The organism is Arthrobacter sp. NEB 688, from assembly GCF_013201035.1.
GTDB lineage: Bacteria > Actinomycetota > Actinomycetes > Actinomycetales > Dermatophilaceae > Phycicoccus.
This window is the reverse complement of sequence record NZ_CP053707.1, coordinates 2719856-2949051: the sequence shown is the minus strand read 5'-3', so window position 1 is coordinate 2949051 and position 229196 is coordinate 2719856. Positions and strand designations below refer to the sequence as shown.

The window sequence follows — 229196 nt, the reverse complement described above, 5'->3', positions numbered from 1 at the left end:
ATCCGCGCCGGCGAGGTCTTCCAGGTCGTCCTCTCGCAGCGGTTCTCGCTCGACTGCCCGGCCGACCCGCTCGAGGTCTACCGGGCGCTGCGCGCGTCCAACCCCAGCCCCTACATGTACCTCTTCCGCTTCCCGGCGCCCCACGGGTCGGACTACGCCGTCGTCGGCAGCAGCCCCGAGGCGCTCGTGCGGGTCACGGGGGAGCGGGCCATCACCCACCCGATCGCCGGGTCGCGCCCCCGCGGCAAGACCCCCGAGGACGACGTCCGGCTCGCCGAGGAGCTGCTCGCCGACCCCAAGGAGCGCTCCGAGCACGTCATGCTCGTCGACCTCGGCCGCAACGACCTCCAGCGGGTCTGCCGGCCCGGCACCGTCGACGTCGTCGAGTTCATGGACGTGCGCCGCTACAGCCACGTCATGCACCTGGAGTCGACGGTCGTCGGCGACACCCGGCCCGGTGTCGACGCCTACGACGTCCTCGTCTCGACCTTCCCGGCGGGCACGCTCTCGGGCGCGCCCAAGCCCCGCGCCCTCGCGCTCATCGAGCACTACGAGCCCTCCCGGCGCGGCGTCTACGGCGGCGTCGTCGGCTACCTCGACTTCCACGGCGACCTCGACATGGCCATCGCCATCCGCACCGCCCTCGTCCGCGACGGCGTCGCCCACGTGCAGGCCGGCGCCGGGATCGTCGCCGACTCCGTGCCGGCCCGCGAGCACGAGGAGTGCGTCGCCAAGGCGACCGCGGCCCTGCGGGCGGTCGCGACCGCCGCGGCGATGCGGACCGTCACGTGAGGCGGCTGACGGGCAAGGGCCCTGTCGCCCTCCTCGCCCTGCTCGGCGCCGGGGTCGTCCTCGTCGCCGGGTTCCGGCCGTGGGTGTCGGGCACCGTGGCCGACGCCGTCCTCGGCGGGAGCCGCGTCGAGGCCACCGGCTCCGAGGTGGCGCCCGGGCTGTCCGCGATCGCCCTCGCGGTGGCCGCCGCCGCGGTCGCCGTCGTCGCCGCCGGACGGGTGGGCCGCACCGTCGCCGTCGTCCTGTGGGCCGGGTGCGTCGTCGTCGCCGGGGTGCTCACCGTGCGCGTGCTCGCCGACCCCTCGGGCGCCCTCGGCCCGGTCGCCGCCACCCGGGTCGGGCGCACCGGCACCGTGGAGGCGGTCGCGTCGGCCACGGCGATGCCGTGGGTGGCGCTGCTCGGGCTGCTCCTGGCGGCCCTCGCGCTCGGCTGCGCCCTCGTCGGCGCCCGCCGCTGGGCCGGGCCGTCGCGCCGCTACGAGGCCCCCGGCGCCGCCGAGGGGCACGTCGCCGGGCGCCGCGGCGAGCGGGTCGCGAGCGACTGGGACGACCTCTCCGCCGGACGCGACCCCACCGACGTCGGCGACGACGCCACGACCTGACAGAATCGGACGCGACGTCACGACCCGGGCCGACCGGCCCCCGACCCTCCGAGGTGGAGCCCCCATGAGCGAGATCGAAGACCACGGCCACAGCCTGGCCGCGTGGACCGCGGTGGGCATCATCATCGTCGCGTCGGCCATCATGTGCCTCGCCGTGATGTTCCCCAACGTCCCCCTGTTCATCGGTGGTGCGGTGCTCGCCGTCGTCGGCGGCATCGCCGGCAAGGTCCTCTCCATGGCCGGGTACGGCGCGGCCGGGCGCGACCGCGGCGAGGCCCCCTCGATCCGATGACCGGCGGTCCTCCCGTGACCTCCGTCCTCGACTCCATCGTCGCCGGGGTCCGCGAGGACCTCGCCGAGCGCGAGACGCACCTGCCGCTCGAGCGGCTGCGCGAGCTCGCGGCCGACGCCCCGCCGGCCCTCGACGCCGAGGCGGCCTTCCGCCGACCGGGCGTCTCGCTCATCGCCGAGGTCAAGCGCTCCAGCCCGAGCAAGGGCGCGCTCTCGGACATCCCCGACCCCGCGGCGCTCGCCGCCGCCTACGCGGCCGGCGGCGCGACGGCGATCTCGGTGCTCACCGAGCAGCGGCGCTTCGGCGGCAGCCTCGCCGACCTCGACGCCGTCCGGGCCGCCGTGCCGGTCCCGGTGCTGCGCAAGGACTTCGTCGTCACCGACTACCAGGTCTGGGAGGCGCGGGCGCACGGCGCCGACATCGTCCTGCTCATCGTGGCCGCCCTCGACGACGACCTCCTGCGCTCGCTCCTCGCGCGGGTCCGCGAGCTCGGGATGACTGCGCTCGTCGAGGTCCACGACGAGGCCGAGACCCAGCGCGCGGTCGACGCCGGCGCCACCGTCGTCGGCGTCAACGCGCGCAACCTCAAGACCCTCGAGGTGCACCCCGACACCTTCTCGCGGCTGCGGCCGCTCGTCCCGGAGGGCGTCGTCATCGTCGCCGAGTCCGGCATCACCGGCCCCGCCGACGCCGCGGCCTACGCCGCGCAGGGCGCCGACGTCGTCCTCGTCGGCGAGGCCCTCGTCCGCGACGGCGACCCGGCGGCCGGGGCCGCCGCGATCGTCGCCGCCGGAGCCGTGGAGGCGACCCGATGACCGAGCACACCCCGACCACCGACACCGGTCTGACCGTCGACGAGCTGCCCCGCCCGGGCCGTTTCGGCGACTTCGGCGGCCGCTACGTCCCCGAGGCGCTCGTGCCCGCGCTCGAGCAGCTCGACGAGGCGCGCCAGAAGGCCGCCGTCGACCCCGAGTTCCAGGACGAGCTCGCCCGCCTGCACGCCACGTACACGGGCCGGCCGAGCATCATCACGGAGGTCCCGCGGTTCGCCGCGCACTGCGGCGGCGCCCGGGTCGTGCTCAAGCGCGAGGACCTCAACCACACCGGCTCGCACAAGATCAACAACGTCCTCGCGCAGGCGCTGCTCACGAAGCGGATGGGCAAGACCCGCATCATCGCCGAGACCGGCGCCGGCCAGCACGGGGTCGCGACGGCCACGGCCGCCGCGCTCATGGGCCTGGAGTGCACGGTCTACATGGGCAGGGTCGACACGGAGCGGCAGGCCCTCAACGTCGCGCGGATGAAGATCCTCGGGGCCGAGGTCGTCGCCGTGGAGCACGGCTCGGCGACCCTCAAGGACGCCATCAACGAGGCGCTGCGCGACTGGGTCACCAACGTCCAGAGCACCCACTACGCCATCGGCACGGTGACCGGGCCGCACCCGTTCCCCGAGATGGTCCGCGACTTCCACGCGATCATCGGCGAGGAGGCCCGGGCGCAGGTCCTCGAGCTGGCCGGGCGCCTGCCCGACGCCGTCATCGCGTGCGTCGGCGGGGGCTCGAACGCGATGGGCATCTTCCACCGCTTCGTCCCCGACGCCGGTGTGCGCCTCATCGGCGTCGAGGCCGGCGGCGAGGGCGTGGACTCCGGCCGCCACGCGGCGCGCTTCGCGGCGGACGCGACGCCCGGGGTCCTCCACGGCGCGATGAGCTACCTCATGCAGGACACCGACGGCCAGACCGTCGAGTCGCACTCCATCTCGGCCGGGCTCGACTACCCGAGCGTCGGCCCCGAGCACGCGCACCTGCGCGACAGCGGGCGGGCCGAGTACCGGTACGCCACCGACGACGCGGTGATGGAGGCCTTCCGGCTGCTCTGCCGCACCGAGGGCATCATCCCGGCCCTGGAGTCGGCGCACGCGCTCGTCGGCGCGATGGAGGTCGGCCGCGAGCTCGGCCCCGACGCGCTGCTGCTCGTCAACCTCTCCGGGCGCGGCGACAAGGACATGCACACGGCCGCCGCCTACTTCGGCCTCGTCGAGGAGGGCACCCAGTGACCGCCGGGACCACGTCGGGCGTCGCCGACGTCCTCGCCCGCTGCCGCGCCGAGGGCCGGGCCGCGCTCGTCGGCTACCTCCCCGTCGGCTTCCCGACCGTCGAGGGCTCCCTCGAGGCGATGCGCGTCCTCGTCGAGGCCGGCTGCGACGTCGTCGAGGTCGGGGTGCCCTACAGCGACCCGCTCATGGACGGCCCGGTCATCCAGCACGCGGTCGCGACCGCGCTCGAGCAGGGCAGCCGGGTCGACGACGTCTTCACCGCCGTCGCCGCCGTCCGCGACGCCGGGGCGACGCCGCTCGTCATGACCTACTGGAACCTCGTGATGCGCCGCGGCGTCGAGCGGTTCGCCGCCGATCTCGCGGCCGCCGGGGGAGCCGGGCTCATCACGCCCGACCTCATCCCGGACGAGGCCGACGAGTGGGTCGCGGCCAGCGACCGGCACGGGCTGGACCGCGTCTTCCTCGTCGCGCCGAGCTCGACCCCCGACCGCCTCGTGCGCGTCACCCGCGACGCGCGCGGGTTCGTCTACGCCGCCTCGACGATGGGTGTCACCGGCGCCCGCACGAGCGTCGACACCGACGCCCGCGCGCTCGTCGAGCGGGTCCGGGCCGTCACCGACCTCCCGGTCTGCATCGGCCTCGGGGTCTCCACGCGCGAGCAGGCGGCCGAGATCGCCGGGTACGCCGACGGCGTCATCGTCGGCTCGGCCCTGGTCAAGGTCCTCGCCGGCCCCGGGGAACTCCCCGAGCGCCTCGAGGCGTTGCGCACACTGACCGCCGAGCTGGCCCAGGGCGTCCGGGAGGGGAAGCGATGAGCACGAGCACCCGCGAGGTGGGCACCGCGCCCGCCTGGTACCGCAGCGACCGCGTGCTCGACGTCGTCGGCCTCGCCGCGCGCCTCTTCCTCGGGATCGTGCTCCTGTGGGCCGGGTTCGCCAAGGTGGGCCGGCCGCTCACGTCGCAGCGCGCGGTGCAGGCCTACGACCTGCCCTTCCTCTCGCTCGACGTCGCGGGCTGGATCGGCCTGGCCCTGCCCTTCCTCGAGATCGTCCTCGGGATCCTCCTCGTCCTCGGGCTCTTCACGCGGCCGGCCGCCGTCGTGGGGACCGTCCTCATGGTCGTCTTCGTCATCGGCATCTCCCAGGCGTGGGCCCGCGGGCTGACCATCGACTGCGGCTGCTTCGGCGGCGGCGGCCAGGTGGGTGCCGCCGACACGAAGTACCCTCAGGAGATCGCGCGGGACGCCTCGTTCGCCCTCGCCGGCGCCTGGCTCTGGTGGCGTCCGCGCACCCTCGCATCCCTCGACCGCGTCCTCTTCGGACACTGACCGACCGCACCGAAAGGCACCACCTCCGACATGGCGAAGAACTCGACCAGACCGAGCCCGGGCAACGCCCGCCAGGCCAAGATCCAGGCGGCGCAGAAGTCCTCCGGCGGAGGAGGGGCCAACAAGATCGTCGTCGCGACGGTCGTCCTCGTCGTCGCGATCGTCGCGGTCGTCGGTGGGGTCATCTGGATGCAGACCTCGCAGAAGAACGAGGTGACCGGCGGCGGCAACGCCGTCCCCGCGGGTGCCGCGGGCCTCGGCGCCGGCTACCCGGCGTTCACCGACGTCAAGGCCGCCGCGGGCGCGCCGACGCTCGACGTCTTCGAGGACTTCCAGTGCCCGGCCTGCAAGTCCTTCGAGGACGCGCTCGGCCCGACGGTCGAGAGCCTCGCCCAGGAGGGCAAGGTCAAGGTCGTCTACCACGTGAAGAACTTCCTCGACGACAACCTGCGCAACGACAGCTCCACGAAGGCCGGCAACGCCGCCTTCTGCGCGGCCGACGCGGGCAAGTTCCAGCAGTTCCACGACCAGGCGTACGCCAACCAGCCCACCGAGGGCGCCGGCTTCACCGACGACCAGCTCAAGGGCTTCGCCTCCGCGGCCGGGATCACCGGTGACGCCCTGACGACCTGGCAGCGCTGCTACGACGCCGGCAAGTACGTCGACTACGTCAACTCGGTCGAGACCAAGAGCTTCGAGGACGGCGTGCGCGGCACCCCGACCCTCCGCCTCAACGGCAAGGACCTCGACCTCGGCCAGGTCGGCACGCCCGAGCTGTTCACCCAGGCGATCCAGGGCGCCACGACGTGACCCCGGCGCACCGGCAGGCAGGTCGTCGCGCGTGACGACCTACCTGCCGAGCCCGACGGTCGCGGCGTTCGACCTCGGGCCCCTCACCATCCGGGCCTACGCCCTGTGCATCCTCGCCGGCATCGTCCTCGCCGTCTGGCTGACCGGCCGGCGCCTGGCCGCCCGCGGGGTCGACTCCGCCGTCGCGCTCGACGTCTCCGCGTACGCGGTCATCCTCGGCATCATCGGTGGCCGGCTCTACCACGTCGTGACCACGCCCGGCCCGTACTTCGGGGAGGGCGGGCACCTCGTCGACGCGCTGAAGATCTGGAACGGCGGCCTCGGCATCTGGGGCGCCATCGCCCTCGGCGCGGTCGGCGTCTGGATCGGCTGCCGCCGGGCCGGGGTCCCGTTCCTCACGTTCGCCGACGCGGCCGTGCCCGGGGTGGCGTTCGCCCAGGCCATCGGCCGGTGGGGCAACTGGTTCAACAACGAGCTCCACGGCGGCCCGACGACCCTCCCGTGGGGCCTGACGGTCCACCAGTGGGACCAGTCGGCCGGTCGGGCGGTCACCGACGCGTCGGGCGACGCGGTCGTCGCGGGGGTCTACCACCCGACGTTCCTCTACGAGTCGATCTTCCTCGTCGTCCTCGGCTTCGGCCTGCTCGCGCTCGAGCGGCGCCGCCGCCTCGCGCCGGGGCAGCTGCTCGGCCTCTACGTCGCCGGCTACCCGATCGGGCGCATCGTCGTCGAGAAGATGCGCACCGACGAGGCCGAGCTGATCCTCGGCCAGCGCCTCAACGTCTGGACGAGCATCGTCGTCTTCCTCCTCGGGGTCTGGATCGTGTGGCACACCGGTCGCCGGGCCCGTCGGGAGCCGGCCGCACAGGACGAGCCGGTCGTCGCCGGCCCGTCCACGACCGAGCGCTCCGAGTCCCAGGATGTGGGATAGCACCGCTCGAATGGCAAGACACGGGGGGCCGGGGATAGCATTCCGGCACGTGGCCAGAGACGTCCGCGCCTGACCTTGCCGTGCCCGGTCCCCGCCAGGGGCCCTCGACCCCCGAGGACGGTGATGCGACGTGACCGTCGCCCGCTTCTCCGCCCACCCCGACGACGTCGGGCTGTACCGCCGTGAGCACGAGCACGATGCGTGCGGTGTGGCGATGGTCGCGACGATGCGGGGGAGCGCGGGCCACGACGTCGTCGCCCACGCCCTCGACGCGCTGCGCAACCTCGACCACCGCGGCGCCACCGGCGCCGACCCGCTCGTGGGCGACGGCGCCGGCATCCTCACGCAGGTGCCCGACGCCTTCTTCCGGGCGGTGCTCGACGTCGAGCTGCCGCCGGCCGGTGCCTACGCGGCCGGGATGGCCTACCTGCCGACCGACGCCGACGAGCGCGCCACCGCGCAGGAGCGCATCGAGGCCATCGCCGCCGAGGAGGGCCTGCGCGTCCTCGCCTGGCGCGACGTGCCCGTCGTCCCCGACCTCGTCGGCGAGGCGGCCCGCGCGACGATGCCGTGCTTCCGCCAGCTGTTCGTCTCCTCGGACGAGGGCCTGTCGGGCATCGAGCTCGACCGGGTCGCGTTCGTCCTGCGCAAGCGCGCCGAGCGCCAGGCCGAGGTCTACTTCCCGTCGCTGTCGGCCCGCACGGTCGTCTACAAGGGGATGCTCACGACCGGCCAGCTCGAGCCGTTCTTCCCCGACCTGTCCGACGAGCGCTTCGCCACCGAGCTCGCCCTGGTCCACTCGCGCTTCTCGACCAACACCTTCCCGAGCTGGCCGCTGGCCCACCCCTACCGGCTCATCGCGCACAACGGCGAGATCAACACCGTCAAGGGCAACCGCAACTGGATGCACGCCCGCGAGAGCATGCTCGCCTCCGACGTCCTGCGCGGGGACCTCTCCCGCATCTCCCCGATCTGCAGCCCCGAGGCCTCGGACTCCGCGTCCTTCGACGAGGTCCTCGAGCTGATCCACCTCGGCGGGCGCAGCCTGCCCCACGCGGTGCTCATGATGATCCCCGAGGCCTGGGAGAACCACGCCTCGATGGACCCCGCCCGCCGCGCCTTCTACGAGTTCCACTCGACCTTCATGGAGCCGTGGGACGGCCCCGCCGCGGTCTGCTTCTCCGACGGCACCCTCGTCGGTGCGGTCCTCGACCGCAACGGCCTGCGACCCGGGCGCTACTGGGTCACCGACGACGGCCTCGTCGTCCTCGCCTCGGAGGCCGGCGTCCTCGACCTCGAGCCCGAGAACGTCGTGCGCCGCGGTCGCCTCCAGCCGGGCCGGATGTTCCTCGTCGACACCGCCGCCGGGCGGATCGTCAGCGACGAGGAGGTCAAGTCCGGCCTCGCCGGCGAGCACCCGTACGAGGAGTGGCTGCACGCCGGGCTCATCGGCCTCAAGGACCTGCCCGAGCGCGAGCACATCGTCCACACCGCGGCCTCGGTCGCGCGGCGCCAGCGCACCTTCGGGTACACCGAGGAGGAGCTCAAGGTCATCCTCGCGCCGATGGCGCGCACCGGCGCCGAGGCCCTCGGCTCGATGGGCACCGACACGCCCATCGCCGTGCTCTCGGAGCGGCCGCGGCTCGTCTTCGACTACTTCACCCAGCTCTTCGCGCAGGTGACCAACCCGCCGCTCGACGCCATCCGCGAGGAGCTCGTCACCTCCCTCGCCGGCTCGATCGGACCCGAGGGCAACCTCCTCGACGCCAACCCGGCGCACGCCCGCCAGGTCGTCCTGCCCTTCCCGGTCATCGACAACGACGAGCTCGCGAAGATCGTCCACATCAACGCCGACGGCGACCTGCCCGGCTTCGAGACCGTCGTCGTGCGCGGCACCTACGACGTGAGCGGCGGCGAGGCGGCCCTGCGCGGGCGCCTGCACGAGATCTTCGCCGAGGTGTCCGAGGCCATCGACGCGGGAGCGCGCTTCGTCGTGCTCTCCGACCGCGACTCCGACCGCGACCTCGCGCCGATCCCGTCGCTGCTGCTCACCTCGGCCGTGCACCACCACCTCATCCGCGAGAAGACCCGCACCCAGGTCGGGCTCGTCGTCGAGGCCGGCGACGTCCGCGAGGTCCACCACGTCGCGCTGCTCGTCGGCTACGGCGCGGCCGCGATCAACCCCTACCTCGCGATGGAGTCCGTCGAGGACATGGTCCGCCGCGGTGACATCACCGACGTCACCGAGGAGAAGGCGGTCGCCAACCTCATCAAGGCGCTCGGCAAGGGCGTCCTCAAGGTGATGTCGAAGATGGGCATCTCGACCGTCGCGTCCTACCGCGGCGCCCAGGTGTTCGAGGCGATCGGCCTCTCGCAGGAGCTCGTCGACGAGTTCTTCACCGGCACCGTCAGCCAGCTCGGCGGCATCGGCCTCGGGGTCGTCGCCGCGGAGGCCGCGGCCCGGCACGGGATGGCCTACCCGCCGGACGGCATCCGCCAGGCGCACCGCAAGCTCGTCGTCGGCGGCGAGTACCAGTGGCGCCGCGAGGGCGAGCCGCACCTGTTCGACCCCGAGACGGTCTTCCGGCTCCAGCACGCGACCCGCCAGCGGCGCTACGACGTCTTCAAGCAGTACACGCAGCGCGTCGACGAGCAGTCCGGCCGGCTGATGACCCTCCGTGGGCTCTTCGAGCTCGGCGGCGCCACCCGGCGCGAGCCGGTGCCGCTCGAGGAGGTCGAGCCGGTCGAGTCGATCGTCAAGCGGTTCTCCACCGGCGCGATGAGCTACGGCTCGATCTCCAAGGAGGCGCACGAGACGCTCGCCGTCGCGATGAACCGCCTCGGCGCGCGCTCCAACACCGGCGAGGGCGGCGAGGACGTCGACCGGCTGCTCGACCCGACCCGCCGCTCGGCGATCAAGCAGGTCGCCTCGGGGCGCTTCGGCGTGACGTCGATGTACCTGACCCACAGCGACGACATCCAGATCAAGATGGCCCAGGGCGCCAAGCCCGGCGAGGGCGGGCAGCTCCCCGGCCCGAAGGTCTACCCGTGGGTCGCGCGGACCCGGCACTCGACGCCGGGCGTCGGGCTGATCAGCCCGCCGCCGCACCACGACATCTACTCGATCGAGGACCTCGCCCAGCTCATCCACGACCTCAAGAACGCGAACCCGCAGGCGCGGGTCCACGTCAAGCTCGTCTCCGAGGTCGGGGTCGGCACGGTCGCTGCCGGCGTGAGCAAGGCCCACGCCGACGTCGTCCTCATCAGCGGTCACGACGGCGGCACCGGCGCGGCGCCGCTCACCTCGCTCAAGCACGCGGGCGGCCCCTGGGAGCTCGGCCTCGCCGAGACCCAGCAGACGCTCGTCCTCAACGGGCTGCGCGACCGGATCGTCGTCCAGGTCGACGGGCAGATCAAGACCGGCCGTGACGTCGTCGTCGCGGCGCTCCTCGGCGCCGAGGAGTTCGGCTTCGCCACCGCCCCGCTCGTCGTCTCCGGCTGCGTGCTCATGCGCGTCTGCCACCTCGACACCTGCCCGGTCGGCATCGCGACGCAGAACCCCGAGCTGCGCAAGCGCTTCTCCGGGCAGCCCGAGTTCGTCGAGACCTTCTTCGAGTACATCGCCGAGGAGGTCCGCGAGCACCTCGCCGCGCTCGGTTTCCGGAGCATCGAGGAGGCCATCGGCCAGATCCAGCACCTCGACACGAGCAAGGCCGTCCAGCACTGGAAGGCCTCCGGGCTCGACCTCGCGCCGATCCTCACCGCCGTGCAGAGCCCCGACGGCTCGGGCATCCGGCACCGGGTCGGTCAGGACCACGGCCTCGAGAAGGCGCTGGACCACCAGCTCATCGCCGCCGCGCGCGACGCGATCGACCACGGCGAGCAGGTGCGGGCGCGCTTCGCGATCCGCAACGTCAACCGCACGGTCGGCACGATGCTCGGCCACGAGGTGACCAAGGCCCACCCCGAGGGGCTGGCCGACGGCACGATCGAGCTGACGCTCACCGGGTCCGCCGGGCAGAGCCTCGGCGCCTTCCTCCCCGCCGGGGTCACGCTGCGGCTCGAGGGCGACGCCAACGACTACGTCGGCAAGGGCCTCTCGGGCGGCCGCGTCGTCGTGCGCCCCGCCCCCGGCTCGGCGCTCGTCGCCGAGGAGAACGTCATCGCCGGCAACGTCATCGGCTACGGCGCGACCTCCGGCGAGCTGTTCCTGCGCGGCCGGGTCGGCGAGCGGTTCTGCGTCCGCAACTCCGGGGCGACCGCCGTCGTCGAGGGCGTGGGCGACCACGGCCTCGAGTACATGACCGGCGGCACCGTGCTCGTCCTCGGCCCGACCGGGCGCAACGTCGCGGCGGGGATGTCCGGCGGCGTCGCCTACGTCCTCGACCTCGACCACGACCGGGTCAACCGCGAGCTGGTCGACCTCCTCCCGCTGCGCCCGGACGACGAGCTCGTCGTCCACGACCTCCTCGAGCGCCACGTCCGCTGGACGGACTCGGGTGTCGCGGCGCGGCTCCTCGCCGACTGGGGCAGCGCCCGGTCGGCCTTCACCCTCGTCCTCCCGCGGCAGTACCAGCGCGTCCTCGACGTGCGGGCGCAGGCCGAGACGGAAGGGCTCGACCCCGACGGCCCCCAGGTGTGGGAGCGGATCATGGAGGCCTCCCGTGGCTGACCCCCAGGGTTTTCTCAAGACGCGCGAGCGCGAGCTGCCCCGCCGCCGTCCGGTCCCGGTGCGCATCCGGGACTGGAAGGAGGTCTACGAGGCGCAGGCGGCCCCGGAGCTGCAGCGCCAGGCCGGTCGCTGCATGGACTGCGGGATCCCGTTCTGCCACAGCGGCTGTCCGCTGGGCAACCTCATCCCCGAGTGGAACGACCTCGCGTGGAAGGGGGAGTGGCGCGAGGCCATCGAGCGCCTGCACGCCACGAACAACTTCCCCGAGTTCACCGGGCGCCTGTGCCCGGCGCCGTGCGAGTCCGCGTGCGTCCTCGGCATCAACCAGCCGGCCGTCACCATCAAGCAGGTCGAGGTGACGATCGTCGACCGTGCCTTCGAGAACGGCACGATCCTGCCGGTCTCGCCGGAGCGCCTGTCCGGCAAGACCGTCGCCGTCGTCGGCTCCGGCCCCGCCGGCCTCGCCACGGCGCAGCAGCTGACCCGCGCCGGGCACACGGTCGCCGTCTACGAGCGGGCCGACCAGCCCGGTGGCCTCCTGCGGTACGGCATCCCCGAGTTCAAGATGGAGAAGGCCGTCCTCGACCGCCGCATCGCCCAGATGAAGTCCGAGGGCACCCGCTTCCGCACCGGCGTCGACGTCGGCGGCGACCTGACCGGCGCCGACCTGCGCAAGCGGTTCGACGCGGTCGTCGTCGCGATCGGCTCGACCGTGCCGCGCGACCTGCCGGTGCCGGGGCGCGAGCTCGACGGGGTCGTCCAGGCGATGGACTTCCTGCCGCCGGCCAACCGGGTCGCCCTCGGGCAGAGCGTCGAGGGCCAGGTGACGGCCACCGGCAAGGACGTCGTCGTCATCGGTGGCGGCGACACCGGCGCCGACTGCATCGGTACCGCCCACCGCCAGGGCGCCCGCTCGGTGACGAGCCTCGAGATCATGCCGCAGCCCGGCATCGAGCGCGCCGGCGCGCACCCGTGGCCGACCTACCCGATGCTCTTCCGCGTCGCCTCGGCGCACGAGGAGGGCGGCGAGCGGGTGTACGCCACGACGACGAGCGAGGTCGTCGGCGACGACGAGGGCCGGGTGCGCGCGCTGCGCCTGCACGAGGTCCGGATGGGCGAGCAGGGCTTCGAGAAGGTCGAGGGCTCCGAGCGCGAGATCCCGGCGCAGCTCGTCCTGCTCGCGATGGGCTTCGTCGGCCCGCAGCCGGGCGGCCTGCTCGAGCAGCTCGGGGTCGACAAGGACGAGCGCAGCAACGTCGCGCGCGACCCCCACTTCATGTCCTCGGTGCCGGGCGTCTTCGTCGCCGGCGACGCCGGGCGCGGTCAGTCGCTCATCGTCTGGGCCATCGCCGAGGGGCGCTCGGTCGCCCACGAGGTCGACGCCTGGCTCATGGGCAAGCCCTCGCGCCTGCCGCGGCCGGTCGCCCCGACCGACCGCCCGCTCATGGCCTGAGCGACCCGTCCGGCGCCCGGCACGGGGCGTCGTCCACGAGACCCCGGCCCCGAGCCGGGGTCTCGTGGACGTCTCGGGGTCACCCCGAGAGGTGGAGGCCCGTGGGGCGGGTGGGGTTCGGCGGGGGGGCGCCCGCGATGTGGCCCGCGTCACGATGGAAGCGGTTGCACCGATAGGCTCGGTCCCATGCGTCGCGCGAAGATCGTCTGCACCCTCGGCCCCGCCACCTCGAGCGCCGAGAACCTGCGAGAGCTCGTCCGGGCCGGGATGGACGTCGCCCGCCTCAACCTCAGCCACGGCGTGCACGCCGACCACGAGCAGGTCTACCTCGACGTGCGTCGCGCGAGCGACGCCGTCGGCCGCGCGGTCGGGGTCCTCGTCGACCTCCAGGGCCCCAAGATCCGCACGGCGCGCTTCGCCGACGGGCCGGTGGTCCTGCAGAACGGCGCGACCTTCACGATCACGACGCGCGACGTCCCGGGCGACGTCACCGAGGTCGGCACCACCTACTCGGGTCTGCCCGGCGACGTCCACGCCGGCGACCGCATCCTCATCGACGACGGCAAGATCGCGCTCATCGCGACGGACGTCACCGAGACCGACGTCGTCTGCCAGGTCCTCGAGGGCGGGCCGCTGAGCAACAACAAGGGCATCAACCTGCCCGGCGTCGCCGTCTCGGTGCCGGCCCTGTCCGAGAAGGACGAGGACGACCTGCGCTGGGGCCTGCGGGTCGGTGCCGACATGATCGCGCTGTCCTTCGTGCGCAGCGCCGACGACATCCGCCGCGTCCACGAGATCATGGACGAGGAGGGCCACCGGCTGCCGGTCATCGCCAAGATCGAGAAGCCGCAGGCCGTCGAGAACCTCGACGAGATCATCCGCGCCTTCGACGGCGTCATGGTCGCCCGCGGCGACCTCGGCGTCGAGATGCCGCTCGAGCAGGTCCCGCTGGTCCAGAAGCGCGCCTGCGAGATCGCGCGCCGCCGGGCCAAGCCGGTCATCGTCGCGACCCAGGTGCTGGAGTCGATGATCGAGAACAGCCGCCCGACCCGCGCGGAGGCCTCGGACGCCGCCAACGCGGTCCTCGACGGCGCCGACGCGCTCATGCTCTCCGGCGAGACGAGCGTCGGCAAGAACCCGTTCGCGGCCGTGCGCACGATGGCCCGCATCATCGAGAACACCGAGACCCACGGCCTGCACCGCATCCGCCCGCTCGGTACCCGCCCGAACTCCAAGGGCGGCGCGGTGACGGCCGCGGCGGCCGAGATCGGCGAGCTGCTCGGGGTCAAGTACCTCATCACCTTCACCGAGGGCGGCGACTCCTCGCGGCGCCTGTCGCGCGTGCGCCCGCGCATCCCGATGCTCGCCTTCACGCCCAACCAGTCGACGCGCAGCCAGCTGGCGCTCACCTGGGGCGTCGAGACCTTCCTCGTCGGCGGCGTCCGCCACACCGACGAGATGGCGATGCAGGTCGACGAGGTGCTCCTCGGGCTCGGGCGGGTCCAGGAGGGCGACCAGGTGGTCATCGTCGCCGGCTCGCCCCCCGGCATCCCCGGCTCGACGAACGCCCTGCGCGTCCACAAGGTCGGCGACGCGAAGAACCGGGTCGCCCCGGCCTACGTCGAGGCCGCGAAGCACGGACACGCCTGAGGCCGGCACGGTGGCCCTCGATATGCTGTCCACGCCCCGGCCGGGGTGGTGGAACGGCAGACACGGCGGACTCAAAATCCGCTGCCCGCGAGGGCGTGCGGGTTCGAGTCCCGCTCCCGGCACATGACCCAGAGTGCAGCCACCGCCAAGCGCGTCCTCGTCGCCGAGGACGAGGCCATCATCCGTCTGGACCTCGCGGAGATGCTCCGTGAGGCCGGCTACGACGTCGTCGGCCAGGCCGGCGACGGCGAGCAGGCCGTCGAGATGGCCCGCTCCCTGACCCCGGACATCGTCATCATGGACGTCAAGATGCCCGTGATGGACGGCCTGACCGCCGCCGAGACGATCGGGGCCGAGCGCATCTGCCCGGTCGTCATGCTCACGGCGTTCAGCCAGCGCGAGCTCGTCGAGCGGGCCCGCGACGCCGGGGTGATGGCCTACGTCGTCAAGCCGTTCACGGCGAGCGACGTGACCCCGGCCCTCGACATCGCCCTCTCGCGCTGGAGCGAGCTCAAGGAGCTCGAGGCCGAGGTGGCCGACCTCGGGGAGCGGCTCGAGACCCGCAAGGCCGTCGACCGCGCCAAGGGCGTCCTCATGGCCAAGCTGAAGATCACCGAGGCCGACGCCTTCCGGTGGATCCAGAAGACCGCCATGGACCGGCGCATGGGCATGCGCGAGGTCGCCGACGCCGTCGTCGCCGGCATGGAGAAGAGCTGACCGGATCCGTGGGGTGGGAGCGGTCCCACCCCGGATCCGTCGGCCCGACGGGTCCGTTCGGACCGGTTGCGGCCAACCGGACTTCCCTCCGGCGGCCACGGGGGCATAGTGTCCGGTGTCGGTGCGGTTCCCTCCCCGGGACCACCGTCGGACAGGAGGCGAACGTGGCGCGACGACCCGTCGAGGTGGCTCTCGTCGAGGGTGACCTCGAGGCCCTCACCGCCCTCTGGCGCGAGGCGAAGGTCGACGCCGGCACGAGCCCCGAGGTCTGCGCCCGGGCCATCTCCGACGGCCGCCTCTCGGGCGCCCTCCAGCGGCCCGGGGTGCAGGCCTTCCTGGCCCACCTCGAGGGCGAGCCGGCCGGCTACGTCATCACGACCGACAACCCCTTCGGCCTCGCGCCGAGCCCCGAGGTCGCCATCGAGCAGCTCTGGGTCACCCCGGACGCCCGCCGGCACGGCGTGGCCAAGCAGCTGCTGGGAGCGGTCCTCGCGGCCGCCGAGCGCGCCGGCTGCGAGCAGGTCGTCTCGAACGTCCCGACGACCAGCCGCGAGGCCAACCGGTTCTTCGCGCGGCTCGGCTTCGGCTCGACCGTCACCCGGCGCGTCGTCGCGACGGGCACCCTGCGCCGGCGGATCGCGCCCGAGACGGCCGACACCGGCCTCGAGCTGACCCGCCGCCGCCGCAGCCTGCGCCAGCGCGCGTTCTCGACCCGCTCCGCCTGACGCGCGGCCGACGGGCGGGGCCTGTCGCTCAGGCCTTCTGCTTGAGCAGGCCGAGCCGCGTCGTCGGCGCGCCGGGGAGCACCGTCGAGGCCGTGAGGCGGCACCGCTTCTCGAGGACCTCGGCGAGGACGCTGCGGTAGTCGGTCGTGGCCTTGAGGTCACCGGCCTGGGTCTGGTCGGGCGCGAGGCCGGGCCAGGTGCCGTAGACGCTGCCGCCGTTGACGCCGCCGCCGAGGACGAAGCTGAAGTTGCCGTAGCCGTGGTCGACGCCGCCGGAGCCGTTCTCGGTGACGCGTCGGCCGAACTCGGACATCGTCACGAGGGTGACGCGGTCGGCCGCGGCGCCGAGGTCGGTCATGAACGCGGCGAGGGCCTTGCCGACCTCGCTCAGCTGGGAGAACATCCACCCGCCGGTGCTGGAGCCGAGGTCGGTGTGCATGTCCCAGTTGCCGGAGTCGATGCTCACGGCGCGCAGGCCCACGCCGGCCTTGACCAGGCGGGCGGTGTCCTTGAGCGCGTCGGCCAGCCCGCCGTTGGGGTAGACCGCGCCGTTGGCCGGGGTGTAGCCGGCAGTCTGCAGGGTCGCCGCGGTCGAGAGGGCGTCCAGGGCCGTGCGGGCCGGGGTCGTCACCTGGTCGGCGGGTCCCTCGTGCAGCGCGCGCAGCGCGGTCGTCCAGCGCGTGGTCTCCGCCGCGTCCCACGCACCGCTCAGGGTGAAGGAGTCGACCGAGCGCATCGCGAGGTCGGCCGTGAGGTCGCCGAGGAAGGAGCGCGGCGCGGTGGTCGAGCCCATCGTCGTCCCGGCGAAGGGGCCGGGGGTGGCGGTGGCGCCGACCATGCGGTCGAGCCAGCCGGTGCGCAGGGAGGAGCCGGGGGCGGCGCGCTCCATCTCGTCCATGTCGGTGAAGTGGGAGCGGGTGGGGTTGGGCTGGCCGACGGCGTGGACGACGGCGAGCTTGCCGGAGGTGTAGAGGGGCAGCAGGGGCGCCAGGGCGGGGTGCAGCGCGAAGCGGGCGTCGAGCTTGAGGCCGCGCGACTGGGGGATCGCGATGGAGGGGCGGGCGGTGTAGTAGGAGGGGTCCCCGACGGGGGCGACGACGGACAGGCCGTCGATACCGCCGCGGAACGAGAGCACGACGAGGGTGTCGCCGGTGTAGCCGGCGTCGGCGAAGGTGAGCCGGGTCATCGCCTCGGCGGGGCCGGCGAGCGCGAGGGTGGCGCCGGCGGCGCCGAGGGCGGAGGCGCCGGCCAGGAGCGCGCGGCGGCTGGGGGCCATGGCGGCGACGCCCTCGGGGCAGCCGCAGGTGGTGGTGGCGGTCATCGGGGGCTCCTCAGCGGGTCGCGAACTCGGGGGTGTCGAGCACGAGGGCCACGACGTAGGGCAGGCGCCAGCCGACGAGGGAGTCGGTGGACTTCAGCGGCGTGGCCGCGGTCTTGCCCACGAAGGCGCAGACGGCGTCCCGCTTGGCCGCGGACAGCGGGGCCGAGAGCAGGCGCGTCGCGAGGGCGTCGACCGCGGCGCCGTGCGTGGACGGCAGCGTGGTGGGCAGGAGGCCGCGCAGCGCCGGGTAGGTGACCCGCTTCTCGGTCGTGTCGGTCGCGGACCACCCCTGGTGCATCGCGAAGTTCCAGCCGGCGAGCGTGGCACCGGCCCCCGCCCAGGCGGCGGCGACGTCGGGGTAGCCGTTCGGCGCGGGCCAGGCGAGGGGGGCCTGACCGGCGACCCGGCTGTACCAGGACAGGTCGCCCAGCCAGTCCCGCGTGTCGGCCCCGGGGCGCACCCCGAGGGCCCGCGCGACGGAGACGATGCGCTCGAGGGGGCGCTTGGTCTTGCGGCCGGCCGACTCGGCGAACTCGGTCGAGGCGAACAGCGCCCGCAGGACGGGGGCGATGGCCGTGTCGTTGGCCAGGTAGACCTGCGCGAGGGTGTCGACGAGCGTGCTCGGCGGGGTGTCGGACACGAACCGGACGGCGAGCTTGGTCGCGAGCCGACGGGCGGTGCTCGGGTGACGCGCGAGGTGCTGGAGGTAGGAGACGCCGACGGCCTCGCCGCGGGCCGAGGTGTTCGCGCTCGACCAGCCGAGGAGACCGACCTGGCCGGTGTGGTGGCGGATGTGGCGGTAGAAGTACTCGCCCGACTCGGACTCGGTCGACATCCCGGTGAGGACGAGCGCCGAGGTGCGGATGTCGGACTCGACGTAGCCCCCGGTCACGCCGACGGTGTGCAGCTCGAGGAGCTCACGGCCGAAGTTCTCGTTGGGGGCGCGCTTGGAGGAGGACTCGTTGTCGAGCTGCGCGAGCATCGCCGGGTGCATCGCCGCCGCGACGAGCATGTCGGCGTAGCGGCCGAGCGCGTTCTTGCGGACGACGTCCTCGTGGAAGCGGTGGACGCAGTCCCAGGTCTCGCCCCACGGGGCGGTGACGACCAGGTGGTTGCTCCAGAAGTCGACCATCACCTCGAGCAGCTGGCGCTTGGACCAGATCGCCCGGGCGAGGTAGGCCTCGACGGTGTCGTAGCCGAGGTCGCCGGTCTGGTCGGGCCAGTACCGGTCGTGGACCTCCCAGGTCTGCCACGCGAGGCGGGGGAACTGCGTCTTGACGAGGTCGTCGACGACCGGGTCGGGGATGGTCTTGGGCGCCAGCTGGGCCTCGACCCAGGCGCTCGCCCCCATCGAGGTGATCGCGTCCACGACCTCCGGGGTGGCTCCCCAGGTCGCGCGGCGGGCCAGGAGCAGCGCCGCGGCGGTGCTCGTCGTGCCACCGCTCACCGCGCGGGGCGCCACGGGCCGGACGGCCTTGTAGCGCGGGGGACGGGCGACCGGAACGGGCGGCGTGGTGCCACCCAGGGCGGCCCGCGGCGCGTAGGCGGCGTCGACGGACCGGGCCGCCGGCGCCTTCGGCACGACGATGCCGGCCGGCGCGGTCGAGCGGGGCGGCACGGGAGCCGGGGCCGTCGTGCGCGCGGTCGCCCGGGCGGCCGCCTTCTTCGCGGGCGCGGAGGGGTCGGCAACGGCGGTGGCGGCACCGAGGACGGCCTGCAGGGCAGCGGAGCGGCGGGGGAGCGCGGAGGTCACTCCTCCATGGTTTCTCGGTGTCCCACAACGGATCCTCGGCCGTTCGGATGCCCCGCGATCGGGCCAACGGCCCTGTTTCGCCGGACTTGACCAACGCTTGACCCGGGCTTGGCCGGGGGCAGAAGAACCGCTGGTGATCGCGTGACCCCGCCGGCCGCGTCAGGCGCCGGGGGCGGCGTCCCGGACGAGGCAGGTGATGCGGCTCGTGCAGACCCGCCGGCCGTCCTCGTCGGTGACGACGACCTCGTAGCAGGCGAGCGTGCGGCCGAGACTGAGCGGGGTCGCGGTGCCGGTCACGAGGCCCGAGCGGGCGGCCCGGTGGTGGGTGGCGTTGATGTCGAGGCCGACGACCGCCTTGCCCTCGCCGGCGTGGAGGGCCGCGCCGATCGAGCCGAGGGTCTCGGCGAGGACGACGGACGCGCCGCCGTGGAGGAGCCCGTAGGGCTGCGTGTTGCCGGCCACCGGCATCGTCGCGACGAGGCGCTCGGGGGTGGCCTCGAGCACCTCGATGCCCATCCGGTCCATGAGCGAGTCGGGGTTCATGGCCCGCATCCGGGCGACGGCTGGCATGAGGTCGGGGCTGTCGGTCATGGTCGTTAGGCTGCCACGCGTGAAGCTCCTCCTCCTCGACGGACACTCCCTGGCCTACCGGGCGTTCTTCGCCCTCCCCGTCGAGAACTTCTCGACGAGCACGGGGCAGCACACGAACGCCGTCTACGGCTTCACCTCGATGCTCATCAACGTCCTGCGCGACGAGGCCCCGACGCACGTCGCGGTCGCCTTCGACGTCTCGCGCCAGACCTTCCGGCTCGAGCAGTACGGCGAGTACAAGGCCGGCCGCGCCAAGACGCCCTCCGAGTTCACCGGCCAGCTGCCCCTGCTGCGTGAGGTGCTCGACGCGCTGCGGATCCGGCACATCGGCGTCGAGGGCTTCGAGGCCGACGACGTCATCGCGACGCTGACCCACCGCGCCACCGAGGCCGGCGCCGAGGTCGTCGTCTGCACCGGCGACCGCGACGCCTTCCAGCTCGTCACCGACCGGGTCAGCCTCATCTACCCGGTCCGCGGCGTCTCCGAGGTCTGGCGGATGGACCCCGCCGCCGTCGAGGAGAAGTACCTCGTCCCGCCGAACCGCTACAGCGACCTCGCGGCGCTCGTCGGCGAGGCCAGCGACAACCTGCCCGGCGTCCCCGGCGTCGGCCCGAAGACCGCCGCCAAGTGGATCACCCAGTACGGCGACCTCCAGGGCATCGTCGCGCACGTCGACGAGATCAAGGGCAAGGCCGGCGAGAACCTCCGCGCCCACCTCGACGACGTCCTGCGCAACCGCCGGCTCAACCGGCTCGTCGACGACCTCGACCTCCCGCTGACCGTCGCCGACCTCGAGCGCGCCTCGTGGGACCGCGAGGAGGTCCACCGCGTCTTCGACGGCCTCGAGTTCCGGGTGCTGCGCGACCGGCTCTTCCAGACCTTCGACGTCGAGTCCGACGAGGTCGAGGGCGGCTTCGAGCTCGGCGGCGACGTGCTGACCGCCGACGACCTCGTGGCGCGCTTCGCCGAGGACGGCCCGGGCCGCGCCCAGCCGCACGGCGTCGTCGTCTCCGGGCACTACCGCGCGGGGGAGGGCGACGCCAGCGCCCTCGCGTTCGCGGGGGAGGACGGCGCGACGGCGCACCTCGACCTCACGGCCCTGACCCCCGAGCAGGAGCAGGCCCTCGCCGGGTGGCTCGCCGACCCGGACGCCCCCAAGGTCCTCCACGACCTCAAGCCGCAGCTGCAGGCCCTGAGCGCCCGCGGGCTCGCGCTGAACGGCGTCGTCAGCGACACCGCCCTGGCCGCCTACCTCGTGCGCCCCGACCAGCGCTCCTACGACCTCGAGGACCTCGTCGTGCGCCACCTCGGCCGCGAGCTGACCGCCGAGGGCGACGCGACGAGCGACCAGGGCGCCCAGGGCACCCTCGACTTCGACACCGACGACGACGCCGCGGCGCGCGACGCGATGGTCCGCGCCCGCGCGGTCCTCGAGCTGTCGTCCGTCCTCGCCGAGAAGGTCGAGGAGACCGGCGGCACCGAGCTGCTCGCCGACCTCGAGCTGCCCCTGGTCGGCATCCTCGCCGAGATGGAGCGCACCGGCATCGCCGTCGACGAGGACGCCCTCACGGCGCTCGAGGCCGACTTCGCGGCCAAGATGCGCCAGGCGCAGCAGGACGCCTACGACGCCATCGGCCGCGAGGACGTCAACCTCGGCAGCCCGAAGCAGCTCCAGGAGGTCCTCTTCGACCAGCTCGGCATGCCGAAGACCAAGCGGACCAAGACCGGCTACACGACCGACGCCGACGCCTTGGCCGACCTCTTCGTCAAGACCGAGCACCCCTTCCTCGAGGCGCTCCTGCGCCACCGCGACACCAGCCGCCTGCGCGTGACCGTCGAGGGGCTCATCAAGTCGGTCGCCCCCGACCGCCGCATCCACACGACGTACCTGCAGACCATCGCGGCCACCGGGCGCCTGTCCTCGACCGACCCGAACCTCCAGAACGTCCCGATCCGCACCGAGGAGGGGCGGCGCATCCGCGACGTCTTCGTCGTCGGCGAGGGCTTCGAGTCGCTCATGTCGGCCGACTACAGCCAGATCGAGATGCGGATCATGGCCCACCTCTCCGGCGACGAGGGGCTCATCGAGGCCTTCCGGACCGGTGAGGACCTGCACCGCTTCGTCGGTGCCCGCGTGTTCGGCGTCGAGCCGGCCGACGTCACCCTCGAGATGCGCAGCAAGGTCAAGGCGATGAGCTACGGCCTCGCCTACGGCCTCTCGGCGTTCGGCCTCTCCAAGCAGCTGACGATCTCCACCGGCGAGGCGCAGGGCCTCATGGACGAGTACTTCGCCCGCTTCGGTGGGGTGCGCGACTACCTGCGCGAGGTCGTCGTCGAGGCGCGCGCCACCGGGTACACCGCGACGATGCTGGGCCGCCGCCGCTACCTGCCGGACCTGCTGAGCGACAACCGCCAGCGCCGTGAGGGCGCCGAGCGGATGGCCCTCAACGCCCCCATCCAGGGCACGGCCGCCGACATCATCAAGCTCGCGATGAAGGGCGTCCACGCCGCGCTGCAGGCCGAGGGCGCGAGCAGCCGGATGCTCCTCCAGGTGCACGACGAGCTCGTGCTCGAGGTCGCGCCCGGCGAGCGCGCCGACGTCGAGGCCCTCGTGCGGCGCGAGATGGGCGCGGCGATCGACCTCGGGGACGTGCCGCTCGACGTCAGCGTCGGGGTCGGCCGCTCCTGGCACGACGCCGCGCACTGAGCCGGCCCGCGCCGGCGGGCCTCAGCGGACGGCGGGCTGCTCGGGGGAGGACGCGTCCTCGGCCAGCGGCGGGTCGACCGCGACGACGGCCGGGTCCTCGCCCGGCCCGGTGCGGGCGAGGAGGTAGCCCCCGAGCACGACGAGCAGCAGCGCGTCGAGGGCGAGCTTGACCAGGAGCAGCTCGTGGGCGGTCGCGACGGTCAGCGAGAGCGCGGCGGTGGCCGCGAGCGCCGCCCAGAGCAGGAGCACCGCGCGCGGGTGCCGCCGGGCCAGCGCCCCGTAGACGAGCAGCTGCACCATCGCGAGCACCGTGCCGAGGCTGGCGAAGAGCCACAGGTCGGGGGCGACCGGGGCGTAGGCCGACCCGCCGACGAACGCGAGCGCGAGCCCCCGGAGCAGCAGGACGCCGGCGACCGCGACGAGCCCCAGACCGAGGATGGCCCCGAGGCCCCACGCGTGCGTGCGCCGCAGGTCGTGGCCGCGGGCCATCCGCGGGAAGAGCACGACGACGACGAACTGCGGCAGGAAGAGCATCGCCTTGGTGAGGACGAGGCCCGCCGCGTAGTGCCCGGCCTCGTCGCCCGGCAGGACGACCCGGGCGAGGAGCACGTCGACGTTGGAGACGGCGAAGAACGCCAGGAGGGCGTAGGCGCTGTGCACGACCTCGCGGGCGACGCCCTCCCGCTCCCACGTCCGCCGGACGGCCTCGGGGACGGCGCCGACGGGGACGGCGGTGCGCCACCGGCCCGAGCGCCGCAGCGCGACGGCGCCGACGACGACCGGGGCCAGCGCGGCGACGGCGACCCCGACGAGCGCGGCGGCGGCCGACCGCTCGACGAGGAGCGCGAGCCCCCCGGCCACGAGCCGGGCGGTGCCCATGACGACGTAGAGCAGGGCGAGGGCGCCCCAGCGCTGCTCGCCCTGGAGGATGCCCGCCTGCCCGCCCATCACCGTGAGCAGGCCGGCCGCCACGGCGAGGCAGACCGCGCCGACGACGCTGTCGAGGCGCAGCCCGCCGACGACGAGCGGGACGGCGAGCACCCCGACGAGCGTCACGCCGGCGGCGGCGCGCAGCGTGGCGGTGAGGACGTCGTGGGCGATGCGCGACGGGTCGCCGGTACTCGTCGAGACGCGGCGGGCTCCCGTGGCCTGGAGGGCGAGCGAGACGACGTTGAGGACGATGAGCGCGCCGAGGACGCTGGAGAACTGGCCGAACTCGTCGGGCCCGAGCAGGCGCGCGCAGGCGAGGGTCAGCCCGTAGGTCGTGAGGTTCATGACCCCGATGGCGGCCGCCATCGTCGCGCCCCCGAGGACGCCCGTGCGACGTCGCCGGCTGCTCACCGGCGCAAGTTACCACCGGGTAGAGCCGGATCAGTAGGGGTCGTCGCGCCCGGTGTGTCCGAGGAGGCGCGCGAGCGGGCGCAGCCGCAGGCGCAGGAGGACCTTGACGACGACGTTGCGCGCCCACCACGGCAGCTCGGCGAGCATCCGGGCCCGGTCGGCGGCCGACGGCGCGGCGACGACGAAGCGGGCCATCGAGCCGGTGCGGCCCCGGTAGGCGAGCGAGCGCCCGGGCAGCACGTGGCGCAGGAGGGCGAGCGTGACCCCGACCGACGAGAAGGCGTCGTGGACGAGCAGGGTGCCGCCCGGCACGAGGTGCGCGGCCCAGCGCAGGTCGTCGGTCACCGTCCAGTAGTCGTGCTTGCCGTCGACGTGGAGGACGTCGACGGCGCCGACCCAGCCCCGACGCGCGTCGGCCGAGGTCGTCGCGAGCACCGTGACCCGGTGCTCGAGGCCGAGCCGCGTGAGGTTCGCCCCGAGGAGCCCTCGCACGGCCGGCCCGGCGTAGCGGCGGGTCCGGACGAAGGGGTCCACCGTCGTCACGGCGACGTCGGGCCGGGCCGCGGCGAGGACGCAGGTCGAGCGGCCCTGGTGCGCGCCGATCTCGAGGACGCGGGCGGGGCCGGGGTGGACCGCCCGGACGGCGGTGTGCAGCAGGCGGGCCTGCGCCGGCGTCAGCCAGCCGGGGATGCGGTCCACCTGCTGCCAGAGCGCGTCGAAGCCCTCCGGGGTGGCGTCGGGCACGGGGGCCTCCGGGCGTCGGTGATCTAGGGTGTGGCTCCGGACCGGGCCAGCATAGGGAGGCCGTGATGGTGGCCCCGACGTGGCCGGGCGGGCGCAGGGCGCGCGAGGCGCTGCTCGACCTCTGGGTCCTCGTCCCCGTCGTCGTCCTCGGGTGGCCGCTGCTGACGCGGGGCGGGTACCCGTTCGCGCGCGACCTCGTCCTCACGCCACGGCTGCCGCTGCGCCCCGAGTCCGTCGGCCTCGGGACGTCCTCGCCGCGGGCGGCGCCCCTCGACGCCGTCGTCGGCGTCCTCTCGCTCGGGGTGGACGGCGCCGTGCTCGGCCGCCTGGCGGTCCTCGGGGGACTCGCCCTCGCGGGGTGGGGGGCGCACCGGCTGGCCGGGCCGCTCGGGGTCCCGGCGCGGCTGCTCGTCGGCGCCCTCGCCGTCTGGAACCCCTTCGTCGTCGAGCGGCTCGGGCTCGGGCAGTGGGCGCTCCTGCTCGCCTACGCCGCGCTGTGGTGGGTCGCGCACGCGGCGGTCCGGGCCCGCGCGGACGGACGGCTGCTGCCGCGGCTCGCGCCGTGGCTGGCGCTCGGGGCGCTGACGCCGACCGGTGCGGTGCTCACCGGCGCCGTGGCGCTCGCGGCCGGCCTGCGGCGACGGGGAGCCGGAGGGCGGGCGGACCTCGGCCTGCTCGGCCTCGTCGGCGCCGCCCAGCTGCCCTGGCTCCTGCCCTCGCTCCTGTCCTCGGCGACCGCCACCTCGGACCCCGCCGGCGTCGCGGCGTTCGCCGCCCGTGCCGAGCTCCCGGGTCCGGCCCTCCTCTCCCTGCTCGGCCTCGGCGGGGTGTGGGACCGCCTGAGCGTGCCCGGCAGCCGGTCCGGCGTCCTCGGGGCGCTCACGGTGCTCGTCGTCCTCGCGGGGCTCGTCGCCGGGTGGCGGCGCGGGCTGCCCGGGCGCCGCCTGCGTGCGTGCGGGCTCGTCGGGCTGCTGCTCGCCGCCCTGACCAGCGTGCCGCTCGGCGAGCAGCTCGTCGCCGCGGGCACCGACGTCGTGCCGGGCCTGGGCCTGCTGCGCGACGCCCAGAAGTGGCTCGCCCCGTTCGTCGTCGTGGCCGTGCTCGGGGTCGGGGCGCTCCTCGACGTCCTGGCCGGGGCGGTCGCCCGGCGCGCGGCCGCGCTGTCGTCGACCGTGCTCGTCGTCGCGCTCGCGCTGCCGTTCGTGCTCCTGCCCGACGGCGCGGTCGTCGTCCACCGGGTCCTGGCCCCGAGCCGCTGCCCGGCGGAGGTGGGGCAGGTGGCGGCGGCGGTCGACGGCCGCGACGGGCTCCTCGTCTCCGCGCCGTGGCGGCTCTACCGGGCCTACCCGTGGGCGACGGCCTACCCGACCTACGACCCCGCCTCCCGGCTCTACGACGTCCGCGTCGTCACGAGCGACGCGCTGGCCCTCGGCGACCGGACGCTGCGGGGCGAGGACCCGCTCGCGGCCGCCGTCGGCCGGGCGCTGGACCCGGTCACGCCGGCGTCCACGCCCGCGCTGCGCGCGCTCGGCGTGCGGTGGGTCCTCGTGACGCGGACCGACCCCGACGGCCCGGCGCTGCTCGAGGACCTGCGCCGCGACCCCGGCGCCCGGCTGGTGGTCGACGGCCCCGACCTCGCTCTTCTCGAGCTGACGGGCCCTCGCGCCGCGGAGCCCGGGGTCGCCCCGGCGGCGCTCGTGGCGGTCGTCGGGACCGACCTCGCGGTGCTCCTGCTCCTCGTCGGGGTCGGGCTCTCCCGACCTCCCCGGGGGCGCCCCTGAGGTCTGTTACTGTGGCGTAGTTTCTCGACAGGAAGGCCGCGGATGTTCGGCAACGTGATCGCCCCCGCCGTCGCGGGCATCGCCCTCGCGCTCGCAGGGATCTTCGGGCTCGTCTCCTCGCAGACGGCGGCCCCTGCCGAGAACCCCGCCAGCCAGCCGGTCATCGTCTACGGCGCTCGCTGAGCCCGGCGGCGGCCCCGCCGCCGCGTCGCCTCCTCCTGCAGGACGGCCTCCAGCTCCTCGACGGAGCGCCCCCAGCTGAGCCCGGCGGCCCGCTCCCGCGCGGCCTGCCCGGCGGCCTCGGCGTCGACCCTCCCGCCGAGCACGGCGTCCAGGGCGGCGGTCAGCCCGTCCCGGTCCTCGACGAGCCACCCCGTGACGCCGTCCTCGACGGACTCCTGCAGGCCCCCGCTCGAGCGGTACCCGACGGTCGGCGTGCCCTGGGCGGCGGCCTCGGTCACGGCGATGCCCCAGCCCTCGCGCACCGACGGCAGGGCGAGCACGTGGGCGGCGGCGAGCAGCCGGTCGCGCTCGTCGTCGTCGACCCACCCGTGGAAGCCGACGACGTCGTCGACGCCCAGCCGGGCCGCCTCCTCGCGCAGCCGGTCGGCCCACCACCCGGTGCCGACGACGTCGACCCGGAGCGCCGGATGGCCTGTGCGCAGGGCGGCGGTGGCCTCGAGGACGTGCTCGACCTGCTTGTGGGGGACCAGCCGCGAGAGCACGACGACCCGGGGCGCTTCCGCGCGCGGTCCGGCCGACGGCCGCGGCACGAGCCCGTTGCGCACGACCGTCACCGCGCGGGCGGGCACCCCGAGACCGACGAGGTCGTCCGCGGTCGAGCGCGAGACGGTGACGTGCGGCGCGCGGCGGTAGAGCGCCGGCGTGACGCGGGACTCGACGAACCAGCCGAGCCGGCCGCGCCAGTCGGGGTAGATCATCCGCCACTGTTCGCGGTGCACGTGGTGGACGAGCGCGACGACCCCGGTCCGCCGCACGAGGGGGGTCGCGAAGGGCAGGCCGTTGATGACGTCGACGACGACGTCGAGCGAGCGCCGGTGGCGGGCCACCCAGAGCAGGCCGTGGAGGTACACGGTGAGCCGTCCGCCGCCCCGGACGTGGACGACGCCGTCGACCCGCTCGCCGGCGGGCGTGCCCGGCGGCCGCGCCGTGACGACGACGACCCGGTGGCCGCGGGCCGCGAGCCCGGCGGCCATCTGCTCGACGTACACCTCGCTGCCGCCGGCCTCGGGGTGGGCGGCGTCCCGCCAGGAGAGGAACGCGACCCGGAGGGGGCGGCTCATCCGGAGGTCCCGACGACGCGGGGGCACAGCGTCGTGGGGCGGCCGACGCCCTCGGCCACGGTGACGCCGAGCTCCTCCGCCCGGGCGGGGTCGGAGGCGACGACGAGCCGGCCGGGGTGGATGACCCAGTCGGCGTCGATGCGCTGGCTCGGCAGGACGGCGACGCGGCCGCCGGGCGTCGAGGTCACCTCGACCACGGACAGGTGCGGGTCGGTGCCGATGCCGACCGTCGTCGAGCTCTCGGGGTAGACGCCGTACCAGGGGCCGCTGCGCAGGGTCTCGCCGTCCTGGACGACGACGCGCACGGTGCTGTCGGCGCGGGTCTGGAGGTAGACCTGCCGCTCGACCGACCCGGCGTAGGTGGCCAGGAGGATGCGCCCGGGACGGACGTCGCGGTGGACCGTGACCCGCACGACGGTCGGCGCGGCCTCGACGAGCACCCACGGCTCGTAGCGGTCGCCGGTCGCGAGGTAGAGGGCCCGGCACCCGGGGGTCGCGGCGAGCGTGTCGGGCGCGGCGTCGGTCGGCAGGTCCCCGACGTCGCGCAGCACCGGCGGGCCGCGCAGCCCGAGCGCGTGGTCGACCCGCTCCTGGAGCGAGAGCAGCCGCACGAGCGGCTCGCCGCGCCCGACGGTGGCGCTCGACCACAGGCCGGAGACCACCTGCACCGCCATCGACCACGCCGTGAGTACGGCGAGCACGCCGAGGACGACCCCGGCCCGGCGCCGGGAGCCGCGCAGCAACCGGGGCAGGACCGTCCACAGCGCGACGACCGTGCCCACGACGAGCACGGGCACGAACTCGCTCGTGTAGCGGTTGGCGACGTACCCGTAGGCGAGGATCCCGCCGGGGACGACGGCCGCCCCGAGCAGCGGGACCCCGAGCACCCGCAGCGCGCGGTGGTCGCGCAGGAGGAGCAGGCCCGGGACCGCGGCGAGCGCGAGGGCGAGGAGCAGCGGCGCCGTCGTCGTGACGCTCGCGGTCCGGTAGGTCTGGTCGAGGACGACGCCGTCGCGCACGACCGGCGGCGCGTCGGGCAGCGAGACCCACGGGAACCACGGCGTCAGCCGCAGCCCGCCGGGGGAGAGGTAGGCCTGGAGCGTCGTCGGGAGGAACTGCAGCCCGGTGATGTGCCCGCCGTTGGCGGCGAGGGCCTCGCGGCGGTGGGCGTTGACGCCGGTCCACACCTGGTCGGCGAGCGGGAAGAGGTACGGGTGGCCGAACTTGACCTGGTTGAGGGCGACCGACAGCAGCAGCGGGACGAGGGCCGCGGCGAGGAAGCCCCCGGCCAGGCGTCGCCCGTCGGGGCGGGTGCGCCCGTCGACGAGCCACCACGCCGCCCCCGCGAGCAGGGTCGCGCCGATGACCGCGAAGCCACCGGTCGTGCGGGTCATGACCGCCGCGAGGACGAAGGCGGCGAGCCAGCCGAGCGAGCGCCGGTCGGGGGACCACGCCGCCCGCGCCAGCCAGTACAGCGCGCCGACGACCGTCGCCACCGACCACGCGTAGACCTCGTGGTAGACCCACGGCAGGCCGGCGTCGAAGGTGAGCACGGTGCCGCCGGTCAGCGCGGCGAGCAGGACCGCGGCGGCCGCGGCCTCCCGCCGGCCCGGCACGCCGTCGCCGCGCACGACCCGGCGGGCGAACCAGAGCAGCTTGGTCGCCATGACCGCCGTGACCAGCCACGCGAGGGCCATCGAGAGGACCGTGAGCCGTCCGTCGAACTCGTGCGTGACGAGCATGACCGGGACGCGCAGGAGGGCCGGGAACGGCGGGAAGTACATGTACGTCCGGCCGCCGATCTCGAACCCCTCGATGCCGAGGCTGCCGGCCGGCAGGTCGAGCCGGCCGTCGAGGAGGGCCTGCGCCTGCAGGTCGAAGAAGTTCGAGGCGTACCCCAGCCCGACCGCCGTCCGCCCCGGGTTCCACCCGAGGTCGAGCAGCACGAGGAGCTGGACCAGGGCGCCGGTCAGGCACCCCGCGAGGGTGGCCGCGACGACCCGGGGGTGGAGCGGGGCCGGAGCCGTCACGCGGGCCCGAGGCGGTAGAGCAGCTGGTAGCCGAAGAGGGTCGGCCAGCCCCGCACGGCGGCGCGGTCGGCCGCCCCCACGGCGCGCAGCACGTCGACCCGACGGCCCCCGGTGCGTCCCCGGTCGAGGACGTCGACGGGGACGCCGACGACGTCGCGCTCGAGGACGGTCAGGCCGCTGCGCGCGACGAGCCGCTCGAAGCTGCGCCGGGTGAAGAAGCGCAGGTGCCCCTCGTCGAGCGGACCGCGGCTGTCGTAGTCGAAGCGCCCGACGGCGGTGCGACCGCGGGGGTACCAGTGGCCGAAGTTCGGCACCGACACGAGGATCTCGCCGCCGTCGGCCAGGCGCGCCGTGATGTCGCGCAGCAGCGACTCGGGGTCGGCGACGTGCTCGAGCACGTCGGCGGCGACGACCCGGTCGTAGCCGGCCCCGACCGCGTCCGGCAGGCCGCGCCCGAGGTCGGCCTCGACGAAGCCGTCGAGCCGCTCGCCGACCCCGTCGTGCTTGACGAGGTCGACCCCGACGACCTCGTGCCCGGCGCGGCGGGCCAGCGCGCCGAACGCGCCGTCGGAGCAGCCGACGTCGAGGACCCGGCCGGCGGGCGCGGCGTCGAGCCACGCGAGCAGGCGGCCGTGGCTGGAGTGCGGGGAGGGCTTGAGCTCGTAGGCGTCGGGGGCCCCGGGCGTGCGGTGGGCGCCGAAGCCCATCCGGCCGGCGCGGTGCCGCAGCACGTCGCGGGCGACGTCGCGCGCGTAGGCCATCCCATTGACGTAGCAGATCTCGTCGCCGTAGTAGGTGGGGATCGGGACCTCCTCGACCCGCTTCCCGGCGTCGAGGAGCCCGAGGATGATCTCGGTGTCGAAGTCGAAGTCGTCGCTGTAGGTGTCGAGGGCGAGGTCGGCCAGGGCGTCGACCCGGTAGGCCCGGTAGCCGCTGTGCCACTCGCTGAGGCGGGCGCCGGTCATCGCGTTCTGGAAGGTCGTGAGGATCCGGTTGCCGACGTACTTGTAGACCGGCATCCCGCCCTTGAGCGCCTGGCCGCGCACCATCATCCGGGAGCCGAAGACCGCGTCGGCGCGCCCCTGCGTCAGCGGGCGGACGAGCTCCTCGATGACCTCGGGGGCGTACTGCCCGTCGCCGTGGAGGAGGACGACGACGTCGAGGCCGTGCCCGATGGCCCAGCGGTACCCGGCCTTCTGGTTGCCCCCGTAGCCGAGGTTCTTCTCGTGGCGCACGACGGTGAGCGGCAGGTCGGTCGTCTCGCGGTAGGCGAGACCGATGGCGTAGGTGTCGTCCTGGCTCGAGTCGTCGGCGAGCAGCACGTGGTCGACCTCGGCCCGGAAGGACGCGGGCAGCCGGTCGAGCGTCTCGACGAGGGTCGTGGCGGCGTTGTACGCGACGACGAGCACGCCCACGCGGGGGCTGCCGGCGGCGGCGGTCTGGGTCATCGGTGTCCGTCCTGGGTGGGCGCGGGTCCGCCCGGTCGAGGCGGCGTCGCGACGTCGCTGGATTGTATGTGACCCACCAGTAACGCCGCGCCACCTCGTGCCATAGTGGCGCCATGCCGAGCCAGTACCTCGACCTCGAGCGGCTCGAGGCCGCCCTGCCGCAGGCCAGCGCCGCCTACCGCGCGGCCGACCCGTTCCCCCACGTCGTGCTCGACGACGTGCTGCGCCCGGAGGCCTTCGCCGCGGCCGTCGAGGAGTTCCCCGGCACCGACGACCCGTTCTGGCGGGGCTACCTCCACGTCAACGAGACGAAGTACTCCAACACCGTCCCGGACTCGTGGGGGCAGACCCTGCGGGCGATCGCCGCCGAGCTGTGCGCCCCCGCGTTCGTCGCCTACCTCGAGCAGCTGACCGGCATCGAGGACCTCATGTCCGACTGGTCGATGGACGGCGGCGGGCTGCACCAGACGCTGCGCGGCGGGCACCTCAACATCCACGCCGACTTCACGACCCACCACGAGCACGAGAACTGGGCGCGACGGGTCAACATCCTGCTCTACCTCAACGAGGAGTGGCCGGCGGAGTGGGGCGGCCGGCTCGAGCTGTGGGACCCCGCGATGACCGCCTGCCGCGCGCGGGTCGCGCCGAAGGGCAACCGGATGCTCGTCTTCACGACCTCGGCGGACAGCTTCCACGGCCACCCGGACGCCCTGACCTGCCCGCCGGGGGAGGCGCGGCGCTCGCTGGCCCTCTACTACTTCACCGAGGAGGACCACGCGGTCCGCCGCGCGACGAACTACCGGGCCCGCCCGGGGGACGGCGCCAAGCGCGTCGCGATCTGGGCCGACCGCCAGGCGCTCGACGTCTACGACCGCGCGAAGCGGCGCCTCGGGCTCAGGGACGAGACGGTGCAGAAGGCGCTGTCGCGGGTCCAGCGCCTGCGCCGGCGCGGCTGAGCGCGGGCTCGTCGAGCAGGGGCAGGGCCGCCAGCTCCTCGCGGTCCGCGGGCCGCGCCCCGAGGCGTCGCTGCACCCACGCCTCGACCGGCCGCTCGACGTGGCGGACGGTGACGGCCACCGCCAGGGCCAGCAGCACGAGGGCGAGGGCCGCCTTGGCGGGGGCCGGCCAGGTCGGCACCCGCTGGCCGACCCCGAAGAAGATCGGGTAGTGCCACACGTAGACCGCGAGGCTGGAGCGACCGAGCGCGACGAGGGGGCGCCAGCCCAGGACCCGGGAGAGCCGCCCCTGCGCCGGGAGGCCGGGGGAGGCGACGATGACGGCGACGACGGCGAGGTTGGCGGCGACCCCGCCCCAGCCGAGGTAGGCGTCCGAGTTGCCGAGGACGAGCACGAGGACCGCGAAGAGGGTCAGCGCGTAGCTGACGACCGTCCCGGCGACCGCGCGCACCGGGCGCAGCCACGGCCAGCAGACGGCGGCCAGGGCGCCCCAGAGCATCCCGTCCATCCGGGTCGTCGTGCGCAGCAGCGCGGTGGTCAGCGGCTCGACGTCGGCGACGTGCGCCCGCCAGAGCGTGCAGGCGAGGAGCAGCCCGCCGAGGGTCAGCGCGAGGACGACGCGGCGGTGGCGCAGGCCGCGGACGAGCGCGACGAGCAGGAGGGTCACCTGCACGTAGACGGCGGTGTACCAGAGGTGGCCGAGGTCGGCCCGCGCGAGCAGGGCCTGGCTCTGGAGGTAGACGTTCCAGCCGAAGGTGCCGACCCACAGGACCGAGCGCTCGGTCTGGGTCTCGACGACCTCGCCCCCGCCCTCGGCCAGCGCGACGAACCAGACGAGCAGCAGGAGTGGCCAGGTCTGCGACGAGATGCGCACGACCCGGGTGAGGACCGCGAGGCCCGGCCGCTCGGCCGCGATGGCCCCGACCCGGCCGGCGTCGTCGTCGCGGGTGCCGGCCCGGCCGATGAGCGAGCGGGTCAGCAGGAAGCCGGCGACGACCAGGAAGACGGTGACGGCGATGTTGCCGCTCTGGAGGAGGTGCAGGAGAGGGGGCACCCCGGCGAGGGTCTCGATCGACCACAGCGCCCACATGTGGGAGAGGACGACGAGGACGATGGCGACGCCACGGACCCAGTCGAGGGCGGTCGAGCGGCTGCTCGCCGTGCTCGGCGCGGCGGCGGCGGTCATGGCGCGCGGGCCTCCCGGGTCGGTGCGGACGGGGCCGCCGGGCGTCCTCGCGCCACGCGGCCTCCGCGAGTCATGTTACCGGCGGGTTGCCTCCTGCTACATTTCGTCCGACATCGAGCCCAACGGAGGGTCCAGCAGTGCGCGGAATCGTGACGAAGCTCCTCGTCTTCCTCGGAGCGTTCCTGGTGACGACCGCGATCCTGTCGCTGGCGTACGCCTCGGGACAGGTGCAGAAGACCCCCCTCGACGTCGACACCGTGACCCGGTTGTCGGGCGAGGCCCAGGTGGCCGGCCCGGACGGGCTCGAGAACACCCCGGTCAAGGCCGTGAGCATCACCCACGCCGACTCCGAGCTGAGCACCGGCGACGTCGTCCTCTTCCAGAACTCCAGCTGCCTCGTGCGCGACCCCGACGGCAACGCCCCCGACTGCGTCGCCGCGGACGACCCGTCCAAGGCGCTGCTCTCGGCGAGCACCGACACCTTCGCGACCGACCGCCGCACGGCGATGCCGGTCAACGACTTCGCGAACCTCCCGGCCGACGCCGCGCCGAAGGAGGGGCTGGTCAACAAGTTCCCGTTCGGTGTCGAGCAGAAGACCTACCCGTTCTGGGACGGCCTCGTCGGCGGCGCCGTCGACGCGACCTACCAGGGCGAGGAGGACGTCGACGGCCTGGCCACGTACAAGTTCCTCGTGTCGGTCAAGGACGCCCCGATCCAGATCACCGACGGCGTCGCGGGCACGTACTCGACGGACAAGACGATGTGGGTCGAGCCGACGACCGGCTCGATCATCGACCAGAAGGAGCACCAGGTCCGGCTCCTCGACGACGGGTCGCCCTTCCTCGACCTCACCTTCGGGTTCACCCCCGAGACGGTGAAGACCAACGTCGACTCCGGCTCCACCAACGCCTCGCAGCTCGGCCTGCTCACCCGCACGGTGCCGCTCGTCGGTGGCATCCTCGGCGTCGTCGCGCTGCTCGGGGGGCTGGCCCTCTGGCTGGCCGGCCGCCGCGGCGGGCGCCACGGTGCGGCGGACGAGGGCGGGACCCTCGAGCGCAGCCGGGTCCCCGCCGGCCGCTGACCCCCGCGCGGGGGCGGGCTCAGCCCGGGCGCTCGGTGACGAGGATCGCCGTGCCCGGCAGGACCCGCCCGCGCAGGGGCGACCAGCCGCCCCACTCCGCCTCGTTGCGCTCGGGCCACTCGGGCTCGACGAGGTCGCGCAGCACGAGCCCCGCCGCGACGACCTGGCGCACGAGGTCGCCGAGGGTGCGGTGGTGCTCGGTGTACGTGACGACGCCCGCCTCGCTCTCGACGTAGGGCGTGCGGTCGAAGTACGACTGCGAGACCGTGAGGCCGGCCGGCCCGGGCACGTCGGGGAAGGCCCAGCGCACCGGGTGCGAGGTCGAGAAGACGAAGCGCCCGCCGGGCCGCAGCACCCGGGCGGCCTCCCGCAGCACGGCGCCGCTGTCGGCGACGAAGGGGATGACCCCGTAGGCGGTGAAGACCCGGTCGACGGAGGCGTCGGCGAGGGGGATGACCGTGCCGTCGCACTGGAGGAGGGGGAGCGGCGTCGTGCCGCCCCGCGCGTCGAGCCGGCGGCCGGTGCGCAGCATCCCCGCCGAGAGGTCGCTCGCGACGACCCGGACGTCGTGGGTGCGGGCCAGCCAGCGCGAGCACTGGGCGGCGCCGGCGCCGATCTCGAGGACCGTCATGCCGTCGCGCACGCCGAGCAGGTCCAGCTCGGCCTCGGTCCAGCCCTCCGGGCCCCAGACGAAGGCGTCGTCGCCGAGGAAGGCGCCGTGCTCGGCGTAGTAGTCCTCGGCCTCGCCGTCCCACCAGGAGCGGTTCGCGGCGAGGGTCTCGGCGGCGTCGACGGGTCGGCGCCCGGCCTCGGAGGTCATCGGTCGGCGCTCCCGACCGGTCCCGGTCCCGACGTTTTGCCCGCCACGGCCGCGGCCGAGTAGTCTGGCCCGGCACACGTGTGCCCTGCGTGGGTCGCGCGTGCGCGCGAAGCATCCCATCGATTCCATCTGTCCACATCGGAGTTCCTACTACATGACTGCCAGCACGGTCGCCAAGACCGCCCCCCAGATCGCGATCAACGACATCGGATCTGAGGAAGACCTCCTCGCCGCCATCGACGCGACGATCAAGCACTTCAACGACGGCGACATCGTCGAGGGTCGCATCGTCAAGGTGGACCGCGACGAGGTCCTCCTCGACATCGGCTACAAGACCGAGGGCGTCATCCCCTCGCGCGAGCTGTCGATCAAGCACGACGTCGACCCCAACGAGGTCGTCAAGGTCGGCGACGAGGTCGAGGCCCTGGTCCTCCAGAAGGAGGACAAGGAGGGTCGCCTGATCCTGTCCAAGAAGCGCGCCCAGTACGAGCGCGCGTGGGGCACGATCGAGAAGATCAAGGAGGAGGACGGCGTCGTCACCGGCACCGTCATCGAGGTCGTCAAGGGCGGCCTCATCCTCGACATCGGTCTGCGCGGCTTCCTCCCGGCGTCCCTCGTCGAGATGCGTCGCGTCCGCGACCTCCAGCCGTACGTCGGCAAGGAGATCGAGGCCAAGATCATCGAGCTCGACAAGAACCGCAACAACGTGGTCCTGTCGCGCCGTGCGTGGCTCGAGCAGACGCAGTCCGAGGTCCGCACGACCTTCCTCAAGGAGCTCGGCAAGGGCCAGGTCCGCACGGGTGTCGTGTCCTCGATCGTCAACTTCGGTGCGTTCGTCGACCTCGGCGGGGTCGACGGCCTCGTCCACGTCTCCGAGCTGTCCTGGAAGCACATCGACCACCCGTCCGAGGTCGTCGAGGTCGGCGACGAGGTCAAGGTCGAGGTCCTGGACGTCGACATGGACCGCGAGCGCGTCTCCCTGTCGCTCAAGGCGACGCAGGAGGACCCGTGGCAGCACTTCGCCCGGACCCACGCGATCGGCCAGGTCGTCCCGGGCAAGGTCACCAAGCTCGTCCCGTTCGGTGCGTTCGTGCGCGTCGACGACGGCATCGAGGGCCTGGTCCACATCTCCGAGCTCGCCGAGCGCCACGTCGAGCTGCCCGAGCAGGTCGTCACCGTCGGCCAGGAGATCTTCGTCAAGGTCATCGACATCGACCTCGAGCGTCGCCGCATCTCGCTCTCGCTCAAGCAGGCGAACGAGGACGGCGCCGGCCAGGTCGAGTTCGACCCGACGCTCTACGGCATGGCCGCGGAGTACGACGAGCAGGGCAACTACAAGTACCCCGAGGGCTTCGACCCGGAGACCAACGAGTGGCTCGAGGGCTTCGAGACCCAGCGCGAGGCCTGGGAGAAGCAGTACGCCGAGGCGCACTCCCGCTGGGAGGCGCACCGCGCCCAGGTCGAGGCGTTCGCCAAGGCCGACGCGGAGGCCGCCGGCGGCAGCGCCGAGACCTCGTACTCCTCGGAGTCGGGCTCGTCGTCCTCCTCGAGCGAGAGCTCGCCCCGCCCGCAGGTCACCCAGTCCGAGGGCACGCTCGCCTCGGACGAGGCCCTCGCCGCGCTGCGCGAGAAGCTCACCGGCAACTGAGCCACCGCGCCGTCACGGCGCACCGGCTCTGCCACGAGGGGCCCGGACCATCTGGTCCGGGCCCCTCGCCCGTGTCCGGACGTGACGCGTTCACAGTTGTCACCTTCCGGACGGAACTCGTTCACGCCGAAGCCCCCGTGGGTCCGACGACGCGGTTAGGGTCGGCCGCGTGCCGCCGACGTCGACGACCCAGCCCGATGTCGCGCGAGGGGGAACCGCCGGCCCGCCAGCGCCGGTCGGCCCCCCTCCGCGACGCTCGTCCGGACGCGCCTGGGAGTGGTCGCTCGCCGCGCTGCTCCTGGCCCCGAACCTCGTCCTGCTCGTGGTCTTCACCTACCGGCCGCTGCTCGACAACATCCGCCTGTCCTTCACGGACTGGAACATCTCGGCGCCGGTCGCGAACCCCGTCGGGGTCGCCAACTACGTCGAGTGGTTCGGCCGCGAGGACACCCGCACCGTCCTCGGGAACACGCTCGTCTTCACCGTGGCGACGGTGGGCATCTCGATGGCTCTCGGCCTCGGGCTGGCCGTCCTCCTCGACCAGCGGCTGCGCGGGCGCAACCTCGTCCGCTCGGCGGTCTTCGCGCCCTTCGTCATCTCCGGAGCCGCGGTCGGCGTGGCCTTCCAGTTCGTCTTCGACCCCAGCTTCGGGCTCGTGCGCGACCTCCTGGCCCGCATCGGCGTCGAGGCGCCGGACTTCTACCAGCGCTCCGGCTGGGCGCTGTTCATGGTGACCTTCACCTACATCTGGAAGAACCTCGGCTACACCTTCGTCATCTACCTCGCGGCCCTCCAGGGCCGGCGCGCGGACCTCGACGAGGCCGCCGAGATCGACGGCGCCTCCCCGTGGACGCACTTCCGCAAGGTGCTCCTGCCGCAGCTGCGCCCGACGACCTTCTTCCTCTCGATCACCGTGCTGCTCAGCTCGGTCCAGGTCTTCGACATCATCAACGTCATGACCCGCGGCGGACCCGTGGGCGACGGCACGATGACGCTCGTCTACCAGGTCTACCGCGAGACGTTCGTCAACCAGCGGGCCGGCTACGGCGCGACGGTCGCGACCGTCATGTTCCTCATCCTCCTGCTCGTCACCGTCGTCCAGGTGCGGATCATGGACCGGGGGCAGCGGTCGTGACGGCGCGCGCGCACGGGGCCGAGGCCGCCTCGCACCGCTCCCGCGGGATGACCGTCGCCGGCTACGCCGGGATGGTCGTCGTCCTGCTCGTCGTCGGCGTCCCGCTCTTCTGGATCGTCATCACCTCGCTCAAGGAGCGCGGCGACATCTACGTGCAGCCGGCGCAGTGGCTCCCCGACCCGGGGACGACCGCGAACTACCGCGACGTGACGACGCGCATCCCGTTCCTCGACTACTTCCGCAACTCGGTCATCATCACGCTCGTGCTCTCGGCGTCGAAGATCGTCCTCGGGGTCATCAGCGCGTACGCGCTCTCGCTGCTGAGGTTCCCCGGCCGCAACGTCGTCTTCCTCGTCGTCATCGCCGCGCTCATGGTGCCGAACCAGATCACGGTCATCAGCAACTACGCGCTCGTCGCGCAGCTGGGCTGGCGGAACACCTTCCAGGGCATCATCATCCCGCTCGCCGGGGTGGCCTTCGGGACCTTCCTCATGCGCAACCAGTTCCTCAGCCTCCCGGGCGAGATCATCGAGGCCGCCCGCCTCGACGGCGCCGGCCCGATCAAGCTGCTCTGGCGGGTCGTGCTGCCGATGTCGTGGCCGACGCTCGTCGCCTTCTCGCTCATCACCGTCGTCAACGAGTGGAACGAGTACCTCTGGCCGTTCCTCATGTCCGACGACCAGCGCACCGCGCCGCTGCCGGTCGGCCTGACGCTCCTGCAGAACAACGACGGCGTCACCAACTGGGGTCCGGTGATGGCCGGCACGGTGCTCGCGATGCTGCCCGTGCTCGTCCTCTTCCTCGTCCTGCAGCGCCAGATGATCAAGGGCCTCACCGCGGGGGCCGTCAAGAGCTGACCCGCGCCGACGACGCAGCACCGACCGACGACGCACGACCGACCACGCACATCCACCCCGGGCGAGCAGGCCCGGACCACAGGGAGGGCACCACCATGAACAACGTCACCCGCCGAGGGTTCCTCGGCCTCGCCGGCGTCGCGGGCGCCGCCGGCCTCAGCGCCTGCGCCGGCACCGGCACGAGCGCCACCTCCGACCAGGGGGGCGACGGCACGACGCTCGAGCTCTGGAGCAACCACCCGGGCAACAGCAAGCCGGTCGAGCAGGAGCTCATCGCCGCCTTCCAGAAGGCGAACCCCGGCATCACCGTCAAGCTCGTCGACGCCGGCAAGAACTACGAGGAGGTCGCCCAGAAGTTCAACGGCGCCCTCGTCGGGGGGACCCTGCCGGACCTCGTCGTCGTCTCCGACGTCACGTGGTTCAACTTCGCGCTCAACAAGCAGCTGACCCCCCTCGACGAGCTGCTGACGACCGCGAAGATCGACACCGCGGACTACGTCGACGCCCTCTACGGCGACTACCTCTTCGACGGCGGCCACTTCGCGCTGCCGTACTCCCGCTCGACGCCGCTCTTCTACTACAACAAGGAGATCTGGTCCAAGGCCGGGCTCGAGGACCGCGGCCCGAAGGACTGGGACGAGTTCAAGGAGTGGTCCGAGGCGCTCAAGGCGGCCGCCGGCAACGGCAAGTTCGCGATGGAGCTGCCGGACGGCTCGAACTACCTCGACTGGCACTTCCAGAACATGGCGTGGGGCTACGGCGGCGGCTACTCGCAGGAGTGGACGCCCACCTTCTCGGCCGAGGGCACCGTCAAGGCCGGCCAGTACCTCCAGGACCTCGCGAAGGGCGGCGTCGTCAAGTTCAACGCGACCCCGGAGGCCGACTTCTCGGCGGGGCTCGCCGGCTGCATCCTCCAGTCCACCGGCTCGCTCGGCGGCATCACGAAGGACGCGAAGTTCGAGGTCGGCACCGCGTTCCTCCCGGGTGAGGGCAACTGCCCGACCGGAGGCGCGGGCCTCGGCATCCCGGCGAACATCTCGGATGCGCGCAAGGCCAACGCGGTCAAGCTCGCCGAGTTCCTCACCAACGCCGAGAGCACCGTGACCTTCACCCAGGCGACGGGCTACATGCCGGTGCGCAAGTCGGCCGTCGAGCTGCAGTCCGAGAAGGACTACCTCGCGAAGAACCCGAACGCCAAGACCGCGATCGACCAGCTGCCGCAGACCCGCTCGCAGGACAACGTCCGCGTGCTCCTGCCCGGCGGCGGCGCCCGCATCGGCAAGGGCCTGGACCAGGTGGCGCAGGGCCAGGACGTCGCGACCGTCTTCGCCGGCCTCGACCAGGAGAGCCAGCAGGTCTTCGACAACCAGATCAAGTCCAAGCTCTGAGGAGAGCCACCCCATGGCAACGGTCTACTTCGACGCGGCGACCCGCCGCTACGCCAAGGACACCGCCCCGGCGGTCGACGCGGTGACCCTCGACATCGAGGACGGCGAGTTCCTCGTCCTCGTCGGTCCCTCGGGCTGTGGCAAGTCCACGACCCTGCGGATGCTCGCCGGTCTCGAGCCGGTCGACGACGGGCGCATCCTCGTCGACGGGCACGACCAGAAGGGCGTGCGTCCGCGAGACCGGGACATCGCCATGGTCTTCCAGAGCTACGCCCTGTACCCGAACATGACGGCCGCGCAGAACATGGCCTTCGCGCTCGACAACTCCGGTGTGCCGAAGGCGGAGACGCGCACCCGGGTCGAGGAGGCGGCACGCATCCTCGAGATGGAGGACCTGCTGCACCGCAAGCCGGGGCAGCTGTCGGGCGGCCAGCGCCAGCGCGTCGCGATGGGCCGGGCGATCGTGCGCCAGCCCAAGGTCTTCTGCATGGACGAGCCCCTGTCCAACCTCGACGCCAAGCTGCGCGTCTCGACCCGCAGCCAGATCGCGGGCCTGCAGCGCCGGCTCGGGGTGACGACGGTCTACGTGACGCACGACCAGGTCGAGGCGATGACGATGGGCCACCGCGTGGCCGTGCTGAAGGACGGCCGCCTGCAGCAGGTCGACGCCCCGGAGGTGCTCTACGACAAGCCGGTCAACACCTTCGTCGCCTCGTTCATCGGCTCCCCGGCGATCACCCTCGTCGAGGCGCCGCTGCGCGAGGGGCGGGCCGACGTCCACGGCGTGCCGGTCGCGCTCGACCGGTCGGTCACGGCGTCCGCGGGCGACCGGGTCGTCGTCGGGCTGCGGCCGGAGGCGTGGCGCATCGCCGGCGCCGACGACCCCGACGCGCTCGAGCTGACCGTCGAGCTCGTCGAGGCGCTGGGCTCGGAGTCCTTCGTCTACGGGCGCCGCCCGGCGGTCGACGGCGCCGAGGGCGAGCGGGTGACCATCAAGACGCCGAAGCGCGCCGGGGTCGAGGTCGGCGACGTCGTGCGCGTCCGTCCGCTCGAGGCCGAGGCGCACGTGTTCGACGCCGAGAGCGGCGAGCGGCTCGGCGCCTGACGGGGTGGTCGTGCGTGGCAGGGTGGAGCCATGCCACGCACGATCGCCACGAACACCTCCGTCGAGCTCGCCGACCTCCTCGAGTTCGTCCGTCCCCGCCACCACATGGTCCTCATGACCACGCGCGGGTCCGACGGGCGCCCCCAGGCCTCGCCGGTCACGGGCGGGGTCGACGACGCCGGCCGCATCGTCGTCACGAGCTACCCCGAGCGGGCCAAGGTCCGCAACGCCCGGCGCGACGGGCGCTGCAGCGTCCTCGTGCTCTCGGACGACTTCGGTGGCGCGTGGGTGCAGGTCGACGGTGACGCCGAGGTCGTCGACGCGGTCGACGACGTCGAGCCCTTCGTCGAGTACTTCCGCAACATCTCCGGCGAGCACCCCGACTGGGACGAGTACCGGCGGGCGATGGTCGAGCAGGGCAAGTCGCTGCTGCGGATCACCCCGACGCGCTGGTCACCCGTCGCGACGGGCGGCTTCCCCGCGCGCCTCGCCGACGCCTGAGCCGGCGCGGCCCGCGAGCCGCGAGAGCCGGCGCGAGCCGAAGACGCGCCGGACGACGCCCTCGGCGGCCGGGACGACGAACCGGTGGACGCCGACGACGACGGCACCGAGGGCGACGGCGGTGACGAGCAGCCGGGGGAGGGTGTCCCACGTGCCCGCGTGCCGCTGGACCACCTGGAAGACCGGCATGTGCCAGAGGAACACCGTGAGCGAGGCCTGCCCCAGGACGACGAGCGGTCGCGCCGACAGCAGCCGGCTGCCGAGGCCGTCGGCCGCGGCGCCGTTGGCCAGACCGACGACGAGCGCCGTGGCGGCGAGGGTGGCCAGCACCCCCTGGAGGCCGAAGTACCCGTCGATCCCGACGAACACGCAGCTGAGCAGGAGGCCGACGAGGAGCAGCAGCCCGCTCCCCGCGAGGGCCGTCGCGTGCCGGCGCAGCCACGCCGGGGGCGGTCGACCCTGGAGCAGGGCCGCGGCGGCGGCGCCCGCGAGGAGGCCGTCCATCCGGGCGGTCGTCGTGAGCGCCGCCCGGAACCAGCCCTCGTCGAGGTAGAGCTGCCAGCGCCACCAGAAGGTGGCGACGAGCGCGACGACGGCGACCCCGACGAGCAGCCGCCGGCGACGGGCGAGCAGGATGACGACGACGGCCGCGACGACGAAGAACTGCACGTCGATGCTGAGGAAGTACAGCGGGCCGAGGTCCGAGCGGGCGGCCAGCGCGTGGTCGCGCACGTAGGTGTTGAAGGTGAACGTGGCGGTCGCGAGGACCGAGCGGATGGTCGTGTCGCTCGAGGTGGTGTCGGTGGGGTCCAGGCGCCAGGCCACGAGGACCGCCGCGAGCAGCACGTAGAGCTGGAGCGCGATGCGGACCGTGCGCTGCTCGAGGTAGAGCAGCGGACCCCAGACCCGACGCTGGGCCGTCGCGGCGAGCATCCGCTCGGTCACGAGGTACCCGCTGATGACGTAGAACGCGCTGACCGCGATGTTGCCGCCCTGGAAGAGCGCCCCGAGCGAGCCGAGCGGGGGCCGCTCGCTCGTCGGCCAGACGACGTGGGCGTGGAAGAGCACGACGAGGGCGATCGCCGCGCCGCGCAGCCCGTCGACGGGGAGCGAGCGGTGCACCACCCCGTGGAGGGTGGAGGGCGGCGAGACGGGCGGGGCGGTGCTCACGCGACGCCCACCCCGGGCGCGGGCGGCAGCGGCCGGTCGGTGGGCGCCGGGCGCAGGTGCGTCGCGAGCCAGCGGCGCACCGGCTCCTCGACCCAGCGGTGGCTGACCACCGTGATGACCCCGACGACGGAGAGGACGACCGCCGTCGTGACCACGGGGGAGGCGTCGGGCCCGACGTGGCGGCCGACGAAGAAGATCACCGGGTAGTGCCAGACGTAGACGACGAGGGAGGCGCGGCCGAGCCAGGTGAGCCAGCGGGCCGACAACGCCCGGGTCAGGCCGCTCTCGCGCTCGTGGAGGACGACGGCGGCCACGAGGCCGGCCGCGACGAGGACGAAGGCGACGCTCCAGTCCTCGAGGTAGGCGTAGGGACCGAGCTCGCCGCCGACGGACAGCAGGACCGGCACCGCGACGAGCAGGAGGGTGCCGACGACGGAGGCCCGGGGGGCGAGGCGCCGCAGCGCTGGCAGGGCCACGGCGAGGGCGGCCCCGAGGAGCAGGCCGTCGGCCCGCGCGAAGGTGCCGACCGAGAGCCCGAACCAGGTCGCGTCGGACACCTCGACGAGCCGGTAGGTCGCCGACGCGACGGCGAGCAGGACGAGGACCCACGTGAGGACACGGCGTCGGGCCGCGAGGGCGGCCACCGCCAGCGGCAGGACGAGGTACCACTGCTGCTGGACCGAGAGGAACCACAGGTGCCCGAGGTCGGGGCGGGCCTGCAGCGGGTCGAGCGCGTACAGCCAGTTGTTCGTGTAGGTCAGCGTGTGGGTCACGGTCGTGACGGTCGACCCCGCCGGCGCGGTGTCGGTCGGGTCGAGGGCGGCGACGAGGACGACGGCGGCGCACAGCGGGACGACCTGCGCGCCGAGCCGGACCAGCCGCCGGGCGTAGAAGCGGACGGGGTCGAGGGTGCCGCGCTCGTCCTCGCGCAGCAGGCCCGCGGTGACGATGTACCCGCTGACCACGAAGAAGATCGGCACGGCCCCGCCGGCCACGAGCCCGCGCAGCCACGGGGTCGAGCGGATGCCCTCCACCGGCCAGAGGAAGGCGCTGAGGTGGCCGAGGACGACGAGGACGATGGTGACGCCGCGCAGCCCGTCGAGCGCGAGCAGGCGGCTCCCGGGCGCGCCGGCACGGGTCCCGGCGGTCGGGGCCCCCCGCGTCTCGGTCGTCACCCGAGGAGGTTACCCGCCGGTCGGGTCCGGGCACGGGGCATCGTGGGGGCGCGCCGGTAGGGTCGGCCGCATGCTGCGCGTGGGCCTGACCGGAGGCATCGGGTCCGGGAAGTCGACCGCCGCCCGCGAGCTGGCGCGGCTCGGGGCGCACGTCGTCGACGCCGACGCCGTCGCGCGCGAGGTCGTGGAGCCGGGCCGCCCGGCCCTGGCCGAGGTGGCCCGGCGGTTCGGGTCGCACCTGCTGCGCGAGGACGGCTCGCTCGACCGGGCCGCGCTCGGGCGCGTCGTCTTCGGCGACCCCGCCGCGCTGCGCGATCTCGAGGCGATCACGCACCCGGCGATCTGGGCCCGCACCGCCGAGCTCGTCGCCGCCGTCCCCGCGGGCGGGGTGCTCGTCCACGACATGCCGCTCGTCGTCGAGCAGGGGATGACGGGGGAGTACCACCTCGTCGTCGTCGTCGGGGCCGACGAGGAGGTGCGCGTGGGCCGGCTCGTCCGGGACCGGGGGATGGACGAGGTCGACGCCCGCGCCCGGGTCGCGGCGCAGGCCGACGACGCGGCCCGTCGGGCCGCCGCCGACGTCTGGCTTCCGAACGAGGGCAGCCCGCAGGCGCTGGCCACCGCCGTCCGCCGGCTCTGGCACGAGCGCCTCGAGCCCTTCGCCGAGAACCTGCGCACCGGCACGCGCAGCCGGCTGCCCGCCCCGGTCCTGTGCCCCCCGGACGACGGGTGGGCCCCGGCCGCAGCCCGCCTGCTCGCGCGGGTCCGCCACGGCGTGGGGGAGGCCGCCGCGACGCTCGACCACGTCGGCTCGACGGCCGTGCCGCACCTCCCGGCCAAGGACGTCGTCGACCTCCAGGTGGGTGTCGCGTCCCTCGCCGACGCCGACGCGCCGGCGTTCGTCGCGGGGATGGCCCGGATGGGCTTCGTGCGCGTCGACGGGGTCGACGAGGACCACGGCAAGGACGGCCGGCCCTGGCCCAAGCGGTTCCACGGCTCGACCGACCCGGGGCGCGTCGCCCACGTCCACGTGCGCGAGGTCGGTTCTCCCGGATGGCAGTTCGCCCTCCTGTTCCGTGACTGGCTGCGCGCCGAGCCCGGTGAGCGGGACGCCTACGCGGCCGTCAAGGCCGACCTCGCGGCGCGGCTGGTGACGACGCAGGAGTACGCCGACGCCAAGGAGCCCTGGTTCGACGCGGCCCACCCGCGGGCTCTCGCCTGGGCGGAGCGCACCGGGTGGACCCCGGGGGCCTGACCCGCGACCCCGGTCCCCACGTGTGACAGGGTGGTCGGATCGCGCTGCGGCGAGGGGGCCGCAGCACCGTCCGACGAACTGGGGACCTCGTGACCACGACCGACACCACCACCGTCGACGAGCCGTCGAGCGGGCTCAAGAGATCCATCACCGGGACGCAGCTGTTCTTCTACACGCTCGGCGACGTCCTCGGCTCGGGCATCTACGTGCTCGTCGGGCTCGTCGCGGCCGCTGTCGGGGGAGCCTTCTGGATCGCCTTCGGCCTCGGCATCGTCGTCGCCGCCATCACCGGCTCGGCCTACGCCGAGCTCGTCACCAAGTACCCCCGGGCCGCCGGGGCCTCGCTGTACGTCAAGAAGGCGTTCGGCAGCCCGGTGCTCACCTTCCTCGTGACGGTGTCGTTCCTCTCGGCGAGCTTCGCCGCGACGGGGTCGCTGGCCACCGGGTTCGCGTCCTACTTCGCCACCCTCTTCGACGGTGCCGGCCCCCCGGCGCTGCTCGTCTCGCTCGTGTTCGTCGCCGTGCTCCTCGTCGTCAACTTCATCGGCATCACCGAGTCGGTCGTCATGAACATGCTCATGACCTTCGTCGAGGTGGCGGGGCTGCTCATCATCATGGCCATCGGCATCTACCACGTGGTCCAGGGCGACGCCGACTTCGGCGTCCTCGCCGACGTCAACGTCGACGGCAACCCGGCCCTCGCGGTCCTCGCGGGCATCGCGTTCTCGTTCTTCGCGATGACCGGCTTCGAGAACACGGCGAACGTGGCCGAGGAGACGGTCGACCCCCACCGGCACTTCCCGCGCTCGCTCGTCGGCGGCATGGTCGTCGCGGGTGTCGTCTACGTGCTCGTGTCGATGGCCGCCGCGCTCACCGTGCCCGTCGACCGGCTCGCCGACTCCGACGCCGCGCTGCTCGAGGTCGTCAAGCAGGGCATCCTGCCGTTCTCGACGGACGTCATGGCGACGGTCTTCTCGGTCATCGCCCTCGTGGCCATCACCAACACGACGCTCGTCACCCTCGTCACCCAGCCGCGCATCCTCTACGGGATGGCGCGCGAGGACGTCGTGCCCGGCGTGTTCGCGACGATCCACCCCCGCCGGCGCAGCCCGTGGGTCGGTCTCCTCTTCAGCGGGCTGGTCGTGGCGGCCCTGCTCGTCACCGGGACGGTGGTCCTCCAGGCGGGCGGGGGCATCGACCTCGTCAACCGGCTCGCGCTGGTGACGGTCGTCTTCCTCCTGTTCATCTACGCCCTGGTCATCGTGGCGTGCCTGCGCCTGCGCGGGCGGGACGAGCACGAGAAGACCTTCCGCGCGAACACCCCGCTGCTGGTCCTCGGCCTCGTCGGCAACCTCGCGATCCTCGCGTTCTCCATCTACGACGACCCGACGTCCCTGCTCTGGTGCGCCGGGCTGCTCGCGCTCGGCGTGGTGCTCTACCTCGTCGAGCGGGTCGTCGGGTCGAAGGGCACCGCCGCGCGCGACGCGGCCCCTGCCGGACGGACCCCGGGGGACTGAGCCTCCCCGGGGCCCGCCCGCGTCAGCGGGCGCGCCGCAGCCGCAGCGTCGCGATCTGGAAGGGGCGCAGCGACAGCGAGCCGTCGCTGCCGGTCAGCGCGCGCGGCTGCTCGAGCGGGCGCTCGAGCAGGTCGGTCTCGACGACCTCGCTCGCCTCGAAGCCGGCGACGAGGCGGGCGTGCGCCCGGCCGCCGTGGGCCTCGTAGAGCCGCACGACGACGTCGCCGCTGCGGTCCTCGGCCAGCTTGACGGCCTCGACGACGACGCCCGGGTCGCCCTCGACCCGCACGACCGGTGCCGGTGCCGCTGCGCCGCGGACCGAGCGCACCGGGAGGTTGGCCCGGTAGCCCTCGACGACGGCCTCGGCGACCTCGGCCCCGACGACGAGCCCGGCGCGCAGCCGGTGGCGGCCCTGGTCGGCCTCCGGGTCCGGGTACACCGGCGCCCGCAGGAGCGAGAGCCGCACCGTGGTCGTCGTCCCGGGGGTGGCCTCGGCGTCGCCGCGCGAGGTGCGGCCGACGTCGTGGCCGTACGTCGAGTCGTTGACGACCGCGACGCCGTAGCCCGGCTCGCCGACGTGCACCCAGCGGTGGGCGCAGGTCTCGAAGCGGGCCGCGTCCCACGAGGTGTTCGTGTGGGTCGGGCGCAGGACGTGGCCGAACTGGATCTCGGAGGCCGCGCGGTCGGCGTGGACGTCGAGCGGGAAGGCGAGCTTGAGCAGCTTCTGCCGCTCGTGCCAGTCGACGTCGAGCTCGACGTCGACGACCCGGCTGCCCGCCCGCAGCGCGAGCACCTGCTCGACCCGCGAGGAGCCGAAGGTCCGCACCACCCGGACGGCGACCCGCTCCGGCCCCTTCTCGACGAGCTCGACGAGCTCGGCGTCGACGAGGTCGGTCGTGTGCCGGCGGTAGTGCTCGTCGACGTCCCACGCGTCCCACTGGGTCGGGGTGTCGCGGTGCAGCTGGAGCAGGGCCCCGCGGCTGCCCGGCGCGAGGACCTCGCGCCCGCCGGCGGCGAGGTCGCGCACCGAGGCGAGCAGCCCGTCGCGGTCGACGACGAGGCGGACGAGGCCGTTGTCGACGACCCAGCCACCGGTGTCGGGGTCGGGGGAGTCCTCGACCCGGACCGGGGTCTCCGGTCCCGAGCCGTCGAGGACCGCCGCGCCGAGGGCGGTGACCCCGTCGCGGTCGTGCGGCGCCGCGTTGAACACGACCTCGCGGTCGCCCTCGCCCGCGAGAGAGGCCAGGGCGTCCTCGACCACCGTCTCGAGCTCGCCGGCGACGCGCTCGTAGTGCGCCTCGGCCTCACGGTGCACCCAGGCGATCGACGAGCCCGGGAGGATGTCGTGGAACTGCTGGAGCAGGACGGTGTGCCACGCCTGCTCGAGCGCGTCGTAGGGGTACTCCGCGCCGGTGGTGACCGCGGCCGTCGTCGCCCACAGCTCGGCCTCGCGCAGGAGGTGCTCGCTGCGCCGGTTGCCGCGCTTGGTGCGGGCCTGCGAGGTGTAGGTCCCGCGGTGGAACTCGAGGTACATCTCGCCGCTCCAGACCGGCGCGTCGGGGTAGGCCGCCTCGGCCCGGCGGAAGAAGTCGTGCGGGTCGCCGAGCTCGACGCGCGGCGACCCCTCGAGGTCGTGGGTCCGCGCGGCGGCCGCGAGCATCTCGCGGGTGGGGCCGCCGCCGCCGTCGCCGTAGCCGAAGGGCAGCAGGGAGAGGTCGGTGCGGCCCTTCTCCGAGAAGTTGCGCTCGGCGCGGGCGAGGTCGGCCGCCGAGACGTCCGAGTTGTAGGTGTCGGCCGGCGGGAAGTGGGTGAAGACCCGCGACCCGTCGATGCCCTCCCACCAGAAGGTGTGGTGCGGCATCCGGTTGGTCTCGTTCCACGACGGCTTCTGCGTGAGGAACCAGCGGGCGCCGGCCGCGAGGGCGATCTGCGGCATCGCCGCGGTGTACCCGAAGGAGTCCGGGAGCCAGACGTCCTCCGGCTCGACCCCGAGCTCCTCGAGGAAGAACCGCTTGCCCGCGACGAACTGGCGGGCCAGGGCCTCGCCGCCGGGCATGTTGGTGTCGGACTCGACCCACATGCCGCCCACCGGCACGAACCGGCCCTCGCGCACGCGCTCCTTGATCCGCTCGAAGAGCTCGGGCTGGCTGTCGCGCACCCAGGCGTACTGCTGGGCCGAGGAGCACGCGAAGACGAGGTCCGGGTCCTCGTCCATGAGCGCGAGCACGTTGGAGAAGGTGCGTGCGCACTTGCGCGCGGTCTCGCGCGTCGGCCAGAGCCACGCCGAGTCGATGTGCGCGTGGCCGACGGCGACGACGCGGTGCGCGCTGGCGTCCGCCCCGGCGTCGAGCGCCGGTCGCAGCGCGGCCCGGCCGGCCGCGGCGGTCCCCACGACGTCGTCGGGGTCGACGGCGTCGACGGCGTCCTCGAGCGCCTTGAGCGCCCCGGCCCGACGGCTGCCGGCGGGGAGCTCGGCGACGAGGCCGCGCAGGGCGGTGACGTCCTGGAGCAGCTCCCAGACCTCGACGTCGACCTCGGCGAGGTCGACCCCGTCGTAGCGGTAGCGCGGCTCCCGCCCGGCGGTGGCGAGGTCGCCCAGCGGCGTCGGCTCGAAGGTGAACGCACCGGCGCCCGCGACGTCCGGGTTGGAGGAGGCCTCGAGGACCACCTCGACGGAGCGGCCGTCCGCGGACGCCGCGGCGAGCGGCACGTACCGGTTGCGCGGGTGCAGGCCCTTGATGACGGTGCCGTCGGGCCGGTAGGCGGTGGCCTCGGCCTGGAAGCCGGGGTGGTCCTCGGAGTAGCCGAGGTCGGCGACGACCTCGACGCGGGTGCCGTCACCGCCCCAGCCCTCGGGGACCGTCCCGGTGGCGCGGAACCACGTCGTGCCCCACGGGCGGCCCCAGCGGGTGCCGGGGGAGACGGGCTCGAACGCGGAGGCGGTGGCCTCGGCGAAGGGGACGGGCTCGCCGGGGGCCTCCCACCACTCGACGGTGAGGGGGGTGCGGCGGCGATGGAGACCGGGGACGAGGCGCTCCCGCACGAAGCGGTCGACGCGCAGCTCGACGAGGTGGCTGTTGGCGTGCACGGGTGGTGTTTCCTCTCAACCCTTGACGGAGCCGGCGAGGGCGAACGAGCCGCCTCCGAGGCGTTGGACGACGAGGTACAGGACGAGCACGGGCAGGGAGTACAGGACGGAGAACGCGGCGAGCTGCCCGTAGGCCACCGCTCCGTTGGTGCCGAAGAACGTGTAGATCGACACCGCCGCAGGCTGTTTCGCGGGGTCGAGCAGCAGCACGAACGGGACGAAGAAGTTCCCCCACGCCTGCGTGAAGACGAAGATGAAGACGACGGCCATGCCCGGCCGCATGAGGGGGACGACGACCCGCCACAGCGCCTGCATCGAGCTGGCGCCGTCGACCCAGGCCGCCTCCTCGAGCGACACCGGCACGGAGTCCATGAAGTTCTTCGTCATCCAGACGGCCATGGGCAGCGCCGTCGCGGAGAGGAAGAGGACCGTGCCGGGCACCGAGTCGAGCAGCCCGAGCGTGACGAAGAGCGCGTAGACCGGGACCATGACCGCCGTGATCGGCAGGCAGCTGCCGAAGAGGATCGTGTGGAGGAAGGCCCGGTTGAACCGCATCCTGTAGCGGGAGAGCGGGTAGGCCGAGAGCGTCGCGACGACGACGACGATGACCGCCGTGGCGCCCGAGACGACGAGCGAGTTGAGGAGCGGGCGGAAGGTCAGCTCGGGGGTGAGGACCTCCCGGTAGTTCTCCAGCGTCGGCTCGCCCGGCCACGACGTCGACACGGTCGCCGCGGGGTTGACCGAGGAGAGCAGGATCCAGGCCAGCGGCACGAGGAACGCGAGGCCGACGAGCACGAGGGCGAGGCCGGCGGCCAGGCGCGGGCCCTTGGTGCGGGCCGGTGCGGCGGGGCTGAGGCGGGGGCGCCGCGGGGGACGCGTCGCCGTGGGCGGGACCGGGAGCGCCGCGCTGGGCGTCGGGGTCGTCGTGGGTGTCGTCATGAGTCGACCTCCGGCTTGAGGACCTTCACGTAGACGACGGCGAAGAGCGCGCCGACGAGGAGCGTGACGGTCGCGATGGCCGTGCCGTAGCCGACCTGCGCGAACTTGAACGCCTGCTGGAAGGCGAGGATGGGCAGCGTCGAGCTCTGGGTCCCGGGGCCGCCGCCGGTCATCACCCAGATGAGGGTGAAGACGCCGAGGGTCTGCAGCGTCGTGAGCATCATGTTCGTCGCGATGGCCCGGCGGACCATCGGCAGCGTGATGCGGATGAAGCGCTGCCACCAGCCGGCGCCGTCGATCTCGGCGGCCTCGGTGAGGTCCGGGGGGACCTCGGCGAGCGCGGCCGAGTAGACCATCATCGAGAAGGCCGTGCCGCGCCAGACGTTGGCGAGGACGACGGTGAGCAGCGGGACGGTGATGAGCCAGGTGGGGCCGTCGAGGCCGACCCAGCCGAGCATCTCGTTGAGCGTGCCGTCGGTCGCGAAGAAGGCGTAGAGGGTGAAGGCCGCGACGATCTCGGGGAGCACCCACGCCGTGACGACGAGCGAGCTGACGACCGGGCCCAGGCGCTTCGGGCCGTTGCGCACGAGGAGCGCGAGGGCCATCCCGAGGACGTTCTGGCCGATGAGCGCGGACCCGACGACGAAGACGAGGGTGAGCCAGACCGACTCCCAGAACTGGCTGCTCGTGAAGAGCTGGGTGTAGTTGTCGAACCCGACGAACTCGGGGGCGACGGCGCGGTAGCCCGAGAGGGCCGCGTTGGTCAGGGAGCCGTACAGGGCGTAGCCGATCGGGCCCACGAGGAAGATCCCCATGAGGACGACGCCCGGGGTGAGGGGCAGCAGGCGCAGGAGGGTGCGCCGCCCACCGGTGGAGGCACCCCGCCCCGGGCCGCCGCGGGGGCGGCGGCTCGGGGCGGGAGCGAGGGCGGTGCTCACCTCAGCCGCCCTGGACCTTGTCCTGGCCGACGATGCCGACCAGCCCCTCGTCGTAGGCCTTCGCCGCCTCGTCCGGCGTCGAGGACCCGGTCGCCACGGACTCCGCCGCGACCTGGATGTTGCCGGAGATCTGCGAGTAGTCGGGCGTCGCCGGCCGGAAGTGCGTCGTCGGGACGAGCGAGGAGAAGAACTCGAACGACGGGTTGTACGAGAGGTACTTCTCGTCGGAGGCGACGTCCTTGCGGACCGCGATCTGGCTGTTCTCGGTGTCGTACTTCAGCGAGTTATCGCGGTTGAGCGCGACCTTGATGAAGTCGAACGCGGCGTTCTTGTCCTTGGCGTTGGCGCCGACCGACAGCAGCCACCCACCCGACATCGAGACCGACCCGGGGGCCTGGCCGTTCTGGGTCGGCATCGGGGCGAACCCGATGGTGTCCTCCCAGCCCTTCCAGGCGTTGTCGCCCTCGATCCACTGACCGGGCAGCCACGAGCCGTCGAGCGCGATGGCGAGCTCGCCCCTGGGCAGCATCTCGGTCGCGACGCGGGAGCCGACGGTGGCGTCGAGCGCGACGTCGAGCGCCGGGGCGAGCTTCTCGCCGAAGATGGTCTGGTAGAAGGACAGGCTGTCCTTGAAGCCGGGGGAGCCGGTGACCCACTTCTGCGTGGAGTCGTCGTAGAGGGTGCTGTCGGTGCCGTAGAGCAGCATCTCGAAGCCCTGCATCGACGTGGCCTCGCCCGCGGCCTTGCCGGCGTAGACGTTGATCGGGGTGACGCCCGGGGCCTTCTGCTTGATGGTGCGGGCTGCGCTGAGGACGTCGTCCCAGGTCTTCGGCTTCCAGTCCGTCGGGAGGCCGGCCTTGGCGAAGATGTCCTTGTTGTAGAACAGCGCGCGGGTGTCGGTGCCCATCGAGACGCCGTAGGTCTTCTTGTCGTCGCCGAGGCCGGCCTGCTTGGCCACGTCGTCGAACTGGCTCCAGTCCGACCACCCGGCGAGCTGCTCGTCGATCGGGGCGAGGTAGCCGGCGGCGGCGTCGGAGCGGACCTGGAAGCTGTCCTCGTAGATGACGTCGGGGGCCGTGGAGGGGGAGCGGTTCATCAGGGCGAGCTTGGTGAAGTACTGGTCCTGCTCGGCCTCGATCGCGGTCAGCTTGACCTTCTTGCCGGGGTTGGCGGCCTCGTACTCGGAGGCGGCCTTCTTGAGCACGGAGTCCAGCTGGGTGAACTGCGCCGTGCGCTGGTAGGCGACCGTGATGGTGTTCGTGTCGCCCGACCCGGAGGAGGAGCCCGAGCCGCAACCGGCGAGGACGATCCCGAGGGAGAGGGCGACGGCACCGAGGGCCGCAGGACGGGTGCGCTGCATCGGGGGGTCCCTTCGCGTTCGCGGGTCACCGTTGACCCGCCTTGCGAGGTTTATACATCAAATGGACTAACTGCCGTCAAGGGGGAGGCGGGGTCCGTGGACACGTCGTCTCGACAGGTGGACGGCGGCCGACGGCCGGGTCAGTCGACGAGGAGGGCCGAGGACCGGGCGCTGAACGCGTGGTCGAGCACCGTGCTGGCGGCGCCGACCGCAGCGACGTCGGGGCCGAGCACGGTGCCCCGCACCGCGACCGGGTGGATGGCCGCGCCGACGGCCCGGCCGCGCACCAGCGCCGGGACGTGGGTGAGGAAGGTCGGGGCGAGCCGGGCCCACAGCGGGCCGCCGAAGACGACCTGGTCGGCGTCGAGAACGTCGACGAGGTCGGTGACCGCCTTCGCGACGTGGCGTGCCCAGTCCTCGAGGAGCGCGACCGCCCGCGGGTCGCCGGCGTCGGCGAGGTCGCAGAAGGCGTCGAAGGCGACGAGGACCGAGGTGCCGGGGTGGAGCGGGTCGCCGGCCGGCGGGGCGAGCGCCGGGTCGGTCGCGGGGTCGAGCGCGGCGGGGTCGAGGTCCCAGTCACCGATGCCCTCGCGCACCGCGCGGCGGACGACCTGGGCCGGGGCGCAGACCTCGCCGAGGCAGCCGCCGAGGCCGCACCAGCACGACGGGCCCGAGGCCCCGGTGCCGAGGTGGCCGACCTCCCCGGCGTTGCCGGAGGCGCCGCGCAGCACCTCGCCGCCGACGACGAGGCCGGCGCCGACACCGGTGCCGAGGTAGAGGAAGACGGCCGTCGCGCCGGGGCCCAGGCCGCCGGCCCAGACCTCGCCGACGGCGGCGGCGACGACGTCCTTGTCGAGGAGCACGGGCAGCCCGGTCGCGTCGGCGAGGCTGTCGCGCACCGCGACCCGTTCCCAGCCGGGCAGGTTCGGGGGGCGCACGAGGGTGCCCGCGGCCCGGTCGATCGGGCCCGGCGCGGCGACCCCTACGCCGACGAGCCGGCCCGGGTCGATGCCGGACCCGGCGACGAGGCGGTCGACGTCCTCGACGACGTCGCGGAGCACCTCGTCGGGGTCGGCGCCGGGGCGCAGCGCCCGGGCCGTGCGGGCGACCGCGCGGCCGGTGAGGTCGAGCAGGACGTGGCTGACGACCGCGGGGTCGAGGTGCACGCCGACGGCGTAGCGACCCGAGGGCTTGAGGCGCAGCAGCGTGCGCGGCTTGCCCGGCCCCTGGGCGCGGCGGCCGGCCTCGACGACGAGGTCGTCGTCGAGCAGGCGGCGGCAGATGTTCGAGACGGCCTGGGGGGAGAGGCCCGTGGCCTCGGCCAGCTCGACCCGGCTCAGGCCGTCGGGGTGGTGGCGGATCGCCTCGAGCACGACGACCTGGTTGTAGCCCCCGACGCGGGGCAGGTTGGAGCCCCGGCGGACGGTCGGTGGCGCGGGCACGCCGGTCATCGTCGCACGTGGGCGCCGCGGAGGGGCGCGGATCCCGTCCGGACGGACGCGGCCGCACCCCCTGTCGGTGGCGGGGCCTACCGTGGATGCATGCGCCCCACCACCGAGCTCCAGCGCCGTGTCGCGCCGTTCGAGGTCGTCTCCGAGTTCTCGCCGGCGGGCGACCAGCCGAAGGCCATCGAGGAGCTCGCCCGCCGCATCAACGCCGGGGAGCAGGACGTCGTCCTCCTCGGCGCCACCGGCACCGGCAAGTCGGCCACCACCGCGTGGCTCGTCGAGCAGGTCCAGCGCCCGACCCTCGTCATGGCGCCGAACAAGACGCTAGCCGCGCAGCTGGCCAACGAGTTCCGGGAGCTGTTGCCGCACAACGCCGTCGAGTACTTCGTCAGCTACTACGACTACTACCAGCCCGAGGCGTACGTCCCCCAGAGCGACACCTACATCGAGAAGGACTCCTCGATCAACGAGGAGGTCGAGCGGCTGCGGCACAGCGCCACCAACAGCCTGCTCACCCGGCGCGACGTCATCGTCGTCGCGTCCGTGTCCTGCATCTACGGCCTCGGCACGCCGCAGGAGTACGTCGACCGGATGGTCCCGCTGCGGGTCGGCGACGAGGTCAACCGCGACGACCTCCTGCGCAAGTTCGTCCACATGCAGTACACCCGCAACGACCTCGCCTTCACCCGCGGCACCTTCCGGGTCCGTGGCGACACCGTCGAGATCATCCCGGTCTACGAGGAGCACGCGGTCCGCATCGAGTTCTTCGGCGACGAGGTCGAGGCGCTCTACACGCTCAACCCGCTGACCGGCGAGGTCGTGCGCGAGGAGCAGGAGATGTACGTCTTCCCCGCCTCGCACTACGTCGCCGGCCCGGACCGGATGGAGCGGGCGATCGGCAGCATCGAGCGCGAGCTCGAGGACCAGCTCGCCACCTTCGAGCGCCAGGGCAAGCTGCTCGAGGCGCAGCGCCTGCGGATGCGCACGACCTACGACATCGAGATGATGCGCCAGATCGGGTCGTGCTCCGGCATCGAGAACTACTCGATGCACATCGACGGCCGCGAGCCGGGGTCGGCGCCGAACTGCCTCCTCGACTACTTCCCCGACGACTTCCTCCTCGTCATCGACGAGTCGCACCAGACGGTGCCGCAGATCGGCGCGATGTACGAGGGCGACGCGTCCCGCAAGCGCACCCTCGTCGAGCACGGCTTCCGGCTGCCCTCGGCGATGGACAACCGGCCCCTCAAGTGGGAGGAGTTCCTCGAGCGGATCGGGCAGACGGTCTACCTGTCGGCGACCCCGGGCGACTACGAGATGGCCAAGAGCGACGGCTACGTCGAGCAGGTCATCCGCCCCACCGGCCTCGTCGACCCCGAGGTGATCATGAAGCCGACGAAGGGGCAGATCGACGACCTGCTCCACGAGATCCGGCTGCGCAGCGAGAAGAACGAGCGCGTCCTCGTGACCACCCTGACGAAGAAGATGGCCGAGGACCTCACCGACTACCTCCTCGACAACGGTGTGCGAGTTCGGTACCTGCACAGCGACATCGACACGCTGCGTCGCGTCGAGCTGCTGCGCGAGCTGCGGATGGGGGAGTACGACGTCCTCGTCGGCATCAACCTCCTGCGTGAGGGCCTCGACCTGCCCGAGGTGTCGCTCGTGGCGATCCTCGACGCCGACAAGGAGGGCTTCCTCCGCTCGACCCGCAGCCTGATCCAGACCATCGGGCGCGCGGCGCGCAACGTGTCGGGCCAGGTGCACATGTACGCCGACAAGCTGACCCCGTCGATGCGCGACGCGGTCGAGGAGACGACCCGCCGCCGCGAGAAGCAGGTCGCGTACAACCTCGCGCACGGCGTCGACCCGCAGCCGCTGCGCAAGAAGATCGCCGACATCACCGACATGCTCCAGCGGGAGGACGCCGACACCCAGGAGCTCCTGGGCTCCGGTCGCGCCCGCTCGCGCGGCAAGGCCGACGGCGGCCGCGGCCGTGGTGCGGTGGCCGCCGACGCCGATGCCGCGATGGGCACGCAGCGCGGCAAGAACCTGCCGGCGAGCGAGCTGGCGGGCCTCATCCAGGAGCTGTCCACCCAGATGCACCAGGCGGCGGCGGACCTGCACTTCGAGCTCGCCGCGCGCCTGCGCGACGAGATCGGCGACCTCAAGAAGGAGCTGCGGCAGATGAGCGAGGCCACCCGCTAGGCGGGTGGCCTCGAGGCCGGCGGTCTCGCGACCGCCGGTGGTGGCGCGGCGTCAGCCGGCGAGGTCGCGGCTGCGCTGCTGGACGCCCATCTCGCCGTAGGGGTAGTCGGTCGCGCCGAGGTCGCTCGCGGTGTCGAGGGCGCTGACCTCCTCGGGCGTCAGCTCGACGTCGACCGAGCGGAGGTTGGCCCGCAGCTGCTCGGTGGTCCGGGCGCCGAGGATCGTCGAGGTGACGGCCGGGCGGTTGGTGACCCACGAGAGCGCCACCTCGGCCATCGAGACCCCGCGGGCCTCGGCGACCTGCTCGACGGCCTCGATGATCCGCCAGGTCCGCTCGGTGCCCCGGCGGTCGTAGGCCTCCATCCCGCGGTTCGGGTCGTCGCCGAGCCGGGTGTCGCCGGTGGGGCGCTGGTCGCGGGTGTACTTGCCCGAGAGCCAGCCGCCGCCGAGGGGGCTCCAGGGGAGCAGGCCCATTCCGGCGTCGAGGGCGGCGGGGACGATCTCCCACTCGATCTCGCGGACGATGAGGCTGTACTGCGGCTGCAGGGTGACCGGCGGGCGCAGGCCGAGGGCGCGGGCGGTGTGGACGAGCTTGGTCAGCTGCCAGCCGGTGAAGTTCGAGAGGCCGTAGTAGCGGATCTTGCCCGCCTGCACGAACCCGTCGAGGGTGCGCAGCGTCTCCTCCATCGGCGTGTGCTCGTCGGAGGCGTGGACCTGGTAGAGGTCGACCGAGTCGACCCCGAGCCGGTCGAGGGAGTCGTCGAGTGCCCGGGTCAGGTGGCGGGCCGAGAGGCCGCTGCTGTTCGGGCCGGACCCGAGGGCGAAGCGGCCCTTGGTCGCGAGGACGACCCGGTCGGTGACGTCGGTGGGCCGCTTGCTGAGCCAGCGGCCGATGATCTCCTCGGACACCCCGCCGGAGTACACGTTCGCGGTGTCGACGAGTGTGCCGCCCGCCTCGAGGAAGACGTCGAGCTGCTCGTGCGAGCCGGCCTCGTCCGTCTCCGTCCCGAAGGTCATCGTCCCGAGGCAGAGCTCGGAGACCGCACAGCCACTGTTGCCGAGTCGTCGATAGCGCATGCGTTCGACCCTAGTCCGGCGTCCGGCGCCACAGCGGTCCGCGATGTCCACCGACTCGCAGATCCCACCCGCGCCCGGACCGCCGGCCGTGCATCAATCGTCGAAAGTGTCGATTGATGACCGCCCCGACCACCATCTGCCGGACGCCCCGGAGCGTGCATCAATCGTCGAAAGTGTCGATTGATGCACATCGGCCGGTGCGCCCGTCACTGCCCTCGCTGCCGTCTCTCGAGGCCCTCGTCCTGCCCGCTGCACCCGGTCTCTCCCACAGGCGTGCCGGTGGGGTGGGCCGACGTCGCTCAGGGCGCGGGCGGGATCTCGGTCGAGAGCCCGCTGTACCAGCGGACGGCGCCGGCGACCGCGAGGAGGAGGACGCCCGAGACGAGCAGCGCTCCCTCCCACGACATCCCACCGAACCCGGTCAAGAACCCGAGAAGCACCGCGCACAGTCCGACGGCGGCCGTCACGGCCGAGAAGGTCATCCCCATGGCGGCACCCTAGGGGCTGCCGGACTGTCCGGACAGGCGCTGCTGGGGTTCTGTGGTGCGGGTGGCGCCGTCGGGTCCGTGCCAGGTGAGGGTGCCGTCGGGTGCGAGGGTCGGTCGCCAGGGGCCTTGTTGCTTGAGGCGGTGGTGGCGTCGGCAGAGCGCGGCGAGGTTGGTCGGTGACGTGTCGCCACTGGGCCAGGGTCGGACGTGGTCGAGGTCGCAGTGTGCGGCGGGGCGGGTGCAGCCCCACATCCGGCCGGTCCCGTCGCGGGTCTTCACGAACTCGGCGATCGCCTTGGGTGGCCGGTACGCCGCGGTGGTGAGGGAGGCGAGGGTGCCGGTGTCGGCCTCGAGCACGGCCCGGGCCACCTCGACCGGCAGCAGCCTCAGCAGGTTGGCCAGCGTCGCGGGCTCGACCCACCCCAGGCCGGGGAGCTGCGTGCCGGACACGGCGTAGCCGGGCGTGACCTCCGCCTGCAGCACCGTCAGGTCACCGTCGAGCTCCTCCAGCCACGACAGCTCCTCCCGGGAGGTCGCGTCGAGGTCGCCGTAGCGGACGATCTCGCCCGTGGTCGCGTCGACGAGGGTCTCGTCGTCGTCCCAGTCCACCCGGAACCTCGTCCCCGGCGTCGCATCGGGCGCAGGCCGGTCGGTGACCACCGGGACCCCGAGAGTCACCTGCGCGGACACCGTCACGTTGCGCAGAACCAGGTCGGTCAGGGCGTCCGCGCGGGACTGCGGCACGGACAGGGCGTCGTCGAACGCGCGATAGTCCCCGGCCAGCGCTTCGACCGCCGCCCACATCGCGCTCGACGTGGCCGTCGGCAGCGACGCGAACCAGTCCGTCAGGCCGTCCTCACCGGGACGGACCTCCACGCACCGCCCGCGCCTGCGCAGCGCCACGTGCGCCGCGACCTGCTCGGCCGCGACCCGGGTCGCCACCCGGCGGGCCTCGCCGGCAACGCGGGCCGGGTCCATCCGCGCCAGGCGGGGCGCGAGCTCGGCATCCACCCGCAGGCACGCCTCCACGTCCAGACCCGCGCACGCGTCGAGCACCTTCTGCACGGCCACGACCGCGACGGCCCCCTCGACCAGCAGGTCACGCACCCGGGGGAACCGTTCACCCACCGCAGCACCCAACGCGGCCTTACGACCGGCCAGCCCCTCGGTCAGCCCGGTCGCAAGGCTCATCCGGGTCGCCGCCATCGCGTCGACGAACCCGACTGGGTGCACCCGCTCCCACGAGCCCGAACGCACCGTCGTCTCCACCCGAGCACCCCACGCCCCCGCCACGACCGTCGCACCCTCGGCCGCGTTCACCAACCCCTGCAGCTCACCGGCGAGCGCGAACGCCTCGTCCGCCGACAGCCGGTGACCGCCCTCCACCAGCTCACGACCCAGCCGCGCGCACTCCTGGCGCAGCGCCGCGACGCGGCGGGAGAGGGTCTCGGTGTCCATGCCTCATCCTACCGAACACGCGTTCGACAGGCAAGGTCAACGTCGACCTGTAGACGACGAAAACAACTGTGCCGCAGGCGGATGAACGCGAACCGAACTCGCGCCGGCGGGACCCCGTCAGCCGGTGTTCTGCAGCCCGGCAGCGAGCCCGTTGACGGTGAGCAGCAGCGGGCGGTGCCACTCCGAGCCCTCACCCTCACCCGTCGCCCGTAGCTCGCCGAGCCCCCGCAGGAGGAGGTGGCTGAGCATGTCGACGAAGGGTCGCCGCAGCCCGACCGCGGTGTACAGGTGCGGCTTCCGCTCGAGCATCTCGGACTGGCCGAGCAGCTCGAGCACCATCCGCCGCGTCAGCGCGAGCTCGTCGAGCACCTGGGTCGCGAGCTCCGGCCGGCCACCGAGGGCGAGGAACGCGGCGGCGAGGTCGTCGTCGGTCTTCGCGAGGCTCATCTCGGCGACGTCGACGAGCGCCGCGAAGACCGGCCACTCGCGGTACGCCTGGCGGGCCTCGTGCAGGTCGCCCAGCGCGGCCAACCCGCTGCCGAGCCCGTACCACCCGGGCAGGTTGACGCGGGTCATCGACCACGCGAACACCCACGGGATGGCGCGCAGGTCGTCCAGGCTGCGGCCCGACTCCGAGCCGCTGCGGCGCGACGGCCGCGACCCGAGCCGGAGGTCGGCGAGCAGGTCGAGGGGGCTCGACATCGCGAAGAAGTCCGCGAACCCGGGCTGCTCGACCAGTGACCGGAAGGACGCCCGGCTGGCCTGCGCCACAGCCGAACCGACGGCGTCGAAACGCCCTGCCGCCTCGTCGCGAGCGGCCACGTGGTCGGGCGCGTCGGTCAGCAGCACCGCGGACGCCACCCGCTCGAGGTGCTGCTCGGCGATGCGCACGTCGGCGTACCGGGCGAAGATCACCTCGCCCTGCTCGGTCACCTTGAAGCGCCCGTCGACCGACCCGGTCGGCTGCGCGGCGATGGCCCGGTGCAGCGGGCCGCCGCCCCGACCGAGGGACCCGCCGCGGCCGTGGAAGAGCGTCAGCTCGACCCCGTGCCGCCGGGCCCACGCCACGAGCCCGACCTGCGCCCGGTGCAGCGCGAGGGTGGCGGCCGCCGGACCGACGTCCTTGGCCGAGTCGGAGTAGCCGAGCATCACCTCGACCTCCTTCTCCACCCCCTCGAGCCACGTCGCGGTCGACGGCAGCGCCACCCACTCCTCGAGGGTGTGGTCCGCGGCGTCGAGGTCGGCGCCGGTCTCGAAGAGCGGCACGACGTCGAGGGCCAGCGGGCGCGTCCCGACCGCGAGCCGGGCCAGCGCCCGCACCGCGACGAGGTCGGCCGCCGACTGGCTGAACGAGACGACGTAGCGACCGCAGCTGCGGCGTCCCCACCGCTGCTGCAGCCAGGCCATGACGCGCAGCGTGTCGAGGACCTCGCGGGTCCGGTCGCCGGGCGCCCCGACGAGCTCGGGCCAGCCCTCGACCGCGAGCCGGTCGAGCAGGGCCGGGTCCGTGGCGGCGGCCTCGGGGTCGGCCGGCCGGGCGTCGTCCGGCAGCAGCCCGAGGGCTTCGACGAGCGCGGCCCGGTGCACGGCCGAGTGCTGGCGCACCTCGAGCTCCGCGAGGTGGAACCCGAACGTCTGCACCATCCACACGACGTCCTGGAGCTCACCGTGCGCGGTGCGCGCGTCGCCCGCGGCCACGAGCGAGTCCTGGACGAGCGCGAGGTCGGCGAGCGCCTCCTCCGGGGAGCCGTACGCCACGCCGGCGCGCTCGTCCCGCGTCGCGGCGAGCCGCGCGGCGACGACGAGCAGCTTCTGGCGGTGCGGCTCGTTGGGGGAGTCCTTGGTCACCTCGGCGAGCAGCCGGGGGTGGGCGGCCGCGTCGTTGGCCAGCGCGTCGCGCAGCCGCGCGGTCGGGGGCGTCGACTCCTCGTCGACGGTGATCATCCGGGCCACCCGGTCGACGGCGTCGTGGAGGATCTCGAGCGCCTGGTCGGCGTGGGCGCGCACCGTCTCGCGGGTGACCTCCGCGGTGACGAAGGGGTTGCCGTCGCGGTCGCCCCCGACCCACGAGCCGAAGCGCACGATCGGCGGCAGCGGCGTGTCGGAGGGCCGCTCGTCGCCGCCGAAGGCCGCCTCGACCGCCCGCTGGAAGCGCGGCACGGCGTGGATGAGCGACTGCCGGAAGACCGTGAGCACGGTCTTGACCTCGTCGGCCGGCGTCGGGCGGGTGATGCGCAGGGTCGACGTCCGCTGGAGGATGTCGATGTCCTCGAGCATCCGGCGCCGGGCGCGCGCCCGCTCCGAGGGGCCCGAGCCGGGGTCGGCGTGCGTGTCGAGGTGCTCGGCGATGCGGCGCAGCGCGGAGGCCACCGCCCGCCGACGCGCCTCGGTCGGGTGGGCGGTGAGCACCGGGTGGATGCGCATCCGCTCCAGGCGCGCCCGCGCGTCCGGACCCGCCGCGGCGACCGCGGGCCCGATGTCGCCGGTGTCGCTGCCACCGCCGTACTCGCCGTCCTCGCGGCGCAGCGACCGGGCGCGGTGGCGCTCCTCGGCGAGGTTGGTCAGGTGCAGGTGCACCGTGAGCAGGCGCGCGACCCGGGCCGTCGTCTCGGGGTCGAGGGCCGCCACGAGCGCCGCGGGGTCGCCGTCCTCCTCGCCGCGGCAGCGCCGCTCGAGCGCGTCGGTCAGCTCGAGGAGGTCCGCGCGTCCGGACTCCTCGACCACCTGCCGGTGCAGGCTCGTCAGCAGGGAGAGGTCGTCGAGCATGCTGGCCATGACCGTCAGCCTAGGAGCGCGCGGACGTGGCGCAACGGGGCGTCCACCCACCGTTACGCTGGCGCGGTGCTTCCCGCCCTGCTGCCCGCCGCCACCAGCGACCTCGACCTCGCCCCCTGGGTCTGGTGGGTGACGATCGGCATCGCCGTCGCCGTCCTCGCCTTCGACATCGTCGTCATCGCCCGTCGCCCGCACCGCCCGTCGACCAAGGAGCTCGTCTCGGCCCTCGCGGTCTACGTCGGCGCGGCGATCCTCTTCGGGCTCGGCCTGTGGTTCACCGCCGGCGGCCAGCTCGCGGGCGAGTTCTTCGCCGGCTGGCTGACCGAGTACTCGCTCTCGGTCGACAACCTCTTCATCTTCATCCTCATCATGGCGAGCTTCCGGGTGCCGGAGAAGTACCAGCAGTTCGCCCTCATGGTGGGCATCGTCATCGCGATCGTCCTGCGCGGCATCTTCATCGCGGTCGGTGCGGCCGCGATCGACCGGTTCAGCTGGGTCTTCTACATCTTCGGCGCGTTCCTCGTCTACACCGCCTGGAAGCTCGCGAGCGGCGGCGAGACCGACGACGACGAGTACGAGCAGAACCGCTTCATGCGCCTGATGTCCAAGCGCTTCCCGGCGAGCGAGGACTACGACGGCACCAAGCTGTTCACCCGCCAGAACGGCGCCCGCCTCGCGACGCCGCTCTTCTTCGTCATCGTCGCCCTCGGCACGACCGACCTGCTGTTCGCGCTCGACTCGATCCCCGCGATCTACGGCCTGACGGACGAGCCGTACCTCGTCCTCGTCGCCAACCTCTTCGCGCTCATGGGTCTGCGGCAGCTGTACTTCCTCATCGGCGGCCTGCTCAAGAAGCTCATCTACCTCAGCTACGGCCTCGCGGTGCTGCTCGCCTTCATCGGCGTCAAGCTCATCCTCCACGCCCTGCACGAGAACGAGCTCGGCTTCATCAACGGCGGCGAGCCGGTCCCGGTCCCGGAGATCCCGATCTCCGTCTCGCTGGGCGCGATCGTCGTCATCCTCGGCGTCACCACCGTGCTCAGCCTCTGGCGCACCCGGCGCCACCCCGAGCTCGTCGAGGACTGAGCCCGCAGGCGCGTCGGCTCAGGCGGCCTGCGCCTCGGCGGGGTCCTTGCGGGCGCCGAGCCCGAGGACGAGGGCCGACGCCCCGACGACGAGCCCCATCCCCACGAGCTGGCTCGGGGCGAGCCGCTGACCGAGCACGATGAGCCCGGCGACGGCGGCCGCCGCGGGCTCGAGGCTGAGCAGGATACCGAAGACCTGCGCGCGCAGCCGGCGCAGCGCCAGCAGCTCGAGCGAGTAGGGCAGCACCGAGGACAGCACGGCGATGCCGAGGCCCTTGAGCAGCGTCTCGCCGGTCCACGAGGGCACGCTCGTGATGCCGAGCGGCAACGTGACGACGGTGGCCACGACCATGGCCAGCGCCAGCCCCTCGAGCTTCGGGAAGGCGGCCCCGGTGCGCCCGGAGAGGACGATGTACGCCGCCCAGAACCCGCCGGCGGCCAGCGCCAGGAGGATGCCGGTCCACTCGAGCTCGGCGAACGGCACCTGGAGCGCCTCCGAGATGAGGACGACGCCCCCGGCAGCGGCGAGCACGCCGAGCGCGTCGACGAGCCGGCGCGAGAGCACCGCCGCCAGCGTGAGCGGCCCGATGAACTCGATGGTCACCGCGACGCCGATCGGCAGGTGGGCCAGCGACTGGTAGAAGGTGTAGTTCATGAGGCCGAGCGCGACGCCGAAGGCCGTGACCGTCGCCCACGCCCGCCGGGTGTGCCCGCGCCAGCGCGGCCGGACGACGACGAGCAGCAGCGCGGTCGCGAAGAGCAGCCGCATGACGACCGACCCGCCCGCGCCGATGACCGGGACGAGGGTCTGCGCCAGCGCCCCGCCGAACTGGACCGAGACGACCCCCGCGAGGACGAGCAGGGGAGCAGGAACCCGGTCGGCGGCGGTCGTCACCGCGACAGGCTAGCCATCACCATCCGCGCTCGCGCCACTCGTCCAGGTGGGGTCGCTCGGCGCCGAGCGTCGAGTCGCCGCCGTGCCCGGGGTAGAACCAGGTCTCGTCGTCGTAGACCCCGAAGAGCCGCTCGGTGACGTCGGCGTAGAGGGAGTCGAAGTCCTGCCCCTCGTTCTTCGTGTTGCCGACGCCGCCGGGGAAGAGGGTGTCGCCGGTGAAGAGGTGCGTCACGCCGTCGGGGGCGCGCCACGCGAGCGCGACCGACCCGGGCGTGTGGCCCCGCAGGTGCACGACGTCGAGCACGAGCTCGCCGACGCGCAGCGTGTCGCCCTGTCGCAGAGGGACGTCGGGCGCCAGGGGCAGCGCGTCGGCGTCGTCCTCGCCGGCGTAGGTGCGGGCGCCGGTGGCGCGGGCGACGTCCTCCAGCGCCCGGACGTGGTCCCAGTGCTGGTGCGTCGTCACGAGGTGGTCGAGCCGCCCGGTGCCCTCCGCGACGAGGGCCAGGCAGCGGTCGGCGTCGTCGGCGGCGTCGACCATCAGCTGCTCGCCGGTGGCGGTGCAGGTGAGGAGGTAGACGTTGTTGTGCATGTCCGAGACGGACATCTTGCGCAGGGTCGCGGGGCCGAGCTCGCGCACGTCGCTCGGGCCGCCGGGGGTCACGTCGCCGGTGTAGGTCATCGTCATCGTCCGTCCGGGAGCCGGGGCAGGGGGTCGGCGGAGACGCCGTCGGTCAGGCCGCGGGCGAGCCATCCGAGCAGTGCGGCGCGGGTGCCGGTGACCGAGGCGGTGCCGAGGCCGACGGTCCACTCCTCGCCCTCGTCGGAGCGCAGGGTCACGTCCGGGGCGTCGTCGAGGGTGCGCAGCCGCTCGACCTCCTCGTCGAGGAAGGCCAGCTGCACCTCGGGCTCGAGGTCGCCGAAGCCGAAGCCCGCGTCGAGGTCGACGTGGTGCCACGTCACCTCGCGCAGCCGCATCATCGGGATGTCGGCCGCCGAGCCCCGCACGTCGCCCGGTGTGCGCTCGAGCGCGTGGCCGGCGTGCTCCGGCCGCAGCCGCACCACCTCGGCGGCGTAGGCGGCCGCGGTGGCCTCGAGGTCGTCGGCGAGCTCGGCGGGGGAGCGGTCCGCCCCGGCGTCGATGTCGGCGTTGCGCTCGGGCCGGCTCGCGTACATCGTCTCGCGGGTGCCGTCGACGGCCGAGCGGACGAGCCGCACGAGGCCGTCGGCGTTGCGGGCGACGTGGGTCGCGACGTGGCCGCGGGTCCAGCCCGCGCAGAGGCTCTCGCCGCCGGCGTCGGGCAGGGCGCGCGTGGTGGCGACGAGCCGCGCGGTGTGGTCCGCGAGGTACGTGCCCGGGTCGATCGGGGTGCCGGTCATGGCGCCGACGCTACCGCCGGGCCGCCTCCGTGTCGGCCTCCGCGACGGCGAGGGCCGCGCGGACGAGGGCGAGGTGCGAGAACGCCTGCGGGAAGTTGCCCAGCAGCGTGCCGGTGGCGGGGTCGTACTCCTCCGAGAGCAGCCCCAGGTCGTTGCGGATCGCGAGGAGGCGGTCCATCAGCGCGTGCGCCTCGTCGACCCGGCCGCAGCGGGCGTAGGCCTCGACGAGCCAGAAGGAGCACGCGAGGAAGGGGTTCTCGTCGCCGCTCAGCCCGTCGACGCCGCTCTGGGTGCGGTAGCGCAGCACGAAGCCGTCGCGCAGGAGGTCCTCCTCGACCGCACGGATGGTGCCGAGCACCCGCTCGTCGTCCGGCGGCAGGAAGCCGACCGTCGGCACGAGCAGGAGGGCGGCGTCGACCTCGCGGGTGCCGTAGTGCTGGGTGAAGGTGCCGCGCTCGGCGTCGTACCCCTTCTCGAGCACCTCGGCGTGGACGAGGTCGCGCAGCGTGCGCCAGCGCTCGACGTCCCCTTCATGGCCGTCCTCCTCGACAGCCCGGACGGCGCGGTCGAAGGCCGCCCACACCATGACCCGCGAGTGGGTGAAGTGCTGCGGCTCGCCGCGGATCTCCCACAGGCCGTTGTCGCTCTGGTCCCAGTGGTCGGCGAGGTCGTCGACGAGCGCCCGCTGCACCGCCCAGGACTCGTGGGACTCGCTGACGCCGAGGCGGCGGGCCTCGTCGAGCGAGATCATCACCTCGCCGAGGACGTCGCTCTGGCGCTGGTCGACCGCCGCGTTGCCGACGCGCACCGGCCGCGAGCCCGCGTAGCCGGGCAGGTGGTCGAGCGTGCGCTCGGGCAGCTCGCGGCTGCCGTCGACGGCGTACATGATCTGGAGGTCGGCGGGGTCGCCGGCGACCGCCCGCACGAGCCAGTCGCGCCACAGCCGGGTCTCCTCGACGTAGCCGCAGGCCAGCAGGGCCTCGAGCGTGAGCGAGGCGTCGCGCAGCCAGCAGTAGCGGTAGTCCCAGTTGCGCTCCCCGCCGACGTCCTCGGGCAGGCTCGTCGTCGGCGCCGCGACGATGCCGCCGCGCAGCTCGTCGGTCAGCAGGCGCAGGACGAGGAGCGAGCGGGTCACGGCCTCGCGGTAGGGGCCCTCGTGGGTGTGCCGCGCCGCCCAGTCGTCGAAGCGGCGGACGGTCTCCTCGACCCGGCTCGGGACGTCGAGCGCCCCCGGCACGTCGCACCACGACGGCACCCAGGTCATCGCGAACTCGTACCGCTCGCCGGCGCGCACGGTGAACTCGTCGCGGTGGTGGTGGTCGGTGGGCTCGGGCAGCCGGTCGCCGCGCAGGACGAGCATGTCGGGGCCGGCGACGGCCCGGATGACGGTGGCGCCGTCGCAGTCCTGCGTCCGCGAGACCCAGGGCAGGACCTTGCCGTAGCCGGTGCGCACGACCCACTCGTGGAGCATCGGCACCTCGCCCTCGAGCCCCTCGACGACCCGGACCAGGTCGGCCCGGCCGTCGCCGAACGGCATGAGGTCGGTCACACGGACGCGGCCGGTCGCGGTCTCGTGGACGGTGTCGAGGACGAAGCTGTGCTCGCGGTAGGCGCGGGTCGCCGTCGCCTCCTCGACCGGCCCGAGGAACCACCGGCCGTTGTCGTCGGTGCCGAGGACGGCCGCGAAACAGGCGGGGGAGTCGAAGCGGGGGAGGCAGAGCCAGTCGACCGCGCCGTGCCGGCTGACGAGCGCCGCGCCCTCGGTGTCCCCGAGGAGGGCGTACTCGGCGATGGGGGTGGTCACCCGGCCGACCCTAGACGCCGGGGCTGGACGGAACCCGGATGCCGCCAACGCTGATGAGGGGGCTGTCGGACCCGACACCTAGCATTGCGGGTGTGAGTCATGACCACCTCGTCGTCCGCGGCGCCCGCGAGCACAACCTCAAGGACGTCAGCATCGAGCTCCCCCGGGATGCTCTCGTCGTCTTCACCGGCCTCTCGGGGTCGGGCAAGTCCTCGCTGGCCTTCGACACCATCTTCGCCGAGGGGCAGCGGCGCTACGTCGAGTCCCTCTCGGCCTACGCCCGGCAGTTCCTCGGCCAGATGGACAAGCCCGACGTCGACTTCATCGAGGGCCTCTCGCCCGCGGTGTCGATCGACCAGAAGTCGACCAACCGCAACCCGCGCTCGACCGTCGGCACGATCACCGAGGTCTACGACTACCTGCGCCTGCTCTTCGCCCGGGCCGGGCGCCCGCACTGCCCGGTCTGCGGCGAGCCGATCACCCGGCAGAGCCCGCAGCAGATCGTCGACCGCCTCCTCGAGCTGCCCGAGCGCACCCGCTTCCAGCTGCTCGCCCCCGTCGTCCGCGCCCGCAAGGGCGAGTACGTCGACCTCTTCGCCGAGCTCCAGGCCAAGGGCTTCTCCCGGGCCCGCGTCGACGGCGAGGTCGTCGCCCTCACCGACCCGCCCAAGCTCGAGAAGCAGGTCAAGCACACGATCGACGTCGTCGTCGACCGCCTCGTCGCCAAGGGCAGCGACAGCTCGGCCAAGCGCCGGCTCACCGACTCCGTCGAGACCGCACTCGGGTTGGCCGGCGGCGTGGTCGTCGTCGACTTCGTCGACCTCGAGGAGGGCCACCCCGAGCGGGAGCGCCGCTACTCCGAGAAGATGGCCTGCCCGAACGACCACCCGCTGGCGATGGACGAGGTCGAGCCGCGCTCGTTCTCCTTCAACAGCCCCTTCGGCGCCTGCCCCGAGTGCAGCGGCATCGGCACCGAGCTCGAGGTCGACCCCGACCTCATCGTCCCCGACGACGACCTGACCCTCGCCCAGGGCGCCATCGCCCCGTGGGCCACGGCGTCCGGCGCGGCCGACTACTTCCAGCGCGTCATGTCGGCCCTCGCCGACGAGATGGGCTTCTCGATGGACACGCCCTGGAAGCAGCTGCCGAAGAAGGTCCGCGACTCCCTGCTCACCGGGCGCAACCACAAGGTGCACGTCCGCTACCGCAACCGGTTCGGCCGTGAGCGCTCGTACTCGACCGGCTTCGAGGGGGCCATCCCGTTCGTCCGGCGCCGGCACTCCGAGACCGACTCCGACTGGAGCCGGGAGCGCTACGAGGGCTACATGCGCGAGGTGCCGTGCCCGGTCTGCCGGGGCGCGCGCCTCAAGCCCGAGTCGCTCGCGGTGCTCATCGGCGGCCGGTCCATCGCCGACGTCTCCCGCCTCGCGATCGGCGACGCCGCGCAGTTCTTCTCGACCGTCGACTTCACCGAGCGCGAGCGGCAGATCGCGGCCCGCGTCATCAAGGAGATCGACGCCCGCCTCGGCTTCCTCCTCGACGTCGGGCTGGAGTACCTCAGCCTCGACCGCCCGGCGGGCACGCTGTCCGGCGGCGAGGCGCAGCGCATCCGCCTCGCGACGCAGATCGGCTCCGGGCTCGTCGGCGTCCTCTACGTCCTCGACGAGCCGAGCATCGGGCTGCACCAGCGCGACAACCACCGGCTCATCGAGACACTGACCCGGCTGCGCGACCTCGGCAACACGCTCATCGTCGTCGAGCACGACGAGGACACCATCGCGACCGCCGACTGGGTCGTCGACATCGGCCCGGGCGCCGGCGAGCACGGCGGCGAGGTCGTCCACTCGGGCACGGTCGCCGACCTGCTGACCCACCCGGACTCGATCACCGGCAAGTACCTCTCCGGCCGCCGTGAGATCCCGACGCCGACCGTGCGCCGCCCGCAGGAGCGGGGCCGCGAGGTCGTCGTCGTCGGGGCCACCGAGCACAACCTCGACAACGTCACCGTCGGGTTCCCGCTCGGGAACCTCGTCGCGGTCACCGGCGTCTCCGGCTCGGGCAAGAGCACGCTCGTCAACGACATCCTCTACAACGTCATGGCGAACAAGCTCAACGGCGCCCGCCACGTGCCGGGCCGGCACAAGTCGGTCACCGGGCTCGACCACCTCGACAAGGTCGTCCACGTCGACCAGAGCCCGATCGGCCGCACCCCGCGCTCGAACCCGGCCACGTACACCGGCGTCTTCGACCACGTGCGCAAGCTCTTCGCGACGACCGAGGAGGCCAAGATCCGCGGCTACCAGCCGGGTCGCTTCTCGTTCAACGTCAAGGGCGGCCGCTGCGACGCGTGCTCCGGCGACGGCACGATCAAGATCGAGATGAACTTCCTCCCCGACGTCTACGTGCCGTGCGAGGTCTGCCACGGCGCCCGGTACAACCGCGAGACGCTCGAGGTGCAGTACAAGGGCAAGTCGATCAGCGACGTGCTCGACATGCCGATCGAGGAGGCCGCCGAGTTCTTCGCCGCGGTCCCCGCCATCGCCCGGCACATGCGCACGCTCAACGAGGTCGGCCTCGGCTACGTCCGGCTCGGCCAGCCCGCGCCGACGCTGTCCGGCGGTGAGGCGCAGCGCGTCAAGCTCGCCTCCGAGCTCCAGAAGCGCTCGACCGGCCGGACCGTCTACGTGCTCGACGAGCCGACGACGGGCCTGCACTTCGAGGACATCCGCAAGCTCCTCAAGGTGCTCCAGGGCCTCGTCGACAAGGGCAACACGGTCATCGTCATCGAGCACAACCTCGACGTCATCAAGTCCGCGGACTGGCTGGTCGACCTCGGGCCCGAAGGCGGCAGCGGCGGCGGGCTGGTCATCGCCGAGGGCACGCCCGAGCAGGTCGCCGCGCTCGAGGACTCGCACACCGGTCGGTTCCTCGCGCCGATCCTCGCCCGGACCGCCCGCACGACGACGGCGCCCGCGAAGCGCGCCGCCGCGACGAAAGCCCCCGCGACGAAGGCGTCCGCGGCGAAGCGTCCGGCCACCAAGGCGGCGGCGAAGAAGACCGCGGCCAAGGGCACGGCGACCCGCCGCGAGCCGACGCGGAAGGCCACCTCGCGCAAGGCGGGCTGACCGGCCGCCCCCGTCCCGCGGTCAGGCGCGAGCGGGGGTGCCGGGCAGCCAGCCGGCGTCGATGACCTTCTTCACCACGGGGCGGGCCGACGCCAGCAGCTGCTCGGCGTCGTCGACGCCCACCCAGGCCGCGGCCGACGCGTCGTCGGTGGCGTCCTCGAGGTGGTCGCGCAGCCGCCGCCCGGCCTCGGTCAGCGTCGGCGCGCCGCCCTCGTGGGTCGGCGTCAGCAGGCCGGACGTGCCCAGCGACTCCTCGGCCCCGGCCCACTCCTCGTCGGTCCACTTCCGGGTGGGCTGGAGGAAGGCACGACCGCGGCCCGCCCGCTCCGGGCTCGTCGCGCGCAGCCAGGCGTCGTAGAGGACGAGGGACTCCAGCGGCGTCAGCCCGGCCGAGGTCAGGGCCGCGACGTGCCCGTCGCCGCGCCACTCGCGCCAGAGGGCGGTCGCGTGCCAGAGGGCCAGGTGCGGGGCGTCCGGCCAGTCCTGGGCGGCGAAGGCGGCAGCGAGCGGTCGACCGCCGTGGTCGAGCCGGTCGAGCACGGGACGCAGCCGGCCGACGAGCTCGGTCACCGCGGGGGAGCCGACGTCCCCTCCCAGCGCGGAGCGCAGCCCGGCGTCGAGGCAGCGGGTCCGCACTTCGTCGAGCCCGGACGGGGTGTGCCGCCCGAGCGCCAGGCCCCAGGCCTTGGCCACCGCCTGCGGCCGGAAGCCGAAGAACGTCGCTGCGACCACCCGGCCCGGGACCGCGCCGAGCGGGGCGGCGCGCATCCCGGTGTAGCCCCCCAGCCACCCGACGCCGAGCTCCTCGCGGGCGGCGTCGACGTGCGGGCCGAAGTACGCGGCGAGGTGGTAGGGCTCGAGGGTGCGGTAGGCCAGGCGAGCGACCGTTCGCGCGGTCTCGTCGTGCCGGAAGGTCGTCATCGGCCCACCCTAGGCGGGCCGGCCCACCGGTCGACCGACGAGAACATGCCGTGCAGGTCGAGGCCTGCACGGCATGTTCTCGTCGGTCGTCGGTCAGTCTTCTCCGAGGTAGGCCTTGCGGACGTCGTCGCTCTCGAGGAGCTCCTTGCCGGTGCCGGACAGCACGATGGTGCCGACCTCGAGGACGTAGCCCTTCGTCGCGCGCTTGAGCGCCGCCTGGGCGTTCTGCTCGACGAGGAGGATGGTCGTGCCCTGCTGCTGGAGGGTCGTCACCGTCGTCATGATCTTCTTCATCATGAGCGGCGAGAGACCCATCGACGGCTCGTCGAGCATGAGCATCTTCGGGCGACTCATCATCGCCCGGCCCATCGCGAGCATCTGCTGCTCACCGCCCGAGAACGTGCCGGCCGGCTGCACCCGCCGCTCCTCGAGGATGGGGAAGAGCTCGTACGCGGCCGCGAGGTCCTCGCGGATCCCCTTGTCCTTGCGCGAGAACGCCCCGAGCAGCAGGTTCTCCTCGACGCTCAGCTTGGGGAAGATCCGCCGACCCTCGGGGGAGTGCGCCAGGCCCAGCGAGACGATCTCGTGCGGGGCGACCTTGGTCAGGTCGCGACCGTCGAACATGATCGAGCCCGAGACCGGGCGCAGCAGGCCCGAGATCGTCTTGAGCGTCGTCGTCTTGCCCGCGCCGTTGGTGCCGATGAGCGAGACGACCTCGCCCTGGTCGACGGTGAACGAGATGCCCTTGACGGCCTTGATCTTGCCGTAGGACACGACGAGGTCCTTGACCTCCAGCATGGCGCTCACGCGCTCTCCTCCTCGTCCTCGTCGGTGTCGTCGCCGCCGATGTAGGCCTCGATGACGCGGGGGTCGGACTGCACCTCGCCGGGGGAGCCCTCGACGAGGACCTGCCCGCGGACCAGGCAGAGCACCCGGTCGCAGAGGTTGAAGATGAACCGCATGTCGTGCTCGATGACGACGACCGCGAGCCCGCTGTCCCTGATCTTGAAGATCAGGTGCATCGTCTCCTCGGTCTCCTTGGGGTTCATGCCCGCGGTCGGCTCGTCGAGGAGCAGGATCTGCGGGTCCGTCGCGAGGGCCCGCGCGATCTCCAGCCGGCGCTGGTCGCCGTAGGGGAGGTTGCGCGCGAGGATCTCGGTCGACCTCCCGAGCCCGACGTAGTCGAGCAGCTCCTGCGCCCGCAGCCGGGTCGCCTCCTCCTCGCGCCGGAACTTCGGCCCGCGGAGGATGGAGGTCAGCGCCATCGACGAGGTCCGGCAGTAGCGCCCGACCATGACGTTCTCGAGCGCCGTCATGTTGCCGAAGAGCCGGATGTTCTGGAAGGTCCGGGCCATGCCGGCGCGGACGACCTTGAGCGGCTTCGGCGGCAGCTGCTCACCGCCGAGGGTCACGCGACCCTCGGTCGGGATGTACATCCCGGTGAGGCAGTTGAAGAAGGTCGTCTTGCCGGCGCCGTTCGGGCCGATGAGCCCGACGATCTCGCCGTCGTGGACCTTCATGCTGACGTCGCCGACGGCGGTGAGGCCGCCGAAGCGCATCGTCACGTGCTCGGCCTCGAGGACGACGCGGTCCCCGATCGTGTGCCCGCTCGGCGCGGGGTCGGTGACGGTCACTTCGCCTCCTCCAGGTGTTCGGACTGCACGATCTCGGCGAGCTCCTCGTCGTCCTCGTGGAACTCCAGCTGCCGTCGTTTGCTCGCGACGAGACCCTCCGGCCGGAAGCGCATCATGACGACGAGCAGCAGGCCGAAGATGAGCAGCCGGTAGTCGTTGACGACGCGGGCCTTCTCGGGCAGCAGCTTGAGGACGGTGGCGCCGACGAGGACGCCGGCCACCGTGCCCATGCCGCCGAGGACGACAGCGGCGAGGAGGAACGCCGACTCGAGGAAGATGTACTGGTCGGGCGTCACCGAGGTGTCCTGGTGCGCCTTGATCGTCCCGGCGAGGCCGGCGAGCGAGGCACCCACCGCGAAGGCGAGGAGCTTGAGCCCGAAGACGTTGACGCCCATGGCCTCGGCCGCGCGCTCGTCCTCGCGGATGGCGACCCAGCCGCGCCCGATCCGGCTGTCGTTGAGCCGGGTGAAGACGAGGATGACGAACGCGATGAGCAGGAGCAGCAGGAAGTAGTAGTTGCTGAACCGGCCGAGCGGGATGCCCGCGATCGTGTGCGTCTGGCCGAAGTCGAACCCGAAGAAGTTGAGGTCCGGGATGCCGGGGATGCCGTTCGGGCCGTTGGTCAGGTCGGGGCCGTTGTTGCCGTCGAGGTTGAACATCGCCAGGCGGAAGATCTCGCCGAAGCCGAGCGTGACGATGGCGAGGTAGTCGCCCGAGACCCGCAGCGTCGGGGAGCCGATGATCAGGCCGAAGATCGACGCGACGAGCATCCCGAGGAGCATGACGACGAGGAAGGGCGGGTTCCACCCGATCGTGGCGAACGCCGACTTCGAGAGCATCGCGCCGACGTAGGCGCCGGTGCCGAGGAAGGCGATGTAGCCCAGGTCGAGCAGGCCCGCGAGGCCGACGACGATGTTGAGGCCGAGCGCGGTCGCCGCGAAGATGAGGATCTGCGTGGCGATCGACATGTTCGCGTCCGACCCGTCCTGGGTGAACGGGAAGAGGAACGCGACGAGGAAGGCCGCGAGCAGGAGCGGGCGCCGGTTGTTCTGCCCGACGAACCCGAGGTACTCGCCGAACCCGCTGCCCACGAGGCCGACCGCCACGGTGAGCAGGGCGACGAGCAGGCAGCCGAAGGTGGCCGGGTCCTCGACGTTGAGCGTGTAGGCCGTCGCGAAGAGCAGCAGCCCGAGCATGACGACGATGACGAGGATCTCGGCCCAGGAGGGCAGCCGCGGCCAGGTGTGCACGTCGAGGTCGACGTGCGGCGCGAGCAGCCCGCCCGCGAGGACGAGCGCCGCGCCGACGAGGCCGACCCAGCCGCCCTCGTTGACGTTGACGAGCCCGCCCGCCTGGTAGGCGACGGCGATGATGCCCGCGAGGGCGAACACCACCGAGCCCCAGCCGACGGCCCGCAGCCCGCGGCCCGGGTTGAGCCACCCCGGCCGGCGGAACAGGAGCACGCCGAGGGCGAGCGCGACGATGCCGAGGAGCATCGCGTAGAGCTGGATGCCGAGCGGGTAGAACCGGACGCTGACGTCGTCGAGGATCCGGTTGTCGTACGACCACGAGAGCAGGCCGCTCACGAGGAGCAGCGCGCCGCCGACGACCGCGAGGATCGCCGCCCGGCCGCCGTGCTGCTGACGCAGCCGGTCCAGGCGCGTGAGCTCGGGGTCGGTCTGGTCGGGGGAGTGCGTCACGGTGCTCATGCGCGGTCCACCACCTTTGCGCCGAGGAGGCCCTGCGGTCGGAAGACGAGGACGAGGATGAGGAGCGCGAACGCCCACACGTCCTTCCACGGGCTGCCGCCGAAGGTGCCGGGGATGAACTGGACGGCCAGCGCCTCGACCAGGCCCAGGGTGAGACCGCCGATGACGGCGCCCCAGACGTTGCCGATGCCGCCGAGGACGGCGGCGGTGAAGGCCTTGAGCCCCGCGAGGAAGCCCATCTTGAAGTTGATGTTCGTGACCTGCAGGCCCTGCGCGATGCCGGCGATGGCCGCGAGCGTGGCGCCGATGACGAAGGCGACGACGATGATGCGGTCGACGTTGATGCCCATGAGCCGGGCGGTGTCGGGGTCCTGCGAGACGGCCTGCATCGCACGACCGGTCTTGGTGCGCGAGACGAAGTAGAAGAGCCCCGCCGCGCAGATGACGAGGGCGCCGACGGTGAAGATCGTCGAGCGCTGGACCGTCACGCCGCCCCAGTTGAACGCGGGGCCGCTGACGACCTCGATCTGGGGGAAGGGGACCTTCTGCTTGGCGTCGGGGAAGCTCGGGATCTTGCCGTAGAGGAGGCGGACGGCCTCCTGGAGGAAGACCGAGATGCCGATGGCCGTGATGAGCGGGGCGAGCCGCGGCGCGTTGCGCAGCGGCCGGTAGGCGATGCGCTCCATGAGGACCGCGATGGCCACCGACGCGGCGACCGCACCGACGATGAGGACGGGGAGCGCCCAGAAGGGGAGCATCTCGCCGCCGTCGACGTAGCTGCGGAAGAAGAGGAGCGCGGTGCTGAGGGCGCCGAACGCGCCGACCATGAAGATCTCGCCGTGGGCGAAGTTGATCAGCTGGATGATCCCGTAGACGACCGTGTATCCGACCGCGATCAGGGCGTACAGCGATCCCAGGGTCAGCCCGTTGACGAGCTGCTGGGCAAGTTCCACCACGACCTCCTAGGCGTGACGTGCGGGTGGGCTGGGGGGAGAGTAGCGGGTGACGTGGGTCACGCACAGACGCCACACGGGGCGTGGGCCGACGCTCGGCGGCCGGGTCCGGACACGGACGGCGGGGGTGGTCTGCTCGACCACCCCCGCCGTCGGGGTGCTCATGACGAGGTCGTCAGGAGCGGCTTACTTGAACTCCTCCGTGTTCACGGGGGCCCACGCGCCGTCCTTGACCGCGTAGACGGTGAGGACCTTGGACGTGGTGTCGCCGTACTCGTCGAACGCGACCTTGCCGGTCACGCCGTCGAAGGAGACGCTGCTCATCGCCTGGACCGTGCCCTGGCGGGCGGCGTCGGCCGAGGCCGCGCTGGCGAGGGAGGTCTTGAGCGCGTTGATGATGGAGTTCGCGGCGTCGTACGCGTACGCGCCGTAGGCCTCGTAGGGCTCGGCGTAGCCGCCCGCGTTGTAGGCCTGGACGAACGCCTTGGCCGACTCGAGCTGGTCGGTCGGGGCGCCGACCGAGGTGGCGAGGTCGCCGGTGGCGGTGTTGCCGGCCAGCTTGATGAACTCACCGGAGTAGATGCCGTCGCCACCCATGAGCGGGACGTTGAGGCCGGCGGCCTTCATCTGCTGCGAGAACGGGCCACCCTGGGGGAACTCCCCGCCGTAGTAGACGGCCTTCGGGTTGCTCGGCTTGATCTTGCTGACGACGGCGTCGTACTTGTCGTCGTCGGGGTTGATCGTCTCGGCCGCGACGATCTTGCCGCCGAGCTTGGTGAACTCCTGGCTGAAGGCGTCGACGAGGCCCTGGCCGTAGGTCTTCTTGTCGTGGACCGTCGCGACCTCCTTGATGCCGGCCTTCTCGAAGAGGTAGCGCGCCGCGAACGGGCCCTGGATCGAGTCGGTCGTGCAGGTGCGGAAGTAGTTCGGGTAGGTCCGCTTGGGGGCGGTCGCGAAGTCGGCGCCCTGGGTGAGCGACGGGTTGGTGTTGGCCGGCGAGACCATCGTGATGTTGGCCGTCGCGAGCACCGGCTGGACGCTCTGCGCCACCGAGCTGTTGAGCGTGCCGACGACACCGACGACCTCGTTGTCGGACGCGAGCTTCGTCGCGGCGTTCTTGCCGACGTCGGGCGTGGCCTGGTCGTCCTCGGCCGCGAGCTCGAGCGTCCAGCCCGGGATGGCGTTGGACTCGTTGGCCTGCTTGATGGCGAGGTCGACCGAGTGCTCGATGCCCTTGCCGAGGGCGGCGAGGTCACCGGAGAGCGGCGCGATGACGCCGATCTTGGCGACCTTCTTGTCGCCGGAGCCGTTGCCGGTGTCGCTGCCGCCGTCGTCGCCGCCACGCGTGCCGCAACCGGTGAGCGCGAGCGAGGCCACGAGCAGCGAGGCGCCAACGGCAACCACGGAACGCTGAGGCACAGTTCCTCCTGGGGATCTGGTCTGGTGAGCGGATGCTCCTGCCCGCCGACGCGGACCTGACGGAATGTAGCCGTGATCGGCGGATTTGCCGAGGACCTTCTTGGTTGTGGTGCCGAGTTGTTACCTGCGGATCCAGCAGGTGGACGGCACCGACGGACAGTGGACGAAGGTCCACAGGCGCCGTCCAGCGTCGACATGGATACTGCCGAGTGACACCCACCCGGCCGAGAGGGACCGCCCGATGAGCATCGACAGCCCCACCCCGTCCAGCACCGCGTCGAGCACCGCCTGCGGCTCCGGCTGCTCGTGCGTCACCCGTCGCCAGTCCTTCCGCACGGCCGGCGCCGTGGGCGCCGCCGTCGTCGGCGCCGGGTCCCTCGCCGCCTGCGGCTCCGACGACGTCCAGCAGGCGGCCGGCGCCGCGAGCTCCGCGGCGAGCGCGGCGAGCTCGGCCGTGTCCCAGGCCATCAAGGCGGCCGAGATCCCCGTCGGCGGCGGCAAGGTCTTCGAGTCGATCTCGACGGTCGTCACGCAGCCGACCCAGGGCGAGTTCAAGGCGTTCTCGTCGGTCTGCACCCACCAGGGCTGCCAGGTCGGCGGCGTCGCGGACGGCATCATCACCTGCCCCTGCCACGGCAGCCAGTTCGACGCGGCGACCGGTGCCGTCAAGCAGGGCCCGGCCACCAAGCCGCTGCCCGAGAAGTCCGTGACGGTCAGCGGCGACGGCCTCACCGTCTCCTGAGCGCACCCGCCCCCGACACGCCCGTCGGGCGTGTCGGGGGAGCGGCTTAGGGTTGTCGCGTGGCCGACCCCTCGACGTACCGCCCCCGGCCGGGTGAGATCCCGACGGACCCGGGCGTGTACCGCTTCCGTGACCGCGAGGGGCGCGTCATCTACGTCGGCAAGGCCAAGTCGCTGCGCCAGCGGCTCTCCTCGTACTTCCAGGACGTCGCCGCGCTCCACCCGCGCACCCAGACGATGGTGCGCACCGGCGCGAGCGTCGAGTGGACCGTCGTCGGCACCGAGGTCGAGGCGCTCCAGCTCGAGTACTCCTGGATCAAGGAGTTCGACCCGCGGTTCAACGTCAAGTACCGCGACGACAAGTCCTACCCCTACCTCGCCGTGACGATGGCCGACGAGTACCCCCGCGCGCTCGTCGTCCGCGGCGCGAAGAAGAAGGGCACGCGCTACTTCGGGCCCTACGCGCACGCCTGGGCCATCCGCGAGACGCTCGACCTCGCGATGCGCGTCTTCCCGATGCGCACCTGCTCGTCGGGGGTCTTCCGGCGCGCGGAGCAGGTCGGGCGGCCGTGCCTGCTCGGCTACATCGACAAGTGCAGCGCCCCCTGCGTCGGCCGCGTCGACGCCGCGCGCCACCGCGAGATCGCCGAGGACTTCTGCGACTTCATGGCCGGCAACAGCGGCCGGTTCATGTCGCGGCTCACCCGGGAGATGAAGGCCGCCGCCGCCGAGCTCGACTTCGAGCGGGCCGCCCGGCTGCGCGACGACATCGGCGCCCTCGAGCGCGTGCTCGAGAAGTCGGCGGTCGTCCTGCCCGACGCCACCGACGCCGACGTGTTCGCCCTCGCCGAGGACGAGCTCGAGGTCGCGGTCCAGCTCTTCCACGTCCGGGGCGGTCGCGTGCGCGGCCAGCGCGGCTGGGTGGCGGAGCGCGACGCCGAGACCACCCCCGAGGTCGTCGAGCACCTGCTCCAGCAGGTGTACGGCGGCGAGTCCGGCGAGGGCGTGCCGCGCGAGGTCCTCGTGCCGGTCCTGCCGGACGACGACGAGGCCCTCGCGGCGTGGCTCGCCGGCCTGCGCGGCAGCCGGGTCGACCTGCGCGTCCCGCAGCGCGGCGACAAGCGGACCCTCATGGAGACGGTGGCGCGCAACGCGTCCCAGAGCCTCGCGCGGCACAAGGTGACGCGGGCCGGCGACCTCACGACGCGCAGCCAGGCGCTCCAGCAGCTCCAGGAGGTCCTCGACCTCGAGGACGCCCCGCTGCGCATCGAGTGCTACGACATCAGCCACGTCCAGGGCACCCAGGTCGTCGGCTCGATGGTCGTCTTCGAGGACGGTCTGCCCCGCAAGTCCGAGTACCGGCGCTTCATCGTCCGCGGCGACGAGACGGGCGCCACCGACGACACGGCCGCCATGCACGAGGTCCTCACCCGCCGCTTCCGCCGCGGGCGCAAGGAGGCCGAGGAGCGCGAGGCCGAGGTCGCCGAGGGCCGTGAGCGGCCGGCACGCTTCGCCTACACCCCGAACCTCGTCGTCGTCGACGGCGGTCTGCCGCAGGTCAACGCGGCCGCGCGTGCCCTCGAGGACGCGGGGGCGGTCGACGTCGCCGTCGTGGGTCTCGCCAAGCGCCTCGAGGAGGTCTGGGTGCCGGGGGAGGAGTACCCCGTCATCCTGCCGCGCACGAGCGAGGGGCTCTACCTGCTCCAGCGGCTGCGCGACGAGGCGCACCGGTTCGCGATCACCTTCCACCGCCAGCGGCGCTCGAAGGCGATGACGCAGAGCGCGCTCGACGGCATCGCCGGGCTCGGCGAGAAGCGGCGCCAGGCACTGCTCAAGCGCTTCGGGTCGGTCAAGAAGATCCGCGCCGCCACCCTCGAGGAGCTGGCCGACGTGCCGGGCATCGGGCCTGCGCTGGCGGCCGTGGTTGCGGCAGAGTTGGGCTCGACCGAGCAGGACATGCCGGCCATCGACCCGATGACGGGCGAGGTCGTCGAGCAGGACGGAGCATCCAGTGGCTGACGCACCGGCGTCGGGGTCGAACGGGCGGGCGGACTTCCTCGTCGTCAGCGGGATGAGCGGCGCAGGCCGCTCGACCGCCGCCAACGTCCTCGAGGACCACGGGTGGTACGTCGTCGACAACCTCCCCCCGCAGCTCATCCCCGCGATGGCGGTGCTCGCCGGCCGGGCCCGCGACGAGGGCGCCGGTGACCTGCGCATCGCCGCCGTCGTCGACGTGCGCGCCCGCCCGTTCAGCTCCGAGCTGCGCGACGGCATCGCCGCGGTGCGCGAGCACGGCTGGCACCCGCAGCTGATGTTCCTCGACGCCACCGACGAGGCCCTCGTGCGCCGCTTCGAGAGCGTCCGGCGCCCGCACCCCCTCCAGGGGGAGGGCCGGCTGCTCGACGGCATCCAGACCGAGCGCGAGCTGCTGCGCGACCTGCGCGCCGACGCCCACGTCGTCATCGACACCTCCGGCCTCAACGTGCACCAGCTGGCGCGCAAGCTGACCCCGATCGTCGGCGTGAGCGGCGGGCCGTCGCTGCGCCTGGCCGTCATGTCCTTCGGCTTCAAGTACGGCGTCCCCCTCGACGCCGACTTCGTCTTCGACATGCGCTTCCTGCCCAACCCGTTCTGGGTGCCGGAGCTGCGCCCGCTGACCGGCGTCGACGAGCCCGTCGCCGACTACGTGATGTCGCAGGCCGGCGCCTCGTCGTTCGTCGAGCGGGTCGTCTCGCTCATGGAGCCGGTCACCGACGGGTACCGCCGCGAGGGTCGGCGCTACGCGACCGTCGCCGTGGGCTGCACCGGGGGCAAGCACCGCTCGGTCGCGGTGGCCGAGGCCCTCTCGCGCCGGCTCGGCGGGCCCGACGTCGCGACCTTCGTGGTCCACCGCGACCTGGGGCGCGAGTGAGCGGCCCGGTCGTCACCGCCCTCGGCGGCGGCCACGGCCTGGCGGCGACCCTCACCGCCCTGCGCTTCGTCACCGACGAGGTGACGGCGGTCGTCACGGTCGCCGACGACGGCGGCTCGAGCGGCCGGCTGCGCGACGAGTTCGGCGTGCTGCCTCCCGGCGACCTGCGGATGGCCCTCGCGGCCCTGTGCAGCGACACCGAGTGGGGCCACACCTGGCGCGACGTCCTCCAGCACCGGTTCGCCGGCGACGGGCCGCTCGGCGGGCACGCGCTGGGCAACCTGCTCATCGTCGCCCTCTGGGAGCTGCACGAGGACCCCGTCGCCGGGCTCGACCTCGTCGGACGCCTCCTCCAGGCGCGCGGCCGGGTGCTGCCGATGGCCGCCGTCCCCCTGGCCATCGAGGCCGACGTCACCGGCCTCGACCCGCGGGATCCCTTCTCGCGCACCACGATCCGTGGTCAGGCCCAGGTGGCCCGCACCCGCGGCCAGGTCGAGGGCATCCGCCTCGTGCCGTCCGACCCGCCCGCGTACCCCGAGTCCGTCGCCGCGATCCGCAGCGCCGACTGGGTCGTCCTCGGGCCGGGCTCGTGGTTCACCTCGGTCATGACCCACCTCCTCGTGCCCGACCTCGAGGAGGCCCTGCGGGTCACGCGCGCCCGGCGGCTGCTCGTCCTCAACCTCGACCCCGGCTCGGGCGAGACGGCCGGCTTCGACGCCGTGCGCCTCCTCGGCTCGTTCGCGGCGCTGGCGCCCGGGCTGCGCCTCGACGGCGTCCTCGTCGACCCCGCCGCCGTCGAGGACCGCGAGGCCCTCGAGGCCGCCGCGGCCCGGCTCGGCGCGCAGCTGCACGTCACCGCGGTGGCCCGGGCGCAGCACGCCGGCGAGCACGACCCGCTCCGGTTCGCGGCCGCGCTGCGGGACATCCTGTACACCCCGCGACCCGGCCACTGACGCGTGGCAGGATGGCTCGCTATGGCGATGACGGCGAAGGTGAAGGACGAGCTGAGCAGGCACGTCGTGACCAAGCCCTGTTGCCGCAAGGCCGAGGTCGCGGCGATGCTGCGGTTCGCCGGTGGCCTGCACATCATCGGGGGGCGCATCGTCGTCGAGGCCGAGCTCGACACCGCGAGCGCCGCGCGACGCCTGCGACGTGAGCTCGCCGAGGTGTACGGGCACACCCCGGAGGTCCTCGTCCTCGCGGCCGGGGGGCTGCGCAAGGGCAGCCGCTACGTCGTCCGGGTCGTCCAGGACGGCGAGGCGCTGGCCCGCCAGACCGGCCTCATCGACAGCCGCGGCCGCCCGGTGCGGGGGCTGCCGGCCAAGGTCGTCAGCGGCTCGGTGTGCGACGCCGAGGCCGCGTGGCGCGGCGCGTTCCTCGCCCACGGCTCGCTGACCGAGCCCGGTCGCTCCTCGGCCCTCGAGGTCACCTGCCCCGGCCCCGAGGCCGCCCTCGCCCTCGTCGGCGCCGCGCGCCGGCTCGGCATCCAGTCCAAGGCCCGCGAGGTCCGGGGCGTCGACCGCGTCGTCATCCGCGACGGCGACGCCATCGGGGCGATGCTCACGCGGCTCGGCGCGCACGACGCCGTCCTCGCCTGGGAGGAGCGCCGCATCCGGCGCGAGGTCCGGGCGACGGCCAACCGCCTGGCCAACTTCGACGACGCCAACCTGCGGCGCTCGGCCCGGGCGGCCGTCGCCGCCGGCGCGCGCGTCGAGCGGGCCCTGGAGATCCTCGGCGAGGAGGTGCCCGAGCACCTGCGCGAGGCCGGCGAGCTGCGGCTGCAGCACAAGCAGGCCTCCCTCGAGGAGCTCGGCCAGCTGGCCCAGCCGGTCATGACCAAGGACGCGGTCGCCGGGCGCATCCGCCGCCTGCTCGCGATGGCCGACAAGAAGGCCCAGGACGACGGCATCCCGGACACCGAGGCGGTCCTCACCGCCGACATGCTCGACGGCTGAGAGCCCCCGGCGCGTCTCACGGGGACGCGTGCGTAAACGGTTACTCGCCCGTACCCCGGACACCCTGAGCGTCGTCCGGGGTGGGGTCTAGGGTGTGTGGTGGACCACAGGGACGTGGGATCCGCCACGTCCTCACCTCCCCATCGGAAGGCAACGCAAGTGACCGTTCGCGTAGGCATCAACGGCTTCGGCCGCATCGGGCGCAACTTCTTCCGCGCCGTGCAGGCGTCGGGCGCCGACATCGAGATCGTCGCCGCCAACGACCTGATGGACAACCAGACCATCGCCCACCTGCTGAAGTACGACTCGGTCCTCGGCGTCCTCGCCGACGACGTCTCGTACACCGACGACTCGATCACCGTCGGCGGCACGACGATCCGCATCTTCGCCGAGCGCAACCCCGCCGACATCGCCTGGGGCGAGGCGGGCGCCGACATCGTCATCGAGTCGACCGGCATCTTCACGGACGCGACGAAGGCCAAGGCCCACCTCGACGGCGGCGCCAAGAAGGTCATCATCTCCGCGCCGGCGAAGAACGAGGACGGCACCTTCGTCATGGGGGTCAACCACGAGGACTACGACCCGGAGACGATGCACGTCATCTCCAACGCGTCGTGCACGACCAACTGCCTCGCGCCGATGGCCAAGCCGCTCCACGACGAGCTCGGCATCGTCAAGGGCCTCATGACGACGATCCACGCGTACACCTCGGACCAGAACCTCCTCGACGGCCCGCACCGCGACCTGCGTCGCGCCCGCGCCGCCGCGCTCTCGATCATCCCGACGAGCACCGGCGCCGCGAAGGCCATCGGCCTGGTCATGCCCGAGCTCAAGGGCAAGCTCGACGGCTACGCGCTGCGCGTGCCCACCCCGACCGGCTCCGCCACCGACCTCACCTTCGAGGCCGGCCGCGAGACGACCGTCGAGGAGGTCAACGCGATCATCAAGGCGGCGGCCGAGGGCCCGCTCAAGGGCTTCCTCAAGTACACCGAGGACCCGATCGTCTCCGCCGACATCGTCACCGACCCCAGCTCCTGCATCTTCGACGCGGGCCTGACCAAGGTCATCGGCAACCAGGTCAAGGTCGTCGGCTGGTACGACAACGAGTGGGGCTACTCCAACCGCCTCATCGACCTCACCGCTCTCGTCGGCAAGAGCCTGTGAGCCGGGGGGACCGACCGACCCATGGCTGACATCGCCTCGCTGGGCGACCTGCGCGGCACGCGCGTCCTCGTCCGGTCAGACCTCAACGTGCCCCTCGACGGCACGACGATCACCGACGACGGCCGCATCCGGGCGTCGGTCCCCACCCTCCGGCAGCTGTCCGAGGCGGGCGCACGCGTCATCGTGTGCGCCCACCTCGGGCGTCCCCAGGGCGCGCCGGAGGAGAAGTACTCCCTCCGGCCCGTCGTCGGCCGGCTGTCCGAGCTGCTCGGCCGCGACGTCGTCTTCGCCACCGACACGGTGGGGGAGAGCGCACGGGCCGCGGTCGACGCGATGCAGGACGGCGACGTCGTCCTGCTCGAGAACCTCCGGTTCAACGCCGGCGAGACCGCCAAGTCCGACGAGGACCGCGCCGAGTTCGCCGACGCCCTCGCCGGCCTGGCGCAGGCGTTCGTGTCCGACGGCTTCGGCGTCGTCCACCGCAAGCAGGCCTCGGTCTACGACGTCGCCACCCGGCTGCCGTCCGCGATGGGCGGGCTCGTCCACGACGAGGTCGAGGTGCTCAAGCGCCTCACCGAGTCGCCCGAGCGCCCCTACGCGGTCGTCCTCGGCGGCGCCAAGGTCGCCGACAAGCTCGCGGTCATCGACAACCTCATGGGCACGGCCGACCGCCTCCTCATCGGCGGCGGGATGCTCTTCACCTTCCTCGCGGCCCAGGGCCACGAGATCGGCACGAGCCTCTTCGACGCCGACAGCGTCGAGGCGTGCAAGGGGTACCTCGAGCGCGCCGAGCGGGAGGGCGTCGAGATCGTCCTGCCGGTCGACGTCGTCGTCGGCCGCGAGTTCTCGGCCGACACCGAGGTCGACACGGTCGCCGCGGACGCCATCCCGGCCGACACGATGGGCCTGGACATCGGCCCCGAGTCGGCCCGGCTCTACGCCGAGAAGCTCGCCGACGCGCGCACCGTGTTCTGGAACGGCCCGATGGGGGCCTTCGAGATGGAGCCCTTCGCGGCCGGCACGCAGGCGCTCGCCCGGGCGCTCGTCGAGGCCACCGAGGCCGGCGCGCTGACCGTCGTCGGAGGTGGCGACTCCGCCGCCGCCGTCCGGCAGCTCGGCTTCACCGACGACCAGTTCGGCCACATCTCCACCGGTGGTGGCGCCTCCCTCGAGTACCTCGAGGGCAAGGAGCTGCCCGGCATCGCGATCCTCACGAAGGAGCACTGAATGGCCTCCGGCCGCACCCCGCTCATGGCGGGGAACTGGAAGATGAACCTGGACCACCTCCAGGCCACCCACCTCGTGCAGAAGCTCGACTGGACGCTCAAGGACGGCAGGCACGACTTCGGCGCCGTCGAGGTCGTCGTCCTGCCGCCGTTCACCGACATCCGCAGCGTCCAGACGCTCATCGACGGTGACCGGCTCGAGCTCAAGCACGGCGCGCAGGACCTCTCCGCCCACGCGTCCGGTGCCTACACCGGCGAGGTGAGCGGCGCGATGCTCGCCAAGCTCGGCTGCTCCTACGTGGCCGTCGGCCACAGCGAGCGGCGCGAGTACCACGGCGAGACCGACGAGGTCGTCAACAGCAAGGTCAAGGCCGCCTACGCCGCCGGCATCACGCCGATCTTCTGCGTCGGCGAGGGCCTCGAGATCCGCCAGGCGGGCACGCACGTCGAGCACGTCCTCGCGCAGGTCGCGGCCGGCCTCGAGGGCGTCCCGGCCGAGCAGGCCGCCTCCGTGGTCGTCGCCTACGAGCCCGTCTGGGCCATCGGCACCGGCGAGGTCGCGACGCCCGAGGACGCGCAGGAGGTGTGCGGGGCCATCCGGACCCGGCTCGCCGAGCTGTACTCCGGCGACGTCGCAGACGGCATCCGCGTCCTCTACGGCGGCTCGGTCAAGTCCGGCAACGTCGCGGCGATCATGGGCCAGGACGACGTCGACGGCGCGCTCGTCGGCGGGGCCTCGCTCGAGGCCGGCGAGTTCGCCGCCATCTGCCGCTTCCGCGACCACCGCGGCACCGTCTGACCCGCTCCCGGCCGCCGCGCCCACCCGGGTCGCGGCGGCCGGGCCGGGCAGCGGTTATCCTTGTCCGGTTGTCCCCGACCCCCACACCGAAGGATCCCTCCGTGGAAGCGGTTCGCATCGGCCTCCAGGTCCTCCTGGTCATGGGAGGCCTGTTCCTGACCCTCCTCATCCTGCTCCACAAGGGCAAGGGTGGCGGCCTCTCGGACATGTTCGGCGGTGGCATGTCGAGCTCGCTCGGCGGCTCCTCCGTCGCCGAGCGCAACCTCGACCGGATCACGGTCGGCGTGGCCGCCGTCTGGTTCACCTGCGTCGTCGGTCTCGGCGTCCTCGAGCGGTTCGCCTGAGAGGGGCTGGACGATGGCTGGTGGTAACGCGATCCGTGGTTCGCGCGTCGGTGCGGGCCCCATGGGCGAGGCCGAGCGCGGCGAGGCGGCCCCGCGCCGCTACGTCTCCTTCTGGTGCTCCAACGGGCACGAGACGAAGCCGAGCTTCGCGGAGGAGGCCGGCCTCGTCGTCCCCGAGCAGTGGGACTGCCCGCGCTGCGGCTTCCCCGCCGGGCAGGACCGGGACAACCCGCCCGCCCCGCCCAAGGTCGAGCCGTACAAGACGCACCTCGCGTACGTGAAGGAGCGCCGCTCCGACGAGGACGGCCAGGCCATCCTCGACGAGGCGCTGGCGAGCCTGCGCGGTCGTGGCCTCATCCAGTGAGGCACTGACCCCGAGCAGCACGCGACGACCCCCGGCCACGACGGCCGGGGGTCGCTGCGTCGTGTGGTGGATCGTCGAGCGGGCGCCCGTCCCGCAGCTCCGGATGCTGGGGCGGTGCGGATCGGTCGAGGTGATGTCCGACCTCCTGACGGTCCGGTTTCACCTCGACCCGTGGTCGGGACGCGGGGGACCAGGGTCAGCGGCGGGCGGTGCGGGCCAGGTGGCCCACGACGTTCTCGACCCAGTCGGGCTCGCGCTGCATCCAGCGCACCGCGACGAGGGTGCGCACGACGACCGGGACCCCGCGCCGCGGGGGTTCGACGGCGACGTCGGTGCCGAACGGGTCGGTGCTGACCACCCAGCGGTAGCCGGCCCCGACGAGGTGGTCGCCGACGGCGGTCGCGACGACCGTCACGGCCTCGGGCCCCTCGGCCTCGTCCCCACGGGAGAGGGCCGCGCTCCACGCCGACGCGATCGTGCCGAGGTCGGCCGGGTCGATGCCGTGCTCGGCGTAGCGCAGCCGGTAGGCCTCGAGCCGGGCCTCCTCCTCGCCGGTGAGCGGCCGGGTCGAGACCTCCTCGACCGGCTCGATACCGTCGGAGCCCGCCGGGCCGTCGTCGGCCACGAGCGTGTCGTCGTCACCGCGGGAGCGCCAGCGGTCGAGGATGCCCACGGCCGTCAGCCCCGGTCCAGCTCGGCCGCGGCGTCGGTGTCGACGAGCCAGAGCGTCGCCTCGCTGCCGTGGACGTGGGCGGCCGGGGTCTCCTCGAAGGGCGAGCCGGTCACCCCCCGGCGCACCGCGTCGGCCTTGTCGCCGCCGGCGACGAGGAACCACACGAGGCGCGAGCGCTCGAGGCACTCACGGGTCAGCGACACCCGGTCCGGCGGGGGCTTGGGGGAGTCGTGCACCGCGACGGCCATCGCGCCGGTGCTCGCCGCCGCCGGGTGGTGCGGGAAGAGAGAGGCGATGTGCCCGTCCGGGCCGACGCCGAGCACCATGACGTCGAACGCGCCGGCGCCGGCGGCGTGGAGGGCCTCGCCGTAGGCCGCGGCCGACTCCGCCGCCGAGGCGGAGGTGTCCGGCCCGGCGACCCGGTGGACGTGCGCCGGGTCGAGCCCGAGCGAGGCGAGCCCCGCCTCGTCGTTCTGGGTGTCGTTGCGGTCGGGGTCGCCGGCCGGCAGGTACCGCTCGTCGCCCCACCAGACGTGGACCCGGGCCCAGTCGACCGCCGCCCGCGCCGGGGTGGCGGCGAGCGAGCGGACGATCTCGGAGCCCATCGAGCCACCGGTCAGCGACACGTGGGCGACCCCGCGGGCCGCCTGCGCGTCGACGAGGGCGACGACGAGGCGGGCCGCCGAGGCGTCCGCGAGGGCCTGCTTGGACGGGTGGACGACGACGGTGCTCTCGCTCACGAGCGGCGCTCCTTGACCTCGGCGAGCTTGGCGGCCGCGGCCGCCTTGACGGTCTCGGTGTCGGCGCCGTCCTCGGGCATCGGGCGCTTCTCGACCATGGCCGAGCTGCCGGCCACGCGGGCGGCCCGGCGCAGGCGCTGGGTCGTGCGCTCGGCCTCTGCCGGCGACGGCGCCGCCCCGGCCTTGACCGCCTCGCTGGCGGTGCGCCGCGAGCTGGTCAGGGTCGGGAAGCCCTTGGTCAGCGCGTCCTCGTAGACCTCGTCGGGGTCGAGCCGGCGCAGCTCGTCCGCGAGGCACTCGGCGTCCGAGCGGTGCGGCAGCGCGAGCGTGCGGTCGGGCTGGCCGACCTGGCGCAGCATCGAGGTGCTGCCGTCCTCGGGACGGACGAGGTCGACGGTGCCGCTCTTGCGCTCGAGGCGGACCGAGATGATGCCCGAGCCGCTCTTGGAGCGGGCGAGCGACACCGGGCAGCGCAGCCGGCTGGCCAGCCACCCGGCGAGCAGCTCGCCGGACGGGCTGTCGGGCGCCGCGACGACGAGAGCCTCGGTGACCGGCTCGAACGGCGGCTGGTCGAGCGCGGCGGTGAGCAGCCCGCGCCACAGCGTGATGCGCGACCACGCGAGGTCGGTGTCGCCCGGCGCGTACGACTTCGCGAGCCGCTTGAGGACGGTCTTCGGGGCGCCCTGGGTCCGGGCCGCGTCGGTGATCCGGCGCTGGGCCATCTCGCCGATCGGGTCCTTCGAGGGGTCCTTCGGGGCCTCGGCCGGCCACCACGCGACGATCGGCGAGTCGGCGAGCAGGAGCGGGGTGACGACGGCGCGGCCGTGGCTCGCGAGCGGGCCGTAGAGCCGCAGCACGACGACCTCGGACGCGCCGGCGTCGCCGCCCACGCGGATCTGGCCGTCGAGGCGCGCGGCGCCGCGGCGGTTGCTGCCGACGACGACGATGATCCGGCAGGGGTGCTGCCGGCTCGCGTCGTTGGCGACCTCGATGGCCGCCTCGGCCTCGGCCTCGTCGACGACGACGACGAGGGTGAGGACCCGCGAGAGGGCCATCGCGCCGGTGTCGGAGCGCAGCGCCACGAGCTTGCGCGAGACCGCGGCGGTCGAGGTGTTGGGCAGGTCGACGATCACGGCAGCCTCCACTCTCGTCCGTCACGGTGCATCAGCTCGTCGGCGGAGGCCGGGCCCCAGCCGCCCGAGGCGTACTGCTCGGGGGCCTTGCCCTTGCTCGCCCAGAACTTCTCGATCGGGTCGAGGATCTGCCAGGAGAGCTCGACCTCCTCGTGCCGCGGGAAGAGCGGCGGCTCCCCGAGGAGCACGTCGAGGATGAGCCGCTCGTAGGCCTCGGGGGAGGACTCGGTGAAGGCGCGGCCGTAGCCGAAGTCCATCGTCACGTCGCGCACCTCCATCTGAGAGCCGGGCACCTTGGCACCGAAGCGCAGGGTGACGCCCTCGTCGGGCTGGACCCGGATGACGATGGCGTTCTGCCCGAGCTCCTCGGTGGCGGTGTGCGTGAACGGCAGGTGCGGCGCCTGCTTGAAGACGACCGCGATCTCCGTGACGCGCTTGCCGAGCCGCTTGCCGGTGCGCAGGTAGAACGGCACGCCGGCCCAGCGCCGGGTGTCGACCTCGAGGCGGACGGCCGCGTAGGTCTCGGTGCCCGAGCCGTCGGCGACGCCGTCCTCGTCGAGGTAGCCGACGACCTCCTCGCCGCCCTGCCACCCGCGGGCGTACTGCCCGCGCGCGGTACCGGAGGCGAGGTCCTGGGGGATGCGGACCGCCGAGAGGACCTTCTCCTTCTCGAGGCGCAGGCCCTGGGCGTCGAACGAGACCGGCTCCTCCATGGCCGTCAGGGCCATGAGCTGGAGCAGGTGGTTCTGGATGACGTCGCGCGCCGCGCCGATGCCGTCGTAGTAGCCCGCGCGACCACCGATGCCGATGTCCTCGGCCATCGTGATCTGCACGTGGTCGACGTAGTTCGCGTTCCACACCGGCTCGAACATCTGGTTCGCGAAGCGCAGCGCCAGGAGGTTCTGGACCGTCTCCTTGCCGAGGTAGTGGTCGATCCGGAAGACCGAGTCGGCCGGGAAGACGTTCTCGACGATGTCGTTGAGCTCGCGGGCCGAGGTGAGGTCGTGCCCGAACGGCTTCTCGATGACGACCCGGCGCCACGACCCGCTCTGCGGGGTCGAGAGGCCGGAGCGCTCGAGCTGCTCGCACACGGCCGCGAAGGACCCCGGGGGGATCGAGAGGTAGAACGCGTGGTTGCCGCCGGTGCCGCGCTGCTCGTCGAGCTCGGCGACCGTCTCGGCGAGGAGGTCGAACGCGGCGTCGTCGTCGAAGCTGCCCGGGACGAACCGGATGCCCTCGGCGAGCGTGCGCCACACCTCCTCGCGGAACGGGGTGCGGGCGCGCTCCTTGACCGACTCGTAGACGATCTTGCCGAAGTCCTGGTCCTCCCAGTCGCGCCGGGCGAACCCGACGAGCGAGAACCCGGGCGGCAGGAGACCACGGTTGGCGAGGTCGTAGATCGCCGGCATGAGCTTCTTGCGGGCGAGGTCGCCGGTGACGCCGAAGAGGACCATCGAGCAGGGGCCGGCGATCCGGGGCAGGCGCTTGTCGCGCGGGTCCCGGAGCGGGTTGCTCTCGGCCGTGACGCGGGCCGGGGTCATGCGCCCCGTCCCAGGGCCGCGCGAACCCGGGCCAGCCCGGTGTCGTGCTCGGTCAGGTGCAGGCGCAGCACGGGGCGGCCGTGCTCGGCGAGGACCTTCGCGTCACCGGCCGCCTGCGCGGCGATGAACTGGCCGAAGGTGAAGTCCCGCCCGGGGACCTCGAGGTCCTGCGCGGGGTCGGCCGTGACCTGCACGTAGACACCCGTCGCCGGCCCGCCCTTGTGGTACTGGCCGGTCGAGTGCAGGAACCGCGGGCCCCAGCCGAAGGTCACCGGGCGGCCGGTGCGCTCGAAGAGGTCGCGCGCGACGTGCTCGAGGTCGGCGTCGGACTCGCGGTCCAGGTAGGCCATGACGGCGACGTAGCCGTGCTCGTCGTCCAGGTCGGCGAGGAGCGCGTCGACCGCGGCGTCGACCGAGCCGGCGTCGCCGAGCCAGTCGCCGCCGAGCGTGCGGACCTCGACGGCCCCGTCGGTGAAGGCCGGCTCGTCGCCCGTGCCGATGCCGGCGTCGAGGAGCTCGCGGGCCGCGGCCTTGGCGCTCTCGACGTCGGGCTGGTCGAACGGGTTGATGCCGAGCAGGCGGCCGGCGACGGCGGTCGCGGCCTCCCACAGGAGCATCTGCGCCCCGAGGCGGCCGGCGACGGTGACGACCGAGTCGCCCGCGGCGTCGTCGTCGTCGGAGTCGGTGGCCACGAGCCGCACGACGGTGCCGTCGGCGTAGAGGTGCGCCGGCTCCGTGCCGATCGCGACGACCGGGAGGATGCCGGTGCCGTCCTTGCCGGTGGACTCGGCGATGAGCTGCTCGGCCCACGCCGGGAAGCCGACGTTCTCGGTGCCGGCGTCGACGAGGACGAGCTTGTCGCGCAGCGGCTCGGTACCGGCCATCGCGGCGCCGAGGCGCAGCGCCGGGTTCGCCTCGTCGTCGGCCGCCAGGAGGTCGGCGACGAGCTCGGCGTCGTCGAGGAGGGCCTCGACGTCGGCCCCGGCGAGACCGGACGGGACGAGCCCGAACGCGGTGAGCGCCGAGTAGCGACCGCCGACGGCGGGGTCGGCGTTGACGACGCGGAAGCCCGCCTCGCGCGCCTGACCGTCGAGCGGGCTGCCCGGGTCGGTGACGACGACCATCCGCGTCGTCGGGTCGATGCCCGCGTCGCGGTAGGCGGCCTCGAAGGCGCGTCGCTGGCTGTCGGTCTCGACGGTCGACCCGGACTTGCTGGAGACGACGACGACCGTGCGGTCGAGGTCGGTCAGCGCGCCGCGGACGACGTCGGGGTCGGAGGAGTCGAGGACGACGAGGGGCACCCCGGCCGTGCCGCAGATGACCTCCGGGGCGAGCGAGGAGCCGCCCATCCCGCAGAGGACGACGCGGTCGTAGCCCGACTCCTGCAGCTCGGACCGGATCGCGGCGATCTCGCCGACGAGCGGTCGCGAGCTGCGGGGGAGACCGGTCCAGGAGAGGCGCTTGGACGCCTCGTCCTGCGCGGCCTCGCCCCACAGGGTGTCGTCCTGCGCGAAGAGCCGGCTCGCGACGCGGTCGGCGACGAGCTGCGGGACGTGCCGCGCGACGGCGTCGGCGGCGTCCCCGGTGGCGGAGACGTCGATCGTGCTCACGCGGCGGCCTTCTCGAGCTCGCTCTGGACGCGGTCGAGGAGCTCGGCCCACGCCTTCTCGAACTTCTCGACGCCCTCGCGCTCGAGCAGGTCGACCACCTCGGAGTACGAGATGCCGAGGCGCTCGAGCGCGTCGAGGACCTCGGTGGCCTCGGCGTAGGAGCCGGTGACCGTGTCGCCGGTGACCTCGCCGTGGTCGGCGGTGGCCTGGAGCGTCTTCTCCGGCATCGTGTTGACGGTGCCGGGGGCGACGAGCTCGGTCACGTACATCGTGTCCGGGTAGGCCGGGTCCTTGACGCCGGTGGAGGCCCACAGCGGACGCTGCCGGTGGGCACCGGCGCCCTCGAGCGAGGCCCAGCGCGGGGTCGAGAAGACCTCCTCGTAGGCCTGGTAGGCCAGGCGCGCGTTGGCCAGGCCGGCCTTGCCGCGCAGGGCCTTCGCCTCGTCCGAGCCGATCGCGTCGAGACGCTGGTCGATCTCGCCGTCGACACGGCTGACGAAGAAGGACGCGACGGAGCGGATCTGCGAGAGGTCCTTGCCCTTCTCGCGCGCCTGCTCGAGACCGGTGAGGAAGGCGTTCATCACGGCCCGGTAGCGGTCGAGGCTGAAGATCAGCGTGACGTTGACCGAGATGCCCTCGGCGAGGACCTGCGAGATGGCCGGGAGGCCCTCGAGGGTCGCCGGAATCTTGATGAGGACGTTCGGCCGGTCGACCTCGGCCGCGAGGGCCTTGGCCTCGCGGACGGTCTTGGCGGTGTCGTGCGCCGAGCGCGGGTCGACCTCGATGGAGACGCGGCCGTCCTCGCCGTGGGTGTTCTCGTAGACGGGGAGCATGACGTCGCAGGCGTCGCGCACGTCACGCGTCGTCAGGGCGAAGACGGTCTCGTCGACGTCCTTCCCGGCGCGGGCGAGCTCGGCGACCTGCTCGTCGTAGGCGTGGCCCTCGGCGAGGGCGGCCTGGAAGATCGACGGGTTCGTCGTCACGCCGACGACGCCGTGGTCGTCGATGAGCTCCTGGAGGTTGCCCGAGGAGATGCGCTCCCGGGAGAGGTCGTCCAGCCAGACGGACACGCCGTTCGCGGCGAGGTCCTGGAGGGGCTTCGGTGTGGTCATGCGGCTCTCACTTCCCGGCCGAGGCCTTGCGGCTCGGCGCCTTCGTGTTGCCGGCAGCGCGGGAGGACTTCGCCCGCGGGGCGGTGTCGGTGACGGCGGGGACACCGGTGGCCGTGCGCGCTGCCTTGAGCGAGTCCTTCGCGGCCTTGGCGACCGCCTCGGGCGTGAACCCGAACTCGCGGAACAGCGTCCCGGCGTCGGCCGAGGCCCCGAAGTGCTCGAGGCTGACGCAGCGGCCGGCGTCCCCGACGAGGTCGTGCCACCCCATGGCGACACCCGCCTCGACACTGACGCGGGCCTTGACCTCGGGGGGCAGGACCTTGCTCTGGTAGGAGCGCGGCTGCTCCTCGAACCATTCCCGGCAGGGCATGGAGACCACGCGGGTCCGGGTGCCGGAGCGCTCGATGCGCTCGCGCGCCTGGAGGGCGAGGCTGACCTCGGAGCCCGTGGCGATGAGGATGACCTCGGGCGCCTCGTCGCCGTTCTTCCCGCCGTCGACGAGGACGTAGGCACCCTTGCGGACGCCGCTGGCCTTGCCGTGCGTCGTGCGGTCGATCGTCGGCAGGTTCTGGCGCGAGAGCGCGAGGCCGGCGGTGCGCCGGCGGCGGAGGATCTCGGCCCACGCCTCGGCGGTCTCGTTGGCGTCAGCCGGGCGGACGACGTCGAGCTGCGGGATGGCCCGGAGCGAGGCGATGTGCTCGACCGGCTGGTGCGTCGGGCCGTCCTCGCCGAGACCGATGGAGTCGTGCGTCCAGACGAAGGTCACCGGCAGCTGCTGGAGCGCCGCGAGCCGGACGGCGGGGCGCATGTAGTCGGAGAAGACGAGGAAGGTGCCGCCGTAGGGGCGGGTCATCCCCTCGAGCGCGATCCCGTTGAGGATCATGCCCATCCCGTTCTCGCGGATGCCGAAGTGCAGCGTGCGGCCGTACGGGCCGCCCTTCCACTCGGCGGTCTGGCGGCTCGCGGGGATGAACGAGTCGGCGCCGGCCATCGTCGTGTTGTTCGACTCGGCGAGGTCGGCCGAGCCGCCCCACAGCTCGGGGAGGACGTCGGCGAGGGCGCCGAGGACCTTGCCGGACGCGGCGCGGGTCGCGATGCCCTTCTCGTCGGCCTCGAAGACCGGCAGGGCCTTGGCGAAGTCGGCGGGGAGCTCACCAGCGACCAGCCGGTCGAGGAGGGCGGCGCGCTCGGGGTTCGCCTTGCGCCACGCCTTGTAGCCCTTGTCCCACTCGCGGTGGGCGGCCTTGCCGCGCTTCTTGACCTCGCGGGTGTGGGCGAGGACCTCGCGCTCGGCGGGGAAGGACTTCTTCGGGTCGAAGCCGAGGAGCTCCTTGGTCGCCGCGATCTCGTCGGTGCCGAGGGCCGAGCCGTGCGCCTTGCCGGTGCCGCGGGCGGAGGGGGCCGGCCAGGCGATGACGGTGTGCAGGCGCACGAGGGTGGGGCGCTTGCCCTTGCGGCTCTTCTCGAGCGCGGCGAGGAGGGCGTCGACGTCCTCGGTGTACCCGGGCGTGCCGGCGGGGTCGTCCGACTGGCGCCAGTCGACGTCGACGACGTCCCAGCCGTAGGCCTCGAAGCGCTTCGCGACGTCCTCGGTGAAGGAGATGTCGGTGTCGTCCTCGATGGAGATCTGGTTCGCGTCGTAGACGACGGTGAGGTTGGCGAGCTCCTGGTGGCCGGCGAGCGAGCAGGCCTCGGCCGACACGCCCTCCATGAGGTCGCCGTCGGAGGCGAGGACCCACACGTGGTGGTCGAAGGGGCTCTGGCCGGGCTTGGCGTCCGGGTCGAGCAGGCCGCGCTGGCGGCGCTGGGCCATCGCCATGCCGACGGCCGACGCGAGGCCGGAGCCGAGCGGGCCGGTCGTGATCTCGATACCCTTGGTGTGGTGCACCTCGGGGTGGCCCGGGGTGAGCGAGCCCCAGGTGCGCAGCGCCTTGAGGTCGGCCAGCTCGAGGCCGTAGCCCGAGAGGTAGAGCTGCACGTACTGGGTGAGCGAGGAGTGCCCGCACGACAGGACGAACCGGTCGCGGCCGAGCCACGCGGGGTCGGACGGGTCGTGGTTCATCACCTGCTGGTAGAGCAGGTAGGCCACGGGGGCGAGGCTCATCGCCGTGCCGGGGTGGCCGTTGCCCTTGTGCTGGACGGCGTCGGCGGCGAGGATGCGGGCGGTGTCGACGGCTCGGACGTCGAGGTCGGACCACTTCGCCTTGCGGGCCAGCGGCTTGGAGAGCTCGGGGGAGCGGCCGGCGACGGGGGACGCGGAACGGGGACGGGCGGTGGGGCTCAAGGGATTCCTCTCTCGCGGGGACGTGCTCATGACGTCGCCACCGGCGGTGAGGGCGCCGTGTGACGCAACTGACGTCCACCCTAGACCTGCGTGAGGGGGTCACGGCCGGGGGCGTCACGAGGTGATGTCGGGGGCGGATAGAATCGCCGAGCACGCTTCCGGCCGACCCGAAGGACGACGTGGCCACCACCCCCGTGACGACCGCTCCCGCGGCGGTCTCCGCCCGCCGCGGTCCGCGACGCGTCGGGGCCTTCGTGGCACTCACCAAGCCGCGCATCATCGAGCTCCTGCTCGTGACGACCGTGCCCGTGATGTTCCTCGCCGAGCGCGGGGTCCCGTCGCTCTGGCTCGTCGTGGCGACGCTCGCCGGCGGCATCCTCAGCGCCGGCGCCGCGAACACCTTCAACTCGGTCTACGACCGCGACATCGACCGGCTCATGCACCGCACGAGCAGCCGCCCGATGGTCACCGGCGAGGTGACCGTCCGCGAGGCGATGATCTTCGGTGGCGCCCTCACCGTGGCCTCGACGGTCTGGTTCGCGCTCGTCGTCAACCTGCTGTCGGCCGCGCTGTCGCTGCTCGCCATCGCGCTGTACGCCGTCGGCTACACGATGCTGCTCAAGCGGCGCACGTCGCAGAACATCGTGTGGGGCGGCATCGCCGGCTGCATGCCGACGCTCATCGGTTGGTCCGCGGTGACGGGCACGGTCGGCTGGCCGGCGCTCGTGCTCTTCCTCGTCATCTTCTTCTGGACGCCGCCGCACTACTGGCCGCTCTCGATGGCCTTCCGCGACGACTACGCCACGGCCGAGGTGCCGATGCTGCCCGTCGAGAAGGGCCCGGTCGTCGTCGGCCGCCAGATCGTCGCGTACTCGTGGGTCATGGTCGCGACCTCGCTCGCGCTCGTGCCGGTCGCCTCGATGGGCTGGCTCTACACGGTGGTCGCGGTGGCCTCCGGTGCGCTCTTCGTCGCCGAGGCGCACCGCCTGCTCGGCGCCGCCCGTCGCGGCGTGACCGGGCTGGCCCTCAAGCCGATGCGCCTGTTCCACTACTCGATCACGTACGTCACCGTCGTGTTCCTCGCGGTGGCCGTCGACCCGCTCGTCCACCTGCCGCTGCGCTGACCCCCGCCGGGAGGTCGCGTCCGCGCCGGTAGGGGCCGACCCACACCGAGAGCGACACGAGCGCGTGCAGCGCGGTCATCCCGACGATGGTCGGGCGCACGCCGAGCGAGGTCCCGAGCCAGCCGGCGACGAGCCCGGCCACCGGCATCGTGCCGAAGTTGAGCACCGACGACGCGGACGTGGTCCGGCCCAGGAGCGCCGGCGGCGTCCAGCGCTGGCGGAACGCCGAGCGCACGACGTTCGCGCCGACGACCCCGACCCCCACGAGGGCCACGCCGACGGGGACGAGGGCGACGGCGGCGCCGGGGGCGGCGAGGGGGACGAGCAGCGCGGTCGGACCCCCGAGCACCTGGAGGTGGCGCATCGCCCGGGCGGTGCCGACCCGGCGGGCCAGCGGTGTCGCGACGGCCGCGCCGACGAGGCCACCGACGCTGCCCGCCGCGACGAGCAGGCCCACCGTCGCCGGGGCGACGCCGAGCTCGCGCACGAGGAAGAGCACCAGCAGCGCGCCGTAGCCGGTGAGGGCGAAGTTGGAGGCCGCGCCCTGCAGGGTGAAGAAGCGCAGGTAGGGGTCGCGGGCGACGACCCGCACGCCGTCGGCGATCTCGCGGCGCAGCGGCTCGCGGGCCGGGCGCTCGGGTGCCGGCCGGAGCGTGGCGGGGTCCATCCGCCAGAGGCACAGGGCCGAGACGAGGAAGCCGACCACGTCGGCGACGACCGCCGTGGCGGCGCCGACGAGCTGCACGAGCAGGCCACCGACGCCGGGCCCGGCGACCTGCATCGCGGACTCGGTCCCGTAGAGGCGGCCGTTGGCTGTCTCGAGGTCCTCCGCGCGCACGACGCGGGGGACGAAGGCGCCGTACGCGGTCCGGAAGAAGACCGCGCACGTGCCGGAGGCCACGGACGCCGCGAGGAGGTGCGGGAGGTCGAGGACGCCGAGCAGGGCGGCGAGGGGCACCGAGCCGACGGCGACCGCGGCGACGAGGTCGGCGACGACCATGACCCGGCGCGGGTCGAGGCGGTCCACCCAGGCGCCGGCGGGCAGGCCCACGACGAGCCACGGCAGCCAGGCGGCCGCCGTCAGCAGCCCCATCCAGCCGGGTCCGGCGTCGAAGGACGTCACCGCGAGGAGCGGGACGACGACCGTCGTCGTCATCGCCCCGAGCACGCTGACGCCCTCGCCGGCCCACAGGAGCGCGAAGGTGCGGTTGTGCCGCAGGGGGAGCGGCCCGGTGGCCGTGGGGACCTCGTGCGTCACGGCCGGCACGGGAACCCCCGTGCGACGACGAGCACGGACTCGCGCTCCACGCCGTCGTCCGGCACCTCGCGGTCGGCCCACCGGCGGTAGAGGGCGAGGGTCTCCTCGGCGACCTGCTGCAGCTCGGCGGGGGAGAGGCGCAGCCAGTTCTGGTTCGCGAACGCCGCACCCTCCCACTCCGGGTCGGTGTCGCGCCGGCCGAGCCAGTCGGTGATGCGCTCGACCTGCCGGCGCAGCTGGAGCGCCTCGGCCTCCCGCGCGGCGGTCGCGGCGGCCGGGTCGTCGGCGAGGTCGACGCTGCTCCACCGGGTCCCGGCGGAGACCAGGCGCCACCACCGCTCGCGACGGTCACGGGCGAGCTCGGGGGCCTCCTCGACGAGCCCCGCCGCGGCGAGGACCTTGAGGTGGTGGCTGGCGTTGCCGACGGCCTGGCCGGTGCGGGCGGCCAGCATCGAGGCGGTGCCGGGGCCGTCGACCTTGAGCGAGTCCATCATCCGGGAGCGGAAGGGGTGGGCCAGCGCGGCGAGGGGTGCGGCGTCGCGCAGCGTGCGGATCTCGGGTCGCGTCATGCGTCGACGGTAGATCCACAACCAGCCTTGTGCAACGTCTGTTGTGCATCAGGGTGCCGGGCGTGGAGGCCCGGGGTGGGTCAGGCGGTGAGCGCCGCGTCCCGGCGACGGGCGGTGGGGGAGCCGGGCAGGAGGACGCCGCGGGCCAGGAGCAGGACCCGCGTCGCCGCGGCGACGAGCACGGCGGCGCCGAGCAGGTGCAGCGCCACGAGGGGGATGGGCAGGCCGGTCCAGTACTGCGCGAAGCCGATCGCGCCTTGCGCCAGCTCGATGACGAGCAGCGTCGTCACGGGGCCGCGCAGCGCCGTGCCGCGCGAGCCCCACCAGAGGACGACCGTCACCGCGACGAGGGCGTAGACCCCGGCGGCGTGCACGTGGCTCCAGAGCTCCGGGTCGAGGCCGTTGCGGGGGGCGTCGGCGTCGCCGGCGTGCGGGCCGCTGCCCGTGACGACCGTGCCGAGGTAGACGACGACCCAGACGAGGACCTGCATGAGCAGGGTGGCCCGGCGCAGGCCGAGCGCGGCCGGGGTGCCGAGCCGGTCGGTGACCCGCAGGAGGAGCCACACCGACCCCGCGACGAGGAGCAGCGAGAGGAGGAGGTGGATCGCGACGATCCACGGGTTGAGCTGCGTGAGGACGGTGATCCCGCCGACCACGCCCTGGAACGGGATGCCGAACGCCAGGAGGAAGGCGTGCAGGCGCAGCGACCGGCTCGTGCGGCTCCACCGCCAGACGGCGACGAGCGTGAGCACCGCGACGGCGATGAGCACGTAGGTGAGCAGCCGGTTGCCGAACTCGATGACGCCGTGCGCGCCGAGCTCGCGGTGCGGCACGAACGAGGCGTCGGTGCAGCGCGGCCACGTGGGGCAGCCGAGGCCCGAGCCGGTGAGGCGCACGAGCGCGCCGGTGACGATGATCACGGTGTTCGCCACGAGGCTCGCCCAGGCCCAGCGACGGACCGTCCGGGTCGAGACCTCGCCGGTGACGAGGGGGATGGAGCTCACGCCCCCGATGCTACGACGGGGCGTCGTGGCCGACCGAACCCGCTCAGCCCGACCAGCGGAACCAGCGGACCGCGGCGGCCCCGGCGGCGCCGCCCCAGACGACGAGGACCGCCCACTGCGCCCACGGCCAGGTGCCGTCGACGAGGGTGAGGCGCGTCGCGTCGCCGAGCGCCCCGGACGGCAGCGCCGCGGCCACGGTCGCCAGCGCGCCGGGCAGCCGGTCGGTCGGGACGAGGACGCCGAGCCCGAGGAGGACGACCCACGCGAGGTTGGCCAGCGCGAGGACGGCCTCGGCCCGGACGGTGCCGGCGAGCAGGAGGGCGAGCGCGACGAAGGCCGCGGTGCCGAGCAGGAGGGTGACCAGGCCGGGCAGCAGCCCGCCCGCCGGCGGACGCCAGCCGAGCGCGAGCCCGAGCCCGCCGAGCACCACGACCTGCACGGCGAGGACGGTGAGGACCGCGAGCGCCTTGCCGGCCAGCAGCCCGCCGCGGCCGAGCGGGGTGGTGCCGAGCATCCGCAGGACGCCCGAGCGTCGGTCGAAGCCGGTCGAGATGGCCTGGCCGGTGAACGCCGTCGAGACGACCGCGAGGGCGAGCGCCCCGGCCGCCGCGAGGTCGACCCGGCGGCCCGGCCCGAGGTCGGGCACCGACGCGAGGGCCAGCCCGACGAGGGCGAGCGCGGGCAGGACGACCGAGACGAGCAGCTGCTCGCCGTTGGCCAGCAGCACCCGGCTCTCGAAGCGGGCCTGGGCGAGCACCCGGCCGCGGGTCGGGGTCGGGGCGCTCACGAGGCCTCCCGGCGGGTCAGGGCGAAGTAGACGTCCTCGAGCGAGCGGTCGCCGCGCACCTGCGCCAGCGGCCCGTCGGCGACGACCCGCCCGCCGGCCATGACGACGACGTCGTCGGCGAGACGCTCGGCCTCCTCGAAGGAGTGGGTCGTGACGACGACGCAGACCCCGCGGTCGGCCTCGGCGCGCACGAGGTCCCAGACGTCGAGGCGCGCGTGGGGGTCGAGGCCGGCGGTCGGCTCGTCGAGGAAGAGGACCTCGGGCCGTCCGACGAGGGCGGCCGCGAGGGCCACCCGCTGGCGCTGCCCGCCGGACATCCGGCGCACGGTCGTGCGGGCGAAGTCGTGGAGGCCGAGCCGCTCGGCCAGCTCGTCGACCGGCAGCGGCTCGCGGTGCAGGGCGGCGAGGTGGCGCAGGAGGGGCAGGGGCCGCACCGTCGTCGGCAGGCCGCCGTCCTGGAGCATCACCCCGACCGCGGCGCGGTGGGCCGCGTCGGCGTGCCAGGGGTCGGCGCCGAGGACGCGGACCTCGCCGGCGTCGGGGCGCTGGAGGCCCTCGAGGCACTCGACGGTCGTCGTCTTGCCGGCGCCGTTGGGGCCGAGGAGGGCCGTGACGCGCCCGGCGGACGCGGACCAGGAGGCCCCGTCGACCGCGGTCGTCGCGCGGAACACGCGCCGCAGCTCACGCACGAGGACAGCGGCCACCATGCCCGGCATCCTAGGGTGGGGCGCATGCCACGCATCGACCGGGAGGCCGGGCCCACGCCCTCGCGCACCGAGACCACCGGCCCGGACGCGGGCGCCGTGCGCGAGGGGGAGCGATGAGCAGCGAGGGTCCCGACACCACCACCGGCCGCCGGCGCATCCTCGACCGGTGGCGGCTCGTCTCGCCGACCGGCGCCCGCGTCGTCTCGCTGCGCCAGCTGCCCAAGCGCGAGCGGGCCCGCCTGCTCGCCCCGAGCACCTTCACGACGCTCAACATGGTGAGCGGCTTCTCGTCGGTGCTCCTCGCCTTCCGGGGCCACTTCACGCTCGCGGCCGTCCTCATCGCGTTCTCCATCGTCATGGACATCGCCGACGGCTTCGTCGCCCGCCTCGTCGGGGCGACCTCGCCGTTCGGTCTCCAGCTGGACTCGCTCGCCGACCTCATCTCCTTCGGCGTCGCCCCCGCGGTGCTCGTGCACACGTGGGCCCTGAGCGACTGGCCGGTGCTCGCGTGGCTCGTCGCCTTCCTCTGGCTCTCGTGCGCGGCCTTCCGCCTGGCCCGCTTCAACGTGACCATCGACCCCGCCGCCGACAAGCGCTACTTCGTCGGCCTGCCGTCGCCGGGTGCGGCGAGCGTCGTCATCGCGACGATCTTCGCGCTCGACTCGCCCTTCTTCGGTCCGGGCACCGGCCCGTGGCAGGCGTGGTTCCCGCTGCTGGTCAGCGTGGTCCCGGCCTTCCTCATGGTCATGACCATCCGGTTCCGGTCCTTCCGCAACCTGCTCCAGCCGACGACCCCGCGGGCGCGGCTCACCACCGGCCTCGTCGCCCTCGCGATCGTCGCCGGCCTCGTGCTCGCCCCGGGCCTCACAGGCATCGTCGTCGCCTACGGCTACGTCCTCACGGCGCCGCTCGGCGTGCTCACCGCCCCGCTGCGCGAGCGGGTGCTCGGGTCCGAGTCGGTCGCGCCGCCCCGGCGCCGGATGCAGTCGGTCTTCCTCCCCATCGAGGGCGACGACGAGCTCGACGGACCCGACGGCGACGACGCCTGCGACGAGCCGGGACCGGCCCGCGCCTGACCCCGCGCCGCGACCCGTCGAGGGTTAGGCGACCCTTCCTTGGACGTCGTCGCGGCATTTACCTAACATGGGTGTGTGGTTAATGCCGCAGCCTCCGTCGACGAGTCGCGCACGCGCGACCGGCTGCTGCGTGTCGTGAGCCAGGAGGGCCCGGTGAGCATCACCGCCCTCGTCGACCGGCTCGGCCTCACCGAGACGGCCGTGCGCCGCCACGTCGACAACCTCCACGCCGAGGGCCTCGTCCTCGCCCGCGACGCCGCCGGCCCCCGCCGGCGCGGCCGCCCGGCGAAGGAGTGGGTCCTCACGGACGCGGGCCACCGCGCCCTCGCGTCCGACTACGACGACCTCGCCGGCGAGGCGCTGCGCTTCCTGCGCCGCACCGGCGGCGAGAGCGCGGTCCAGGCCTTCGCCGAGGAGCGCGTCGCCCACCTCGAGGCCCGGCTCGCCGGCCGCCTCGAGCACGCCGGGGACGACGCGCGCTCGCGCGCCGACGCCCTCGTCGACGCCCTCAACACCGAGGGCTACTCGGCCTCCGCCCGCCCGGTGGGAACACCCGGCGGCCCGGCGGCCTTGACCGGGGTGCAGCTGTGCCAGGGTCACTGCCCGGTCCAGCACGTCGCGACCGAGTTCCCCGAGCTGTGCGAGGCCGAGACCGAGGCGTTCTCCCGCCTCCTCGGCGTCCACGTCCAACGCCTGGCGACCCTCGCCCACGGCGACCACGTCTGCACCACGTTCGTCCCGACCCCTACCGAGAGGCCATCGCGATGACGAGCCACATCGAAGAGCTCAACCCGGGTCTGAAGGACCTCGGCACCTACGAGTACGGCTGGGCCGACAGCGACACCGCCGGCTCCACCGCGCGCCGCGGGCTCTCGGAGGAGGTCGTCGCCGACATCTCCGGGCGCAAGAGCGAGCCGCAGTGGATGCTCGACCTGCGGATGAAGTCCCTGCGCCTGTTCGACAAGAAGCCGATGCCCAGCTGGGGCAGCGACCTCACCGGCATCGACTTCCAGAACATCAAGTACTTCGTGAAGTCCACCGAGAAGCAGGCGACCTCCTGGGAGGACCTGCCCGAGGACATCAAGAACACCTACGACAAGCTCGGCATCCCCGAGGCCGAGAAGCAGCGCCTCGTCGCCGGCGTCGCGGCCCAGTACGAGTCGGAGGTCGTCTACCACCAGATCCGCGAGGACCTGGAGGAGAAGGGCGTCATCTTCGTCGACACCGACACCGGCCTGCGCGAGCACGAGGACCTCTTCCGCGAGTACTTCGCCTCGGTCATCCCGGCCGGCGACAACAAGTTCGCGGCGCTCAACACCGCCGTGTGGTCGGGCGGCTCGTTCATCTACGTCCCGCCGGGCGTCCACGTCGACATCCCGCTCCAGGCCTACTTCCGCATCAACACCGAGAACATGGGCCAGTTCGAGCGGACGCTGATCATCGCCGACGAGGGCTCGTACGTGCACTACGTCGAGGGCTGCACCGCGCCGATCTACAAGAGCGACTCGCTGCACTCCGCGGTCGTCGAGATCATCGTCAAGAAGAACGCCCGCGTCCGGTACACGACCATCCAGAACTGGTCGAACAACGTCTACAACCTCGTCACCAAGCGCGCCACGTGCGCCGAGGGCGCGACGATGGAGTGGATCGACGGCAACATCGGCTCCAAGGTGACGATGAAGTACCCGGCCGTCTTCCTCCTCGGCGAGCACGCCCGGGGCGAGACCCTCTCCATCGCCTTCGCCGGCGAGGGCCAGCACCAGGACGCCGGCTCGAAGATGGTCCACGCGGCCCCGAACACCAGCAGCTCGATCGTCTCCAAGTCCGTCGCCCGGGGTGGCGGCCGCACCTCGTACCGCGGCCTCGTCCAGATCATGGAGGGCGCCACCGGGTCCAGGAGCTCGGTCGTCTGCGACGCGCTGCTCGTCGACACGATCAGCCGCTCCGACACCTACCCCTACGTCGACATCCGCGAGGACGACGTCCAGATGGGCCACGAGGCGACCGTCTCGAAGGTCTCCGAGGACCAGCTGTTCTACCTCATGTCCCGCGGCATGTCCGAGGAGGAGGCGATGGCGATGATCGTGCGCGGCTTCGTCGAGCCGATCGCCAAGGAGCTCCCCATGGAGTACGCCCTCGAGCTGAACCGCCTCATCGAGCTGCAGATGGAAGGAGCAGTCGGCTGATGCCGTTGCTGACCCCCCAGCGCCCCACCGAGGGCGCCCACACCGACAGCGTCGCGACGATGGTCCCGGACCAGTCGCGCGCCGAGCGCACCGCGTCCTTCGACGTCGACGCCTTCCCCGTGCCGCACGGCCGGGAGGAGGAGTGGCGCTTCACGCCCGTCGACCGGCTCGGCGCCTTCTTCCGCGACGAGGCCACCGGCGAGTGCCTCGCGTGGGAGGAGAGCCTGCCCGAGGGCGTCACCGTCTCGACCCTCCCGGTCGCCGACTGGCAGGCCCTCGGCGTCCCGGCGCCGCAGGACCGCGCGGCCGCCGTCGCCGCCGCCCACAGCGGTGGCGTGGCGCTCGTCGACGTCCCGGCCGAGGCCGAGCCCACCGAACCGGTCCGGCTGCGCCTGACCGGTGGCGAGCAGGGCCTCGTCCACGGGCACGTCACCGTCCGCGTCGGCCGCTTCGCGAAGGTCACCGTGCTGCTCGAGCACCACGGCACGGCCGACTACTCCGAGGTCCTCACCGTCCTCGCCGGCGACGGCTCCGACGTCACGCTCGTCTCCGTCCAGGAGTGGGACGACGCCTCGCACCACCTCGGCCAGCACGACGTCGTCGTCGGCCGCGACGCCCGCGTCCGGCACATCGCCGTGACGCTCGGCGGCGGGGTCGTCCGCCTCAACACGAACGCCACCTACGCCGGCCCCGGCGGGTCGTTCGAGGGCCTCGGCGTCTACTTCGCCGACGCCGGCCAGCACCTCGAGCACCGGCTCTTCGTCGACCACGAGGCGGCGCACTGCCGCAGCAACGTCGAGTACAAGGGCGCGCTCCAGGGCGAGACCGCGCGGACCGTCTGGGTCGGCGACGTCCTCATCCGCGCCGCCGCCGAGGGCACCGACACCTACGAGCTCAACCGCAACCTGCTGCTCACCGACGGCGCCCGCGCCGACTCCGTCCCGAACCTCGAGATCGAGACCGGTGAGATCGAGGGGGCCGGGCACGCCTCGGCCACCGGCCGGTTCGACGACGAGCAGCTGTTCTACCTGATGGCCCGCGGCATCCCCGAGGACGAGGCCCGTCGCCTCGTCGTGCGCGGGTTCTTCGCGAGCGTCGTCGGCCGCATCGGCGTGCCCGAGGTGCAGGAGCGCCTCATGGTCGCCATCGAGCGCGAGCTCGCCGGGGAGGCCGCCGCGTGAGCGAGCAGCTGACCGCGGAGGGCTTCGTCCACGTCTGCCGGCTCGACGAGCTGCCGGCCGTCGGGGCCGCCCTCGCCGAGATCGAGGGGCGCCGCGTCTCGATCGTCCGCACGGAGGACGGCACCGTCCACTGCGTCGACGACACGTGCAGCCACGCCAACGTCTCGCTCTCCGAGGGCGAGCTCGACGGCTGCACGCTCGAGTGCTGGCTCCACGGCTCGCGCTTCGACCTGCGCACCGGCGAGCCCACCGGCCCGCCCGCCATCACCCCCATCGCCGTCCACACCGTCCGCACCGAGGGTGACGACGTCTTCGTCGCCCTGTCCGAGGAGCTCTGACCACACGTATGTCCACCCTTGAGATCAAGGACCTGCACGTCACCGTCGAGACCGAGCAGGGCACCAAGGAGATCCTCCGCGGTGTCACGCTCACCATCGAGTCCGGCCAGACCCACGCGATCATGGGCCCCAACGGCTCGGGCAAGTCGACCCTCGCCTACTCGATCGCCGGCCACCCGAAGTACACCGTCACCTCGGGCACCGTCACGCTCGACGGCGAGGACGTCCTCGCGATGAGCGTCGACGAGCGCGCCCGCGCCGGCGTCTTCCTCGCGATGCAGTACCCCGTCGAGGTCCCCGGCGTCACCGTGTCGAACTTCCTGCGCACCGCGAAGACAGCCGTGTCGGGCGAGGCCCCGAAGCTGCGCACCTGGGTCAAGGACGTCAAGGAGGCCATGGGCAACCTGCGCATGGACCCCGTGTTCGCCGAGCGCAACGTCAACGAGGGCTTCTCCGGCGGTGAGAAGAAGCGCCACGAGATCCTCCAGATGGAGCTCCTCCAGCCGAAGTTCGCCGTCCTCGACGAGACCGACTCCGGCCTCGACGTCGACGCGCTGCGCATCGTCTCCGAGGGCGTCAACCGCGCCAAGGAGACCACCGGCGCCGGCGTCCTGCTCATCACGCACTACACCCGCATCCTGCGCTACATCCAGCCGGACTTCGTCCACGTCTTCGTCGACGGCCGGATCGCCGAGCAGGGTGGCCCGGAGCTCGCCGAGCGCCTCGAGTCCGAGGGCTACGACCGCTTCCTCCCGGCGACCACCGAGGCCTGAGATGGCCGCCGCCCCCTTCACCGACGAGGAGCTGGCCCGCCTGCGGGCCGACTTCCCGATCCTGTCGCGCACCGTGCGCGGGGGGCACCCGCTGGTCTACCTCGACTCCGGGGCCACCTCGCACAAGCCGACCGCGGTCCTCGACGCGGAGCGGCACTTCTACGAGCACACGAACGCCGCCGTGCACCGCGGGGCGCACCAGCTCTCCGAGGAGGGCACGGACGCCTACGAGTCGGCCCGCGAGACCATCGCCCGCTTCATCGGGGCACGGGCCGCCGAGGTCGTCTTCACCCGCAACGCCACCGAGGCGCTCAACCTCGTCGCCTACGCCTTCACCAACGGCACGCACGGCGGCGGGGGTGGCCACGGCGACCGGTTCGCGCTGCGTCCCGGTGACGAGGTCCTCGTCACCGAGATGGAGCACCACGCGAACCTCATCCCGTGGCAGGAGGCCTGCCGGCGCACCGGCGCCACGCTGCGCTGGGTGCCGGTGACCCCCGACGGTCGCCTCGACCTCACCGACCTCGACTCGCTCCTCACCGAGCGGACGAAGGTCTTCGCGTTCACCCACGTCTCGAACGTCCTCGGCACGGTCAACCCCGTGCGCGAGCTCGCCGAGCGCGCGCACGCCGTCGGGGCCCTCGCGGTCCTCGACGCGTGCCAGTCGGTGCCGCACCTGCCCATCGACGTCGCCGACCTGGGCGTCGACCTGCTCGCCTACTCGGGCCACAAGATGTTCGGCCCGCTCGGCGTCGGGGTCCTCTGGGGTCGCCCGGAGCTCCTCGACGAGATGCCGGTCTTCCTCACCGGCGGCTCGATGATCGAGACCGTGACGATGGAGTCCGCCACCTACGCACCGGTGCCGCAGAAGTTCGAGGCCGGGGTGCCCGTCGCGGCCCAGGCCGTCGGGCTCGCCGCCGCGTGCGACTACCTCACCGCGCTCGGGATGGACCGTGTCCACGCCCACGAGCAGATGCTCACCGAGCGCCTGCTGCGCGGGCTGGCCGAGCGCCCGTGGGTCACCGTCCTCGGGCCGGCGGACCTGCGCGAGCGCGGCGGGGCCGTCGCGTTCGCCGTCGACGGCGTGCACCCGCACGACGTCGGCCAGGTGCTCGACGACCGCGGCGTCGAGGTGCGCGTGGGCCACCACTGCGCGTGGCCGCTGCACCGCACGCTCCGCGTGCCCGCGAGCACCCGGGCGAGCTTCGCCGCCTACACCACCCCCGGCGAGGTCGACGCGCTCCTCGAGGCGCTCGACCGCGTGCCGGCGATCTTCGGCACGGAGGTGCCCGCCTGATGGACCTCTACCAGGAGCTCATCCTCGACCACTCGAAGAAGCCCGTGAACCACGGGCTGCGCGAGCCGTTCGAGGGAGAGAGCCACCAGGTCAACCCGACCTGTGGCGACGAGGTGACCCTGCGGGTCCACCTCGTCGGCCACGGGCCGGACGCCGTCGTCGAGGACGTCTCGTACGACTCGATGGGCTGCTCGATCAGCGTCGCCTCGGCGTCGATCCTCGCCGAGGAGCTGACCGGCGGCACCGTCGCCCACGCCCGCGACACCTACGAGGCGATGCGGACGATGCTCACGAGCAAGGGCGAGGACCCCGGTGACGAGGACGTCATCGGCGACGGCGTCGCCCTGTCCGGCGTCTCGAAGTACCCCGCCCGCGTCAAGTGCGCCCTGCTGTCCTGGGCCGCGTTCACCGATGCCCTGTACAAGGCCGAAGGAGCCACGCAGTGACCGACACCGCCACCCCCGCCAACGTCGCGGACGTCGAGGAGGCCCTGCGCGACGTCGTCGACCCCGAGCTCGGGATCAACGTCGTCGACCTCGGCCTCGTCTACGGGATCACCGTCGACGGCCAGAACCACGCCGTCATCGACATGACCCTCACCTCGGCGGCCTGCCCGCTGACCGACGTCATCGAGGACCAGACGGCCGCCTCGCTCGAGGGCCTCGTCTCGTCCTACCGCGTCAACTGGGTCTGGATGCCGCCGTGGGGCCCGGACAAGATCACCGACGACGGCCGCGAGCAGCTGCGCGCCCTGGGCTTCAACATCTGAGCGTGACCACACGCGTCGTCGAGGTCGCGCCCGGGCGGTACGACCGCTGGCGGGCGCGCTTCGACGAGAACAACGGCGCCGACGGCCCCCAGCGGGTCGTCGGCGTCGACCGTCTCGACGCCGACCCGCTCGCGCTGCTCCTCGTGCGCCGTGGTGGCTACGCCGTCGGGACGGCGGTGGGGGAGAGGCTGACCACCCACAAGGTCGGGACCCGTTACGTCCAGTCGCGCACCGCGGCGGGCGGCTGGAGCCAGCAGCGCTTCGCCCGTCGGCGGGCCAACCAGGCCGACGAGCTGGTCGGGGCCGTCACCGAGCACGCCGTCCGGCTGCTCGCCGGGTCCGGTGCCGCGGCGCTCGTCCTCGGCGGCGACCGGGCGCTGGCCGAGGCCGTCCTCGAGGACCCCCGCCTGCGCGGGCTCCTGGGCCTGCCGCGCCGCGAGCTCTACGACCTCCCGGACCCGCGCCTCGCGGTCCTGGAGACCGCCCTCGAGCGCGCGCGGGCCGTCCGCGTCACCATCGAGGAGTAGCGGGCAGTCGGTCGTCCGGGGCGCCTCAGACGGCGGCGTCGGTCGGGGTGATGCGCAGGACGACCCGGTCGGTGTGGCCGCGCCGCACGATCCGCTCGATCCCCATGACGAGGCGGAACTGGAACCCGTAGGCGGCCCGCAGGACGTCGTGGGCCCGGGCGACGCCCGCGGCGTCCTCGACGAGCTCGGCCCGACCGGTGGCGACCGGTGCGTCGGGCTCGACCGCGCCGCGGCGCGAGCAGGGACGCAGCTCGACCCGGGGGTCGCGGCGCAGCCGCTTGACCTTGCCGCTCCCCGTCGGTGTCGTCACCAGGAGCGACCCGTCGGCGTCCGGGGTCACCCACACCGGGGTCGCGACGGGGGCGCCGGTGCGGCGGAAGGTGGTGAGCGAGACGAAGTCCGCCTCGCCGACGGTGGTCCAGGCGTCGGTCATCGGCCCACCCTGTCACGCATCGACGGCCGGGCTCAGGCGTGGTGCTGGGCGATGTTGACGACGACCCCGCCCGGGGCCCGCACGAAGAACCGCCGCACCCCCCACGGCTCCGTGACGAGCGGGTGCACGACCTCGACGCCGGCGGCGAGGACCTCGGCCCAGGCCGCATCGACGTCGTCGACCTTGACGGTGAGCGCCGAGTCCTCGGGGGCCGTCGCGTCGTGGGTGACCAGCTGCACGTGGGCCCCGGTCGCCGGGTCGGTGCAGCGCGCCACCCAGTCCAGCCCCATCTCCTCGGGCGCCAGACCGACGACACCGGTCCAGAAGCGCACGGCCTCGGCGATGTCGGGGACGTGCAGGTTCGGTGTGACGGCCATGACGCGCACGGGTCCTCCTCGGGTCGGTGCTCCCATCGTGCGGGCTCGGCCCCCGCCTGTCACGCGGTGCCCCTCGACGCGAGGGGGAGGCCGGGAGCAGGATGGTGGCGCAGGCGACGGCGCGAGACCGAAGGGGTGGGCATGGCAGGGACGACGGGCGGGTTCACCGCCGACGAGAAGGCTGCGATGAAGGCACGGGCCGCCGAGGCGCGCGCCGCGAAGAAGGGGGCGAAGGCCGAGGACGAGCGGCAGGCGGTGCTCGACGCGATCGCGCGGATGGACGAGGGCGACCGTGCGCTGTGCACCCGCCTGCACGAGGTGATCACCTCCGCCTCACCGGACCTCGCCCCGAGGACCTGGTACGGCACGCCCGCCTACGCGAAGGACGGCAAGGTCCTGCTCGAGGTGAAGAACTCGGGCAAGTTCGGCCAGCGCTACACGAGCCTGGAGTTCCAGGACGTCGCCGCGCTCGACGAGGGGACGCTGTGGCCGGTCGCCTGGGCGGTGACGACGCCCACCGCCGAGGGTGAGACCCGGGTGGCCGACCTCGTGCGCCGGGCCGTCGGCTGACGGGGCGCGCGGTCAGCTCTCGACGGAGGCGACCGCGAAGGTGTCGCACTGGTTGAGGTCGCCGGTGCGGTAGCCCTGGAGGAACCACTTCTGCCGGGCTGCGCTCGAGCCGTGGGTCCATGACTCGGGGGAGACCCGGCCGGTCGCTGCCTGCTGGATGCGGTCGTCGCCGACGGCCGACGCCGCCGACAGCGCCGACTCGATGTCGGCGTCGGTCAGCGGCTGGAGGAACGGCTTGCCGGTGTCCTCGTCGGGCACCTGCGACGCGTGCTGCGTCCATACGCCCGCGAGGCAGTCGGCCATCAGCTCGATGCGCACGCCGTTCGACTCCGGTCCGGTGCCGCCCTGCTGCGCCTTGCCGAGCAGTCCCAGCTGGTCCTGGAGCGCGTGGCCGTACTCGTGCGCGACGACGTACTCCTGCGCCAGCGCGCCTCCGTCGGAGCCGAACTGGGTGCTGAGGACCTCGAAGAAGCTCGCGTCGATGTAGACCGACTTGTCGAGCGGGCAGTAGAAGGGACCGACCTGGTTGCTCGCCGTGCCGCAGGCCGACTGCGTGGCGCCCGAGTAGAGCACCGTCGGGGTGTCCTGCCACTCGCGCTTGAACCGCGGCAGCTCGCCGGTCCAGAACGCCTGCACCGAGTTGACCGTCCCGATGACCCGGCAGACGTCGCTGCGGTTGGCGTCCGCGCCCGTCCGGCACTCCTGGAACGCCGAGGGGTCGACCTCGCCGCCGGCCTGCACCTGGCCGGGCGCCGCCTGGTTGCTGCCGCCGGTCGGCAGCTGCGAGGGGTCGATGCCGAAGACGAGCGCGAGGATGAGGACGACGATGCCACCGAGGCCACCGCCGACGACGAGGCCGCCGGGACCACCGGACCCTCCGCCCCCGGAGCGGACCTGGGAGGTGTCGAGGGTGACGTCGTCGTTGAAGCTCATCGGGCTGCCTCCGTGGTCGGGCCGTTCCGGAGCAGGCTCCGGCGCGACCTAGACTAGGGGGAGCCCGGGCCGCCGTGCCGCCACGCGTCGCACCCGCCCGGGACCCCCGCCACCGGAAGGCCCCACCGTGATCACCGCTGCGTCCGTCGAGCTGCGTGCAGGCTCCCGCCTGCTCCTCGACGGAGCCACGTTCCGCGTCGCCCCGGGCGACCGGATCGGCCTCGTCGGGCGCAACGGCGCCGGCAAGACGACGCTGACCAAGACCCTCGCCGGGGTCACCCAGCCCGCCGCCGGGACCATCACCCGCTCCGGCGAGGTCGGCTACCTGCCGCAGGACCCCCGCACGGGCGACCTCGGCATCAGCGCCCGTGACCGGGTGCTCTCCGCGCGCGGTCTCGACGCGATCGTGCGCGACCTGCGGGCCGCGGAGCACGCGATGGCCACCGAGACCGGCGAGAAGCAGGAGCGGGCGATGCGTCGCTACGGCCGGCTCGACTCCGAGTTCACCGCGGCCGGTGGCTACGCCGCCGAGTCGGAGGCCGCCCGGATCGCGGCCGCGCTCGGCCTCGAGGAGCGGCTGCTCGACCAGACGATCGGGACCCTCTCCGGCGGCCAGCGCCGGCGGGTCGAGCTGACCCGCATCCTCTTCAGCGGCGCCGAGACGCTCCTCCTCGACGAGCCGACCAACCACCTCGACGCCGACTCGGTCGCCTGGCTGCGCGAGCACCTCAAGGGCTACAAGGGCGGCCTCGTCGTCATCAGCCACGACGTCGAGCTGCTCGACGTCGTCGTCAACAAGGTCTTCCACCTCGACGCCAACCGCAGCGAGCTCGACCAGTACAACCTCGGCTGGAAGCCCTACCTCCAGCAGCGCGAGACCGACGAGCGCCGCCGCCGCCGCGAGCGGGCCAACGCCGAGAAGAAGGCCTCGGCCCTCATGGCCCAGGCCGACAAGATGCGCGCGAAGGCCACGAAGACCGTCGCCGCGCAGAACATGGCCCGCCGCGCGGAGCGGCTGCTCTCCGGCCTCGAGGCCGACCGCGCCCAGGACAAGGTCGCCAAGCTGCGCTTCCCGAAGCCCTCGCCGTGCGGCCGCACGCCGCTGCGGGCCTCGGGCCTGTCGCGCTCCTACGGCTCGGCCGAGGTCTTCACGGACGTCGACCTCGCGATCGACCGCGGCTCGCGCGTCGTCGTCCTCGGCCTCAACGGCGCCGGCAAGACGACGCTGCTGCGCCTGCTCGCCGGCGTCGACACGCCCGACACCGGGCAGGTCGAGCCGGGGCACGGCCTCAAGCTCGGCTACTACGCGCAGGAGCACGAGAACCTCGACGTCGCCCGGAGCGTCCTCGAGAACATGAAGTCGGCCGCTCCCGACCTCGGCGAGACCGAGGTCCGCAAGGTGCTCGGCAGCTTCCTCTTCAGCGGCGACGACGTCGACAAGCCGGCCGGGGTGCTCTCCGGCGGCGAGAAGACGCGGCTCTCGCTCGCGCTGCTCGTCGTGTCCTCGGCCAACGTCCTGCTGCTCGACGAGCCGACGAACAACCTCGACCCGGCCTCGCGCGACGAGATCCTCGGCGCGCTGCGCACCTACGAGGGCGCCGTCGTCCTCGTGACGCACGACGAGGGCGCGGTCGACGCGCTCGAGCCCGAGCGCATCCTCCTGCTGCCGGACGGCGTCGAGGACCTCTTCAACGCCGACTACCGCGACCTCGTCACCCTGGCCTGAGGCCCGCCGCCCGTCAGCCGGGGATGGCCGGCAGCCTCGTGAGGGCCGCCGCGACCGACTGCTGCAGCTCGGTGTCGTCCCACGTGTGGTCGACGAGGTCGCCGCGCAGGTAGGCGTCGTACGCCGGCAGGTCGAGGTGGCCGTGGCCGCACAGGGCCGTGAGGATGACCTTCTCCTCGCCGGTCTCGATGCACCGGATGGCCTCGTCGATCGCCGCGGCGACGGCGTGCGTCGGCTCCGGCGCCGGGACGATGCCCTCGGTCCGGGCGAAGAGCACGCCGGCCGCGAAGCAGTCCTTCTGGGTCTTCGCGATCGCCTCGATGAGCCCCTGGTCGTAGAGGTGGCTGACCAGCGGGCTCATCCCGTGGTAGCGCAGGCCGCCGGCGTGGATCGGGTCGGGGATGAAGTCGTGCCCCAGCGTGTGCATCTTGAGCAGCGGCGTGAGTCCGGCGACGTCGCCGAAGTCGTACGCGTAGGTGCCCTGGGTCAGGGACGGGCAGGACGCGGGCTCGACGGCGCGGATGACCGGGCCGACCCCGCCGGACTGCAGCTTCTCGCGCAGGAACGGGAAGGTGAGGCCACCGAAGTTCGAGCCGCCGCCGGTGCAGCCGACGATGAGGTCGACGCTCTCGCCGACCTTGGCCAGCTGCAGCAGCGCCTCCTCGCCGATGACGGTCTGGTGGAGCAGCACGTGGTTGAGGACCGACCCGAGCGCGTAGTTGGCGCTCGGGTCCTGGGCCGCGACCTCGACCGCCTCGCTGATGGCCAGGCCGAGGGAGCCGGGGGAGCCGGGGTCGCTCGCGAGCATCGTCCGGCCGGCCTCGGTGAGGTCCGAGGGGCTGGGGTGCACCGTGCCGCCGAAGGTCTCCATCATGATCTTGCGGTAGGGCTTGGCGTCGTACGAGGCCCGGACCTGCCAGATCTCGCACTCGAGGTCGAACTGCGCGCAGGCGAAGGCGAGCGAGGTGCCCCACTGGCCGGCGCCGGTCTCGGTCGTCAGCTTCCGGATGCCGGCCTTCGCGTTGTAGTACGCCTGCGGCACGGCCGTGTTGGGCTTGTGCGAGCCGGCGGGCGAGACACCCTCGTACTTGTAGTAGATGCGGGCCGGCGTACCGAGGGCCTTCTCGAGGCGGTGCGCCCGGAACAGGGGCGAGGGGCGCCAGAGCCGGTAGACGTCCTGGACCTCCGGCGGGATGTCGACGTAGCGCTCGGTCGTGACCTCCTGCGCGATGAGGTCCATGGGGAAGATCGCCGCAAGGTCCTCGGGCCCGACGGGCTGCCCGGTGCCGGGGTGCAGCGGCGGCGGGGGAGGCGTCGGGAGGTCGGCCAGCACGTTGTACCAACGGGTCGGCATCTCGTCCTCGTCGAGCAGGATCTTGTGGCGCAGCGGGTCGGGCACGGGGCTCCTCCGGGGATGACGCGAGCGGTCGGCGTGCCGCCATCGTGCGGGGGAGGACGCCCACGCACAAGAGGGTGACCACGGCCCGGGGGGAACAGGTGTCGGCGCGCGGTGGTTGACTGCCGAGCACCGACACCGAGGAGACCGACACCGATGAGCATGACGGGCTGGCAGGCCCTCCACAGCCTGAGCCGCGACTCCAGCGTCAAGGAGCGCCGCCTGGCGCCCGGCACGACGCGCCGGGTGCTCGGCTACGCCCGCCCCTACAAGAAGCCCATCGGCTGGTTCCTCGGCCTCGTCGTCGTCGAGTCCGCGCTCGTCGTCGCGACCCCGCTGCTCCTCAAGGCCATCATCGACGACGGCATCTATCCCAAGGACTCCGGGCGCGTCGTCCGGCTCTCGCTGCTCGTGGCGCTCATCGCCGTCATCGGTGGGGCGCTCACGCTCGTCGAGCGGTGGTTCTCCGCGCGGATCGGCGAGGGGCTCATCTACGACCTGCGCACCCAGGTGTTCTCGCACGTCCTGCGCCAGCCGGTCGCCTTCTTCACCCGGGCCCAGACCGGCGCGCTCGTCACCCGCCTCGGCAACGACGTCATCGGCGCCCAGCAGGCGTTCACGTCGGTGCTCTCGAGCGTCGTGAGCAACGCGATCACCCTCGTCCTCATCGTCGGGGCGATGGCGCTGCTCTCGTGGCAGCTGACCCTCGCGGCGCTCCTCCTCGTCCCGTTCTTCCTCCTGCCGGCGCGGTTCATGGGTCGGCGGCTCGCGAGCCTGGCCCACGAGCAGATGGTCCAGAACGCCGACCTCGGCACCCGGATGACCGAGCGCTTCAACGTCGCCGGCGCGCTGCTCGTCAAGCTCTTCGGCCGCCCCGCGGTCGAGGACGGCGAGTACGCCGTCCGGGCCGCGCGCGTGCGCGACATCGGGGTGAAGATCGCCGTCAACCGCTCGGTGTTCTTCGTCGCCCTCACGCTCGTCGCCTCGCTCGCGACCGCCCTCGTCTACGGCGTCGGCGGCGTCATGGCGGTCGGCGGCTCGCTGACCGTCGGCACGCTCATCGCCCTGACGGCTCTCCTGGCCCGCCTCTACGGGCCGCTCACCGCCATCTCCAACGTCCGCGTCGACATCATGACCGCGCTCGTCTCGTTCGAGCGGGTCTTCGAGGTCATCGACCTCGAGCCGCTCGTCGCCGACGCCCCGGACGCCCGCCCGGTCCCTGCGGGGCCGGTGCGCGTCGACGTCGAGGGCGTCGGGTTCTCCTATCCCTCCGCCGACGAGGTCTCGCTCGCCTCGCTCGAGAGCACCGCGACGGGCGACCGCCGGGGGAGCGGGCCGGTGCTGCGCGATGTCTCCTTCAGCGTCGAGCCCGGCACCCTCGTGGCCCTCGTCGGCCCGAGCGGCGCCGGCAAGACGACGATCACCTCGCTCGTCGCGCGCCTCTACGACCCCACCGCCGGGTCGGTCCGGATCAACGGTCTCGACCTGCGGCAGGCCTCCGGCGAGTCGCTCCACGACGCGGTCGGGGTCGTCACCCAGGACGCGCACCTGTTCCACGACACGATCCGCGCCAACCTCGAGTACGCGGCGCCCGGCGCCACCAAGGCGCAGATGGTCGCCGCGCTGCGCGCCGCCCAGGTCTGGACGCTCGTCGACTCCCTGCCGGCCGGCCTCGACACGGTCGTCGGCGACCGCGGCCACCGCCTCTCCGGCGGCGAGAAGCAGCGGCTGGCCATCGCCCGCCTCCTGCTCAAGGGACCCGGGCTCATCGTCCTCGACGAGGCCACCGCCCACCTCGACAGCGAGTCCGAGCAGGCGCTCCAGCGAGCGCTCGACGAGGCCCTGCGCGACCGCTCGGCGCTCGTCATCGCCCACCGGCTCTCGACGGTCCGGCACGCCGACCAGATCCTCGTCGTCGACGACGGGCGCATCGTCGAGCGCGGCACCCACGCCGAGCTGGTCGCCGCCGACGGGCTCTACGCCGAGCTCTACCGCACCCAGTTCGACGACGAGCTCGGCGAGGTCCTCGACACGCCGACCGAGTCCCACCCCGCCTGAGCGGGGCGGCCGCCCCGGCGCGGGTCAGGCCGGGGCGACGTGCTCGAAGGCGCCGCTGCGGAAGGCGTCGACGAAGAGCCGGTAGTCCTCCGTCGCGCGTGTCGAGTACTCCCGCGCGAACTCGACCATCGTCGCGACGAGCGCGTCGACGTCGTCACCGACCGCCTCGCCGACGACGTCCTCGACGCTGACCCGGACGAGGTCCTGGTCGGACTCGGAGTCGGCGACGCAGTGGATCTTCGCCGTCGCACGCCCGAGCTGGGGCAGGAGCACCTCGAGGTCCTCCGGCTCCGACACCTCGTCCCACGAGAGGTCCGCCTCGTACGGGGACACCTCGCTGACGACGTAGCCGACCTCACGCCCGTCGGTCTCGAGCGAGGTCCAGCCGAGGAAGCGGTCGGCGTGCGCCTGGAGGGCGCGCTGCGACACCGCCGTCCGGTGACCGTGGTGGTCGAAGTACGAGGCGCCGTGCTCGTCGTCGACGACGCGGCTCGGGGCCGCGATGTTGCCCTGCTTCATCGACAGGACGACGTCGTTGTCGAGCGCCTGGCTGAAGCCCTCGACGAGGAGGCTGTAGGCGGGCAGGCCGGCGCTGCCGATGCCGAAGCCCGAGCGCCCGACGACGTCGAGCACGTCGAAGGTCACCGTGCCGCGGTGCCGCTCGGGCAGGGTCTCGCGGTAGCGGGCGAACGCCGCGCGCACGGCCTCCTCCTCGGCGGCCTCGAGCCGTCGCACCCCGGAGCGCTCGGCGAAGGAGCGACGGTAGTCGTCGACGACGGTCATCGACTCGAGCATCGCGAAGCGGGTCGACATCTTGGCCGCCCGCAGCGCGGAGAGGACGGCGCCCTCGCCGGTGTCGAGGGTGAGGGCCCACTCGGTGTCGTCGTCGACGCCGCGGTAGTGCTCGACCTGGTCGACGTAGGCGCGCACGTAGCGGCCGACGAGGTCGTCGATGACGTCGTCGGGCAGCGCCTTCTGCCAGCACAGGAGCGCCAGGCTCGCGCTGAACCGGGCGATGTCCCACGTCCAGTGCCCGAGGTAGGCCTCGTCGAAGTCGTTGACGTCGAAGACGAGCCGGCCGTCGGCGTCGAGGTAGGTCCCGAAGTTCTCGGCGTGCAGGTCGCCCTGGATCCAGACGCGGGCGCCGTCGCCGGTGACCCACCGCTCGTCGAAGTCCCCGAACGCGCCGCCGTCACCGACGTCGGCGTAGAAGAGGCAGGCCGTCCCGCGGTAGAAGGCGAAGGGGTCGCGCGCCATCTTGCGGAACTTGGTCCGGAAGCCGTGCGGGTCGGCCCGCATGAGCGGCTCGAAGGCCTCGAGGAGGGTCGTGACGATGAGGTCGGTGCGCTGCTCCGGCGTCGTGGTCATGCGGCACTCTCGCACGACGTCGGCCGCGGACGAGCGGCGTCAGCCGTCCTCCTCGTCCCAGATGCGAACCTTGTTGGGCTTGGGCGGGTACTTCTCGGGGTGCGCGAGCCGCTCCTCGCGCCGGATGCCGAAGCCGACGAGCACGAAGCCGAGGACTGTCGTCATCCACCACTGGTAGGCGTACGCGAGGTGCGGGCCGAGGCTGCGGTCCGGCGGCAGCAGCGGGGCCGGGCGCGGCGGCGAAGCGCCGTCGGCCGTGCGCTCGGACTCCAGGAGGACGTACCCCGGCAGGAGCGGCGTCCCGAGGGCGCGCGAGGCGTCGGGCACCGCGAGGTTGGCGATCTGACCGGCGGCCGGCGGCTTGTCGGCCGACTCCTCTCCCGGCCGCGCCCAGCCGACGACCGTCGTCTCGCCCGAGGGGGCCGGCGGCACCGACGGCAGCACGCTGGCCCCGCGGTCCGACACGCGCACCCAGCCGCGGTCGACGAGGACGTCGGTGCCACCGTCGTCGGGCCGGAAGGCCCAGAGGACCTCGTAGCCGACGGCGCCGTCGTTGGGGCGTCCGCGCACGAACACCGGGCCGGCGGCGTAGCTCCCCGTGATGCTCACCCGGGTCCACTCGGCGTCGGTGCTCACACCGTCCGGCGTGATGGCCTCGCCGACGGGCACCGGGGTCGCGCGGTAGTGGCGGTCGAGGCGGTCGTTGCGCTCGACCTTCGCCTCGTGCCGGTGGTACTGCCACCAGCCGAGGTGGTAGGCGGCCACCGCGAAGAGGGCCGAGAGGACGAGCGCACCCAGCCAACGAGGTGTGAGGAGCCGGCGGAGCACCACTTCACGCTACGCGACGTACATTGGACCCCTATGACCGACCTCCCAGAGCCCCGCCTCCTCGACCGCCTCGGCCGCGTCGGGCGAGACCTCCGCGTGTCGGTCACCGACCGCTGCAACCTGCGCTGCACCTACTGCATGCCCGCCGAGGGCCTCGACTGGCTGCCCAAGCCCGAGATGCTCACCGACGACGAGCTCGTGCGCCTCGTGCGGATCATGGTCGGCCTCGGCGTCACCAACGTCCGCCTGACCGGTGGCGAGCCGATGCTGCGCCGCAGCCTCGTCCACGTCGTCGCCGGCATCGCGGCTCTCGAGCCGCGCCCGCGCATCGCGATGACGACCAACGGGATCGGCCTGGACCGGCTCGCCGCGCCGCTGGCCGCCGCCGGCCTCGACCGGGTCAACGTCAGCCTCGACACCATCGACGCGCAGCGCTTCCGCGACCTCACCCGGCGCGACCGCCTCGAGGACGTCGAGGCCGGGCTCAAGGCCGCCGCGGACGCCGGGCTCACCCCGGTCAAGGTCAACGCGGTCGCGATGCGCGGCTTCAACGACGAGGGCGTCGCCGACCTCCTCGGCTGGTGCCTCGACCGCGGCTACGAGCTGCGGTTCATCGAGCAGATGCCGCTCGACGCGCAGCACGCCTGGGACCGGTCCCAGATGGTGTCGCAGGCCGAGATCCTCGAGCGCCTCGGCGAGCGCTTCCGGCTCACGCCGGTCCAGGAGCGCGGCAGCGCCCCCGCCGAGCTGTTCCTCGTCGACGGCGGCCCGCAGACCGTCGGGGTCATCGCGAGCGTGTCGGCGCCGTTCTGCGCCGCGTGCGACCGGGTGCGCCTCACGGCCGACGGCCAGCTGCGCAACTGCCTCTTCTCCCGCACCGAGGTCGACCTGCGCGGCCCGATGCGCGAGGGCGCCACGGACACCGAGCTCGCCGACCTCGTCATCGGCGAGATGTGGGTCAAGAAGCCGGGGCACGGCATCGACCGCCCGGACTTCGAGCAGCCCGACCGCCCGATGTCGGCGATCGGCGGCTGAGCCGGCTCAGCCGCGGGGCTCGTCCTCGTGGCGCACGGTGCTCGGCACGTGCGTGTACGCGGTCTGGGTCAGGCGCGGCGTCGGGTCGACGCTCGGCGTGACCGGGCTGCGCCGGCCGCGCACGCGAGGCGCCACGGAGTTGACGGCGACCACGGCGATGAAGGGGAGGAAGACCGCCCCGGCGGCGAAGACCCAGCGGTACCAGTCGTCGATGACGATGGTGAGGACGAAGCACACCGTGCGGACGGTCATCGTCACGAGGTACTGCTTCATCCGGTGCCGCTGGTCGGCCTCCCGCGAGTCCGCCGCGGTCGTCACCGACTGGGCGTCGGGGTGACGGGAGCGGGTCGTGGGCACCCGTCCACCATACGTCCGCGGCTGTCCGGCTACCGCTGGGTAGTCCACTAGGTTCGACAGCATGAGCGACCCCCGCACCGTCCTCGTCACCGGCGGCAACCGCGGCATCGGGCTGGCCATCGCCCGCTCGTTCGCCCAGGCCGGCGACCGCGTCGTCGTCACCCACCGCAGCGGCGAGCCGCCGGAGGGCCTCGAGGGCGTCATCTGCGACGTCACCGACACCGCGTCCGTCGACGCGGCCTTCACCGCGGCCGAGGAGAAGCTCGGCGGCCCGGTCGAGGTGCTGGTGGCGAACGCCGGCATCACCAAGGACGGCCTGCTCATGCGGATGAGCGACGAGGACTTCGACAGCGTCCTCGAGACCAACCTCACCGGTGCCTTCCGCTGCGTGCGCCGGGCGAGCAAGGGGATGATCCGGCTGCGGCGCGGGCGCATCATCCTCATCTCGAGCGTCGTCGGCCTCTACGGCGGCCCCGGCCAGGCCAACTACGCCGCGAGCAAGGCCGGCCTCGTCGGCCTCGCCCGCTCCGTCACCCGCGAGCTCGGCGGGCGCGGCATCACGGCCAACGTCGTCGCGCCCGGCTTCATCGAGACCGACATGACCGCCGCGCTGCCCGAGGACACCCAGAAGACCTACAAGGCGGCCATCCCCGCCGGCCGCTTCGCGACGACCGACGAGGTCGCCGGGGTCGTGCGCTTCCTCGCCTCCCCGGAGGCGGGCTACGTCTCCGGCGCCGTCATCCCGGTCGACGGCGGCCTCGGCATGGGCCACTGACCGCGACCGTCCCCCGACCCACCACCGAAAGGCCAGACATGCTGCTCGAGGGCAAGAAGCTCCTGATCACCGGGGTCCTCATGGACTCCTCGATCGCGTTCCACGTCGCGAAGCTCGCCCAGGAGCAGGGGGCCGAGGTCGTGCTCACCTCCTTCGGACGCACGATGAAGATCACGACGGCGATCGCGCGCCGGCTGCCGCAGACGCCGCCGGTCATCGAGCTCGACGTGACGAGCGAGGAGGACCTCGCGGCCCTGCCCGACCGCGTCCGCGAGCACGTGCCGCACCTCGACGGCGTGCTGCACTCGATCGGCTTCGCGCCGCAGGGGGCGTTCAACTTCCTCGAGGCCTCGTGGGACGACGTGTCGACGGCGGTGCACGTCTCGGCGTACTCGCTGGCCGCGCTGGCCAAGGCCTCGCTGCCGCTGATGTCCGACGGCGGCAGCGTCGTCGGCCTCACCTTCGACGCACGCTTCGCCTGGCCGGTCTACGACTGGATGGGTGTCGCCAAGGCGGCCTTCGAGTCCACCAACCGCTACCTGGCCCGCGACCTCGGCCCGAAGGGCGTGCGCTGCAACATCGTCGCCGCCGGCCCGATCCGCACGACGGCGGCCAAGTCGATCCCGGGCTTCGAGCAGTTCGAGGAGGCGTGGGGCAGCCGCGCCCCGCTCGGCTGGGACGTCAACGATGCGGTGCCCACGGCCCGCGCCTGCGTCTCGCTGCTCTCGGACTGGTTCCCCGCGACGACCGGCGAGATGATCCACGTCGACGGCGGGTACCACGCCATCGGCGCCTGAGGCTCAGGCCTCCGCGGTCTCGGCGTCCTCGATCTCCTCACGGCTGACGCCGAGGAGGAAGAGGACCGTGTCGAGGTAGGGCACGTTGACCGAGGTGTCGGCCTGCTCGCGCACGACCGGCTTGGCGTTGAACGCGACCCCGAGCCCGGCGACGCCGAGCATGTCGAGGTCGTTGGCGCCGTCGCCGATGGCCACGGTGCGCGTGAGCGGCAGCTTCTCGAGGGCCGCGAACTCGCGCAGGGCCGCGGCCTTGGCGGCCCGGTCGACGACCGGACCGGTGACGCGTCCGGTGAGGACGCCGTCGACGACCTCGAGCCGGTTGGCCCGGACGTGGTCGACGCCGAGGTCGGCCCCGATCGGCTCGACGACCTCGGCGAACCCGCCGGAGACGAGCGCGACGGTGAAGCCGAGCGACTTGAGGGTCCGCACGAGGGTCCGGGCGCCGGGCGTCAGCCGGACCGCCGCGCGGACCTCGTCGAGGACGGAGGCCGGCAGCCCGGCGAGCGTGGCGACCCGGGCGTGCAGGCTCTCGGCGAAGTCGAGCTCGCCGCGCATCGCCCGCTCGGTCACCTCCGCCACCTGGGCGGCGGTGCCCGCGTGCTCGGCGATGAGCTCGATGACCTCGTCCTGGATGAGGGTGGAGTCGACGTCCATGACGACGAGCCGGCCCCCGCGGCGCGCCAGGCCCGCCGGGGCGACGGCGATGTCGCACCCGCTGCTCGACGAGACGAGCGCGAGGTCGCGGCGCAGCCGGTCGACGTCGGCGCCGGACACGTCGAGCTCGACGGTCGTCACGGGCCAGCGCGAGAGCCGCCGGATCCGGTCGATGTTCGCGCCGTGCGCGGCGACGGCCCGGGCGACGGCGGCGACGTGCCGGGTCTCGAGCGGACGGGCCATCGCGACGACGGCGGCCCGGCCGGTGCGCCGACGGGCGTTGTCACCGCGGCCGACGACGAGCTGGACGTGCATCCCCATCTCCTCGCCGGCGCGGGTGATGCGGTCGGTGAGGACGTTCTCGTCGGGGCCCGGCGCGAGGAGCACCGAGAGCGCGAGGTGGCCGCGGACGACGACCTGCTCGAGGTCGAGGACGTCGCCACCGACGGTGGCGGCCGCCGCGAACACCGCGCTCGTGACGCCCGGTCGGTCGGGACCGCTCAGCGAGACGAGGAGCGTGCGCGCCCCGGGGTCGGGCTGCGGCGGGAGGGGCGGCGTCTCGAGGGAGGGCACACCGGCAGGCTAACCGCCACCGCCGGACCGCGACCCGGCGCGCCCGCGGACCGGGACCGGGGTCAGCGCGAGCGGACCGTCCGGAGGGCCGAGGACGAGCCCTCGACCCCGGTCGTGGCCGGGACGGACGTCTGGACCCGGTGGGTGCCGGAGGGGAACCGGTGGCGGAACGCGTAGGTGCCCGTCGAGCTCGTCCGGGTGGTGGCCCGCTTCGTGCCGTCGACCCAGAGGGTCACCGTGCGGTTGGCCCGTGCGGGCGCCACCGTTCCCGTGATCGACGCCGACGCCGTGGCCCGGACGGTCGTCGAGGGCACGCGCAGCGTCACCACCGACTGGACCTGGAGGACCGCGGCGGTCGACGTCGAGGGCACGGTGGACCCACCCGTCACGGGCCGCCCACCGGTGTGGACGACCCGGTAGAGGGTGGACACCCGCGGTCGGACGGTCCAGGTCGCGACGCCGGAGGAGTCGGTCGTGGACGTGCTCACCCGTCGCCAGGACCCACCGGTGCTGGTCCACAGCTCGAGCCGGGCCGACGGCAGCCGACCCTCCGGGTCGTCGACCCGGACCCAGCCCGTGACCGTGCGGGTGTAGCCGTAGCGCACCACGTCCGACGAGACCTGGACCCCGGTGCGGGACGCGATCCCGGTGCGCACGAGCACGCTCGAGGAGGCGCTGCCGAGCGCGCGCCACGGCGGCGCGTCGCCCGCGGCCGTGACGGCACGGTAGGACGAGGTCGACCGCTGCGGGACGTCGAGCCCGACCGTGCCGGCCTCGTCCGTCGTCCCGGTGCCGACCGCGAGCCAGCGGTCGCCGTCGAGCCGCTGGAGCTCCACGGCGAGGCCGGGCACGGCCTCGGCCGAGCCGGCCCAGCGCACCGTCACCGAGGCCCGCCCGGTGGCGCCGGACGGCAAGGAGTCGGGAAGGGTCAGCGAGGTCGAGGTGTCGCGGCCCACCGTGACCGTGGCGACGGGGGCGACCTGCTCCCTGAGGAGGACGGTGCCGAGCTCGGGGTGGGCCGGGTCGCCGGGTGCGACGGAGGCGTCGGACCTCACCTCGAAGGCGCTCCCGGTCACGGGCGCGGAGAACGCGGCGTTCCCGTCCTCGCCGGTCCGGCCGTCGGTGACCTTCGCCCAGACCCCGTCGAGGAGGCGCCAGAGGGAGACGCTCGCCCCCGGGACGGGCTCGCCGGACGAGGTGCGGGTCAGACGAGCCGTGAAGCGCGCGGGACGCCCGAGCGTGGCGGTCGACGGGCCACCGGCCACGAGGGTCAGCGGGCGCTCGACGGTGACGTCGGCCGAGCCCGACGAGGCATCCGTCTGGTCCACGGACCCCGCGAACGTCGCGTCGTAGGAGGCCGAGGCGTTGCTGGCCAGCGGGACGGCGGCCTCGCCGAGCTCGTCGGTCGTCACGGTCGCCACCGGCACCCGGTCGCGACGCACGACGACAGGGACACCGACCAACGGGCCGCGGGACCCCCGCGCGGTGAGCCGGGCGGTGGCGACGGAGCCCTCCACGACCCGGCCGGGGGAGCGGAGGACCATCCCCGACGCGTAGCGCGCCGTGACCGACAGCGTGCCGCTGGTGGCGGCGGCCAGGTCGTCGGTCGTCCCGATGCGGGCGCGCAGGACGGACGGACCTCCCCGGACCGTCGCGGGGACCACGGCGCGACCCCGTGCGTCGGTCGACGCGGACCCGAGCAGCCGGGTGCCGCCGCCGTCCGCCACCTCCTCCAGGAGGACGGTCCGACCGGCCGGCGGTGCGTCCGTCGTCAGCTGGACGACCCACGAGGCGGTGCGGCCCTCGTCGGCCGCGGCCGGACCGGTGAGGGAGAGCGCGGCGAGGGCGCGGACGCCGACGGTCAGCGCGTCGGACGCGACGACCGTCGCACCCGTGCCCACGGCGACCGTGCGGTAGCGGGTGGGAGCCGTCGGGGACACCGCGAACCGCGCCGTCCCGTCGGCGCCGGTGGTGCCCGTCGAGGAGGCGACCCACTCGCCGGCCGCGTTCGCGGCCTCCAGCACCAGGGTGCGGTCCGCGAGCGGGGCGTGGTCGGCGTCCCCGGTCGTCAGCGTCGCGGTGAGGACGGTGGAATCGCCCCGGGTGATGACGCCCGGCGAGGCGGCCAGGGAGAGGACCGGCGCCACGACCGCGTCGGCGACCACGGACACCGTGACACCGGTGCGCCCGACCGGGACCGCGACGGCGGCCGGCACCCCCAGGCCCATCGAGGTGACTCCGGCGACCACCCAGGTCGTCCCTCGTCGGATGCTTCCCCGAGACGTCACGAACGACCCCCATCTCGACGCGCCGGCAGCCGCCGGCAGCCGCCGGCCCCCGCGTCGCTCCCCGGGCCCCGTCGGCCCTGTGCAGCGGCAGGGTACATGGCATCGGCCCTCCCCGCCCGCAGCCCGGGCGACTAGCGTCCGTGCCGTGCGGATCGTCGTCTCCGGGACCCACGCGACCGGCAAGTCCACCCTCGTCGCGGACCTGGCCGACGCCCTGCGCGGGCACACCGTGCTCGGCGACCCGTGGGAGCTGGTCGACGAGCACCTGCCGCCGTCGTCGGCGGAGTCCTTCGTCGAGCAGCTGCACGTCGCGGCCGACCGGCTGCTCGCGCTGGAGCCGGGGGAGCGCGTCGTCGCCGAGCGCGGCCCGCTCGACCTGCTCGCCTACCTCGAGGCGCTGCGCGCGCTGGGGCGGGGCGGGGTGACCGTCGACGCGACCACCGGGCTGCGGTCGCTGGCCCTGCGGGCGCACTCGCACGTCGACCTGCTCGTCGTGGTGCCCCTCGCGGGCACGCACTGGCTCCACGTCCCGGACGAGGAGGACCCCGACCTGCGCGAGGCGGCCGACACCGCCCTCCTCGACCTGCTCGACGACGACGGCGTCGTGCCGGCGTCCCTGGCCGTCGTCGAGGTCGGGGGAGACCCACGACGCCGGCTCGCGAACGTGCTGGCGCGCCTGCCGCGCTGACTCAGCCGGCGAGCGAGTCCCGCCACGCGACGAGGTCGCGGACCGGGCCGATGTCGTAGTCGGGGCCGTTGAGCCCGACCGTGAACAGGCGCGTGCCCACGTCGTGCAGGTCCTGGGCGCCGGCGGCGTAGTCGTCGACGTCCTCGGGCAGGCGCCCGGGCTTGGGGGAGACCCCGGCCGAGCGCTCGATGGCGGCCGGGTCGCGTCCGACCTTCGCGCACCACTCGTCGAGGACGGTGTGCTTGTGCGCGACCGCCTCCGGCTCGCCGAAGCCGTGCCAGATGTCGGCGTGCTGCGCGACGATGCGCAGCGTCTTCTTCTCGCCGCCGCCGCCGATGAGCACCGGGATCTTGCGCGTGGGCGCCGGGTTGAGCTTCGACCAGCGCTCCTCGACGAGGGGCAGGTCGCGGGCCAGCGCGTCGAGCCGCCCTCCGGCGGTGCCGAACTCGTAGCCGTACTCGGCGTAGTCGCGCTCGAACCAGCCCGACCCGATCCCGAGGATGAGCCGGCCCTCGGCGCCGTCACGCGCGCTGACGTGGTCGACCGTGCGGGCCATGTCGGCGAGCAGCTGCGGGTTGCGGTAGCTGTTGCACGTGACGAGGGCGCCGATCTCGACGCGCTCGGTGGCCTCGGCCCACGCGGCGAGCATCGTCCAGCACTCGAAGTGGGCGCCGTCGGGCTCACCGTAGAGGGGGAAGAAGTGGTCCCAGTTGAAGACGACGTCGACCCCGGCCTCCTCGAGGCGGGCGACGGCCCGGCGGATCTCGGGGTAGGTGGCGTGCTGCGGCTGCAGCTGCGCTCCGATGCGGACCGGCCGGTCGGCGGCGCTCACGCGTCACCCTCCGGCGCCGCGGGGGCGTCGGGCCCGGGCGCGATCTCCTGGCCCTTGCCGACGACGGTGATGCCCGAGTCGGTGACGGTGAAGCCGCGGGCGAGGTCGGCCTCGCGGTCGACGCCGATCGTCGTGCCCTCGGGCACGGTGACGTTCTTGTCGATGATGGCGCGGCGGATCGTGCAGTTGCGGCCGATCTGCACCCCGTCGAGCAGCACGCTGTCCTCGACCTCGGTGTAGCTGTGGACGTGGACGTCGGGGGAGACGACCGAGCCGATGACCCGCGCGCCGGAGATGACCACGCCGGGGGAGACGGCCGAGTTGAGCGCCTCGCCGAAGCGGCCGTGCGCGCCGTGGACGAACTTCGCCGGCGGGAACGGGCCGTAGGTCGTGTAGATCGGCCAGTCGTAGTTGTAGAGGTTGAAGACCGGGTGGATCGAGACGAGGTCCATGTGCGCGTCGTAGTAGGAGTCCATCGTCCCGACGTCGCGCCAGTAACCCATGTCGCGCTCGGTGCCGCCGGGCACGACGTTGTTCTTGAAGTCGTAGACCGACGCGGCGCCCTGCGCGACGAGCGCCGGCACGATGTCGCCGCCCATGTCGTGCTTGCTGCCTTCGGTCGTGGAGTCCTTGGTCACCGCGTCGATGAGCGCGTCGGCGGTGAAGACGTAGTTGCCCATGCTCGCGAGGACCTCGTCCGGCGAGTCCGGCAGGCCCTGCGGATCCTTCGGCTTCTCGAGGAAGGCGCGGATGCGCGTCGGGTCGTCGGGCTCGACGTCGATGACGCCGAACTGGTCGGCCTCCGAGCGCGGCTGGCGGATGGCGGCGACAGTGACGCCGGCACCGCTCGCGATGTGCTGGTCGACCATCTGCGAGAAGTCCATCCGGTACACGTGGTCGGCGCCGACGACGACGACGATGTCGGGCTTCTCGTCGGTGATCGTGTTGAGGCTCTGGAAGATCGCGTCGGCGCTGCCGAGGTACCAGGACTTGCCGATGCGCTGCTGCGCCGGGATCGGAGCCACGTAGTTGCCGAGCATCGTGCTCATCCGCCACGTCTTCGTCACGTGCCGGTCGAGGCTGTGCGACTTGTACTGCGTCAGCACGACGACCTTGAGGTAGCCGGAGTTCACGACGTTCGACAGCGCGAAGTCGATGAGCCGGTAGATGCCACCGAACGGGACGGCGGGCTTGGCGCGGTCACGCGTCAACGGCATCAGCCGCTTGCCCTCCCCGCCCGCGAGGACGATGGCCAGGACCTTGGGACCTCCGCTGCGGTACGCCATGCGACCAACCTATGGGGTGATCGCCCTCGTCGGCAGCCCCCGTTCGCCACTACGGTGAAAACCGTGCGCATCGACCTGCTGACCAAGGAGTACCCGCCGACGATCTACGGGGGAGCGGGGGTGCACGTCGCCGAGCTGACCCGGGCCCTGCGGGCGCGGGACGACACCGACGTGCGGGTCCACGCCTTCGGGGGTCCCCGTGACGAGGAGGGGACGACGAGCCATCCCGACCTGCCCGAGCTCGAGGGCACCAACGCGGCCCTCAGCACCCTCGGCGTCGACCTGACGATGGCCGCCGCCTGTGCCGGAGCCGATCTCGTCCACTCCCACACCTGGTACGCCAACTTCGCCGGGCACGTCGCCGGTCTCCTCGAGGGGGTGCCGCACGTGCTGTCGGCGCACAGCCTGGAGCCGATGCGGCCGTGGAAGGCCGAGCAGCTCGGAGGCGGCTACCGGCTCTCGTCGTGGGTCGAACGCACCGCGTACGAGGGCGCCGCGGCCGTCATCGCGGTCAGCGCCGGCATGCGCGAGGACATCCTGCGCTCCTACCCGGGCGTCGACCCGGCCAAGGTCCTCGTCGTGCACAACGGGATCGACGCCGAGCTCTGGCGGCCGAACGACGCCCCGGACGTCGCGCGACGGCACGGCATCGACCCCGACCGCCCCGCCGTCGTCTTCGTCGGCCGCATCACCCGCCAGAAGGGCCTGCCCTACCTCCTGCGCGCCGCCGCGCAGCTGCCGCCCGAGGTGCAGCTCGTCCTCCTCGCCGGCGCCCCCGACACCCCGGAGATCAAGGCCGAGGTCGAGGGGCTCGTCGAGGACCTGCGCGCCGAGCGCGACGGCGTCGTGTGGATCAGCGAGATGCTGCCGCGCGACGAGGTGACCGCGGTCCTCAGCGCGTCGTCGGTCTTCGTCTGCCCCTCGGTCTACGAGCCGCTCGGCATCGTCAACCTCGAGGCGATGGCCTGCGAGCTGCCCGTCGTGGCCACCGCGACCGGCGGCATCCCCGAGGTCGTCGTCGACGGCGAGACGGGCTGGCTCGTCCCCATCGAGCAGGTCCAGGACGGCACCGGCACGCCGGTCGACGAGGAGCGGTTCGTGGCCGACCTCGCCGCGGCCCTCACCGACGCCGTCTCCGACCTCGACCGCGCGGCACGCTTCGGCGCCGCCGGCCGCCGCCGCGCCGTGGAGTCGTTCTCGTGGGGCTCGATCGCCGAGCGCACCCTCGAGGTCTACCGGAGGGTGGTCGCGTCGTGAGCGACACCCGTCACGACCCCGTCCTCGGCAGCGGGGCCACGCCGGCCGAGGGCCCGTTGGGCCACCTCGTCGTCGTGTTCGACAACCGGATCGCCCGCTCGCTCACCGCGATCGCCGACGCGACCGGCTGGGAGGCGACCCTCGTCGACGCCGCGCCGGTCGGCGACGGGCTCGCCGCCCTCGGGCCGGTGGACGCCCTCGTCGTCTGCAACCACGACGGCGACGGGGCGTACGCGCTGCTCGCCGACGCGCTGCGCGCCGGTGTGCCCTACGTCGCGATGATGGCCAGCCGGCACCGCTCGGCGGCCCTGCTCGAGCAGCTGCGCGGCGAGGGCCTCGACGACGAGCAGCTGGGGCGCCTCCACGTCCCGGCCGGCCTGTCCATCGGCGGCAGCTCGCCGGGCGAGATCGCGCTGTCGGTCGTGGCCGAGCTCGTCGCCGACGCGAACGGTCGCCCCGGCACCCCGATGCGGGCGTCCTGACCGCGCGGCGCGCGGGGCGGCGGCCGCGGCGTCAACTAGGGTCGGTGGCATGAGCGACGTCCTGGCCCTCGCCGGTGTCGGCGTCGTGCGCGGCGACACCACCATCCTCGACGACCTGTCGTGGGAGGTGGAGGAGGGCCAGCGCTGGGTCGTCCTCGGCCCCAACGGCGCCGGCAAGACCACCCTGCTGCAGATCGCCGCCGGCCGGATGCACCCGACGACCGGTGTCGCCGGCATCCTCGGCGAGGTCCTCGGCGCCGTCGACGTCTTCGAGCTGCGGCCCCGCATCGGTCTCTCGAGCGCCTCGCTCGCCGAGCGGATCCCCCCGCGCGAGAAGGTCCGTGACGTCGTCGTCACCGCGTCGTACGGCGTCGTCGGTCGCTGGCGCGAGGCCTACGACGGGATGGACGAGGCGCGCGCGGCCGAGCTGCTCGAGGCGCTCGGCGCGAGCCACCTCGCCGACCGGCGCTACGGCACGCTGTCGGAGGGCGAGCGCAAGCGCGTCCAGATCGCCCGCGCCCTCATGACCGACCCCGAGCTCATGCTCCTCGACGAGCCCGCCGCCGGCCTCGACCTCGGCGGCCGCGAGGACCTCGTGCGCCGGCTCGGGGCCATCGCCGCCGACCTCGCGGCGCCCGCGCTCGTCCTCGTGACCCACCACGTCGAGGAGATCCCGCCGCACTTCACCGACGTGCTCCTCCTGCGCGAGGGCCGTGTCGTCGCCCAGGGCCCCCTCGAGATCACCCTGACCGCCGAGAACCTCGAGCGCACCTTCGGGATGCCCATGGAGCTCGAGGTGCGCGGTGACCGCTACGCCGCCCGCGCCCGCTGAGGCACGGGGGAACCGAGGACGCCGCTCGCGCGTCCGAGCCACGACACCGGAGGGAAGGGGAGGCCGATGGACTGGCTGACCGACAACGCCTGGCTCGGATGGCTGGGTGTCGCACTCGTGCTCGCGGCCATCGAGGCCGCCACCGTCGACTTCGTCTTCGTCATGTTCGCCGGCGGCGCGCTCGCCGCGGCCGTGGCGGCGGCCCTCGGCGCACCGTTCTTCTTCCAGGTCGTCGTCGCGGTCGTCTTCGCGATGCTCCTCCTGCTCGTCGTGCGCCCCATGCTCAAGCGCAAGTTCACCGACGCCGTCACCGACCACCACATCGGCGCGGCCGGTCTCGTCGGTCGCGAGGCCTGGGTCCTCCAGGCCGTCACCGCCACCGACGGCCGGGTCAAGCTCGCCGGCGAGACGTGGTCGGCGCGGCTCGCCGAGGGCGGCTCGCCCGCCGGCCCGGGGGACCAGGTCCGGGTCATCGCGATCCACGGCGCCACCGCGATCGTCGTGCCCCTCGGCGCACCCCCGACCACCCCCACCACCTGACCCCGCGCCCCGACCGGGCGCCGACGGAAAGGCACCACCATGGACGGAATCGGTCCACTCATCGTCATCCTGCTGCTCGCGGTGTTCGCGATCATCGTGCTCGTCCGCACGGTCCGCGTCGTCCCGCAGCAGACGGCCCTCATCATCGAGCGCCTCGGTCGCTACTCGCGCACCCTCGAGGGCGGCCTGCACTTCCTCGTGCCGTTCGTCGACATCGTCCGCGCGAACATCGACCAGCGCGAGCAGGTCGTCTCCTTCCCGCCGCAGCCCGTCATCACGAGCGACAACCTCGTCGTCTCCATCGACACGGTCATCTACTACCAGGTCATCGACCCCAAGTCCGCGGTCTACGAGATCGCCAACTTCATCGCCGGCATCGAGCAGCTGACCGTCACCACGCTGCGCAACGTCATCGGCTCGCTCGACCTCGAGCAGACGCTGACCAGCCGCGACCAGATCAACGGCCAGCTGCGCGGCGTCCTCGACGAGGCGACCGGCAAGTGGGGCATCCGCGTCAACCGCGTCGAGCTCAAGGCGATCGACCCGCCGGCCTCCATCCAGGAGTCGATGGAGAAGCAGATGAAGGCCGAGCGCGACCGCCGCGCCGCCATCCTCAACGCCGAGGGCACCAAGGCCAGCCAGATCCTCACGGCCGAGGGCGAGAAGCAGAGCCAGATCCTGCGGGCCGAGGGCTCGGCGCAGGCGCGCATCCTCGAGGCACAGGGCCAGGCCCGCGCCATCCAGCAGGTCTTCGACGCGATCCACCGCGGCAAGCCGACCCAGAAGCTGCTCGCCTACCAGTACCTCCAGGTGCTGCCCCAGATCGCGCGCGGCGACTCCAACAAGATGTGGATCATCCCGAGCGAGCTGACCGACGCCCTTCGCGGCATCGGCGGGGCGCTCGGCGCGACGAAGCCGTCCGGTGACGGGGGCGACGACGAGTGGGTCGAGCCGGGCGAGATGCTCGGCAACGCCTTCGAGGAGACCACCCTCGAGGACCCGAAGTCGGCCCTCGAGCGGGCCCGTGGCCAGGCGGCGCAGTCCAGCCGGGAGGCCGAGGAGCACGCCCAGCCGGCCTCGCGCGTCCAGCCGCCGATCACGCCGGGCGCCGACGCCGTGCCCCCGCGGCAGGACCCGCCGGCGCCGCCGGCACCCGAGCCCACGGTGGCGCCGCCCGCCCCGCCGGTCGAGCCCCCGCCGGCCCCGCCGGCGCCCCCGGCCCAGCCCTGACCGACGCGTCCTGACACCGGGCCACCCGACTAGGGTGGCCCGGTGTCCGTCGGAGAAGCCCTGCTCGTCGTCCTCGCGGGCATCGGCGCCGGCACCATCAACACCATCGTCGGCTCGGGCACGCTCATCACCTTCCCGACGCTCCTCCTGCTCGGCGTCCCGCCCATCACGGCGAACGTGTCGAACAACATCGGTCTCGTGCCGGGCAGCGTCACGGGGTCCATCGGGTACCGGCGCGAGCTGCGGGGGATGGGCCCGCAGCTGCGGCGCTACGCCCCGATGTCCTTCCTCGGCGGCACCCTCGGCGCCGTCCTCCTGCTCGTGCTCGACCCCGACCTCTTCCGTGCCATCGTGCCGGTGCTCATCGTGCTCGGCCTCGTCCTCGTCGTGGCCGGCCCGCGGCTCAACGCGTGGACCGCGCGCCGCCGGGAGGCCGGTGGCTCCGACGCCGTGAGCACCCACCGTCGGGTCATGCAGGGAGGGGTGTTCGGCGCCGGCGTCTACGGCGGGTACTTCGGTGCGGCGCAGGGGATCATCCTCGTCGGCATCCTCGGCGCGCTGTCGAGCGAGCCGCTCCAGCGCCTCAACGGCCTCAAGAACGTGCTGGCCTCGATCGTCAACTTCGTCGCCGCGCTCGTGTTCGTCCTCGTCGCCCCCGACCAGATCGACTGGCTCGTCGTCCTGCTCATCGCGGTCGGCTCCACCATCGGCGGGGTCATCGGCTCGACGGTCGGGCGCCGGCTGCCCGCCCCCGTGCTGCGCGGGCTCATCGTCGTCGTCGGCGTGGTGGCCGTCGTCAAGCTCGTGTTCTTCCCGTGACGCCGCTCGTCCTGGCGGCCCTCGGCCTCTCCGTGCTCGCGGGGGCCCTCGTGCAGTCGGTCGTCGGGTTCGGGATGTCCGTCGTCGCGGCGCCCTTCGTCGTCCTCCTCGCCCCGGACCTCATGCCGGTCGCGCTGCTGCTGCCGAGCATCACCCTGCCGGTGGCGCAGCTCTCGCACGGCGTCCGCGACCTGGCGCGCGGGCCGCTCGCGCTCGCGCTGGTCGCCCGGGCCGCCCTGACGCCGATCGGTGTCGGCGTCGTCGCGTGGTTCTCGCCGCGCGCCATCGCCGCCCTCGTCGGCGTGCTCATCCTCGTGACCGTCGCGCTCTCGGTGCGGGCGCTCGACCTGCGTCCCACCCGCCCGAACGCGCTCCTCGCGGGCGCCGTCTCCGGGGTCTCCGGCACGGCGGCCGCCATCGGCGGGCCCTTCCTCGCCCTCGTGCTCCAGCACGAGCGACCCGAGCGCGTGCGCTCGACGCTCGCCGCCTTCTTCCTCGCCGGCTCGGCGATGGCCGTCGCGGGGCTCGCGCTCGGCGGCGAGGTGCACCGCGACCAGGTGGTGGCCGGGCTGGTCCTCGCGCCGTTCGCCCTCGTCGGCTATGCCCTCGCCGTGCCGGTGCGCCGGCGGGTCGACCCGGCGCGCTTCCGCCGGCTCGTCCTCGGATTCTGTGTCGTCGCGAGCCTCACCGTCATCGGCCGAGCGGTCCTGGCCTAGCCTCGTCCGCGTGCCGACGACCGTCTCCGACCCCGCCGACCCCCGCCTCGCCGACTACGTCTCCCTGACCGACGTCGCGCTGCGCCGCCGCCTCGAGCCCGAGGGCGGGCTCTACGTCGCGGAGTCCGAGAAGGTCATCCGGCGCGCACTGGCCGCCGGGCACCGGCCGCGCTCGTTCCTCATGGCGGAGCGCTGGCTCACCGACCTCGCCGACGTGGTCGAGGACGCCGAGGCCGCCGGGGTGCCGGTCCTCGTCGGCGACCACGACGTCATCGAGCGGCTGACCGGCTTCCACCTGCACCGGGGAGCCCTCGCGTCGATGCACCGGCCCGTCCTGCCCTCGCTCGCCGAGACGCTCGAGGGTGCCCGCCGCGTGCTGGTGCTCGAGGACGTCGTCGACCACACCAACGTCGGGGCGGTCTTCCGCTCGGCCGCGGCGCTCGGCATCGACGCGGTCCTCGTCACCCCGCGCTGCGCCGACCCGCTCTACCGGCGGGCGGTCCGGGTCTCGATGGGCACCGTCTTCCAGGTGCCGTGGACGCGGGTCGACCCCTGGCCGGGCGGGGTCGCCGCGCTGCAGGAGCTCGGCTTCCACGTCGCCGCGCTCGCCCTGAGCGACGACTCCGTCGGGCTCGACGAGCTGGCCGCCGACCCGCCGCAGCGGCTCGCGCTCGTGCTCGGCACCGAGGGCGACGGGCTGGCCCGGCGCACCCTGGCCGCCGTCGACACCGTCGTCCGCATCCCGATGGCCGGGGGAGTGGACTCGCTCAACGTCGCCGCGGCCGGCGCCGTCGCCGCCTGGGCGCTGCGCGCACCGGCTCACCCGGAGGGCTGACCCGGCATCGGCCGTCCGGGCGGATTCCGGTCGAACCCGCCCGTCACGCCGGACAGGCCGCCCCGCGGCTCGTTACGGTGGGGCCACAGGGGAGAGAGAGGCGAGGAGACCCATGAGCCGACCCACCGCACTCGTCGTCGAGGACTCGCCGGAGTTCGCCCGCGTCGCGGCGTCGCTGCTGGAGTCCGAGGGCTTCCGTGTCGTGCAGGCGGCCGACGGCGCCGCCGGAGTCGAGGCCGCGCGCACCCACGAGCCCGAGGTCGTCCTCCTGGACATCTCGCTGCCGCAGATGGACGGCCTCGAGGTGTGCCGTCGGATCCGTGAGTTCTCCGACTGCTACGTGGTCATGGTCACCGGCCGCAGCGACGAGTTCGACCGCGTCCTCGGCCTGACCATCGGCGCCGACGACTACGTGACCAAGCCCTTCTCCCCGCGCGAGCTCTCCGCCCGGATCCGGGCGATGCGCCGGCGCCCCCGCGTCAGCGTCGTCGAGACCGACCTGCGCCGCTTCGGCCCGCTGACCCTCGACACCGAGGCGCGCGAGGTCCGCCTGCACGGCGACGTCGTCGACCTCACCAGAACCGAGTACGACATCCTCGAGGCCCTCTCCGGGGCGCCCCGGCGCACCTTCAGCCGCGACCAGCTCATGGCCGCCGTGTGGGGCCCCAACTGGGTGGGCGACGACCACGTCATCTCCGTGCACCTGGGCAACCTGCGCCGCAAGCTCGGCGAGAGCGCCGGCGGCGCGGGGCACATCCGGACGGTGCGCGGCTACGGCTACCGCTTCGAGCCGGCCGCCCCGGTCGACGCCTCGGCCGCCGCCGGCTGACCCCTCACGAGGGGGAGGCGTGTCAGCGGGAGGCGAGCCAGCCCCGGACCGCCCGCTCCGCCTCGGCGGCGTGGGCGGTGACCCCGTCGACGAGACCCGCCACGGACCCGCCGTCACGGGCCGTGTGCTCCACCTCGCGGCAGGCCTCCGACAGCTCGGCGAGCCCCAGCAGGGCGCTCGCCGACTTCAGCGTGTGCGCCATGCGCACCGTGTCCTCGCGCAGGCCCCCGCGGGCCGCCTCGATCGCGGCCACCCGAGCGGGCAGCTCCTGCAGGTAGACCTGCGCGATGTCGGCGGCCACGCCCTCGTCGCCCATCTGCTCCACGAGGTCGCTCGGCCGGTAGCCACCGGTGCCCGGCTGGGTGTCGTCCATGGTCGTCCTCTCACGGTGTCGGCGGCCCATCCTAGGAAGCACGCGTCGGGCACGCACCGTACGACGCGGGCCCGCACCTTGAGGGGATCTTGAGTTGGCAGTCGTCGAGAATGGAAACTCCCCCGTCATCGTCGTCACCATGACCACCACCCCCTCTCGCGCGCTCGTCGCTGCCGCCACCCTGGCGGCCCTCGCCGTCCTGCCGCTCGCCGGCTGCGCCTCCCCGGCCGCCGCCGGCTCCCGGCCCGCCACGTCGACCACCACGACCACCGCGGCGGCGGCCCCGACGGGCTACACCGTCATCTCGCAGCCCAGCCTGCGCCCCGGCGACCCCGTGCCGGCCCCCACCGAGAAGGTCGTCCTCACCTTCTCGGGCAAGACCACCCGGGGCGGCTCGGTCCGGCTCGACCTGCCGACCATCGAGCGCCTGGGCCTCGTCGAGTACTCCGTCGACGACAAGCAGGCCGAGGGCCACCGCGTCACCTTCCGCGGCGTGCTCCTGCGCTCGCTCCTCGACTACGTCGGGGTCGAGGAGGGCGCCACGCTGCACACGCTCGCCCTCAACGACTACGCCGTCGACGTCCCCGCCTCGGACGCCTCGGCCTACCCGGTGATGCTCGCCACCTCGGTCGACGGCCGGCGCATGACCGTCGAGCACTACGGGCCGACCCGCATCGTCTACCCGACCGACAGCTTCGACCTCGACCCGGTGACCTACGACCCGCGGTGGACGTGGCAGCTCAAGGAGATCGTGGTCAAGTGAAGCTCTCGGGCCTGTGGGAGTTCGCGGAGGGCCGGACGCGGATCCTGGTCGCCCTCGTCATCCCCGCCGTCCTCGCCGTCGGCGGGACGGTCGGCCTGAGCATCCTCACGATCAACGCGACGCACGCCCTCAGCACGAACGTCAAGCTGACCCAGGACCTCGTCGACGGCAACGTGCGGACCCTCAGCCAGGCCCAGCGCGAGCTCCTGCGGCTCGAGGACGCGCTCGTCCACGGCGCCGGCGGGAGGATCGACCCCGAGGTCCTCGACCTGCGCCGCTCGCTCGCCGCGCAGCGCATCCAGGAGGGCACGCTCGACTACCAGGGCCGCACCCTCGGTGACGCGCGCCTGCTCGCGCGCTCCCGCGAGCTCGCCGCCGTCTGGCGCGACGGTCCGGACCGCGAGGTCCAGGCGCTCGTCGCGGACCCCACGTCGATGACCATCGCCGAGCGGGGCCGCCTCGGCAGCGAGATCCAGGAGCTCGAGGGGCAGTACAACACGCTCGTCTCCGAGGCCGAGAACGTCCGCAAGCAGAACGCCGCGGTCGCGAACGCGGCGACCGCCGGCCTCGTGAAGGACACCCGGCTGCTCCTCGGCGGGCTCGTCCTCACCCTCGTCGCGCTCGCCGTGCTCGTCGCCGGGATGGTCTACGTCCTCTACCAGGCCCGTCGCGCCCAGCTCGCCCAGACGGTGCGGCTGCGCGAGGCGCAGGCCCAGCTGCAGCGGACGTCGGTCGCCGTCCAGGCCACCGACAACCTCGTCGTCGTCACCGACCCCAAGGGCCACGTCGAGTGGGTCAACGACGCCTTCACCCGCCGCACCGGCTACACGATCGAGGACGTCGAGGGCCGCAGCCCCGGTCGCGTCCTCCAGGGTCGCGACACCGACCCGGCCACCGTCCGGGAGATGCGCGAGGCCATCCGGCGCCAGGAGCCCTTCACCGCCGAGGTCCTCAACTACGCGAAGGACGGCAGCAAGTACTGGGTCTCGGTCGACGTCTCGCCGATCCGCGACGGCGACGTCGTGACCGGCTTCGTCGGGGTCGAGACCGACATCACGAACCGCCGCCTCACCGAGGAGAACCTGCGTCGGGCCAAGGAGACCGCGGAGGAGTCGGCCGAGGCCAAGCAGCGCTTCCTCGCGAGCATGAGCCACGAGATCCGCACCCCGCTCAACGCGGTCATCGGCCTGACCGACCTGCTCCAGGACACCGCGCTGGACGACCAGCAGCGGTCGTACGTGAGCACCGCCCACCAGAGCGGCCGCCACCTGCTGGCCATCGTCAACGACATCCTCGACTTCAGCGCCCTCGAGAGCGGCGACCTGGAGATGGAGTCGACCTCGACCGACGTGCGCGCCCTCATCCAGGACGTCTGCACGATGTTCACGACCAAGGCCGAGCGACGCAGCCTCTCGCTCTGGTGGTCGGTCGACCCCGACGTCCCCGAGCTCGTCTGCAGCGACCTCGTCCGCCTGCGCCAGGTGCTCATCAACCTCGTCGGCAACGGCCTGAAGTTCACCGACCGCGGCGGCGTGCACATCCGGGCCAGCTACCAGAGCCCGGAGCCGTCCCTGCGCCCCGGCAGCGAGACCGCGCCCGGCACCCTCGTCCTCGAGGTGGTCGACACCGGCGCCGGGATCCCCGCCGACCGGCTCTCGCGCATCTTCACGGCGTTCGCCCAGGGCGACGCGTCGACGACGCGCACGCACGGCGGCACGGGCCTCGGCCTGGCCATCTGCGCCCGCATCGCCCAGCGGCTCGGCGGCGAGATCCGCGTCGACTCCACCGTCGGCGAGGGCTCGACCTTCACCTTCGCGCTGCCGGTCCTCGGCTGCGCCGTCGGCTCGGCCGGCACGGGGGTGGGCGACCTCGTCGACGAGCAGGTGGTCATCGAGGAGACGCCGGAGGACCTGCGGGTGCTGCTCGCCGAGGACGACCCGGTCAACCAGATGGTGGCCATCCACATGCTGCGCCGGCTCGGCATCGAGGCCGACGTCGCGGGCGACGGCATCGAGGCGCTCCAGGCGCTGGCCGCCAACCGGTACGACGTCGTCCTCATGGACGTCAACATGCCCCACCTCGACGGCGTGCGTGCCACGGAGCAGCTGCGGGTCCGCCCGGGGCCGCAGCCGCGGGTCATCGCCCTCACCGCCAACGCGGCCGAGGGCGACCGGGAGCGGATGCTCGCGGCGGGGATGGACGACTACCTGAGCAAGCCGTACACGCTCGCCGACCTCGAGGCGATCCTCGCGCCGGTCCGGACGGCCTGAGCCTCCGGGACCGGCTCGGGCGTCAGCGGACGAGGCGGTCGAGCAGCCGCTCGACCTCGGCGGCCGGGTCGGGCGCGGAGCCCCCGTGGACCGGACCCGGCTGGACCACCGTCGAGCGGGGCGCGCTCAGCCAGCCGAACCGCTTGCCCTGGGTGGTCAGCGTCGCGTCGACGCCGGCCGGGGGCCGCTCGCACATCCCGCCGACGGCGTCGAGGGCGCCGCGCAGGCTCTCGAGGTCGGCATCGGGGGCGAGGGCGAGGATGCGGGCCTCGTCGAGGTGCCAGGCGCAGCGCAGGACTCCGGCCGACTGGGAGTGCAGGACGACGCCCACGTTGAGGCACTCGCCGCGGTCGACGCGCGGCACGAAGCGCACGACGACGTACTGGTAGGCGTGGCTCACGGCGTGCCCCCGAGCCAGGCGTCGGGAGAGGCCAGGCGCAGCCCGAGGTGCTCGCGGTAGGCGGCGCGCACGGCGTCGAGGTCCGGCAGGCTCGCCGTGGTCTCGAGCCACTCGTCGGGCACCTCGGCGACGACCTCGCGCAGCACGTCCTCGGTGAGCAACGGGGCGAGGCGCTCGTGCGCCGCGCGCACCGACCCGGCGACCGGCGCCAGCACGTGGCCGCTCGCGTCGAAGGGCTGGGCGACGAAGCGCCCGACGTCCGGCGGGCGGCTCGGCCAGGAGTGGTGGAACCACAGGGCCGCGCCGTGGTCGATGGCCCAGGCGCGCCGGTGCCAGACGAGCAGGTTCGGGTTGGCCCACGTGCGGTCGACGTTGGCGCTGTAGGCGTCGAGCCAGAGGATCGCCGCGGCCTCCTCGGCGCCCGGCGGGCGGGAGCCGTCGTACCCGAAGGCCCCGGGGAGGAAGTCGACCCCGAGGTTGCGGCCCGGGCTGGCGTTGAGGAGGTCCTGGACCTCCTCGTCGGCCTCGTAGCGGGCGATCGCGGTGGGGAGGTCGACCACGGCCAGCCGCGGGGTGGGGACGCCGACCCGTCGGGCGACCTCACCGACGAGCACCTCGGCGACGAGCACCTTGCGGCCCTGACCGGCGCCGGTGAACTTGACGACGTAGGTCCCGAGGTCGTCGGCCTCGACGAGGCCGGGCAGCGAACCGCCCTCCCGCAGAGGGGCGACGTAGCGCACGGCGGTCACGGTCTCGAGCACCACGTCAGGGTAGTCGCCCGCGCCCTCGGCCCGGTCGGCCCGGGCGGTCCGGCGCCCCGCGCTCGTTAGGCTGGCCGGGTGAGCAGCGACGACCGACTCCTGGCCGGCCGCTATGCCCTGCACGCCCCGATCGGGCGCGGGGGCATGGGGGAGGTGTGGCGGGCGACCGACACCGTCCTCGACCGCGAGGTGGCCGTCAAGACCATCGACCTGCGCCGGGTGCCGGACGAGTCGGGACCGGCCCGGTTCGAGCGCGAGGCCCGGGTCACGGCCGGGATCAGCCACCCGAACGTCGTCACCGTGCACGACGCCGGGGTCGAGGACGAGACCGCCTACCTCGTGATGGAGCTGCTGCCCGGCCGCAGCCTCGCCGACCGGCTGCGCAGCGGACCACTCCCGGTGGACGAGGTCGTCGACGTGGGGGAGCAGGTCGCCTCCGCGCTCGAGGCGGCGCACACCCGGGGGCTCGTGCACCGTGACGTCAAGCCCGGCAACATCGTCGAGGACGGCGAGGGGCGGGTCCGCGTGCTCGACTTCGGCATCACCCAGCTGGGCGAGGCGGGCGGCGACCAGGCGCTGACCGCCACGCACACGGTGATGGGCACCGCCGAGTACCTCGCCCCGGAGCAGGCCTCCGGCGGGCGCGTCGACGGGCGGGCCGACCTCTACGCCCTCGGCTGCGTGCTCTTCTCCCTCCTCGCCGGCGACCCGCCGTACTCCGGCCCGACCGCGGTCACGACGATGATGATGCACACCCACGACCCGGTGCCCGACGTGAGGACGCTGCGCCCGGACACCCCGGCGTGGCTCGCCGAGCTCGTCGCCGGCCTCATGGCCAAGGACCCGGAGGGCCGGCCCGCGCGGGCCGCCGACGTGGCCGAGGCGCTGCGTGCGCGCCGTGCGCCGACCCCGGTGGGGGCCACGAGCGTCCTCCCGCGCGCGGGGGCCGCGACGACCCAGCGGCTGGCCCCGGTGCCCGCCCCGCTCCCGGCCGAGAGCGTCCCGCCGCCGCCGCCCGTGCCGGGCGACGACGGCGGCCGACGGCGTGGGGGAGCCGGGCGCGTCCTCGGGGTCCTCCTCGCGCTCGTCCTCGTCGGGGCACTCGCCTGGTGGCTCGTCGGCCGCGACGGCGCGTCGACGAGCACTGACGGCTCGTCGGCCGCACCGAGCGCGGCCGCCTCGTCCCCGGCGCCCTCGAGCTCGCAGGACCAGCCCACCACCGACGCTCCGGAGCCCTCGACCAGCGCGCCGGAGCCGTCGACGAGCGCCCCGAGCGAGGTCCCGTCCGCGGAGCCGACGACCGACACCCAGGCCGCCGTCGCCGCAGCGGCGCAGACCCTGTTCGAGGGGGTCAAGCTGCTCGAGCGCAGCAACGGGCTCGACAAGGACTCCGCCAAGCGGCTCGACCAGGCCCAGCGCGACTTCGACCGCTCGCTGCGGGAGGGGGACGCGCAGGGGCTCACCGAGTCCCGCGACACCCTCGTCGAGGAGTACCGCTCCGCGGTGCTGGACGGCGCGGTCGGGCCGACGGCGGCCGCGGTGCTCGACCCGCTCGTCCAGGCCTTCTCCGACGCCGTCGACCAGTACGCCGCCGGCTGACGACCCGCCCGGCCGCCACCCGCGGCCGAGCGGCCCCGGCACGACGCAGGCCCCGAACCTGTACGGTTCGGGGCCTGCGTCGTGATGTTGCTCGTGTCCGAGGGGGGACTTGAACCCCCATGCCCTATACGGGCACTAGCACCTCAAGCTAGCGCGTCTGCCAATTCCGCCACCCGGACGAGTGGTGCTCGGGGGGCCCGTGGGGAGGCCTTCCGACAGCGCGAAACATTACACGGTCATCGGCCCGGAACCGAAATCGCCCCTCCCCGGGCGGGCCACCTAGGGTGGCGGGCATGACCGAGACGCTGCGCCCCGAGGACGAGGTCGTCCGGATCTGCCAGGAGCTGATCCGGATCGACACGAGCAACTACGGCGACGGGAGCGGCCCCGGCGAGGCCGAGGCGGCCGCCTACGTCGTCGAGCAGCTGCGCGAGGTCGGGCTCGACCCGCAGACCTACGAGTCGCAGCCGGGGCGGGTGACGGTGGCGGTGCGCATCCCCGGCGCCGACCGCGAGCGCGGGGCGCTGTGCGTCCACGGGCACCTCGACGTCGTGCCCGCCAACGCCGAGGACTGGTCGGTCGACCCGTTCGCCGGCGAGGAGCGCGACGGCTGCGTGTGGGGGCGCGGGGCCGTCGACATGAAGGACATGGACGCGATGATGCTCGCCTCCGTCCGCGACATCGCCCGCCGCGGCGTCGTGCCGCCGCGCGACCTCGTCGTCGTCTTCTTCGCCGACGAGGAGGCGGGGGGCGTGCAGGGCTCGCACTTCATGGTCGAGCAGCACCCCGAGGTCTTCGAGGGCGTCACCGAGGCGATCAGCGAGGTCGGCGGCTACAGCGTCACCGTCACCGACCGCGACGGCCGCGAGCGCCGCACCTACCTCCTGCAGACCGCGGAGAAGGGCATCGCCTGGCTGCGGCTCACCGCGACCGGGCGCGCCGGGCACGGCTCGGTGCCCAACGACGAGAACGCGATCGTGCGGCTGGCCGAGGCCATCGCGCGCATCGCGGCGCACAAGTGGCCGCGCGAGTACATCCCCTCGGTGCGCACCCTGCTCGACGGGCTCTCGGAGCTGACCGGCACCGGCTGGTCCGACGAGGACCTCGAGGACCTGCTCGAGCACCTCGGCGGCGCGCAGGGCTTCGTGCGCGGCACGCTCCAGGACACGAGCAACGTGACGATGCTCGACGCCGGGTACAAGCACAACGTCATCCCGCAGCACGCGTCGGCCAACGTCGACTGCCGCTTCCTGCCGGGTCACGAGGACCTGCTGATGGACACCCTGCGCGAGCTCGCGGGGGAGCACGTGCAGGTCGAGGTGCTGCACCGCGACATCGCCCTCGACGCGCCCTTCGACGCCCCGCTCGTCGAGCGGATGGTCGAGGCGCTGCGCACCGAGGACCCCGACGCCGAGGTCCTGCCCTACTGCCTCTCGGGCGGCACCGACAACAAGGCGCTGTCGCTGCTCGGCATCACCGGGTACGGGTTCGCCCCGCTGCGACTGCCGGCCGACCTCGACTTCGCCCCGATGTTCCACGGCATCGACGAGCGGGTGCCCACCGACTCCCTGCGCTTCGGCGCTCGGGTGCTCGGCCGCCTGCTCGAGACCTGCTGAGCCGCGCCGGCGCGACGGCCGGGCCCGACCGGGCCGTCAGACCGCGATGTCGTAGGTCCGGCGGGCGCGGATGATCTTGCGCCGGAGCCAGGTGCGGGTCAGCCCGCCCACGTAGGTGCGGGTGGTCGCCAGCTCCCAGTGCCCGTACTCGGCGTGCTCCGTCAGGGCACGGCGGATGTCGTTGCGCTTCACCTCGCGCCCGAAGCTCAGGACGAGGTACTCGTAGTCGGCCACCGACACATTCTGCGCCAGGACCGGTAGCGTGACCGACATGGCCTCGGACCCGCGCGCCGCGCTCGCCCACCTCGTGTCCGCCCTCGAGCGGCACCTGGAGGCGGCCAGCACCCGTCGCGGTGAGGACGACCCGACGGTCGTGGCGGCCTACGAGGACGTCGCGGACGCCTTCGAGGAGTACGACGGCGCCCTCTACGACGCCTACGGCGAGATGACGCCGCTCGACGTCTACGCCGGTGACGACGAGGACCTCGACGGCCACGACGACGAGGACGGGGACGGCGCCCGGATCTACGCGGGCCTCGACGCCGACGAGTTCGACGAGGACGACGAGGACGAGGACGAGGACGACGAGGACGACGACGAGAAGGACGACTGAGCGTCCGTCCCGACCTCGTCAGGCGTGCTCGGCCGACACCTCGTCGAGCGCGTCGACGATCTGCTCCGGCAGGTCCAGGCCCTCGCTGGCCAGCAGCACGCTGAGCTGCCCCGGGGTGCGCGGGCCGACGACGGGCGCGACGACGCCGGGCCGGTCCCGGACCCAGGCGAGCGCGACGACCGCAGGCGCGACGCCCAGGCCGTCGGCGGCGATGCGGACCGCGTCGACGACGCCCCGCGTGTGGTCGCCGACGTGGCGGCCGGCGAACCGCGAGAACTCCTCCGACGCCAGGCGTGAGTCGGCGCTGACCCCGGTGCGGTAGCGGCCGGTGAGGACGCCGCGCCCGAGCGGGGACCACGGGAGCAGCCCGAAGCCGAGGGCGTCCGACGCCGCGACGAGCTCGCGCTCGGGACGGCGCTCGACGAGCGAGTACTCGACCGAGTCGACGGCCAGCGGGACGCCGGCGTCCTGCAGGAGCGACATCGTCCGGGCCGCCTGCCAGCCGACGTGGTTGGAGACGCCGACGTAGCGGGCCCGGCCGCTGCGCCAGGCGTGCACGAGGGCGCTGACCGTCTCCTCGAGCGGGGTCGCGTCGTCCCACGTGTGCGCCAGCCAGACGTCGACGTGGTCGGTGCGCAGGCGGCGCAGGGAGAGGTCGAGCTGGTGGAGCATCGAGCGGCGGGAGCAGTCGACGACGCGCTCGCCCGTGGAGCGGCTGATGCCCGACTTGGTGACGAGGACGACCTCGTCGCGGTCCGGCCCCTCGAGCAGGCCGCCGAGGAGCTCCTCGGCGGCGCCCCCCGCGTAGCCGTGGGCGGTGTCGACCAGCGTGCCGCCGGCCGACCGGAAGGCGGTGAGGAGGTCGCGGGCGTCCTCGGCCGAGGTCCGCGTGCCCCAGGCCATGGTCCCCAGACCGAGCCGTGAGACGGTGAGTCCGGTGGCTCCGAGGCGACGCGTCTCCATGGCGGCGACCCTACCCGCGCACCTCGCCCGGCCGTGCTGCGCGCCAGCGGCTCTGCGCGTCCGGCGCCGCGCGCAGGGGAGGGCGCCGACCTATGCTCGGTCGCGTGAAGGTCGTCATCCCGGGGGGAACCGGTCAGGTCGGAGGCATCCTGCGCCGCGCGCTCGCGGCGTGCGGTCACGAGGTCGTCGTGCTCAGCCGCCGGCCGGAGCAGCTCGAGGGCGGGGTCCGGCACGCCGTCTGGGACGGGCGGACCGTCGGCGACTGGGCGGCCGAGCTCGACGGCGCCGACGCGGTCGTCAACCTCGCCGGGCGCACGGTCAGCTGCCGATACACCGAGCAGAACCTGCGCCAGATGATGGACTCGCGCGTCGACTCGACGCGCGCGGTCGGGCGGGCGCTCGAGGCGGCCGCGTCGCCCCCGCGGGTGTGGCTCCAGATGAGCACCGCGACGATCTACGCCGACCGCCGCGACGGCGCGCACGACGAGGCGACCGGCGTCATCGGGGGCCACGAGCGCGACGTCCCGGGGTACTGGGAGTACAGCGTGCGCATCGCCCGGGCGTGGGAGGCCGCGCAGCAGGAGGCCGACCTGCCGCACACCCGGCGGGTCGCCCTGCGCGCGGCGATGGTCATGAGCCCGGACCGGGGCGGCGTGTTCGACGTGCTGTCGTGGATGGCCCGTGTCGGCCTCGGCGGGCCGGTCGCCGGAGGAGGGCAGTACGTGTCGTGGATCCACGACGCCGACCTCGTCCGGGCGTTGCTGCTGCTCCTCGAGCGCGAGGACCTCTCCGGTCCGGTCAACCTCGCCGCGCCCGGACCCGTGCCGCAGCGCGAGCTGATGCGCGGCCTGCGCCGGGCGTGGGGTGGGCGCCCCGGGCTGCCGGCCACCGCGTGGATGGCCGAGATCGGCGCGCTGGCGCTGCGGACCGACACCGAGCTGCTCCTCAAGAGCCGCCGCGTCGTGCCCGGCCGACTGCTGGATGCCGGGTTCGTCTTCGAGCACCCGACGTGGGACGAGGCCGCCCGCGACCTCGTGGCCCGTCGCCGCGGCCGGGCGGGCACGCGGCCGGACCCCGCACCGGCTCAGTAGGGCGGCCGCTCGGGGTCGGCCGTCGACGGTGGTGCCGGCGCCTCGTCCGCGGTCCGCCGCAGGACGAGCGTGGGTGGGTCCGGTGGGGACGTGGTCCGGGTGCGGCCGGCGGGGTCGAGCCAGTGGAGCGCGCCGTCCGGGGCGAGGGTGACCCGCCATCCCGGTCGTTGCTTGACGCGGTGGTGGCGGCGGCAGAGGCAGGCGAGATTGCGGGCGTCCGTGGGGCCGGCCACGGACGGACGTGGTCGAGGTCGCACGAGCGCGCCGGGACGTGGCAGCCGGGGAAGCGGCAGCGCCGGTCGCGGTCCCGGACGAGAGCCGCGAGGCGGGGCCCGGGCGGTAGGCCGAGGTGACGAGCCATCCGGCGTCGACGAGGACGGGGTCAGGACCGGACGCGGCGACCTCGACGAGGGCGTCGGCCGGGAGGTCGGTGGCGGGCGGGGCGGTCACGACGACCTGCACCTCCACGCTCGCCTGACGGGTCACGAGGTCGGTCAGCGCCCTGGCCCGCGCTCGGTCGAGCGTGGCGCAGGTACCGTCGGCGACGTGGCGCCGCGCCAGCTCGTCGACGGCCGCCCAGGCGGTGCACGCCTCCTCGGAGGGGAAGGTGCCGAGCCAGGTGTCGACGCCCGGCTCGTCGACCCAGCGCCGAAGGGACGACTCCGCCCGGGCCCGGACGGCCCGCTGCCGGACCAGGTCCGGCGAGATGCGGGCCAGCACCCGACGGACCCTGCGCCGCAGGCGGGTCGCGTCCTCCCGCCTGAACCACGGGGCGAGGGTGTCGACGACCGTGCGAGCGACGTCGGCCGACACCTCCTCGAGCTCGCGGGCCACGACCTGCGCGCGGTAGGCGTCCAGCCGACCGGCGGACATCGCGGTGTGCAGACCGCCGAGGCCGGTGCTCGTGCCGCTGCCCTCCGGGCCGTCGGCGGCCCGGCGCACGGCGTCGCGCACCCGGGCCTCGGCCAGCGACGGGGAGATGCGGAGGACCAACGGCTCGATGGCCGCGAGACGGACGAGCACCTCGTCCTGCCGGGCCGCCACGACGTCGGCGAGCGAGCGTAGGGCGCCCAGCGCCTCCGCCCACTCGGCGCTCGAGCCGGAAGACTCCACGAGGGAGCAAGGCGGTCCAGCGCCTCGCGTGCGTCGCGCACGGCGGCGAGGACGTCCTGCGGCGCTGCGGTGGCGGTCATCGGGTCCCCCTCCCCTCGTACCCGCGACCTTACCGTCGGCCACCGACATCCCCCTGCTCATCCACAGCCCCATCTGGCTGTGGCACAACCTCTTTGGCCCCACCAGCCACGTGCAGACCATCAAGCCGGCGTCGCGTCACAGCCCGGGGCCAGCGCGGTGGGGCTAGCCTGCGGGCATGCGTCTGGGACTGGCCGGCGGGTACGCCGGGATGGGTATGGGTGAGGACCTCCTCGAGCTCGTGCAGGAGGCCGACCGGCTCGACTACGCCTCCGTGTGGGTGGCCGAGGCCTACGGGTCCGACAGCCCGACGGTGCTCGCGTGGCTCGCGGCGCAGACCGAGCGGATCGGCCTCGGCGCCGGCGTCATGCAGATCCCGGCGCGCACCCCGGCCATGACGGCGATGACGGCGGCCACCCTCGACACCCTCTCGGGCGGGCGCTTCCTCCTCGGCCTCGGCGTCTCGGGCCCGCAGGTGAGTGAGGGGTGGCACGGCGTGCGCTTCGCCGACCCGCTCGGCCGCACCCGTGAGTACGTCTCGATCGTCCGGTCCGCGCTGCGCCGCGAGGCGGTCAGCCACGACGGCGAGCACTTCACGCTGCCCCTGCCCGACGGCGCCGGCAAGGCGCTGCGCCTGACCATCCACCCGCCGCGCCAGGACCTGCCGGTCTACCTCGCGGCCGTCGGCCCGCGGAACCTGCGGCTCGCGGGCGAGGTCGCGGACGGCTGGCTCGCGGTCTTCCTCTCGCCGGAGCACTCCGCCGACCAGTTCGCGTCGGTCCGCGAGGGCCGCGAGAAGGCCGGCCGGGGGACGCCCGAGGACCCGATGGCGGGCTTCGACACCGTCGCGTCCGTCCCGGTCGTCGTCACCGACGACCTCGAGGCCGCCCGCGCCGCCGTCGCCCCGTACACCGCCCTCTACATCGGGGGGATGGGCAGCCGCGAGCAGAACTTCTACAACCGGCTGGCTCGCCGGATGGGGTTCGACGACGCCGCCGACACCATCCAGGACCTCTACCTCGCCGGGCGCCCGCGCGACGCCGCCGACGCCGTCCCGATGGAGCTCGCCGACGCGACCGCGCTTCTCGGGCCGCCCGAGCGCATCGCCGAGCGGGTGGGCCGCTACGCCGACGCGGGGGTCACGACGCTGTCCGTGGCGCCGTACGCCCGCACGACCGAGGAGCGGCTGGCCGTCCTGCGGCTCATGGCCGAGGCCGTCCGCTGACCTCGCGCTCACCTCGCTGAGGGCCACCCGTCGTGGCGTTTGGGTGATGCGGGGGCGCGCCCCCTAGTCTCGACGCGTGCCCGTCGAGCTCTCCTACTTCCAGGCCGTCGTCCTCGGCGTCGTCGAGGGACTCACCGAGTTCCTCCCGATCTCGTCGACCGGACACCTCACCATCGCCGAGCACCTGCTGGGGCTCCCCGTCGACGCCAACGCGGTGACGGCGTACACGGCGATCATCCAGATCGGCGCCATCGCGGCGACCTTCCTGTACTTCGCGCGGAAGATCGCGCGGCTGTTCATGGCCTGGGTGAACGGGTTGCGCGACACCGGTGCCCGCGAGGACCGCGACTACCGCCTGGCGTGGGTGGTCATCGTCGGGTCGATCCCGGTCGGGCTCGTCGGCTTCCTGCTCAAGGACGTCATCTCCGGCCCGCTGCGCAGCCTCTGGGTCGTCGCCGCCGCCCTCGTCCTGTGGAGCGCGGTCATCTGGTGGGCGGAGGCGCGCCACGACGCGCTCGAGGCCGCCGGGACCCAGCGCGACGAGACGCAGCTGACACTCAAGGACGGCCTGGTCATCGGCCTCGTCCAGTGCTTCAGCCTCATCCCCGGCGTCTCGCGCTCGGGCGCGACCATCTCCGCCGGCCTGGCCCGCGGCATCAACCGGGTCACGGCCACCGAGCTGTCGTTCTTCATGGCCATCCCGGCTCTCACCGCCGCGGGCCTGTTCGAGCTCGTCGACGCGTGGCACGACCTCAAGGTCCTCGGCGCCGGCCAGATGCTCGTCGGCATCGTCGTCGCGTTCGTCACCGCGTACGCCTCGATCGCCTGGCTGCTCAAGTTCGTCGCGAGCAACTCGCTGCGCCCCTTCGTCTGGTACCGCATCGCCCTCGGCCTGGTCCTCGCGGCCGCCCTGGCCGCCGGGCTCATCACCGCGACCTGACCCGCCCGCCGGCACGCGCCGCCAGCGGGATGACGCGGAAGTCGGCGCGTGGCGGGGATGTAGCCGCACCACGAACCGGTTTCCCCGCCATCACTGGGATGACGCGGAAGCCAGCGGCCCTCGGACGAGCCCAGTCAGAGCCGGCCGGCGCGCTTGAGGAGCCGGTGGAGCGTGATGCAGCCGACCGCGTGAGCGGATGACCGTCACACGTGTCGGCGTCCGCCGAGGAGGTCGTCAGGTTGCTTTCCCGACTCGACATCGCATCGGTCGATCGCTCGTCGTGCACGCAGCGGCGTGCGGAGCGCCACAGTTCCGCGTCGTGACCGGGATGACGCGGAAGATGGTCCCTGACGGGGATACAACCCCGTCATGGACCAGTTTCCCCGCCATCACGGTGATGGCGCGGAAGCTCGCGGGTCCCGGACGCGTCCGGTCAGAGCCAGCCGGCGCGCTTGAAGAGCCGGTAGAGCGTCGTGCAGCCGAGCGCCATGACGGCGAGCACGACGAAGTAGCCGTAGTGCCAGCGCAGCTCGGGCATGTTGTCGAAGTTCATCCCGTAGATGCCGGCGATCATCGTCGGCAGCGCGGCCATCGCGACCCACGCCGAGATGCGGCGCATGTCGTCGTTCTGCTGCACGGACACCTGCGCGAGGTGCGCCGAGAGGATGCCCGACAGCAGGTCGTCGTAGGACTCGACGTGGTCGAGCACCGACTGCAGGTGGTCCGAGACGTCGCGCAGCTGCAGCCGCAGCTCGCCCTCGGGGACAGGGCTGCGCGGTGAGTGGTGGAGCATCCGCAGCGGCTCGGCCAGGGGCAGGACCGCCCGGCGGAACTCGAGCACCTCGCGCTTGAGGCGGTAGATGGCCGCCGTGTCGGTGCGGGCGTCGGAGAAGACGGCCGTCTCGATCTCGTCGAGGTCGGTCTGCACCTCGGCGTCGATCTCGACGTAGCCGTCGACGACCCGGTCGAGGACGCCGTGCAGGACCGCGAGCGGGCCGCCGCGCAGCAGCTCGGGGTCGGCCTCGAGGTGGGCGCGGATGCCCGTGAGCGGGGTCAGCTCGCCCCGTCGGACCGTGACGACGAAGTGGTCGCCGACGAAGACCATCACCTCGCCGGTCTCGATGTCGGAGGTGCGGTCGATGTAGCGCAGCGGCTTGAGGACGACGAAGACCGTGTCGTCGAAGAGCTCGACCTTGGCCCGCTGGCGCCCCTTGACCGCGTCCTCGACGGCGAGCGGGTGCAGCTGGAGCTCGACGTTGACCTCGTCGAACTCCTCCTGCGTCGGGTCCTTGAGCCCGATCCAGAGGAAGGCGGTCGGGTCGCCCGAGGCCCGCAGGCCGTCGAGCTCCTCGGACAGGTCCCCGCAGGCACGGCGGTGCCCGTCCTCGTAGATGGCGCGGTCGACGATCACGGAGGCCATTGTGGGTGACGGGTGGGCCGCACCCGTCGCACGACGCCTACAGTTCACTCTCGTGGCGATCGTCCTCCTCCTGCGGCACGGGCACTCGACGGCGAACGCCGAGGGGGTGCTCGCCGGCTGGACCGAGGGCGTGGGCCTCACCGACACCGGTCGCGGGCAGGCCGCCCGTGTTGCCGAACGGCTGGCACCGCTCACCGTCGTGCGCGCCGTCAGCAGCCCGCTCCAGCGCTGCCGCGAGACCGTCGCCATCGCGGTGCCGGACCTCGAGGTCGCCACCGACGGGCGCCTGGGGGAGTGCCACTACGGCTCGTGGACGGGCCGGAAGCTCGCCGACGCGGCGAAGGACCCGCTCTGGCGCACCATCCAGGACGACCCCGCCGCCGCGACCTTCCCGCCGTCCGCGGACCACTCCGGCGAGTCCCTCGGCCAGATGGCCGAGCGGGTCGTTGGGGCCGTGCGGGCCCTGGACGCCGAGGTCGAGGCCGCCCACGGCCAGGCCGCGGTCTGGCTCGCCGTCAGCCACGGCGACCCCATCAAGGCCGTCCTCGCCGAGGCGGTCGGCGCCGGCATCGGCGGGCTGCAGCGCGTGCGGGTCGACCCGGGCTCGGTCAGCGCCGTCCACGTGACGCCCAGCCGGATGGTCCTGCTGGCCAGCAACACGCACGGCGGCGACCTCGCGGGGCTCGTCGCGGTGCCCACCCAGCACGCCGCCGGCGACTCGACGGTGGGCGGGGGAGCGGGCTGACCGGTCGGACGGGTTCGCGCCCCCGGTGTTGATCGGGCGTCCCTCCGGCGCATAGTGTGCGGGAGTTGTTGCAAACTGTTCGCAACAGCCGCCCCCCAGAGCCGGAGGTCACCATGCACGTCCCCGACGGGTTCCTCGACGCACCGACCTCCGTCGCCACCGGCGTCGTGGCCGCGGGCGTCGTCGGGGCCTCCCTCGTGCGGGCCTCGCGGCGCGAGCTCGACGAGCGCACCGCCCCCCTCGCCGGCCTCGTCGCCGTCTTCGTCTTCGCCGCCCAGATGGTCAACTTCCCGGTCGGCGCCGGCACCTCCGGGCACCTGCTCGGGGCCGCCCTGGCCGCCGTCCTCGTCGGACCGGCCACGGCGACCCTCTGCCTGACCGTCGTCCTCGCGGTCCAGGCCTTCCTCTTCGCCGACGGCGGGGTCACCGCGCTCGGCACGAACGTCATCCTCATGGGCGTCGTCGGCGTCTGGGTCGGCTACGCGGTCGCACGCGGCCTGCTGGGCCTGCTGCCCAAGCGCCTCGCGAGCATCCCCGTGGCGGCAGCCGTCGGGGCGTTCGTCAGCGTCCCCGCCGCCGCGCTCGCGTTCTCCGGCCTCTACGCAATCGGGGGAGCGGCGCCCATCCCGCTCGGCACCCTCGTCGGGACGATGGTCGGCTGGCACCTCCTCATCGGGCTCGGCGAGGCCGCCATCACCTTCCTCGCCGTCACGAGCATCGTCGCCGCCCGGCCGGACCTCGTCCACGTCGCCCGCGGGCGGATGCCCGCCCTCGAGCTGCGCACCCCGGAGGTCGTCGCGTGAGCACCGCCACCGACACCCCGCGCGTCAGCACCCGGCGCCTCGTCGTCGTCGGGCTCGCGGTCTGCCTGGTCATCGCCGGCGTCGTGTCGTTCTACGCCTCCAGCCACCCCGACGGCCTCGAGCACGTCGCCGCCACCCTCGGCTTCGAGGGCGTGGCCCGCGACTCCGCCGCGGCCGGCTCCCCGCTCGCCGACTACGGCGTCCAGGGCGTCGACGACGCCCGCCTCTCCGGCGGCCTCGCCGGCGTCATCGGGGCCGTCGTCACCGGGCTCGTGATGTTCGGCCTCGTCATGGTCGTGCGGCGCCGCGGCCGCCGCACGCGCGACTGAGGTGGGGTCCGGCCCCGGCCGGCACCTGCACGTCGAGGGCGGCTCGCTCCTCCACCGGCTGCCCGCCCACGTCAAGCTCGTCGGCCTGGTCCTGTTCGTCCTCGCCGTCGTCGCGGTGCCGTCCGAGCAGCACCTTGCGCTCGGTCTCCTGCTGGCCCTCGGCGTCGTGCTCGTCCTCACGACCCGCGTCCCCGCCCGCCACGTCCTGCCGCGCCTGGCCGTCGAGACCCCCTTCGCGGTCTTCGCCGTCGTCCTGCCGTTCGTCGCCGTCGGGCCGCAGGTCGCGCTCGGGCCGGTCACCGTGTCGCAGACCGGTCTCACCGCCGCGGTCGCGCTCCTGCTCAAGGGCACGACGGGTGTCCTCGCCGCCGTGACCTTCGCGGTCACGACGCCCCCGCGCGACCTCGTCCGGGCCCTGCAGCACCTGCGGGTGCCCGACCCCCTCGTCCTCATCGCGTCCTTCATGGTCCGCTACGTCGACGTCGTCGCCGACCAGCTGCAGCGGATGAAGGTCGCCCGCCTCTCGCGCGGCTTCTCGGCCCGCTCCGTGCGTTCGTGGCCGGCGCTGGCCGCCGGCACCGGCGCCCTCTTCATCCGCAGCTACGAGCGCGGCGAGCGGGTGCACCTCGCGATGGTCAGCCGCGGCTGGAACGGCTCGATGCCCGTCACCGCCCCCCTGACCGCCACGCCGGGCGCCTGGGCCGCGGGGCTCGCCCCGGCGGCGGTGGCGCTCGTCGTCGCCGTCTCGACGAGGATGGCCGGATGACCACTCCCGTCCTCGACCTCCAGGGCGTCGCCTACGCCTACCCGGGCGGCCACCAGGCCCTCTTCGGCGTCGACCTGCACGTGCACCCCGGGGAGCGCGTCGCGCTGCTCGGGCCGAACGGCGCCGGCAAGACGACGCTCGTCCTGCACCTCAACGGGGTCCTGCTGCCCGGGCACGGCACCGTCACCGTGTCGGGCCTGCCGGTCACCGAGGAGCACCTGCTCGAGGTCCGCCGGCGCGTCGGCATCGTCTTCCAGGACCCCGACGACCAGCTCTTCATGCCGACCGTCCGGGACGACGTCGCCTTCGGGCCGGCCAACCTCGGCCTGCGCGGGGCCGAGCTCGAGGCCCGCGTCACCGAGGCGCTCACGGCCGTCGGCGTGGCCGACCTCGCCGACCGGGCGCCGCACCACCTGAGCTTCGGCCAGCGTCGGCGCGTGGCCATCGCGACCGTCCTCGCGATGCGCCCCGAGATCCTCGTCCTCGACGAGCCGTCATCCAACCTCGACCCGGCCTCGCGCCGTGAGCTCGCCGACATCCTGCGCGGCCTCGACGTGACCATCCTCATGGTGACCCACGACCTGCCCTACGCCGTCGAGCTCTGCGCCCGCTCGGTCATCCTCTCGGAGGGCACGATCGTCGCCGACGGGCCGACCGTCGACCTGCTCCGTGACGAGGCGCTCATGGCCCGCCACCGCCTGGAGCTGCCGGTGGGGTTCTCGATCTAGGGTGGGTGCCATGCCTGCCACCGTCTTCGACCCGCCGGAGCGCTTCGTCGCCGGCACCGTGGGCCCCCCGGGCGGCCGCACCTTCTTCCTCCAGGCCCGCGGCGGAGGTCGCGTCGTCTCGGTCTCGCTCGAGAAGGTGCAGGTGACCGCGCTCGCCGACCGGGTCAACGACCTGCTCGACGCGCACGCCGAGGGCGCCGCCACCGAGCCGCTCGGCGACGGCGACACCGACCCGCTCGAGGCGCCGATCGAGGACGAGTTCCGGGTCGACACCCTCGCCCTCGCGTGGGACACCGAGCGCCGCGTGCTGGTCATCGAGTGCCACGACGCCGACCCCGAGGAGACCGAGGAGGACGCGCTCGAGACCCTGCGCGTCGTCCTCGACCCCGTCGCCGCCCGGGCCTTCGCCCGACGCTGCGGCAAGGTGCTGTCCGCCGGCCGCCCGGCGTGTCCCTTCTGCGGCCAGCCGCTCGACCCCACCGGCCACATCTGCCCCCGTGCCAACGGGTACCGGCGCTGACCTCGAGGGGCTGCTGACCCACGGCGAGCTGACGCCGGTGGGTCGCATCCAGGGCTCCTCGAACGGCGCGCTCCTCTGCTTCGTCGGCGACCCCGCCGACGAGGTGCTGGCCATCCACAAGCCGGAGGCGACCGAGCGCCGCCTCTGGGACTACCCGGACGGCACCCTCGTCGCCCGGGAGCGCGCGGCGTGGCTGGTCAGCGAGGCCGGCGGCTTCGACGTCGTGCCTCCGACCGTGCTGCGCGACGGCCCGCGCGGCCCCGGGTCGGTCCAGCTGTGGGTCGGCCCCGTCGGCGACGAGGACGTGCCCCCGCTCGTCGACGTCGTCGCCCCGGACGAGGTGCCCGACGGGTGGCTCGTCGTCCTCGAGGGCGAGTCCCCGCTGGGCGAGCCCGTGGTCGTCGCCCACTGCGGCGAGCCCGCCCTGCGGACCGTCGCCGTCCTCGACGCCGCGCTCAACAACTCCGACCGCAAGGGCAGCCACGTGATGCGCGACGGCGCCCTCGTGCGCGGCTGCGACCACGGCGTCAGCCTCGGCGTCGAGCCCAAGCTGCGGACCGTGCTGTGGGGGTGGGCCGGTGAGCCGGTCCCGGACGCCGACCTCGCCCGGCTCGAGCGGCTGGCGGGGGCGCTCGGCGCCGACCTGCCCGACGCGCTGGAGCCCCTGCTGACCCCGGCGGAGGTCGACGCGCTGACCCACCGGGTCGCGATGCTCCTGCGCCGACGGCGCCATCCGCTGCCCGCCGCGGGCTGGCCCGCCATCCCGTGGCCGGCCCTGTGAGGGCGCCCCGTACGCTGGGCCGGTGAAGTCGTGGCCCACCCCGTTCGTCCCTGAGGTCCCCGGTCTCGGAGAGCCGCTCCGGCTCCACGACACCAGCCGTGGCGCCGTCGTCCCCGTCGGCGCCGGCGACGTCGCCCGCATCTACGTCTGCGGCATCACGCCGTACGACGCGACCCACCTCGGGCACGCGGCGACGTACGTGACCTTCGACCTCGTCCAGCGCGCGCTGCGCGACGCGGGGCACCGCGTCGAGTACGTCCAGAACGTCACCGACGTCGACGACCCGCTGCTCGAGCGGGCGGCGCGCGACGGGCGTGACTGGCGCGAGCTCGCGACCTCCGAGATCGACCTCTTCCGCGAGGACATGACGGCGCTGTCGGTCATCCCGCCGGACGCCTACCGCGGTGTCGTCGAGTCGATGGACGAGATCGTCGCGGCCGTGCGCCGGCTGCTGGAGTCCGGGGCGGCCTACCGCCTCCCGGTGCCGGCGGGCGAGGGCAGCGGCGACGACGTCTACCTGGACCTCGCGCGGACCCCCGACTTCGGCGACGTCTCGGGCTGGACCCGCGAGCAGATGCTGGCCGTCTTCGCGGAGCGCGGCGGCGACCCCGACCGCGAGGGCAAGCGCGACGCCCTCGACCCCCTCCTGTGGCGCGGCGCGCGCGCCGGTGAGCCGTCGTGGGACGACGACCTCCTCGGCAGCGGCCGCCCCGGCTGGCACATCGAGTGCACCGCGATCTCGCTCGAGCACCTCGGCCACCCGATCGACATCCAGGGTGGCGGCAGCGACCTCGTCTTCCCGCACCACGAGATGAGCGCCGTCCAGGCCGACGCCCTGACCGGCGACGACGTCTTCGCCCGCCTCTACGTCCACCAGGGGATGGTCGGCTACGAGGGCGAGAAGATGAGCAAGTCCAAGGGCAACCTCGTGCTCGTCTCGAAGCTGCGCGCCGATGGCGTCGACCCGATGGCCATCCGGCTCGTGCTGCTCGCCCAGCACTACCGCACCGACTGGGAGTACACCGACTCCCTTCTCGCGCAGGCGCAGACGCGACTGGACCGCTGGCGCAGCGCGCTGTCGACCAACGGGGGCGCCGACCCGACCGCGACCATCGCGGCCGTGCGCGCCGCCGTCGCCGACGACCTCGCGACGCCGCGGGCCCTCGCGGCCGTCGACGCGTGGTGCGAGCAGACCCTGGCCGGCGCGTCCGGCGAGGACCCCGCGGCGCCCGGGCTGCTGGCCCGCACGCTCGACGCGGTGCTCGGCATCCGCCTCTGACGAGGGATCAGGCGGGTCCGGAGGCTCCGGGCTCGTCGGTGCCGCGGCGGCGCAGGTAGCGCTCGAACTCCTTGGCGATGGCGTCGCCGCTCGCCTCGGGCAGCTCGGCGGTGTCCTGGGCCTCCTCGAGGCTCTCGACGTACTCGGCGACCTCGCTGTCGGACTCGGCGAGCTCGTTGATGCCCCGCTCCCAGGCGCGGGCGTCGTCCTCGAGCTCGTCGTGCTCGATGGGGGCGTCGAAGAGCTCCTCGAGCCGGCCGACGAGGGCCAGCGTCGCCTTCGGGCTGGGGGAGTGGCCCGCGTAGTGCGGCACCGCGGCCCAGCACGACACCGACGGGATGCCGACCTGGGTCGCCGCGTCCGAGACGACCCCGAGGATGCCGGTCGGGCCCTCGTAGCCGCTGACCTCGAGGCCGTGGCGGTGGCGGGTGTCCTCGTTGTCGGAGGTGGCGTTGACCGGGATGGGCCGGGTGTGCGCGACGTCGGCCATCAGGGCGCCGAGCGTGACGACCATCGAGACGTCCGCGGCCTCGGCGAGCTCCATCAGCTCGACGGCGAAGGCCCGCCAACGGAAGGACGGCTCGACGCCCTGGACGAGGATGACGTCGCGGCCGAGCGATGTGCCCCGCGCGACGAGGATCCGCGTCGTGCGCCAGCTGATCCGCCGCTTGCCGCCCTCGACGACGACCCGCGGGCGGTTGACCTGGAAGTCGTAGTAGTCCTCCGGGTCCAGGGCCGCCACGACCTCGGCGTCCCAGACCTCCGCGAGGTGCTCGAGGACCGAGCTGGCGGCCTCCCCGGCGTCGTTCCAGCCCTCGAACGCGGCGATCATCACGGGGTCGTGCAGATCGCCGATGTCGTCGAGCTCGATCACGGGGGTGTCCTCCTCAGGCGGGTCAGGCCTCCACCCTACGGCTCGATAGGCTCGTGGCTCATGAGCCTCCCCGCAGCAGTCCTCTGGGACATGGACGGCACCCTCGTCGACACCGAGCCGTACTGGATCGCCGCCGAGCACGCGATCGTCGAGGAGCACGGCGGCACGTGGAACGACGAGTTCGCGCACCAGCTCGTCGGCAACGACCTCATGGTGTCGGCCGAGTTCATCCGGGCCAACTCGCCGATCGAGTGGGAGCCCGAGCGGATCGTCGACGAGCTCCTCGCCCGCGTCGTCACCCAGGTGCGCGAGCACGTGCCGTGGCGCCCCGGGGCCCGCGAGCTGCTCGCCGGCCTCGGCGACGCCGGTGTCCCCAGCGCGCTCGTGACGATGTCGTGGCGCGTGCTGGCCGACGCCGTGGTCGCCGCCCTCCCGGAAGGCTCGTTCACGGCGGTCGTCACCGGCGACGAGGTGTCGCACGGCAAGCCGCACCCCGAGCCCTACGAGGCGGCGGCGCGGATGCTCGGCGTCGACCCGGCCCGGTGCGTCGCCATCGAGGACAGCCCGACCGGCGTCCGCTCGGCCGTGGCCGCCGGGGTGCCGACGCTGGCCGTGCCGCACGTCGTCCCCGTGCCGGAGGTCGAGGGCGCGGTGCAGGTGCAGGGCCTGGCCGGGATGACCCCGCAGGGCCTCGCCGACGCGGTCGCCTCACTCGTCGTCGGGTGAGGCCTCGCCCGAGCGGGCGGGATCGAGGGCGATGAGCCCGGCGCCCTCGGGCAGCGGTGGCGGCGTGCCGCCGAACTCGGGGCAGTACTCGCGGAAGTCGCACCAGTCGCACAGCCGCGAGGTGCGCGGCCGCCAGTCACCGGTCTGCGCCGCGCGCACCACGGCGTCCCAGATCGCCCGCACGTTGCGCTCGATGGCCAGGAGGTCGCGCTCGTCCGGGACGTAGCGGACGACCTCGCCGTTGCCGAGGTAGACGAGCTGGAGCATCTTCGGCACCTCGCCGTGGATGCGCCACAGCACGAGGGCGTAGAACTTCATCTGGAAGAGGGCCTTGGCCTCGAAGAGCTCGCCGGGGGAGCGGCCGGTCTTGTAGTCGACGACCCGCATCGCGCCGTCGGGGGCGACGTCGAGGCGGTCGACGTAGCCGCGCAGCGTGAGGCCCTCGATCTCGGTCTCGACGTAGAGCTCGCGGGCGGCGGGCTCCAGCCGGGTCGGGTCCTCGAGGTCGAACCACTGCTCGACGAGCGTGCGGGCGCCGGCGAACCAGGCGTCCTCGGTCAGCTGCTCGTCGTCCTCGATCATCGTCGCGAGCTCGGGGCGCTCCTCCACCAGTGCGCGCCAGCGCGGCTCGAGCAGCGCGGTGGCCGCGGCCGGGGTGCGCTCGGCCGCCGGCAGCTCGAAGAGGTGCTCGAGGACGGCGTGGACGAGGGTGCCACGGGCGGCGGCGAGGGACGGCGGACCCTCGAGCTTGTCGATCGTGCGGAAGCGGAACAGCAGCGGGCACTGCTTGAAGTCCGCGGCGCGGCTCGGCGAGAGGGCTGGGGTCATGGCGACCACGGTAGGCGCCGGCCCCGACACCGCCGAACCGCCACCCCGGCGGCCGCGCCGCGGGTCATCCAGAGCAGGCAACACGCAGGCTCGAGCCGCCTCGGCTCTGCGTGTCGCCTCCTCTCGACGAGCGCCGGCGGGCCGAGAGCGTGATCCGCCGAACCGCCACCCCGGGGTCAGTCGTCCGGGGTGTAGCCGAGGTTCGGGCCGAGCCAGCGCTCGGCGGTGCGGAGGTCCCAGCCCTTGCGGGCCGCGTAGTCCTCGACCTGGTCGCGCCCGAGCCGGCCGACGACGAAGTACTGGCTCTCGGGGTGGGCGAAGTACCAGCCCGAGACCGACGCACCCGGCCACATCGCCATCGACTCGGTGAGCCTGACGCCCGTGCGCTCCTCGCCCCCGAGGAGGGCCATGAGCGTCTCCTTCTCGGTGTGGTCCGGGCAGGCCGGGTAGCCCGGCGCCGGCCGGATGCCGCGGTACTTCTCGGCGACGAGCGCCGCGTTGTCGAGCCGCTCGTCGGCCGCGTACCCCCACAGGTCCGTGCGGACCCGCTGGTGCAGCCGCTCGGCGAAGGCCTCGGCGAGCCGGTCGGCGAGGGCCTCGAGCATGATCGCCGAGTAGTCGTCGAGGTCGTCCTTGAAGGCCTGCAGCCGGTCCTCGAGGCCGAGGCCCGCGGTGACCGAGAAGGCGCCGACGTGGTCGCGCAGGCCGGTCTCCTTCGGGGCGACGAAGTCCGAGAGGCACTTGTTGGCCACGCCCTCGCGGTGCCGGCCCTGCTGGCGCAGCCCGTGGAGGGTCGTCAGGACGCTCGTGCGGTCCTCGTCGGCGTACAGCTCGAGGTCGTCGCCGACGGAGCTCGCCGGGAAGATGCCGACGACGCCCCGCGGGTGCAGCCAGCGCTCCCGCTCGATGCGGTCGAGCATCCGCTGCGCGTCGTCGAAGAGCTTGCGCGCGACCTCGGACGTCGTCGGGTTGTTGAGGACGTCCGGGTAGCGGCCGCGGACCTCCCAGGCGAGGAAGAACGGCGTCCAGTCGATGTACTCGCGCAGGTCGGCGACCGGGTAGTCCTCCCAGACGCGCGTGAACTGGTGCGCGGCCCGGCGCCAGCGGCTGTCCTTGGGGGCCGACCAGCGGTCGCCCTCCTGCTGGGCCAGCAGGTGCGGACGCATCGGGCGGTACGAGGACCAGTCCAGCGCAGGCGCGTTCGCGCGGGCCGCAGCCAGGTCGGTGAGCGGCCGCTCGCCCGACTTCGCCGCGTGCCGGCGCCGCAGCTCGGCGTACTCCTGCGCGATGCCCTCGACGAACGGGCCGCGCTGGGTGTCGGAGAGCAGCTGGCTGACGACGGGCACCGACCGGCTGGCGTCCTTGACCCAGACGACCGGGCCGGAGTAGCGCTCGTCGACCTTGACGGCCGTGTGCGCCTTCGAGGTCGTCGCGCCACCGAGCATCAGCGGCAGGTCGAGCCCCTGGCGCTGCATCTCGCCGGCCACCTGGACCATCTCGTCGAGGCTCGGGGTGATGAGCCCGGACAGCCCGATGACGTCGGCCTTCTCCTCGCGCGCGGTGTCGATGATCTTCTGCAGCGGCACCATGACGCCGAGGTCGACGACGTCGTAGTTGTTGCACTGGAGGACGACCCCGACGATGTTCTTGCCGATGTCGTGGACGTCGCCCTTGACCGTCGCCATGACGACCTTGCCCTTGCTGCGCCGGCGGGCGGCCTCGTCCTTCTCGGCCTCGATGTAGGGGACGAGGTGCGCGACGGCCTTCTTCATGACGCGGGCGGACTTGACCACCTGCGGGAGGAACATCTTGCCGGCGCCGAAGAGGTCGCCGACGACGTTCATCCCGTCCATGAGCGGCCCCTCGATGACCTCGAGCGGGCGGCCCCCGGCCTCGGCGATCTCGAGCCGCAGCGCCTCGGTGTCGTCGACGACGTGGTCGTCGACGCCCTTGACGAGGGCGTGCGTGATCCGTTCGCGCAGCGGCAGCTCGCGCCACTCCTCGGCGGCGGCCTCGGCCACCTGCCCGTCGGAGCGGAACTCCTCGGCGAGGGCGAGCAGCCGCTCGGTGGCCTCCTGCGGGTCCTCGCGACGGTTGAGCACGACGTCCTCGATGGCGTCGCGCAGCCGCGCGTCGAGCGTGTCGTAGGGCACGAGCGCCCCGGCGTTGACGATGCCCATGTCCATCCCCGCGCGGATCGCGTGGTAGAGGAACACGGCGTGGATCGCCTCGCGGACGGCGTTGTTGCCGCGGAAGCTGAACGACACGTTCGAGACGCCGCCGGAGACGAGCGCGTGCGGCAGGTTCTCGGAGATCCAGCGGGTGGCCTCGATGAAGTCGGTGCCGTAGGCCGCGTGCTCCTCGATGCCGGTCGCGACCGCGAAGACGTTGGGGTCGAAGATGATGTCCTCGGCCGGGAAGCCGACCTCCTCGGTCAGCAGCCGGTAGGCGCGCCCGCAGATCTCCTTCCGGCGCTCGAGGCTGTCGGCCTGCCCGTCCTCGTCGAAGGCCATGACGACGACCGCGGCCCCGTGCTTGCGCGCGAGCCGGGCGTGCGCGAGGAAGGGCTCGACGCCCTCCTTCATCGAGATCGAGTTGATGATCGCCTTGCCCTGCGTGACCTTGAGGCCGGCCTCGATGACCTCCCACTTGCTCGAGTCGACCATGACCGGGACGCGGCAGATGTCGGGCTCGGACGCGATGAGCTTGAGGAAGCGGTCCATCGCCGCGACGCCGTCGATCATCCCCTCGTCCATGTTGACGTCGATGACCTGCGCGCCCGACTCGACCTGCTGGCGGGCCACCGACAGCGCGGTCGGGTAGTCCTCCTCGCGGATCAGCCGGCGGAAGCGTGCCGACCCGGTGATGTTCGTGCGCTCGCCGACGTTGACGAAGAGGCTCTCGTCGGTGACGACGAGCGGTTCCAGGCCCGAGAGCCGCAGGGCGGGCGCGACCTCGGCCGGCTCGCGCGGGGTGCCACCGGCCGCGGCCGCCGCGATGGCGGCGATGTGGCCCGGCGTCGTGCCGCAGCAGCCGCCGACGATGTTGACCAGCCCGGCGCTCGCGAACTCGCCGACGACCTCGGCCATCGCCTCGGGGCCCTCGTCGTACTCGCCGAAGGCGTTGGGCAGGCCCGCGTTCGGGTGGGCGGAGACGAAGCAGTCGGCGATGCGCGACAGCTCGGCGACGTAGGGGCGCAGCTCGCCCGCGCCGAGCGCGCAGTTGAGGCCGATCGCGAGCGGGCGGGCGTGGCGCACCGAGTACCAGAAGGCCTCGGTCACCTGGCCCGACAGCGTCCGCCCCGAGGCGTCGGTGATGGTGCCGGAGATCATGACCGGCCAGCGGCGGCCGTGCTCCTCGAAGAGGGTCTCGAGGGCGAAGATCGCCGCCTTGGCGTTGAGGGTGTCGAAGATCGTCTCGACGAGCAGCACGTCCGAGCCGCCGTCGACGAGGCCGCGGGCCTGCTCGAGGTAGGCCTCCGCGAGCTCGTCGAAGCTCGTGTTGCGGGCGCCGGGGTCGTTGACGTCCGGCGAGATGGACGCCGTGCGGTTGGTCGGGCCGAGGGTGCCGAGCACCCAGCGCGGGCGCCCGGTGCGTGCCTCGACGGCGTCGCACGCGGCGCGGGCCAGCGAGGCGGCCGCCACGTTCATCTCGTAGGCGAGCTCCGACATCCCGTAGTCGGCGAGCGAGATGCGCTGTGCGTTGAAGGTGTTGGTCTCGACGAGGTCGGCGCCCGCCTCGAGGTAGGCCTCGTGGATCTCGCGGATGGCGTCCGGCTGCGTCAGCGACAGCAGGTCGTTGTTGCCCTTGAGGTCGCTCGGGTGGTCGGCGAACCGCGTTCCGCGGTAGTCGGACTCGGAGAGCTGCCGGCCCTGGATCATCGTCCCCATCGCGCCGTCGAGGACGAGGACCCGCTCACGGAGCGCGCTGGTCAGGACGTCGGTGGCATCGGGTCGGTGCTGGTCGCTCACGGGGCTGCTCGGGGTCCTCTCGGGACGTCGTCGGGGAGGGCATCAGTATGCCGTCCGGCTCGCGTAGGGTCGTCGGCATGTCCACCTCGCCCCCGGCCCCGGCGGGTTCCGTGCGGCTCGGCCGGGTCGCGACCGTCCCGGTCTACCTCGACCGCACCTGGCTCATCCTCGCCGTCGTCGTGGCCTTCCAGGGCTACCGGGCGGGCTCGGTCAACGGGCCGACCTACGGCGTCGCCTACGCGGCCTGGCTCGTCCTGGCCATCCTCGTCGCCGTCCTCGGCCACGAGGTCGGGCACGCGCTGTCGGCTCGCCGCCTCGGCTTCCACGTCCACCAGGTTGTCGCCACCGTCTGGGGCGGGCACACCTCCTACGACGCCACCGGGGCCACCCCCGGGCGCACCGCCGTCGTCGCGCTCGCGGGGCCGCTCGTCAACGCCGTCCTGGCCGCCGTCGGTCTCGGCATCGGGTGGACCCAGGACGGCGACGTCGGCCAGTTCGCGTGGTCCTTCGGCTTCCTCAACGCGCTCCTCGCGGTGTTCAACCTCCTGCCGGGGCTGCCGCTCGACGGCGGCGCGGCGCTGCAGTCGCTCGTCTGGGCGGTCACCGGCCGCCGCGACCTCGGGCTGAGCGTCGCGGGCTGGGTCGGGCGGCTCGTCGCGCTCGGCATCGTGGTCTGGTTCCTCGTCCTGCCCCTGGTGCAGGGCCTCTCGCCCGACGTCTTCGACCTCGTCATCGGCCTGGTCATGGCCTGGGTGCTGTGGAGCGGTGCGACGGCCGGCCTGCGCCGTGCCGCCGTCGAGCGGCTCCTCGACACCGTCCGCGTCGGCGACGCCGCCGAGCCGGTCGTCGTCCTGCCGCCCGAGACGCCCCTCGCCGTCGCCCGCGAGCACCCCGCGCTCGTCGTCGTCCCGGACGAGACGGGTCGCCCGACGCTCGTCCTGCGCACGGTGCCCCTCGACGTGCCCCCCACCACCGCCATCGGCGCGCTCGTCCAGCGCGTCCCGGACGGCAATCTCGTCGAGGCCGAGCCCGGCGACGAGCTCGGCCGGGCGCTGCGGGCGATGGCCACCTCGGGCGTCGACGTCGTCGTCCTCACCCGCGCCGGCGCCCCCTGGGGGCTGCTCGGCCCGGCGGGGATCGACGCCGCTGCCGGGCGCGTCCGCCGCCGCACCTAGACTCCCCGCCATGAGTGCCACCGGAGCCGAGCACCGCCGCGGCCCCTTCGCCGAGGGCGACCGCGTCCAGCTGACCGACCCCAGGGGTCGGCTGCACACGATCACCCTCGCGCCCGGGAAGCAGTTCCACACCCACCGCGGCCACCTGAGCCACGACGACCTCATCGGGGCCCCCGACGGCTCGACCGTCACCAACACCTCGGGCGTCCAGTACCTCGCGCTGCGTCCGCTGCTCGCGGACTGGGTCATGTCGATGCCGCGCGGCGCCGCCGTCGTCTACCCCAAGGACGCCGGCCAGATCGTCATGATGGCCGACATCTTCCCCGGCGCCACGGTCGTCGAGGCCGGCGTCGGCTCCGGCGCCCTCTCGATGTCGCTGCTGCGCGCGGTGGGGGAGCACGGCCGGGTCCACTCCTTCGAGCGGCGCGAGGACTTCGCGGCCATCGCGCAGGGCAACGCCCGGGAGTTCTTCGGCGGCGACCACCCCGCGTGGACGGTGACCGTCGGCGACCTCGTCGAGTCGCTGCCCGAGGCCGTCGAGCCCGGCACCGTCGACCGCGTCGTCCTCGACATGCTCGCGCCGTGGGAGTGCCTCGACGCCGTCTCCGAGGCGCTCGCGCCCGGCGGCGTCCTCATCTGCTACGTCGCCACCGCGACCCAGCTCTCGAAGGTCGCCGAGGCCATGCGCGACCACGGCACGTACACCGAGCCCCAGGCGTGGGAGTCGCTCGTGCGCGGCTGGCACCTCGAGGGCCTGGCCGTCCGCCCGCAGCACCGGATGCACGGGCACACCGGCTTCCTCGTCACGACCCGGCGCCTCGCGCCGGGCACGACCCCGCCGCTGCGCAAGCGCCGCCCGGGCAAGGGCTACGTCACCGGCGAGGACGCCACCGAGGCCGACTGGACCCCCGAGAACGTGGGGGAGCGCGTGCCCTCGGACAAGAAGGTTCGCAAGGTGCGACGTTCGGTGGCCGGAACCTCCGACTCACCCTGATCCGGCGGGGTTAGGCTCGGGTATGAGCACCGACGAGCCCCGTGACCCCGAGGACACGACCGAGCGCCTGGAGGCCGAGCGCGCGTCCCTCGAGGCCGAGCTCGCCGCGATGCGCCGCTCGGGCGAGGCCAGCCCGGCGCAGCTCCGCTCGCTCGAGCGCGACCTCGCGAAGGTGCGCTCCCAGGCGGCCACGCTCTCGGCGCAGAACGAGCGGCTCGTCAGGACGCTGCGCGACGCCCGCGAGCAGATCGTCACGCTCAAGTCCGAGGTCGACCGCCTCGCGCAGCCGCCCGCGGCCTACGGCACGGTCATCGAGCGCTTCGAGGACGGCACCGCGGACATCCTCACGAGCGGCCGCAAGATGCACGTCGCGGTCAGCCCCTCGATCGACGCCGCCGACCTGCGTCCCGGCCGCGAGGTCATGCTCAACGAGGCGATGAACGTCGTCGCCGCCCACGGCTTCGAGACGGTCGGCGAGGTCGTCCTGTGCAAGGAGCTCCTCGAGGACGGTCGGGTGCTCGTCGTCGCGCAGGCCGACGAGGAGCGGGTCTGCCGGATGGCCGCCTCCCTCGACGACGTCAAGGTCCGCGCCGGCGACGCGCTGCTCCTCGAGCCGCGCTCCGGCTTCGTCTACGAGCGCATCCCCAAGGCCGAGGTCGCCGACCTCGTCCTCGAGGAGGTCCCGGACATCGGCTACCGCGACATCGGCGGTCTCGGCCGGCAGATCGAGGCCATCCGCGACGCCGTCGAGCTGCCCTACCTGCACGCCGACCTCTACACCGAGCACCAGCTCAAGCCGCCGAAGGGCGTCCTGCTCTACGGCCCGCCCGGCTGCGGCAAGACGATGATCGCCAAGGCGGTCGCGGCGAGCCTGGCCCGCAAGGTCGCCGAGAAGGAGGGCCGCGAGCCCGGCAAGTCCTTCTTCCTCAACATCAAGGGGCCCGAGCTGCTCAACAAGTACGTCGGCGAGACCGAGCGGCACATCCGCCTGATCTTCCAGCGGGCGCGCGAGAAGTCGAACGAGGGCTTCCCCGTCGTCGTCTTCTTCGACGAGATGGAGTCGCTCTTCCGCACCCGCGGCTCGGGCGTCTCCTCCGACGTCGAGACGACGATCGTCCCGCAGCTGCTGGCCGAGATCGACGGCGTCGAGGGCCTCGAGCACGTCATCGTCATCGGCGCCTCGAACCGCGAGGACATGATCGACCCGGCGATCCTGCGCCCCGGCCGCCTCGACGTGAAGATCAAGATCGAGCGCCCCGACGCCGAGGCGGCGCGCGACATCTTCGCCAAGTACCTGACCGTCGGACTGCCGCTGCACGCCGACGACGTCGAGCAGAACGGCGGGTCCGACGAGGCCACCGTCGCCGCGATGATCGACGCGGTCGTCCTGCGGATGTACTCCGAGGAGGAGGAGAACCGCTTCCTCGAGGTCACCTACGCCGGCGGCGACAAGGAGGTCCTCTACTTCAAGGACTTCAACTCCGGCGCGATGATCCAGAACATCGTCGACCGGGCGAAGAAGATGGCCATCAAGGACCTCCTCGACACCGGCCAGCGCGGCCTGCGCGTCGACCACCTCCTGCAGTCGTGCACCGACGAGTTCCGCGAGAACGAGGACCTGCCGAACACGACGAACCCGGACGACTGGGCGCGCATCTCCGGCAAGAAGGGCGAGCGGATCGTCTACATCCGCAAGCTCATCAAGACCAAGGAGGGCACCGAGCCCGGCAAGTCGATCAGCACGGTGGCCAACACCGGCCAGTACCTCTGACCGCGGGCCCGGCGCCCGGTCTCAGGCCTCGAGGGCCTGCCAGGTGTCGGAGCCGACGATGCCGTCGACGACGAGGCTGCGCGAGGACTGGAAGCTCCGCACCGCCGAGTCCGTCCCCGAGCCGAAGACACCGTCGACCGACGCGCCGAGCCCCTTGGCGGACAGGCACGTCTGCACCGCACGCACGGCGTCCCCGGACGAGCCGGACTGGACGGTGACGACGAGGGCCGTCCACGTGTTCGTCCCGACGATGCCGTCGGCGGTGAGGCCGCGCGAGGACTGGAAGGCGCGCACCGCCGAGTCCGTGCCGGAGCCGAACACGCCGTCGACGGACACCGACTGCCCGCGGGCGCGCAGGAGGTACTGCGCCGTCGTCACCCGGAACCCGCTGCTGCCGCTGAGGACGGTCGTCCACGCGATCGGCTCGGGGTCCGGGGTGCCGCCGCCCCCGCCGAGGGACGCGGCCAGGGTCGCCAGGCGCGAGTCGCCCGGCGGCACGTTGATCTCGAAGTGCATCTCGTCCTTGCGGCCCGAGTAGTCACCGCCCCAGCGGACGACGCCGTTGCACCGGGTGAGGATGGCGCGGATCGCCGACACCTGCGCGGAGGTGAAGGTCCCGGACGCGCCGAGCGGGTGGTCGGGGGCGTTGACGTCGATGGCGGTGCCGCTCGAGTGGTTGGACAGCGACGTGCTCCCGGAGATCTCGCGGTAGTTGTGCCCCCAGCAGCCGGGGGAGTAGAGCGCCTCGACGGTCGAGTTCACCTGCTGCGCGACGTACCGCAGGACGGTGTAGACGTCGCCGGTCCGCACCCCCGCGGGGAAGGTGGCCGCGCCGACCGCCAGCGAGGCGAGCGGCACCTGGCTCGAGGTCCCGGCGGGCCAGCCGTTCTGAGAGGTCGCGGCGAACGCGCCCTCGGCCGTGGCGGCGACGGCGCCACCGGCGACGAGGATCCCTCCGGCTCCGCGCAGCAGGGCGCGTCGGCCGAGGGGACGGGGTCGGGTGGGGGTGGTCGGGTCGTGCTGCTCGCACATCGCGGGGTCCTCCGGCGGGTCGTGGGGGTGGGCACGGACCCGCTCGACGCTACGAAAGGCGGCGCGACGCGGCCACCGGGGGCACCCGCCGGCGCCCCTCGGACACCCTCATGGCATCACGAAACCGCAGGTCAGACCACCCGGGTAAAGGTTCCGCCAGCGTTCGGCAGGTACCGGTCAAGCCGGGCCGCGGAGGTCAGGAGGGCAGCAGCCGGGCGAGCAGGCGCCAGCCGACGAGGAGGACCGTCAGCACCGTCGTCGCGACGACGACGAACGACACCGCGACCCCCTGGGCGGCCACGGCCCGCAGCGCCATCCCGACGACGACCGTCGCCACCACGACGACCGCCCCGAACGCGACGCTGCGCGGCCCGGAGTCGAGCACGACGCTCGCGAGCAGCCACCCGGCGGCCGTGCCGACGAGGAAGGGCAGCGCCGTGCGCGCGATGCCCGCGAGGTCGAGGCCCTCGGCGTGCGAGCGCCGGCCGACGGCGGCGAAGACGAGCACGAGGAGGACGTCGAGCAGCGCCGGGACGAGGCGGCTCATCCGCGGACCTTGTCGAAGAGCGAGCGCTGGCGCGGGGGCGCGTGCATGGGGTCGACGCCGTCGAAGAGGCTGGAGACCGACTCGCCCTCGTGGATGCGCTTGATGGCCTCGGCGAAGAGGCCGGCGACCGACCGGACGCGCAGCGCCGGCCAGTCCTTCGGCGCCGGCACGGTGTCGGTCGTCACGACCTCGCGGATCATCGGGTGCGCGGACAGGCGCTCGACGGCCCGGCCGGCGAACAGCCCGTGGGTGCAGGCGACGGAGGCCTCGGTGACCCCGCGCTCGGCGAGGCGGTCCATCAGCTCGACGATGCTGCCGCCGGTGGCGATCTCGTCGTCGAGGACGATGGCCCGCTTGCCGACGACGTCGCCGACGATCGAGTCGATGACGACACGGTCGTCGCCGAGGCGCTTCTTGGAGCCGGCGGCGACCGGCAGGCCGAGCAGCCGGGCGAACTGCGTGGCGTCCTTGGCGTTGCCGAGGTCGGGGGAGACGACGACGGTGTCGGTGAGGTCCTGGTCGACGAAGTGGTTGGCCAGCTCTCCGAGCGCGGTCAGGTGGTCGACCGGCACCGAGAAGAACCCGTGCACCTGCGGCGCGTGGAGGTTCATCGTGATGACCCGGTCGACGCCCGCGGTCGCGATGAGGTCGGCGACGAGCCGCCCGCCGAGCGAGATGCGCGAGGCGTCCTTCTTGTCCGAGCGGGCGTAGGCGAAGTGCGGGATGACGGCGGTGACCATCGCCGCCGAGGCCCCACGCGCCGCGTCCACCATGAGCAGCAGCTCCATGAGGGAGTCCTGCGTCGGCGGCACGAGCGGCTGGACGATGTAGACGTCGCGCTGGCGGCAGTTGGCCAGCAGCTGGGCCTGGAGGCAGTCGTTGCTGAAGCGGGCCGTCACCGACTCGGACAGGGGCACACCGAGACCGTCGCAGATGCGGTGCGCGAGGTCGCGGTGCGCCGAACCGGAGAAGACGACGATCTCGCGCATGGACGTCAGGCTATCGGCCGGGCGAGCGCCCGGGACAGCTCGGTGACGAGCTCGACGCGGTGCATCCGCCCGACCCGCGTCGCTCCGGGGAACGAGGCGAAGCCGTGGGGGACCCCGAGGTAGTTCGTGAGCCGCACCGGCACCCCGGCCTCCTCGAGGGCGGTGGCGTAGCGCGAGCCGTCGTCGCGGATGGGGTCGCGGTCGGCGGTCTGGACCAGGGCCGGCGGCAGTCCGGCGAGGTCGCCCCACAGCGGCGAGACGAGCGGGTCGCGCGCGTCGGCGCCCGGCGGCAGGTAGTGGTCGCGGAAGGCGTCGACGGCGGCCCGGTCGAGGACGGGGGCGTCGGCGTTGGACACGAGCGAGGGCGAGGCCATCGTCAGGTCGGTCGCGGGGTAGAGCAGCGCCTGGTGGCGCAGGTTGGTCATCCCGTGGTCGCGCAGCACCTGCGCGACGACGGCGGCGAGGTTGCCGCCGGCCGAGTCGCCGGCGACGGCCATCCGCGAGGTGTCGGCCCGCAGGACGTCGCCGTTGGCGGCCACCCACGTCGTGGCGTCGACGCAGTCCAGCGCGGCGCGCGGGGCCCGGTGCTCGGGGGCCATCCGGTAGTCCACCGAGACGACGACGGCCCCCACCGCGCCGGCGATGAGCGTGCACAGCGAGTCGTAGTCGACGACGTTGCCCCACACCCAGCCGCCGCCGTGGAACCACATGACGACCGGGACGTCGTCCCGGGCGTCCGGCAGCGCGCGCGGCCGGTAGATGCGTAGCGGGATCTCGTGCTCGTCGCGCGCGGGGGCCGTCCCGAAGGTGATGCCCACCGCCGGGTCGACCGCCCCCAGGACGCGGTCGGCGAGCGCGCCACGGGGCCGCGGCGTGGACCGGGCGCGGTGGATGCCGGCGAGGTCCGCGGTGGCGATCTGGGACCGGCCGTGGTCGGCGACGAACGAGACGAGCGTCGTGAGCGGGGGCATCCCGCGGTAGTCGTGCACCGGCTCAGTATGGTCGGCACATGACCGTGCGCCGGGTGATGGGGATCGAGACCGAGTACGGCATCGTCGTCCCGGGGGACCCGCAGGCCAACCCGATGGTCGCCTCGGGCGACGTCGTGACCGCCTACGCGTCCTCGCGGGGCATCCGCCCGGCCCGGGCCAGCTGGGACTACGCCGACGAGGCGCCCCTGCGCGACGCCCGCGGGTTCGACATGGGGCGGGGCGCGGCGCACCCCAGCCAGCTGACCGACGTCGAGGACCCGACCCTCGCCAACGTCGTGCTGACCAACGGCGCGCGCCTCTACGTCGACCACGCCCACCCGGAGTACAGCTCGCCCGAGGTGACGACGCCGCGCGCGGCCGTCGCGTGGGACCGCGCGGGCGAGCTCGTGATGCGCGAGGCCGTCGAGCGGCTGGCCACCGTCCCGCCGGGCGTCAACCTCTACAAGAACAACACCGACGGCAAGGGCGCCTCCTACGGCACCCACGAGAACTACCTCATGTCGCGGTCCACGCCCTTCGCGTCCGTCGTCACCCACCTCACGCCGTTCTTCGTGGCGCGCCAGGTGATGTGCGGCAGCGGGCGGGTCGGCATCGGCGTCGACTCGCGCACCCCCGGCTACCAGATCGCCCAGCGCAGCGACTTCTTCGAGGTCGAGGTCGGCCTCGAGACCACGCTCAAGCGGCCGATCATCAACACGCGCGACGAGCCGCACGCCGTCGCCGACCGCTACCGCCGCCTCCACGTCATCATCGGCGACGCCAACCACGCCGACGTCGCCAACCTCCTCAAGATGGGGACGACCTCCCTCGTCCTCGCGATGATCGAGGCCGACGCCCTCGTGCCCGACCTCGGCGTGCGCCGCCCGGTCGCGACCCTCCACGAGGTCTCGCACGACCCGACCCTGCGCCAGCGCCTCGAGCTGCTCGACGGCCGGAGGATGACCGCGCTGGAGCTGCTGTGGGAGTACCACGACCGCGCCGCCGCGTTCGTCGCCGAGCGCTACGCCGGCGAGCCGGACCCCGACACCGTCGAGGTCATGCACTGGTGGGGCACCGTCCTCGACCGGCTGGGCCGCGACCCGATGGAGGCCCGCCGCGAGGTCGACTGGGTCGCCAAGCTCGCCGTGCTCGAGGGCTACCGGGGGCGCGACGGCCTCGGCTGGGGCGACCCGCGGCTCAAGGCCGTCGACCTCCAGTGGTCCGACGTGCGGGCCGAGCGCGGGCTCGCGCACCGGCTCGTGGCGAACGGCCGGCTCGAGGTGCTCGTCGACGACGCCGAGGTCGTCCGGGCGGTCACCGAGCCCCCGGCCGACACGCGGGCCTGGTTCCGCGGCACCTGCCTGCGGCGCTTCCCGGAGTCGGTCGTCGCCGCGTCCTGGGACTCGGTGATCTTCGACGTGCCGGGGCAGCGGATGCTCCAGCGGGTGCCCATGCTCGAGCCGCTGCGGGGCACCGAGGCCGGGGTCGGCGACATCGTGCGGTCCGCGCCGGACGTCGCCACGCTGCTGCGCTCCCTCGCCACCGCCGACGAGCGCGGTGACCGAGGCGCGGACGCCACCGCGCCCTGACGTCGGCGAACCGGGGTCTGCGACTAGGCTCGGGGACACGACCACGACCCGAGGAGGGTGACCATGGCCGGTCAGGAGCAGATCAAGCCGCAGCGTCGCGACGGCGGGCCCGACGACGTCGACACCCCGGCCCCCGCGGCCGCCGCCGCCACCGCCCAGGTGAGCGAGATCGACGACATCCTCGACGAGATCGACGGGGTCCTCGAGTCCAACGCGGAGGAGTTCGTCCGCGGGTTCGTCCAGAAGGGCGGCCAGTGACCGCCGGAGCCGGCTCCGGGCGCCTGCCCTCCGCCTACCTCGTCCCGGGGTCCTCCTCCTTCACCGAGTTCCTGTCGGCCCACGCGCCGACGCTGCTGCCCTCGCGGCGGCCGCTGCCCCCGGGCGCGGCGCTCGAGGCACCCCACGGCACGACGATCGTGTCGGTCACGTACGCCGGTGGTGTCGTCATGGCCGGCGACCGGCGGGCGACGATGGGCAACATCATCGCCAACCGCGACATGGAGAAGGTCTTCGCCACCGACGAGTTCAGCCTCGTCGGCATCGCGGGGACGGCCGGGCTCGCCATTGAGCTCGTGCGCCTGTTCCAGGTCGAGCTCGAGCACTACGAGAAGATCGAGGGCACGCTCATGTCCCTCGAGGGCAAGGCCAACCGCCTCGCCTCGATGATCCGCGGCAACCTCGGGATGGCGATGCAGGGCCTGTCGGTCGTGCCGATGTTCGCCGGCTACGACCTCGAGCAGCAGCGCGGCCGGATCTTCTCCTACGACGTGACCGGCGGCTGCTACGAGGAGCAGGACCACCACAGCGTCGGCTCCGGCTCGCTCTTCGCGCGCGGGGCCCTCAAGAAGCTCTACCGGCGCGGCCTCACGCCCGAGCAGGCGGTGCGGGTCGCCGTCGAGACCCTCTACGACGCGGCCGACGACGACTCCGCGACCGGCGGGCCGGACGTCGGGCGCCGCATCTGGCCTACCGTCGGGCTCGTCGACGCCGAGGGGGCCCGGTTCGTGCCGCAGCCGGACCTCGCGCCGGTCGTCGACGCCATCATCACCGAGCGCTCGGAGGAGGCCCGATGACCGCCGGGATGCCGTTCTACGTCTCGCCCGAGCAGCTGATGAAGGACCGGGCCGACTTCGCGCGCAAGGGCATCGCCCGGGGCCGCTCGGTCGTCGTCCTCCAGTTCGACGCCGGCATCGCGTTCGTCGCCGAGAACCCCAGCCGCGCCCTGCACAAGGTCTCCGAGATCTACGACCGCATCGCGTTCGCGGCCGTCGGCAAGTACAACGAGTTCGAGAACCTCCGGGTCGCGGGCGTCCGCTACGCCGACCTGCGCGGGTACTCCTACGACCGCTCCGACGTGACGGCGCGCGGGCTGGCCAACGCCTACGCGCAGACGCTCGGCACCGTGTTCACCCAGGAGTCCAAGCCCTACGAGGTCGAGATCGTCGTCGCCGAGGTCGGGGCCAGCCCCGAGGGCGACCAGGTCTACCGCCTCACCTACGACGGCTCCGTCGCCGACGAGCACGGGTTCGTGGCGATGGGCGGGGGAGCGGAGCAGATCGAGACCGGCCTGCGCGAGGCGTGGCGGCCGGGGATGCACCTCGCCGACGCCCTCGCCCTCGCCGTCCGGCTGCTCGGCGCCGACCCGGCCGGGGGCGAGCCGCGCACGCTGGCCCCCGAGCAGCTCGAGGTCGCCGTCCTCGACCGGCACCGGCCGCGGCGGCGCTTCCGCCGCGTCCAGGGCGACCTGCTCGCGCGCCTGCTCAGCTCGGACGACCCCACGGCCGACGTCCCCGTGGGCGACGACGGCGACTCGACGCGCAGCGCCTCGACCAACCCGCAGACCCAGCGCCCCGAGGCGACCTCCGAGACCGCGGATGGTGGCGAGGGCGCGTGAGCACGCGCGGCAACCGGCGCATCTTCGGCATCGAGAACGAGTACGGAATCACCTGCTCGACCGGCGGCCAGCGCACGCTGACCCCCGACGAGGTGGCCCGCTACCTCTTCCGCAAGGTCGTCGCCTGGGGCCGCTCGAGCAACGTCTTCCTCACCAACGGCTCGCGCCTCTACCTCGACGTCGGCTCGCACCCCGAGTACGCGACGGCCGAGTGCGACTCGATCCGGCAGGTCGTCACGCACGACCGGGCGGGGGAGCGCATCGTCGAGGGGCTCGTCGCCGACGCGCAGCAGCGGCTGCGCGAGGACGGCGTCGCCGGCGACATCTACGTCTTCAAGAACAACACCGACTCCGCCGGCAACTCCTACGGATGCCACGAGAACTACCTCGTGACCCGCTCGGGCGAGTTCCAGGCGCTGTCCGAGACGCTGCTGCCGTTCCTCATCAGCCGCCAGCTGACCTGCGGCGCAGGCAAGCTCGTCACGACGAGCAAGGGCGCGTCGTACGCCCTGAGCCAGCGCGCCGACCACATCTGGGAGGGCGTCTCGTCGGCGACCACCCGCAGCCGGCCGATCATCAACACGCGGGACGAGCCGCACGCCGACGCCGAGCACTACCGGCGCCTGCACGTCATCGTCGGCGACTCAAACATGGCCGAGCCGACGACGATGCTCAAGATCGGGTCGGCCGACCTCGTGCTGCGGATGATCGAGAGCGGCGTCGTCATGCGCGACCTCACGCTCGAGAACCCGATCCGGGCGATCCGCGAGATCTCCCACGACATGTCCGGACGCCGCACCGTGCGGCTGGCCAACGGCCGCGAGCTGTCGGCGCTCGACCTCCAGCGCGAGTACCACGCGAGGGCCGCCGAGTTCGTCGAGCGCGAGGGCGCGGCCGACCCCCTCCACGCGCGCGTGCTCGAGCTGTGGGACCGCACGCTGACGGCCGTCGAGACCGGCAACCTCGGTCTCGTCGGGCGCGAGATCGACTGGGTCGTCAAGTACCGGCTCATCGACGAGTACGCCTCGAAGCACGGGCTCGACCTCGACCACCCGCGCCTGGCCCAGATCGACCTCGCCTACCACGACATCGACCGCTCGCGGGGCCTGTTCTACCTGCTCCAGCGCCGCGGCCGGGTCGAGCGCGTCGTGTCGGACCCGGAGGTCTTCGAGGCCAAGGTCCGCCCGCCCCAGACCACCCGGGCCAAGCTGCGCGGCGACTTCATCCGCGCCGCGCAGGCGCAGCGGCGGGACTTCACCGTCGACTGGGTGCACCTCAAGCTCAACGACCAGGCCCAGCGCACGGTCCTGTGCAAGGACCCCTTCCTCGCGCAGGACGCCCGCGTCGAGCGCCTCATCGAGGGCCTGACCGCCTGACCCGCGTGCACCGGGCTCTCAGGGAGCGATGCGGGAGTTCACATCCGCCGCGGTTATCGTGAGGAGACCGGTCGCGTCCCACTCCGCGCGGCGTCCCCGTCCCGAAGGTGTCCCAGACTCGTGCCCCGTCGCCTCACGTCCGTCCTGTCCGTCAGCGCCCTCGCCGGCGCGCTCCTGCTCACCGGCTGCGGTGAGGAGGAGGCCACGACCCCGTCGAGCTCGATCAGCGGCGTCACGGTCACCGGTGAGGCCCAGAAGGAGCCGAAGGTCACCGTCAAGGCCCCGGTCACCGTCTCGCGCACCCAGTCCCAGGTCCTCTCCGAGGGTGACGGCGCCGCGGTCACCCAGGACGACCTCGTGACCCTCCAGGCGATCCTCGTCAACGGCAAGGACGGCAAGGTCGTCACGAGCACGTGGAAGAGCGGCACCGTCGGCCTCGACCTCGGCGACCAGAACCTCTTCGCGTCGTTCAAGAGCCAGATCCCGGGCAAGAAGATCGGCACCCGGATGGTCATCGCCTCGACGCCGGCCGACGCCTACGGCGACACCGGCAACCAGCAGCTCGGCATCACCAAGGACGACCCGGTGATCTTCGTCCTCGACCTCGTCGGCGCCACCAAGGTGCTCGACGAGGCGCAGGGCACCGCCGTGGCCCCGAAGAAGGGCCTGCCGACGGTGACGATGAACGCCGGCAAGCCGGCGACCATCACGCCCGCCAAGGGCGCGAAGGCCCCGAGCGAGACCGTCGTCCAGCCGCTCGTCGAGGGCACGGGCGCCGAGGTGAAGAAGGGCCAGACCGTCCGGGTCGCCTACACCGGTGCGCTCTACCGCAACGGCGAGGTCTTCGACTCCAGCGCCAACCGCCCCGAGCAGCCCTTCTTCGAGTTCAAGCTCGGCGAGGGCCAGGTCATCAAGGGCTGGGACACCGGCCTCGAGGGCCAGAAGGTCGGCAGCCGCGTCCTCCTCGTCATCCCGCCGAAGGACGGCTACGGCGACGCCGGCAGCGGCGACAAGATCAAGGGCACCGACACCCTCGTCTTCGCGGTCGACATCCTCGCCGCGTACTGACCCGCGGACCCCTCCGCACCCCACCACCGCACGAGACCCCGAGAGGTACCCCCTGTGAGCGAGCCCACGAAGCCCGAGATCGACTTCCCCGGTGACGAGGCGCCGACCGAGCTGGTCGTCGAGGACATCACCGTCGGCGAGGGCGCCGAGGCCACCCCCGGCTCCACCGTGTCCGCCCACTACGTCGGGGTCGCGCACTCGACCGGCGAGGAGTTCGACGCCTCGTGGAACCGCGGCGCCCCGCTCGAGTTCCGGCTGGGCGTCGGCATGGTCATCGCCGGCTGGGACGAGGGCATCGTCGGGATGAAGGTCGGCGGCCGCCGCAAGCTGACCATCCCGTCGCACAAGGCCTACGGGGAGCGCGGCGCCGGCGGCGTCATCAAGCCCGGCGAGTCGCTGATCTTCGTCGTCGACCTCATGGACGTGCGCTGACCGACCCCGCGTGGGACCCGGCCGCCGCCGCCACGAGGAACGGCGCCGGGTCCTCCGCGAGGCCGCGGCCCATCGTCGACAGCCCGACCGGGCTGTCCGCGAGGGCCTCGGCCAGCCCGTCCACGGGCACCTCGACCGGGGTCAGCCGGGCCCGGGCGGTCGCCACGAGCCGCTGCAGCTGCTCACGCACCCGCGCGTCGAGCGCGGGGTCCGGCAGGGTCGTCACGGGCACGTCGGCCGCCGCATAGAGCGCCCGCCCGTACGCGGTGAGGCTGTGGTGGCTGATGCCGAGGTGCCGCTCGCGCCGGTCGGCGCCGGAGACGCGCAGCGCCGCGACCGGTCGCCCGCCGAGGACGTCGGCGGCGTGCAGCGCCTCCGCGGCCGCCACCCCCGAGTAGCCCCAGCGGGTGCCGGTGCCGACGTTGCCCGGCCCCTGGGCGACGACCGCGACGTCGGCGCCGACGACGTGCCGCGCCGCGAGCAGCCCGGTGTGGACGGTGACGGCCTCGTGGTCGCCCCCATAGGCCTGGCCGACGGTCAGGCACGCCGCGAGCCGACCGGACTCGCGCAGCCCCGCCACCGCCCGGGAGAACGCCGCGGGCAGCGCCCCGCCGTCGGTCATCACGTAGGCGACGGTCGCGTCGGGCCGCACCGCCTGGATCCCCGCGACGACCGCCGGCAGGGCGCTGTGCAGGTCGGCGACGACGACGGGCATCCCGCCGAGGTCGTCGGCCGCGGCGAGCATGTCGTGGTGGGGCGACTCCTGCTCGTCGACGGCGAGGAGCATCTGCTGCAGCGGCGTGTAGCGCGCCTTGACGATGTGGCCCGGGCCCGCGGGCGGGTCGGGGGGCAGGACGTCGCCGCGCGCGACGACGAAGGCGAGCCCGCCGGTGCCGAGGCCGCGCAGCAGCGCGGAGGCGTTGAGGAGCACCCGCTCGCCGGGCTCCGGGGCGCCGGTGACGGCCGTGTAGGCCAGCGCCCGCACCCGCTCGCCGGACCCCTCGAGGTCGACGGCCAGCTCGACGGAGCCCGGGCCACGCCGGACCTCCTCGGCCACGGTCCCGGCGCGCCAGTGCATCACGCCCGGCAGCGTAGCCGTCGGGTAGCGTCTCCCGGGTGAGCAGCCAGAGCGGGGGAGGTGCGCCGAGCGCGGCCCAGGTCAAGACCGAGCGGCTGCTCAACCTCGTCCTCGTGCTGCTCTACGCGCGACGCCCGCTCGCCAAGGCGCAGATCCGCCAGCTCGTGCCGCAGTACGGCCAGTCGGCCTCCACCGAGGCCTTCGAGCGGATGTTCGAGCGCGACAAGGACGAGCTGCGCGAGCTCGGCATCCCGCTCGTCACCGAGGACATCGACGCCTTCCACGACGACGAGCCCGGCTACCGCATCCACCAGCGCGACTACGCGCTGCCCGACATCGCCTTCGAGCCCGACGAGCTCGCGGTCCTCGGCCTCGCGAGCCGCACCTGGGCGCAGGCGTCCCTCGCCGGCCCGGCCGCCCAGGCGCTGCGCAAGCTGCGCGCCGCGGGCGTCGAGCGCGACACCGGGGCCCTCATCGGCATCGAACCGCGGCTGCGCACCGCCGAGCCGGCCTTCGACGCCGTCAAGGACGCGGTCCTGCGCCGGGTGCCCGTCTCCTTCACCTACCGCCGGCCCGAGGCCGCCGAGGGCGTCGAACGCCGGGTCAGGCCCTGGTCGCTCGTGTCGTGGCACGGCCGGTGGTACCTCAACGCCTATGACGAGGACCGCGAGGCCGCCCGCGTCTTCCGCCTCTCCCGGATCAGCGGCACGGTGCGGCGCACCGGGCGACCGGGGTCCTTCGAGGTGCCCGCCGACCACGAGCCGCGGGCCATGGTCGACGGCATCGCCCGGGACTCCTCCCAGCCCAGCCCGGCCGTCCTGCGCGTGCGGGTCGGCGCGGGCCACGCCCTGCGCCTGCGCGCCCGCACCGTCGGCGAGGTCGACGACGAGTGGTCGCTCGTCGACCTCGACCACGGCGACCTCTGGGCCTTCGCCGACGAGCTCGCCGGCTACGGCGCGGACGTCGTCGTCGAGCAGCCCCCCGAGCTGGTCGACGCCGTCCTCGAGCGCCTGCGCGGCGCGCTGGCCGCGCACGGCGGAGGGGCGGCCTGATGCCGCCCGCACCCCAGGAGACCGCGACCGCGCGGCTCGCCCGCCTGCTGACGATGGTCCCGTGGCTGGTCAACCGGCAGGGCATCGACCTCGACGAGGCGGCCGCCGACCTCGGCGTCAGCACCGAGCAGCTCGAAGCCGACCTCCAGCTGCTCTTCCTCTGCGGCTACGGCCAGATGCCCGACGAGCTCATCGAGGCGGACTGGGAGGGCGGCCGGGTCTTCCTCGGCAACGCCGACTCCATCGCCCGCCCGCTGCGCCTGGGCGTCGACGAGGCCGTGACGCTCATCGTCGGGCTGCGCGCGCTGCGCGAGGTCCCGGGCCTCGACGAGCGCGACGCCGTCGACCGCGCCCTCGCCAAGCTCGAGGCCGCCGCCGGCGAGGCCGCCGACCCCGCGAGCCGGGTGCTCGCCGAGGTCGCCGACGGCACCTCGGCCGACCTGCTGGCCCGGGCGCGCACCGCCCTCGCGACCCGGCGCCGGGTGCACCTGCGCTACCTCGTCCCGGCCCGCGACGAGGCCACCGAGCGAGACGTCGACCCCATGCGCGTCGTCGGCATCGACGGCCGCTGGTACCTCGAGGGCTGGTGCCACCGCGCCGAGGACACCCGGCTGTTCCGGCTCGACCGGGTCGAGGAGCTGACCGTCCTCGACGTCGACGGCACCCCGCCGCCGCAGGCCACCGAGCGCGACCTCTCCGAGGGCACCTTCCGCCCCGCGCCGGACGACCTCGTCGTCACCCTGCGCCTGCTCCCCGGGGCCACCTGGGTCTCGGACTACTACCCGGTCGAGTCGCTCGAGGAGGTGCCGGCCGCCGAGGGCGGCGGGCAGCTCGTGCGCATCGCGACGGCCGACACCGCGTGGCTGCACCGGCTGCTGCGGCGCCTCGGCGGGCGCGGGTACGTCACCGAGCCGGCCGACGTCGTCGCCGAGGTGCGCGAGGGCGCGGCCGCGGCCCTCGCCGGCTACCCGACGCTCCGCGCCGGCCGGGAGCGCTGACCCGTGCTGCCGTGGTGGGGATGGACGCTGCTCTGGGTGGTCCTGCTCGTCGGGGGCGCCGTCCTCGTCGGGCTGCGGGCCCGGGCGACGTGGCGCAGCCTGCGCGCCCTGACCGCCGAGCTCGGGCGGGCCGGCCGGCTCGTCGAGGAGCTCGAGCGCGCCGCCGCCGTCGACCGCGAGCCGGAGGCACCGGTCACAGCCGTCGTCCAGGATCCGCACAGCCTGCGGGAGGAGCATCGGCGCGAGCGGGCCCGGCAGGCCGACGCGCGGAGAACCCGCAACGCCGAGCGGATGCCGCCCTGGGCCCGCGTACACTGACGAACGACCGCGATCTCTGAAGGAGATGGACCCTCATGGGCAGGCTCGGACCCACCGAAATCATCATCATCGCCGTGTTGATCATCGTGATCTTCGGCTGGAAGCGTCTCCCCGACGCCGCGCGCAGCCTGGGCCGCTCGGCTCGCGTCTTCAAGTCCGAGGTGGACGAGATGAAGCGCGAGAACGAGGCCAACAAGACGCCCGCCTCGAGCGAGACGGTGCGCGGTGAGTCCCTCACGACCGCCCGTCCGGTCGACGAGGTCGTGACCCCGGACCCCCACGGCAACGCGGTGCACGAGCGCGCCCCGCGGACGGACAACCAGTCCGGCCCGACCGTCTGACGCGGGAGACCCGCACCCTCCATGGCCCGACTGCGCCGACGCTCTCAAGACCCCGAGGGCCGGATGACGCTGGCCGAGCACTTCCGCGAGTTCCGGCGGCGCCTCTTCGTGGCGGCGGCCGCCGTGCTCGTGGGTGCCATCGTCGCCGCCGTCTACTACGACGAGGTCTTCGAGTTCCTCGCCGACCCGTTCTACGAGTACGCGCGCGCCAACCCCCAGAACGACATCAGCCTGAACTTCGGCGAGGCGACCTCCGCGCTCTCCAACCTCATCAGCCTGTCGATCTTCGTGGGCGTGGTCGCCTCGAGCCCGGTCTGGCTGTGGCAGGCGTGGCGTTTCGTCGTCCCGGGCCTGACCCGCAAGGAGAAGAGGGTCAGCCTGGCGTTCGTCGGTGCGACGGTGCCGCTCTTCCTCCTCGGCTGCGGGCTGGCGTACGTGATCCTGCCCCAGAGCCTCGCGATCCTCTACGGCCTCTCGCCGGCGGGGACCTCGAACATCCAGCAGGTGTCGATGTACTTCTCGTTCGTCACCCGCTTCATCCTCGTGTTCGGCGTCGGGTTCCTCTTCCCGGTGGTCCTCGTCGGGCTCAACGTCGTCGGGGCGATGCCCGCGGCCCGGCTCATCAAGGGCTGGCGCGTCGCGGTCGTCCTCATCTTCGTCTTCGCCGCGGTCGCGACGCCGACGGCCGACCCCTTCACGATGTTCGTCTTCGCGGCGCCGCTCACGCTGCTCTACTTCGGGGCCTGGTTCGTCTGCCGAATCCTCGACAAGCGCAAGGCGGCCAACCGGCCGGACTGGCTCGAGGTCGACGACACCGAGGCCTCGCAGCTCTGACTCAGAGCCCGGCCAGCACCTGGGCCAGGACGATCTTGGTGATCATCGCGACCGGGTAGACGAGCGCGTACGCCACGCCGACCCGGGTGTCGTAGCCGGTGCGGTCGTTGACGTGGGCGAGGACCGCCGGCTGGGTCTGGGCCCCGGCCAGCGTGCCGGCGACGTCGAGCCACGTCGCCCGGCGCAGGACCCGGGTGCCGAGGACCAGCAGCACCGCGACCGAGCCCGAGAGGACCAGCCCCAGGACGGCTACACGCCACCCCTGGTCGGAGGTCATGGCCTCGGTGACCGAGCGGCCGGCGCGCACCCCCGCGTAGGCGAGGAAGGTGACCATCCCGAGGGCGGCGAGCGACTGGGCCGCGCCGTGCGACATCGAGGTGACGACCGGACCCACGCGCCCGACCCGGCCGAAGACCAGGCCGACGAGCAGCGTCCCGGCGGCCGCCCCGACCGTGAACCCCCCGCCGGGCAGGGGGACGTGGACCAGCCCCAGACCCATCCCCGCGGCGAGGCCGAGGGCCAGGCCCCGACGTTGATGTCCGACATCCCGCGGTCGCTGTCGCCGAGGTAGCGGCCCACCTCGGGCATCCGGTCCCGCGGGGCGATGACCCGCAGCCGGTCGCCCATCGCGAGGACGAAGGTGTCGTGGGCGACGAGGTCGAGGTCGCCGCGACGGACCCGGCTGACGACGGCGCCGTAGCGGCGCCCGAGGTCGACCTCGGCGACCGTGTGCCCGACGAGCGACGTCGTCGAGAGGGTCACGCGCCGGAAGTCGAGCTCGCGGCGGTCCTCGACGATGTCGTGCGACGACACGTGGCCCAGCCGCGCGGCGACGGCGCCGAGCAGCTCCCGGGGATGCGCTCCGTGCCGGCGGGGACGACCGTGGGGTTGGCCAGGTGCGCGTGCTTGATGCGCGACACCGCCACCCGGTGGTCGTGGGCGGCGGTCAGGCCGGCGACGGTCAGCGGCTGGTCGACCTCGACGCGCACGGTGAGGTGGCCGATCTCCTCACGCCGCGGGGAGGCTCCCGGCCGCCGCAGCGACCAGGCGGCGGCGACGAGGACGACGAGCACACCGCCGAGACAGCTGATCGAGTACCCCACCGTCGGTGCGGCGGGGTCGGCGGCCCGCGCCGAGGCCGCCGCCAGGGCCGGGGTGTTGGTCATGGCGCCCGCGAACGTGCCGGCGACCGTGCCCGGGGTCAGGCCGAGCGCCCGCCCGAGGAGCACGGCCACCGCGGCGACGAGCACGAGGCCGCCGGCGACGACGAGCATCGTCGGCCAGCCACGGCGCAGCGAGGCGAAGAAGTGGGTGCCCGAGACGACACCGACCGTGTACGTGAACAGGACCAGGCCGAAGGTGCCGACCACCTCGGGGACCTCGAGCTCGACGCCGGACGCGACGGCCGCGGCCGACCCGGCGAGCGCCACGAAGAGCACGGCGGCCGGGCCGAGCCGCACCCCGAGGACCCGGACGTGGCCCACGGCCGCCCCGAGGGTCAGCAGGACCGCGAGGAGCAGGAGGGGTGCGTCCGCGAGGAACGAGAACACCGTGCTCACGTCGCGATCCTCCCACCGGGCCCGGCCGGGGGCCCGGAACCCCGTGCGGGTCGGTCGCGGCGGCGATAGCGTTCGGCCCATGCCGCGCCTCGGCCTCGTCGTCAACCCCACGTCGGGCAGGAACACCGGCGCCCGCGTGGGCGTCGAGGCCCTGACCCTCCTGCGGGCCGCCGGCGCCGAGGTCGTCGACCTCTCGGCCGCCGACGCGGCGGGGGCCCTCGCGCACGGCCGCGCCGCCGTCGCCGAGCGCTCCGTCGACGCCCTCGTGGTCGCCGGCGGTGACGGGATGGTGCACCTCGGCGCGAACCTCGTCGCCGGGACGGGCATCCCGCTCGGCATCGTCGCGGCGGGAACCGGCAACGACATCGCCCGCGAGCTCGGGCTGCCCGTCCGGGACGCGGCGGCGGCCGTCGAGCGCATCCTCGCCGGGCGCACGCGGGCCGTCGACGCCGCGCGGCACGTGACACCGGCGGGGGAGGAGCGGTGGTTCCTCGGGGTGCTCGCCGCCGGGTTCGACGCGGTCGTCAACGAGCGGGCCAACCAGTGGCGCTGGCCGAAGGGCCGGATGCGCTACAACCTCGCGATCGTCCGGGAGCTGCCGGTCTTCCGCCCCATCCCGTACGCCCTGACCCTCGACGGCGAGCGGCACGAGACCGAGGCGATGCTCGTCGCGGTCGGCAACGGCCCCTCGTACGGCGGCGGGATGCGGGTGACGCCCGACGCGCGCTTCGACGACGGGCTGCTCGACGTCCTCGTCCTGCACCGCCTGCCGGTGCCCGAGTTCCTCCGCGTCTTCCCGAAGGTCTTCAGCGGCGCGCACGTCGGGCACCCGGCCGTCGAGGTGCTGCGGGCCCGCCGGGTCACGCTCGAGGCGACCGGCATCGTCGCGTACGCGGACGGCGAGCGCTTCGGACCGCTGCCGCTCGAGGTCGAGGCCGTGCCGGGTGCCGTGTCCGTCCTCGCCTGACCCGCGCCGCCCTCCGGTGACGCACCCCTGACGTAGCCTGAGGCCATGCCCAGTCCCGCCGAGCGGTACGCCGCGGCCCAGGCGCGGTCCCGACGGGAACGGTCCGAGCTCGGCCGCTTCGTCGCCGCCCTCGACTTCCCCCTCGACGACTTCCAGCTCCAGGCCTGCGAGGCCGTCGAGTCGGGCCAGGGCGTCCTCGTCGCCGCCCCGACGGGCGCCGGCAAGACGATCGTCGGCGAGTTCGCCGTGCACCTGGCCCTCGCCACCGGGCGGAAGGCGTTCTACACGACGCCGATCAAGGCCCTCTCGAACCAGAAGTACCACGACCTCGTGCGCGTGCACGGCGCCGAGAACGTCGGCCTGCTGACCGGCGACAGCTCGGTCAACGGCGAGGCCCCCGTCGTCGTCATGACGACCGAGGTGCTGCGCAACATGATGTACGGCGGCTCCTCGACCCTCACCGGGCTCGGCTACGTCGTCATGGACGAGGTGCACTACCTCGCCGACCGCTTCCGCGGCGCCGTCTGGGAGGAGGTCATCATCCACCTGCCCGAGTCGGTGCAGGTCGTCTCCCTCTCGGCGACGGTGAGCAACGCCGAGGAGTTCGGCGCCTGGCTGGCCGAGGTGCGCGGCAACCACGAGGTCGTCGTCTCGGAGCACCGGCCGGTGCCCCTGTTCCAGCACATGCTCGTCGGCACGACGATGTTCGACCTCTTCGCGGGCAACCGGGTCAACCCCGACCTGCTCCACGCGATCCGCAGCGCCGAGCAGCGCGGCCGGCACACCGAGGACGCGCGCCGGCTCGGCGGGCCCACGGGCGGCGGCCACCGCGGCGGCCGGGGGCGGCGCGACCACCAGGCCCCGCGCGGTCCCGGTGGGGGAGCGGGCGGCCGCGGGTTCGCGCGCGGCAGCCGTCCGGCGGGTGGCGCCACCCGCGCCGAGGTCGTCCTCGACCTCGAGCGCGAGGGCCTGCTCCCGGCGATCACCTTCATCTTCAGCCGGGTCGGCTGCGAGGCCGCCGTCGGGCAGCTGCTCTCGGCCGGGGTCCGCCTCGTCCCCGAGCGCGAGGGCGAGCGCATCCGCCGGCACGTCGAGGAGCGGGTCGAGTCGCTGGCCGACGAGGACCTCGGGGTCCTCGGCTTCTGGGACTTCCTCGAGGGGCTGAGCCGCGGCTTCGCGGCGCACCACGCCGGGATGCTCCCGCTCTTCCGCGAGATCGTCGAGGAGCTGTTCACCGACGGTCGCATCCGCGCCGTGTTCGCCACCGAGACACTGGCCCTCGGCATCAACATGCCCGCGCGCACGGTCGTCCTCGAGAAGCTCGTCAAGTACAACGGCGAGGCCCACGTCGACATCACGCCCGCCGAGTACACGCAGCTGACCGGGCGCGCCGGGCGCCGGGGCATCGACGTCGAGGGGCACGCGGTCGTCCAGTGGACCCGGGGGATGGACCCGATGGCCGTCGGCGGTCTCGCGTCGACCCGTACCTACCCGCTGCGCTCGAGCTTCCGGCCCACGTACAACATGGCCGTCAACCTCGTCCGGCAGGTCGGCCGCGAGACGACCCGCGAGCTGCTCGAGACCTCCTTCGCGCAGTTCCAGGCCGACCGCGCCGTCGTCGGGCTCGCGACCCAGCTGCGCAAGAACGAGGACGGCCTCGACGGCTACGCCGAGGCGATGCACTGCGACTTCGGCGACTTCCGCGAGTACGCCCGCATCCGCCGCGAGCTCGCCGACGCCGAGAAGGACGGTCGCAAGGCCCGGGCCGCGTCACGCCGGGCCGAGGCCGCGGTGTCGATGGAGGCGCTGCGCGTCGGCGACGTCATCCGCATCCCCGCCGGGCGACGGGCCGGGTGGGCGGTCGTCGTCCAGCCGGCCCGCACCGCCAAGGGCGCGCCGACCGGGCCGGCGGTCGTCACCGAGGACAAGCAGTTCCGGCGGCTGACCCTCGTCGACGTGCCCGAGCCGGTCGAGGCGATGGCCCACGTGGCCGTGCCGAAGCACTTCAACCCGAAGTCGCCGAAGTCGCGCCGCGACCTGGCCACCGCCCTGCGCGTCGCGACGCCGCACGGCCTCGAGGACGCGCCCTCGCGCCGCGGCCGCACCGACGTCACCGCGGCGGACACCGACCTGACCGACCACCTGCGCCGGCAGCTGCGCGAGCACCCCTGCCACCAGTGCCCCCGGCGCGAGGAGCACGCCCGGTGGGCCGAGCGCTGGTGGCGCCTCAAGCGCGAGACGACCGGCCTGCAGCGGCGGGTCGAGGGGCGCACCAACACCGTGGCCCGGACCTTCGACCGCATCTGCGAGGCGCTGGAGTCCCTCGGCTACCTCGCCGAGCAGGGCACGGTCGTCACCGAGCGCGGGGAGCGGCTGCGCCGGCTCTACACCGAGAAGGACCTGCTGGCCGCCGAGTGCCTGCGCCACGACGTGTGGAAGCGCCTCGACGCCCCGGGGCTGGCGGCGGCCGTCTCCGCCCTGGTCCACGAGCCGCGGCACGAGGAGGCCGACGTCTCGCCGCGGATGCCGAACGACGACGTCGCCGAGGCCGTGCGCGAGATGGAGCGCCTCTGGGCCGGCATCGAGGTGCTCGAGACCGAGCACGACCTGCCGACCACCTCGATGCCCGACGGCGGCATGGCGTGGATGGTGCACCGCTGGGCGTCCGGCGGGCGGCTCGACGACGTGCTGCGCGGCCAGGACATGGCCGCCGGCGACTTCGTGCGCCGCTGCAAGCAGCTCGTCGACCTGCTCGACCAGATCGGTGACGCCGCCACCGACACCCAGCTGCGCCGCACGGCGCGCACGGCGGTCGACGCGGTGATGCGCGGCGTCGTCGCGGCCGACCGCCTCGACTGAGGAGACCTCAGCCGCCGAAGATCTCGCCGATCCGGATGTGGTTGCCGAACGGGTCGCGCAGCGCGAAGTCCCGGCCGTAGGGCTGGGCGACGATCTCCTGGGTGATGTTGGCGCCGGCGGCCTGCACCCGCGCGAACATCTCCTCGACGTCGTCGGTCGTGAAGGCGAGCCAGCCTCCGCCGGCGCCCTTGGTCACGAGGGCGCGCACCTGCTCGGCGGTCGCCTCGTCGTGCGCCGGGGCACCGGGCTTCTCGAGGAGGATGGACTTGGGGTCGCCGGGCACGTGCACGGTGAGCCAGCGCATCGGGCCGAAGTCCATGTCCTGCTCCACCTCGAGCCCCAGGACCTCGGTGTAGAAGCGCAGCGCCTCGTCCTGGTCGAGGACGAAGATCGAGGAGATGTTGTTGCGGGTGAGCATGGCGGTCCTTCCGGTTCGGGTGTCGGGGACGACGCTAGGGCGGGGGGACGGCGGGTCGCTTCTCCGAAAGTGCGCGGTGCGGGCGGGCCACCGTACGGTGGCCCGGTGAGCGCCGCCGAGGAGGACCGCAACCGGCGGCTGCTCCGGGCGCGGGACCTCGTCGACCGCCACAGCACCGAGCCGCTCGACATCGAGGCCCTGGCCCGGGTGGCACACATGAGCCGCGCGCACTTCATCCGCGAGTTCCGTGCGGTCTTCGGTGAGACGCCGCACCGCTACCTGCAGCGACGCCGCATCGAGCGGGCGATGACCCTGCTGCGCACCACCGACACCCCCGTCACCGACGTGTGCATGGCCGTGGGGTTCTCCAGCCTCGGCACCTTCAGCCGCACGTTCACCGAGGTGGTCGGGCTCTCTCCCAGCGAGTTCCGACGCGCTGAGGACCCGGCCACCGGGTTCGTGCCGACGGCGTTCCGGATGCGGTGGACACGCCCGAGCGGGGAGCGGACCGGCGACGCGGTCAGGCGATCCCGAGGGCGGTGAGCAACCGGGCCACGGGGTTCTCGATGCCGTGCCGCGCCGCGAGCTCGTCGAGCGCCAGGCGGTCGGCGACCTGCGAGGGCAGCGCGAGGTCGACCTCGGGGACGGGCGCGTCGCGCACGACCCGGACGACCGTGGGGGCGACGTCGAGGTAGGAGGCGGCGGCCTCGAGGTTGGCCCGCCGGGCCCCCTTGATGGCTGGGTCGCCCGAGTCGACGGCCGCGCGCAGGGCGGCGAGCGAGCCGTACTGCTCGATGAGCTGGGCGGCGGTCTTGTCGCCGATCCCCTTGACGCCCGGCAGCCCGTCGCTGGTGTCTCCGCGCAGGACCGACATCTCGAGGTAGGCCTCGCCGGTGGGGACGCCGTACTTCTCGCGGAGCATCGACTGGGTCGCGATGTCGGGCTCGCGCACGCCGCCCTTGCCGGTGTAGAGGACGCGGACGGCCTGCGCGTCGTCGACGAGCTGGAGCAGGTCGCGGTCACCGGTGACGACGTCGACCGGCATGACGCCGTGGTGCCGCGTGGTCAGCGTGCCGATGACGTCGTCGGCCTCGTGGTCGGGCACCCCGATGCGGGCGATGCCGACGGCGGCCAGCGCCTCGCGGATCAGCGGCACCTGCGGCGTGAGGTCGTCCGGGCTCTCCTCGGCGACGTCGGACCCCTCGGTCAGCCGGTGCGTCTTGTACGTGGGCACGAGGTCGACGCGCCACTGCGGCCGCCAGTCGTCGTCCCAGCACGCGACGAGGTGCGTGGGGCGGTGCTGCGTCACGAGCGTGGAGATCATGTCGAGGAACCCGCGCAGCGCGTTGGTCGGCGTCTCGGAGGCGTCCTTGCGCTGGTCCGGGACGCCGTAGAAGGCCCGGAAGTACAGCGAGGCGGAGTCGAGCAGCAGCAGCTTCGGGAGTCGTCCGTCGTCGAGCGCCATGCGGGGAGCCTACGGCGGGTCGGCGAGTCCGGGTGGTCGCGGGGGAGCGCGCACTAGTCTGACGGCGTGGAAGACCTCGACCGGCGCATCGTCGACCTGCTCACCGAGGACGGCCGGACCAGCTACACCGACCTCGGCAAGGCCCTCGGCATGTCCACCTCCGCGGTGCACCAGCGGGTCCGCCGGCTCGAGCAGCGGGGGGTCATCAAGGGCTACACGGCCCGCATCGACCACCGCGCGGTCGGCCGTCAGCTCACCGCGTTCATGTCCGTGACGCCCCTGGACCCGAGCCAGCCCGACGACGTGCCGGAGAAGCTCCAGGACATCGACCAGATCGAGGAGTGCCACTCGGTCGCCGGCGACGAGAACTACATCCTCAAGGTGCGGGTCGCGACGCCCGCCGAGCTCGAGGAGCTCATCGCCCGCATCCGCGGCGCGGCGCACGTCTCGACCCGGACCACGGTGGTGCTCTCGACCCCGTGGGAGTGAGCATCCCGCCGGGCCTCCCGAGCGACCTGCACCACGTTCGGCGCGCGGCCGACGCCCACCGCTGAGGTCCGGCGGGTCAGCGCGTCGCGAGGCGGCGTTCCTGGTCCTCCGTCACGAGGTCGGCGTTGACCATCGCCCCGGTCCGCGTACCGGCGGCGGCCGCCATGACGACCTGACCCATCGGCTCGGTCGCGTTGCCCGCCACCCAGACCCGGGGGACGGCCGTGCGTCCGACCGGGTCGGCCGCGACGTGGCGGGCCAGGACGACCCCGTGCATCTCGAGGTCGACGAGCTCCAGGCCGAGGTCGTCCAGGAGGTCGGGGCGGGCCTCGACCCGCGTCGCCACGGCCACCGCGTCCGCGCGCACGACCCCGCCCGGCGTCTCCAGCCCGACGAGGACCCCGTCGCACTCGACGACCCCGGTGGCCGGACCGTCGACCACCTCGACGCCGAGCCGCGCCAGCCGCTCGCGCGCCGCCGGGTCGAGGGCGCTCGCGTCGTGGACGAGGACGACGAGGTCGTCGGTCAGCTGCCCGAACAGGCCGGCCTGGTGCAGCGCCATCGGGCTCGTCGCGAGGACGACGACCCGGCGGTCGCGGACCTCCCAGCCGTGGCAGTAGGGGCAGTGGACGACCGCGCCGCCCCAGTGGCGGTGCAGCCCCGGGACGTCGGGGAGCACGTCGACGGCGCCCCCGGCGAGCACGAGGTGGCGGGCCGCCCACGCACCACCGTCGGCGGAGCGGACGACGACGTGGTCGCCCTCGTGGTGGGCGTCGGTCGCCGCTGTGTTGACGACGCGGCCACCGTAGGACTCCAGCTCGGCGCGGCCGCGGGCCAGCAGCACGAGCGGCGGCACGCCGTCGTGGCCGAGGAGCGCGTGGACGCCGTCGGCCGGGGCGTTGCGGGGCTCGCCGGCGTCGAGCACGACGACCGAGCGGCGCGAGCGGGCGAGCACGGTCGCGGCGGAGAGGCCGGCGGCGCCACCGCCGACCACGAGGACGTCGACGGGACGGGGGTCGGGTGAGGAGGTCATGCCGACGACGATGCGGGTGACGGGGCGCGGCCGGCAAGGTACGTTGCCGGAGTGGCAAACCTCGACCCGACCGCCGTGGGCCGGCGCCTGCGCGAGGTGCGCACCCGCCGCGGGATGACCCTCGCCGAGGTCTCGGCCGACACCGGCATCTCGGTGAGCACCCTCTCGCGGCTGGAGTCGGGGGCGCGGCGGGCGACGCTCGAGCTCCTCGTCGGGCTCGCCCGCGTCTACCGGGTGACCCTCGACGAGCTCGTCGACGCCCCGCGCACCGGCGACCCGCGCGTCCACCTGCAGCCGGTGGAGCACCCCTACGCCCAGGTCGTCCCGCTGACCGAGCGCGTCGGCGGCCCGCGCGCGTTCAAGATGGTGCTGCGCCCCGACGGGCGCTCGCCGGACCCGCGCAGCCACGAGGGCTATGACTGGATCTACGTCCTCGACGGGCGGCTGCGCCTCGTCCTCGCCGAGCACGACGTCGTCCTCGGCGTCGGCGAGGTGGCCGAGTTCGACACGCGCACCCCGCACTGGTTCGGCTGCGCGGACGAGCACCCCGTCGAGCTGTTGAGCATCATGGGGCCGCAGGGGGAGCGGATGCACGTGCGGGCACGCCCGCGCCGTCGGGACTAGCGGCCGATGTCGGCGAGCGTCGCCCCGGTGACGCGGACGAGGTCGCCGGGCGCGAGCCCGAGGTCGAGCCCCCGTCGACCGCCGGAGACGTAGACGACCTCGAAGAGCTCCGCGGACTCGTCGACGACGGTCGGCAGCGGGCGCTTCTGGCCGACCGGCGAGATGCCGCCGACGACATAGCCGGTGGAGCGCTCGGCGGCCGCGGGGTCGGCCATCGTCACCCGCTTGACGCCGAGGGCGCCGGCCATCGCCTTGAGGTCGAGCTGCCCCGACACGGGCACCACGGCGACGGCGAGGCCGGCGCCGGTGTCGACGAGCAGCGTCTTGAAGACCTGCTCGGCCGGCAGCCCGAGCACGTGCGCGGCCTCGAGCCCGTACGACGGCGCCGCGGGGTCGTGGTCGTAGGGGTGCTGGGAGAACGCGACGCCCGCCGCCGTGAGGGCCACGGTGGCGGGCGTCCCGGAGGCGGCGCGGCGGACCATGCCGCCGAGCCTAGGGGCGGTGCTCAGACGAGGTCGGCGACCGACGCGGCGCGGGACGCACCGGCGCCGGCGACGGCCTGCTCGTGCACCGCCTCGACGTCGGTGTTGGCGCGCCACCAGTCCTGCCCGCTCTGGGGGAGGGTGTAGATCGGGTCGTAGTAGACGTACTCGCGCGACAGCGCCTCGGCGTCGTCACCCTCGATCGAGGTGCGATAGTTCTTGCGCCAGAACGACATCCCCTTCTCGGTGTCGTAGCTGTCGACCTGGTGCACCCAGCGCTTGCCGACGAAGGGCACGTCGCAGACGATGCGCGGCGTCGCGAACCCGGGCAGGTAGCCCATGATCGCGTGCTGCAGGTGCTGGGCCTCGGCCAGCGAGAGCCGCCAGTGCTCGGCGAACGGGATCATGTCGCACATGTAGAAGTAGTACGGGGTGATGCTCGCCTCGTCCTGGAGGGCGAAGCAGAGGTCGAGCAGCTGCTCGGAGGAGTCGTTGACGCCACGCATGAGGACGCCCTGGTTGCGCACGTCGCGCACGCCGGCGTCGAGCATCGCGCGGGCGGCCTGCGCGACGAGCGGGGTCACCGACTCGGCGTTGTTGACGTGCGTGTGGATGGCGAGCGAGACGCCGCGCGAGCGGGCCTTGGCGCTGACCCGGGCGACGCCCTCGACGACGTCGGGCTGCAGCCAGTGCTGCGGCAGGCCCATGAGCGCCTTGGTCGCGAGCCGGATGTCGCGGATGGTGTCGACGTCGAGGAGCTTGTCGAGGAAGCCCTCGAGGTTCTTCCACGGCATGTTCGCGACGTCGCCGCCGGAGACCACGACGTCGCGGACGCCGGGCGTGCGCTGGAGGTAGTCGAGCATCGCGGCGTAGCGGTCGACCGGCTTGCCGGCGAGCTTGAGCTTGGTGAACTGCGGCGTCGAGTTGCCGACGAGGTCCATCCGCGTGCAGTGGCCGCAGTACTGCGGGCACGTCGGGAGCATCTCGGCGAGGACCTTCGTGGGGTAGCGGTGGGTCAGCCCCTCGACCGCCCACATGTCGTGCTCGTGGAGGCTGTCGCGCGTCGCGAAGGGGTGGCTGGCCCAGTCGGTGCGGCGGTCGGAGAAGACCGGCAGCATGTAGCGGCGCACCGGGTCGGCGTAGAACGCGTCGGTGAACGCGGCGCCCGCGGCCGGCATCGGGGTGTCGGTCGAGGCGACCATCGTGTTGAGCATCTGCGGCGGGACGAGCATCGACATCGTCGCGCGCTCGGCCTGGTCGCGGTCCACGTCGTCGTAGAAGCGGTCCTCGAGCAGGTCGCCCATGACGGCGCGCAGCTGCCCGACGTTCTTGATGCAGTGGGCCCGCTGCCACTGCGCGCTCTCCCACTCGGCCGCGGTCACGTCCCGCCAGCCGGGCAGTCGCGTCCAGTCCGGTTCCACCAGCTCACGCCGTCGGTATGCGTAGGGCTGCTCGATGCTCGTCGCCATGCGTGGCAGGATACGGGACGGATGGCGCCCTATGCACGCGCTGGCCGCAAGAAATGCGGCGGCGTGTCGGATATCGAGGAGATTCTTGTGCGGACGACCCCCGGCTCACCCGTCGGCCTCCACCGCGTGCTCGAGCCCGCGGGCGCGTCGCTGCCCCAGGCGGCCCGCGTCCTCGACCCCGGGCCGGAGCTGTGGCCCGACGAGGTGCGCATCGACGTCGAGACCCTCAACCTCGACGCGGCCTCCTTCCGCCAGCTGACCGAGAAGCACGGCGGCGACGGCGAGGCCGTGCGCGCCGAGGTGCTCGCCATCGTGCGGGAGCGCGGCAAGATGCAGAACCCCGTGACCGGCTCGGGCGGGATGCTCGTCGGCACCGTCGCCGAGGTCGGCCCGGAGTCGCCGCTCGGCCTCTCGGTGGGCGACCGGGTCGCGACCCTCGTCTCGCTGTCGCTGACGCCGCTGACCCTCACCGACGGGCTCGAGCGCTGGGACGGCCGCTCCGAGCGGGTCCCGGCGGCGGGGACGGCCGTGCTCTTCGGACGCTCGATCGCGGCCCGGCTGCCGGAGGACCTCTCCCCGGACCTCGCCCTCATGGTGATGGACGTCTGCGGCGCCCCGGCGCTCGTCGCGCGCGTCGTCGCCGAGCACCTGGCGCGGGGGAGCGCCCCGACCGTCGCCGTCCTCGGCGCGGCCGGCAAGTCCGGGTCGCTCTCGCTCGCCGCCGCCCGGGACGCCGGCGCCGGCCGCCGCATCGGCGTCGTGCCGACGCAGGCGGAGGCCGAGCTGCTGGCCCCGACCGGCCTGGCCGACGAGGTCGTCATCGCCGACGCCCGCTCCCCGCTCGGCCTGTCCGAGGCGGTCGCCGCCGCCGGCGGCCCGGCCGACGTGACCGTCGTCTGCGTCGACGTGCCCGGCTGCGAGCAGCCCGCCGTGCTCGCGACCGCCCAGGGCGGCACGATCATCTACTTCTCGATGGCCACGAGCTTCGCGGCCGCCGCGCTCGGCGCCGAGGGGCTCGCGGCCGACGTCCGGATGCTCGTCGGCAACGGCTACGTCCCCGGGCACGCCGACCTCGCGGTCGACATCGTCCGGCGCGACCCCGCGGTGCGCGGGCTGTTCGAGTCGCGCCTGTCCGCCCAGGGCTAGCCGGCCGGGTCCTCGCGCAGGACGGGCATCTCGACGAAGCCGTCGACCGACGCCAGGCGCAGGACGACCCGGGCCGGGGCCGGCATGCGGCGCAGGCCCTCCGCCGGGTCGAGGTCGACCGGCGCGCCGAGGGTCAGGACCTGGCCGCCGAGGCGGAGCCGGCAGCCACCCGCGGCGCGGACGTTGCGCAGCCAGTCGACCCTGGGGCCGTAGGTCAGCGCGAAGGTCACGCGGTCTCCGTCCCGGAAGGCGTTGACCGGGTTGCGGTAGGTCCGGCCCGAGCGGCGGCCGACGTGCTCGACCTCGGCGAAGGAGCCGTGGCCGACGAGGTGCACGGTCAGCCGGTTCGTCACGTGCTTGTTGACGGAGCGGAGGGCGTTCGGGAACGGCACCCCTCCATCGTGGACCCGGACCTGCGGCGTCGCCTCCCGGCGGGCTGCTCCTAGAGTGGCGCCGTGTCGACGACCCTGTACCGCAACGCCCGTGTGCGCACCCCCGAGCACCCCGCCGCGACGGCGCTCGTCGTCGGTGACGACGGACGCGTCGCCTGGCTCGGCGACGAGGACGGCGCCGGGCGCCACGCCGACGCGGTGGACGCCGTCGTCGACCTCGGCGGCGCGCTCGTGCTGCCCGGGTTCGTCGACGCGCACGCCCACGTCTCGCACACCGGCCGCGGGATGCGCGGGGTCGACCTGTCCGGGACCCGGACGGTCACCGAGGCCCTCGACCTCGTCGCGGCGGCCGCGCGTGAGCACCCCGGCGCGCCGGTGTTCGCGCACGGCTGGCAGGAGCAGGACTGGACCCGCGAGCGGGCGATGACCGCGATGGAGCTGGACCGCGCGACCGGGGGAGGCGTGGTCTACGCGTCCCGCATCGACGGCCACTCGGCCGTCGTCTCGACCGCACTCGTGGCGCTCTGCGGCGCGGACGCCCTCGACGGCTGGTCGGCCTCGGGCTTCGTCGTGCGCGACGCGAAGAACGCGGCGCGGGCGGCCTTCGACGCCTCCGGCAGCCACGCCGACCGTCGCGCGGACATCGAGGTGGCGCTGCGGGCCGCGGCGGCGCTGGGCATCGTGTCCGTGCACGAGTGCGGGGGACCGCTGCTCACCTCGGCCGAGGACTTCGCCGACGTGCTCGACCTCGGCCGGCGCGCCGACCTCCCGGGGACCGTCGGCTACTGGGCCGAGGCGGTCACCGAGCCGGGGCAGGCGCGCGCGCTGGCCGGCCTGCACGGGGCGGTCGGCCTCGGCGGCGACCTCAACATCGACGGCTCGATCGGGTCGCACACGGCGCTGCTGCGCGACGACTACACCGACGAGCACGGCTGTCGCGGAACGGCGTACCGGGACGCCACCGGGGTCCGTGACCACGTCGCGGCCTGTGCGCTCGCGGGGGTGCAGAGCGGCTTCCACGTCATCGGGGACGCCGGGCTCGACCTCGTCCTCGAGGGGTACGTCAAGGCCGCGGAGCTCGTGGGGGAGGAGGCCGTGCGGGCCTCTCGGCCGCGCCTGGAGCACGCCGAGATGATCGACGCGTCCGGCATCGCGACGATGGCCCGGCTCGGGATCGCGGCCAGCGTGCAGCCCGCGTTCGACGCCTACTGGGGTGGCCGCGAGGGGATGTACGCCGCGCGCCTCGGGGCCGACCGCGGCCTCTCGACCAACCCGTTCGCGTCGTTCGGCCGCGCCGGCGTGCGGCTGGCCTTCGGCGCCGACTCGCCCGTGACGCCGTTCGCCCCGTGGGTGGCGGTGCGGGCCGCGGTGGAGCACCGGGACGTCGCCGAGCGCATCGATACCGCGACGGCGCTCGCGGCCCACACCCGCGGGGGCCACGACCTCGCGGGGCAGGAGGGCGGCGTCCTCGCGGTCGGTGCGTCGGCGTCCTTCGCGGTCTTCTCGGTGGGTGCTTACGACGCGGACGGCCTGCCCGTGCTCGGCGGCGGCGCACCGCTGCCGGAGTGCCTCCTCACGGTGCGCGACGGGGTCGTCCTCCACGACGCGAGCGCCTGAGGTGGCACGGGTGGACGAGCCGTGGGTCACCGTCGGCGAGAGGCGTCCTCCCGACCCGGTCGCGCTCGTGTTGGCCCTCGAGCTGGAGACGCTGTCGCCGGCCTGCCGCGCGGACCCCGCACGTCTCGACGCGTTCCTCGCCGACGACTTCCACGAGTTCGGTCGCTCCGGTGGCGAGCTGACGAAGGACGGCACCGCCGAGCGGGTCGCGGCGGCGACGACGGGGGGCGATGACGCCGTCGAGGTGCTCGACCTGCGCGGTCAGCGGTTGGCCGACGACCTCGTCCTCGTGAAGTACACGTCCGTCGCCGGTCCCCGCCGCACCCACCGCACCTCCCTGTGGCGCCGTCACCCTGCGCACGGCTGGCAGATGCTCCACCACCAGGGCACGCCGACCGGATGACCGAACTCCTCCCGCGGGCGGCACGGGTCGTGCAACGCTTCGCGCGTCCGGTGCGTCCACCGCACGAGGACCACACGACGACGGTGGGGAGACGGTCATGAGCGACGGCGGCGCGAGCGGGGGCTTCGACTCGGGATCGAGCGGAGGCGGCTTCGACACCGGGTCGAGCGGAGGTGGCTTCGACCCGGGATCCATCGGGGGAGGGTCCGACCCCGGATGGGGCGGGGGCGGCGTCGATGCCGGGTCCGGCATCGGCGGCCACGGACTGCACGGGATGCCCGGTCATGGGTTGCCGGGCATGCACGACCCCTCCAACCCGCTGTGGCTGCACGACCAGCACGTGCAGCACCGCGCACGTCGCCGCTCCGGGGGTGGGCCACCGAGCAGCCCGGCCTCGATCGTGCTCTTCGTCCTCGTCGCGATCGTCGCGTTCGTCGTGTTCGCCAACGTCTCGTCCCGGGCCGACGACGTCTTCCCCGGCGCCCCCTCGAGCGAGCTCTTCGACGGCGGGACGGGCGACCTCCCGCCCGACCTCCCGACGTCCCCCTGAGTCGTCCCCCGGTCAGTTCGGGAGGCGATGGGCGGGCTCGGTGGTGCGGGTGGTGCCGTCGGGTCCGTGCCAGGTGAGGGTGCCGTCGGGTGCGAGCACCGGTCGCCAGCGGCCCTGTTGCTTGAGGCGGTGGTGGCGTCGGCAGAGCGCGGCGAGGTTGGTCGGTGACGTGTCGCCACTGGGCCAGGGTCGGACGTGGTCGAGGTCGCAGTGTGCGGCGGGGCGGGTGCAGCCCCACATCCGGCAGGTCCCGTCGCGGGTCTTCACGAACTCGGCGATCGCCTTGGGTGGCCGGTACGCCGCGGTGGTGAGGGAGGCGAGGGTGCCGGTGTCGGCCTCGAGCACGGCCCGGGCCACCTCGACCGGCAGCAGCCTCAGCAGGTTGGCCAGCGTCGCGGGCTCGACCCACCCCAGGCCGGGGAGCTGCGTGCCGGACACGGCGTAGCCGGGCGTGACCTCCGCCTGCAGCACCGTCAGGTCACCGTCGAGCTCCTCCAGCCACGACAGCTCCTCCCGGGAGGTCGCGTCGAGGTCGCCGTAGCGGACGATCTCGCCCGTGGTCGCGTCGACGAGGGTCTCGTCGTCGTCCCAGTCCACCCGGAACCTCGTCCCCGGCGTCGCATCGGGCGCAGGCCGGTCGGTGACCACCGGGACCCCGAGAGTCACCTGCGCGGACACCGTCACGTTGCGCAGAACCAGGTCGGTCAGGGCGTCCGCGCGGGACTCCGGCACGGACAGGGCGTCGTCGAACGCGCGATAGTCCCCGGCCAGCGCTTCGACCGCCGCCCACATCGCGCTCGACGTGGCCGTCGGCAGGGACGCGAACCAGTCCGTCAGGCCGTCCTCACCGGGGCGGACCTCCACGCACCGCCCGCGCCTGCGCAGCGCCACGTGCGCCGCGACCTGGTCGGCCGCGACACGGGTCGCCACCCGGCGGGCCTCGCCGGCAACGCGGGCCGGGTCCATCCGCGCCAGGCGGGGCGCGAGCTCGGCATCCACCCGCAGGCACGCCTCCACGTCCAGACCCGCACACGCGTCGAGCACCTTCTGCACGGCCGCGACCGCGACGACCCCCTCGACCAGCAGGTCACGCACCCGCCGGAACCGCTCACCCACCGCCGCACCCAACGCGGCCTTACGACCGGCCAGCCCCTCGGTCAGCCCGGTCGCCAGGCTCATCCGGGTCGCGGCCATCGCGTCGACGAAAGCCCAGCGGGTGCACCCGCTCCCACGAGCCCGAGCGCACCGTCGTCTCCACCCGCGCACCCCACGCCCCGGCCACCGCGACCACGGCATCCGCCGCGTTCGCCAGGCCCTGCGCCGCACCCGCCAGCCCGAAAGCCTCCTCCACCGACAGCCCCCGACCCGACTCCACCAGCTCACGACCCAGCCGCGCGCACTCCTCGCGCAACGCCGCGACGCGGCCGGAGAGGGTCTCGGTGTCCATGCCTCATTCTACCGAACACCCGTTCGACGGACAAGCCCCAGGTCATACCTGTGGACGACCAAATCCCGTGTTCGACAACCGATCCGCGACAGCTTGGCCGACGTCTAGCCGGACCCGCGCGCCGCCCACTCCTCACGCAGCAGGCCGTACGTGAGCCCGTCGACCCACCCGAGCTCGGCGTGCCAGGAGTCGCGGACGCCGTGCTGCTCGCGCCGCATCCCGGCCTTCTCCATGACCCTCCACGACGCGATGTTGTCCGCGAAGCAGCCGGCCGTGACGCGCCGCAGCCCGAGGTCCGCGAAGGCGATCTCCAGCAGCACCTCGAGCGTCCGCGTGGCGAACCCGCGCCCGTGCACGTCCGGGTCGAAGAGGTACCCGACGAGCCCCTCGGAGCGCAGGTGCTCGGTCCCGCCGTCCTGCCCCATGCCGTCCAGCACGTCGACGAACGCCGTGCCGACGACCCGCCCCCCGTGCTCGACGGCGACCGGGACGGTCCAGACCGGGCGCTCCCGGAAGCGGCCGAGCACCTCGGCCTCGGTCATCGTCGTGCGCAGCAGCCACCGGGCGACCTCGGGGCGGTTGCGCCACACCATCACGTCGGGCACGTCGGCCTCCGTCGGCGCGCGCAGGACGAGGTCACCGCTGCGGCGGGGACGGAGCGGGGGCAGGGCGGGGTCGTCGCTCACCCGTCGATCGAAGCAGAGGCCGGGGCGCGCACCCCGTGGACGCACCGACGCATCACTCCCCACGCGAGGATCTACGGCACGCGCCCGCATCCGCTACAAGTCCTGCGGTTGAATTGCTAGATTGACGCCGTGTCTTCGCGTCGTCCTGCCCTGCTCGACCTCGACCCCACCGTCGTCCGCAAGGCTCGCAGCCTCGCCCGACGCGCCGGGAAGCCCGTCGTCGACCTCGCCCGAGCCCACACGACCGTCTCCGTCGAGCGCGCCACGCTGCGCCTCGCCGGGCTGGCCGGTGCCGACCACGAGGGCACGCCGTGGGTCAACCACCTCGTCGACGCCGTCCGTGCCGAGGTCGGGCTCGAGCACGGCGTGACGACCCCGGTCTGGGACGCGCTGCGCCGCGGCGAGGCGCCCGACCTGCTGACGCTGGCCCAGAAGGCGAGCAGCGGGGGAGTGTCCTTCCGCCTGCCCGAGGGTCGCGACCTCACCGGCTCGCGCAAGGCCGCCCGCGGCGCCGTCGCCAAGGGCGTCCGGGCCGTCGACGGCCAGCGCCGTGCCCGCGAGCGGATGATCGCCAAGGTCGGCGACGCGCCGCGCACCCCGTGGATCTACCTCATCGTCGCGACCGGCGACATCCACGAGGACATCCCGCAGGCGCAGGCCGCCGCGCGCGAGGGCGCCGACATCATCGCCGTCATCCGCTCGACCGGTCAGAGCCTCCTCGACTTCGTGCCCGAGGGCGCCACGCGCGAGGGCTACGCCGGCACCTACGCGACCCAGGAGAACTTCCGCCTGATGCGCGCCGCGCTCGACGAGAGCAGCCGCGAGCTCGGCCGCTACATCCGCCTGACCAACTACGCCAGCGGCCTGTGCATGCCCGAGATCGCCGCCCTCGCCGGGCTCGAGCGCCTCGACATGATGCTCAACGACTCGATGTACGGGATCCTCTTCCGCGACATCAACCCGATCCGCACCTTCGTCGACCAGCGCTTCAGCCGCCAGGTCCACGCCCGCGCCGGCATCATCATCAACACCGGCGAGGACAACTACCTGACGACCGCCGACGCCGTCGAGGCCGCGCACACCGTCACCGTCAGCCAGCTCCTCAACGAGTACTTCGCCAAGGAGGCCGGCCTCGAGGACTGGCAGCTCGGCCTCGGGCACGCCTTCGAGATCAACCCCGAGGTGCCCGACAGCTTCCGGATGGAGCTCGCCCACGCGCTGCTCGCCCGCCAGCTCTTCCCCGACGCGCCCCTGAAGTGGATGCCCCCGACGAAGCACATGACCGGCGACGTCTTCCGCGGCTACCTCCTCGACGGGTTCTTCAACCTCGTCGGGGCGATGACCGGGCAGGGCATCCTCCTCGTCGGGATGATGACCGAGGCCGTCGTCACGCCGTGGCTCTCCGACCGCGACCTCGCCCTCCAGAACGTCCGCTACGTCATGGACGCCGCCGGCGGGCTGACCGAGGACTTCCACCCGCCGCGCGACGGCTTCATCCAGACCCGCGCCCGCCAGGTGCTCTCCGAGGCGGTCGACCTGCTCGACACGATCGTCACCGACACGAGCACCCGGGGCACCCAGTACCCGCAGCCTCTTCTCGCCGCCATCACCGACGGCACCTTCGGCGCGATGAAGCGCCCGCCGACCAAGGGCAAGGGCCTGGACGGCGTCGTCGTCAAGGCCGACGGCTACGACAACCCCGCGACCGACCTCCTCGAGGAAGGGGCCACCCGATGAGCGCCGCTCCCACGCCGACCACCCCGGCCGCCCCCGGGCCGCTCGTGCGCCCCTACGGCGACACGACCGGCGACGGGATGGTGCAGGTCTCCTTCACCCTGCCCGTGCCGCACGACAAGCGCGCCGAGGGCGCCGCCCTCCAGCTCGCCGCGAAGATGGGGATGAGCCCGGCGCTGCTCGTCCACGCGAAGCCGATGGGCCCGCACTTCACCTTCTTCGTCGTCTACGGCTCGGTCACCCACCTCGTCGACCTGCGCGAGGTCCAGGTCGTCGAGCGCGAGTTCCCGCTGCTCGGCTCCTCCGAGGTCAACCAGGCCATCCGCAGCCGCCTCGGGCGCAAGCTCGTCGTCGTCGGCGCGTGCATCGGCACCGACGCGCACACGGTCGGCATCGACGCGATCCTCAACATCAAGGGCTTCGCCGGCGAGAAGGGCCTGGAGTACTACCGCGAGATGAAGGTCGTCAACCTCGGGGCCCAGGTGCTCGTGCCCGAGCTCGTCGCGTCCGCGCGTGAGGTCGGCGCCGACGCCGTCCTCGTCTCGCAGGTCGTCACCCAGAAGGACGCCCACATCCACAACACGACGACGATGTCGGCCGCCTTCCGCGAGGCCTTCCCGGCCGGCGAGGTGCCGCTGCTCGTCGTCGGCGGCCCCCGCTTCGAGGAGGGCTCGGCCGCGGCGCTCGGCGTCGACCGCGTCTTCGGCCGGGGGACCACCCCCGGCGAGGTCGCCTCCTACCTCGTCCACCAGCTCGTCGCCCCGCGCGAGCGCACCGACCCCCGAGGAGAGCAGCGATGACCCGAGCCGAGGTCGGCCGCACCGTCACCCACCGCCGCTACGTGCCGTACTCGCACGCGCACTACGCCGGCAACCTCGTCGACGGGGCCTACAGCCTCGCCGCGTTCGGGGACGTCGCGACCGAGATGTGCATCGTCACCGACGGCGACGAGGGGCTCTTCGCCTCCTACTCCGACGTGCAGTTCCGCGCCCCCGTGCGGGCCGGCGACGTCATCGAGATCGAGGCCCGCCTCGTGCGGGTCGGCAGCCGGTCGCGCGAGATGGAGTTCGAGGTCCGCGTCGTGGGCCGCGGCGCCCCCGAGCGCGGGGAGTCGGCGGCCGACGTCCTCGACCCGCCGGTCGTCGCGACGACCGCCCGCGGGGTGGTCGTGGTCCCCCCAGCCGGGTGACCTACCGTGGGCCGGTGCCCACCCCGCTCCGGCTGCCGGCCTCGCTCGTCGGCGCCGTCCTCGCCGGCCTCGCGCTCTGGCTCGCCTTCCCGACCCACGACCTCTGGTGGCTCGCGCCGGTCGGCGTCGCGCTGCTGGGGGCGGTCGGCCTGACCGCCGGCGCGGCCCGCGGCTTCCTCCTCGGTCTCGTGACGGGGCTGGCGTTCTTCGTCCCGACCCTGTCGTGGTCCGGCGTCTACGTCGGCAAGCTGCCCTGGTTCGCCCTCGCGACGCTGGAGGCGCTCTACCTCGCGCTGATGGGCGCCGTCGTCGGGTACGCCGGCCGACGGCTCGTCCGCTCCGGCCACCGCCGGGCGGCGCTGCTCGTCGTGCCGCTCGCCTGGGTCGCGCAGGAGTGGGCCCGGTCGACCACGCCGTACGGCGGGTTCCCGTGGGCCCGACTGGCGTTCAGCCAGGCCGACAGCCCGCTGGCCCACGTGGCCCGCTGGCTCGGCGCGCCCGGCGTGACCTTCGCCGTCGCCCTCGTCGGGACCGGGCTGCTGGCGCTCGGGTGGGGCCTCGCCGGCCGTCGCCCGGCCCGCGTCCTCGCCGGCGCGCTCGTCACCCTCGTCCCCCTGGCCGCCGGCCTGCTCCCGCTGCCGACCGACGGGCGTCCCGAGACCATCGGGATGGTCCAGGGCAACGTCCCCACCGCCGGCCTCGAGTTCAACGCCCAGCGCCGGGCGGTGCTCGACAACCACGTCAAGGGCACCTTCGAGCTCGCGCGGAAGGCGCCCGAGGACCTCAGCCTCGTCGTCTGGCCCGAGAACGCCTCCGACATCGACCCCTTCCGCAACGCCGACGCGGACGCCGAGATCCGCGCCTCGCAGGCCGAGGTCGGGGTCCCGCTCGTCATCGGCGCGGTCCTCGCGGAGCCGGTCGGCGCCAACTCCAACGTCTCCCTCTTCTACACCGGGTCCGGTCAGCCGCAGCGGTACACGAAGCTGCACCCGGTGCCGTTCGCCGAGTACATCCCGCACCGCGAGTTCTTCGCGATGTTCACCCCGATGGCCGAGCTCGCCGGCAACTTCGTCGCCGGCGACACCATCGGCGTCTTCCGCGTCCCGGCGGCCGGCGGCGAGTACGCCGCCCTGCCGACCATCTGCTTCGAGGTCGCCTACGACGGCCTGATGCGCGACAGCGTCGCCGCCGCGGGCCGCACCCCGTCGGTCATCCTCGTCCAGACGAACAACGCCACGTTCGGCTACACCGCCGAGTCCGAGCAGCAGTTCGCGATCTCCCGGCTGCGGGCCATCGAGCACGGGCGCAGCGTCGTGCACGTCTCGACGGTCGGGGTCTCGGGCTTCATCGCCCCCGACGGCACGGTCAGCGGCAAGACCGGCCTCTTCACCGCCGCGCAGGGCGCCGAGCCCGTCGTCGTGCGGACCGGCACCACCCCGTCGGACCGGATGGGGGAGGCGCCGGTCGTCCTCGCGACCGCCCTCCTCGCGCTCCTCGTCCTCGCGTCGGCGCGCGTCGGGCGGCGCGTTAGGGTGACGGGAGAGTCCAGCCCACCCGAGGAACGCCCCCTTGCCGCAGAGTCCCCGCCCGCCGCTCCAGCGCGTCGCCGTGCTCGTCCCGACGTACAACGAGCGCGAGAACCTCCCCGCCGCCGTCCACGGCGTCCGCGCCGCGGTGCCGAGCGCCGACGTCGTCGTCCTCGACGACGCCTCGCCCGACGGCACCGGTCAGGTCGCCGACGAGCTCGCCGCCGCCGACCCGCAGGTGCACGTGCTGCACCGGGCCGGCAAGGAGGGCCTCGGCGCCGCCTACCTCGACGGCTTCGGGTGGGCGCTCGAGCGCGGCTACGACGCCGTCGTCGAGATGGACGCCGACGGCTCGCACCGCCCCGAGCACCTGCCCTCGCTCCTCGCGGCCGCCGAGCACGCCGACGCCGTCATCGGCTCCCGCTGGGTCCCCGGCGGGAAGGTCGTCAACTGGCCGCTGCACCGCAAGGCGCTCTCGGTCGGGGGCAACCTCTACGTCAAGGTCCTCCTCGGGATGCCGGTCAACGACGCGACGGCCGGCTTCCGCGTCTACCGGGCCGACGCGCTGCGCGCGATGGGCCTGGACGACGTCGCCTCGCAGGGCTACTGCTTCCAGACCGATCTCACCTGGCGCGCCGTGCGGGCCGGGCTGCGGGTCGTCGAGGTCCCGATCACCTTCGTCGAGCGCGAGGTCGGCGCCTCGAAGATGAGCCGCGACATCATGACCGAGTCGCTGCGCCGGATCACCGGGTGGGGCGTGCGCCACCGCGCCCGCCAGGCCCGCGAGCTGGTCCGCCGGCCCGAGCGGTGGCACGAGCTGTGAACCGCCCCGGCGCGGTGCCCCCCGCCGGCCGAGGCCGTCGCGGGCGGCCGGTGCGCCGGCTGCTCGTCGTCGTCCTCGTCCTGGTCCCGCTGCTCGAGATCGCGACGGTCGTCCTCGTCGGCGACCTCATCGGCGGCTGGCCGACCCTCCTGCTCCTCCTGCTCACCACGCTGCTCGGCGCCTGGGTCATCCGCCGGGAGGGGGCCCGGGCCTGGCGCGCCCTGCGCGACGCCCTGCGCAGCGGCCGGATGCCGACCCGCGAGCTCGCCGACGGCGTGCTCGTCCTCGTCGGGGGGCTGCTGCTCCTCGTCCCCGGCTTCCTCACCGACGTCCTCGGGCTGCTCGTCCTCCTGCCGTGGACCCGCCCGGTCGCCCGGGTGTGGCTCGAGGCGGTCGTCGCCCGGAGGCTGCTCGCGCCCTTCGGCGGGCCGCGGCGCCCGGGCGAGGGGCCGCCCGACGTCGTCCAGGGCCAGATCGTCGACTGAGCCCGGGCCCCCTGACACGCCGGAGCCCCGGTCACCATTGCGGTGACCGGGGCTCCGGGGCGTCGAGGGCCGCTCAGGCCGTCTTGCGCGAGGTCTTCTCGCCGCGCGACTGGCGCAGGAGGGTGAGGCGCTCCTCCAGGAGCTCCTCGAGCTCGGGGATGGAGCGGCGCTCGAGCAGCATGTCCCAGTGCGTGCGCTGGGGCTTGACCGGCTTGGTCTCGGGCTCGGGGCCACCGCCCTGGAGCTTGGCGGCCGCACCGCACCGGCACTCCCACGTCGGCGGCACGTCGGCCTCGACGGAGAAGGGGAGCTCGATGGTGTGCCCGTTGGGGCACAGGTAGGTCGTGATGTTGCGGTCGGAGGGGACGACGTTCGCGTCCGTCTCCATGCTGAGGGCGCCGAGCCGGCTGCCGCGCAGGCTTCGCTCTGCCATGGGTGTCTCCCGGAGGTTCGAATGTCCCGGGCCGGGGTCCTCGCGGCCGGGTCAATGGTTGGAGAACGTGCGCCCGGGGTTCGTTGTTCCGGGGGTCACCGGATGGCAGGCGGGCGTGTGACGCAGATCACCCGAAGGCTCACACGATCCGCGGCAGCTCGTTCCCCGCGTCCATGATGCCCTGCCGGACGTCGACACGCCGAAGGACGAGGTAGCCGAGCACGAAGAAGACGACGAGCGCGACGATCGCGGGCCGGTAGGAGTCGGTCAGCTGGTGCACCAGGCCGAAGATCAGCGCCCCGAACCACGACGTGCCCCGCTCCATCGCCTGGTAGAAGGCGAAGAACTCCGCCTCGCGAGAGCGGGGGACCAGCTGCGAGAAGAGCGAGCGGCTGAGGGCCTGGCTGCCTCCGAGCACGATGCCGATGAAGACGCCGAGCACGAGGAAGGGCAGGAACGCCTTCTCCGGCAGGAAGAACGCGAGGACGACGATGGCCGACCACGCGACGAGGCTGCGCAGGATGGTCCGCCAGGCGCCCCAGCGCGAGGCCAGCCACCCGAAGAGCAGCGCCCCGCCGAACGCGACGAACTGCACGAGGAGGATGAGCGCGATGAGCTGGCTCTGCGCGAACTTCAGCTGCTCGGCGCCGTAGAGGCTGCTCGAGGAGATGACGGTCTGGATGCCGTCGTTGAAGAAGAGGTAGGCGAGCAGGAAGAGCAGCGTGTTCGGGTAGGCGCGCAGGTCGCGGAAGGTGTGCCCGAGCTGGGTCAGGCTGCCCCCGACGATGCCGGCCCGGGGGGCGTCGGCGAGCTCGGTACGCGGGGCACCGCGCAGGTTCCACATCCCGACGACCGGGATGAGCGTGAACAGCGCCCACCAGAGGCCGGCCGACAGCAGGCTGATCCGCACGGCCGTGCCCGTCGTCGCGCCGACGAGCTCGGGCTTGCTGACGATGACGAGGTTGACGGCCAGGAGCAGGCCGCCGCCGAGGTAGCCCAGGGCCCAGCCGCGGCTGGAGACGCGGTCGCGGTCGTCGGGGCGCGCGATCCGGCACAGGAGCGCGTCGTAGACGACGAGCGAGGCGCCGAGGCTGATCGAGGCGATGATCATCATGAGCGCCCCGAAGCGCCAGTTCGTCCCGGACAGGAAGTACAGCAGCACCGCGGCCGCCGACCCGGTCCACGCGAAGACGCCCATGAGGCGGGCGGGGCGCGGGGTGCGGTCGGTGATGGCCCCGACGAACACGAGGAGCACCGCCGAGACGATGGTCGCGAGGGTCACGGTGTACGGCGCGACCGACCCGGGGTCCAGCGGAGCGGTGAGCACGAGGACGACCGTCGCGAGGGCGAGCGGCGGGACGAGCGTCGAGGGGCGATAGGGCAGCCGGGTGTCGCGCGCGTAGGCGACGAGCGAGAGGACGAGGCCGACGAGCAGCGCGACGGCCGCGACGAGGGCGAGGCCGGGGACCCATCCGGGCAGGCCCTCGGCGGCGGGCACGACGTAGAGGTCGGTCGTGCACCGGGCGTCCTCGGCGAGGCCGGGGCAGGCCGCCTCGGTCGCGACCTCGGTGAGGTACGGACCGAACAGGACTGTGCCGACCGTCGTGACGAACGCGGAGTTCGCCCAGTCGTACCAGTACCAGGGGCGGTGGTAGCGGGTGGTGTCGGCCCAGGCGTCGGTGGCCTCGGACTGCGTCGTCATGACGCGCAGCGTTCCACACGCGGGGGCGCCGCCGCCGTAGGTCGTGCTACTCGGTCCAGCGCGTCACCGCACCGGGTGCGGTCAGCCCGCGTACTCCCAGTGCCACGGCTCCGGGAGGTCGCCGCCGGCCTCGGCCCAGGCCGGGTGGAACCAGCCGTAGAGGGGTGCGTTCTGGCGCATCCAGCGGTGCGCGGCCGACCCGAAGTCGTCGACGCCGCCGCAGAGGTCGAGCGCGCGGCCGAGGCCGTGCCGGCTCGTGCCCGGGGTCGCGGCGAACCGGCCGCGCGTGCCCTTGATGGCGACCTGCTCGGGGTAGGAGCGGTAGGAGTCGGTGACGCACAGGGGCGTGCCCGTCTGGGCTGCGTAGGCCTGGCTCATCGCGTTGTACGCGGCGGCCGCGGCGGGGGAGAGGCGCTCGCCGGGGGCGCTCCACAGCGGGCAGAGCGCGCTGTCGGGGAACTGGCCGTTGGGGTGGTCACCGCTGTCGTCGGAGCACGGCTTGCCGACCTGGGCGGTCTCGACGACGGCGTTCGAGAGGGCCTCGCGCAGCCGCGCGGCGGCCGCCTTGGCCTCGGGGGTGCGGGCACCGACGAGGGCGCTCGCGATGGGGCCGGCCTTGTCGACCTCGGTCATCTGCAGGGCCCGCAGCGCGCCGATCTTCTCGCGCTGCGCCTTCATCACGCCGTCGAGCTCCTTCTTCGCGGCGGCGATGCGGGTGCGCGCGTCGGTGGCCGTGCGCTCGGCCGCCTCGGCGGTCGTCGTGAGCCGCACCTGCTCGGCCGTGAGGACGCGCACCTCCTGGAGGGCGCGGGTGCGCTCGCCGGTGAGGTAGGACAGGTCGCCGAGGGGGTCGCTCACCTCGTCGTCGCGGGCGTCGAGCGCGTCCAGCATCCCGGTGAGGTCGGAGCTGCCGCCGCCGTTCGAGTAGACGTCGAAGACCCAGTCCTTGACGACGGCCCGGGCGTGCGCCAGCCGGCTCTCGAGGGCGGCGAGGTCGGCGCGGGCGCCGTCGGCCTCCTCGTGGGCGAAGTTCTCGGTGTCGGTCGCGGAGGCGAGCTCCTCGAGGACCGTGTTGGAGCGGGCCGAGAGGGTGTCCATCCGCTTGGTCTGGACGGCGAGCTCGGAGGTCGAACCCTCGATGACCCCGGAGATGCGCTGCGCCTCGGCGACCTGGGCGGCGACGACCTCGGGGGAGAGCACGGGGTCGGCGTCGGGCTCGACGTGGCCGTCGGCGGTGGCGGGCGGGACGATCGGGGCGAGCGTCGGCGTGGGGGAGCCGGTCGGGGTGGGGGACACCGACACCGAGGGCGTGGGGGAGGCCGAGGGGGCGGGCCCGGCGCCCGGGCCGGCCGCGACGGCCGAGGTGGCGACGGCGCCGAGCGGGACCGCGGCGGCGACGGCCACCACGAGTGCGCGGCGGAGCACGGCCCCACGGACGACGGAAGAACGCACCACGACTCGTTTCGAATGGTCTCGTGGCACCGCGGACGGCGCCCGGCACGCGCCCTGCACCGCGCACCTGTGTCCACCATAGGTCGCCGACCCCCGGTGTGCCCATGGTCGGCGGAGAAAGGTCGTCCGATCGTCAGGCGGTGGGGGCCGGGTGGCCGGGGGAGGGTCGGCCGGTCGGCGGCGCCCGTCCACAGGCACCGGTGCACCGTCCGCTCGTCCACAGGTCCGCCCGCGGTGGTTGTGCCGCACCCGGCAGGGGCGGTGTGCTGCTCCCGGGAGCCCCGGCGGTGGTCGTCGGGCCGGACAGCAGGGGGTAGGGATGGCAGGATCCGCCGACGTCGACCGCAGCGGCGACGTCAACACGGTCCACCTCGTCGGGCGGGTCACCTCGCTCGACCCGCCGCGCACGCTGCCGAGCGGCGACGTCGTGCACGGCGTGCGGGTCACGGTCGGCCGCGAGGCGCGGGCCCGCCCGGGGGTCGACGCCCTCGACGTCGCGTGCTGGAGCGCGGCCACCCGCCGCGTCGCCGGCCGCCTCGAGGTCGGTGACCGCGTCGAGGTCGACGGCAGCCTGCGCCGGCGCTTCTTCCGCGCCGGCGGGGCCCCGGCCAGCCGCTACGAGGTCGAGGCGCGTCGGCTGCGGCGCGTCAGCGCGCCGGCGTCCTAGGGTGGCCGGATGGGAGGGGCCGGCTCGCACGACGTCATCCGGGTCCAGGGGGCCCGCGAGAACAACCTCAAGGACGTCAGCGTCGTCCTGCCCAAGCGCCGGCTCACCGTGTTCACGGGGGTGTCGGGCTCGGGCAAGAGCTCGCTCGTGTTCGGGACGGTCGCCGCCGAAGCACAGCGCCTCGTCAACGAGACCTACAGCGCGTTCGTCCAGGGGTTCATGCCGAGCCTGGCCCGACCGGACGTCGACCGGCTCGAGGGGCTGACGACGGCGATCATCGTCGACCAGGAGCGGATGGGGGCCAACCCGCGCTCGACGGTCGGCACGGCCACCGACGCGCACGCGATGCTCCGCATCCTCTTCGGCCGCCTCGGGGAGCCCCACGTCGGCCCGCCGACGGCGTTCTCCTTCAACGTCCCGACGCGCACCGCGAGCGGGGTCATGCCCACCGAGAAGGGCGGGCGCGTCGAGAAGAGCGTCGTCAAGGGTGCCGTGTACCTCGGCGGCATGTGCCCGCGCTGCGAGGGCCTGGGCCAGGTCACCGACATCGACCTCACCGCCCTCTACGACGCCGAGCGCTCGCTCGCCGACGGGGCGCTGCTCGTGCCCGGGTACTCGATGGACGGCTGGTACGGGCGCCTGTTCGCCGGGATGGGCCTGCCGATGGACGTGCCCGTCGGCTCGTTCACGGCGAAGCAGCTCGACACGATGCTCCACGCGGCGCCGACGAAGATCCGGGTCGAGGGCGTCAACCTCACCTTCGAGGGCGTCGTGCCGCGGATCCGCCGCTCGATGCTCTCCAAGGACCCGGAGGCGATGCAGCCGCACGTGCGCCGCTTCGTCGAGCGGGCGGTCACCTTCCAGCGCTGCCCGGCGTGCGACGGCACCCGCCTGGGGCCCGAGGTGCTCGCGTCGCGCGTCCACGGGCGCAACATCGCGGAGCTGTGCGCGCTGCAGGTCAGCGACCTCGCCGCGTGGGTCGCCGCGCTCGACGAGCCCTCGGTCGCCCCGCTGCTCGCGGGGCTGCGCCACCTCCTCGACTCGTTCGTCGACATCGGCCTCGGCTATCTCTCGCTCGACCGGCCGGCGGGCACGCTCTCCGGTGGCGAGGCCCAGCGCACGAAGATGATCCGGCACCTCGGCTCGGCCCTCACCGACGTCACCTACGTCTTCGACGAGCCGACGATCGGGCTGCACCCGCACGACGTCCAGCGGATGAACGACCTCCTCCTGCGGCTGCGCGACAAGGGCAACACGGTCCTCGTCGTCGAGCACAAGCCGGAGGCGATCGCCGTCGCCGACCACGTCGTCGACCTCGGGCCGGGCGCCGGCAGCGCCGGGGGAGAGGTCTGCTTCGAGGGGAGCGTCGAGGGCCTGCGGGCGAGCGACACCGTGACCGGGCGCCACCTCGCCGACCGGGTCGCGCTCAAGCCGACGGTGCGCACCCCCACCGGCGTGCTCGAGGTGCGGGGCGCCTCCACCCACAACCTGCGCGACGTCGACGTCGACCTCCCGCTCGGGGTGCTCTGCGTCGTCACCGGGGTCGCCGGGTCGGGGAAGAGCTCGCTGGTCAGCGGTTCGGTCGAGGGACGCGAGGGGGTCGCCGTCGTCGACCAGGGCGCCATCAAGGGCTCGCGGCGGAGCAACGCGGCGACGTACACCGGTCTGCTGGAACCCGTCCGGAAGGCCTTCGCGACGGCGAACGGCGTGCCCGCGTCGCTCTTCAGCTCCAACTCCGAGGGCGCGTGCCCGACCTGCGGCGGTGCGGGCGTCATCGTCACCGAGCTCGGCCTCATGGCGAGCGTCGAGACGACGTGCGAGGAGTGCGAGGGGCGCCGGTTCCGGGCCGAGGTGCTCGAGCACACCCTCGGGGGCCGGTCGATCGCCGAGGTCCTCGCCCTGACGGTCACCGAGGCCGAGGCGTTCTTCGCGGCGGGGGAGGGGCGGGTCCCCGCGGCGCACCGGGTCCTGCAGCGCCTCGCCGACGTCGGCCTCGGGTACCTGACGCTCGGGCAGCCGCTGACGACGCTGTCCGGCGGCGAGCGGCAGCGGCTCAAGCTCGCGACGCGGATGGGGGAGTCGGGCACGACGCTCTACGTCCTCGACGAGCCGACCACCGGCCTCCACCTCGCCGACGTCGAGCGCCTGCTCGCGCTGCTCGACCGCCTCGTCGACGGCGGCACCTCGGTCCTCGTCGTCGAGCACCACCAGGCCGTCATGGCGCACGCCGACTGGGTGGTCGACCTCGGGCCGGGCGCCGGGCACGACGGCGGCCGGGTCGTCTTCGAGGGCCCGCCGTCACGGCTCGTGGCCGAGGCCTCGACGCTCACCGGGCGCCACCTCGCCGCCTACTGCGCACCGTGAGCGCGCCGTTCGACCAGTCCGCGTCCGCCGTCCGGATGGACTGGGGCCCGAGCGCGGCGCAGGTCGTCCGGGCCGACCTCGTGGTCGTCGTCGACGTCCTCAGCTTCACGACGGCCGTCACGGTCGCGGTGGGCCGAGGCAGCACCGTCCTGCCGTTCGCCTGGCGCGACGAGCGCGCCGTCGAGCACGCGGCCGCCCACGACGCGGTCCTCGCGGTGGGCCGGCACGAGGCCGGGCTGCCCGGGGCGGTCGGCGCCCCGTCGCTGTCGCCCGCCGGGCTGCTGGCCGGGCCCGTCGTGCCGCGCCTGGTCCTGCCGTCGCCCAACGGCTCGAGCATCAGCGCGTCCCTGCGAGCCACCGGGGCGACGGTTCTCGCCGGGTGCCTGCGCAACGCCTCGGCGGTCGGCCGGTGGCTCGCGCCGCGGGTGCGGGCCGGCCGGACGCTCGCCGTCGTGGCCGCCGGTGAGCGCTGGCCGACGGACGGGTCGCTGCGCCCGGCGCTCGAGGACCACCTGGGCGCCGGCGCGGTCCTGTCGGCGCTGCGGGCGGCGGTCGGCACGTCGTCGTGGAGCCCGGAGGCCGAGAGCGCCGCCGACCTGTTCGACGTCGCCGGTCCGCGGCTCGTCGACCGGCTGCACAGGTGCGTCGGTGGTCGTGAGCTCACCGCCGCGGGCTTCGCCGACGACGTCGCCGTCGCCGCGGACCTCGACGCGAGCGACGTCGTGCCCGTGCTCACCGACGCAGGGTTCGTCCCGGCCCGGTGAGGGCGCCCCGATCGCGGTCGTTGACCCCTCCCACGGAACGCCGATAATCCACATTATGTCATTATGGTGAAGAGGGACGGACCCCGACCGCTCCCCGCAGGCTCCCGACCTACAGTGAGCGCGTGCCGGACCTCGACCCGCTCCTCGGCTACGCCAACCGCACCGGACGTGCGCCCGGGCGCGGCGTGCGGGCGCTCGGGCTCGTCCTGCCCGGTGTCCGACGCGTCCAGGGCACGGCGATCCCGTGGGCCGACGCCTGGGCGGCGCACAACCGCACGGCCCTGACGACGCCCGGGCGGCGCTGGGTCGTCCTCGGCGACTCGATGTCGCAGGCCGTCGGCGCCTCCGCCTGGGACAGCGGCTGGGTCGACCGGGCCGCCGCGAGCCTCGCCGGTGACGGGCTCCCCCTCGTCGTCGTCAACCTCTCCGCGACCGGCGCCCGCACCGCCGACGTCGTCGACCAGCAGCTGCCCGTGCTGCGCGCCCTGCCCCCGGCGCTCGGCACCGACGCGCCGGACCTCGTCTCCGTCATGGTCGGTTCCAACGACCTCTTCGCCGGCGGCGGCGTGCGCGACCGGCTGCCCGACGAGTTCGCCCGGATGGTCGCGGCCCTCCCGCAGGACGCCGTCGTCGCGACGCTCCCCCAGCCCCGCACCGCGGCCCACCGGGCCAACGCCCACCTGGAGAAGGCCGTGGCCCGCGGCGCGCTGCGGGCGGTCGACATGCGCACGGAGGGCCCGAGCAGCTGGCGGGGGCGCCTGGCCGCCGACCTCTTCCACCCCAACGACGCCGGCTACGCCGAGCTGGCCCGGGCCTTCGTGCCGCACCTGCGCGCCGCCCTGCGGGCCACGGCGCGGGACTGAGCCCCCGCGGCCGTACGCTGTCCCGCGATGCAGTGCGACGACTACGACGCCGGACGGTGCCGCTCGTGCACCCTCATGGGCACGGCCTACGCCGACCAGCTGGCCGACAAGGACCGGCACGTGCGGAGCACGCTCGCGCCGCACACCGAGGGCACGACCTGGCTCGAGCCGGTCCGCTCCCCCGCCTCGCACTTCCGGAACAAGGCCAAGCTCGTCGTCGGCGGCACGCCCGGGCACCCGACGCTCGGCATCCTCGACGCCGGCGGCCGCGGGGTCGACCTGCGCCGCTGCGGCCTCTACGAGCCGGGGCTCTCCGCGACCTTCGACCCGCTGCACCGACTGCTCGTCGACCACCGCGTCGTGCCCTACGACGTCCCGTCCCGACGCGGCGAGCTCAAGCACCTGCTCGTCACCCACTCCCCCGACGGTGAGCACCTGGTGCGCTTCGTCGTCCGGACCCAGGAGGGCCTGCAGGCCGTGCGCCGGCTGCTGCCGGACCTGCGGGCCGCGCTGCCGTCGGCCCGCGTCGTCACGGTCAACCTCCACCCCGAGCACAAGGCGGTGCTCGAGGGCGAGACCGAGGTGGTCCTCACCGACGAGGCGGTGCTGCCGATGCGCCTCGGCGGGGTCACGCTGCGCCTCGGGCCGCGCGCCTTCTTCCAGACCAACACCCTCGTCGCGACGGCCCTCTACGCGCAGGCCGCGGCGTGGGCCGAGCGCCTCTCCCCCGCTGCCGTCACCGACCTGTACTGCGGGGTCGGCGGGTTCGCGCTGCACCTCGCGGCGCCGGGCCGCCGCGTCACCGGCGTCGAGGTGTCCGCCGAGGCGGTCGCCGCAGCCCGGGCCTCCGCGGACGAGATGGCCTCTGGCACAGCAGGACTGGACATCCGGTTCACGGCCGGCGACGCCACCGACGGGGTGCCCGGCGACCCGGACCTCGTCGTCGTCAACCCGCCCCGCCGCGGGATCGGCGCCGACCTCGCCGCCCGGCTCGAGGCCTCGGGCGCCCGGCACGTCGTCTACTCCAGCTGCAACGTCGACACCCTGGCCCGTGACCTCGCCGCGATGCCCTCGTTCAGGGCGCGCGAGGGACGGGTCGTCGACATGTTCCCCCAGACCCGCCACGTCGAGACCGTCCTGCTGCTCGAGCGCGGCTGACCCGCGCCCGGCCCGCGAACCGACCTAGGGTCGGGGCATGACCTTCTCCATCGCCGCCCGCGACGGGGACGCCTGGGGCGTCGCCGTGGCCAGCAAGTTCCTCGCCGTCGGCTCCGTCGTGCCCCGCGTCGTGCCCGGCGTCTGCGCCGTCGCGACCCAGGCGATGGCCCGCGTCGCCTACCTCGACGAGCTGGAGGCCGGCCTGCGCGGCGGTGACGCCACGAGCGACGTCCTCGCCGCCGCGACCGGCGCCGACCCCGGCCGCGAGGACCGGCAGGTCGGCGTCGTCGGCCCGGACGGTGGCGCGACCTTCACCGGCTCCGGGTGCATGACGTGGGCCGGTGGTGTCGCCGAGGGCGACGAGCGCACGGCGTTCGCGGTGCAGGGCAACATCCTCACCGGCCCCGACGTCGTCGAGGCGATGGTCCAGGCCTGGCGCGCGCAGGAGGGCCTGCCGCTCGAGACCCGGCTCATGGCCGTGCTCCTGGCCGGCGACGCCGCGGGCGGCGACTCCCGCGGCCGGCAGAGCGCCGCGCTGCTCGTCAGGGCACCGGGCGCCGGCTACGACGCGAGCGGGGTCGTCGCGGACCTGCGGGTCGACGACCACCCGGACGCCACGACCGAGCTCGCCCGCCTCCACGGCCTCTCGACGCTCTACTTCGGCACGGCGCAGGACGTGCAGCCGCTGACCGGGGAGCTGCGGGAGGAGGTGGCCGCGCGGCTGGCCGAGCTCGGCCACACCGGCGACGTCGAGGCGGCGCTCGAGGCCTGGATGGGCGGGGCGAACCTCGAGAACCGGCACGCCGACGGCGGCATCGACCGCCGTGTCCTCGCCGTCCTGCGGGGCGATGAGCAGGGCTGATGCCCCGCTGGAGCCGTCCTTGACCGAATCGGTCCGAACCCTGACCGACTCCTGACGCCGTGCTGGTTCCCCCGTGACCCACCGACCTCTAGCGTTGTCGGTAGGTGGTCAGCAGGTCCCCGCCGCAGCCCGGCACCGCGAGGTGCCACCTGTCCTCCCCCTCCGGCCGCGGCCGGGGACCGACCACCGTTCGCCGCCTCGGCGCCGGCCGGCTCACCGGCGCCGAGGCGCACAGACCCGTCGGCGTCGCGCCGCAGGCCGTGGGTACCCCGGTCCGGCGCGACGCCGACAACCATCGGCCACCGAAGCGCTCAGCGCGCGGGCCAGGCTCCGGCGCCCTGGCGGACGACCTCGCCCGACGGCTCGCCGCTCGTGAAGTCGACGACCGTCGTCGGCTCGGTGCCGCACTCCCCCGAGTCGATGACGACGTCGACGACGTGGTCGAGCGCCTCCTTGACCGCCCACCCGTCGGTCATGGGCTCGCTCTCGCCGGGGAGGATGAGCGTCGAGGACAGCATCGGCTCGCCGAGCGCGGCGAGCAGCGCGCGGACGACCGGGTGCTCGGGGATCCGGACACCCACCGTGCGCTTCTTCGGGTGCAGCAGGCGGCGCGGCACCTCGTGGGTCGCCGGGAGGATGAACGTGTACGGCCCCGGCGTCGCGGCCTTGACCGCGCGGAAGACGTGGTTGTCGACGTGCACCAGCTGGCCCAGCTGCGCGAAGTCGCGGCAGACGAGCGTGTAGTGGTGGCGGTCGTCGAGCCGGCGGATGCTGCGGATGCGCTCCTTGGCCTGCTGGTCGCCCATCCGCGCGCCGAGCGCGTACCCGGAGTCGGTCGGGTAGGCGACGAGGCCGCCGTCGTCGAGCACGGCGACCGTCTGCGCGACCGACCGCGGCTGGGGGTCGACCGGGTGGACGTCGAGGTAGCGGGCCATCCCCGCAGGATAGGCCCGGCTCAGGCCTCGTGGTACGTCACCGGGGCACCGCGCTGCACGGTGCGCGAGACGGTGCACAGCCGGTCCCCGCTCTGGGCGATGGCGCGGGGCAGGCGCTCGCGCGCCCGGTCGCCGTCGGCACCCTCGGGGAAGCGCACCGTGAAGGTGATCTCGATGTCGGAGAGGTGGTTTCCGCCCTCGTCCTTGCTCTTCTCGCCCTCGGAGACGACGTCGAACGAGGTGGGCTCGGCGATCCGGCTCGTGATGAAGTCGACGTCCGTGGCGCTGCAGGCGGCCATCGAGACGAGGAAGAGCTCGACCGGGGTGAAGTCCGCCGAGTCTCCGCCGCCCCCGACGAGCATCGTCCCGCCGCGCTCGTTGGTGACCTCGTACAGGCCCTTGCCGACGCGCGTCATCGACACGCTCCGGTGGCCGAGGCCGGTCCCGCCGGTCTCCTGCTGCGGCTGCGTCATGCCTCGTCCGTCCTCTCGGCGTCACCGTGGCCGACCTCCGCCGGCCGCGACCGCCATCCTGCCGCACCGTCCTGCGAGGATGCGGGCATGTCCTCGCGCGGCCGTCTCGTCCTGCTCCGCCACGGCGAGACCGAGTGGTCGGCCACCGGGCGGCACACCGGGCTCACCGACGTGCCGCTGACGACCGCCGGCGAGGACGCGGCGCGCGCGGTCGCGCCGCTGCTCGCCCGCTTCGACGTCGTCGCGACCCTCACCTCGCCGCTGGAACGCGCCCGGCACACCGCCGGGCTCGCCGGCCTCGCGGCCGAGCCCGACCCGGACCTGCTCGAGTGGGACTACGGCGGCTGGGAGGGGCTGACCACGCCCGAGATCCGGGAGCGGACCGGCGACCCCGCGTGGACCGTCTTCCGCGACGGCGTCGTCCCGGGCGCCACCCCCGGCGAGAGCGTCGAGGAGGTCGCGGCCCGGGCCGCGCGCGTCCTCGCGCGCGCCGCCCCGCTGCTGGCCGGGGGCGACGTCGCGCTCGTCGCGCACGGGCACCTCCTGCGGGTGCTCGCCGCGACGTGGCTGCGGCAGGAGCCGCGCCTGGCGGCCCACCTCCTGCTCGACCCCGCGCACGTCGGCGTGCTCGACGAGGAGCACGACCTGCCGGTGGTGCGCGCCTGGAACCTCGGCGCCGCCGGCTGACCCCGCGCCGCTAGGGCAGCGGCCAGGTGTGCACCGGCTCGTTGGAGTCCATCAGCTCGGAGTAGCGGGCGAGCATCCGGCGCAGCGCGTCGCGCCGGTCGTGGCCCTGCGCCTCGAGGTGCTCGACCGTGCGGGTCTGCCACTCGGCCCCGTTGATGCCCGTCGTCGCGCGGCCCTCGATGATGCCGAGGTAGCGCTCGCGCACGGCGTCCGAGACACCCCAGGAGCGCAGCCCCTCGTGGGCCATCGGCAGCAGGTGGCGCAGGACGAGCTCGTCGGCCGAGACCTCGCCGAAGCCCGGCCAGTACAGGCGCGCGTCCATCCCGGCCCGGGCGGCCCGCTCGAAGTTGTCGGCGCAGGCCGCGAAGCTCATCTTCGTCCAGACCGGGCGCTCGGCCGCCGCGAGGTGGCGCACCGCGCCGTAGTAGAACGCGGCGTTGGCGAGGACGTCGGCGATCGTCGGGCCGGCCGGCAGCACCCGGTTCTCGACCCGCAGGTGCGGGGTGCCGCCGACGATGTCGTAGATCGGGCGGTTCCAGCGGTAGACCGTGCCGTTGTGCAGCCGCAGCTCGGCGAGCTCGGGCGCGACGCCCGCCTCGAGCTTGGCCATCGGGTCCTCGTCGGTGATCTCGGCGAGGAGGGTCGGGAAGTAGCGGACGTTCTCCTCGAAGAGGTCGAAGATCGAGGTGATCCAGCGCTCGCCGAAGAACACGCGCGGGCGCACGCCCTGGTTCTTCAGCTCGACCGGCCGGGTGTCGGTGGCCTGGCTGAACAGCTCGATGCGGGTCTCGGCGTGCAGCCGCTTGCCGAAGAAGTAGGGGCTGTTGGCGGCCAGCGCGAGCTGCACCGACGAGAGGGCCTGGGCCGCGTTCCAGTGCTGGGCGAACTCGTGCGGCGCCACCTGGAGGTGCAGCTGCACCGAGGTGCACGCCGACTCGGGGGCGATGGAGGAGCAGTACGTGGCGACGCGCTCGCCGGTCGGGCCCTCGATGTCGAGGTAGACGTCCTCGCCGCGGGCCCCGACGATCGAGTCGTTGAGCGCCGTGTAGCGGTTGTTCGCGCTGATCCAGTCGCCCTCGTAGTGCTCGGGCATGATCGTCGGGAGGATGCCGATCGCGACGATCTTCGAGCCGACCTCCTGCGCGGCGGCGTCGGCCGCGTTGAGGCTCTCCCGGAGGTCGTGCTCGAGCTCGATGGCGGAGTCGCCGGGCAGCGGGCGCGGGGGCACGTTGAGCTCGATGTTGTAGCGCGCCAGCTCGGTCTGGTAGCCCGGGTCGGCGATGGCCTCGAGGACCGCCGCGTTGTGGAAGTGCGGGTCCTGGTGCTCGTCGACGAGGTTGAGCTCGATCTCGAGGCCGGTCATCGGCCGGTCGAACTCGAACGAGCTCGTCGTGAGCATCCGCTCGAAGACGTCGAGGTTCTGCCGGACCTTCTCCCGGTACCGCTGACGCTCTTCGCGCGAGTAGCTCTGCGCCGTGACCTCCGCACCCATGGGCTCAACCAACCACATCCGGTGGGCACGGGGAAGCGGGGGCCGCGTTTCGGTCCACGGCGGTGTCGGTGGCGTCTCCTAGCGTGGTCCTCGTGCGGTTCCTCCACACCTCCGACTGGCACCTGGGACGCTCGTTCCACGGGGTCGGGCTGCTGCCTGCCCAGGCGGCCCACCTCGACCACCTCGTCGAGGTCGTCCGCACCGAGGGCGTCGACGCCGTCCTCGTCAGCGGTGACGTCTACGACCGGGCGATGCCCGCGCCCGACACCGTCGCGCTGCTGTCGCAGACCCTCGAGCGCCTCGTCGACGCGGGCGCGCGGGTGGTGGTCTCCAGCGGCAACCACGACTCGGCGGTCCGGCTCGGGTTCGCCTCGGGGCTGCTCGAGCGCGCAGGCGTGCACCTGCGCACCTCCGTCGCCGACGTCGGCCGCCCGGTGATGGTCGGCGACGTCGCCGTCCACCCCCTCCCCTACCTCGAGCCCGCGCTCGTCGCCGACGCGCTCGGGGCCCCCGAGCGCACCCACGCCGCGGTGCTGCGCGCAGCCCTCGACCGCGTGCGCGCCGACGCCGCGACCCGGGGCGGGCGCACCGTCGTCATGGCCCACGCCTTCGTCTCGGGCGGGCTCTCCAGCGACTCCGAGCGCGACATCTCGGTCGGCGGGGTCGCCGCGGTGCCGGTCGACGTCTTCGACGGGGTCGACTATGCGGCCCTCGGCCACCTCCACGGGCGCCAGCGGGTCTCGGAGTCGGTGCGCTACAGCGGTTCCCCGGTCGCGATGTCGTTCAGCGAGCACGCCCACACCAAGGGCGGCCTCCTCGTCGACCTCGGGGGCGCGGCGCCGGTCGTCACGAAGATCGACGCTCCCGTGGAGCGGCCGCTGGCCGTCCTGCGCGGCCACCTCGAGGACCTCCTCGCCGACCCCCGGCACGCCGACGTCGAGCGCGCGTGGTGCCAGGTCACCCTCACCGACCCCGCGCGCCCGCTCGGCGCGATGGACCGGGTGCGCCGCCGCTTCCCCCACACCCTCGAGCTGCGCTTCGAGCCCGAGGGGGCCGCCGTCCCGCTGCGGCCCTACGCGACCCGGGTGCGCGCGGCGTCGGTCGTCGACGTCTGCTGCGACTTCCTCGACCACGTCCGCGGCGGTCGTCCGGCCGACGCGCAGGAGCGCGCCCTGCTCGACGAGGCGGTCACCGCGGCCCGCGTCGAGCGCGGCGTCGCCGACGACGAGGGCGTGGCGTCCGCCCGCGGCTCGGGGGCGGCGTGAGGATCCACCGGCTCCAGGTCCAGGCCTTCGGCCCGTTCGCCGACCGGGTCGACGTCGACCTCGACGCCGCCTCGGCCGCCGGCCTCTTCCTCGTCCACGGCCCGACCGGGGCCGGCAAGACGAGCCTGCTCGACGCCGTCTGCTTCGCGCTCTACGCCGACGTGCCGGGCAGCCGCTCGCGCCGCTCGCTGCGCTCGGACCACGCCGGGCCCGAGGTCCCGCCCGAGGTCGTCCTCGAGGCCACCGTCGCGGGGCGCCGGCTGCGCATCACCCGCTCCCCCGAGTGGTACCGGCCCAAGCGCCGCGGCGAGGGCACGACCCGCGTCCAGCCGTCCGTCGTCCTCGAGGAGCACCGGGCCGGCCGCTGGGAGGCGGTGAGCACCCGTCACGACGAGGTCGCCGACGTCGTGCTCGACCTTCTCGGGATGGGCCTGCAGCAGTTCGCCACCGTCGTCCTGCTCCCCCAGGGCGAGTTCGCGCGGTTCCTGCGCGCCGAGCCCGACGTGCGCCGCGAGCTGCTCCAGCGGCTCTTCGACATCCGGGTGTTCGCCGACGTCGAGGCGTGGCTCGCCGAGGCGCGCCGCACCGGGGCGGCCGCCCTCGACACGGCCCGGTCCGCCCTCGACGCCGACCTGCTGCGGCTCGCCGACGCCCTCGAGCCGCTCGTGACGGCCGACGCCGACACCGGCCTCGACGCGGGGCCGCTCGAGGAGCTGCCGCAGCGCCTCGCGGCCGTCGCCGCCGACCTCACCGAGCGGCTCACCTCCTCCCTCGCCGCGCTCGACGTCGCCGAGGGCGCCGAGACCGCCGCCCAGCAGGCCCTGGCCGACGGCCGTGCCCTCGCCGCCGCCCGCGCCCGGGGCGAGGCCGCCCGGGCCCGCCTCGAGGCCCTCGAGGCCGCCGCCCCCGAGCACGACGTGCGCACCGCCCGCCTCGAGGCGGCCGAGCGCGCCTCGACGCTGCGCGGACACCTCGCCGCGCTCGAGCGGCTGGAGCGCGAGGTGACGGGGCTCGAGCGGTCCACGGCGCAGGCGCGCGCCCGCGTCGAGGACGTCGGCACCGACCCGCTCGGCGACGGCGCGGCCGCCCTCGCCGAGCGGGTCGCCGGCCTCGACGACACGGTCGCGGCGGTGGCCCGGCACGCCGACGCGGCGCACGACCTGGCCCTCGCCCTCGCCGACGGCGGCCGCCGCGCCGAGACCCTCGGGGCGCGCCACGAGCAGCTCCTGCTCGACCTGCCGGCCGCCCGGGAGGCCGCGTCTGGGGCCGACGCCGAGGTCACGCGGCTGAGCGTCGAGGGGGCGCGCACCGCCGACCTGGTCGTCGCGGTCGGTGAGGAGGAGCGCCGGCTCGCCCTCCTCGACGAGGTCGCCGCCGACGAGGCCGCGGCCGCCGCCCTGGCCCCCGAGGTGCTCGCGGCCCGCGACGCCCTCTCGGCGCGGCTCGCGGAGCTCATCGACCTGCGCCAGCGCCGCCTCGACGAGATGGCCGCCGAGCTCGCGGCCGGGCTGGCCGAGGGCGAGCCCTGCCCGGTCTGCGGAGGCACCGAGCACCCCCGTCCGGCCCGCACGAGCGACCCCGTCACCCCCGAGCAGCTGGCCCGCACCGAGGACGCCGTCGAGGCGGCGCGCGCAGCGCTCGCGCGCCTCGAGACCCGCACCGGGGCGCTCGAGACCGCCGTCCGCACCCGGCGCGAGGTCCTCGCCGGGGCGGACCGGCCGACCGTCGAGGCCGCCCGGGCAGCGGCGCTCGACGAGCTCGCCCGGGCCCGCGCCGCCGAGCAGCGCCTCGCCGAGGCCACCGCGGAGCAGGCCCGCGCCCGCTCGGAGGCCGACCGGCTCGCGGCCTCGCTCGAGCAGACGGCCACCGCGCTCGCCGCGCTCGACGAGCGCCTCGCCGAGGTCACCGAAGAGGCCGAGACCGTCCGCCGGCGGCTCGCCGCGGACGTCGAGGCGCACGCCGTCTGCCCGTGCGGCGGCGGGGACCTCGCCCACCACCGCTCGGTGCACCGGCTCCTCCTCGACCTCGCCACCGGCGAGGACGCCCTCGTCGCGGCCCGGGAGCGGCGCGCCGAGGCGGCCTCCGCCCTGGACGCCGCGCTCGCGGAGGCCGGCTTCCCGACGCTCGCCGACGCGTCCGCGGCGCTCCTCACCGTCGCCGAGACCGACCGGCTGCGCGACCTCGTCCTGGCCCACGACCGCGACCGCACCGCCGCGCGCGCCACGCTCGAGGACCCCGACGTGGTCGCCGCGCTCGCCGTGCCCGCCCCCGACCTCGACGCCCTCCACGACGCGCACGCCGCGGCCCGGCGGGCCGTCCTCGCCGGCACCTCCGCCCACGACGTCCTCGAGCGCGCGGGCCGGGCCCTCGACCGCCTGCGGCCCGCGCTGGAGCAGCAGGCCGCCCACGTCGACGGCCTCGCCCAGCGCCACGCGCGGGTCCGCGACCTCGCCGACACGGTCGGCGGCACCGGCGGCGACAACACCTTCCGGATGCGCCTGAGCGCGTTCGTCCTCGCGGCCCGCCTCGAGAAGGTCGCCACGCTGGCCAACGAGCGCCTGGCCGTCATGGGCGCCGGCCGCTACCTCCTGGAGCACTCCGACGACCGCGCCGCCCGCGGCGCGAAGTCCGGCCTCGGCCTCAAGGTGCTCGACCAGTGGACCGGCCGGGTCCGCGACACCGCGACCCTGTCCGGCGGCGAGGCGTTCATGGCCTCGCTCGCCCTCGCGCTCGGCCTGGCCGACGCCGTCCGCGAGGAGGCCGGCGGACTCGACCTGGGCACGCTCTTCGTCGACGAGGGCTTCGGCAGCCTCGACGACGACAGCCTCGAGCAGGTCGTGTCCGTCCTCGACGGGCTGCGCGAGGGTGGGCGGGCCGTCGGCGTCGTCAGCCACGTCGCCGACCTGCGCTCGCGCATCTCCCACCAGGTCGTCGTGACCAAGGGGGTGTCCGGGAGCGGCGTCACCGTGCGCGCCGGTGACGCCGCCCCCGCGGCCTGAGCCGTCAGTCCTCGAAGGCCTCCGGCGACGGGCACGAGCAGATGAGGTGCCGGTCGCCGTATGCGCCGTCGATGCGGCGCACCGGCGGCCAGTACTTCGACATCGCGTCGACCCCGTCGGGGTAGGCGGCGGCCCTGCGGTCGTACGGGTGGTCCCACTCCCCCACGAGCGAGACCGCCGTGTGCGGCGCGTGGCGCAGCACGCTGTCGGCGACGGCGACCGTCCCCGCGGCGACCTCGTCGATCTCGCGGCGGATGGCGATCATCGCGTCGCAGAACCGGTCGATCTCGTGCAGGTCCTCGCTCTCGGTCGGCTCGACCATGAGCGTGCCGGCGACCGGGAAGGACATCGTCGGGGCGTGGAAGCCGAAGTCGACCAGCCGCTTGGCGACGTCGTCGACGCTGACCCCCGTCTCCTTGGTGATGCCGCGCAGGTCGAGGATGCACTCGTGCGCGACGAGCCCGTCGGTGCCGGAGTACAGGACCGGGTAGTGGTCGCGCAGCCGGGCCGCGACGTAGTTGGCGTTGAGCACGGCGACCTCGGTCGCGCGGCGCAGGCCCTCGCCGCCCATGAGCCGCACGTAGGCCCAGGAGATCGGCAGGATGCTCGCGGAGCCGTACGGCGCCGCCGCGACAGGGCCGACACCGGTCTCGGGGCCGGCGTCGGCGTCGAGCGGGTGGTTGGGCAGGTACGGCGCGAGGTGCTCGCGGCACGCGACCGGCCCGACACCCGGGCCGCCACCGCCGTGCGGGATGCAGAACGTCTTGTGGAGGTTGAGGTGCGAGACGTCGGCGCCGAACTTGCCCGGCCGGGCGAGCCCGACGAGCGCGTTGAGGTTGGCGCCGTCGACGTAGACCTGGCCGCCGGCGTCGTGGACGAGCCCGCACAGCTCGGTGATGGTGTCCTCGAAGACGCCGTGCGTCGAGGGGTAGGTGACCATGATCGCGGCGAGGGTGTCGCGGTGCTGCTCGATCTTGGCGCGCAGGTCCTCGAGGTCGACGTTGCCCGACACCGGGTCGGTGCCGACGACGACGACCTTCATGCCGGCCATGACCGCGCTGGCGGCGTTCGTGCCGTGCGCGCTGCTCGGGATGAGGCAGACCCGGCGCGCGTCGTCACCGTTGGCCCGGTGGTAGGCCGCGATGGCGAGCAGGCCGGAGAGCTCGCCCTGGCTGCCGGCGTTCGGCTGGAGCGAGACCGCGTCGTACCCGGTGACCTCGCAGAGCCACTGCGACAGCTCGTCGACGAGGCCGCGGATGCCGCGGGTCTGCTCGTGCGGCGCGAAGGGGTGCAGGTTCGCGAACTCCGGCCAGGTGACGGCCACCATCTCGGTCGTGGCGTTGAGCTTCATCGTGCAGGAGCCGAGCGGGATCATCCCGCGGTCGAGCGCGAAGTCGCGGTCGGCGAGGCGGCGCAGGTAGCGCAGCATCGCCGTCTCGGAGCGGTGGGCCGAGAAGACCGGGTGGGTCAGGTACTCGGAGGTGCGCACCAGCGCCTCGGGCCACGCCGGGGCGGCGAGGTCCACCCGCTCGGGAGCGGTGGCCCCGAGGGCCCGGGCGACCTTGCCGAGGACGGTCGCGTCGGTCGTCTCGTCGACGCTCAGCCAGACCGTGTCGTCGTCGTGCTGCCAGAGGTTGACGCCCTCGGCGAGGGCGGCGGCGACGACCGTGTCGGCGCGGCCGGGCACGTGCAGGGAGAGGGTGTCGAAGAACGGCGCGTCCTGCACCTGCACGCCGGCCGCGCGCAGCGCCTCGGCGAGGGCCACGGCGTGCGCGTGGGTGCGCAGGGCGATCGCGCGCAGGCCGTCCGGGCCGTGGTAGACCGCGTACATGCTCGCCATGACGGCGAGGAGCACCTGCGCGGTGCAGATGTTCGAGGTCGCCTTCTCGCGGCGGATGTGCTGCTCGCGGGTCTGCAGCGCGAGGCGGTAGGCCGGCGCGCCGTCGGCGTCGACGGAGACCCCGACCAGGCGCCCGGGCAGGGTGCGCTCGAGGCCGGCGCGCACGCTCATGTAGCCGGCGTGCGGTCCGCCGAAGCCCATCGGCACGCCGAAGCGCTGGGTGGTGCCGACGGCGACGTCGGCGCCCCACTCCCCCGGCGGGGTCGCGAGCGTCAGGGCGAGCAGGTCGGCCGCGGCGGTGACGAGCGCGCCGGCCTCGTGGGCGGCGGCCGCGACGGCCCGCAGGTCGTGCAGGCGCCCGTCGGCGGCGGGGTACTGGAGCAGGACGCCGAAGACGTCGCGGTCGCCGGCGGCGGCCCGCAGCGCGTCCACGGAGTCGACCCCGGTGAGGTCGGCCACCGCGACGTCGAGCCCGAGCGGCACGGCGCGGGTGCGCACGACGGCGAGGGTCTGCGGGAAGACGGAGGCGTCGACGAGGAGGACCGCGTCCGCGGCGGCCTTGGAGGAGCGGCGCATGAGGGTCATCGCCTCGGCCGCGGCGGTGCCCTCGTCGAGGAGCGAGGCGCCCGCGGTCGGCAGGCCGGTGAGGTCGGCGACGACGGTCTGGAAGTTGAGCAGCGCCTCGAGCCGGCCCTGCGAGATCTCGGGCTGGTAGGGCGTGTAGGCCGTGTACCAGGCGGGGTTCTCGAGGACGTTGCGCTGGATGACGGCCGGTGTCAGCGTGCCGTAGTAGCCGAGCCCGATGAGCGAGGGCACGACGCGGTTGCGGGCCGCGACCTCGCGCAGCTCGGCGACGACGGCGGCCTCGGACTCGGCGGGCTCGACGTCGAGGGCGCCCTCGAAGCGGATGCCGTCGGGCACGGCCGCCGAGAGGAGGTCCTCGAGGGACTCACGGCCGACGACCTTGAGCATCCCGGCGAGGTCGGACTCGCGGGGGCCGATGTGGCGGGCGGCGAAGGCGGGAAGGGCAGGCGTGCTCACGAAGGTCCTCCGGAGGGCAGACGATGCTGACGTCCTCCCCCTCTGTCGGGTCGGTGGAGCCTCCAGAGGTGCCTGTCCCGTGCGGTCCCTTGCGCCTGAGAGGTTCTGGGGAGAATTGCCCCTTCGGCGCCCCGGCCGGCTGTGCCGAGGACTCTCCCGCACGGTGTGAGCGGCAGGGCCAACCTACCACCGCAGGCCCCCGGGGACCGGGGTGGCGGGCTCAGGCCAGGCGCGCGACGCGGCGGGCGCCGAGCTCGTCGCCGGGCTGGATCGCCTCGGCGCCGCCCTCGGTGGCGGCCCGCTCGCTCGGCAGGTCCGAGAGGGTGCCCTCGACCTCGCGCCAGACCTTGCCGACGGCGATGCCGAAGACGCCCTGGCCGCCCTGGAGCAGGTCGATGACCTCGTCGTTCGAGGTGCACTCGTAGACCGAGGCGCCGTCGCTCATGAGGGTGATGCCGGCGAGGTCGTCGACGCCGCGGGCGCGCAGGACGGTGATCGCCCCGCGGATCTGCTGGAGGGAGACCCCGGTGTCGAGGAGGCGCTTGACGACCTTGAGCACGAGGATGTCGCGGAAGCCGTACAGGCGCTGCGTCCCGGAGCCGCCGGCCGCGCGGACCGAGGGCTCGACGAGGCCGGTGCGGGCCCAGTAGTCCAGCTGGCGGTAGGTGATGCCGGCCGCCTTGCACGCGGTCGGGCCGCGGTAGCCGACCTCGTCGTCGAGCTGGGGCAGGTCGTCGGCGAACAGCACGCCCTGCGCGGCGACCGGCGCGGGGGTGCCGCCCTGCCGCGCTTCTCCGGTGGAGCCCACGCCTACCTCCTGATGGTGCCGGTGCTCCGGACGACGATACGCCCGGGAATGACATCGACGTCACTCTCCCGGCCACTTCTGTGACTGGTGTGACAGTAGGGGTGGGTGGGACGACGGTCAACGACCGCGGGCCCCGCACGCTCACCGGCGTGTCGCGGCGCTCAGGACCCCGTGTCGGTGTCGAAGTCGTCGGCCGAGACGTCCTCGAGGAAGGCCTTGAACCGCTCGACCTCGTCGTCCTCGGTCTCGGCCATCTCGACGCCCGCCTCCGCGAGGAGCTCCTCCTCGGCGACGATGTCGGCGCCGGCCCGCAGCGCGAGGGCGATGGCGTCCGAGGAGCGCGAGTCGATCGTCGTCCCCCCGGCCTGGCCGCCGCCGTCGATGTCGAGCGCGGCGTGGAAGGCGCCGTCCTGGAGCGAGACGATCCGCACCCGCGTCAGGGTGTGGCCGAGGTCGTCGATGACGGTGCGCAGCAGGTCGTGGGTGAGGGGCCGCGGGGGCACGACGCCCTGCTGGGCGTAGGCGATGGCGGTGGCCTCGGCCGCGCCGATCCAGATGGGCAGGTAGCGGACGCCGTCGCGCTCCCTGAGCAGGACGATCGGCTGGTTGCCCGGCATCTCGACCCGCACGCCGAGGACGTCCATGAGCTTCACACGGCCACCGTACCTCGCGACCCGGACGCCGTGGCGGGCCGCTCAGCCGGAGGTGTCGAGCCCGGTCCGCACGAGCGCGGTGTGCAGCGCCAGGACGAGGTGGGTGACCTCCGCCGCGGCCCGGCGACGGTCCTCCCCGCGCAGGCCCGCGGTGACCTGCTCGACGAGCCCCACCTCGCGGTCCGCCGCGGTCCGGGCGGGGCGCAGGTGGCGCGCCTCGACGCCGTACCGGGCCAGACCCGCCGCCGCCCGCGCGGCGCGCAGGTCGTCGGTGCCGTGCATCCCGTCGGCGCCGGCCCGCAGCAGGCCGTGGTCGAGCAGGTCGCCGACGAGGGCGTCGTCCAGCCCCGCCGTCGCCGCGAGCTCGGCCCGGGTGAGCCGGACGGTCGGGCCGCCCTCGAGGAGCGAGGCCGCGTCCGGCACCTCGGGGTCGGCGGCCGGCTCGGGCACGACCGGCTGCTCGTCCGGACCGCCCGGCACGAGCCCGCGGTCGAGAGCGGCCAGCGCGTCCTTGATGACCCGCAACGGCCAGAACCGGTCGCGCTGCGCCCGCAGGACGTAGCGCAGCCGCTCGACGTCGGCCTCGGCGTAGCGCCGGTATCCCGACCCGGTGCGCTCGGGCGTCACGAGGCCCTCGGCCTCGAGGAAGCGCACCTTGGAGACGGTGACGTCCGGGAACTCCTCGGCGAGGGCCGCGACGACCGCACCGATCGTCAGGGGGCGCACGCCGGGCGGGGTCAGGCCTGGGCCGAGGCGTAGAAGACGAGCCGGAACTTGCCGATCTGCACCTCGTCGCCGGTCGACAGCTCCGCCTCGTCGACGAGGTCGCGGTTGACGTAGGTGCCGTTGAGCGAGCCGACGTCGCGGACGACGAAGGTGCCGCCCGCCCGCTGGAAGACCGCGTGACGGCGCGAGACCGTCACGTCGTCGAGGAAGATGTCGCTGTCGGGGTGCCGGCCCGAGACGACCTCGTCGTCGTCGAGCAGGAAGCGGGCGCCGGTGTTCGGCCCGCGCAGCACCACGAGGAGCGCCGTCCCCGCACGCAGCGCCTCGACGGTGGCGAGGTCGGCCTTCGTGAGGACGTGCTCGGC

At 73.7% G+C, this 229196-nt stretch carries 213 protein-coding genes, 2 tRNA genes, 2 pseudogenes and 1 riboswitch (2 of these 218 running past the window's edge); of the genes and pseudogenes, 124 read left to right on the top strand and 93 right to left on the bottom strand.

What is annotated here, in order from left to right:
- The 15 genes from HL663_RS13835 to HL663_RS13765 all read left to right on the top strand — a co-directional run.
- Positions 1-792: the 3' portion of an anthranilate synthase component I gene (locus tag HL663_RS13835; protein WP_173028919.1), read on the top strand. It extends 765 nt beyond the left edge of the window; the window shows 792 of its 1557 coding nt (coding positions 766-1557); its start codon lies off the left edge, out of view; its stop codon occupies positions 790-792.
- Positions 789-1394 carry a Trp biosynthesis-associated membrane protein gene (locus tag HL663_RS13830; protein ID WP_173028918.1) on the top strand — a complete coding sequence of 202 codons (606 nt, stop codon included), beginning with the start codon at positions 789-791 and terminating at the stop codon, positions 1392-1394. Before HL663_RS13835 ends, HL663_RS13830 begins: the two co-directional genes overlap by 4 nt.
- A gap of 64 nt (positions 1395-1458) precedes the next feature.
- Positions 1459-1686: an HGxxPAAW family protein gene (locus HL663_RS13825; protein WP_030528323.1), complete on the top strand. Its 228-nt coding sequence runs from the start codon at positions 1459-1461 to the stop codon at positions 1684-1686.
- 14 nt (positions 1687-1700) lie between these two features.
- Positions 1701-2501, top strand: a complete 801-nt coding sequence (gene trpC, locus HL663_RS13820; RefSeq protein WP_286175632.1) for an indole-3-glycerol phosphate synthase TrpC — start codon at positions 1701-1703, stop codon at positions 2499-2501.
- Complete coding sequence (gene trpB, locus HL663_RS13815; RefSeq protein WP_173028916.1) at positions 2498-3742, top strand: tryptophan synthase subunit beta; 1245 nt, start codon at positions 2498-2500, stop codon at positions 3740-3742. The genes trpC and trpB overlap by 4 nt, the downstream gene beginning before the upstream one ends.
- Positions 3739-4557 carry a tryptophan synthase subunit alpha gene (gene trpA / locus HL663_RS13810; RefSeq protein WP_173028915.1) on the top strand — a complete coding sequence of 273 codons (819 nt, stop codon included), beginning with the start codon at positions 3739-3741 and terminating at the stop codon, positions 4555-4557. The genes trpB and trpA overlap by 4 nt, the downstream gene beginning before the upstream one ends.
- Positions 4554-5069 (top strand): MauE/DoxX family redox-associated membrane protein, encoded by a 516-nt coding sequence (locus HL663_RS13805; RefSeq protein WP_173028914.1) that lies wholly within the window; start codon positions 4554-4556, stop codon positions 5067-5069. Before trpA ends, HL663_RS13805 begins: the two co-directional genes overlap by 4 nt.
- A 30-nt stretch (positions 5070-5099) precedes the next feature.
- Positions 5100-5879 (top strand): DsbA family protein, encoded by a 780-nt coding sequence (locus HL663_RS13800; RefSeq protein ID WP_173028913.1) that lies wholly within the window; start codon positions 5100-5102, stop codon positions 5877-5879.
- Positions 5880-5910: 31 nt separating this feature from the next.
- Positions 5911-6810: a prolipoprotein diacylglyceryl transferase gene (gene lgt / locus HL663_RS13795; protein ID WP_173028912.1), complete on the top strand. Its 900-nt coding sequence runs from the start codon at positions 5911-5913 to the stop codon at positions 6808-6810.
- Between the two features lie 130 nt (positions 6811-6940).
- Entirely contained in the window at positions 6941-11482 is a 4542-nt protein-coding gene (gene gltB / locus HL663_RS13790) for a glutamate synthase large subunit (RefSeq protein ID WP_173028911.1), read from the top strand.
- Entirely contained in the window at positions 11475-12935 is a 1461-nt protein-coding gene (locus HL663_RS13785) for a glutamate synthase subunit beta (protein WP_173028910.1), read from the top strand. The genes gltB and HL663_RS13785 overlap by 8 nt, the downstream gene beginning before the upstream one ends.
- 186 nt (positions 12936-13121) lie before the next feature.
- Positions 13122-14585: a pyruvate kinase gene (gene pyk, locus HL663_RS13780; RefSeq protein WP_173028909.1), complete on the top strand. Its 1464-nt coding sequence runs from the start codon at positions 13122-13124 to the stop codon at positions 14583-14585.
- Positions 14586-14624: 39 nt separating this feature from the next.
- Positions 14625-14707, top strand: a tRNA-Leu gene (locus HL663_RS13775).
- Position 14708: 1 nt separating this feature from the next.
- Complete coding sequence (locus HL663_RS13770) at positions 14709-15302, top strand: ANTAR domain-containing response regulator (protein WP_173028908.1); 594 nt, start codon at positions 14709-14711, stop codon at positions 15300-15302.
- Positions 15303-15466: 164 nt separating this feature from the next.
- Positions 15467-16027, top strand: a complete 561-nt coding sequence (locus HL663_RS13765; protein ID WP_173028907.1) for a GNAT family N-acetyltransferase — start codon at positions 15467-15469, stop codon at positions 16025-16027.
- Between the two features lie 28 nt (positions 16028-16055).
- Here the strand turns inward: HL663_RS13765 and HL663_RS13760 are convergent, their stop codons facing one another.
- The 3 genes from HL663_RS13760 to HL663_RS13750 form a co-directional block, all read right to left on the bottom strand.
- Complete coding sequence (locus HL663_RS13760) at positions 16056-17348, bottom strand: DUF1501 domain-containing protein (protein WP_173028906.1); 1293 nt, start codon at positions 17346-17348, stop codon at positions 16056-16058.
- Between the two features lie 10 nt (positions 17349-17358).
- The gene (locus HL663_RS13755; RefSeq protein ID WP_173028905.1) at positions 17359-19101 is read right to left on the bottom strand and encodes a DUF1800 domain-containing protein; all 1743 of its coding nucleotides are present in this window, start codon (positions 19099-19101) and stop codon (positions 17359-17361) included.
- A gap of 159 nt (positions 19102-19260) precedes the next feature.
- Positions 19261-19692, bottom strand: coding sequence for a hotdog fold thioesterase (locus HL663_RS13750; RefSeq protein ID WP_173028904.1), 432 nt, complete (start codon positions 19690-19692; stop codon positions 19261-19263).
- Here HL663_RS13750 and polA point away from each other — a divergent pair.
- Positions 19691-22399 carry a DNA polymerase I gene (gene polA / locus HL663_RS13745; protein WP_216842569.1) on the top strand — a complete coding sequence of 903 codons (2709 nt, stop codon included), beginning with the start codon at positions 19691-19693 and terminating at the stop codon, positions 22397-22399. The genes HL663_RS13750 and polA overlap by 2 nt on opposite strands.
- A 21-nt stretch (positions 22400-22420) precedes the next feature.
- Here the strand turns inward: polA and HL663_RS13740 are convergent, their stop codons facing one another.
- Positions 22421-23740 (bottom strand): lipopolysaccharide biosynthesis protein, encoded by a 1320-nt coding sequence (locus HL663_RS13740; protein ID WP_173028902.1) that lies wholly within the window; start codon positions 23738-23740, stop codon positions 22421-22423.
- Positions 23741-23770: 30 nt separating this feature from the next.
- Positions 23771-24484 carry a class I SAM-dependent methyltransferase gene (locus HL663_RS13735; RefSeq protein WP_173028901.1) on the bottom strand — a complete coding sequence of 238 codons (714 nt, stop codon included), beginning with the start codon at positions 24482-24484 and terminating at the stop codon, positions 23771-23773.
- Positions 24485-24549: 65 nt separating this feature from the next.
- Here HL663_RS13735 and HL663_RS13730 point away from each other — a divergent pair, with 65 nt between their 5' ends.
- A complete protein-coding gene (locus tag HL663_RS13730; RefSeq protein ID WP_173028900.1) occupies positions 24550-26265 on the top strand; it encodes an MmpA family trehalose lipid delivery protein in 1716 nt (571 codons plus the stop codon).
- Positions 26266-26307: 42 nt separating this feature from the next.
- Positions 26308-26448, top strand: coding sequence for a DUF2613 family protein (locus HL663_RS13725; RefSeq protein WP_157577530.1), 141 nt, complete (start codon positions 26308-26310; stop codon positions 26446-26448).
- On the opposite strand, the gene HL663_RS13720 is transcribed toward HL663_RS13725, so the two are convergent.
- Genes HL663_RS13720 through HL663_RS13710 form a run of 3 tightly spaced genes read right to left on the bottom strand, consistent with a single transcriptional unit; the run spans position 26433 to position 31047 of the window.
- Positions 26433-27569, bottom strand: coding sequence for a glycosyltransferase family 4 protein (locus HL663_RS13720; protein WP_173028899.1), 1137 nt, complete (start codon positions 27567-27569; stop codon positions 26433-26435). The two genes, HL663_RS13725 and HL663_RS13720, sit on opposite strands and share 16 nt — an antisense overlap.
- Positions 27566-29599: a hypothetical protein gene (locus HL663_RS13715; protein ID WP_173028898.1), complete on the bottom strand. Its 2034-nt coding sequence runs from the start codon at positions 29597-29599 to the stop codon at positions 27566-27568. Before HL663_RS13715 ends, HL663_RS13720 begins: the two co-directional genes overlap by 4 nt.
- Positions 29596-31047 (bottom strand): bifunctional glycosyltransferase/class I SAM-dependent methyltransferase, encoded by a 1452-nt coding sequence (locus HL663_RS13710; RefSeq protein WP_286175630.1) that lies wholly within the window; start codon positions 31045-31047, stop codon positions 29596-29598. Before HL663_RS13710 ends, HL663_RS13715 begins: the two co-directional genes overlap by 4 nt.
- Before the next feature lie 113 nt (positions 31048-31160).
- On the opposite strand from HL663_RS13710, the gene HL663_RS13705 reads away from it, so the two are divergent.
- The gene (locus tag HL663_RS13705; RefSeq protein WP_173028897.1) at positions 31161-32003 is read left to right on the top strand and encodes a 2OG-Fe(II) oxygenase; all 843 of its coding nucleotides are present in this window, start codon (positions 31161-31163) and stop codon (positions 32001-32003) included.
- On the opposite strand, the gene HL663_RS13700 is transcribed toward HL663_RS13705, so the two are convergent.
- The gene (locus HL663_RS13700) at positions 31942-33189 is read right to left on the bottom strand and encodes an acyltransferase family protein (protein ID WP_173028896.1); all 1248 of its coding nucleotides are present in this window, start codon (positions 33187-33189) and stop codon (positions 31942-31944) included. The genes HL663_RS13705 and HL663_RS13700 overlap by 62 nt on opposite strands.
- Before the next feature lie 137 nt (positions 33190-33326).
- Here HL663_RS13700 and pgfA point away from each other — a divergent pair, with 137 nt between their 5' ends.
- Positions 33327-34271: a cell envelope lipid trafficking protein PgfA gene (gene pgfA / locus HL663_RS13695; RefSeq protein WP_173028895.1), complete on the top strand. Its 945-nt coding sequence runs from the start codon at positions 33327-33329 to the stop codon at positions 34269-34271.
- Between the two features lie 19 nt (positions 34272-34290).
- Here the strand turns inward: pgfA and HL663_RS13690 are convergent, their stop codons facing one another.
- Complete coding sequence (locus HL663_RS13690) at positions 34291-35091, bottom strand: class I SAM-dependent methyltransferase (protein ID WP_216842568.1); 801 nt, start codon at positions 35089-35091, stop codon at positions 34291-34293.
- Between the two features lie 154 nt (positions 35092-35245).
- On the opposite strand from HL663_RS13690, the gene rpsA reads away from it, so the two are divergent.
- The 6 genes from rpsA to HL663_RS13660 all read left to right on the top strand — a co-directional run bounded on the left by rpsA (position 35246) and on the right by HL663_RS13660 (position 41725).
- Positions 35246-36739, top strand: a complete 1494-nt coding sequence (gene rpsA / locus HL663_RS13685; RefSeq protein ID WP_173028894.1) for a 30S ribosomal protein S1 — start codon at positions 35246-35248, stop codon at positions 36737-36739.
- 169 nt (positions 36740-36908) lie between these two features.
- Positions 36909-37874, top strand: coding sequence for a carbohydrate ABC transporter permease (locus tag HL663_RS13680; protein ID WP_173028893.1), 966 nt, complete (start codon positions 36909-36911; stop codon positions 37872-37874).
- On the top strand, positions 37871-38731 hold the full coding sequence (locus tag HL663_RS13675; RefSeq protein ID WP_286175629.1) for a carbohydrate ABC transporter permease: 861 nt from the start codon (positions 37871-37873) through the stop codon (positions 38729-38731). The genes HL663_RS13680 and HL663_RS13675 overlap by 4 nt, the downstream gene beginning before the upstream one ends.
- 95 nt (positions 38732-38826) lie before the next feature.
- The gene (locus tag HL663_RS13670) at positions 38827-40119 is read left to right on the top strand and encodes an ABC transporter substrate-binding protein (protein ID WP_173028892.1); all 1293 of its coding nucleotides are present in this window, start codon (positions 38827-38829) and stop codon (positions 40117-40119) included.
- Positions 40120-40132: 13 nt separating this feature from the next.
- Positions 40133-41224 (top strand): ABC transporter ATP-binding protein, encoded by a 1092-nt coding sequence (locus tag HL663_RS13665; protein WP_173028891.1) that lies wholly within the window; start codon positions 40133-40135, stop codon positions 41222-41224.
- 30 nt (positions 41225-41254) lie between these two features.
- Positions 41255-41725, top strand: a complete 471-nt coding sequence (locus HL663_RS13660; protein WP_173028890.1) for a PPOX class F420-dependent oxidoreductase — start codon at positions 41255-41257, stop codon at positions 41723-41725.
- On the opposite strand, the gene HL663_RS13655 is transcribed toward HL663_RS13660, so the two are convergent.
- Both HL663_RS13655 and HL663_RS13650 read right to left on the bottom strand, forming a co-directional pair.
- Positions 41678-42895 carry an acyltransferase family protein gene (locus HL663_RS13655; RefSeq protein WP_173028889.1) on the bottom strand — a complete coding sequence of 406 codons (1218 nt, stop codon included), beginning with the start codon at positions 42893-42895 and terminating at the stop codon, positions 41678-41680. The two genes, HL663_RS13660 and HL663_RS13655, sit on opposite strands and share 48 nt — an antisense overlap.
- Positions 42892-44070 (bottom strand): acyltransferase family protein, encoded by a 1179-nt coding sequence (locus HL663_RS13650; protein ID WP_173028888.1) that lies wholly within the window; start codon positions 44068-44070, stop codon positions 42892-42894. Before HL663_RS13650 ends, HL663_RS13655 begins: the two co-directional genes overlap by 4 nt.
- 70 nt (positions 44071-44140) lie before the next feature.
- Here HL663_RS13650 and coaE point away from each other — a divergent pair, with 70 nt between their 5' ends.
- Both coaE and HL663_RS13640 read left to right on the top strand, forming a co-directional pair.
- A complete protein-coding gene (gene coaE, locus HL663_RS13645; protein ID WP_173028887.1) occupies positions 44141-45325 on the top strand; it encodes a dephospho-CoA kinase in 1185 nt (394 codons plus the stop codon).
- A gap of 89 nt (positions 45326-45414) precedes the next feature.
- Positions 45415-46842, top strand: a complete 1428-nt coding sequence (locus HL663_RS13640) for an APC family permease (protein ID WP_173028886.1) — start codon at positions 45415-45417, stop codon at positions 46840-46842.
- A gap of 22 nt (positions 46843-46864) precedes the next feature.
- On the opposite strand, the gene HL663_RS13635 is transcribed toward HL663_RS13640, so the two are convergent.
- The 5 genes from HL663_RS13635 to HL663_RS13615 form a co-directional block, all read right to left on the bottom strand.
- A complete protein-coding gene (locus HL663_RS13635; RefSeq protein ID WP_173028885.1) occupies positions 46865-49930 on the bottom strand; it encodes an alpha-mannosidase in 3066 nt (1021 codons plus the stop codon).
- A 15-nt stretch (positions 49931-49945) separates the two neighbouring features.
- Positions 49946-50869 carry a carbohydrate ABC transporter permease gene (locus HL663_RS13630; protein ID WP_173028884.1) on the bottom strand — a complete coding sequence of 308 codons (924 nt, stop codon included), beginning with the start codon at positions 50867-50869 and terminating at the stop codon, positions 49946-49948.
- On the bottom strand, positions 50866-51807 hold the full coding sequence (locus tag HL663_RS13625) for a carbohydrate ABC transporter permease (RefSeq protein ID WP_502709029.1): 942 nt from the start codon (positions 51805-51807) through the stop codon (positions 50866-50868). The genes HL663_RS13630 and HL663_RS13625 overlap by 4 nt, the downstream gene beginning before the upstream one ends.
- Before the next feature lies 1 nt (position 51808).
- On the bottom strand, positions 51809-53167 hold the full coding sequence (locus tag HL663_RS13620) for an extracellular solute-binding protein (RefSeq protein ID WP_173028883.1): 1359 nt from the start codon (positions 53165-53167) through the stop codon (positions 51809-51811).
- Between the two features lie 140 nt (positions 53168-53307).
- Positions 53308-54609: an ROK family transcriptional regulator gene (locus tag HL663_RS13615; RefSeq protein WP_502709028.1), complete on the bottom strand. Its 1302-nt coding sequence runs from the start codon at positions 54607-54609 to the stop codon at positions 53308-53310.
- Between the two features lie 99 nt (positions 54610-54708).
- Between HL663_RS13615 and uvrB the strand changes: the two genes are divergently transcribed.
- Positions 54709-56823 carry an excinuclease ABC subunit UvrB gene (uvrB, locus tag HL663_RS13610; protein ID WP_173028881.1) on the top strand — a complete coding sequence of 705 codons (2115 nt, stop codon included), beginning with the start codon at positions 54709-54711 and terminating at the stop codon, positions 56821-56823.
- Positions 56824-56874: 51 nt separating this feature from the next.
- Here uvrB and HL663_RS13605 read toward each other — a convergent pair whose 3' ends face one another.
- The 4 genes from HL663_RS13605 to HL663_RS13590 all read right to left on the bottom strand — a co-directional run bounded on the left by HL663_RS13605 (position 56875) and on the right by HL663_RS13590 (position 62621).
- The gene (locus HL663_RS13605; protein ID WP_173028880.1) at positions 56875-57900 is read right to left on the bottom strand and encodes an aldo/keto reductase; all 1026 of its coding nucleotides are present in this window, start codon (positions 57898-57900) and stop codon (positions 56875-56877) included.
- A 299-nt stretch (positions 57901-58199) separates the two neighbouring features.
- Positions 58200-58388, bottom strand: coding sequence for a hypothetical protein (locus HL663_RS13600; RefSeq protein ID WP_173028879.1), 189 nt, complete (start codon positions 58386-58388; stop codon positions 58200-58202).
- 9 nt (positions 58389-58397) lie between these two features.
- Positions 58398-59846, bottom strand: coding sequence for an HNH endonuclease signature motif containing protein (locus tag HL663_RS13595; RefSeq protein WP_173028878.1), 1449 nt, complete (start codon positions 59844-59846; stop codon positions 58398-58400).
- Positions 59847-59963: 117 nt separating this feature from the next.
- Positions 59964-62621: a phosphoenolpyruvate carboxylase gene (locus HL663_RS13590; RefSeq protein ID WP_173028877.1), complete on the bottom strand. Its 2658-nt coding sequence runs from the start codon at positions 62619-62621 to the stop codon at positions 59964-59966.
- 66 nt (positions 62622-62687) lie between these two features.
- Between HL663_RS13590 and HL663_RS13585 the strand changes: the two genes are divergently transcribed.
- Positions 62688-63707, top strand: coding sequence for a TerC family protein (locus HL663_RS13585; RefSeq protein WP_286175627.1), 1020 nt, complete (start codon positions 62688-62690; stop codon positions 63705-63707).
- An 18-nt stretch (positions 63708-63725) separates the two neighbouring features.
- Here HL663_RS13585 and HL663_RS13580 read toward each other — a convergent pair whose 3' ends face one another.
- Genes HL663_RS13580 through HL663_RS13565 form a run of 4 tightly spaced genes read right to left on the bottom strand, consistent with a single transcriptional unit; the run spans position 63726 to position 67782 of the window.
- Positions 63726-64601: an EamA family transporter gene (locus HL663_RS13580; RefSeq protein WP_173028876.1), complete on the bottom strand. Its 876-nt coding sequence runs from the start codon at positions 64599-64601 to the stop codon at positions 63726-63728.
- Positions 64602-64617: 16 nt separating this feature from the next.
- Positions 64618-65280 carry an MBL fold metallo-hydrolase gene (locus HL663_RS13575; protein WP_173028875.1) on the bottom strand — a complete coding sequence of 221 codons (663 nt, stop codon included), beginning with the start codon at positions 65278-65280 and terminating at the stop codon, positions 64618-64620.
- Between the two features lie 2 nt (positions 65281-65282).
- Complete coding sequence (locus HL663_RS13570) at positions 65283-65978, bottom strand: maleylpyruvate isomerase family mycothiol-dependent enzyme (RefSeq protein WP_173028874.1); 696 nt, start codon at positions 65976-65978, stop codon at positions 65283-65285.
- Between the two features lie 10 nt (positions 65979-65988).
- The gene (locus tag HL663_RS13565) at positions 65989-67782 is read right to left on the bottom strand and encodes a glycoside hydrolase family 15 protein (RefSeq protein WP_173028873.1); all 1794 of its coding nucleotides are present in this window, start codon (positions 67780-67782) and stop codon (positions 65989-65991) included.
- A 92-nt stretch (positions 67783-67874) separates the two neighbouring features.
- Here HL663_RS13565 and uvrA point away from each other — a divergent pair, with 92 nt between their 5' ends.
- Entirely contained in the window at positions 67875-70907 is a 3033-nt protein-coding gene (gene uvrA, locus HL663_RS13560; RefSeq protein WP_353654102.1) for an excinuclease ABC subunit UvrA, read from the top strand.
- Between the two features lie 21 nt (positions 70908-70928).
- Here the strand turns inward: uvrA and HL663_RS13555 are convergent, their stop codons facing one another.
- From HL663_RS13555 to HL663_RS13530, 6 genes are all read right to left on the bottom strand, one after another.
- Complete coding sequence (locus HL663_RS13555; protein WP_173028872.1) at positions 70929-71828, bottom strand: SCO6745 family protein; 900 nt, start codon at positions 71826-71828, stop codon at positions 70929-70931.
- 93 nt (positions 71829-71921) lie between these two features.
- Entirely contained in the window at positions 71922-72626 is a 705-nt protein-coding gene (locus HL663_RS13550) for an ABC transporter ATP-binding protein (RefSeq protein WP_286176062.1), read from the bottom strand.
- 5 nt (positions 72627-72631) lie between these two features.
- Positions 72632-73462 (bottom strand): ABC transporter ATP-binding protein, encoded by an 831-nt coding sequence (locus HL663_RS13545; protein WP_286175626.1) that lies wholly within the window; start codon positions 73460-73462, stop codon positions 72632-72634.
- Entirely contained in the window at positions 73459-75171 is a 1713-nt protein-coding gene (locus HL663_RS13540; RefSeq protein WP_173028870.1) for a branched-chain amino acid ABC transporter permease, read from the bottom strand. Before HL663_RS13540 ends, HL663_RS13545 begins: the two co-directional genes overlap by 4 nt.
- Complete coding sequence (locus tag HL663_RS13535; RefSeq protein ID WP_286175625.1) at positions 75168-76124, bottom strand: branched-chain amino acid ABC transporter permease; 957 nt, start codon at positions 76122-76124, stop codon at positions 75168-75170. The genes HL663_RS13540 and HL663_RS13535 overlap by 4 nt, the downstream gene beginning before the upstream one ends.
- A 186-nt stretch (positions 76125-76310) precedes the next feature.
- The gene (locus HL663_RS13530) at positions 76311-77528 is read right to left on the bottom strand and encodes a branched-chain amino acid ABC transporter substrate-binding protein (RefSeq protein ID WP_286175624.1); all 1218 of its coding nucleotides are present in this window, start codon (positions 77526-77528) and stop codon (positions 76311-76313) included.
- Between the two features lie 256 nt (positions 77529-77784).
- Here HL663_RS13530 and HL663_RS13525 point away from each other — a divergent pair, with 256 nt between their 5' ends.
- The 10 genes from HL663_RS13525 to HL663_RS13480 all read left to right on the top strand — a co-directional run bounded on the left by HL663_RS13525 (position 77785) and on the right by HL663_RS13480 (position 87047).
- Positions 77785-78285, top strand: a complete 501-nt coding sequence (locus HL663_RS13525) for a Rieske (2Fe-2S) protein (RefSeq protein WP_173028867.1) — start codon at positions 77785-77787, stop codon at positions 78283-78285.
- 59 nt (positions 78286-78344) lie between these two features.
- Positions 78345-80303 carry an excinuclease ABC subunit UvrC gene (uvrC, locus tag HL663_RS13520; protein ID WP_173028866.1) on the top strand — a complete coding sequence of 653 codons (1959 nt, stop codon included), beginning with the start codon at positions 78345-78347 and terminating at the stop codon, positions 80301-80303.
- Positions 80296-81195, top strand: coding sequence for an RNase adapter RapZ (gene rapZ / locus HL663_RS13515; RefSeq protein WP_173028865.1), 900 nt, complete (start codon positions 80296-80298; stop codon positions 81193-81195). The genes uvrC and rapZ overlap by 8 nt, the downstream gene beginning before the upstream one ends.
- On the top strand, positions 81192-82148 hold the full coding sequence (locus HL663_RS13510; RefSeq protein WP_173028864.1) for a gluconeogenesis factor YvcK family protein: 957 nt from the start codon (positions 81192-81194) through the stop codon (positions 82146-82148). The genes rapZ and HL663_RS13510 overlap by 4 nt, the downstream gene beginning before the upstream one ends.
- Before the next feature lie 21 nt (positions 82149-82169).
- The gene (whiA, locus tag HL663_RS13505) at positions 82170-83150 is read left to right on the top strand and encodes a DNA-binding protein WhiA (protein WP_173028863.1); all 981 of its coding nucleotides are present in this window, start codon (positions 82170-82172) and stop codon (positions 83148-83150) included.
- A 159-nt stretch (positions 83151-83309) separates the two neighbouring features.
- Positions 83310-84314 (top strand): type I glyceraldehyde-3-phosphate dehydrogenase, encoded by a 1005-nt coding sequence (gene gap / locus HL663_RS13500; RefSeq protein WP_173028862.1) that lies wholly within the window; start codon positions 83310-83312, stop codon positions 84312-84314.
- Between the two features lie 21 nt (positions 84315-84335).
- Positions 84336-85541 (top strand): phosphoglycerate kinase, encoded by a 1206-nt coding sequence (locus HL663_RS13495; RefSeq protein WP_173028861.1) that lies wholly within the window; start codon positions 84336-84338, stop codon positions 85539-85541.
- Positions 85542-86339, top strand: a complete 798-nt coding sequence (gene tpiA, locus HL663_RS13490; RefSeq protein ID WP_173028860.1) for a triose-phosphate isomerase — start codon at positions 85542-85544, stop codon at positions 86337-86339.
- A gap of 101 nt (positions 86340-86440) precedes the next feature.
- Complete coding sequence (secG, locus tag HL663_RS13485) at positions 86441-86683, top strand: preprotein translocase subunit SecG (RefSeq protein WP_173028859.1); 243 nt, start codon at positions 86441-86443, stop codon at positions 86681-86683.
- A 13-nt stretch (positions 86684-86696) separates the two neighbouring features.
- Positions 86697-87047, top strand: a complete 351-nt coding sequence (locus HL663_RS13480) for an RNA polymerase-binding protein RbpA (protein ID WP_084696763.1) — start codon at positions 86697-86699, stop codon at positions 87045-87047.
- 196 nt (positions 87048-87243) lie between these two features.
- Here HL663_RS13480 and HL663_RS13475 read toward each other — a convergent pair whose 3' ends face one another.
- The 7 genes from HL663_RS13475 to tkt are packed head-to-tail and all read right to left on the bottom strand — an operon-like array spanning position 87244 to position 96140.
- Complete coding sequence (locus HL663_RS13475; protein WP_173028858.1) at positions 87244-87720, bottom strand: hypothetical protein; 477 nt, start codon at positions 87718-87720, stop codon at positions 87244-87246.
- Between the two features lie 5 nt (positions 87721-87725).
- The gene (gene pgl, locus HL663_RS13470) at positions 87726-88460 is read right to left on the bottom strand and encodes a 6-phosphogluconolactonase (protein ID WP_173028857.1); all 735 of its coding nucleotides are present in this window, start codon (positions 88458-88460) and stop codon (positions 87726-87728) included.
- Entirely contained in the window at positions 88457-89593 is a 1137-nt protein-coding gene (gene opcA, locus HL663_RS13465; protein ID WP_173028856.1) for a glucose-6-phosphate dehydrogenase assembly protein OpcA, read from the bottom strand. Before opcA ends, pgl begins: the two co-directional genes overlap by 4 nt.
- Positions 89590-91134, bottom strand: coding sequence for a glucose-6-phosphate dehydrogenase (gene zwf / locus HL663_RS13460; RefSeq protein ID WP_173028855.1), 1545 nt, complete (start codon positions 91132-91134; stop codon positions 89590-89592). The genes opcA and zwf overlap by 4 nt, the downstream gene beginning before the upstream one ends.
- On the bottom strand, positions 91131-92744 hold the full coding sequence (locus HL663_RS13455) for a glucose-6-phosphate isomerase (protein WP_173028854.1): 1614 nt from the start codon (positions 92742-92744) through the stop codon (positions 91131-91133). The genes zwf and HL663_RS13455 overlap by 4 nt, the downstream gene beginning before the upstream one ends.
- Entirely contained in the window at positions 92741-93856 is a 1116-nt protein-coding gene (tal, locus tag HL663_RS13450; RefSeq protein WP_173028853.1) for a transaldolase, read from the bottom strand. The genes HL663_RS13455 and tal overlap by 4 nt, the downstream gene beginning before the upstream one ends.
- A 7-nt stretch (positions 93857-93863) precedes the next feature.
- Positions 93864-96140 carry a transketolase gene (gene tkt / locus HL663_RS13445; RefSeq protein WP_502709027.1) on the bottom strand — a complete coding sequence of 759 codons (2277 nt, stop codon included), beginning with the start codon at positions 96138-96140 and terminating at the stop codon, positions 93864-93866.
- Positions 96141-96334: 194 nt separating this feature from the next.
- On the opposite strand from tkt, the gene HL663_RS13440 reads away from it, so the two are divergent.
- Positions 96335-97264: a heme o synthase gene (locus HL663_RS13440; protein ID WP_173030171.1), complete on the top strand. Its 930-nt coding sequence runs from the start codon at positions 96335-96337 to the stop codon at positions 97262-97264.
- Here HL663_RS13440 and HL663_RS13435 read toward each other — a convergent pair.
- From HL663_RS13435 to HL663_RS13415, 5 genes are all read right to left on the bottom strand, one after another.
- Positions 97206-98522: an MFS transporter gene (locus HL663_RS13435; protein WP_216842567.1), complete on the bottom strand. Its 1317-nt coding sequence runs from the start codon at positions 98520-98522 to the stop codon at positions 97206-97208. The two genes, HL663_RS13440 and HL663_RS13435, sit on opposite strands and share 59 nt — an antisense overlap.
- Positions 98519-99091 carry an ArsR/SmtB family transcription factor gene (locus tag HL663_RS13430; RefSeq protein WP_173028851.1) on the bottom strand — a complete coding sequence of 191 codons (573 nt, stop codon included), beginning with the start codon at positions 99089-99091 and terminating at the stop codon, positions 98519-98521. Before HL663_RS13430 ends, HL663_RS13435 begins: the two co-directional genes overlap by 4 nt.
- Positions 99092-99171: 80 nt before the next feature.
- A complete protein-coding gene (locus HL663_RS13425) occupies positions 99172-100095 on the bottom strand; it encodes a COX15/CtaA family protein (RefSeq protein WP_216842566.1) in 924 nt (307 codons plus the stop codon).
- A 43-nt stretch (positions 100096-100138) separates the two neighbouring features.
- Positions 100139-100882, bottom strand: coding sequence for an ABC transporter permease (locus tag HL663_RS13420; protein ID WP_173028850.1), 744 nt, complete (start codon positions 100880-100882; stop codon positions 100139-100141).
- Positions 100879-101589: an ABC transporter ATP-binding protein gene (locus HL663_RS13415; RefSeq protein ID WP_173028849.1), complete on the bottom strand. Its 711-nt coding sequence runs from the start codon at positions 101587-101589 to the stop codon at positions 100879-100881. The genes HL663_RS13420 and HL663_RS13415 overlap by 4 nt, the downstream gene beginning before the upstream one ends.
- A gap of 113 nt (positions 101590-101702) precedes the next feature.
- Here HL663_RS13415 and pssA point away from each other — a divergent pair, with 113 nt between their 5' ends.
- The 10 genes from pssA to HL663_RS13365 all read left to right on the top strand — a co-directional run bounded on the left by pssA (position 101703) and on the right by HL663_RS13365 (position 109736).
- Positions 101703-102665, top strand: coding sequence for a CDP-diacylglycerol--serine O-phosphatidyltransferase (gene pssA / locus HL663_RS13410; protein ID WP_173028848.1), 963 nt, complete (start codon positions 101703-101705; stop codon positions 102663-102665).
- A gap of 75 nt (positions 102666-102740) precedes the next feature.
- A complete protein-coding gene (locus HL663_RS13405) occupies positions 102741-103433 on the top strand; it encodes a helix-turn-helix transcriptional regulator (protein ID WP_173028847.1) in 693 nt (230 codons plus the stop codon).
- Positions 103430-104851: a Fe-S cluster assembly protein SufB gene (sufB, locus tag HL663_RS13400; RefSeq protein ID WP_173028846.1), complete on the top strand. Its 1422-nt coding sequence runs from the start codon at positions 103430-103432 to the stop codon at positions 104849-104851. Before HL663_RS13405 ends, sufB begins: the two co-directional genes overlap by 4 nt.
- Positions 104851-106032: a Fe-S cluster assembly protein SufD gene (gene sufD, locus HL663_RS13395; protein ID WP_173028845.1), complete on the top strand. Its 1182-nt coding sequence runs from the start codon at positions 104851-104853 to the stop codon at positions 106030-106032. Before sufB ends, sufD begins: the two co-directional genes overlap by 1 nt.
- On the top strand, positions 106029-106370 hold the full coding sequence (locus tag HL663_RS13390; RefSeq protein WP_216842565.1) for a non-heme iron oxygenase ferredoxin subunit: 342 nt from the start codon (positions 106029-106031) through the stop codon (positions 106368-106370). The genes sufD and HL663_RS13390 overlap by 4 nt, the downstream gene beginning before the upstream one ends.
- 8 nt (positions 106371-106378) lie before the next feature.
- Positions 106379-107143 (top strand): Fe-S cluster assembly ATPase SufC, encoded by a 765-nt coding sequence (gene sufC, locus HL663_RS13385; RefSeq protein ID WP_173028844.1) that lies wholly within the window; start codon positions 106379-106381, stop codon positions 107141-107143.
- Between the two features lies 1 nt (position 107144).
- Positions 107145-108440 (top strand): SufS family cysteine desulfurase, encoded by a 1296-nt coding sequence (locus HL663_RS13380; RefSeq protein WP_173028843.1) that lies wholly within the window; start codon positions 107145-107147, stop codon positions 108438-108440.
- Positions 108440-108886 (top strand): Fe-S cluster assembly sulfur transfer protein SufU, encoded by a 447-nt coding sequence (gene sufU, locus HL663_RS13375; protein ID WP_173028842.1) that lies wholly within the window; start codon positions 108440-108442, stop codon positions 108884-108886. Before HL663_RS13380 ends, sufU begins: the two co-directional genes overlap by 1 nt.
- Positions 108883-109209, top strand: coding sequence for a metal-sulfur cluster assembly factor (locus HL663_RS13370; RefSeq protein ID WP_173028841.1), 327 nt, complete (start codon positions 108883-108885; stop codon positions 109207-109209). The genes sufU and HL663_RS13370 overlap by 4 nt, the downstream gene beginning before the upstream one ends.
- A 2-nt stretch (positions 109210-109211) precedes the next feature.
- Positions 109212-109736, top strand: a complete 525-nt coding sequence (locus HL663_RS13365) for an acVLRF1 family peptidyl-tRNA hydrolase (protein ID WP_173028840.1) — start codon at positions 109212-109214, stop codon at positions 109734-109736.
- A gap of 25 nt (positions 109737-109761) precedes the next feature.
- Here the strand turns inward: HL663_RS13365 and HL663_RS13360 are convergent, their stop codons facing one another.
- Complete coding sequence (locus HL663_RS13360) at positions 109762-110169, bottom strand: PPOX class F420-dependent oxidoreductase (protein WP_173028839.1); 408 nt, start codon at positions 110167-110169, stop codon at positions 109762-109764.
- A 32-nt stretch (positions 110170-110201) separates the two neighbouring features.
- Complete coding sequence (locus HL663_RS13355; RefSeq protein WP_216842564.1) at positions 110202-110546, bottom strand: VOC family protein; 345 nt, start codon at positions 110544-110546, stop codon at positions 110202-110204.
- A gap of 141 nt (positions 110547-110687) precedes the next feature.
- Here HL663_RS13355 and HL663_RS13350 point away from each other — a divergent pair, with 141 nt between their 5' ends.
- Positions 110688-111116: a hypothetical protein gene (locus HL663_RS13350; protein WP_173028837.1), complete on the top strand. Its 429-nt coding sequence runs from the start codon at positions 110688-110690 to the stop codon at positions 111114-111116.
- Between the two features lie 12 nt (positions 111117-111128).
- Here the strand turns inward: HL663_RS13350 and ypfJ are convergent, their stop codons facing one another.
- A complete protein-coding gene (gene ypfJ, locus HL663_RS13345; RefSeq protein ID WP_173028836.1) occupies positions 111129-112049 on the bottom strand; it encodes a KPN_02809 family neutral zinc metallopeptidase in 921 nt (306 codons plus the stop codon).
- 127 nt (positions 112050-112176) lie between these two features.
- On the opposite strand from ypfJ, the gene HL663_RS13340 reads away from it, so the two are divergent.
- Positions 112177-113775: an ABC-F family ATP-binding cassette domain-containing protein gene (locus HL663_RS13340; protein WP_173028835.1), complete on the top strand. Its 1599-nt coding sequence runs from the start codon at positions 112177-112179 to the stop codon at positions 113773-113775.
- A gap of 13 nt (positions 113776-113788) precedes the next feature.
- On the opposite strand, the gene HL663_RS13335 is transcribed toward HL663_RS13340, so the two are convergent.
- On the bottom strand, positions 113789-115174 hold the full coding sequence (locus tag HL663_RS13335; protein WP_286175623.1) for a TrpB-like pyridoxal phosphate-dependent enzyme: 1386 nt from the start codon (positions 115172-115174) through the stop codon (positions 113789-113791).
- Positions 115175-115327: 153 nt separating this feature from the next.
- Between HL663_RS13335 and HL663_RS13330 the strand changes: the two genes are divergently transcribed.
- Positions 115328-117229 carry an ABC transporter ATP-binding protein gene (locus tag HL663_RS13330; RefSeq protein ID WP_173028834.1) on the top strand — a complete coding sequence of 634 codons (1902 nt, stop codon included), beginning with the start codon at positions 115328-115330 and terminating at the stop codon, positions 117227-117229.
- A 24-nt stretch (positions 117230-117253) separates the two neighbouring features.
- Here the strand turns inward: HL663_RS13330 and HL663_RS13325 are convergent, their stop codons facing one another.
- On the bottom strand, positions 117254-118597 hold the full coding sequence (locus HL663_RS13325) for a DUF2252 domain-containing protein (protein ID WP_173028833.1): 1344 nt from the start codon (positions 118595-118597) through the stop codon (positions 117254-117256).
- Between the two features lie 39 nt (positions 118598-118636).
- Positions 118637-119425 carry an SURF1 family cytochrome oxidase biogenesis protein gene (locus HL663_RS13320; RefSeq protein ID WP_286175622.1) on the bottom strand — a complete coding sequence of 263 codons (789 nt, stop codon included), beginning with the start codon at positions 119423-119425 and terminating at the stop codon, positions 118637-118639.
- Positions 119426-119458: 33 nt separating this feature from the next.
- Between HL663_RS13320 and moaA the strand changes: the two genes are divergently transcribed.
- A complete protein-coding gene (gene moaA, locus HL663_RS13315; protein WP_173028832.1) occupies positions 119459-120460 on the top strand; it encodes a GTP 3',8-cyclase MoaA in 1002 nt (333 codons plus the stop codon).
- Between the two features lie 6 nt (positions 120461-120466).
- Here moaA and HL663_RS13310 read toward each other — a convergent pair whose 3' ends face one another.
- Positions 120467-120817 carry a DUF3099 domain-containing protein gene (locus HL663_RS13310; protein ID WP_286175621.1) on the bottom strand — a complete coding sequence of 117 codons (351 nt, stop codon included), beginning with the start codon at positions 120815-120817 and terminating at the stop codon, positions 120467-120469.
- Positions 120818-120878: 61 nt separating this feature from the next.
- Here HL663_RS13310 and fabG point away from each other — a divergent pair, with 61 nt between their 5' ends.
- Together fabG and fabI are read left to right on the top strand one after the other, a co-directional pair.
- Entirely contained in the window at positions 120879-121592 is a 714-nt protein-coding gene (fabG, locus tag HL663_RS13305) for a beta-ketoacyl-ACP reductase (protein ID WP_173028830.1), read from the top strand.
- 38 nt (positions 121593-121630) lie between these two features.
- The gene (gene fabI / locus HL663_RS13300) at positions 121631-122389 is read left to right on the top strand and encodes an enoyl-ACP reductase FabI (RefSeq protein ID WP_173028829.1); all 759 of its coding nucleotides are present in this window, start codon (positions 121631-121633) and stop codon (positions 122387-122389) included.
- Between the two features lie 3 nt (positions 122390-122392).
- Here the strand turns inward: fabI and serB are convergent, their stop codons facing one another.
- The gene (serB, locus tag HL663_RS13295) at positions 122393-123616 is read right to left on the bottom strand and encodes a phosphoserine phosphatase SerB (protein ID WP_173028828.1); all 1224 of its coding nucleotides are present in this window, start codon (positions 123614-123616) and stop codon (positions 122393-122395) included.
- A 62-nt stretch (positions 123617-123678) separates the two neighbouring features.
- A complete protein-coding gene (locus HL663_RS13290) occupies positions 123679-125865 on the bottom strand; it encodes a hypothetical protein (RefSeq protein WP_173028827.1) in 2187 nt (728 codons plus the stop codon).
- A 184-nt stretch (positions 125866-126049) separates the two neighbouring features.
- Here HL663_RS13290 and HL663_RS13285 point away from each other — a divergent pair, with 184 nt between their 5' ends.
- Positions 126050-126592 carry an AAA family ATPase gene (locus HL663_RS13285; protein WP_173028826.1) on the top strand — a complete coding sequence of 181 codons (543 nt, stop codon included), beginning with the start codon at positions 126050-126052 and terminating at the stop codon, positions 126590-126592.
- Between the two features lies 1 nt (position 126593).
- On the opposite strand, the gene HL663_RS13280 is transcribed toward HL663_RS13285, so the two are convergent.
- Both HL663_RS13280 and glgC read right to left on the bottom strand, forming a co-directional pair.
- Positions 126594-127424 carry an LLM class F420-dependent oxidoreductase gene (locus tag HL663_RS13280; protein WP_173028825.1) on the bottom strand — a complete coding sequence of 277 codons (831 nt, stop codon included), beginning with the start codon at positions 127422-127424 and terminating at the stop codon, positions 126594-126596.
- Positions 127421-128710, bottom strand: coding sequence for a glucose-1-phosphate adenylyltransferase (gene glgC, locus HL663_RS13275; RefSeq protein WP_173028824.1), 1290 nt, complete (start codon positions 128708-128710; stop codon positions 127421-127423). The genes HL663_RS13280 and glgC overlap by 4 nt, the downstream gene beginning before the upstream one ends.
- Positions 128711-128773: 63 nt before the next feature.
- On the opposite strand from glgC, the gene glgA reads away from it, so the two are divergent.
- The 9 genes from glgA to HL663_RS13230 all read left to right on the top strand — a co-directional run bounded on the left by glgA (position 128774) and on the right by HL663_RS13230 (position 136250).
- Positions 128774-129967, top strand: a complete 1194-nt coding sequence (gene glgA, locus HL663_RS13270) for a glycogen synthase (protein WP_173028823.1) — start codon at positions 128774-128776, stop codon at positions 129965-129967.
- Positions 129964-130449 carry an XdhC family protein gene (locus tag HL663_RS13265; RefSeq protein ID WP_173028822.1) on the top strand — a complete coding sequence of 162 codons (486 nt, stop codon included), beginning with the start codon at positions 129964-129966 and terminating at the stop codon, positions 130447-130449. Before glgA ends, HL663_RS13265 begins: the two co-directional genes overlap by 4 nt.
- A gap of 49 nt (positions 130450-130498) precedes the next feature.
- Entirely contained in the window at positions 130499-131281 is a 783-nt protein-coding gene (locus HL663_RS13260; RefSeq protein WP_173028821.1) for an ABC transporter ATP-binding protein, read from the top strand.
- Between the two features lie 66 nt (positions 131282-131347).
- Positions 131348-131821: an NfeD family protein gene (locus HL663_RS13255; protein WP_173028820.1), complete on the top strand. Its 474-nt coding sequence runs from the start codon at positions 131348-131350 to the stop codon at positions 131819-131821.
- A gap of 39 nt (positions 131822-131860) precedes the next feature.
- On the top strand, positions 131861-133051 hold the full coding sequence (locus HL663_RS13250) for an SPFH domain-containing protein (protein ID WP_173028819.1): 1191 nt from the start codon (positions 131861-131863) through the stop codon (positions 133049-133051).
- 42 nt (positions 133052-133093) lie between these two features.
- A complete protein-coding gene (locus tag HL663_RS13245) occupies positions 133094-133870 on the top strand; it encodes a sulfite exporter TauE/SafE family protein (RefSeq protein WP_173028818.1) in 777 nt (258 codons plus the stop codon).
- Positions 133867-134586, top strand: coding sequence for a sulfite exporter TauE/SafE family protein (locus tag HL663_RS13240; RefSeq protein ID WP_173028817.1), 720 nt, complete (start codon positions 133867-133869; stop codon positions 134584-134586). Before HL663_RS13245 ends, HL663_RS13240 begins: the two co-directional genes overlap by 4 nt.
- Positions 134587-134596: 10 nt before the next feature.
- A complete protein-coding gene (locus tag HL663_RS13235) occupies positions 134597-135421 on the top strand; it encodes a TrmH family RNA methyltransferase (RefSeq protein ID WP_286175620.1) in 825 nt (274 codons plus the stop codon).
- A 112-nt stretch (positions 135422-135533) separates the two neighbouring features.
- On the top strand, positions 135534-136250 hold the full coding sequence (locus HL663_RS13230) for a response regulator transcription factor (protein WP_173028815.1): 717 nt from the start codon (positions 135534-135536) through the stop codon (positions 136248-136250).
- Between the two features lie 22 nt (positions 136251-136272).
- On the opposite strand, the gene HL663_RS13225 is transcribed toward HL663_RS13230, so the two are convergent.
- Complete coding sequence (locus tag HL663_RS13225) at positions 136273-136623, bottom strand: Hpt domain-containing protein (RefSeq protein WP_173028814.1); 351 nt, start codon at positions 136621-136623, stop codon at positions 136273-136275.
- 139 nt (positions 136624-136762) lie between these two features.
- Here HL663_RS13225 and HL663_RS13220 point away from each other — a divergent pair, with 139 nt between their 5' ends.
- Both HL663_RS13220 and HL663_RS13215 read left to right on the top strand, forming a co-directional pair.
- On the top strand, positions 136763-137386 hold the full coding sequence (locus tag HL663_RS13220; protein WP_173028813.1) for a putative pterin-binding protein: 624 nt from the start codon (positions 136763-136765) through the stop codon (positions 137384-137386).
- On the top strand, positions 137383-139656 hold the full coding sequence (locus tag HL663_RS13215) for a PAS domain-containing hybrid sensor histidine kinase/response regulator (RefSeq protein WP_173028812.1): 2274 nt from the start codon (positions 137383-137385) through the stop codon (positions 139654-139656). The genes HL663_RS13220 and HL663_RS13215 overlap by 4 nt, the downstream gene beginning before the upstream one ends.
- Positions 139657-139678: 22 nt before the next feature.
- On the opposite strand, the gene HL663_RS13210 is transcribed toward HL663_RS13215, so the two are convergent.
- Both HL663_RS13210 and HL663_RS13205 read right to left on the bottom strand, forming a co-directional pair.
- Positions 139679-140056 carry a DUF3037 domain-containing protein gene (locus HL663_RS13210; protein ID WP_173028811.1) on the bottom strand — a complete coding sequence of 126 codons (378 nt, stop codon included), beginning with the start codon at positions 140054-140056 and terminating at the stop codon, positions 139679-139681.
- Positions 140053-140817: a HipA family kinase gene (locus tag HL663_RS13205; RefSeq protein ID WP_173028810.1), complete on the bottom strand. Its 765-nt coding sequence runs from the start codon at positions 140815-140817 to the stop codon at positions 140053-140055. Before HL663_RS13205 ends, HL663_RS13210 begins: the two co-directional genes overlap by 4 nt.
- 78 nt (positions 140818-140895) lie before the next feature.
- Here HL663_RS13205 and HL663_RS13200 point away from each other — a divergent pair, with 78 nt between their 5' ends.
- Complete coding sequence (locus HL663_RS13200) at positions 140896-142416, top strand: serine/threonine-protein kinase (protein ID WP_173028809.1); 1521 nt, start codon at positions 140896-140898, stop codon at positions 142414-142416.
- A gap of 94 nt (positions 142417-142510) precedes the next feature.
- On the opposite strand, the gene HL663_RS13195 is transcribed toward HL663_RS13200, so the two are convergent.
- Positions 142511-142595: transfer RNA gene (locus tag HL663_RS13195), tRNA-Leu, on the bottom strand.
- 114 nt (positions 142596-142709) lie between these two features.
- Here HL663_RS13195 and HL663_RS13190 point away from each other — a divergent pair.
- On the top strand, positions 142710-144032 hold the full coding sequence (locus HL663_RS13190) for a M20/M25/M40 family metallo-hydrolase (protein WP_173028808.1): 1323 nt from the start codon (positions 142710-142712) through the stop codon (positions 144030-144032).
- A gap of 36 nt (positions 144033-144068) precedes the next feature.
- On the opposite strand, the gene HL663_RS13185 is transcribed toward HL663_RS13190, so the two are convergent.
- Positions 144069-144266 carry a DUF5703 family protein gene (locus HL663_RS13185; protein ID WP_242525646.1) on the bottom strand — a complete coding sequence of 66 codons (198 nt, stop codon included), beginning with the start codon at positions 144264-144266 and terminating at the stop codon, positions 144069-144071.
- A 37-nt stretch (positions 144267-144303) separates the two neighbouring features.
- On the opposite strand from HL663_RS13185, the gene HL663_RS13180 reads away from it, so the two are divergent.
- Complete coding sequence (locus HL663_RS13180) at positions 144304-144645, top strand: hypothetical protein (RefSeq protein ID WP_173028806.1); 342 nt, start codon at positions 144304-144306, stop codon at positions 144643-144645.
- Between the two features lie 18 nt (positions 144646-144663).
- On the opposite strand, the gene HL663_RS13175 is transcribed toward HL663_RS13180, so the two are convergent.
- Positions 144664-145608 carry an aldo/keto reductase gene (locus tag HL663_RS13175; RefSeq protein WP_173028805.1) on the bottom strand — a complete coding sequence of 315 codons (945 nt, stop codon included), beginning with the start codon at positions 145606-145608 and terminating at the stop codon, positions 144664-144666.
- Positions 145609-145712: 104 nt separating this feature from the next.
- On the opposite strand from HL663_RS13175, the gene HL663_RS13170 reads away from it, so the two are divergent.
- Positions 145713-146699 carry a TIGR01777 family oxidoreductase gene (locus tag HL663_RS13170; protein ID WP_173028804.1) on the top strand — a complete coding sequence of 329 codons (987 nt, stop codon included), beginning with the start codon at positions 145713-145715 and terminating at the stop codon, positions 146697-146699.
- Here HL663_RS13170 and HL663_RS13165 read toward each other — a convergent pair.
- Positions 146693-146932 carry a hypothetical protein gene (locus tag HL663_RS13165; protein WP_173028803.1) on the bottom strand — a complete coding sequence of 80 codons (240 nt, stop codon included), beginning with the start codon at positions 146930-146932 and terminating at the stop codon, positions 146693-146695. The two genes, HL663_RS13170 and HL663_RS13165, sit on opposite strands and share 7 nt — an antisense overlap.
- Before the next feature lie 1136 nt (positions 146933-148068).
- Between HL663_RS13165 and HL663_RS13160 the strand changes: the two genes are divergently transcribed.
- Both HL663_RS13160 and HL663_RS13155 read left to right on the top strand, forming a co-directional pair.
- Positions 148069-149115, top strand: coding sequence for an LLM class F420-dependent oxidoreductase (locus HL663_RS13160; protein WP_173028802.1), 1047 nt, complete (start codon positions 148069-148071; stop codon positions 149113-149115).
- A 76-nt stretch (positions 149116-149191) separates the two neighbouring features.
- On the top strand, positions 149192-150055 hold the full coding sequence (locus HL663_RS13155) for an undecaprenyl-diphosphate phosphatase (protein ID WP_173028801.1): 864 nt from the start codon (positions 149192-149194) through the stop codon (positions 150053-150055).
- A 433-nt stretch (positions 150056-150488) separates the two neighbouring features.
- On the opposite strand, the gene corA is transcribed toward HL663_RS13155, so the two are convergent.
- Positions 150489-151466: a magnesium/cobalt transporter CorA gene (corA, locus tag HL663_RS13150; protein ID WP_173028800.1), complete on the bottom strand. Its 978-nt coding sequence runs from the start codon at positions 151464-151466 to the stop codon at positions 150489-150491.
- Positions 151467-151527: 61 nt separating this feature from the next.
- Between corA and HL663_RS13145 the strand changes: the two genes are divergently transcribed.
- The 8 genes from HL663_RS13145 to mshC all read left to right on the top strand — a co-directional run bounded on the left by HL663_RS13145 (position 151528) and on the right by mshC (position 157426).
- Entirely contained in the window at positions 151528-152220 is a 693-nt protein-coding gene (locus HL663_RS13145; protein ID WP_173028799.1) for an MSMEG_4193 family putative phosphomutase, read from the top strand.
- A gap of 113 nt (positions 152221-152333) precedes the next feature.
- Positions 152334-153023 carry an energy-coupling factor ABC transporter permease gene (locus tag HL663_RS13140; RefSeq protein ID WP_173028798.1) on the top strand — a complete coding sequence of 230 codons (690 nt, stop codon included), beginning with the start codon at positions 152334-152336 and terminating at the stop codon, positions 153021-153023.
- Complete coding sequence (locus HL663_RS13135) at positions 153020-153352, top strand: PDGLE domain-containing protein (protein ID WP_173028797.1); 333 nt, start codon at positions 153020-153022, stop codon at positions 153350-153352. The genes HL663_RS13140 and HL663_RS13135 overlap by 4 nt, the downstream gene beginning before the upstream one ends.
- A gap of 1 nt (position 153353) precedes the next feature.
- Complete coding sequence (gene cbiQ, locus HL663_RS13130) at positions 153354-154118, top strand: cobalt ECF transporter T component CbiQ (protein WP_173028796.1); 765 nt, start codon at positions 153354-153356, stop codon at positions 154116-154118.
- The gene (locus tag HL663_RS13125) at positions 154115-154846 is read left to right on the top strand and encodes an energy-coupling factor ABC transporter ATP-binding protein (protein ID WP_173028795.1); all 732 of its coding nucleotides are present in this window, start codon (positions 154115-154117) and stop codon (positions 154844-154846) included. The genes cbiQ and HL663_RS13125 overlap by 4 nt, the downstream gene beginning before the upstream one ends.
- Before the next feature lie 10 nt (positions 154847-154856).
- A complete protein-coding gene (locus HL663_RS13120) occupies positions 154857-155366 on the top strand; it encodes a DUF3090 family protein (protein ID WP_173028794.1) in 510 nt (169 codons plus the stop codon).
- Positions 155344-156147 (top strand): SCO1664 family protein, encoded by an 804-nt coding sequence (locus HL663_RS13115; RefSeq protein ID WP_173028793.1) that lies wholly within the window; start codon positions 155344-155346, stop codon positions 156145-156147. Before HL663_RS13120 ends, HL663_RS13115 begins: the two co-directional genes overlap by 23 nt.
- Positions 156148-156169: 22 nt before the next feature.
- Positions 156170-157426, top strand: coding sequence for a cysteine--1-D-myo-inosityl 2-amino-2-deoxy-alpha-D-glucopyranoside ligase (mshC, locus tag HL663_RS13110; RefSeq protein ID WP_173028792.1), 1257 nt, complete (start codon positions 156170-156172; stop codon positions 157424-157426).
- Positions 157427-157433: 7 nt separating this feature from the next.
- Here mshC and HL663_RS13105 read toward each other — a convergent pair whose 3' ends face one another.
- Positions 157434-158300 carry a PAC2 family protein gene (locus tag HL663_RS13105; protein ID WP_173028791.1) on the bottom strand — a complete coding sequence of 289 codons (867 nt, stop codon included), beginning with the start codon at positions 158298-158300 and terminating at the stop codon, positions 157434-157436.
- A gap of 60 nt (positions 158301-158360) precedes the next feature.
- Between HL663_RS13105 and HL663_RS13100 the strand changes: the two genes are divergently transcribed.
- Positions 158361-159026 (top strand): HAD family hydrolase, encoded by a 666-nt coding sequence (locus tag HL663_RS13100; protein WP_173028790.1) that lies wholly within the window; start codon positions 158361-158363, stop codon positions 159024-159026.
- Here HL663_RS13100 and HL663_RS13095 read toward each other — a convergent pair.
- Together HL663_RS13095 and metH are read right to left on the bottom strand one after the other, a co-directional pair.
- Positions 159009-159854, bottom strand: a complete 846-nt coding sequence (locus tag HL663_RS13095) for a RecB family exonuclease (RefSeq protein ID WP_173028789.1) — start codon at positions 159852-159854, stop codon at positions 159009-159011. The two genes, HL663_RS13100 and HL663_RS13095, sit on opposite strands and share 18 nt — an antisense overlap.
- A 176-nt stretch (positions 159855-160030) precedes the next feature.
- Positions 160031-163825 carry a methionine synthase gene (gene metH / locus HL663_RS13090; protein ID WP_173028788.1) on the bottom strand — a complete coding sequence of 1265 codons (3795 nt, stop codon included), beginning with the start codon at positions 163823-163825 and terminating at the stop codon, positions 160031-160033.
- Between the two features lie 77 nt (positions 163826-163902).
- Here metH and HL663_RS13085 point away from each other — a divergent pair, with 77 nt between their 5' ends.
- The 3 genes from HL663_RS13085 to arc are packed head-to-tail and all read left to right on the top strand — an operon-like array spanning position 163903 to position 167765.
- Positions 163903-165000 carry a site-2 protease family protein gene (locus HL663_RS13085; RefSeq protein WP_173028787.1) on the top strand — a complete coding sequence of 366 codons (1098 nt, stop codon included), beginning with the start codon at positions 163903-163905 and terminating at the stop codon, positions 164998-165000.
- 10 nt (positions 165001-165010) lie between these two features.
- Positions 165011-165994: a tRNA (adenine-N1)-methyltransferase gene (locus HL663_RS13080; protein WP_173028786.1), complete on the top strand. Its 984-nt coding sequence runs from the start codon at positions 165011-165013 to the stop codon at positions 165992-165994.
- A 22-nt stretch (positions 165995-166016) separates the two neighbouring features.
- The gene (gene arc, locus HL663_RS13075; protein WP_173028785.1) at positions 166017-167765 is read left to right on the top strand and encodes a proteasome ATPase; all 1749 of its coding nucleotides are present in this window, start codon (positions 166017-166019) and stop codon (positions 167763-167765) included.
- Between the two features lie 21 nt (positions 167766-167786).
- Here arc and HL663_RS13070 read toward each other — a convergent pair whose 3' ends face one another.
- The 4 genes from HL663_RS13070 to HL663_RS13055 all read right to left on the bottom strand — a co-directional run bounded on the left by HL663_RS13070 (position 167787) and on the right by HL663_RS13055 (position 171322).
- Positions 167787-168797, bottom strand: a complete 1011-nt coding sequence (locus tag HL663_RS13070; RefSeq protein WP_173028784.1) for a peptidoglycan-binding protein — start codon at positions 168795-168797, stop codon at positions 167787-167789.
- Positions 168798-168993: 196 nt separating this feature from the next.
- Positions 168994-169344 carry a DUF3054 domain-containing protein gene (locus HL663_RS13065; protein ID WP_173028783.1) on the bottom strand — a complete coding sequence of 117 codons (351 nt, stop codon included), beginning with the start codon at positions 169342-169344 and terminating at the stop codon, positions 168994-168996.
- On the bottom strand, positions 169341-170333 hold the full coding sequence (locus HL663_RS13060) for a ribose-phosphate diphosphokinase (protein ID WP_173028782.1): 993 nt from the start codon (positions 170331-170333) through the stop codon (positions 169341-169343). The genes HL663_RS13065 and HL663_RS13060 overlap by 4 nt, the downstream gene beginning before the upstream one ends.
- Before the next feature lie 5 nt (positions 170334-170338).
- The gene (locus tag HL663_RS13055; protein WP_286175618.1) at positions 170339-171322 is read right to left on the bottom strand and encodes an alpha/beta hydrolase; all 984 of its coding nucleotides are present in this window, start codon (positions 171320-171322) and stop codon (positions 170339-170341) included.
- A 20-nt stretch (positions 171323-171342) separates the two neighbouring features.
- Here HL663_RS13055 and dop point away from each other — a divergent pair, with 20 nt between their 5' ends.
- From dop to HL663_RS13020, 7 genes are all read left to right on the top strand, one after another.
- The gene (gene dop, locus HL663_RS13050; protein ID WP_286175617.1) at positions 171343-172893 is read left to right on the top strand and encodes a depupylase/deamidase Dop; all 1551 of its coding nucleotides are present in this window, start codon (positions 171343-171345) and stop codon (positions 172891-172893) included.
- A 63-nt stretch (positions 172894-172956) separates the two neighbouring features.
- On the top strand, positions 172957-173151 hold the full coding sequence (locus HL663_RS13045; protein WP_173028781.1) for a ubiquitin-like protein Pup: 195 nt from the start codon (positions 172957-172959) through the stop codon (positions 173149-173151).
- Entirely contained in the window at positions 173148-173966 is an 819-nt protein-coding gene (gene prcB, locus HL663_RS13040; protein WP_173028780.1) for a proteasome subunit beta, read from the top strand. The genes HL663_RS13045 and prcB overlap by 4 nt, the downstream gene beginning before the upstream one ends.
- The gene (prcA, locus tag HL663_RS13035) at positions 173963-174787 is read left to right on the top strand and encodes a proteasome subunit alpha (RefSeq protein WP_173028779.1); all 825 of its coding nucleotides are present in this window, start codon (positions 173963-173965) and stop codon (positions 174785-174787) included. Before prcB ends, prcA begins: the two co-directional genes overlap by 4 nt.
- A complete protein-coding gene (gene pafA / locus HL663_RS13030) occupies positions 174784-176163 on the top strand; it encodes a Pup--protein ligase (RefSeq protein WP_173028778.1) in 1380 nt (459 codons plus the stop codon). The genes prcA and pafA overlap by 4 nt, the downstream gene beginning before the upstream one ends.
- Before the next feature lie 120 nt (positions 176164-176283).
- Complete coding sequence (locus HL663_RS13025) at positions 176284-177231, top strand: FKBP-type peptidyl-prolyl cis-trans isomerase (RefSeq protein WP_173028777.1); 948 nt, start codon at positions 176284-176286, stop codon at positions 177229-177231.
- 54 nt (positions 177232-177285) lie between these two features.
- Positions 177286-177663, top strand: a complete 378-nt coding sequence (locus HL663_RS13020) for an FKBP-type peptidyl-prolyl cis-trans isomerase (RefSeq protein WP_173028776.1) — start codon at positions 177286-177288, stop codon at positions 177661-177663.
- Here the strand turns inward: HL663_RS13020 and HL663_RS13015 are convergent.
- The gene (locus HL663_RS13015) at positions 177647-178744 is read right to left on the bottom strand and encodes a DUF3866 family protein (RefSeq protein ID WP_502709026.1); all 1098 of its coding nucleotides are present in this window, start codon (positions 178742-178744) and stop codon (positions 177647-177649) included. The genes HL663_RS13020 and HL663_RS13015 overlap by 17 nt on opposite strands.
- Before the next feature lie 35 nt (positions 178745-178779).
- Between HL663_RS13015 and HL663_RS13010 the strand changes: the two genes are divergently transcribed.
- The 5 genes from HL663_RS13010 (at position 178780) to tatC (ending at position 182284) form a co-directional block, all read left to right on the top strand.
- A complete protein-coding gene (locus tag HL663_RS13010) occupies positions 178780-179793 on the top strand; it encodes a helix-turn-helix transcriptional regulator (protein WP_173028775.1) in 1014 nt (337 codons plus the stop codon).
- Entirely contained in the window at positions 179793-180791 is a 999-nt protein-coding gene (locus HL663_RS13005; protein ID WP_173028774.1) for a helix-turn-helix transcriptional regulator, read from the top strand. The genes HL663_RS13010 and HL663_RS13005 overlap by 1 nt, the downstream gene beginning before the upstream one ends.
- A 3-nt stretch (positions 180792-180794) precedes the next feature.
- Positions 180795-181109: a hypothetical protein gene (locus HL663_RS13000; RefSeq protein WP_173028773.1), complete on the top strand. Its 315-nt coding sequence runs from the start codon at positions 180795-180797 to the stop codon at positions 181107-181109.
- Positions 181110-181183: 74 nt separating this feature from the next.
- Positions 181184-181450: a twin-arginine translocase TatA/TatE family subunit gene (locus tag HL663_RS12995; protein ID WP_286175616.1), complete on the top strand. Its 267-nt coding sequence runs from the start codon at positions 181184-181186 to the stop codon at positions 181448-181450.
- A gap of 63 nt (positions 181451-181513) precedes the next feature.
- Complete coding sequence (gene tatC, locus HL663_RS12990; RefSeq protein WP_173028771.1) at positions 181514-182284, top strand: twin-arginine translocase subunit TatC; 771 nt, start codon at positions 181514-181516, stop codon at positions 182282-182284.
- Between the two features lies 1 nt (position 182285).
- Here the strand turns inward: tatC and HL663_RS19395 are convergent, their stop codons facing one another.
- The 3 genes and pseudogenes from HL663_RS19395 to HL663_RS19175 all read right to left on the bottom strand — a co-directional run bounded on the left by HL663_RS19395 (position 182286) and on the right by HL663_RS19175 (position 183843).
- Positions 182286-182783 carry an aspartate-alanine antiporter-like transporter gene (locus HL663_RS19395; RefSeq protein ID WP_286175614.1) on the bottom strand — a complete coding sequence of 166 codons (498 nt, stop codon included), beginning with the start codon at positions 182781-182783 and terminating at the stop codon, positions 182286-182288.
- A gap of 122 nt (positions 182784-182905) precedes the next feature.
- Positions 182906-183046 (bottom strand): annotated as a pseudogene (locus HL663_RS19390) (TrkA C-terminal domain-containing protein); the annotation flags it as partial.
- On the bottom strand, positions 183043-183843 hold the full coding sequence (locus HL663_RS19175) for an aspartate-alanine antiporter-like transporter (RefSeq protein WP_216842562.1): 801 nt from the start codon (positions 183841-183843) through the stop codon (positions 183043-183045). The gene HL663_RS19175 and the pseudogene HL663_RS19390, both read right to left, overlap by 4 nt.
- 79 nt (positions 183844-183922) lie before the next feature.
- Here HL663_RS19175 and HL663_RS12980 point away from each other — a divergent pair, with 79 nt between their 5' ends.
- On the top strand, positions 183923-184810 hold the full coding sequence (locus HL663_RS12980; RefSeq protein WP_173028770.1) for a YegS/Rv2252/BmrU family lipid kinase: 888 nt from the start codon (positions 183923-183925) through the stop codon (positions 184808-184810).
- Between the two features lie 45 nt (positions 184811-184855).
- Entirely contained in the window at positions 184856-187669 is a 2814-nt protein-coding gene (locus tag HL663_RS12975; RefSeq protein ID WP_173028769.1) for a DEAD/DEAH box helicase, read from the top strand.
- 7 nt (positions 187670-187676) lie between these two features.
- On the opposite strand, the gene HL663_RS12970 is transcribed toward HL663_RS12975, so the two are convergent.
- A complete protein-coding gene (locus HL663_RS12970; protein WP_173028768.1) occupies positions 187677-188087 on the bottom strand; it encodes a VOC family protein in 411 nt (136 codons plus the stop codon).
- Positions 188088-188192: 105 nt separating this feature from the next.
- Here HL663_RS12970 and HL663_RS12965 point away from each other — a divergent pair, with 105 nt between their 5' ends.
- Positions 188193-188630 (top strand): helix-turn-helix domain-containing protein, encoded by a 438-nt coding sequence (locus tag HL663_RS12965; RefSeq protein WP_173028767.1) that lies wholly within the window; start codon positions 188193-188195, stop codon positions 188628-188630.
- Here HL663_RS12965 and HL663_RS12960 read toward each other — a convergent pair.
- Positions 188608-189552 (bottom strand): 5'-3' exonuclease, encoded by a 945-nt coding sequence (locus HL663_RS12960; protein WP_173028766.1) that lies wholly within the window; start codon positions 189550-189552, stop codon positions 188608-188610. The genes HL663_RS12965 and HL663_RS12960 overlap by 23 nt on opposite strands.
- Before the next feature lie 66 nt (positions 189553-189618).
- Between HL663_RS12960 and HL663_RS12955 the strand changes: the two genes are divergently transcribed.
- Entirely contained in the window at positions 189619-190041 is a 423-nt protein-coding gene (locus HL663_RS12955; RefSeq protein ID WP_173028765.1) for an Lrp/AsnC family transcriptional regulator, read from the top strand.
- A 76-nt stretch (positions 190042-190117) separates the two neighbouring features.
- Here HL663_RS12955 and HL663_RS12950 read toward each other — a convergent pair whose 3' ends face one another.
- Positions 190118-191074 carry an FAD-dependent oxidoreductase gene (locus tag HL663_RS12950; protein WP_173028764.1) on the bottom strand — a complete coding sequence of 319 codons (957 nt, stop codon included), beginning with the start codon at positions 191072-191074 and terminating at the stop codon, positions 190118-190120.
- A 51-nt stretch (positions 191075-191125) separates the two neighbouring features.
- Between HL663_RS12950 and HL663_RS12945 the strand changes: the two genes are divergently transcribed.
- A complete protein-coding gene (locus HL663_RS12945; RefSeq protein ID WP_173028763.1) occupies positions 191126-191698 on the top strand; it encodes a helix-turn-helix domain-containing protein in 573 nt (190 codons plus the stop codon).
- Here the strand turns inward: HL663_RS12945 and ybaK are convergent.
- A complete protein-coding gene (ybaK, locus tag HL663_RS12940; protein ID WP_173028762.1) occupies positions 191695-192180 on the bottom strand; it encodes a Cys-tRNA(Pro) deacylase in 486 nt (161 codons plus the stop codon). The two genes, HL663_RS12945 and ybaK, sit on opposite strands and share 4 nt — an antisense overlap.
- 23 nt (positions 192181-192203) lie before the next feature.
- On the bottom strand, positions 192204-193649 hold the full coding sequence (locus tag HL663_RS12935) for a KamA family radical SAM protein (RefSeq protein WP_173028761.1): 1446 nt from the start codon (positions 193647-193649) through the stop codon (positions 192204-192206).
- A gap of 87 nt (positions 193650-193736) precedes the next feature.
- On the opposite strand from HL663_RS12935, the gene kdd reads away from it, so the two are divergent.
- Positions 193737-194795: an L-erythro-3,5-diaminohexanoate dehydrogenase gene (gene kdd, locus HL663_RS12930; protein ID WP_173028760.1), complete on the top strand. Its 1059-nt coding sequence runs from the start codon at positions 193737-193739 to the stop codon at positions 194793-194795.
- Here the strand turns inward: kdd and HL663_RS12925 are convergent.
- Positions 194792-195187: a nitroreductase family deazaflavin-dependent oxidoreductase gene (locus HL663_RS12925; protein ID WP_173028759.1), complete on the bottom strand. Its 396-nt coding sequence runs from the start codon at positions 195185-195187 to the stop codon at positions 194792-194794. The genes kdd and HL663_RS12925 overlap by 4 nt on opposite strands.
- Positions 195188-195250: 63 nt before the next feature.
- Here HL663_RS12925 and HL663_RS12920 point away from each other — a divergent pair, with 63 nt between their 5' ends.
- From HL663_RS12920 to HL663_RS12910, 3 genes are all read left to right on the top strand, one after another.
- Entirely contained in the window at positions 195251-196804 is a 1554-nt protein-coding gene (locus tag HL663_RS12920) for an amidohydrolase (protein ID WP_173028758.1), read from the top strand.
- A gap of 10 nt (positions 196805-196814) precedes the next feature.
- Positions 196815-197207 carry a nuclear transport factor 2 family protein gene (locus tag HL663_RS12915; protein WP_173028757.1) on the top strand — a complete coding sequence of 131 codons (393 nt, stop codon included), beginning with the start codon at positions 196815-196817 and terminating at the stop codon, positions 197205-197207.
- 298 nt (positions 197208-197505) lie between these two features.
- A complete protein-coding gene (locus HL663_RS12910) occupies positions 197506-197757 on the top strand; it encodes a hypothetical protein (protein ID WP_173028756.1) in 252 nt (83 codons plus the stop codon).
- A 12-nt stretch (positions 197758-197769) separates the two neighbouring features.
- On the opposite strand, the gene HL663_RS12905 is transcribed toward HL663_RS12910, so the two are convergent.
- From HL663_RS12905 to HL663_RS12895, 3 genes are all read right to left on the bottom strand, one after another.
- Complete coding sequence (locus tag HL663_RS12905; protein WP_173028755.1) at positions 197770-198951, bottom strand: HNH endonuclease signature motif containing protein; 1182 nt, start codon at positions 198949-198951, stop codon at positions 197770-197772.
- The gene (locus HL663_RS12900) at positions 198893-199204 is read right to left on the bottom strand and encodes a hypothetical protein (protein WP_173028754.1); all 312 of its coding nucleotides are present in this window, start codon (positions 199202-199204) and stop codon (positions 198893-198895) included. Before HL663_RS12900 ends, HL663_RS12905 begins: the two co-directional genes overlap by 59 nt.
- 104 nt (positions 199205-199308) lie before the next feature.
- On the bottom strand, positions 199309-199890 hold the full coding sequence (locus HL663_RS12895; protein WP_286175613.1) for a GNAT family N-acetyltransferase: 582 nt from the start codon (positions 199888-199890) through the stop codon (positions 199309-199311).
- A 129-nt stretch (positions 199891-200019) separates the two neighbouring features.
- Between HL663_RS12895 and kamD the strand changes: the two genes are divergently transcribed.
- The 6 genes and pseudogenes from kamD (at position 200020) to HL663_RS12865 (ending at position 205647) form a co-directional block, all read left to right on the top strand.
- Positions 200020-201627, top strand: a complete 1608-nt coding sequence (kamD, locus tag HL663_RS12890; protein ID WP_173028752.1) for a lysine 5,6-aminomutase subunit alpha — start codon at positions 200020-200022, stop codon at positions 201625-201627.
- Positions 201624-202424 (top strand): lysine 5,6-aminomutase subunit beta, encoded by an 801-nt coding sequence (kamE, locus tag HL663_RS12885; RefSeq protein WP_173028751.1) that lies wholly within the window; start codon positions 201624-201626, stop codon positions 202422-202424. Before kamD ends, kamE begins: the two co-directional genes overlap by 4 nt.
- A complete protein-coding gene (gene kal / locus HL663_RS12880) occupies positions 202421-202813 on the top strand; it encodes a 3-aminobutyryl-CoA ammonia lyase (protein WP_173028750.1) in 393 nt (130 codons plus the stop codon). Before kamE ends, kal begins: the two co-directional genes overlap by 4 nt.
- Positions 202810-204144: pseudogene (lnt, locus tag HL663_RS12875) on the top strand (apolipoprotein N-acyltransferase); the annotation flags it as partial. The gene kal and the pseudogene lnt, both read left to right, overlap by 4 nt.
- Positions 204145-204382: 238 nt before the next feature.
- Positions 204383-205162 carry a polyprenol monophosphomannose synthase gene (locus HL663_RS12870; RefSeq protein WP_173028749.1) on the top strand — a complete coding sequence of 260 codons (780 nt, stop codon included), beginning with the start codon at positions 204383-204385 and terminating at the stop codon, positions 205160-205162.
- A gap of 50 nt (positions 205163-205212) precedes the next feature.
- The gene (locus HL663_RS12865; protein ID WP_286176059.1) at positions 205213-205647 is read left to right on the top strand and encodes an FxsA family protein; all 435 of its coding nucleotides are present in this window, start codon (positions 205213-205215) and stop codon (positions 205645-205647) included.
- Positions 205648-205720: 73 nt separating this feature from the next.
- Here the strand turns inward: HL663_RS12865 and HL663_RS12860 are convergent, their stop codons facing one another.
- The 3 genes from HL663_RS12860 to HL663_RS19385 form a co-directional block, all read right to left on the bottom strand.
- Positions 205721-206080, bottom strand: coding sequence for an RNA polymerase-binding protein RbpA (locus HL663_RS12860; protein ID WP_173028748.1), 360 nt, complete (start codon positions 206078-206080; stop codon positions 205721-205723).
- A 139-nt stretch (positions 206081-206219) separates the two neighbouring features.
- On the bottom strand, positions 206220-207782 hold the full coding sequence (locus HL663_RS12855; protein ID WP_173028747.1) for an MFS transporter: 1563 nt from the start codon (positions 207780-207782) through the stop codon (positions 206220-206222).
- A gap of 81 nt (positions 207783-207863) precedes the next feature.
- The gene (locus HL663_RS19385; protein ID WP_173028746.1) at positions 207864-209207 is read right to left on the bottom strand and encodes a M15 family metallopeptidase; all 1344 of its coding nucleotides are present in this window, start codon (positions 209205-209207) and stop codon (positions 207864-207866) included.
- Between the two features lie 346 nt (positions 209208-209553).
- On the opposite strand from HL663_RS19385, the gene HL663_RS12845 reads away from it, so the two are divergent.
- The 6 genes from HL663_RS12845 to HL663_RS12820 all read left to right on the top strand — a co-directional run bounded on the left by HL663_RS12845 (position 209554) and on the right by HL663_RS12820 (position 215912).
- Positions 209554-209901, top strand: a complete 348-nt coding sequence (locus tag HL663_RS12845) for a single-stranded DNA-binding protein (RefSeq protein ID WP_173028745.1) — start codon at positions 209554-209556, stop codon at positions 209899-209901.
- A gap of 9 nt (positions 209902-209910) precedes the next feature.
- Positions 209911-212265 carry an ATP-binding cassette domain-containing protein gene (locus HL663_RS12840; RefSeq protein ID WP_173028744.1) on the top strand — a complete coding sequence of 785 codons (2355 nt, stop codon included), beginning with the start codon at positions 209911-209913 and terminating at the stop codon, positions 212263-212265.
- A complete protein-coding gene (locus HL663_RS12835; RefSeq protein WP_286175612.1) occupies positions 212262-213029 on the top strand; it encodes a 2-phosphosulfolactate phosphatase in 768 nt (255 codons plus the stop codon). The genes HL663_RS12840 and HL663_RS12835 overlap by 4 nt, the downstream gene beginning before the upstream one ends.
- A 122-nt stretch (positions 213030-213151) precedes the next feature.
- Positions 213152-213892: an SGNH/GDSL hydrolase family protein gene (locus HL663_RS12830; protein ID WP_173028743.1), complete on the top strand. Its 741-nt coding sequence runs from the start codon at positions 213152-213154 to the stop codon at positions 213890-213892.
- A 27-nt stretch (positions 213893-213919) separates the two neighbouring features.
- The gene (locus tag HL663_RS12825; RefSeq protein WP_173028742.1) at positions 213920-215050 is read left to right on the top strand and encodes a methyltransferase; all 1131 of its coding nucleotides are present in this window, start codon (positions 213920-213922) and stop codon (positions 215048-215050) included.
- A 37-nt stretch (positions 215051-215087) separates the two neighbouring features.
- Positions 215088-215912 (top strand): DUF1028 domain-containing protein, encoded by an 825-nt coding sequence (locus HL663_RS12820; protein WP_173028741.1) that lies wholly within the window; start codon positions 215088-215090, stop codon positions 215910-215912.
- A 311-nt stretch (positions 215913-216223) separates the two neighbouring features.
- Here the strand turns inward: HL663_RS12820 and HL663_RS12815 are convergent, their stop codons facing one another.
- Both HL663_RS12815 and HL663_RS12810 read right to left on the bottom strand, forming a co-directional pair.
- Entirely contained in the window at positions 216224-216847 is a 624-nt protein-coding gene (locus HL663_RS12815) for an L-threonylcarbamoyladenylate synthase (protein ID WP_173028740.1), read from the bottom strand.
- Between the two features lie 20 nt (positions 216848-216867).
- The gene (locus HL663_RS12810) at positions 216868-217320 is read right to left on the bottom strand and encodes an OsmC family protein (RefSeq protein WP_173028739.1); all 453 of its coding nucleotides are present in this window, start codon (positions 217318-217320) and stop codon (positions 216868-216870) included.
- 87 nt (positions 217321-217407) lie between these two features.
- Here HL663_RS12810 and HL663_RS12805 point away from each other — a divergent pair, with 87 nt between their 5' ends.
- On the top strand, positions 217408-218007 hold the full coding sequence (locus tag HL663_RS12805; protein WP_173028738.1) for a histidine phosphatase family protein: 600 nt from the start codon (positions 217408-217410) through the stop codon (positions 218005-218007).
- Positions 218008-218017: 10 nt separating this feature from the next.
- Here HL663_RS12805 and HL663_RS12800 read toward each other — a convergent pair whose 3' ends face one another.
- Complete coding sequence (locus tag HL663_RS12800) at positions 218018-219499, bottom strand: glutamate-cysteine ligase family protein (RefSeq protein ID WP_173028737.1); 1482 nt, start codon at positions 219497-219499, stop codon at positions 218018-218020.
- 92 nt (positions 219500-219591) lie between these two features.
- Between HL663_RS12800 and HL663_RS12795 the strand changes: the two genes are divergently transcribed.
- Entirely contained in the window at positions 219592-220764 is a 1173-nt protein-coding gene (locus HL663_RS12795) for an exonuclease SbcCD subunit D (protein WP_173028736.1), read from the top strand.
- The gene (locus HL663_RS12790; protein ID WP_173028735.1) at positions 220761-223763 is read left to right on the top strand and encodes an AAA family ATPase; all 3003 of its coding nucleotides are present in this window, start codon (positions 220761-220763) and stop codon (positions 223761-223763) included. Before HL663_RS12795 ends, HL663_RS12790 begins: the two co-directional genes overlap by 4 nt.
- Positions 223764-223767: 4 nt before the next feature.
- On the opposite strand, the gene gcvP is transcribed toward HL663_RS12790, so the two are convergent.
- The 5 genes from gcvP to HL663_RS12765 all read right to left on the bottom strand — a co-directional run.
- On the bottom strand, positions 223768-226644 hold the full coding sequence (gcvP, locus tag HL663_RS12785) for an aminomethyl-transferring glycine dehydrogenase (RefSeq protein WP_173028734.1): 2877 nt from the start codon (positions 226642-226644) through the stop codon (positions 223768-223770).
- A 72-nt stretch (positions 226645-226716) separates the two neighbouring features.
- Positions 226717-226813, bottom strand: a riboswitch (glycine riboswitch).
- Between the two features lie 51 nt (positions 226814-226864).
- A complete protein-coding gene (locus tag HL663_RS12780) occupies positions 226865-227452 on the bottom strand; it encodes a MerR family transcriptional regulator (RefSeq protein ID WP_173028733.1) in 588 nt (195 codons plus the stop codon).
- Between the two features lie 161 nt (positions 227453-227613).
- A complete protein-coding gene (locus HL663_RS12775; protein ID WP_173028732.1) occupies positions 227614-228105 on the bottom strand; it encodes a bifunctional nuclease family protein in 492 nt (163 codons plus the stop codon).
- A gap of 42 nt (positions 228106-228147) precedes the next feature.
- Positions 228148-228831: a transcriptional regulator FtsR gene (ftsR, locus tag HL663_RS12770; protein WP_286175610.1), complete on the bottom strand. Its 684-nt coding sequence runs from the start codon at positions 228829-228831 to the stop codon at positions 228148-228150.
- 11 nt (positions 228832-228842) lie between these two features.
- Positions 228843-229196, bottom strand: partial view of an FHA domain-containing protein gene (locus HL663_RS12765; protein ID WP_173028731.1) — the 3' portion only. It continues 102 nt past the right edge of the window; 354 of the gene's 456 nt are visible here — the last part of the coding sequence; the start codon falls outside the window, past its right edge; the stop codon is at positions 228843-228845.

Coding starts and splice junctions, on each gene's coding strand:
- HL663_RS12845 (WP_173028745.1), top strand. CDS start 209,554: ATGGCAGGATCCGCCGACGTCGACCGCAGCGGCGACGTCAACACGGTC.
- HL663_RS13070 (WP_173028784.1), bottom strand. CDS start 168,797: ATGTGCGAGCAGCACGACCCGACCACCCCCACCCGACCCCGTCCCCTC.
- HL663_RS13805 (WP_173028914.1), top strand. CDS start 4,554: ATGAGCACGAGCACCCGCGAGGTGGGCACCGCGCCCGCCTGGTACCGC.
- HL663_RS13660 (WP_173028890.1), top strand. CDS start 41,255: ATGCCACGCACGATCGCCACGAACACCTCCGTCGAGCTCGCCGACCTC.
- HL663_RS12815 (WP_173028740.1), bottom strand. CDS start 216,847: ATGGCCCGCTACCTCGACGTCCACCCGGTCGACCCCCAGCCGCGGTCG.
- tal (WP_173028853.1), bottom strand. CDS start 93,856: ATGACCACACCGAAGCCCCTCCAGGACCTCGCCGCGAACGGCGTGTCC.
- whiA (WP_173028863.1), top strand. CDS start 82,170: ATGGCGATGACGGCGAAGGTGAAGGACGAGCTGAGCAGGCACGTCGTG.
- HL663_RS12980 (WP_173028770.1), top strand. CDS start 183,923: ATGCCGCGCCTCGGCCTCGTCGTCAACCCCACGTCGGGCAGGAACACC.
- HL663_RS13005 (WP_173028774.1), top strand. CDS start 179,793: ATGCCGCCCGCACCCCAGGAGACCGCGACCGCGCGGCTCGCCCGCCTG.
- HL663_RS13590 (WP_173028877.1), bottom strand. CDS start 62,621: ATGGCCAGCATGCTCGACGACCTCTCCCTGCTGACGAGCCTGCACCGG.
- HL663_RS13230 (WP_173028815.1), top strand. CDS start 135,534: ATGAGCCGACCCACCGCACTCGTCGTCGAGGACTCGCCGGAGTTCGCC.
- HL663_RS13710 (WP_286175630.1), bottom strand. CDS start 31,047: ATGACCCAGACCGCCGCCGCCGGCAGCCCCCGCGTGGGCGTGCTCGTC.
- HL663_RS12905 (WP_173028755.1), bottom strand. CDS start 198,951: ATGGCCGCGACCCGGATGAGCCTGGCGACCGGGCTGACCGAGGGGCTG.
- coaE (WP_173028887.1), top strand. CDS start 44,141: ATGCTGCGCGTGGGCCTGACCGGAGGCATCGGGTCCGGGAAGTCGACC.
- HL663_RS13750 (WP_173028904.1), bottom strand. CDS start 19,692: ATGACCGACAGCCCCGACCTCATGCCAGCCGTCGCCCGGATGCGGGCC.
- moaA (WP_173028832.1), top strand. CDS start 119,459: ATGACCGACCTCCCAGAGCCCCGCCTCCTCGACCGCCTCGGCCGCGTC.
- HL663_RS13085 (WP_173028787.1), top strand. CDS start 163,903: ATGTCCACCTCGCCCCCGGCCCCGGCGGGTTCCGTGCGGCTCGGCCGG.
- HL663_RS13140 (WP_173028798.1), top strand. CDS start 152,334: ATGCACGTCCCCGACGGGTTCCTCGACGCACCGACCTCCGTCGCCACC.
- HL663_RS13220 (WP_173028813.1), top strand. CDS start 136,763: ATGACCACCACCCCCTCTCGCGCGCTCGTCGCTGCCGCCACCCTGGCG.
- HL663_RS13705 (WP_173028897.1), top strand. CDS start 31,161: ATGCCGAGCCAGTACCTCGACCTCGAGCGGCTCGAGGCCGCCCTGCCG.
- HL663_RS13495 (WP_173028861.1), top strand. CDS start 84,336: ATGGCTGACATCGCCTCGCTGGGCGACCTGCGCGGCACGCGCGTCCTC.
- HL663_RS13190 (WP_173028808.1), top strand. CDS start 142,710: ATGACCGAGACGCTGCGCCCCGAGGACGAGGTCGTCCGGATCTGCCAG.
- HL663_RS13060 (WP_173028782.1), bottom strand. CDS start 170,333: ATGCGCGAGATCGTCGTCTTCTCCGGTTCGGCGCACCGCGACCTCGCG.
- sufB (WP_173028846.1), top strand. CDS start 103,430: ATGACGAGCCACATCGAAGAGCTCAACCCGGGTCTGAAGGACCTCGGC.
- fabI (WP_173028829.1), top strand. CDS start 121,631: ATGCTGCTCGAGGGCAAGAAGCTCCTGATCACCGGGGTCCTCATGGAC.
- HL663_RS13600 (WP_173028879.1), bottom strand. CDS start 58,388: ATGGGGATGACCTTCTCGGCCGTGACGGCCGCCGTCGGACTGTGCGCG.
- sufD (WP_173028845.1), top strand. CDS start 104,851: ATGCCGTTGCTGACCCCCCAGCGCCCCACCGAGGGCGCCCACACCGAC.
- HL663_RS12800 (WP_173028737.1), bottom strand. CDS start 219,499: ATGGGTGCGGAGGTCACGGCGCAGAGCTACTCGCGCGAAGAGCGTCAG.
- HL663_RS13325 (WP_173028833.1), bottom strand. CDS start 118,597: ATGACCACGACGCCGGAGCAGCGCACCGACCTCATCGTCACGACCCTC.
- HL663_RS12840 (WP_173028744.1), top strand. CDS start 209,911: ATGGGAGGGGCCGGCTCGCACGACGTCATCCGGGTCCAGGGGGCCCGC.
- HL663_RS13480 (WP_084696763.1), top strand. CDS start 86,697: ATGGCTGGTGGTAACGCGATCCGTGGTTCGCGCGTCGGTGCGGGCCCC.
- HL663_RS13255 (WP_173028820.1), top strand. CDS start 131,348: ATGGACTGGCTGACCGACAACGCCTGGCTCGGATGGCTGGGTGTCGCA.
- kamE (WP_173028751.1), top strand. CDS start 201,624: ATGAGCGCCGCTCCCACGCCGACCACCCCGGCCGCCCCCGGGCCGCTC.
- HL663_RS12820 (WP_173028741.1), top strand. CDS start 215,088: ATGACCTTCTCCATCGCCGCCCGCGACGGGGACGCCTGGGGCGTCGCC.
- HL663_RS13360 (WP_173028839.1), bottom strand. CDS start 110,169: ATGACCGACGCCTGGACCACCGTCGGCGAGGCGGACTTCGTCTCGCTC.
- arc (WP_173028785.1), top strand. CDS start 166,017: ATGAGCACCGACGAGCCCCGTGACCCCGAGGACACGACCGAGCGCCTG.
- HL663_RS12970 (WP_173028768.1), bottom strand. CDS start 188,087: ATGCTCACCCGCAACAACATCTCCTCGATCTTCGTCCTCGACCAGGAC.
- rpsA (WP_173028894.1), top strand. CDS start 35,246: ATGACTGCCAGCACGGTCGCCAAGACCGCCCCCCAGATCGCGATCAAC.
- HL663_RS13095 (WP_173028789.1), bottom strand. CDS start 159,854: ATGACCCCAGCCCTCTCGCCGAGCCGCGCCGCGGACTTCAAGCAGTGC.
- HL663_RS13120 (WP_173028794.1), top strand. CDS start 154,857: ATGCCTGCCACCGTCTTCGACCCGCCGGAGCGCTTCGTCGCCGGCACC.
- HL663_RS13355 (WP_216842564.1), bottom strand. CDS start 110,546: ATGGCCGTCACACCGAACCTGCACGTCCCCGACATCGCCGAGGCCGTG.
- pssA (WP_173028848.1), top strand. CDS start 101,703: ATGAGCAGCGAGGGTCCCGACACCACCACCGGCCGCCGGCGCATCCTC.
- HL663_RS13080 (WP_173028786.1), top strand. CDS start 165,011: ATGAGTGCCACCGGAGCCGAGCACCGCCGCGGCCCCTTCGCCGAGGGC.
- HL663_RS13125 (WP_173028795.1), top strand. CDS start 154,115: ATGACCACTCCCGTCCTCGACCTCCAGGGCGTCGCCTACGCCTACCCG.
- HL663_RS12935 (WP_173028761.1), bottom strand. CDS start 193,649: ATGGCGACGAGCATCGAGCAGCCCTACGCATACCGACGGCGTGAGCTG.
- sufC (WP_173028844.1), top strand. CDS start 106,379: ATGTCCACCCTTGAGATCAAGGACCTGCACGTCACCGTCGAGACCGAG.
- HL663_RS12950 (WP_173028764.1), bottom strand. CDS start 191,074: ATGACCTCCTCACCCGACCCCCGTCCCGTCGACGTCCTCGTGGTCGGC.
- zwf (WP_173028855.1), bottom strand. CDS start 91,134: ATGACCCCGGCCCGCGTCACGGCCGAGAGCAACCCGCTCCGGGACCCG.
- HL663_RS13160 (WP_173028802.1), top strand. CDS start 148,069: ATGCGTCTGGGACTGGCCGGCGGGTACGCCGGGATGGGTATGGGTGAG.
- HL663_RS12805 (WP_173028738.1), top strand. CDS start 217,408: ATGTCCTCGCGCGGCCGTCTCGTCCTGCTCCGCCACGGCGAGACCGAG.
- HL663_RS13730 (WP_173028900.1), top strand. CDS start 24,550: ATGGTGGCCCCGACGTGGCCGGGCGGGCGCAGGGCGCGCGAGGCGCTG.
- HL663_RS13825 (WP_030528323.1), top strand. CDS start 1,459: ATGAGCGAGATCGAAGACCACGGCCACAGCCTGGCCGCGTGGACCGCG.
- sufU (WP_173028842.1), top strand. CDS start 108,440: ATGGACCTCTACCAGGAGCTCATCCTCGACCACTCGAAGAAGCCCGTG.
- HL663_RS12825 (WP_173028742.1), top strand. CDS start 213,920: ATGCAGTGCGACGACTACGACGCCGGACGGTGCCGCTCGTGCACCCTC.
- HL663_RS13175 (WP_173028805.1), bottom strand. CDS start 145,608: ATGGAGACGCGTCGCCTCGGAGCCACCGGACTCACCGTCTCACGGCTC.
- HL663_RS13670 (WP_173028892.1), top strand. CDS start 38,827: ATGAACAACGTCACCCGCCGAGGGTTCCTCGGCCTCGCCGGCGTCGCG.
- HL663_RS12860 (WP_173028748.1), bottom strand. CDS start 206,080: ATGGCAGAGCGAAGCCTGCGCGGCAGCCGGCTCGGCGCCCTCAGCATG.
- dop (WP_286175617.1), top strand. CDS start 171,343: ATGACCGTGCGCCGGGTGATGGGGATCGAGACCGAGTACGGCATCGTC.
- HL663_RS13570 (WP_173028874.1), bottom strand. CDS start 65,978: ATGACCGGCACCCCGATCGACCCGGGCACGTACCTCGCGGACCACACC.
- HL663_RS13595 (WP_173028878.1), bottom strand. CDS start 59,846: ATGGACACCGAGACCCTCTCCCGCCGCGTCGCGGCGCTGCGCCAGGAG.
- prcA (WP_173028779.1), top strand. CDS start 173,963: ATGACCGCCGGGATGCCGTTCTACGTCTCGCCCGAGCAGCTGATGAAG.
- pyk (WP_173028909.1), top strand. CDS start 13,122: ATGCGTCGCGCGAAGATCGTCTGCACCCTCGGCCCCGCCACCTCGAGC.
- HL663_RS13690 (WP_216842568.1), bottom strand. CDS start 35,091: ATGACCTCCGAGGCCGGGCGCCGACCCGTCGACGCCGCCGAGACCCTC.
- HL663_RS13380 (WP_173028843.1), top strand. CDS start 107,145: ATGGCCGCCGCCCCCTTCACCGACGAGGAGCTGGCCCGCCTGCGGGCC.
- glgC (WP_173028824.1), bottom strand. CDS start 128,710: ATGGCGTACCGCAGCGGAGGTCCCAAGGTCCTGGCCATCGTCCTCGCG.
- ybaK (WP_173028762.1), bottom strand. CDS start 192,180: ATGGTCCGCCGCGCCGCCTCCGGGACGCCCGCCACCGTGGCCCTCACG.
- HL663_RS13250 (WP_173028819.1), top strand. CDS start 131,861: ATGGACGGAATCGGTCCACTCATCGTCATCCTGCTGCTCGCGGTGTTC.
- HL663_RS13575 (WP_173028875.1), bottom strand. CDS start 65,280: ATGACCTACACCGGCGACGTGACCCCCGGCGGCCCGAGCGACGTGCGC.
- HL663_RS13330 (WP_173028834.1), top strand. CDS start 115,328: ATGAGCATGACGGGCTGGCAGGCCCTCCACAGCCTGAGCCGCGACTCC.
- HL663_RS13630 (WP_173028884.1), bottom strand. CDS start 50,869: ATGACGACACCCACGACGACCCCGACGCCCAGCGCGGCGCTCCCGGTC.
- trpB (WP_173028916.1), top strand. CDS start 2,498: ATGACCGAGCACACCCCGACCACCGACACCGGTCTGACCGTCGACGAG.
- HL663_RS12910 (WP_173028756.1), top strand. CDS start 197,506: ATGCACGACCCCTCCAACCCGCTGTGGCTGCACGACCAGCACGTGCAG.
- HL663_RS12960 (WP_173028766.1), bottom strand. CDS start 189,552: ATGGCGCTCGACGACGGACGACTCCCGAAGCTGCTGCTGCTCGACTCC.
- HL663_RS13525 (WP_173028867.1), top strand. CDS start 77,785: ATGAGCATCGACAGCCCCACCCCGTCCAGCACCGCGTCGAGCACCGCC.
- HL663_RS12855 (WP_173028747.1), bottom strand. CDS start 207,782: ATGACGACGCAGTCCGAGGCCACCGACGCCTGGGCCGACACCACCCGC.
- HL663_RS13100 (WP_173028790.1), top strand. CDS start 158,361: ATGAGCCTCCCCGCAGCAGTCCTCTGGGACATGGACGGCACCCTCGTC.
- HL663_RS13350 (WP_173028837.1), top strand. CDS start 110,688: ATGGCAGGGACGACGGGCGGGTTCACCGCCGACGAGAAGGCTGCGATG.
- HL663_RS13555 (WP_173028872.1), bottom strand. CDS start 71,828: ATGACGACCTTCCGGCACGACGAGACCGCGCGAACGGTCGCTCGCCTG.
- HL663_RS13665 (WP_173028891.1), top strand. CDS start 40,133: ATGGCAACGGTCTACTTCGACGCGGCGACCCGCCGCTACGCCAAGGAC.
- HL663_RS19395 (WP_286175614.1), bottom strand. CDS start 182,783: ATGGGTCTGGGGCTGGTCCACGTCCCCCTGCCCGGCGGGGGGTTCACG.
- HL663_RS13540 (WP_173028870.1), bottom strand. CDS start 75,171: ATGAGCACCGTGACGCACTCCCCCGACCAGACCGACCCCGAGCTCACG.
- kal (WP_173028750.1), top strand. CDS start 202,421: ATGACCCGAGCCGAGGTCGGCCGCACCGTCACCCACCGCCGCTACGTG.
- fabG (WP_173028830.1), top strand. CDS start 120,879: ATGAGCGACCCCCGCACCGTCCTCGTCACCGGCGGCAACCGCGGCATC.
- HL663_RS13720 (WP_173028899.1), bottom strand. CDS start 27,569: ATGAGCCGCCCCCTCCGGGTCGCGTTCCTCTCCTGGCGGGACGCCGCC.
- HL663_RS13620 (WP_173028883.1), bottom strand. CDS start 53,167: ATGCAGCGCACCCGTCCTGCGGCCCTCGGTGCCGTCGCCCTCTCCCTC.
- tpiA (WP_173028860.1), top strand. CDS start 85,542: ATGGCCTCCGGCCGCACCCCGCTCATGGCGGGGAACTGGAAGATGAAC.
- HL663_RS12810 (WP_173028739.1), bottom strand. CDS start 217,320: ATGACGCAGCCGCAGCAGGAGACCGGCGGGACCGGCCTCGGCCACCGG.
- HL663_RS13800 (WP_173028913.1), top strand. CDS start 5,100: ATGGCGAAGAACTCGACCAGACCGAGCCCGGGCAACGCCCGCCAGGCC.
- HL663_RS12975 (WP_173028769.1), top strand. CDS start 184,856: ATGCCCAGTCCCGCCGAGCGGTACGCCGCGGCCCAGGCGCGGTCCCGA.
- HL663_RS13065 (WP_173028783.1), bottom strand. CDS start 169,344: ATGAGCCGCCTCGTCCCGGCGCTGCTCGACGTCCTCCTCGTGCTCGTC.
- uvrB (WP_173028881.1), top strand. CDS start 54,709: ATGCGCCCCACCACCGAGCTCCAGCGCCGTGTCGCGCCGTTCGAGGTC.
- HL663_RS13770 (WP_173028908.1), top strand. CDS start 14,709: ATGACCCAGAGTGCAGCCACCGCCAAGCGCGTCCTCGTCGCCGAGGAC.
- HL663_RS13760 (WP_173028906.1), bottom strand. CDS start 17,348: ATGACCGCCACCACCACCTGCGGCTGCCCCGAGGGCGTCGCCGCCATG.
- HL663_RS13260 (WP_173028821.1), top strand. CDS start 130,499: ATGAGCGACGTCCTGGCCCTCGCCGGTGTCGGCGTCGTGCGCGGCGAC.
- HL663_RS13180 (WP_173028806.1), top strand. CDS start 144,304: ATGGCCTCGGACCCGCGCGCCGCGCTCGCCCACCTCGTGTCCGCCCTC.
- tatC (WP_173028771.1), top strand. CDS start 181,514: ATGACGCTGGCCGAGCACTTCCGCGAGTTCCGGCGGCGCCTCTTCGTG.
- HL663_RS13605 (WP_173028880.1), bottom strand. CDS start 57,900: ATGCGCTATCGACGACTCGGCAACAGTGGCTGTGCGGTCTCCGAGCTC.
- HL663_RS13225 (WP_173028814.1), bottom strand. CDS start 136,623: ATGGACGACACCCAGCCGGGCACCGGTGGCTACCGGCCGAGCGACCTC.
- HL663_RS13430 (WP_173028851.1), bottom strand. CDS start 99,091: ATGACGCGACCCGAGATCCGCACGCTGCGCGACGCCGCACCCCTCGCC.
- HL663_RS13045 (WP_173028781.1), top strand. CDS start 172,957: ATGGCCGGTCAGGAGCAGATCAAGCCGCAGCGTCGCGACGGCGGGCCC.
- HL663_RS12900 (WP_173028754.1), bottom strand. CDS start 199,204: ATGGACACCGAGACCCTCTCCGGCCGCGTCGCGGCGTTGCGCGAGGAG.
- polA (WP_216842569.1), top strand. CDS start 19,691: ATGGTCGTTAGGCTGCCACGCGTGAAGCTCCTCCTCCTCGACGGACAC.
- HL663_RS13700 (WP_173028896.1), bottom strand. CDS start 33,189: ATGACCGCCGCCGCCGCGCCGAGCACGGCGAGCAGCCGCTCGACCGCC.
- HL663_RS13550 (WP_286176062.1), bottom strand. CDS start 72,626: ATGCTGGAGGTCAAGGACCTCGTCGTGTCCTACGGCAAGATCAAGGCC.
- HL663_RS13725 (WP_157577530.1), top strand. CDS start 26,308: ATGTTCGGCAACGTGATCGCCCCCGCCGTCGCGGGCATCGCCCTCGCG.
- ypfJ (WP_173028836.1), bottom strand. CDS start 112,049: ATGAGCTTCAACGACGACGTCACCCTCGACACCTCCCAGGTCCGCTCC.
- HL663_RS13415 (WP_173028849.1), bottom strand. CDS start 101,589: ATGGTGGCCGCTGTCCTCGTGCGTGAGCTGCGGCGCGTGTTCCGCGCG.